167 protein-coding genes, 2 tRNA genes and 1 riboswitch (1 of these 170 cut by a window edge) are annotated in these 194,618 nt (G+C 73.0%); of the genes, 69 read left to right on the top strand and 100 right to left on the bottom strand.

The annotated features are described in order from the left end of the window. Positions 1-460: 460 nt before the first annotated feature. Positions 461-1,468: a stage II sporulation protein M gene (locus ACFYYT_RS21260; RefSeq protein ID WP_351831762.1), complete on the bottom strand. Its 1,008-nt coding sequence runs from the start codon at positions 1,466-1,468 to the stop codon at positions 461-463. Between the two features lie 111 nt (positions 1,469-1,579). On the opposite strand from ACFYYT_RS21260, the gene ACFYYT_RS21255 reads away from it, so the two are divergent. Continuing rightward, positions 1,580-2,494, top strand: a complete 915-nt coding sequence (locus ACFYYT_RS21255; protein WP_351831759.1) for an RDD family protein — start codon at positions 1,580-1,582, stop codon at positions 2,492-2,494. Here the strand turns inward: ACFYYT_RS21255 and ACFYYT_RS21250 are convergent. Both ACFYYT_RS21250 and ahcY read right to left on the bottom strand, forming a co-directional pair. Then, positions 2,491-3,150, bottom strand: coding sequence for a hypothetical protein (locus tag ACFYYT_RS21250; protein ID WP_351831758.1), 660 nt, complete (start codon positions 3,148-3,150; stop codon positions 2,491-2,493). The two genes, ACFYYT_RS21255 and ACFYYT_RS21250, sit on opposite strands and share 4 nt — an antisense overlap. A 104-nt stretch (positions 3,151-3,254) precedes the next feature. Continuing rightward, complete coding sequence (ahcY, locus tag ACFYYT_RS21245) at positions 3,255-4,691, bottom strand: adenosylhomocysteinase (protein WP_388608847.1); 1,437 nt, start codon at positions 4,689-4,691, stop codon at positions 3,255-3,257. Between the two features lie 354 nt (positions 4,692-5,045). On the opposite strand from ahcY, the gene ACFYYT_RS21240 reads away from it, so the two are divergent. Together ACFYYT_RS21240 and lepB are read left to right on the top strand one after the other, a co-directional pair. Further along, positions 5,046-7,109, top strand: coding sequence for a fructose-specific PTS transporter subunit EIIC (locus ACFYYT_RS21240; RefSeq protein ID WP_351831721.1), 2,064 nt, complete (start codon positions 5,046-5,048; stop codon positions 7,107-7,109). A gap of 173 nt (positions 7,110-7,282) precedes the next feature. After that, the gene (gene lepB, locus ACFYYT_RS21235; protein ID WP_388608844.1) at positions 7,283-8,041 is read left to right on the top strand and encodes a signal peptidase I; all 759 of its coding nucleotides are present in this window, start codon (positions 7,283-7,285) and stop codon (positions 8,039-8,041) included. Between the two features lie 91 nt (positions 8,042-8,132). Here the strand turns inward: lepB and ACFYYT_RS21230 are convergent, their stop codons facing one another. The 6 genes from ACFYYT_RS21230 to ACFYYT_RS21205 form a co-directional block, all read right to left on the bottom strand. Continuing rightward, entirely contained in the window at positions 8,133-9,083 is a 951-nt protein-coding gene (locus ACFYYT_RS21230; protein WP_351829946.1) for a cation diffusion facilitator family transporter, read from the bottom strand. A gap of 74 nt (positions 9,084-9,157) precedes the next feature. After that, positions 9,158-10,315 carry a mannose-6-phosphate isomerase, class I gene (gene manA / locus ACFYYT_RS21225; RefSeq protein ID WP_351829948.1) on the bottom strand — a complete coding sequence of 386 codons (1,158 nt, stop codon included), beginning with the start codon at positions 10,313-10,315 and terminating at the stop codon, positions 9,158-9,160. Positions 10,316-10,376: 61 nt separating this feature from the next. Then, on the bottom strand, positions 10,377-11,510 hold the full coding sequence (locus ACFYYT_RS21220; RefSeq protein WP_351829951.1) for an SIS domain-containing protein: 1,134 nt from the start codon (positions 11,508-11,510) through the stop codon (positions 10,377-10,379). 132 nt (positions 11,511-11,642) lie between these two features. Beyond that, positions 11,643-11,828, bottom strand: coding sequence for a Trm112 family protein (locus ACFYYT_RS21215; protein WP_351829954.1), 186 nt, complete (start codon positions 11,826-11,828; stop codon positions 11,643-11,645). A 292-nt stretch (positions 11,829-12,120) separates the two neighbouring features. Beyond that, positions 12,121-13,491 carry a phosphomannomutase/phosphoglucomutase gene (locus ACFYYT_RS21210; RefSeq protein ID WP_351829956.1) on the bottom strand — a complete coding sequence of 457 codons (1,371 nt, stop codon included), beginning with the start codon at positions 13,489-13,491 and terminating at the stop codon, positions 12,121-12,123. A 78-nt stretch (positions 13,492-13,569) separates the two neighbouring features. After that, positions 13,570-13,989 carry a DUF3499 domain-containing protein gene (locus tag ACFYYT_RS21205; RefSeq protein ID WP_351829958.1) on the bottom strand — a complete coding sequence of 140 codons (420 nt, stop codon included), beginning with the start codon at positions 13,987-13,989 and terminating at the stop codon, positions 13,570-13,572. Between the two features lie 172 nt (positions 13,990-14,161). Here ACFYYT_RS21205 and ACFYYT_RS21200 point away from each other — a divergent pair, with 172 nt between their 5' ends. Further along, positions 14,162-14,647, top strand: a complete 486-nt coding sequence (locus ACFYYT_RS21200; protein WP_385321393.1) for a metallopeptidase family protein — start codon at positions 14,162-14,164, stop codon at positions 14,645-14,647. 21 nt (positions 14,648-14,668) lie between these two features. Here the strand turns inward: ACFYYT_RS21200 and ACFYYT_RS21195 are convergent, their stop codons facing one another. The 3 genes from ACFYYT_RS21195 to ACFYYT_RS21185 form a co-directional block, all read right to left on the bottom strand. Further along, positions 14,669-16,144 carry a DUF5719 family protein gene (locus ACFYYT_RS21195; protein WP_351829961.1) on the bottom strand — a complete coding sequence of 492 codons (1,476 nt, stop codon included), beginning with the start codon at positions 16,142-16,144 and terminating at the stop codon, positions 14,669-14,671. Further along, positions 16,141-19,737, bottom strand: coding sequence for a glycosyltransferase (locus tag ACFYYT_RS21190; RefSeq protein WP_351829964.1), 3,597 nt, complete (start codon positions 19,735-19,737; stop codon positions 16,141-16,143). The genes ACFYYT_RS21195 and ACFYYT_RS21190 overlap by 4 nt, the downstream gene beginning before the upstream one ends. A gap of 340 nt (positions 19,738-20,077) precedes the next feature. Next, positions 20,078-20,341, bottom strand: a complete 264-nt coding sequence (locus ACFYYT_RS21185; RefSeq protein WP_003983763.1) for a WhiB family transcriptional regulator — start codon at positions 20,339-20,341, stop codon at positions 20,078-20,080. 642 nt (positions 20,342-20,983) lie between these two features. On the opposite strand from ACFYYT_RS21185, the gene ACFYYT_RS21180 reads away from it, so the two are divergent. The 3 genes from ACFYYT_RS21180 to ACFYYT_RS21170 are packed head-to-tail and all read left to right on the top strand — an operon-like array spanning position 20,984 to position 23,839. Further along, entirely contained in the window at positions 20,984-21,544 is a 561-nt protein-coding gene (locus tag ACFYYT_RS21180) for a cysteine dioxygenase family protein (RefSeq protein ID WP_351829967.1), read from the top strand. A 13-nt stretch (positions 21,545-21,557) separates the two neighbouring features. Continuing rightward, positions 21,558-22,517, top strand: coding sequence for a 2-phospho-L-lactate transferase (gene cofD, locus ACFYYT_RS21175; protein ID WP_351829969.1), 960 nt, complete (start codon positions 21,558-21,560; stop codon positions 22,515-22,517). Continuing rightward, complete coding sequence (locus ACFYYT_RS21170; RefSeq protein ID WP_351829971.1) at positions 22,514-23,839, top strand: coenzyme F420-0:L-glutamate ligase; 1,326 nt, start codon at positions 22,514-22,516, stop codon at positions 23,837-23,839. The genes cofD and ACFYYT_RS21170 overlap by 4 nt, the downstream gene beginning before the upstream one ends. A gap of 17 nt (positions 23,840-23,856) precedes the next feature. Here ACFYYT_RS21170 and ACFYYT_RS21165 read toward each other — a convergent pair whose 3' ends face one another. Both ACFYYT_RS21165 and ACFYYT_RS21160 read right to left on the bottom strand, forming a co-directional pair. Next, entirely contained in the window at positions 23,857-24,852 is a 996-nt protein-coding gene (locus ACFYYT_RS21165; RefSeq protein WP_388608835.1) for a DNA-3-methyladenine glycosylase family protein, read from the bottom strand. Between the two features lie 124 nt (positions 24,853-24,976). Then, positions 24,977-26,389, bottom strand: a complete 1,413-nt coding sequence (locus ACFYYT_RS21160; protein WP_351820677.1) for a peptidoglycan recognition protein — start codon at positions 26,387-26,389, stop codon at positions 24,977-24,979. A 140-nt stretch (positions 26,390-26,529) separates the two neighbouring features. On the opposite strand from ACFYYT_RS21160, the gene ACFYYT_RS21155 reads away from it, so the two are divergent. The 4 genes from ACFYYT_RS21155 to ACFYYT_RS21140 all read left to right on the top strand — a co-directional run bounded on the left by ACFYYT_RS21155 (position 26,530) and on the right by ACFYYT_RS21140 (position 32,511). Beyond that, positions 26,530-27,279 (top strand): TIGR03089 family protein, encoded by a 750-nt coding sequence (locus tag ACFYYT_RS21155; protein WP_351820676.1) that lies wholly within the window; start codon positions 26,530-26,532, stop codon positions 27,277-27,279. A gap of 146 nt (positions 27,280-27,425) precedes the next feature. Then, positions 27,426-28,742, top strand: a complete 1,317-nt coding sequence (locus ACFYYT_RS21150; protein WP_351820673.1) for an LCP family protein — start codon at positions 27,426-27,428, stop codon at positions 28,740-28,742. 221 nt (positions 28,743-28,963) lie between these two features. Then, a complete protein-coding gene (locus tag ACFYYT_RS21145) occupies positions 28,964-30,697 on the top strand; it encodes an LCP family protein (RefSeq protein ID WP_351820670.1) in 1,734 nt (577 codons plus the stop codon). A 107-nt stretch (positions 30,698-30,804) separates the two neighbouring features. Further along, positions 30,805-32,511: an LCP family protein gene (locus ACFYYT_RS21140; protein ID WP_388608829.1), complete on the top strand. Its 1,707-nt coding sequence runs from the start codon at positions 30,805-30,807 to the stop codon at positions 32,509-32,511. A gap of 72 nt (positions 32,512-32,583) precedes the next feature. Here ACFYYT_RS21140 and ACFYYT_RS21135 read toward each other — a convergent pair whose 3' ends face one another. Next, positions 32,584-33,624: a glycosyltransferase family 2 protein gene (locus ACFYYT_RS21135; RefSeq protein WP_351820667.1), complete on the bottom strand. Its 1,041-nt coding sequence runs from the start codon at positions 33,622-33,624 to the stop codon at positions 32,584-32,586. A gap of 298 nt (positions 33,625-33,922) precedes the next feature. Between ACFYYT_RS21135 and ACFYYT_RS21130 the strand changes: the two genes are divergently transcribed. Then, complete coding sequence (locus ACFYYT_RS21130; protein ID WP_351820701.1) at positions 33,923-35,302, top strand: LCP family protein; 1,380 nt, start codon at positions 33,923-33,925, stop codon at positions 35,300-35,302. 63 nt (positions 35,303-35,365) lie between these two features. On the opposite strand, the gene ACFYYT_RS21125 is transcribed toward ACFYYT_RS21130, so the two are convergent. Together ACFYYT_RS21125 and ACFYYT_RS21120 are read right to left on the bottom strand one after the other, a co-directional pair. Beyond that, the gene (locus tag ACFYYT_RS21125; RefSeq protein WP_351820664.1) at positions 35,366-36,859 is read right to left on the bottom strand and encodes a glycosyltransferase family 39 protein; all 1,494 of its coding nucleotides are present in this window, start codon (positions 36,857-36,859) and stop codon (positions 35,366-35,368) included. Between the two features lie 164 nt (positions 36,860-37,023). Then, positions 37,024-37,560 (bottom strand): acyl-CoA thioesterase, encoded by a 537-nt coding sequence (locus tag ACFYYT_RS21120; protein ID WP_351820661.1) that lies wholly within the window; start codon positions 37,558-37,560, stop codon positions 37,024-37,026. Positions 37,561-37,666: 106 nt separating this feature from the next. Here ACFYYT_RS21120 and ACFYYT_RS21115 point away from each other — a divergent pair, with 106 nt between their 5' ends. Then, a complete protein-coding gene (locus tag ACFYYT_RS21115; protein ID WP_351820658.1) occupies positions 37,667-39,016 on the top strand; it encodes an LCP family protein in 1,350 nt (449 codons plus the stop codon). Positions 39,017-39,261: 245 nt separating this feature from the next. After that, the gene (locus ACFYYT_RS21110; RefSeq protein WP_351820655.1) at positions 39,262-40,362 is read left to right on the top strand and encodes an acyltransferase; all 1,101 of its coding nucleotides are present in this window, start codon (positions 39,262-39,264) and stop codon (positions 40,360-40,362) included. 108 nt (positions 40,363-40,470) lie between these two features. On the opposite strand, the gene ACFYYT_RS21105 is transcribed toward ACFYYT_RS21110, so the two are convergent. The 3 genes from ACFYYT_RS21105 to ACFYYT_RS21095 all read right to left on the bottom strand — a co-directional run bounded on the left by ACFYYT_RS21105 (position 40,471) and on the right by ACFYYT_RS21095 (position 44,015). Continuing rightward, the gene (locus ACFYYT_RS21105) at positions 40,471-41,187 is read right to left on the bottom strand and encodes a polyprenol monophosphomannose synthase (protein ID WP_351820698.1); all 717 of its coding nucleotides are present in this window, start codon (positions 41,185-41,187) and stop codon (positions 40,471-40,473) included. 121 nt (positions 41,188-41,308) lie between these two features. Continuing rightward, the gene (locus ACFYYT_RS21100) at positions 41,309-42,391 is read right to left on the bottom strand and encodes an NDP-sugar synthase (RefSeq protein ID WP_351820653.1); all 1,083 of its coding nucleotides are present in this window, start codon (positions 42,389-42,391) and stop codon (positions 41,309-41,311) included. Between the two features lie 466 nt (positions 42,392-42,857). Continuing rightward, entirely contained in the window at positions 42,858-44,015 is a 1,158-nt protein-coding gene (locus ACFYYT_RS21095) for an acyl-CoA dehydrogenase (RefSeq protein WP_351820650.1), read from the bottom strand. A 217-nt stretch (positions 44,016-44,232) separates the two neighbouring features. On the opposite strand from ACFYYT_RS21095, the gene ACFYYT_RS21090 reads away from it, so the two are divergent. Next, positions 44,233-45,576, top strand: coding sequence for a UDP-glucose/GDP-mannose dehydrogenase family protein (locus ACFYYT_RS21090; RefSeq protein WP_351820647.1), 1,344 nt, complete (start codon positions 44,233-44,235; stop codon positions 45,574-45,576). Between the two features lie 103 nt (positions 45,577-45,679). Then, the gene (locus ACFYYT_RS21085) at positions 45,680-47,002 is read left to right on the top strand and encodes a glycosyltransferase family 87 protein (protein ID WP_351820644.1); all 1,323 of its coding nucleotides are present in this window, start codon (positions 45,680-45,682) and stop codon (positions 47,000-47,002) included. On the opposite strand, the gene ACFYYT_RS21080 is transcribed toward ACFYYT_RS21085, so the two are convergent. From ACFYYT_RS21080 to ACFYYT_RS21065, 4 genes are all read right to left on the bottom strand, one after another. After that, positions 46,999-48,102 (bottom strand): membrane dipeptidase, encoded by a 1,104-nt coding sequence (locus ACFYYT_RS21080; RefSeq protein WP_351820641.1) that lies wholly within the window; start codon positions 48,100-48,102, stop codon positions 46,999-47,001. The two genes, ACFYYT_RS21085 and ACFYYT_RS21080, sit on opposite strands and share 4 nt — an antisense overlap. A gap of 203 nt (positions 48,103-48,305) precedes the next feature. After that, on the bottom strand, positions 48,306-49,484 hold the full coding sequence (locus ACFYYT_RS21075; RefSeq protein ID WP_351820638.1) for a dipeptidase: 1,179 nt from the start codon (positions 49,482-49,484) through the stop codon (positions 48,306-48,308). Next, entirely contained in the window at positions 49,481-50,023 is a 543-nt protein-coding gene (gene purE, locus ACFYYT_RS21070) for a 5-(carboxyamino)imidazole ribonucleotide mutase (protein WP_351820635.1), read from the bottom strand. Before purE ends, ACFYYT_RS21075 begins: the two co-directional genes overlap by 4 nt. Continuing rightward, a complete protein-coding gene (locus ACFYYT_RS21065; RefSeq protein ID WP_351820632.1) occupies positions 50,020-51,159 on the bottom strand; it encodes a 5-(carboxyamino)imidazole ribonucleotide synthase in 1,140 nt (379 codons plus the stop codon). The genes purE and ACFYYT_RS21065 overlap by 4 nt, the downstream gene beginning before the upstream one ends. Positions 51,160-51,346: 187 nt before the next feature. Between ACFYYT_RS21065 and ACFYYT_RS21060 the strand changes: the two genes are divergently transcribed. Then, the gene (locus tag ACFYYT_RS21060) at positions 51,347-51,883 is read left to right on the top strand and encodes a GtrA family protein (protein WP_351820629.1); all 537 of its coding nucleotides are present in this window, start codon (positions 51,347-51,349) and stop codon (positions 51,881-51,883) included. A gap of 25 nt (positions 51,884-51,908) precedes the next feature. Here the strand turns inward: ACFYYT_RS21060 and ACFYYT_RS21055 are convergent, their stop codons facing one another. After that, entirely contained in the window at positions 51,909-53,174 is a 1,266-nt protein-coding gene (locus ACFYYT_RS21055) for an ATP-binding protein (protein ID WP_351820626.1), read from the bottom strand. Between the two features lie 49 nt (positions 53,175-53,223). Further along, entirely contained in the window at positions 53,224-53,901 is a 678-nt protein-coding gene (locus ACFYYT_RS21050; RefSeq protein ID WP_351820623.1) for a response regulator transcription factor, read from the bottom strand. Positions 53,902-54,370: 469 nt separating this feature from the next. Here ACFYYT_RS21050 and ACFYYT_RS21045 point away from each other — a divergent pair, with 469 nt between their 5' ends. After that, entirely contained in the window at positions 54,371-55,897 is a 1,527-nt protein-coding gene (locus tag ACFYYT_RS21045; RefSeq protein ID WP_351820620.1) for an oligopeptide:H+ symporter, read from the top strand. A gap of 172 nt (positions 55,898-56,069) precedes the next feature. Here ACFYYT_RS21045 and ACFYYT_RS21040 read toward each other — a convergent pair whose 3' ends face one another. From ACFYYT_RS21040 to hutU, 9 genes are all read right to left on the bottom strand, one after another. Further along, complete coding sequence (locus ACFYYT_RS21040) at positions 56,070-56,420, bottom strand: hypothetical protein (protein WP_351820617.1); 351 nt, start codon at positions 56,418-56,420, stop codon at positions 56,070-56,072. Positions 56,421-56,615: 195 nt separating this feature from the next. Then, positions 56,616-58,022: a hypothetical protein gene (locus tag ACFYYT_RS21035; protein WP_351820614.1), complete on the bottom strand. Its 1,407-nt coding sequence runs from the start codon at positions 58,020-58,022 to the stop codon at positions 56,616-56,618. 14 nt (positions 58,023-58,036) lie between these two features. Further along, on the bottom strand, positions 58,037-59,167 hold the full coding sequence (locus ACFYYT_RS21030; protein WP_351820611.1) for a hypothetical protein: 1,131 nt from the start codon (positions 59,165-59,167) through the stop codon (positions 58,037-58,039). Next, on the bottom strand, positions 59,164-60,168 hold the full coding sequence (locus ACFYYT_RS21025) for a hypothetical protein (RefSeq protein WP_351820608.1): 1,005 nt from the start codon (positions 60,166-60,168) through the stop codon (positions 59,164-59,166). The genes ACFYYT_RS21030 and ACFYYT_RS21025 overlap by 4 nt, the downstream gene beginning before the upstream one ends. A gap of 17 nt (positions 60,169-60,185) precedes the next feature. After that, entirely contained in the window at positions 60,186-60,872 is a 687-nt protein-coding gene (locus ACFYYT_RS21020; RefSeq protein ID WP_351820606.1) for an LPXTG cell wall anchor domain-containing protein, read from the bottom strand. 165 nt (positions 60,873-61,037) lie between these two features. Further along, positions 61,038-62,216, bottom strand: a complete 1,179-nt coding sequence (gene hutI / locus ACFYYT_RS21015; RefSeq protein WP_351820603.1) for an imidazolonepropionase — start codon at positions 62,214-62,216, stop codon at positions 61,038-61,040. 206 nt (positions 62,217-62,422) lie between these two features. Then, positions 62,423-63,766 carry a formimidoylglutamate deiminase gene (locus tag ACFYYT_RS21010; protein WP_351820695.1) on the bottom strand — a complete coding sequence of 448 codons (1,344 nt, stop codon included), beginning with the start codon at positions 63,764-63,766 and terminating at the stop codon, positions 62,423-62,425. Further along, complete coding sequence (locus tag ACFYYT_RS21005) at positions 63,763-64,953, bottom strand: allantoate amidohydrolase (protein WP_351820691.1); 1,191 nt, start codon at positions 64,951-64,953, stop codon at positions 63,763-63,765. Before ACFYYT_RS21005 ends, ACFYYT_RS21010 begins: the two co-directional genes overlap by 4 nt. Before the next feature lie 77 nt (positions 64,954-65,030). Further along, positions 65,031-66,695 carry a urocanate hydratase gene (gene hutU / locus ACFYYT_RS21000; RefSeq protein ID WP_351820601.1) on the bottom strand — a complete coding sequence of 555 codons (1,665 nt, stop codon included), beginning with the start codon at positions 66,693-66,695 and terminating at the stop codon, positions 65,031-65,033. A 105-nt stretch (positions 66,696-66,800) separates the two neighbouring features. Between hutU and ACFYYT_RS20995 the strand changes: the two genes are divergently transcribed. After that, complete coding sequence (locus ACFYYT_RS20995) at positions 66,801-68,177, top strand: diaminopimelate decarboxylase (protein WP_351820599.1); 1,377 nt, start codon at positions 66,801-66,803, stop codon at positions 68,175-68,177. A gap of 34 nt (positions 68,178-68,211) precedes the next feature. On the opposite strand, the gene ACFYYT_RS20990 is transcribed toward ACFYYT_RS20995, so the two are convergent. Then, the gene (locus ACFYYT_RS20990) at positions 68,212-69,054 is read right to left on the bottom strand and encodes a MurR/RpiR family transcriptional regulator (protein WP_351820597.1); all 843 of its coding nucleotides are present in this window, start codon (positions 69,052-69,054) and stop codon (positions 68,212-68,214) included. A 156-nt stretch (positions 69,055-69,210) separates the two neighbouring features. On the opposite strand from ACFYYT_RS20990, the gene ACFYYT_RS20985 reads away from it, so the two are divergent. After that, positions 69,211-69,606 carry a hypothetical protein gene (locus ACFYYT_RS20985; RefSeq protein WP_351820594.1) on the top strand — a complete coding sequence of 132 codons (396 nt, stop codon included), beginning with the start codon at positions 69,211-69,213 and terminating at the stop codon, positions 69,604-69,606. 314 nt (positions 69,607-69,920) lie between these two features. Here ACFYYT_RS20985 and ACFYYT_RS20980 read toward each other — a convergent pair whose 3' ends face one another. Next, positions 69,921-71,303 carry a cystathionine beta-synthase gene (locus tag ACFYYT_RS20980; protein ID WP_351820688.1) on the bottom strand — a complete coding sequence of 461 codons (1,383 nt, stop codon included), beginning with the start codon at positions 71,301-71,303 and terminating at the stop codon, positions 69,921-69,923. Between the two features lie 126 nt (positions 71,304-71,429). Between ACFYYT_RS20980 and ACFYYT_RS20975 the strand changes: the two genes are divergently transcribed. From ACFYYT_RS20975 to ACFYYT_RS20965, 3 genes are all read left to right on the top strand, one after another. After that, positions 71,430-72,443, top strand: coding sequence for an SGNH/GDSL hydrolase family protein (locus ACFYYT_RS20975; RefSeq protein ID WP_351820591.1), 1,014 nt, complete (start codon positions 71,430-71,432; stop codon positions 72,441-72,443). A gap of 176 nt (positions 72,444-72,619) precedes the next feature. Beyond that, on the top strand, positions 72,620-73,840 hold the full coding sequence (locus tag ACFYYT_RS20970; RefSeq protein ID WP_351820588.1) for an acetyl-CoA C-acetyltransferase: 1,221 nt from the start codon (positions 72,620-72,622) through the stop codon (positions 73,838-73,840). Between the two features lie 453 nt (positions 73,841-74,293). Further along, on the top strand, positions 74,294-75,121 hold the full coding sequence (locus ACFYYT_RS20965) for a hypothetical protein (protein WP_351820685.1): 828 nt from the start codon (positions 74,294-74,296) through the stop codon (positions 75,119-75,121). Here ACFYYT_RS20965 and ACFYYT_RS20960 read toward each other — a convergent pair. Further along, positions 75,105-75,497: a hypothetical protein gene (locus tag ACFYYT_RS20960; RefSeq protein WP_351820585.1), complete on the bottom strand. Its 393-nt coding sequence runs from the start codon at positions 75,495-75,497 to the stop codon at positions 75,105-75,107. The genes ACFYYT_RS20965 and ACFYYT_RS20960 overlap by 17 nt on opposite strands. Positions 75,498-75,598: 101 nt before the next feature. Between ACFYYT_RS20960 and ACFYYT_RS20955 the strand changes: the two genes are divergently transcribed. Next, complete coding sequence (locus ACFYYT_RS20955) at positions 75,599-75,829, top strand: DUF4287 domain-containing protein (RefSeq protein WP_351820582.1); 231 nt, start codon at positions 75,599-75,601, stop codon at positions 75,827-75,829. Positions 75,830-75,926: 97 nt separating this feature from the next. On the opposite strand, the gene ACFYYT_RS20950 is transcribed toward ACFYYT_RS20955, so the two are convergent. Beyond that, positions 75,927-76,781 (bottom strand): Bax inhibitor-1/YccA family protein, encoded by an 855-nt coding sequence (locus tag ACFYYT_RS20950; protein WP_351820579.1) that lies wholly within the window; start codon positions 76,779-76,781, stop codon positions 75,927-75,929. Positions 76,782-76,916: 135 nt separating this feature from the next. Continuing rightward, a tRNA-Leu gene (locus ACFYYT_RS20945) sits at positions 76,917-76,998 on the bottom strand. Between the two features lie 463 nt (positions 76,999-77,461). On the opposite strand from ACFYYT_RS20945, the gene ACFYYT_RS20940 reads away from it, so the two are divergent. Together ACFYYT_RS20940 and ACFYYT_RS20935 are read left to right on the top strand one after the other, a co-directional pair. Beyond that, positions 77,462-78,229 carry an ABC transporter ATP-binding protein gene (locus ACFYYT_RS20940; RefSeq protein WP_351820682.1) on the top strand — a complete coding sequence of 256 codons (768 nt, stop codon included), beginning with the start codon at positions 77,462-77,464 and terminating at the stop codon, positions 78,227-78,229. A gap of 67 nt (positions 78,230-78,296) precedes the next feature. Continuing rightward, positions 78,297-80,840 carry an FtsX-like permease family protein gene (locus ACFYYT_RS20935; protein ID WP_351820576.1) on the top strand — a complete coding sequence of 848 codons (2,544 nt, stop codon included), beginning with the start codon at positions 78,297-78,299 and terminating at the stop codon, positions 80,838-80,840. 102 nt (positions 80,841-80,942) lie between these two features. Here the strand turns inward: ACFYYT_RS20935 and ACFYYT_RS20930 are convergent, their stop codons facing one another. From ACFYYT_RS20930 to ACFYYT_RS20890, 9 genes are all read right to left on the bottom strand, one after another. Next, a complete protein-coding gene (locus tag ACFYYT_RS20930; protein WP_351820574.1) occupies positions 80,943-82,304 on the bottom strand; it encodes a cyclopropane-fatty-acyl-phospholipid synthase family protein in 1,362 nt (453 codons plus the stop codon). A 166-nt stretch (positions 82,305-82,470) separates the two neighbouring features. Further along, entirely contained in the window at positions 82,471-83,859 is a 1,389-nt protein-coding gene (locus ACFYYT_RS20925) for an NAD(P)/FAD-dependent oxidoreductase (RefSeq protein WP_351820571.1), read from the bottom strand. A gap of 605 nt (positions 83,860-84,464) precedes the next feature. Further along, positions 84,465-85,451, bottom strand: a complete 987-nt coding sequence (locus ACFYYT_RS20920) for a Ppx/GppA phosphatase family protein (protein ID WP_351820569.1) — start codon at positions 85,449-85,451, stop codon at positions 84,465-84,467. Further along, on the bottom strand, positions 85,448-85,984 hold the full coding sequence (locus ACFYYT_RS20915; protein WP_351820567.1) for a DUF501 domain-containing protein: 537 nt from the start codon (positions 85,982-85,984) through the stop codon (positions 85,448-85,450). The genes ACFYYT_RS20920 and ACFYYT_RS20915 overlap by 4 nt, the downstream gene beginning before the upstream one ends. A gap of 52 nt (positions 85,985-86,036) precedes the next feature. Then, complete coding sequence (locus ACFYYT_RS20910; RefSeq protein WP_351820564.1) at positions 86,037-86,525, bottom strand: septum formation initiator family protein; 489 nt, start codon at positions 86,523-86,525, stop codon at positions 86,037-86,039. Between the two features lie 98 nt (positions 86,526-86,623). Beyond that, complete coding sequence (gene eno, locus ACFYYT_RS20905; protein ID WP_351820562.1) at positions 86,624-87,910, bottom strand: phosphopyruvate hydratase; 1,287 nt, start codon at positions 87,908-87,910, stop codon at positions 86,624-86,626. Positions 87,911-88,239: 329 nt separating this feature from the next. Beyond that, the gene (locus ACFYYT_RS20900) at positions 88,240-88,983 is read right to left on the bottom strand and encodes a transglycosylase family protein (protein ID WP_351820559.1); all 744 of its coding nucleotides are present in this window, start codon (positions 88,981-88,983) and stop codon (positions 88,240-88,242) included. A gap of 2 nt (positions 88,984-88,985) precedes the next feature. Then, a riboswitch (cyclic di-AMP (ydaO/yuaA leader) is annotated at positions 88,986-89,155 on the bottom strand. A 274-nt stretch (positions 89,156-89,429) separates the two neighbouring features. After that, a complete protein-coding gene (locus ACFYYT_RS20895) occupies positions 89,430-90,476 on the bottom strand; it encodes a transglycosylase family protein (RefSeq protein ID WP_351820557.1) in 1,047 nt (348 codons plus the stop codon). A gap of 160 nt (positions 90,477-90,636) precedes the next feature. After that, a complete protein-coding gene (locus ACFYYT_RS20890) occupies positions 90,637-91,929 on the bottom strand; it encodes a cytochrome P450 (RefSeq protein ID WP_351820554.1) in 1,293 nt (430 codons plus the stop codon). A 121-nt stretch (positions 91,930-92,050) separates the two neighbouring features. On the opposite strand from ACFYYT_RS20890, the gene ACFYYT_RS20885 reads away from it, so the two are divergent. Beyond that, a complete protein-coding gene (locus ACFYYT_RS20885; protein WP_351820551.1) occupies positions 92,051-93,256 on the top strand; it encodes a globin domain-containing protein in 1,206 nt (401 codons plus the stop codon). Positions 93,257-93,281: 25 nt separating this feature from the next. Here ACFYYT_RS20885 and ACFYYT_RS20880 read toward each other — a convergent pair whose 3' ends face one another. Continuing rightward, positions 93,282-94,283, bottom strand: a complete 1,002-nt coding sequence (locus ACFYYT_RS20880) for a nucleoside triphosphate pyrophosphohydrolase (protein ID WP_351820680.1) — start codon at positions 94,281-94,283, stop codon at positions 93,282-93,284. Between the two features lie 122 nt (positions 94,284-94,405). After that, positions 94,406-95,032, bottom strand: a complete 627-nt coding sequence (locus tag ACFYYT_RS20875) for a SurA N-terminal domain-containing protein (protein WP_351820548.1) — start codon at positions 95,030-95,032, stop codon at positions 94,406-94,408. Between the two features lie 177 nt (positions 95,033-95,209). On the opposite strand from ACFYYT_RS20875, the gene ACFYYT_RS20870 reads away from it, so the two are divergent. After that, a complete protein-coding gene (locus ACFYYT_RS20870; protein WP_351820545.1) occupies positions 95,210-97,603 on the top strand; it encodes a YfhO family protein in 2,394 nt (797 codons plus the stop codon). Positions 97,604-97,639: 36 nt separating this feature from the next. Here ACFYYT_RS20870 and ACFYYT_RS20865 read toward each other — a convergent pair whose 3' ends face one another. Further along, positions 97,640-99,154, bottom strand: coding sequence for a protein kinase (locus ACFYYT_RS20865; RefSeq protein WP_351820543.1), 1,515 nt, complete (start codon positions 99,152-99,154; stop codon positions 97,640-97,642). Then, positions 99,151-99,813: a hypothetical protein gene (locus tag ACFYYT_RS20860; protein WP_351820540.1), complete on the bottom strand. Its 663-nt coding sequence runs from the start codon at positions 99,811-99,813 to the stop codon at positions 99,151-99,153. Before ACFYYT_RS20860 ends, ACFYYT_RS20865 begins: the two co-directional genes overlap by 4 nt. Positions 99,814-99,996: 183 nt before the next feature. On the opposite strand from ACFYYT_RS20860, the gene ACFYYT_RS20855 reads away from it, so the two are divergent. Beyond that, positions 99,997-100,782 carry a hypothetical protein gene (locus ACFYYT_RS20855; RefSeq protein ID WP_351820537.1) on the top strand — a complete coding sequence of 262 codons (786 nt, stop codon included), beginning with the start codon at positions 99,997-99,999 and terminating at the stop codon, positions 100,780-100,782. A 63-nt stretch (positions 100,783-100,845) separates the two neighbouring features. Next, entirely contained in the window at positions 100,846-101,694 is an 849-nt protein-coding gene (locus ACFYYT_RS20850; RefSeq protein WP_388608803.1) for a hypothetical protein, read from the top strand. Positions 101,695-101,731: 37 nt separating this feature from the next. On the opposite strand, the gene ACFYYT_RS20845 is transcribed toward ACFYYT_RS20850, so the two are convergent. Continuing rightward, a complete protein-coding gene (locus ACFYYT_RS20845; protein ID WP_351831596.1) occupies positions 101,732-102,289 on the bottom strand; it encodes a GNAT family N-acetyltransferase in 558 nt (185 codons plus the stop codon). 61 nt (positions 102,290-102,350) lie between these two features. Further along, positions 102,351-105,884, bottom strand: coding sequence for a transcription-repair coupling factor (mfd, locus tag ACFYYT_RS20840; RefSeq protein ID WP_351831593.1), 3,534 nt, complete (start codon positions 105,882-105,884; stop codon positions 102,351-102,353). A 183-nt stretch (positions 105,885-106,067) separates the two neighbouring features. Here mfd and ACFYYT_RS20835 point away from each other — a divergent pair, with 183 nt between their 5' ends. Continuing rightward, complete coding sequence (locus ACFYYT_RS20835) at positions 106,068-107,750, top strand: DUF2079 domain-containing protein (protein WP_388608800.1); 1,683 nt, start codon at positions 106,068-106,070, stop codon at positions 107,748-107,750. Positions 107,751-107,872: 122 nt separating this feature from the next. On the opposite strand, the gene ACFYYT_RS20830 is transcribed toward ACFYYT_RS20835, so the two are convergent. Both ACFYYT_RS20830 and ACFYYT_RS20825 read right to left on the bottom strand, forming a co-directional pair. Continuing rightward, positions 107,873-110,452 (bottom strand): FtsX-like permease family protein, encoded by a 2,580-nt coding sequence (locus ACFYYT_RS20830; protein WP_351826234.1) that lies wholly within the window; start codon positions 110,450-110,452, stop codon positions 107,873-107,875. After that, entirely contained in the window at positions 110,449-111,225 is a 777-nt protein-coding gene (locus ACFYYT_RS20825; protein WP_388608797.1) for an ABC transporter ATP-binding protein, read from the bottom strand. The genes ACFYYT_RS20830 and ACFYYT_RS20825 overlap by 4 nt, the downstream gene beginning before the upstream one ends. Positions 111,226-111,557: 332 nt before the next feature. Between ACFYYT_RS20825 and ACFYYT_RS20820 the strand changes: the two genes are divergently transcribed. Further along, positions 111,558-113,165: an MFS transporter gene (locus ACFYYT_RS20820; RefSeq protein ID WP_351826236.1), complete on the top strand. Its 1,608-nt coding sequence runs from the start codon at positions 111,558-111,560 to the stop codon at positions 113,163-113,165. An 82-nt stretch (positions 113,166-113,247) separates the two neighbouring features. After that, complete coding sequence (locus ACFYYT_RS20815) at positions 113,248-114,063, top strand: hypothetical protein (protein ID WP_351826237.1); 816 nt, start codon at positions 113,248-113,250, stop codon at positions 114,061-114,063. Here ACFYYT_RS20815 and ACFYYT_RS20810 read toward each other — a convergent pair. The 6 genes from ACFYYT_RS20810 to ACFYYT_RS20785 form a co-directional block, all read right to left on the bottom strand. Then, the gene (locus ACFYYT_RS20810) at positions 114,060-114,848 is read right to left on the bottom strand and encodes a helix-turn-helix domain-containing protein (RefSeq protein WP_388608793.1); all 789 of its coding nucleotides are present in this window, start codon (positions 114,846-114,848) and stop codon (positions 114,060-114,062) included. The two genes, ACFYYT_RS20815 and ACFYYT_RS20810, sit on opposite strands and share 4 nt — an antisense overlap. Before the next feature lie 272 nt (positions 114,849-115,120). Then, positions 115,121-115,438, bottom strand: a complete 318-nt coding sequence (locus ACFYYT_RS20805) for a hypothetical protein (RefSeq protein WP_351826239.1) — start codon at positions 115,436-115,438, stop codon at positions 115,121-115,123. After that, positions 115,435-115,695, bottom strand: a complete 261-nt coding sequence (locus ACFYYT_RS20800) for a hypothetical protein (RefSeq protein WP_351826240.1) — start codon at positions 115,693-115,695, stop codon at positions 115,435-115,437. Before ACFYYT_RS20800 ends, ACFYYT_RS20805 begins: the two co-directional genes overlap by 4 nt. A gap of 255 nt (positions 115,696-115,950) precedes the next feature. Continuing rightward, on the bottom strand, positions 115,951-116,862 hold the full coding sequence (locus tag ACFYYT_RS20795) for a hypothetical protein (protein ID WP_351826241.1): 912 nt from the start codon (positions 116,860-116,862) through the stop codon (positions 115,951-115,953). Beyond that, positions 116,855-117,085 (bottom strand): hypothetical protein, encoded by a 231-nt coding sequence (locus tag ACFYYT_RS20790; protein ID WP_351826242.1) that lies wholly within the window; start codon positions 117,083-117,085, stop codon positions 116,855-116,857. The genes ACFYYT_RS20795 and ACFYYT_RS20790 overlap by 8 nt, the downstream gene beginning before the upstream one ends. A 711-nt stretch (positions 117,086-117,796) precedes the next feature. Beyond that, positions 117,797-118,342 carry an ABATE domain-containing protein gene (locus ACFYYT_RS20785; protein ID WP_351826243.1) on the bottom strand — a complete coding sequence of 182 codons (546 nt, stop codon included), beginning with the start codon at positions 118,340-118,342 and terminating at the stop codon, positions 117,797-117,799. An 82-nt stretch (positions 118,343-118,424) separates the two neighbouring features. Here ACFYYT_RS20785 and ACFYYT_RS20780 point away from each other — a divergent pair, with 82 nt between their 5' ends. Beyond that, the gene (locus tag ACFYYT_RS20780; RefSeq protein ID WP_351826244.1) at positions 118,425-119,279 is read left to right on the top strand and encodes an alpha/beta hydrolase; all 855 of its coding nucleotides are present in this window, start codon (positions 118,425-118,427) and stop codon (positions 119,277-119,279) included. 212 nt (positions 119,280-119,491) lie between these two features. On the opposite strand, the gene ACFYYT_RS20775 is transcribed toward ACFYYT_RS20780, so the two are convergent. The 3 genes from ACFYYT_RS20775 to ACFYYT_RS20765 form a co-directional block, all read right to left on the bottom strand. Next, the gene (locus tag ACFYYT_RS20775) at positions 119,492-120,376 is read right to left on the bottom strand and encodes a DivIVA domain-containing protein (protein WP_351826245.1); all 885 of its coding nucleotides are present in this window, start codon (positions 120,374-120,376) and stop codon (positions 119,492-119,494) included. Between the two features lie 135 nt (positions 120,377-120,511). After that, positions 120,512-122,905: an SUKH-4 family immunity protein gene (locus tag ACFYYT_RS20770; RefSeq protein WP_388608787.1), complete on the bottom strand. Its 2,394-nt coding sequence runs from the start codon at positions 122,903-122,905 to the stop codon at positions 120,512-120,514. A gap of 7 nt (positions 122,906-122,912) precedes the next feature. Next, positions 122,913-123,908: an SMI1/KNR4 family protein gene (locus tag ACFYYT_RS20765; RefSeq protein ID WP_351826247.1), complete on the bottom strand. Its 996-nt coding sequence runs from the start codon at positions 123,906-123,908 to the stop codon at positions 122,913-122,915. A gap of 230 nt (positions 123,909-124,138) precedes the next feature. Here ACFYYT_RS20765 and ACFYYT_RS20760 point away from each other — a divergent pair, with 230 nt between their 5' ends. Both ACFYYT_RS20760 and ACFYYT_RS20755 read left to right on the top strand, forming a co-directional pair. Next, positions 124,139-124,696, top strand: a complete 558-nt coding sequence (locus ACFYYT_RS20760; protein ID WP_351826248.1) for a YwqJ-related putative deaminase — start codon at positions 124,139-124,141, stop codon at positions 124,694-124,696. A 5-nt stretch (positions 124,697-124,701) separates the two neighbouring features. Continuing rightward, the gene (locus ACFYYT_RS20755; RefSeq protein ID WP_351826249.1) at positions 124,702-125,214 is read left to right on the top strand and encodes an SUKH-3 domain-containing protein; all 513 of its coding nucleotides are present in this window, start codon (positions 124,702-124,704) and stop codon (positions 125,212-125,214) included. A 47-nt stretch (positions 125,215-125,261) separates the two neighbouring features. Here the strand turns inward: ACFYYT_RS20755 and ACFYYT_RS20750 are convergent, their stop codons facing one another. Next, positions 125,262-126,524, bottom strand: a complete 1,263-nt coding sequence (locus ACFYYT_RS20750; protein ID WP_351826250.1) for a histidine kinase — start codon at positions 126,522-126,524, stop codon at positions 125,262-125,264. A gap of 211 nt (positions 126,525-126,735) precedes the next feature. Between ACFYYT_RS20750 and ACFYYT_RS20745 the strand changes: the two genes are divergently transcribed. The 5 genes from ACFYYT_RS20745 to pth all read left to right on the top strand — a co-directional run bounded on the left by ACFYYT_RS20745 (position 126,736) and on the right by pth (position 130,934). Then, positions 126,736-126,807 (top strand) — tRNA-Gln (locus ACFYYT_RS20745). A 109-nt stretch (positions 126,808-126,916) separates the two neighbouring features. Then, positions 126,917-128,365, top strand: coding sequence for a bifunctional UDP-N-acetylglucosamine diphosphorylase/glucosamine-1-phosphate N-acetyltransferase GlmU (glmU, locus tag ACFYYT_RS20740; RefSeq protein WP_351826251.1), 1,449 nt, complete (start codon positions 126,917-126,919; stop codon positions 128,363-128,365). A gap of 134 nt (positions 128,366-128,499) precedes the next feature. After that, on the top strand, positions 128,500-129,477 hold the full coding sequence (locus ACFYYT_RS20735) for a ribose-phosphate diphosphokinase (protein WP_351826252.1): 978 nt from the start codon (positions 128,500-128,502) through the stop codon (positions 129,475-129,477). A 184-nt stretch (positions 129,478-129,661) separates the two neighbouring features. Then, positions 129,662-130,243: a 50S ribosomal protein L25/general stress protein Ctc gene (locus ACFYYT_RS20730; protein ID WP_351826253.1), complete on the top strand. Its 582-nt coding sequence runs from the start codon at positions 129,662-129,664 to the stop codon at positions 130,241-130,243. 100 nt (positions 130,244-130,343) lie between these two features. After that, a complete protein-coding gene (pth, locus tag ACFYYT_RS20725) occupies positions 130,344-130,934 on the top strand; it encodes an aminoacyl-tRNA hydrolase (RefSeq protein ID WP_351826254.1) in 591 nt (196 codons plus the stop codon). 99 nt (positions 130,935-131,033) lie between these two features. Here pth and ppc read toward each other — a convergent pair whose 3' ends face one another. Continuing rightward, positions 131,034-133,727, bottom strand: a complete 2,694-nt coding sequence (ppc, locus tag ACFYYT_RS20720; RefSeq protein WP_351826269.1) for a phosphoenolpyruvate carboxylase — start codon at positions 133,725-133,727, stop codon at positions 131,034-131,036. Between the two features lie 472 nt (positions 133,728-134,199). Between ppc and ACFYYT_RS20715 the strand changes: the two genes are divergently transcribed. Together ACFYYT_RS20715 and ACFYYT_RS20710 are read left to right on the top strand one after the other, a co-directional pair. Further along, positions 134,200-135,159: an acyl-CoA desaturase gene (locus ACFYYT_RS20715; protein ID WP_351826255.1), complete on the top strand. Its 960-nt coding sequence runs from the start codon at positions 134,200-134,202 to the stop codon at positions 135,157-135,159. Continuing rightward, entirely contained in the window at positions 135,156-135,830 is a 675-nt protein-coding gene (locus ACFYYT_RS20710; protein WP_351826256.1) for a TetR/AcrR family transcriptional regulator, read from the top strand. The genes ACFYYT_RS20715 and ACFYYT_RS20710 overlap by 4 nt, the downstream gene beginning before the upstream one ends. 76 nt (positions 135,831-135,906) lie before the next feature. On the opposite strand, the gene ACFYYT_RS20705 is transcribed toward ACFYYT_RS20710, so the two are convergent. Next, positions 135,907-136,350 (bottom strand): VOC family protein, encoded by a 444-nt coding sequence (locus tag ACFYYT_RS20705; protein WP_351826257.1) that lies wholly within the window; start codon positions 136,348-136,350, stop codon positions 135,907-135,909. Further along, positions 136,344-137,246 (bottom strand): trans-aconitate 2-methyltransferase, encoded by a 903-nt coding sequence (locus ACFYYT_RS20700; protein ID WP_351826258.1) that lies wholly within the window; start codon positions 137,244-137,246, stop codon positions 136,344-136,346. Before ACFYYT_RS20700 ends, ACFYYT_RS20705 begins: the two co-directional genes overlap by 7 nt. A 148-nt stretch (positions 137,247-137,394) precedes the next feature. On the opposite strand from ACFYYT_RS20700, the gene tamR reads away from it, so the two are divergent. Then, positions 137,395-137,892 carry a MarR family transcriptional regulator TamR gene (gene tamR / locus ACFYYT_RS20695; protein ID WP_351826259.1) on the top strand — a complete coding sequence of 166 codons (498 nt, stop codon included), beginning with the start codon at positions 137,395-137,397 and terminating at the stop codon, positions 137,890-137,892. On the opposite strand, the gene ACFYYT_RS20690 is transcribed toward tamR, so the two are convergent. The 13 genes from ACFYYT_RS20690 to rsmI form a co-directional block, all read right to left on the bottom strand. Next, entirely contained in the window at positions 137,851-138,618 is a 768-nt protein-coding gene (locus ACFYYT_RS20690) for a response regulator transcription factor (RefSeq protein WP_351826260.1), read from the bottom strand. The two genes, tamR and ACFYYT_RS20690, sit on opposite strands and share 42 nt — an antisense overlap. Before the next feature lie 460 nt (positions 138,619-139,078). Next, complete coding sequence (gene galE, locus ACFYYT_RS20685; RefSeq protein ID WP_351826261.1) at positions 139,079-140,038, bottom strand: UDP-glucose 4-epimerase GalE; 960 nt, start codon at positions 140,036-140,038, stop codon at positions 139,079-139,081. Positions 140,039-140,135: 97 nt separating this feature from the next. Continuing rightward, the gene (locus ACFYYT_RS20680) at positions 140,136-140,828 is read right to left on the bottom strand and encodes a LuxR C-terminal-related transcriptional regulator (RefSeq protein WP_351826270.1); all 693 of its coding nucleotides are present in this window, start codon (positions 140,826-140,828) and stop codon (positions 140,136-140,138) included. Positions 140,829-140,959: 131 nt separating this feature from the next. Beyond that, complete coding sequence (locus ACFYYT_RS20675; RefSeq protein ID WP_351826262.1) at positions 140,960-142,708, bottom strand: PQQ-binding-like beta-propeller repeat protein; 1,749 nt, start codon at positions 142,706-142,708, stop codon at positions 140,960-140,962. Positions 142,709-142,750: 42 nt separating this feature from the next. Then, positions 142,751-144,433, bottom strand: coding sequence for a PQQ-binding-like beta-propeller repeat protein (locus ACFYYT_RS20670; protein ID WP_351826263.1), 1,683 nt, complete (start codon positions 144,431-144,433; stop codon positions 142,751-142,753). 173 nt (positions 144,434-144,606) lie between these two features. Beyond that, positions 144,607-146,403, bottom strand: a complete 1,797-nt coding sequence (locus tag ACFYYT_RS20665; protein WP_351826264.1) for an ABC-F family ATP-binding cassette domain-containing protein — start codon at positions 146,401-146,403, stop codon at positions 144,607-144,609. Positions 146,404-146,431: 28 nt separating this feature from the next. Next, positions 146,432-147,787: an acyltransferase family protein gene (locus ACFYYT_RS20660; protein ID WP_351826265.1), complete on the bottom strand. Its 1,356-nt coding sequence runs from the start codon at positions 147,785-147,787 to the stop codon at positions 146,432-146,434. Positions 147,788-147,856: 69 nt separating this feature from the next. After that, entirely contained in the window at positions 147,857-148,771 is a 915-nt protein-coding gene (locus ACFYYT_RS20655; RefSeq protein ID WP_351826266.1) for a 4-(cytidine 5'-diphospho)-2-C-methyl-D-erythritol kinase, read from the bottom strand. Then, positions 148,768-149,670 (bottom strand): 16S rRNA (adenine(1518)-N(6)/adenine(1519)-N(6))-dimethyltransferase RsmA, encoded by a 903-nt coding sequence (rsmA, locus tag ACFYYT_RS20650; protein ID WP_351826267.1) that lies wholly within the window; start codon positions 149,668-149,670, stop codon positions 148,768-148,770. Before rsmA ends, ACFYYT_RS20655 begins: the two co-directional genes overlap by 4 nt. Further along, positions 149,667-151,187 carry a ubiquitin-like domain-containing protein gene (locus ACFYYT_RS20645; protein ID WP_388608863.1) on the bottom strand — a complete coding sequence of 507 codons (1,521 nt, stop codon included), beginning with the start codon at positions 151,185-151,187 and terminating at the stop codon, positions 149,667-149,669. Before ACFYYT_RS20645 ends, rsmA begins: the two co-directional genes overlap by 4 nt. Positions 151,188-151,573: 386 nt before the next feature. Then, positions 151,574-152,461: a TatD family hydrolase gene (locus ACFYYT_RS20640; protein WP_351831041.1), complete on the bottom strand. Its 888-nt coding sequence runs from the start codon at positions 152,459-152,461 to the stop codon at positions 151,574-151,576. A gap of 10 nt (positions 152,462-152,471) precedes the next feature. Then, entirely contained in the window at positions 152,472-152,963 is a 492-nt protein-coding gene (locus ACFYYT_RS20635; RefSeq protein WP_385322842.1) for a hypothetical protein, read from the bottom strand. 160 nt (positions 152,964-153,123) lie between these two features. Then, entirely contained in the window at positions 153,124-154,023 is a 900-nt protein-coding gene (rsmI, locus tag ACFYYT_RS20630) for a 16S rRNA (cytidine(1402)-2'-O)-methyltransferase (RefSeq protein ID WP_351831038.1), read from the bottom strand. A gap of 143 nt (positions 154,024-154,166) precedes the next feature. Here rsmI and ACFYYT_RS20625 point away from each other — a divergent pair, with 143 nt between their 5' ends. The 3 genes from ACFYYT_RS20625 (at position 154,167) to ACFYYT_RS20615 (ending at position 157,165) form a co-directional block, all read left to right on the top strand. Further along, a complete protein-coding gene (locus tag ACFYYT_RS20625) occupies positions 154,167-155,933 on the top strand; it encodes a dolichyl-phosphate-mannose--protein mannosyltransferase (RefSeq protein ID WP_388608773.1) in 1,767 nt (588 codons plus the stop codon). A 205-nt stretch (positions 155,934-156,138) separates the two neighbouring features. Continuing rightward, positions 156,139-156,576: a GntR family transcriptional regulator gene (locus ACFYYT_RS20620; RefSeq protein WP_351831035.1), complete on the top strand. Its 438-nt coding sequence runs from the start codon at positions 156,139-156,141 to the stop codon at positions 156,574-156,576. Between the two features lie 25 nt (positions 156,577-156,601). Further along, a complete protein-coding gene (locus ACFYYT_RS20615; protein ID WP_351831032.1) occupies positions 156,602-157,165 on the top strand; it encodes an HD domain-containing protein in 564 nt (187 codons plus the stop codon). Here ACFYYT_RS20615 and ACFYYT_RS20610 read toward each other — a convergent pair. Further along, the gene (locus tag ACFYYT_RS20610; RefSeq protein ID WP_351831044.1) at positions 157,158-157,631 is read right to left on the bottom strand and encodes an NUDIX domain-containing protein; all 474 of its coding nucleotides are present in this window, start codon (positions 157,629-157,631) and stop codon (positions 157,158-157,160) included. The genes ACFYYT_RS20615 and ACFYYT_RS20610 overlap by 8 nt on opposite strands. Before the next feature lie 2 nt (positions 157,632-157,633). Next, positions 157,634-158,347, bottom strand: a complete 714-nt coding sequence (locus tag ACFYYT_RS20605) for an XRE family transcriptional regulator (protein WP_388608770.1) — start codon at positions 158,345-158,347, stop codon at positions 157,634-157,636. Between the two features lie 930 nt (positions 158,348-159,277). On the opposite strand from ACFYYT_RS20605, the gene ACFYYT_RS20600 reads away from it, so the two are divergent. From ACFYYT_RS20600 to ACFYYT_RS20515, 18 genes are all read left to right on the top strand, one after another. After that, entirely contained in the window at positions 159,278-159,448 is a 171-nt protein-coding gene (locus tag ACFYYT_RS20600; protein WP_351831028.1) for a hypothetical protein, read from the top strand. A gap of 84 nt (positions 159,449-159,532) precedes the next feature. Beyond that, positions 159,533-159,811, top strand: a complete 279-nt coding sequence (locus ACFYYT_RS20595; protein ID WP_351831027.1) for a DUF6284 family protein — start codon at positions 159,533-159,535, stop codon at positions 159,809-159,811. Beyond that, the gene (locus tag ACFYYT_RS20590) at positions 159,808-160,146 is read left to right on the top strand and encodes a hypothetical protein (RefSeq protein WP_388608766.1); all 339 of its coding nucleotides are present in this window, start codon (positions 159,808-159,810) and stop codon (positions 160,144-160,146) included. Before ACFYYT_RS20595 ends, ACFYYT_RS20590 begins: the two co-directional genes overlap by 4 nt. After that, on the top strand, positions 160,143-161,168 hold the full coding sequence (locus ACFYYT_RS20585; RefSeq protein ID WP_351831646.1) for a DUF2637 domain-containing protein: 1,026 nt from the start codon (positions 160,143-160,145) through the stop codon (positions 161,166-161,168). The genes ACFYYT_RS20590 and ACFYYT_RS20585 overlap by 4 nt, the downstream gene beginning before the upstream one ends. Beyond that, the gene (locus ACFYYT_RS20580) at positions 161,168-161,506 is read left to right on the top strand and encodes an RRQRL motif-containing zinc-binding protein (RefSeq protein WP_351831649.1); all 339 of its coding nucleotides are present in this window, start codon (positions 161,168-161,170) and stop codon (positions 161,504-161,506) included. Before ACFYYT_RS20585 ends, ACFYYT_RS20580 begins: the two co-directional genes overlap by 1 nt. Before the next feature lie 29 nt (positions 161,507-161,535). Beyond that, positions 161,536-161,760, top strand: coding sequence for a hypothetical protein (locus tag ACFYYT_RS20575; RefSeq protein ID WP_351831650.1), 225 nt, complete (start codon positions 161,536-161,538; stop codon positions 161,758-161,760). A 78-nt stretch (positions 161,761-161,838) separates the two neighbouring features. Continuing rightward, the gene (locus tag ACFYYT_RS20570; RefSeq protein ID WP_351831653.1) at positions 161,839-163,467 is read left to right on the top strand and encodes a hypothetical protein; all 1,629 of its coding nucleotides are present in this window, start codon (positions 161,839-161,841) and stop codon (positions 163,465-163,467) included. Next, positions 163,467-165,587 carry a hypothetical protein gene (locus ACFYYT_RS20565; RefSeq protein ID WP_388608762.1) on the top strand — a complete coding sequence of 707 codons (2,121 nt, stop codon included), beginning with the start codon at positions 163,467-163,469 and terminating at the stop codon, positions 165,585-165,587. The genes ACFYYT_RS20570 and ACFYYT_RS20565 overlap by 1 nt, the downstream gene beginning before the upstream one ends. Positions 165,588-165,818: 231 nt before the next feature. Beyond that, a complete protein-coding gene (locus ACFYYT_RS20560) occupies positions 165,819-166,316 on the top strand; it encodes a hypothetical protein (protein WP_388608759.1) in 498 nt (165 codons plus the stop codon). Positions 166,317-166,387: 71 nt separating this feature from the next. After that, entirely contained in the window at positions 166,388-167,125 is a 738-nt protein-coding gene (locus ACFYYT_RS20555) for a DNA methylase (RefSeq protein WP_351823726.1), read from the top strand. Beyond that, positions 167,122-168,003, top strand: a complete 882-nt coding sequence (locus tag ACFYYT_RS20550) for a bifunctional DNA primase/polymerase (protein WP_351823729.1) — start codon at positions 167,122-167,124, stop codon at positions 168,001-168,003. The genes ACFYYT_RS20555 and ACFYYT_RS20550 overlap by 4 nt, the downstream gene beginning before the upstream one ends. Continuing rightward, positions 168,000-168,311 (top strand): hypothetical protein, encoded by a 312-nt coding sequence (locus tag ACFYYT_RS20545; RefSeq protein WP_351823732.1) that lies wholly within the window; start codon positions 168,000-168,002, stop codon positions 168,309-168,311. Before ACFYYT_RS20550 ends, ACFYYT_RS20545 begins: the two co-directional genes overlap by 4 nt. Beyond that, the gene (locus ACFYYT_RS20540) at positions 168,308-169,462 is read left to right on the top strand and encodes a DUF3631 domain-containing protein (protein ID WP_351823735.1); all 1,155 of its coding nucleotides are present in this window, start codon (positions 168,308-168,310) and stop codon (positions 169,460-169,462) included. Before ACFYYT_RS20545 ends, ACFYYT_RS20540 begins: the two co-directional genes overlap by 4 nt. Before the next feature lie 273 nt (positions 169,463-169,735). After that, a complete protein-coding gene (locus ACFYYT_RS20535; protein WP_351823738.1) occupies positions 169,736-169,930 on the top strand; it encodes a helix-turn-helix domain-containing protein in 195 nt (64 codons plus the stop codon). Between the two features lie 72 nt (positions 169,931-170,002). Next, positions 170,003-171,238 (top strand): site-specific integrase, encoded by a 1,236-nt coding sequence (locus ACFYYT_RS20530; RefSeq protein WP_351823741.1) that lies wholly within the window; start codon positions 170,003-170,005, stop codon positions 171,236-171,238. 45 nt (positions 171,239-171,283) lie between these two features. Then, positions 171,284-171,418 (top strand): hypothetical protein, encoded by a 135-nt coding sequence (locus ACFYYT_RS20525; protein WP_388608871.1) that lies wholly within the window; start codon positions 171,284-171,286, stop codon positions 171,416-171,418. 165 nt (positions 171,419-171,583) lie between these two features. After that, positions 171,584-173,221: a penicillin-binding transpeptidase domain-containing protein gene (locus ACFYYT_RS20520; RefSeq protein WP_351823744.1), complete on the top strand. Its 1,638-nt coding sequence runs from the start codon at positions 171,584-171,586 to the stop codon at positions 173,219-173,221. Positions 173,222-173,364: 143 nt separating this feature from the next. Beyond that, positions 173,365-173,832 (top strand): YbaK/EbsC family protein, encoded by a 468-nt coding sequence (locus tag ACFYYT_RS20515; RefSeq protein ID WP_351823747.1) that lies wholly within the window; start codon positions 173,365-173,367, stop codon positions 173,830-173,832. Here the strand turns inward: ACFYYT_RS20515 and ACFYYT_RS20510 are convergent. The 4 genes from ACFYYT_RS20510 to ACFYYT_RS20495 are packed head-to-tail and all read right to left on the bottom strand — an operon-like array spanning position 173,829 to position 177,657. Then, positions 173,829-175,001, bottom strand: a complete 1,173-nt coding sequence (locus ACFYYT_RS20510; protein ID WP_385323695.1) for a serine hydrolase domain-containing protein — start codon at positions 174,999-175,001, stop codon at positions 173,829-173,831. The genes ACFYYT_RS20515 and ACFYYT_RS20510 overlap by 4 nt on opposite strands. Positions 175,002-175,038: 37 nt before the next feature. Further along, positions 175,039-175,845 (bottom strand): energy-coupling factor ABC transporter ATP-binding protein, encoded by an 807-nt coding sequence (locus tag ACFYYT_RS20505; RefSeq protein WP_385323691.1) that lies wholly within the window; start codon positions 175,843-175,845, stop codon positions 175,039-175,041. After that, on the bottom strand, positions 175,833-176,594 hold the full coding sequence (gene cbiQ, locus ACFYYT_RS20500; protein ID WP_351823756.1) for a cobalt ECF transporter T component CbiQ: 762 nt from the start codon (positions 176,592-176,594) through the stop codon (positions 175,833-175,835). The genes ACFYYT_RS20505 and cbiQ overlap by 13 nt, the downstream gene beginning before the upstream one ends. A 1-nt stretch (position 176,595) precedes the next feature. Continuing rightward, the gene (locus ACFYYT_RS20495; protein WP_351823759.1) at positions 176,596-177,657 is read right to left on the bottom strand and encodes an energy-coupling factor ABC transporter permease; all 1,062 of its coding nucleotides are present in this window, start codon (positions 177,655-177,657) and stop codon (positions 176,596-176,598) included. A gap of 176 nt (positions 177,658-177,833) precedes the next feature. On the opposite strand from ACFYYT_RS20495, the gene ACFYYT_RS20490 reads away from it, so the two are divergent. Further along, positions 177,834-178,229, top strand: coding sequence for an SsgA family sporulation/cell division regulator (locus ACFYYT_RS20490; RefSeq protein WP_351823762.1), 396 nt, complete (start codon positions 177,834-177,836; stop codon positions 178,227-178,229). A gap of 160 nt (positions 178,230-178,389) precedes the next feature. Here the strand turns inward: ACFYYT_RS20490 and ACFYYT_RS20485 are convergent, their stop codons facing one another. Together ACFYYT_RS20485 and ACFYYT_RS20480 are read right to left on the bottom strand one after the other, a co-directional pair. Continuing rightward, the gene (locus tag ACFYYT_RS20485) at positions 178,390-180,588 is read right to left on the bottom strand and encodes an MMPL family transporter (protein WP_351823765.1); all 2,199 of its coding nucleotides are present in this window, start codon (positions 180,586-180,588) and stop codon (positions 178,390-178,392) included. Positions 180,589-180,758: 170 nt separating this feature from the next. Further along, positions 180,759-181,337: a TetR/AcrR family transcriptional regulator gene (locus ACFYYT_RS20480; RefSeq protein WP_351823876.1), complete on the bottom strand. Its 579-nt coding sequence runs from the start codon at positions 181,335-181,337 to the stop codon at positions 180,759-180,761. Between the two features lie 181 nt (positions 181,338-181,518). Here ACFYYT_RS20480 and ACFYYT_RS20475 point away from each other — a divergent pair, with 181 nt between their 5' ends. Next, complete coding sequence (locus ACFYYT_RS20475) at positions 181,519-184,803, top strand: S41 family peptidase (RefSeq protein WP_351823768.1); 3,285 nt, start codon at positions 181,519-181,521, stop codon at positions 184,801-184,803. A gap of 149 nt (positions 184,804-184,952) precedes the next feature. On the opposite strand, the gene ACFYYT_RS20470 is transcribed toward ACFYYT_RS20475, so the two are convergent. The 4 genes from ACFYYT_RS20470 to ACFYYT_RS20455 all read right to left on the bottom strand — a co-directional run bounded on the left by ACFYYT_RS20470 (position 184,953) and on the right by ACFYYT_RS20455 (position 188,731). Further along, a complete protein-coding gene (locus tag ACFYYT_RS20470; RefSeq protein ID WP_351823771.1) occupies positions 184,953-185,153 on the bottom strand; it encodes a hypothetical protein in 201 nt (66 codons plus the stop codon). A 73-nt stretch (positions 185,154-185,226) separates the two neighbouring features. After that, the gene (locus tag ACFYYT_RS20465; protein ID WP_351823773.1) at positions 185,227-186,111 is read right to left on the bottom strand and encodes an SDR family oxidoreductase; all 885 of its coding nucleotides are present in this window, start codon (positions 186,109-186,111) and stop codon (positions 185,227-185,229) included. Continuing rightward, positions 186,108-187,088, bottom strand: coding sequence for an alpha/beta hydrolase (locus ACFYYT_RS20460; RefSeq protein ID WP_351823776.1), 981 nt, complete (start codon positions 187,086-187,088; stop codon positions 186,108-186,110). Before ACFYYT_RS20460 ends, ACFYYT_RS20465 begins: the two co-directional genes overlap by 4 nt. After that, positions 187,085-188,731 carry an NAD(P)/FAD-dependent oxidoreductase gene (locus ACFYYT_RS20455; RefSeq protein ID WP_351823879.1) on the bottom strand — a complete coding sequence of 549 codons (1,647 nt, stop codon included), beginning with the start codon at positions 188,729-188,731 and terminating at the stop codon, positions 187,085-187,087. Before ACFYYT_RS20455 ends, ACFYYT_RS20460 begins: the two co-directional genes overlap by 4 nt. Before the next feature lie 149 nt (positions 188,732-188,880). On the opposite strand from ACFYYT_RS20455, the gene ACFYYT_RS20450 reads away from it, so the two are divergent. Beyond that, positions 188,881-189,597 carry a MerR family transcriptional regulator gene (locus ACFYYT_RS20450; RefSeq protein ID WP_351823779.1) on the top strand — a complete coding sequence of 239 codons (717 nt, stop codon included), beginning with the start codon at positions 188,881-188,883 and terminating at the stop codon, positions 189,595-189,597. Here the strand turns inward: ACFYYT_RS20450 and ACFYYT_RS20445 are convergent. Next, positions 189,579-190,382, bottom strand: coding sequence for an exodeoxyribonuclease III (locus ACFYYT_RS20445; protein WP_351823782.1), 804 nt, complete (start codon positions 190,380-190,382; stop codon positions 189,579-189,581). The genes ACFYYT_RS20450 and ACFYYT_RS20445 overlap by 19 nt on opposite strands. 38 nt (positions 190,383-190,420) lie before the next feature. Here ACFYYT_RS20445 and ACFYYT_RS20440 point away from each other — a divergent pair, with 38 nt between their 5' ends. Beyond that, the gene (locus ACFYYT_RS20440) at positions 190,421-190,915 is read left to right on the top strand and encodes a GNAT family N-acetyltransferase (protein WP_351823785.1); all 495 of its coding nucleotides are present in this window, start codon (positions 190,421-190,423) and stop codon (positions 190,913-190,915) included. A gap of 18 nt (positions 190,916-190,933) precedes the next feature. On the opposite strand, the gene ACFYYT_RS20435 is transcribed toward ACFYYT_RS20440, so the two are convergent. The 4 genes from ACFYYT_RS20435 to ACFYYT_RS20420 all read right to left on the bottom strand — a co-directional run. Further along, complete coding sequence (locus ACFYYT_RS20435) at positions 190,934-192,250, bottom strand: CoA transferase (protein WP_388608748.1); 1,317 nt, start codon at positions 192,248-192,250, stop codon at positions 190,934-190,936. A 355-nt stretch (positions 192,251-192,605) separates the two neighbouring features. Beyond that, positions 192,606-193,142 (bottom strand): hypothetical protein, encoded by a 537-nt coding sequence (locus tag ACFYYT_RS20430; RefSeq protein ID WP_351823788.1) that lies wholly within the window; start codon positions 193,140-193,142, stop codon positions 192,606-192,608. Further along, complete coding sequence (locus ACFYYT_RS20425; RefSeq protein WP_351823791.1) at positions 193,139-194,563, bottom strand: hypothetical protein; 1,425 nt, start codon at positions 194,561-194,563, stop codon at positions 193,139-193,141. Before ACFYYT_RS20425 ends, ACFYYT_RS20430 begins: the two co-directional genes overlap by 4 nt. Positions 194,564-194,575: 12 nt before the next feature. Then, on the bottom strand, positions 194,576-194,618 hold the end of the coding sequence (locus tag ACFYYT_RS20420) for a hypothetical protein (protein WP_351823794.1). The gene runs 428 nt beyond the window's last position; the window shows 43 of its 471 coding nt (coding positions 429-471); the start codon falls outside the window, past its right edge — the gene reads right to left on this strand; its stop codon occupies positions 194,576-194,578.

The raw sequence follows: 194,618 nt of genomic DNA, 5'->3' as shown, positions 1-194,618 counted from the left end.
GACGGGGTATCAACTTCTGGCGTTGATTTTTGGCACGCTGTTGAGTTCTCAAGGAACGGACGCTTCCTTTGTACTCACCCTCAGTAACACTTACTGGGGCTTTCCTCCGGGCTTTCGTTCTGTTCTGTTCTTGCGTTTCCGACTCTATCAGACTCTTTCGTGTCCGATTTCCTCGGTGCTTTCGAGGTTCTGCGCTTTCGCGCTTTCCCTTTCCGGCGATTCAGACTCTATCAGAAGCTTTCCACCGGATTTCCCGGCTTCGATTCTGGAGGAAGAGTCGAATGTGCCCCACTGGAATTCAATTCCTTGGGGGCGAGAGAGATGTTAAACCATCGCTGCCGAACTTGTCCAGTTCGAGGCAACCGTTCGAATCTACCTCCCCACAGCGACCGTGTCAACGGTGTTTGCGGGACGATGAGGAGACTAGCAGCTCAGCGGGGCCGGACGCACATCAGGCACGTCAGGCCGCGGTGGGCAGTGTGGCCGTGCGGTCGGCTTCCTCCACGTCGCCCGCCTCGCCCTCGCGGGAGGCCCGGCCGCCCAGTACGTAGACGTACGTCAGGAAGGCGGCCTCGGCGGCGACGCCGATGGCGATGCGCGCCCAGGTGGGAAGGCCGGAGGGGGTGACGAAGCCTTCGATCAGGCCCGAGACGAAGAGGACCACGGCCAGGCCGATCGCCATGCCGAGGGCGGCGCGGCCCTCTTCGGCGAGGGCCGTCCGGCGGGTGCGGGGGCCCGGGTCGATGACCGTCCAGCCCAGCCGCAGGCCCGTGCCCGCGGCGACGAAGACGGCGGTCAGTTCGAGCAGGCCGTGCGGGAGGATCAGGCCGAGGAACACGTCGAGGCGGCCGGCCGAGCTCATCAGGCCGATGCCGACGCCGAGGTTCGCCATGTTCAGGAAGAGGATCCACAGGACGGGCAGGCCGAGGAAGACGCCAAGGACCAGACAGATCGCGGCGGCCTGGGCGTTGTTCGTCCAGACCTGGGCGGCGAACGAGGCGGCCGGATGGCTGGAGTAGTACGTCTCGTACCCGCCGCCCGGCTTGGTGAGGTCCTTGAGGTGGTCCGGTGCGGCGATGGCGCTCTGGACCTCGGGGTGGGTGGCTATCCACCAGCCGATGAGGATGCCGAGGGCCGTGGAGAGCAGGGCCGTGGGTATCCACCAGCGGCGGCTGCGGTACACCGCCGCGGGGAAGCCCGCCGTGAAGAAGCGCGCGGCGTCGCGCCAGCTCGCCCGGCGGGTGCCCGTCACGGTGGCGCGGGCGCGGGCGACCAGCTGGGTGAGCCGGCCGGTGAGCACCGGGTCGGGGGCGCTCGACTGGACGAGGGAGAGGTGGGTGGAGGTGCGCTGATAGAGCGCGACGAGCTCGTCCGCCTCCGCTCCCGTCAGCTTCCGGCCGCGGCCGAGGAGCTGCTCCAGGCGCGCCCACTGCGCCTGGTGGGCCGCCACGAAGACGTCGAGGTCCATCCGGTTTCCGCTCCCCTGCCCCTGGCCGCCCGATTCGGCTTACTGCTCCTGTGGTCAGCTTGGCAGACTGGAGCGCACAGGGGCGGGTCAGGTCGGTGAAAGGTGCACGCGGTGAGCGGTCTGGTGACGGGGGACGCGGTCGTCCTGGGCCTGCGGCCGGCGCGGCTGCCGAGCCGGGCGCTGGCGATCCTGCTGGACCTGGTCGTGTACGGCACCGGTTTCATGATCGTCTCCGTCGCGCTCGTCTTCGCGACGGCCGACCTGGACGATGCCGCGCAGGCCGCGGTCACGGTGGCGAGCCTGCTGCTGGTGCTGGTCGGGGTGCCGATCGCCGTGGAGACGCTGACGCACGGACGCTCCCTCGGGAAGCTGGCCTGCGGGCTGCGGGTGGTGCGCGAGGACGGCGGGCCGATCCGCTTCCGGCACGCGCTGGTGCGCGGGGCGCTGGGGGTGGTGGAGCTGCTGATGACCTTCGGGACGGTGGCCTGCGTCGCCTCGCTGGTCTCGGAGCGGGGACGCCGGCTCGGTGACGTGTTCGCGGGGACGCTCGTGGTCCGGGAGCGGGTGCCCGGGGCCCGGGTGATGCCGGTGCCCCCGCCGCCGCCCTGGCTGGCCGGGCGGTTCACCGCGCTCGACCTCTCGGCGGTGCCGGAGGGGCTGTGGCTGGCGATCCGCCAGTACCTGACGCGGATGAACCAGCTCGACCCGCACACGGGTGCCGCGATGGCGGCGCGGCTGGCGGACGACGTGGTGGCCCGGACCGGGACCCCGCCGCCGGCCGGGGTGCCGGCGGCGGCGTTCCTGATGGCCGTGGTGCACGAGCGGCAGACGCGGGACGCCGCCCGGGCCTTCGCCGCGACCGGGCCGGTGGGTTCGTACCCGTCGGGAGCGGGCGTACCCGTCGTGGCCGACCCGCCCGTGGTGGCTCCGCCCGTGGTGGCTCCGCCCGTCGTGGCCGTCCCGCCCGTGGTGGCTCCGCCCGTCGCGCCGCCCGGGCGCGGGAGCGGGTTCGCGCCGCCCGGTTAGGGCGCGTGGGGCTCGTCGGGCCCGTCGTCCGGGCCGTCGCCTTCGGGGAAGGCCGAGGGCGGGGTCTCCAGGTGTTCGAGTTCGATACCGGGGGCCGACAGGACGACGTCTCCGGCGATGTGGACGGTGTGGACCTCGCCGGTGTCGAGCGCGGTGACCCGGTACTCGTCCACCACCAGCGGGCCGCTGTCCGTCGGGTGCTCCGCGCGGGTGAGCAGGGCCCACGCCTGGTCGACCGTACGGGCGGCGAGGACCGGGTCCGTGAGGGCGACCAGGCGCACCCGGGTGGCCGGGGCGCCGGGGGCCAGGCGCAGCAGGCGGGCCGTGGCGACGAGGAAGGCCGGGGAGGCGCCGGTGAAGCCGGGGGCCCGGACGTTGCCCTCGGTGGCCTCCGCGCCGGCGGGGTCGGTGCGGACCCAGGTGACGCCGTCGACGGCGGCGCCGCGCACCTGCCAGCCGGAGGCGTTCAGTTCGAGGCGGATGGGGCGGCCGAGTGCGTCCACGGCCAGGTCGACCGAGCCCCGGTGGCCGCCGTCGGGGTGGGTGAGCTGGGCGACGTAGCGCCAGCCGGAGGGGCCGGGGGCGCAGTGGAAGTGCTCCTCGCCGAGGGGGGCGTGGTCGTGCGGGTCGTGGAGCGAGTAGCGGCCGCGGGGCATGGGGCGTGGTCCTTGCGTGCGTGCGGGGTTCCCGTACGGGGGTACGGGGCAGGCCCCCGGCGCGGTCGCCGGGGGCCTGGCTCGGTGCTGTGGATCCGCGGGGATCAGTAGCGGTAGTGGTCCGGCTTGTACGGGCCCTCGACCTTGACGCCGATGTAGTCGGCCTGCTCGGGGCGCAGGGTGGTGAGCCTGACGCCGAGCGCGTCGAGGTGGAGGCGGGCGACCTTCTCGTCGAGGTGCTTGGGCAGCACGTAGACGTCGGTCGGGTACTCCGAGGGCTTGGTGAAGAGCTCGATCTGGGCCAGGGTCTGGTCCGCGAAGGAGTTCGACATCACGAACGACGGGTGGCCGGTCGCGTTGCCCAGGTTCAGCAGACGGCCCTCGGACAGCACGATCAGGACCTTGCCGTCGGGGAACGTCCAGGTGTGGACCTGCGGCTTGACCTCGTCCTTGACGATCCCGTCGACCTTGGCCAGGCCGGCCATGTCGATCTCGTTGTCGAAGTGGCCGATGTTCCCCACGATGGCCTGGTGCTTCATCCGGGCCATGTCGGCGGCCATGATGATGTCCTTGTTGCCGGTCGTGGTGATGAAGATGTCGGCCGTCTCGACGACATCGTCCAGCGTGGCGACCTGGTAGCCGTCCATCGCCGCCTGGAGCGCGCAGATCGGGTCGATCTCGGTGACGATGACGCGCGCGCCCTGGCCCCGCAGGGACTCCGCGCAGCCCTTGCCGACGTCGCCGTAGCCGCAGACCACGGCGACCTTGCCGCCGATCAGGACGTCGGTGGCGCGGTTGATGCCGTCGATCAGGGAGTGGCGGCAGCCGTACTTGTTGTCGAACTTCGACTTCGTCACGGCGTCGTTCACGTTGATCGCCGGGAACAGCAGGGTGCCCTCGGACATCATCTCGTAGAGGCGGTGGACACCGGTGGTGGTCTCCTCCGTCACGCCGCGGATCTCGGACGCGAGCTGCGTCCACTTCTGCGGGGACTCACCGAGGGTGCGGTTGAGGAGCGTGAGGATGTACGCGTACTCCTCGGAGTCCGCGGTGGACGGGTCCGGGGCCGCGCCGGCCTTCTCGAACTCGACGCCCTTGTGGACGAGGAGGGTGGCGTCGCCACCGTCGTCGAGGATCATGTTGGGGCCGCCGGTGGGGGTGTTCGGCCAGGTCAGCGCCTGCTCCGTGCACCACCAGTACTCTTCCAGCGTCTCGCCCTTCCAGGCGAAGACGGGGACGCCCTGCGGGTCCTCCGGGGTGCCGTTCGGGCCGACGGCGATGGCGGCGGCCGCGTGGTCCTGGGTGGAGAAGATGTTGCAGGAGGCCCAGCGGACGTCGGCGCCGAGGGCGACGAGCGTCTCGATCAGGACGGCGGTCTGCACGGTCATGTGCAGGGAGCCGGTGATGCGGGCGCCCGCGAGGGGCTGGGAGGCGGCGTACTCGCGGCGGATCGACATCAGGCCGGGCATCTCGTGCTCGGCGAGGGTGATCTCCTTGCGCCCGAAGGCGGCGAGGGAAAGGTCGGCGACCTTGAAGTCCATGGGTGGTGCTCCTCATGGGTCGAGAGGGTGGGTACGGCTGAGCCTGGCACCGGCCGCACATGGGCGGGTCGGTGCGTCGAGCACAGTCCGTCGGGGGCCCTCTCTCCCCTCGGCCGGTCACGAGGACCGCCCGACCGCCATCAGCAGCGACGCCTGACACTGGGATCGAATCTACACCGATCGGCCTAGCGGCCGCAGGCGGGCGGGCTGCATGTCGACCGCCGGTTTCGGGCCCTCCGGCGGAACGGTTCGGGGCCTTTCGGACTTTTGATGCGCCGCTTACCTGGGGCAGGATGCCAGGTGGACCGGGTCGTGTGCGCGGTCCCGCAGGATCCATGGCTGAAGGAGATTCCAGTGACCAGTCCAGCCGGCCCTCCCGGTGACGTCGGCGCGAGCGGGCCCGGGCGCCCGAAGTTCGTGGCCGTCACGGCCTGCCCGACGGGGATCGCCCACACGTACATGGCCGCCGAGAAGCTCCAGCAGGCCGCGGACGAGCTCGGCGTGGACATGAAGGTGGAGACGCAGGGGTCGATCGGGGCCGAGAACGTACTGTCTGACAACGATGTCAGGGAGGCGGACGGCGTCATCATCGCCGCCGACAAGGAAGTCGACCGGGAGCGGTTCGCCGGAAAGCGGGTGCTGTCGACGGGCGTCGCCGACGGCATCCACCGGCCGAAGGAGCTGATCGAGCGCGTGCGGAGCGCGCCGGTGCAGACGGGCGGCGCGGCGGCCGCCTCCGGCGCCGGGGGCGGCAAGGAGCGCAGCCTCGCCTACAAGGCGCTGATGAACGGCGTCTCGTACATGATCCCGTTCGTGGTGGTCGGCGGTCTGCTGATCGCCATCGCGCTGGCCCTGGGCGGCCACGCCACGGACAAGGGGTACGTGGTCACCCCGGGCACCTTCTGGGACCACCTCTTCCAGATCGGCGTCATCGGCTTCACCCTGATGATCCCGATCCTGTCCGGCTACATCGCGTACGCCATCGGGGACCGGCCGGCGCTGGTGCCCGGCATGATCGGCGGGTTCATCGCGAACACGGGCGCGCTCTACGACTCGAAGTCGGGCGCGGGCTTCATCGGTGCGATCGTGACGGGTTTCCTGGCCGGTTATCTGGTCCTGTGGATCAAGAAGGTCAAGGTCCCCAAGACCGTCCAGCCGATCATGCCGATCATCGTGATCCCGATCGTGGCGACGACGGCGCTCGGCCTGTTCTTCATCTACGTCATCGGCAAGCCCATCTCGTGGGTCTTCGAGACCCTCACCACCTGGCTGTCCGGCATGACCGGCACCAGCGCGATCCTGCTCGGCGCGATCCTGGGCCTCATGATCGCCTTCGACATGGGCGGTCCGGTCAACAAGACGGCCTTCCTCTTCGGTACGGGGCTCATCGCCTCCGGCAACTACGCGGTCATGGGCATGTGCGCGGCGGCCATCCCGGTCATGCCGCTGGGCCAGGGCCTGGCGACGGTGCTGCGCCGCAGGCTGTACTCGGACCAGGAGCGCGAGACGGGCATGGCGGCCCTCTTCATGGGGATGTTCGGCATCTCGGAGGGCGCCATCCCGTTCGCGGCCGCACGGCCGGCGATCGTCATCCCGTCCAACATGCTCGGCGGCGCGCTGGCCGGGGCCATCGCGGGTGTGGCGGGGGTGGGCGACCACGTGCCGCACGGCGGCCCGATCGTGGCCGCGCTGGGTGCGATCGACGGCGTCGTGTGGTTCCTGATCGCCATCGTGGCGGGCACCGTGGTCACGGCGCTGACGACCAACGCGCTGATCGGGATCAAGGAGCGCGGCAACGGCCGCCCCGTGCCCGCGGGCGCCCCGGCCGCGGCCCCCGTACCGGTGCCGGCGATGGTGGGCGCGGGAGCCGGCCCGGCGGCGATGACGGCCGCGCAGGCCGCGCCCGTCGCCGCCGCGGTCGCCGCCGCCGCGGGGGGCTCCACGGCTTCGGAGGCGAAGGCGGAGGTGCTGTCGGGCTACCTGACGGAGCGCACCGTCAAGACGGAGCTGGCCTCCGGCTCGAAGGAGGCGGCGATCCGGGAAATGGCCGAGATGCTCGCCACCACCGGCAACGTCCGTGACGTCGACGAGCTGGTCCGGGTGGCCCTGGCCCGCGAGGCGCAGGGCACGACGGGGCTCGGTGAGTCGATCGCGATCCCGCACGCGAAGACCGACGCGGTCGCGCGCCCGACGGTGGGCTTCGCCCGGTCCGGCGAGGGGATCGAGTGGGGTGCGCTGGACGGTACGAAGGCCCGGCTGGTCTTCATGATCTCGGTGCCGGAGGCCGCCGCCGGTGACGAGCACCTGCGGATCCTGGCGCTGCTGTCGCGCAAGCTGATGGACACCGGTTTCCGCGAGCGGCTGCAGTCCGCGCCGGACCGGGCCGCGATCCTCGACGTGCTGCGAGAGATCCGCTAGCGCGCCGCGCGCCGCCCCCCGCGTCGGGTCCCGTACCGCTCCGGTACGGGACCCGACCGCGTGTGCCCGGTGTCCGAATCGGTATGTCCGGAGTTGGCACAGCGGCCCCCCGGCGGCATCGGGGGCGTCCCCGTCGACCTACGATGCAAGGCAGGTACATCGGAAGGGACGAAATGGAACACAGGCCAGGACGCAGACGCGGGATCGCGGCGATCGTCCTGCTGGTGCTCGGAGCGGTCATCCTCGGGGGGGTGACGGTGGCGAAGACCGTGGACCCGCCCGCGCGGTACACGGAGGGCCGGCAGGCCGGCTGGACCATGACGCCGACGTACACCAACGGGGAGAGCATCTACCTGGAACCGGTCGCCAAGGGGAAGCTGCGGCGGGGCGACGTCGTGCTCGCCTCCGTGCCGTGGTCCCTGCAGAAGACCCAGATGAACCGGGTCGTCGCAGTCGGCGGGGACCGCATCCGGTACAAGCCCAGCAGCAAGGTCGCGGGCCAGTACCGGCTGGTGCTCAACGGTGCGCCGCTGGACGAGCCGTACCTGGAGGACTGGAAGCACCCGTCCGGTGTGGCCTTCGACGTGACGGTGCCCAAGGGGTACGTCTTCCTGATGGCCGACCACCGGATGAACTCGGACGGCTCCCAGTACCCGAACAACGGGCCGGTCCCGGTGGGCAAGGTCACCGCGAAGGTCGTGTCGTACCCGATGGCGAAGCTCGCCGTGTGGGGGCAGCTGGCGGGCGCGCTGGTGATGCTGATCGGCGCGGCGCTGGCGGCCGTGGCCCGGCGGGCGCGCGGCCGGGCGCGGGCGGCGGCCGCGACGGCGGCTCCGGCGGCGCCCGCGGTGGCGGCCTCGGTGCCGGCTCCGTCGGGCGGCGAGGCGCAGGCGCCGGTGGCGCCCGGCGGGCGCGCGGACGTGTCCTCGTAACCCGGGCAACCCGGGCAACCCGGCTCACCACACGTACGAAGGCCCCCGCGGCGCGCGCCGCGGGGGCCTTCGGGTGTCCGTGGGGTGCGGGTCAGTTCGCCCCGGCGCTTCCGGCGGGCCCGCCGGCGGCCTCGGGGTGGTAGATGTCCGGCTCCAGGTAGATCACGCGCGCGATCGGGACGGCCGCGCGGATGCGGGCCTCGGCGGCGTTGATCGCGTTGGCGACCTCGGTCGCGGTGTCGTCGTGCTGGACGGCGATCTTGGCGGCGACGAGGAGTTCCTCGGGGCCCAGGTGCAGGGTCCGCATGTGGATGACGCGGGTGACGGTGTCCCCGTCGACGACGGCGGCCCGGATCTTCGCGACCTCTTCGGTGCCCGCGGCCTCGCCGAGGAGCAGCGACTTGGTCTCCAGGGCCAGCACGATCGCGATGACGATGAGCAGGACGCCGATGCAGAGCGTGCCGATGCCGTCCCAGACGCCGTTGTCGGTGAGCAGGGCGAGGCCGACGCCCGCGAGGGCGAGGACGAGGCCGATGAGCGCGCCGAGGTCCTCCAGGAGGACCACGGGCAGCTCGGGGGCCTTGGCGCGCTTGATGAACTGGCGCCAGGTCTGGTTCCCGCGGGTCTCGTTGGACTCCTTGATCGCGGTGCGGAAGGAGAAGCTCTCGGCGACGATCGCGAAGAGGAGGACCCCGACCGGCCAGTACCAGGCTTCGATGGGGTGCGGGTCGTGGATCTTCTCGTAGCCCTCGTAGATGGCGAACATGCCACCGACGGTGAAGAGCACGATGGAGACCAGGAAGGCGTAGATGTAGCGTTCCCGCCCGTATCCGAAGGGGTGCTGCGGGGTCGCCTCGCGCTTTGCCTTCTTCCCGCCGAGGAGCAGCAGGCCCTGGTTGCCGGAGTCCGCCAGCGAGTGGACGCTTTCGGCGAGCATCGACGAGGATCCGCTGAAGATGTACGCCACGAACTTGGCTACAGCGATGGCGAGGTTGGCGGCGAGTGCCGCCACGATCGCCTTGGTACCGCCCGACGCGCTCATGGGTGCCGTTGTCCCTTCCTAGCCACTGACTCCGGCCGCACATTGTTGCAGCCGGCTGTACGGCCGACGGTACGTCAGACCACCACAGTGGCGCGGAAAACGGTACCGGAACCGGACAGTTCGACCTTTTCGCCCGCCGGTACGAAGACGGACTCTCCCGGGGCCAGGACCACTTCACCGGCCGTGGGGGCGCCGGCGGTGCAGAGCAGGATCTGCGGGGCGCCGTCCGGGAGCACGTGGGGGGCGCCGCCGGGGGCGAGGACGAAGCGGGACAGCCGGAACTCGTCGATGGGGGTCTCGTAGACCTCCTCGCCGTCGGCCTCGGGGCGCAGGACGCCCGGGGCGCTGGGCTCGAAGAGGACGACCTTCAGCAGTTCGGGGACGTCCACGTGCTTGGGGGTGAGCCCGCAGCGCAGCACGTTGTCGGAGTTGGCCATGAGCTCGACGCCGAGGCCGTCGAGGTAGGCGTGCGGGATGCCGGCGCCGAGGAACATGGCTTCGCCGGGCTGGAGCCGCACGTGGTTGAGGAGCATGGCCGCGATCACGCCCGGGTCGCCCGGGTAGTCGTGGACGAGCGTGGCGTACGGCGCGTAGGGGCCGCCGAGGCGTTCGGCGGCGGCCGCGGCCTCGGTGACCGTACGGGTCATCTCGGCGCGGTCGGCGGTGAGGACGGCGGTGAGGACCTCGCGCAGGGCCGCCTCGACGGGGTGGGCGCGCAGCAGGTCGGCGTAGGGCTTGAGGGAGTCGACGCCGAGGCCTTCGAGCAGCTCGGCGGCCTCCAGCGGCGGGCGGAAGCCGCACAGGCCGTCGAAGGGGGTGAGCGCGCAGATCAGCTCGGGCTTGTGGTTGGCGTCCTTGTAGTTGCGGTGGCCCGCGTCTATGGGGACGCCGCGGCGCTCCTCGTCCTCGAAGCCCTCCTTCGCCTGGGCCAGGTCGGGGTGGACCTGGAGGGAGAGCGGGGCGCCGGCGGCGAGGAGCTTGAGGAGGAACGGCAGGCGGGGGCCGAACTTGGCGACGGCGGCGGAGCCGAGCTGGCCTTCGGGGTCCTCGGCGATGACGGCCGCCAGGGTGGTCTCGCCCGCGCCGCGGTCGAGGCGGGAGGGGGCTCCGGGATGGGCGCCCATCCACATCTCGGCCTGGGGTTCACCCGTGGGCTCGGCGCCGAGGAGGGCCGGGATGAGGGTGGTGGATCCCCAGGCGTAGGGGCGGATCGTGTTCGTCAGGCGGTCCATCGTGGTCTTCCGTCGTTCTTCCTGGATCTGTGGATCTTCGGGGCGGGCGCGGGTGCGCGCCTCAGCTGTGTCCCCTGGAGGCCAGCGCCAGGTAAGCGGTGGCGAAGTCGGTGACCGCGAGGAGTTCGGCGAGCTGTTCCAGCTCGGTGCCCTCCTCCGGTTCGAGCTCGCTGACGGCCGTGTCGTGGCCGAGGGCGAGCTCGCGGGCGGCGGGGGCGGCGGAGAGTCCGCCGGTGGGCCGGTCGCGCAGCAGGACGACCCGGGCGCGCAGGGCCTGGGGCTCTTCGACGCGGTCGCGGAAGAAATCGTCGGGGTCGGCTCCGGCGGCGAAGGCTCCGGCGAGCAGGACGCCGTGCGCGGGCAGCGCCTCGGGGAGGTCGGCGGCGAGCGCGGGGCGGCCGGCGAGTTCGGCGAGGGTGGCGGCGAAGCGGCGCCCGGCGGGACCCGCTCCGGCGCCCTCGCTCCAGATGAGCGGGAGGGAGTCGGCGAGCTCGGCGGCGAGGGTCTTGGCCGGGTTGGAGTAGGTGACGATGGCCGGGCCGCAGCGCTCGGCGGTGCGGTCGAGGCGGTCGGCGACGAGCTGGAGGGTGGCGGGGGCGGCGGCGACCAGCCCGAGCTTGTCCAGCAGGACCAGCAGCGGGGTCAGCAGCGCCCACAGGGCGCCGGGGCCGGCCGCGGCGGATTCGTCGTACTCCTGGTACGGGGCCTTGGCCATCGGTACGAGGACCCCGTGCGCGCCGTCCACCGCCTCGCTCAGCGGCGAGCGCTCGGGGGCGACGGCGACGACGGTGCAGCCGCGCCGGTAGGCCTGCTCGGCGAGGACGGCGAGGCCGGGTTCGGTGCCGTCGGTGGTGGCGATGAGCAGCAGGTCCACCGGGCCCGCCCAGCCGGGCAGCGCCCAGCGCAGGGCGCCGGCGGCGTGCGCGACGCCGGTGGGGTGCAGGCGGATGACGGGAGCGCAGGCCCCGGCGAGGGCGCCGAGGAGGTCGGCGACGCCGGTCGCGGCGGTGCCGGGCCCGGCGATCAGCACGGCCCGGGGCCGGCCGTCGGGGCGCAGGTCGGCGAGGCCCGCCTCGGTCGCGTGCCGGGCGGCGGTGCGCACCCGCGCCCCGGCTTCGGCGGCGCCGCGGAGCAGGCCGCGGCGGTCGGCCCGGGCGAGATCGTCCGGTGCGTCGAGGAGCGGCTCGTCGAGCATGGCGGCCTCCGGCGGAGTTGACGGCGTCTGCGGTCTGCGTCTGCGGTGCGCTGGTCGGGCGGTTGCCCGGGTGGGGCGGTTGCCCGGGTGGGGCGGTGGTGCGCGGGGCGGTGGTGCGCGGGTCGGGCGGTGTTACGCGGGGCGGCGGGCCTCGTCGACGAGGAGGACCGGGATGCCGTCGCGGACCGGGTACGCGAGGCCGCAGTCCTGGCCGGTGCAGATCAGCTCGGGTGCCGTCTCGTCCGCCGAGTTGTCCTGGAGGGGAGCGTGGCAGGCGGGGCAGGCGAGGATCTCCAGCAGGCCGGCTTCGAGCGGCATGGGGCGTTTCCCTTCGGGGGTGCGGATCGCTTGTCGCGGATGGGCGTGGTCAGCGTACCGCCGAGTCACCCGCGGTGCGGTTTCCGGTGGGCGGGGCCCGTCCGACGGGCCGCGCCACCGCCCTCGGGGGGCGGTGGCGCGGGCCGTCGGGGTGGTGCGGGTCCGTTGCCGGGGGCGCTGCCCCCGGGCCCCCGCGCCGCGAACGCCGGCGGGGCTGGATGGTGGCCGGTCGGCGCCGCCGTGACCGGCGGGGCCGGGCCGGGCCTCAAGTACCGGCTGGGGTTCGGCCGGGTCAGGCGCGGACGAGGTCGAGGACTTCGTCGCGGACCTTGGCCAGGGTGGCCTCGTCGCGGGCCTCGACGTTGAGGCGCAGGAGCGGCTCGGTGTTCGAGGGGCGGAGGTTGAACCACCAGTCGGCGGCGGAGACGGTGAGGCCGTCCAGCTCGTCGAAGGTGACGTCCTCCAGATCCGCGTACGCGGCCTTGACGGCGGCCGTGCGGCCGGCCTGGTCGGCGACGGTGGAGTTGATCTCGCCGGAGCCGCGGTAGCGGTCGTAGGAGGAGACCAGCTCGGAGAGCGGGCCCTCCTGGCCGCCCAGGGCCGCGAGGACGTGGAGCGCGGCGAGCATGCCGGTGTCCGCGTTCCAGAAGTCCTTGAAGTAGTAGTGCGCCGAGTGCTCGCCGCCGAAGATGGCGCCGGAGGTGGCCATCTCCGCCTTGATGAAGGAGTGGCCGACGCGGGTGCGGACCGGGGTGCCGCCGTTCTCGCGGACGACCTCCGGGACGGACCAGGAGGTGATCAGGTTGTGGATGACCGTGCCCTGGCCGCCGTTGCGGGCCAGCTCGCGGGCCGCGACCAGGGCGGTGATCGCGGACGGGGAGACGCCCTCGCCGCGCTCGTCGACGACGAAGCAGCGGTCGGCGTCGCCGTCGAAGGCGAGGCCGAGGTCGGCGCCCTCGGCGAGTACGCGGGCCTGGAGGTCGACGATGTTCATCGGGTCGAGGGGGTTGGCCTCGTGGTTGGGGAAGGTCCCGTCCAGCTCGAAGTACATGGGGACGAGGTCCAGCGGGAGGCCCTCGAAGACGGTGGGGACGGTGTGGCCGCCCATGCCGTTGCCCGCGTCGACGACGACCTTGAGGGGGCGGATCGAGGTGAGGTCGACCAGGCCCTTGAGGTGCTCGGCGTAGCCGGGGAGGCTGTCCAGCTCGGTGACGGTGCCCGCGGTGGTGCCGGCGGGGATGGCCGGGGCGCCCTCGTCGGTCCACTTCTCGGCGAGTTCGCGGATGGTGGCGAGGCCGGTGTCCTGGCCCACGGGTGCGGCGCCGGCGCGGCAGAGCTTGATGCCGTTGTACTGGGCCGGGTTGTGGGAGGCCGTGAACATGGCGCCGGGCAGGTCCAGCTTGCCCGAGGCGTAGTACAGCTGGTCGGTGGAGCACAGCCCGATCAGGGTGACGTCCACGCCGCGGGCGGCGGCGCCGCGGGCGAAGGCGGCGGACAGGCCGGGCGAGGAGGGCCGCATGTCGTGGCCGATGACGATCGCCGTCGCGCCGGTGACCTTGACGAACGCAGCACCGAACAGCTCGGCCAGGGGCTCGTCCCACTCGTCCGGTACGACGCCCCGCACGTCGTATGCCTTGACGATGTTCGAAAGATCTGCGGCCACTGCCTGCCCTCCTGAAGGTTCTGTGCGGTGGGGCAAACCTACCCTGTGCGCAGAGTGGCCCTTCAGACGATCCGGATGTCAGGAGTCCGGCGAGCGCAGGACGCGCAGGTGTCCGCGCCGGGTCTCGCCGGTGACCTGGGGGCCGGGGCCCGCGCCGCCGGCCTCGGCCGCGCGCTCCGGCGGACGGGCCGCCTCGCGCACCGCGTTGGCGAGTGCTTCGAGGTCGTCCCCGCTGGGCCGGGACGGACCGGACCCGTCGGAAAGGCGTACGACGTCCCAGCCGCGCGGGGCGGTCAGGCGCTCCGAGTGCTCGGCGCACAGGTCGTAGCAGTGGGGTTCGGCGTAGGTGGCGAGCGGGCCGAGAACTGCGGTCGAGTCGGCGTAGACGTACGTCAGTGTGGCGACGGCAGGGCGGCCGCACGCGGTGCGCGAACAGCGACGTACAAGGCTCACGACGTTGGACGGTACCGCACTCTTGACCGGGCCGCGACGACTCACCCCCCGGCCGGCCCCCCGTGTCGCCTCCGGCGGCGGCCGCGGCGGGGGGCCGGCGGGGCGGTCCGGGGGCCCGGCGGGGGCCGGATCGTTCGGGATGTGACACCGCCGCGACACCAGCTCGTGACCGGATCGCGGCCCTTCCCGCCGGTCGGGTGAGGGCTACCCTGCGGGGGTGACGGACAGTTCCCTTCCTCCCCGCCCCGCGCCTCCCGCCGACACCCCGCCCCCGCACGAGCCGAGGCCGCGGCGGCGCGACCGGCACGGCCGGGGGATGCGGGGGCCGCTGGCGCCGCCGCAGGTGCCGCTGTCCGCGAGCCGGGCGGAGCTGTTCGGGGACCTGGTACGGGATTCGGTGGAGCGGCTGGAGCGGCGCTGGGCGGCGCAGCTCGACGAGGTGGAGTTCGTGGTCGCGGACGTGCCGGGGCCGCCGGGCGGCCCGGACGGCGGGTGGAACGACGAGGCCGTGCCGCTGGGCGGGCTGGTGGAGGCCCGCGACGGGCGCCCGGCCCGGGTGGTGGTCTTCCGGCGGCCGGTGGAGATCCGGGCGAAGACGCGCGACGAACGGGCCCTGCTGGTGCACGAGATCGTGGTCGAGCAGGTGGCGGAGCTGCTGGGGCTGTCGCCGGAGACCGTCGACCCCCGGTACGGCCAGGACTGATTCCGTACCGGGGCCGGCCGGTCAGCGGATCAGGATCGAGGGGTCCTGGACGGCCTTGGGGACGGAGACGGCCGAGCGGTCGTCGGCGAAGGTCTGGACGGTGAACATCGGGATGCCCTCGTGCGGGAGGGTCAGGGTGCGGGCCGCGTGGACGGGGCCGCCGGAGAGGGTCTCCAGGGTCAGGGCGTAGGCGCCCTTGCCGCCCGTGGGGGCCGGCGCGGGGTTCACCGCGAGGGTGGTGCCCGCCTTGACGGTGACCTCCTTGACGGCGGCCTCGCCGCCCTCGGTGCCCGCCGAGGCGGTCACGCGGACCTTGGCGTCGGCGCCGGTCGCGGTCAGCGCGAGGACGGTGGCCTTGTCGTCGGTGCGGTTGTCGCTGACGGTGGCCCGCGCTGCGACGGGGGCGCTCGCGGGGATGAAGCCGAGTTCCTGCTTGGTGCCGGTGCCGCGGACCACCCGCAGGGCGGCGACCACCGGGACGGCCTTCTTCGGGTCGGCGGGTGTCAGCAGGAGGGAACCGGCCTCACCGCGGGTGAGGTCCTTGAGGTCCACGCTCGCCGTCATGCCGGCCTTGAGGTGGAGCTGGTCGTTGCCGGCCGGGCTGATGGAGCCGGCGGGGCCGGCGAGCTTCAGGCCGAGGTCGGCGTCGTCCTCGCCGGGGGCGAAGGCGACCAGCCGTACGGAGGTGGCGTCGGCGGGGATGCCGGGCAGGACGAGCGAGCCGGCCGGACCGGCGGACGCGGGCAGCCAGTCGGCGCCGACGCCGTCCTCGCCGACCTGGGCCGAGGCCCCGACCCGGCCCGAGCCGGTGGTCACGTGCGCGGTGACGTCGGCGAGCTGCGCGTCGGGGGCCAGGGAGGACAGCAGCACCTTGGTGGTGGAGCGGGGGTCGACCGCGATGACGGCGTCGGCGGTGCCCGGCTTGCCCTTGACCAGGCCGTCCGGGCCGTACAGCTTGATGTCGACCTCGGCGACGCTGTCGTCGGGGTTGGTGAGGTGGAGGTAGTCCTGGCGGCCCTTGGCGGTGCTGACGCCCGGGAACCAGAAGTCGGTGCCGGGGGCGGTGCAGGCCGCGCCGAGCAGGCCGCGGGCCTGTCCGACGGCCACCTTGGTGGTCTGCTGGGCGGTCCAGCCGGGGGCGAGGACCCCGTCGGCGGCGCCCGTGAGCGCGGGCGCCTCGGCGCCGGAGGCGGTGGCCGCGACGGGCTTGCCGGGCTGCTTGGGCTCCAGGACCGCCTTGCCGTCCTTGGTGCGCAGCCGGGCCGTGCCCTTGCCGGTGCCCTTGCCGGGGGTGAGGGAGGTGTACGTGGTCTCGGCGATGTCGGAGGCGCTGGGCGAGGGGCACACCAGCACGGAGCGTTCCACCGGCATCCGGGCGGCGGCCGGCCCGCCGCCGCCGGCCGGGGTGGTGGCGGGGGCGGTGAGGAAGGCCAGGCCGCAGACCGCGGCGAGCGCCGCCGTCACGGCCGCGAGCGTCAGGGGGGCGCGCTGCTTCACTGCTGGGGGCTCCCGTCCGGACGCGGGTCGTGCTGTCCGTAGGTGTCGTACCGCGGGTCGTACTCGTACGGGTGGGGCTGCTGCTGCTGCGGGAAGCCGAACTGCTGGGCGTCGTACGGCTGCTGCGGGTCGGGGTGGTACGGGGCGGCGGCCGGGTAGGGCTGGGCGTACGGGCCCTGGTGGGCGTCCGGGTAGGGCTGCTGCTGCTCCCGGCCGTGGGGGGCGTAGGGCTCCTGGTAGGCGTAGGACTCCTCGCCGTACACCTGCTGCGCGGGGATCTGCGCGTACGGGTCGACGACGGCCTCGGCCGGCTCGGGCTCGGGGGCCTCGGGGGCGGCGAGGCGGCGGGCGCGGCGGCCCTGGCCGGCCCCGGCAGCGGCGGGGGCGGCGGGGGCCTCCTCCTCGGGGAGGTCGTCGTCGAGGCGGGCGCGGCGGCCGGGCAGGGCCATCACCAGCAGCACCAGTGCGAGCAGGCCCTGCGCCCAGTGCCAGGCGTCGCGGACCGGCGAGTCGGTGTGGACGAGGTCGAGGCGGCCGCCGCCCTTGGGGAGGGCGAAGCCCTGGGCCCAGCCGTCGACGGTCTTGGGGGTGAGCGGTTTGCCGTCGAGGGTGGCGCGCCAGCCCGGGTCGGCGCGGTCGGCGACGCGCAGGGTGCGGCCCTCCTCGCCGGCCGGGATCTCGGCGTGGGCCGTGACGGGCCCGGCGTCGACGGCGATGGGGGCCTGGCCCTGCCTGCCGGGGACGATGGCGACGCGGGCGGGCAGCCGCTGGACCTCCCAGATGGCGGTGCCGTCGTCCTGGTGGCGCTGGCGCAGGCCGGGGGTGCCGTCGAGGGTCTGCCGCATGGCGGGTGAGCCGCCGGGCGGGATCATCACGTAGCGGACGGCGAAGGCGCCGAGCTGTTCGGACTGGTCCGCGCCGGAGCCGGAGACGAGGCTGGAGACGGCCTTGGCGAGGCGGGGTTCGGAGCCTGCCTCGGCGAGGAGTTCGCCGTCGCCGAGGCGGACGCCGGAGCCGCGGACCAGGGTGTAGGAGACGGTGGCGGGCGAGGCGCCGCCCAGGACCAGGGTGCGGGTGCGGTTGCTGTCCTCGGACTGGGCGGCCACGAACGCGGGGACCTGGACGGGGTCGCGCCGCTTGATCGGCCCGTCGGCGCCGGCGGCCGCCCAGGCGCCGGCGAGGAGCAGCGGGCCGGCGGCGGCGGCGAGGGCGACGAGGGCGGCGAGCGGCTGGCGCCAGCCGAAGCTGCGGGCGGCGACGCGTTCCTTCGCGCCGTCCGCGCCGAGCACGGCGGCCGCGAGCAGGGCGAGTCCGTAGACGAGGGTGGCGGGTCCGGCCCAGCCGTCGTGGTTGAGCAGGACGGCGAGGAGCAGGGCGGTGAGGGCGGTGGCCCAGGCTGTGCGGACGGCGAATCGGCGGTCGGCGCGGAGCAGGGCGGCGAGGGCGGCGAGGACGGTGCCGGCGAGCAGGACCGCGGCGGCGGTGCCGGGGCCGCCGGGGTTGGCGGCGAGCAGGCCGAGGGGGGTGGCGGAGCCGCTGCCGTAGGGCAGTCCGGCCTCGCGCAGGAAGCGGTCGGGGTGCGTGAGCAGGCCCAGGGACCAGGGTGCGAGGACGGTCAGCGGGACGGCGAGGGTGGCGAGCAGCCGGGGGGCGTACGCCTTCCAGCGCGCGCGGCGCGCGAGGAGCGCGCCGGCTCCGAGGACGGCGGCGAGCGGCCACACGACGGGGGTGAAGGCGCTGGTCAGGGTCAGCAGGAGGGTGTACGTCCACACGGCGCGCCAGGATCCGGTGGCCTCGCCGTCGGCGAAGCCGAAGGCGGCGACGGCGGAGCGGGCCAGCAGTGGCAGGAACACGGCGAGCACGGCGGTGCCGAGGCGGCCGCCGGCGAGGGCGCCGGTGACGGCGGGCAGGAAGGCGTAGGCGACGGCGGCCCAGGCGCGCAGCAGCCGGGATTCGACCAGCGGCCGGGAGGCGAAGTAGGCGGTGAGGCCGGCGAGCGGGACGGAGCAGACGAGGAGCAGGGTCAGGGCGGCCTGGGTGGAGCCGAGGAAGGGGGCGGCGAAGGCGGCCAGGACGGCGAGGTAGGGGGGTGCGCCGGCGGTGGTGCCGGTGCCGACGGGCTGCCAGTCGCCGGTGTAGCCGTGCCACAGGTCGAGGGCTCCGGCCGGGGCGGGGAGCAGGGCGCCGCCCATGAGGGTGCCGCCGGCGAGGAGGGCGCGGCAGGCGGCGAGGGAGACCAGCAGGAGCAGGGCGAAGAGGACGGGGGCGGGCTTGCGGGCGATCCGCCTGAGCCGGCCGGACTGTTCGATGTCCAGGTAGTCGGCGTCCTCGCCGCCGGGTCCCGATTCGACGGCTCCGCCGTGGCGCCCGGCGGGGGCGCTCTCGGCGGTCCGGTCGGAGCCGAAGTACCCGGCGAGCTGTTCGGCGTTGGCGCGCAGGGTGGCGCCGGGCGGCGGGAAGAGGGGGCGCAGGTCGGCGGCGGGAACGGCGGGCCGGCGCCGGGCCCTGCGCGCGGCAAGGACGCGGCCGGGGCGCAGCAGGGTGGCGAGGAGGCCGGCGAACTCGTCGACGGCCTGGCCGGGGGCCTTGCCGATGAGGTAGCCGAGGGTGCGCAGGAGGGTGCCGACGACGAGCCGGAGCAGGACGTAGGGCAGGGCCCGGCCGGAGGAGTTGGCGAGGACGGTGTAGACGGCGCCGGCCTTGTCGACGCGGTGGGGGTCGACGGCGGAGCGGCCGGCGCAGTCGACGGTGCGGCGTTCGCGGGCGGCGGCCTCGGCGTGGCGCAGGACGGCGTCGGGGGCGACGAGGACGGTGTGGCCGGCGCTGTGGGCGCGCCAGCAGAGGTCGACGTCGTCGCGCATGAGGGGCAGGCGGCGGTCGAAGCCGCCGAGGGCCTCGTAGACGTCGCGGCGCACCAGCATGCCGGCGGTGGAGACGGACAGGACGGTGCGGACCTGGTCGTGCTGTCCCTGGTCCTGTTCGCGGCGGTCCAGGCCGGTCCAGCGGCGGCCGCCGCGGGCGATGGTGACGCCGGCTTCGAGGAGCTGCTTCCTGTCGTACCAGCCGCGCAGCTTGGGGCCGATGACGGCGGCGTCGGGGTTCTCGTCGGCGACGCGCAGCAGTTCGGCGAGGGCGTCGGGTTCGGGGGCGCTGTCGTCGTGGAGGAGCCAGAGCCACTGGACGGGTTCGCCGTGGGGGAGTTCGGGAAGGTCGTAGGCGTCGTCGCGCCAGGTGCGGCTGACGGGGTCCCAGCCGCTGGGGCGCTTGAGGTACGGGAGTTCCTCGGGGGTCAGGACGCCCGCGGAGCGGACGGCCTCGCCGACGGCGGCGCCGAAGCCGGTGCGGCGCGCGAGGTGCAGGACCCGGTCGTCGCCGAAGGCCTCGGTGAGCAGCCGCGCGGAGTCGTCGGCGCTGCCGGTGTCGGCGGCGACGTACTGCTGCGCGGGGCGTTCCTGGGCGAGGAGACCGGCGAGGGTCTGGGGCAGCCAGCGGGCTCCGTCGTGGGCGACGAGGACCGCGGTGACGACGTGCCGGGGGAACTCGGGGGTGGCGGCTGCCTGGTGGGAGGCCGTCGAGTTGCTGTGCAGGGACATCGCGGTACGGGCCCTCCGGCCGGGGATCCGGGGGTGGTGTGCCCTCGGAGGCTGCTGGACAGCGCCCCACCCTAACGGCTGGCGGGGGGCGGGTCCGCCTCCTGTGCGGAAGGCCTTGAAGCGAGCCGTCCGCTTGTGCCGGGGAAGGCCGTGAATGTGCCCGGGACGGCCGTGGACGCGACGGGGCGGGCCGTGAACGCGACGGTCCGCCTCCTGCGGGGAAGGTGCGGGAGGCGGACCGTTTGCTCTGTGGTCACTCGTGGGGCGTTCGGTGCGGGCCGGGCCTTCGGTATGTGGTGGGTGGTCGGGTAGGTGTCCGGGCGGGTGCGCCGCGGCCGGTTCAGACCGCTGCCTTTTTCAGCCGGCGGCGCTCGCGCTCGGACAGGCCGCCCCAGATGCCGAATCGCTCGTCGTTGGCGAGGGCGTACTCAAGGCATTCGGAGCGAACTTCACAGGCCAGGCAGACCTTCTTGGCCTCGCGGGTGGAGCCGCCCTTCTCGGGAAAGAAGGATTCGGGGTCGGTCTGCGCGCACAGTGCGCGCTCCTGCCATCCGAGCTCCTCGTCCGCCTCCTCGACCAGCAGTTCCTGAAACAGCTCGGTCATGTGCGCCCCTCGCTCTGTCTGTGCGTCCCCGTGGTGTTGCCGTTACCCCGTCACCGGGGAACGACACGAGTGAAATTACAAGTGTGTGGCTCCTGCGCAGTCAAGCCGAGATCTGCTATTGGGCCCCTTATTCACTCTGCGGAACCAAGGGTATGCAGAAAGTGTTCATATCGCCAAAAATCGTGACACATGCCACCGGCACCCCGCGATGATCATCCCTCTCGTTAGCCACGCGCCACCCGGGAGCGGGGTTGCGATCCGGCCGAAGATGCGGCGCGGATCACATTCCGGTCACGAGTGGGCGCGGCTGGTTTGAGGGCGGTTCGGGCGGGACTGAGCGGCACATCCCCTGGTGCGGACTGCACAAACCTTTCTCCGCACACGGTAACCGGATGAGGTGAAACTTTTCCCACAAACCGGACATTGGGTTGACAGTCCACCCCTTTCCCCGTTCTCCTTGTACGCATGTCAGCGCCCGCAGCCGCCACCTGGACCCCCATTCGTGGGTTCCTGCGTGCTGCCCAGGTTCGCTGTTGCTGTTGTAGCTGTTGATGCCCCCGGAGCCCCGGCTCCGCCGAGCACCGGCTCCTCCCCCACAGCAACCGCCCCGCACGACTGACATCCGTCGAGGACACCCCCACGATGAACAGCGCCTCCGCCGCCGCACCCACCACCGCTCCCGCCTCCGACGCCGCCACCGCGGCCTCCGCCGCGATCGAGAGCGACCTCCAGATCGCGGGCGACATCCTCGCCGTCCAGCACCTCCTCCAGCCCGCCCGCGAACACCCCGCCACCGTCGCCGAGTTCGCCGGCCTCGCCCGCTCCATCGCCGAGGACCGCGCGAGCTGGGAGCACCTCGTCCAGTACGACGCCACCACCCGCTGGTACCACCGCCTGCGCACCGGCCCCGGCTACGAGGTCTGGCTGCTCAGCTGGGTCCCCGGCCAGGGCAGCGGCCGGCACGGCCACGGCGCCTCCTCCGGCGTGCTGACCGTGCTCGACGGCGAACTCACCGAGCACAGCGCCCGCGGCTCCCTCGCCCTCGGCCCCGGCTCGCAGCGGGTCTTCGCCCCCGGCTACGACCACGCGGTCGTCAACGACGGCCTCGACGGGGCCGTCAGCCTGCACGTGTACTTCCCCGGTCTGACCGAGATGCCCATGCACAGCTGCTCCCCGGCCCGCGGGGAACGCGTACCGGCCTGACACACTGCGGGGCATGCGCATTGTTGTTCTGGCCGGCGGTATCGGCGGCGCCCGTTTCCTGCGCGGACTCATGTCCGCGGTCCCCGACGCGGACATCACGGTCATCGGCAATACCGGTGACGACATTCACCTGTTCGGGCTGAAGGTCTGCCCCGATCTGGACACGGTGATGTACACCCTCGGCGGTGGCATCAACGAGGACCAGGGCTGGGGCCGCACCGACGAGTCCTTCACCGTCAAGGAGGAACTCGCGGCCTACGGCGTCGGACCCACCTGGTTCGGCCTCGGCGACCGCGACTTCGCCACCCACATCGTCCGTACCCAGATGCTCGGCGCGGGCTACCCGCTCAGCGCCGTCACCGAAGCCCTCTGCGACCGCTGGAAGCCCGGCGTCCGCCTGCTGCCCATGTCCGACGACCGGGTCGAGACGCACGTCGCGATCACCGACCCCGAGTCCGGCGAAAGGCGCGTCGTCCACTTCCAGGAGTACTGGGTGCGGATGCGCGCGGCGGTGGACGCCGAGGCCGTCGTCCCCGTCGGCGCCGAACAGGCCAAGCCCGCGCCCGGCGTCCTGGAGGCCATCGCCGCCGCCGACGTCATCCTCTTCCCGCCCTCGAACCCCGTCGTGTCGGTGGGCACCATCCTCGCCGTGCCCGGCATCCGCGAAGCCGTCGCGGCCGCCGACGCGCCCGTCGTCGGCCTCTCCCCCATCGTCGGGGGCGCACCCGTGCGCGGCATGGCCGACAAGGTGCTGGCCGCCGTCGGGGTCGAGGCCACCGCGGCCGCCGTCGCCCTGCACTACGGGACCGGGCTGCTCGACGGCTGGCTCGTGGACACCGCCGACGCGGACGCGGTCGCCGAGGTCGAGGCCGCCGGCATCACCTGCCGGGCCGTGCCGCTGATGATGACCGGCACCGAGGCCACCGCCGCGATGGCCCGGGCCGCGCTGGAGCTCGCCGAGGCGTCCCGGTGACCGTCCCCCCGTACCCGGTCCCCTCGTACCCGGTCCCCTCGTACGAGGTGCGCGCCCTCGCCGGGATCCCCGAGGTCCGGCCCGGCGACGACCTGGCGGCGCTGATCGCCGCGGCCTCGCCCGGACTGCTGGACGGGGACGTCCTGCTGGTCACCTCGAAGATCGTCTCCAAGGCGGAGGGCCGGATCGTCACGGCCGCCTCCCGCGAGGAGGCCATAGACGCCGAGACCGTACGGGTGGTCGCGCGCCGGGGACCGCTGCGGATCGTGGAGGACCGGCGGGGCCTGGTGATGGCCGCCGCCGGGGTCGACGCGTCCAACACCGAGCCGGGCACGGTCCTGCTGCTGCCCGAGGACCCGGACGCCTCGGCGGCCCGGATCCGGGCGGGCCTGCGGGAGCTGCTGTCCGTGGACGTCGGCGTGATCGTCACCGACACCTTCGGCCGGCCCTGGCGCAGCGGCCTGACCGACGTCGCGATCGGCGCGGCCGGGGTGCGGGTCCTGGACGACCTGCGCGGCGGCGCCGACGCGCACGGCAATCCGCTGAGCGCGACGGTCGTCGCCACCGCCGACGAGCTCGCCGCGGCCGGGGACCTCGTCAAGGGCAAGGCGGCGGGGCTGCCGGTGGCGGTCGTGCGCGGGCTGGCACACGTCTGCGGCGAGGGGTCCTCGGCCCGGGACCTGGTGCGGGCGGCGGCCGACGACATGTTCCGGCTGGGCACCTCGGAGGCCGTACGGGAGGCGGTCACGCAGCGGCGTACCGTACGGGCCTTCACCGCCGAGCCGGTTGACCCGGGCGCGGTGCGGCGGGCCGTGGCGGCGGCGGTGACGGCCCCGGCGCCCCACCACACGACGCCGTGGCGGTTCGTGCTGCTGGAGTCGGCGGCCGCGCGGCGGGAGCTGCTGGACGCGATGCGGGACGCGTGGACCGCGGACCTGCGCGGCGACGGCAAGTCCGAGGAGTCCATCGCGAAGCGGGTGCGGCGCGGGGACGTGCTGCGCGAGGCCCCGTACCTGGTGGTGCCGTGCATGGTCACCGACGGCGCGCACCACTACGGGCACGAGCGGCGGGACGCGGCCGAGCGGGAGATGTTCGTGGTCGCGATGGGCGCGGGCGTGCAGAACTTCCTGGTCGCGCTGGCCGGGGAGCGGCTCGGCTCGGCGTGGGTGTCCTCGACGATGTTCTGCCGGGACGTGGTGCGCAAGGTGCTCGCGCTGCCGGAGCACTGGGACCCGATGGGCGCGGTGGCCGTGGGCCACGCGGCGCAGCCCCCGCGCGAGCGGCCGGCGCGGCCGGCGCGGGAGTTCGTCGAGGTCAGGTAGGCGCCGGCGGGCGCCCCCTAGATCCGGGCGATGTCGCTGCGGTACATGCGCGGGGCGCGGCGCGGCGGGGTGCGGCCCGCGAGGAGGATCAGGCGGGCGGCGCGGTGGCGCTGGCCCGCGTAGGGGGCGAGCAGCTCCAGCATCCGGTCGTCGTCGGCGTCCCGCTCGCCGGTGAGGGCGTAGCCGACGATGCCGGGGAGGTGGAGGTCGCCGGTGGTGAGCGCGTCGGCGGCGCCGTTGCTGCGCTGGAGGGTCTCGGCGGAGGTCCACGGGCCGATGCCGGGGACGGCCTCCAGCCGGGCGGCGGCCCGCGGCAGGTCCATCGCGGCGGCCTCCTCCAGCCGGGCCGCGACGCGGGCGGCGCGGATGATCGTCGAGGACCGCTTCATGTCCACCCCGGCCTGGTGCCAGCCCCAGGAGGGGATCAGCGCCCAGGTGCGGGGGTCGGGCATCACGTACAGGTCCTGCGGGCCCGGCGCGGGCTCCCCGTACCGGCGCACCAGGCGGCGCCAGGAGCGGTAGGCCTCGTCGGCGGTGACCTTCTGCTCCAGGACGACCGGGACCAGCGATTCGAGGACCAGGCCGGTGCGGGTCAGGCGCAGGCCGGGGCGGCGGCGGTGGCTGGTGTGCAGGAGGCGGTGGCGGGGGACGAAGGCGTCGGGGTCGTCCTCGGCGCCGAGCAGGGCGGGCAGCCCGGTCAGCACCCAGTCGGCGCCGGGGCCCCAGGCCTCCGCGTCGACCGCGCCGTCCGCGGCCCGGGACACGCGCAGGGTGGCGGGGCCCTCGGGGGTGCGGGTGGCCCGCCACACGGAGCCGTCGGGCGTGGTGCGGAAGGTCGGGTCGCCGGGGCCCCGGCGCAGCGGGCCGAGGGTGAGGCCCAGGTCGACGGGGGCGCCGGGGGGCCGGTGGCTGCGGCGGGCCCCGGCGGCGGGCGCGGAGCCGCTGCCCGGGGGCACCTGGGTGCGGCCGCCGCGGACGGCGGCGCGGCTGAGGGGGTCGAAGCGGCCGGCCATCCCTTGAGCGTAGCCCGCCCGACGGCCGGGCCCCGCCCGCCGGGGCGCCGGCCGGGCGGGGCCGCGCCCTGCGCCGGCCGGGCGGGGCGGGGGCGCCTCGGGCGCGGGCGGGCGGGTGGGGCGGTCAGCGGCCCTGGAGTCTGGCCGAGCTGGTGCGGGTCGGGGGGAGCTGGTTGTAGAGCATGCGGCCCGGGCATTCCGTGGCGAAGCCGTCGCGGTGCCCCGAGATGACGTTCATCTTGACGTTCGTGCCCTTCTTGTACAGGTTGCCGCCGCCCGACGTCAGCGTGGTCTTCGCCCGCGGGTCCGCGCCGAAGAGGCCCAGCTTCCAGGCCGTGAGGCGGGCCACCGCGTCCACGGCGGCCTTCGGAGGGGCCGTGGCGGAGAAGGAGCCGATCACCGCGACGCCCATGCTGTCGGTGTTGAAGCCCATGGTGTGCGCGCCGAGCACCGGCTTGGCGACGCCGCCCGCGCGGCCCTCGTAGACCGTCCCGCAGCGGTCGACGGCGAAGTTGTAGCCGATGTCGCGCCAGCCCTCGCTGACCACGTGGTAGCGGTAGAGGCTGCGCAGCACCGCCGGGGCGTCCTTGCAGGCGTAGTTGTTGCCGGAGGCGGTGTGGTGGACGAAGGCCGCCTTGACGGTGTTCGTGTAGCCGAAGCCCGGCTCGCGCAGGCTCTCGTCCGCGCCCCAGCCCCGCCGGGTGACGATCCGGGGCCGCGGGCCGATGTACGGGCGGGCGGCCTCGCTGAGGTTGCCCTCGGCGGCCAGGATCGCGTCGGCGGTGGAGTCGGCCTTGTCGAGCTCGGTGATCTCCAGGGCGCCGAGCGGGGCGTGCGGGACGTTGGCCTCGGAGGACTCGGCCGCCTCCATGCTCATGTCGGGCAGGTTCACCGCCGAGTCGCCCTTGTCGTCACCGCCCGGCAGGGTCGCGTTGTTCTTGCCGTCGACGACCGTGACGGGCCGCGCCGCGCCCGGGTCGACGAGTTCGATGCGCAGGCCCGACGGCAGCCGGGCCGGGGTGCGGGTGTCCGGGCTGCCGGTCTCGGCCTGGACCCGGACCTCGACCCCGTCGGAGGCGCCGACCCACAGGGGGGCGGTGCTGCCGCGGACGCGGCCGGTGCCGCGTTCCACCGCGTCCGGGTCGGCGGCGTGTTCGCGGTTGTGGGTCTCGACGTCCTGCCAGTCCGACCAGGTGCCCGTGCCGAGCGCACGGGTGCGGACCTGGACCCGGCCCAGGAGCTCGGTGGCGGCGTCGTCCCAGACCACTCCGACCAGCGAGAAGGAGGACACGTCACGGGCCGCCAGGCCCCGGGCCTCGGGCACGTCGGGCGCGGCGCTCATGCCGGGGACGCCGGGGATCCGGCCGCCCGAGGGGCCGAGGGGGGCGAGCGGGAGTGACTGGGTGGACCCCGCGGGGGTCACGGGGGCGGCCGCGCCCACGGACGGGGTGGCCAGGGCCGGAGTGGGGAGCGCGAGCGGCAGGGCCAGTGCGGCCGCGGTCGCGACGCCGATCGAGGAAGCAAGGAATCCACGCATGGAAGCGATGCTGGACACTGCCACCACGAAGCGCCATCGGAGAACTGACGATCCGTCCGACGTTCGAGGGGCCGCCCCTCCCCTGGACGGACGAGCCGGCGCCCCCCGTACGAGGGAAGGGCCCGCGTACGCTGGGGCGGGTGAACGCCACTGACCGCACCCCTGCCGACCTGCTGCGATCCGCGCTCGCCGCCGATCCGGGCCGCCCCCTCGTCACCTTCTACGACGACGCCACGGGCGAGCGCGTCGAATTGTCCGTCGCCACCTTCGCCAATTGGGTGGCCAAGACCGCCAATCTGCTCCAGGGCGACCTGGGCGCCGAGCCGGGCGACCGGCTCGCGCTGCTGCTGCCCGCGCACTGGCAGAGCGCCGTCTGGCTGCTCGCCTGCGCCTCCGTCGGCGTGGTCGCCGAGGTGGGCGGCGACCCGGCCGCGGCCGATCTGGTCGTGAGCGGGCCCGACACCCTGGAGGAGGCCCGCGCCTGCTCCGGCGAGCGGGTCGCCCTCGCGCTGCGGCCGCTGGGCGGACGGTTCCCGCAGCCGCCGGCCGGGTTCGCGGACTACGCCGTGGAGGTGCCGGGACAAGGCGACCGCTTCGCCCCCTTCGTCCCCGTCGACGCCGACGGCCCGGGGCTGGTGGTCGGCGGCGAGGAGCTCTCGTACGCGGAGCTGGTCGAGCGGGCCCGCGCGGACGCGGCCGGGCACGGCCGGGGCGAGGGCGCGCGAGTGCTGTCCGGACTGGGCTACGACACCTGGGAGGGGCTGTCGGCGGGCCTGTACGGGCCGCTGGCGACCGGGGGCTCCGTGGTGCTGTGCCGCAACCTGGACCGGCTCGCGCCGGACGCGCTGGAGCAGCGGACCGTGAGCGAGCGCGTCACCCACAGCGTCTAACGGCGAACCCGCGCGATCTGTCACCCGGACGGCCCTTTACAGGGCCCCGCCCCCGGGCCGTCCCCCTCCCGCCGGGGCAGGATCGGCCCCAGGCCGTACTCACCCGTACGGCTGGTGGCCGGTACGGGTGAGGGGACGGAACGCCAGTGACGGACAGCGCGGGCATACCGGGCGGCAGCCGCCCGGCCGGAGGCCCCGGAAGGCCTCCGGCCGGACGCCGGCGCCGGCTGCTGCGCTGGGCCGGGGCGGGAGCCGCCGCGTTCGTCCTGGTGGGGTCGGGCACCGGCTGGTGGCTGTACTCGAAGCTGAACGGGAACATCACGGCGGACACCTCCGCCGAGGCCGAGCTGCGCCGCTACGAGCGGGAGCGCCCGGCGCACCTGGCGGAGGGGGCCCAGAACATCCTGCTGATCGGGTCGGACTCGCGGGCCGGCCGGGAGAACGCGGGCTACGGGCAGGACAAGGGCACGCAGCGTTCCGACACGACGATCCTGCTGCACCTGCCGGCGGACCGGAAGAGCGCCACGGCGGTGTCGATACCCCGGGACCTGATGACGGACGTGCCGAGCTGTCTCACCCAGGACGGCACGCGCACCACGGAGCGGTTCGCCCAGTTCAACTGGGCGTACGAGTGGGGCGGGGCCGCCTGCACGATCCGTACGGTCGAGAAGCTGACCGGGGTGCGGATCGATCACCACATGGTGCTGGACTTCGGCGGGTTCAAGAAGATGGTCGACGCGGTCGGCGGGGTGGAGGTCTGCCTGAGCCGGCCGGTGAACGACACCGAGGCCGCGCTGCGGCTCCCGGCGGGCCGCCAGCTGCTGCACGGGGAGCAGGCCCTCGGCTTCGTCCGGGCCCGGCACAGCCTGGGCAACGGCAGCGACACCGAACGGATGCAGCGCCAGCAGCAGTTCCTCGGCTCGCTCGTCACGAAGGTGCAGAGCAGCGGCGTCCTGCTCAACCCGGCGCGGCTGTACCCGCTGCTGGACGCGGCCACCTCGGCGGTGACCACGGACCCCGGGCTGGCCTCGCTGCGCGGACTGTACGAACTCGTACGGGGCGTACGGGACATACCGTCCGACCAGATCAGGTTCCTGACCGTGCCCCGGCGGCCGTACCCGCCGAATCCGAACCGGGACGAGCTGGTGGAGCCCGACGCGAGCAGCCTCTTCGAGCGGCTCCGGCTGGACCGGCCGGTGACGGTCACCCCGCCCACGCCCGAACCCTCGGGGGCGGCCGGCCGCGAGGGGTCCGCCACCCCCGGGGACCCCTCGGAAGCCTCCGCCGGGGCCGCCGCCGAAGCGTCCCCCGAGGCTTCGGCCGAAGCCTCCGCCGGCGCCTCCCCCGAAGCGTCCGCCGAGGCCGAGCGGACGTCTGTGCGGCCGAAAAGCGGAACCGCCTCCACCCCCGCACCCGTCCCCACCTTCACCGGGACCACCGCGGACACGACGGAATGCCGGTAAAGCAATCCCCAAGCCGGAGATCCAACCGCACGGGATGGGGGCTTTGCCCGTTATCGGGGGAGTGGATTTTGTCACCGGCATGGTTTGCAGCTGACCTGGGCGGATAGGGTGAGCGATCCGGTGCACAGGAAACCAAGAGACCATGCACCAGCAGCCGGATCGTTGACCGCGCGCCTGGGGGGAGGCGCGTCGTGAGGCACCGACGGAGGATTCGAGCAACCGTGGATGCGCAAAGCCGTGGGCGGGCGGAAGAGATCGACCCCGCAGACCAGTGGGTGCTCAATCCCCGCACTGGCAACTACGAACTGCGACTGGGCCATTCCCCTGCGCAGCAGAATTCCGTCAGCGCCCCCCGCAGAACCCGCAGGTCCGCCGCGGCCCCCTCGGCGCCGGCGCCGGCCACCCCCGCCGTTCCCGGTCCGCGCCGCGGCGAGGGGCCGCCCGGCGGCCGCCGCTCCGGCCGCCCCCGCAGGACGGACGGCGGTGGCGGGGCCGCGGCACGGCGCCGCAAGAGGCTGGCCGTCACCGGCGGCACCCTCGCATTCCTGCTGGTCGGGGGCGGGTTGGGCTCGTACCTCTACTACCAGCACCTCAACGGCAACCTGAAGGTCATCGACACCGGTGGCGCGGGCGGCAGTTTCAAGAAGGACCAGCCGATCAACATCCTGGTCATCGGCACCGACAAGCGCAGCGGCGCGGGCAACCAGGGGTACGGGGACGCCGACAGCGTCGGCCACGCCGACACCACGATCCTCTTCCACGTCTCCAAGGACCGCAGCAACGCCACCGCCCTGTCGATCCCGCGCGACCTGATCACCGACATCCCGGTCTGCCCCACGAAGATCAACGGCTCGGTGAAGCAGATCCCCGGCACCAAGGGCAGCCGCTTCAACAACAGCCTGGGCCAGGAGGGGCGCGACCCGGGCTGCACGATGCGCACGGTCAAGCAGCTCACCGGGCTGGACGTCGACAACTTCATGATGGTCGACTTCAACGCGGTCAAGGAGCTGAGCACGGCGGTGGGCGGTGTGCCCGTCTGCCTGGCCAAGGACGTCAACGACCGTGATTCCAAGCTGAACCTGAAGGCCGGCGAGCACCGGCTCCAGGGCGAGCAGGCGCTGGCCTTCGTACGGACCCGGCACGCCTTCGGCAACGAGAGCGACCTCGACCGGATCAAGACGCAGCAGCAGTTCCTCAGTTCGATGATGCGCGAGATGAAGTCCAAGGAGACGCTGACCAGTCCGAAGAAGTTCTTCTCGCTCGCGGAGGCGGCCACCAACTCGCTCACCGTCGACCAGGGACTGGGGTCCATCGGCAAACTCACCGATCTCGCGGGCGAGCTGAAGGACATGAACCTGAAGAACGTCACCTTCACGACGCTCCCGGTGCTCGACAACCCGAACGAGCCGTCCAACCGGAAGGCGACCGTCGTCATCAACTCCGCGCAGGCCGACCCCCTGCTGAAGATGATCCGCGGCGACGTCTCGCTCACGGAGGTGGAGAAGAAGGAGCACGCGGCGAAGGAGGCGGCCGACGCCAAGCAGGACGCGCTGCTCCAGGGCAACCGCGCGCCCGCCGGGGACGTCCGTGTGGACGTGTACAACGGCGGCGGCCCGCCCGGATCGGCCTCCACCACGCTGACCTGGCTGCAGAACTCCAAGGGCGTCTACAAGGCGAGCAACCACGGCAACGCCTCCGCGCGGCTCACCACCACCCAGCTGGAATTCGCCCCCAACCAGGGCGACATGGCCCGGGCCCTGGCGGACATGATGGGGCTGTCCGCCGCGGCCATGAAGGTGGGGACCGTGGACGCCGGGCCGAAGACCCCGATGAAGCTGACCCTGGGCTCCGACTTCAAGGAGCCCGGAGCACCGCTGGGGGCGCCCGAAGCCCCGCAGCAGGCCCCCGAGGGCGTGCAGCGGGTCGAAGCGGACAAGGCGGTCTGCGCCAAGTGACGGGGCTGCGGTTACGGGACCGCTCACCCACCGCCCGCCGCGAGGCGGGCGGTCGCCGGTAGGCCCGGCACCACACCGACCAAGAGTTGAATCTGAGGGGGGTACGCGTGAGGCACAGCAGCGTGCGGGGGGAGGGGGCGCCCGACCAGGCCGCCGGTGGCATATCCGGCGGCGGGCCGGGCGCTTCCGGCGCGGTGCCCCCACCGCGGTCGGGTCCGGGCGGCGCCGCCCGGCCCGGCGGCGGCGGGACACCCGTGCGGCGGCGTCGCCGGCGGGTGCTGTTCTGGGTGTCGTCCGTACTGGCGTTCCTGATCCTGGGAACCTCCGCGGCCGGCTACCTCTACTACCGTCACCTCGACGGGAACATCCGCAGCGGGCAGCGCCTCAGCGGGGAGAGCGGCGTGGAGAAGACCCACGCCAACGCCAAGGGCCAGCGCCCGCTGAACATCCTGCTGCTCGGTTCGGACAGCCGGAACAAGCCGGAGAACGTGGAGCTCGGCGGCAGCCGCGACACCGTCGGCAATCCCCCGCTGGCCGACGTGCAGATGCTGCTCCACGTGTCGGCCGACCGGCAGAACGCCTCCGTGGTGAGCATCCCGCGCGACACCAAGGTCGACGTGCCGGAGTGCACGGACCCCAAGACCGGGGAGAAGTTCAAGAAGGCCCGGATCATGATCAACGAGTCCCTCGCGCGCGGCGGGCCCGGCTGCACCCTGGCCACCTGGGAGAAGCTGACCAACATCTACATCGACCACTGGATGATGATCGACTTCTCCGGTGTCGTGCAGATGGCGGACGCGATAGGCGGCGTGCCGGTCTGCGTCAAGGACAACGTCTGGGACCGTCCGCTGGCCACCTCCGACGGCGGCTCCGGCCTCAAGCTCACGGCGGGCACCACCAAGGTCAAGGGCGAGCAGGCCCTCCAGTGGCTGCGCACCCGGCACGCGTTCAGCAGTGACCTGGGCCGGGCGCAGGCCCAGCACATGTACATGAACTCGATGATGCGCGAGCTGAAGGGCCAGAACGCCTTCACCGACGTCGGCAGGATCACGGCGCTCGCCGAGGCGGGCACCAGGGCCCTGGAGGTCTCCGAGGAGATCGGCTCGGTGAAGAAGCTCTACAACCTGGCCATGGAGCTCAAGAACATACCGACCAACCGCATCACCATGACCACGATGCCGACGCTGCAGGACCCGCGGGACGAGGACCGGCTGATCGTCAACCCCGGTGACGCGGACCGGCTGTGGACGATGGTCCGCCAGGACGTGGCCTTCGACAAGAACGGCGCCCCGCAGGCCACGCGGAGCCCCTCGGCCCCGGCCTCCGCCCCGGCCTCCGCCCCCGCCGCCACCCCGCAGCCCGGCGCCGCGCCGAGCCAGGAGGCCTCCAAGGCGCCGGTCACCTCCCCCGACCGGATCACCGTCCACGTGGTCAACGGCACGGCGGCCGACATGCCGCTGGCGCCCCGGCGGGCCAACGAGGTGGCGCAGGCGCTCGTCTCCAAGGGCTTCACGGGGGCCCGCGCGGACAGTGCGCTGACCCCGGAGAAGACCACCGTGGTGCGCTACCCGACGCCGGACCTGGCGGACGAGGCGCAGAGCGTGGCGGCGTCCCTGGGCATCCCGGCGACCTCGGTGCAGCAGTCCGCCGAGGTCGCGCGGATCACCCTGGTGGTGGGCGCCGACTGGCGCGAGGGCACCGCCTATCCGCAGCAGACGCCGCCCGAGGCCGGTGCGCTGCCGGACACGGCCGACGCCATCAACGGCTCGGACAGCGGGGCCTGCATGGAGGTGTACAAGCCCTACCGCTGGTAGCCGCAGGCGCGGGGAGCACGGAGGGGGTGGCCCGGTCCGCGAGGACCGGGTCACCCCCTTCGCCGCTTTGCCTCAGACCTCGGAGGCGTCGCGGCGCACCGACGGGCGGCGGCTGGCGATGACCTTCGCGGCGAGCGAGCGCGGGCTGGTGAGGAAGCCGAAGCCCCAGCTCATGTGCATGGTGGCGAGGGCGACGGGGATCTGCGCCCGGGCCTTGGGCGGGAGCCCCCGGCCGGCCGGGACGGATCCGGCGGTGATCGCCGCGAGGTAGCCGGCCGGGACCACGAGGGCCCAGGGAGTGACGAGCGCGCCCGCGATCAGGCCGGCCGCGATCGCGCAGAGGGCGGTCGGCGGGGCGAGGTAGCGCAGGTTGATGGAGCCCGGGTGGTAGCGGGCCACGACGTGCCGCCAGCGCCCGTAGTCCTTGTACTGCTTGGCGAGGGCCTTCACGGAGGGCCGCGGCCGGTACTGGACCTTCAGCTCGGGCGAGAACCAGATCAGCCCGCCGGCCTCGCGGATGCGGAAGTTCAGCTCCCAGTCCTGGGCGCGGATGAACTCCTCGTTGTACCCGCCCTGCTGTTCGAGGGCCTCGCGGCGGAAGACGCCGAGGTAGACGGTCTCGGCCGGGCCGGCCTCGCCGCCGGTGTGGAAGGCGGCGTTGCCGACGCCGATCCGGGAGGTCATCGCGGCGGCGACGGCCTGCTCCCAGGCGTTCTCGCCCTCGGCGTGCATGATGCCGCCGACGTTCTGCGCGCCGGTCTCCTCCAGGAGACGGACGGCGGTGGCGATGTAGTCCGGCGAGAGCATGCCGTGTCCGTCGACGCGGACGACGACCGGGTGGCGGGAGGCCTTGATCGCGGCGTTGAGGGCGGCGGGCGTGCGGCCGGTGGGGTTCGGGACGGTGCGGACGCGCGCCCGGGGGTGGGCGGCGGTCTCGCGGACGAGCTCGGCGGCGATCTCGTCGGTGCGGTCCGTGGACGGCCCGAGCGCGATCACCACCTCCATCTCGCCTTCGTACTCCTGGGCGAGGATGTGCCGGACGGATTCGCGCAGATGGCGTTCCTCGTCGAGCACCGGCATGATCACCGAGACTGCGGGCTGCTGGGCGGGCATGTGGTCCTTCACGGTCGGGTATCGGTGTCACGTTACCGCGTACGGGGGAAACGGGTGCGCGGCGGACGAGCGGTACGGACAGAGGCTGATCGTATGGGCCTACTGTTCAGACGAATGTGACGAATGTGCAGAATCCGCCCGGTTTTGCCCGCTGTCCCCCGCGGAGGTGTCCCCCGTGCCCCAGCCGCACCGTCCCATCCGACGCGCCCCCGGCTCCCCGCCGCCCCAGCCGCAGCGTGCGCGCGGCGGCGGCGGACGCCGGGCCGGGCGGCGCCGGGACGACCGGCCCCGGTGGGGCGTGCGGCTCGCGGCGGGGCTCTCGCTGGTGGTGCTGGGCTCCGGGGCCGTCGGGCACGCCGTGATGACGGGCCTGGACACCGGCATCGAGCGGGTCGACCCCTTCAAGGACATGAAGAACCGCCCCCAGGCCGGGCACGGGGTGAACTTCCTGCTGGTCGGCACGGACGGCCGGGACAAGATCACCCCGGAGGAGAAGCGCGACTACCGGCTCGGCGGGGCGCCCTGCCACTGCACCGACACGGTCATGCTCGTGCACCTGTCCGCCGACAAGGAGCGGGCGAGCGTGATCAGCCTGCCCCGCGACAGCTACGCCGAGGTCCCCGCGCACCAGGACCTGGTGAGCGGCGCCCCCCACAAGGCCCACCCCGTGAAGCTGAACGCCGCCTACGCCGAGGGCGGCCCGAACCTGACCGTGCGCACGGTCGAGAACATGACCCGCGTGAAGATCGACCACTACCTGGAGGTCGACTTCACCAGCTTCATGAGGACCGTCGACGCGATGGGCGGGGTCGAGATCTGCACGGCCAAGGCCATGCGCGACAGCTACACCGGCCTCGACCTGCTGCCCGGCACCCACCGGCTGACCGGCGGCCAGGCCCTGCAGTACGTGCGCTCGCGCCATGTGGACGGGGCCTCCGACCTGGGCCGCATGCAGCGCCAGCAGCGGTTCATCGCGGCGCTGATCAAGCAGGCCACCGGCAGCGGGGTCCTGCTGAACCCGGTGAAGTTCAAGGAGGTCAGCTCCACCCTCCTCGGGTCGGTGCGCGCCGACAAGGACTTCGGCTCCGAGCAGATGCTGGCGCTGGGACAGGCCATGCGGGACTTCACCCCCTCCTCGTCGGAGTTCGCCTCGGTGCCGGTCGGGGACGCCTCGTACCCGGTCAAGGGCATCGGCTCGACGGTGAAGTGGGACGAGCCGAAGGCCGCCAAGCTCTTCGAGGCGCTGCGCCAGGACCGCCCGCTGGCCCCCGCCCGGCCCGGGCAGGCCCCGCGCGGGCCCGCCGCCGTACCGGTCGACGTACCGCCCAAGCAGATCCGGATCCAGGTGGAGAACGGCACCCGGATCGACGGGCTGGGCGGACGGGTCGACGCGGCCCTGCGCGCCACCGGCTTCGACACCACCCAGGCCCCGGCGGCCGGCACGAGCCGCGAGGTCCGGCGCACCGTGATCGTGTACGACCCGCGCTGGGACCGCTCCGCGCGGACGGTGTCGACCGCGCTGCCCGGCAGCGAGCTGCGCGCCGTCACCGGGCAGGGCCGCACGGTGCTGGTGATCGCGGGGGCGGACTTCAAGAAGGTCGTGCCGGTGCGGGCCGAGGATCCCTACCAGGGCGAGTTCGGCGTGGTCACCGGCGACCAGGTGGTGTGCCGGAGCTGAACGCGCCACGGCCGGGCCCGCCCGGCTAGTGCCGCGTCAGGCAACGTTCGCCCCGTCGCGGCACTAGCGGGTGCGTTCGAGCAGGGAGACGTGCAGTCCGCGGACGTCGGTGGTCGAGGCGATCCGGTAGTGGGCCTTCAGCGCGCGGGTCTGGTCGGCGGGGAGGCGGTCGTACGGGTCGCGCTTGGAGGTGGCCCGGGTGACGAGCCAGATCCGGGCGGTGTCGCCGAGGCACTGCTCGGCCCGCGGGCACTCCTGCGGGAAGAGGTCGTCCTGCTGCCGCGCCGAGCGGGCGGCGAAGACGTCGCGCGGCCGGACGCCGTCCGGCAGGTAGTACTCGATCTGGTAGTCGACCATGTAGACCCGGTCATCGCCGCGGACGGGGACGAAGCCGTCGCCGGGCCGGTAGCCCTGGGCGATGACCCGCGCGGCCGCCCGGCCGTCGGAGGTCTCCTTGGCCTGCTCGGTGCGCAGGTGGCGCTGGTCGGGCACGCCGAGCAGGATCAGCCCGGCCAGTGCGGCCGCGCCGGCGGGGCGCGGCTTGAGCGCGGCCAGTCCGGCAGCGGCCAGCATCACCCAGGCGGGGACCGTGAAGAGCACGTAGCGGTCGATGAAGTACGAGGTGGCGCCCTGCGAGACCACGTAGACGGCGGCGATCGGCGCGGCGCCCAGCAGCAGCAGTTCCACGGCGGGGCGCCGGCCCCGGCTCCAGGCCAGGGGCAGCAGGGCCACCGCGGCGATGCCGAGCGCGACGAGCGGGGAGGCGAAGAGGTTGTCCCAGAGGCCGGCGAGGTCCCTCATCCGGGGGGTCTTGATCCAGCTGATCTGCCGGCCGACCTGCTGGCGTCCCAGCAGCACCAGCGGGATCACCGCCAGCAGCCCGGCGGCGGCCGCCACGGCGAAGGAGACCGCGGTCCGCCCGCGCCGGTCCCGCCACCAGCGCAGCGCCACGATCAGGACGTGCGGCAGCAGGAACAGCAGGGCCACCATGTGCAGCAGCCCGGCCAGCGCGACGGCGAGGGCGTACGCCGCCCAGCGCGCCGGGCGCGGCCGCGCGAGGGCGCGCAGCAGCAGCCAGGTCGCCGCCGACACCGCGAGCACCACGAAGGCGTAGGAGCGGGCCTCGGTGCCGTACCGGGTCACGACGGGCAGCAGCGCGAACAGCAGCCCGGCGAAGACGGCGGTGCGGCGGTCGAACAGGGCCCGGGCGGTCAGCACCACCAGGGCGGCGGAGCCGGCCATGGCGAGCGCGGAGGGCAGCCGGAGCATCGCGGCGGAGTCCCCGAAGAGCGAGACCCAGCCGTGCAGCAGCAGGTAGTAGAGGCCGGAGACGGCGTCGACGTGGCCCAGCATCGCGAGGAGCTCGCCGGTGCCGCGGGAGGCGGCGTTCCAGCTGGCGAGCTCGTCGCGCCAGAGCTGCGGGGTGCCGCCGCGGAAAGCGGTGACGGCGAGGGTCAGCAGCGCCGCCCACAGCCAGTCGGGCCCGGGCAGCCGCCGCGCGCCGCGCCGGGCGGGGGCGGGCACCGGCACGGCGGTGGTCTGGGTGGCAGTCGGCATCAGGGGTTCTCCGCGGCAGGGCCGGTCGGGGGGCGGACCGTCGCTCGGGCGGAGCAGCCGGACGTCGGCGGACCAGTCTACGGGGCCCCCGTAAGCCCCGGATATGCCCGCCGCCCGCCCGCTGCGGGGCCCGGGGCGGAGTCCGGGGCGGGAGGCCGGACGGGTCAGTCGGCCAGGCCCTCGGCGGTGCGGCGGGCGCGGAGCTCCATGATCGCCTGGCGGCGGGCGAGCCGGTGCGTGCGGCGGATCTGGGCCTCCTGGTAGCGGCGCTCGTCCTGCTCGGTCTCCGGCAGCACCGGCGGGACCTGGCGGGGCTTGCCGTCGGAGTCGACCGCGGTGAAGACCAGGTACGCGCTGCCGACCTGGGTGGCGGGGGTGGACTCGTTCCACCGCTCCGCCAGGACCCGTACGCCGATCTCCATCGAGGAGCGGCCGGTCCAGTTGCACTGCGCCCGGACGTGCACCAGGTCACCGACGCGGACCGGCGCGAGGAAGGCCATCTCGTCCATCGACGCGGTGACCGCGGGGCCGCCTGAGTGGCGCCCGGCGACCGCACCCGCGGCGTCGTCCACCAGCTTCATGATCACGCCGCCGTGCACGGTCCCGAGGAGGTTCGTGTCGTTCGCCGTCATGATGTGGCTCAGGGTGGTGCGGGACGCCGAGATCGGCTTCCCCGCGGGCGCCGCCGGTATTTCTGTCATGGGCCCACCTTAAGTGGGTACGGCAGGCATCAGCTCTGCAACAGCCACGGTACGAAGCGACCACCGGGGTGTCGGGCGACACGCCCGGCCAGGCATCCTTGTCCGCATGAGTGACTGGGACGGCTGGAACGGCGAGCGCGACGCGCGCGGCCGCCGCGATGACGGGTACGGGCGCGGCAGCGGGCAGCCGCAGCCGGAGGGCGCGCAGCGGATGCGCCACGTCCAGCGGCAGCCGCAGCAGCCGCCGCGGCCCCCGGCCCGGCCGCCGGTCCCCCCGCAGGCGCCGCCGCCCGGCCGGCGGCCCGCGCCGGGGGTGCCGCCGCAGCAGGCGCAGGGCCCGGACGCCTCGTACGACAGCGGTTACAGCACCGGCCAGGTCTACGGCCGCCCCCAGGGCCCCGGCGGCGGCGCTCCCGCCGGACCGGGCCGCCCCGGGCGTCCCGGCGGCCCCGGTGGCGGCGGTCCGGCGGGTCCGGCGCCGGACTGGCGCAAGCGGATCAAGGTCGGCTCCCTCGTGCTGGTCTCCGTCCTCGTGGTCACCGGCGTCGGCACCTACTTCTGGGCGGACTCCAAGGTGCGCCGGGAGGTGGACCTCTCCAAGGTGATCGAGCGCCCGAAGGGGGGCGACTGCACGACGTACCTGATCGTCGGCTCCGACAGCCGCGAGGGCATGTCCGACGAGGAGAAGAAGAAGCTCCACACGGGCTCCGCCGAGGGCAAGCGCACGGACTCGATGATGGTCCTGGCGAAGTGCTCCAGCGGGAACACGATGGTCTCGCTGCCGCGTGACTCGGACGTGGAGATCCCCTCCTTCGTCGGCTCGCAGTCGGGGAAGAAGTTCCCGGCGCAGGGACGGCGGGTCAAGCTCAACGCGGCGTACGCGGAGGACGGCCCCGAGCTGCTCGTGCGGACCGTCGAGTTCAACACCGGGCTGCGCATCGACCACTACGCCGAGATCGGTTTCGCCGGGTTCGCGAACATCGTGGACGCGCTGGGCGGTGTGGAGCTCGACATCGAACAGGGCTTCAAGGACGAGAAGTCGGGCGCCGACTTCAAGGCGGGCCGTCAGACCCTCAACGGCGAACAGTCGCTGGCCTTCGTCCGGACCCGGTACGCCTTCGCGGAGTCGGACCTCCAGCGGACGAAGAACCAGCAGAAGTTCCTGTCGGCGCTGGCGAGCCAGGCGGCCACGCCGGGCACGCTCCTGAACCCCTTCTCCCTCTACCCGGTGATGGGCGCGGGCCTGGACACCCTGGTCGTCGACAAGGACATGGGGCTGTGGGACCTCGGCCAGATGTTCTTCGCGATGAAGGGCATCACCGGAGGGGACGGCGTGTCGATGAACATGCCGATTTCCGGTCAGCGCGGCGGCAACCTGGTCTGGGACAAGGCGAAGGTGCAGCAGCTGGTCAAGCAGATCCAGAACGACGAGAAGGTCACCGTCCGGGGGCAGTGAACGGGAGCACACGGGTCCGGATACCGACGTGGGGTCAGCCACGTGTGGTGGACAGTGCGATGGTTTTCTCGTAAGACTGTTGCGGCCCAAGCGTCGGGGGGGATAGCCCGGATGGGTCGTGTCGGGGGCGCGGCCGTCGCACATTTCGGGCACGCATCCGTCCTGCCCGTGGAGCGTTCATGTCGTTGCATCCGTCCCCGCGTGTCCTGACCGACCGCCGGGAGAACGGGAAACCCCCCTTCCCCATGCCCTCATTGCCGGGGCAGCCGCGGCCCGGGCCGGCGACCGCCCGGCCCCGGCTGCGGATCCTGGACGGGCTGCGGATCCTGGCGGCGGTGCTGGTGCTCATGCACCACTACACCCGTCAGGAAGTGTGGGGGCGCGACGCCTTCGGCTGGCTGACCATGGTCGGCCGCTACAGCTGGATGGGCGTCGAGCTGTTCTTCATGATCAGCGGCTTCGTCATCTGCATGTCGGCCTGGGGGCGGCCGCTCGGCAGCTACCTGCGCAGCCGCGTCATCCGGCTCGGGCCCGCGTACTGGTTCTGCGTCCTGGTCACCATGGGGGTGCTGCTGGCGGCCGGGAAGCCCTTCGGCGGCGCCGGGCCCGGGCTGAGCCAGATCCTGACCAACCTGACGATGTTCCAGACCCCGCTGGGCAGCGCCCAGCTGGACATGTCGTACTGGACGCTCTGGTCCGAGCTCCGCTTCTACCTGATCTTCGCGGCGGTCGCCTGGACCGGGCTGACGTACCGCAAGGTCCTGAACTTCTGCTGGATCTGGACGGTCGCCTCGCTGCTGGCCCCCAGTTCCGGGCTGCCGGTCCTCAACGTCCTGGCGAACCCGGACTACTCGCCCCTCTTCATCTCCGGCATCTGCTTCTACCTGATCCGCCGCGAGGGGCCGCGCGCGGGCGAGCCGTGGCTGCTGCTCGGGTTCTCCTGGCTGCTGATGCAGCGCAAGCTGAACGACATCGTCTCCTGGAACACCGTGAAGGGTGACCGGCTGTCCTGGGAGATGTGCCTGCTCGTGGTGACCCTGTGCTACGTGGTCATGGCCGCCGTGGCGCTGGGATGGCTGGACCGGATCGACTGGCGCTGGCTGTCGGTCGCGGGCGCGATGTCGTACCCGCTGTACCTGCTGCACCAGCAGATCGGCGTGACCCTGCTGCACCAGTGGCGGCGCGACGTGGAGCCCTGGACGCTGCTGCTGTCGGCGACGGCCGTGATGCTGCTGGCGTCGTGGCTGATCCAGCGGTTCGTGGAACGGCCGGTGGCGGGCCGCCTCAAGCGCTTCCTGGAGAACCGGCCGGGCCGGCCGGCCCAGGCGGCGCGCGAGACCCCGTAACGGCGCACGCGGGCACGGAGGAAGCGGAACGCCGGAAGCGGAACGCAAGAAGGGGCACCCCCCCCGGGGGGTGCCCCTTCCTCGTGTGCACGGGTCCGTGCGCGGTGGCTACTTGCCGGCGCGGGCGCGGAGCTTCCACGGCATGGCGATGGACTCCAGCTGGACGGCCAGGTTCATCTTGGACTCGCCGACGGTGCGGTCCTCGAAGTGGATCGGGACCTCCATCACCTGGAAGTTGCGGCGCAGGGCCTTGAACTTCATCTCCACCTGGAAGCTGTAGCCGGCGCTGCCGATCGACGCGAGGTCGATCGCCTTCAGCGCGTCGGCGCTCCACAGGTTGAAGCCGCCCGTGATGTCGCGGACGCGGGTGCCCAGGATGGTGCTCGCGTACGCGTTCGCCCAGCGGGAGAGCAGCTTGCGGTGCGCGCCCCAGGCGTCGGAGAGGGTGCCGCCCGGCACGTAGCGGGAGCCGACGACGAGACCGGCGCCGGTGGAGCGGGCGACGCCCAGCATCTCGGCGATCTTGCCGGCCGGGTGGGAGCCGTCCGCGTCCATCTGGAGCACGTACTCGGCGCCGTTCTCGACGGCCTTGGCCATGCCGGCCGCGTAGGCGCGGCCGAGGCCGTCCTTCGCGGTGCGGTGCAGGACGGACATGCGCGGCTTGCCGTCCTCGGTGAGGAAGCCCTCCGCGAGCTCGTCGGCGATCTTGCCGGTGCCGTCCGGCGAGGAGTCGTCGACGATCAGCAGGCGCAGGCCCGGCTGGTCGAGACCCATGAGCAGCTCGACCATGCCCGGCAGGTTGCCCGCCTCGTTGTACGTGGGCATGACGACGGTGAGCGGCGTGTGCGCCCAGGTGTCGGGGAGCTTCGTGGTTGCGACGTCGGTCGTGCGGGGAGTCTGCTGCTCGCCTATCACAGGGTGTGCCTCACTGGAGTTGGTCACAGGGTCAGCGGTCGGAGGAGAAGCGGACGGCGGCGTCGGGCAGTTCGGCCTCGCACCACACCCGCACCCCTGCGCGAAGTTCGTTGTCGGCTCCTACGACGGCACCGTCACCGATGACCGCGCCGTTCACCACCGTGCGCGAACCCACCGAGGCGCCGGCGCCGATGAGGCTGGCGCTCACCACCGAGTCCGCGCCGAGGGTCGCACCGTCCAGGACGATCGAGCCCCGGACGACCGCGCCCGCTTCGATCCGGGCGCCGGCACCCACCACCGTACCGCCCGACAGCTTGGCTCCCTCCGCCACCACCGCGCCCGGGAGCACGAGGGCCTCACCGCGCGGACCGGGGACGGCCGGAGAGGCAACGATGCCGCGCACGAGGTCGGCGGAGGCCTGCACGAAGGACTCGGGCTTGCCGAGGTCCAGCCAGTACGTGTCCTCGGTGACGCCGTGCAGCTTGGCGCCGGAGTCGAGCAGACCGGGGAAGGTCTCGCGCTCGACGGAAACCGATCGGCCGGCCGGGATGGAGTCGATGACGCTGCGGCGGAAGACGTAGCAGCCGGCGTTGATCTGGTCCGTGATGATCTCTTCGGGGGTCTGCGGCTTCTCGGTGAAGGCCAGCACCCGCCCCTCGGAGTCGGTGGGCACCAGGCCGAAGGCGCGCGGGTCTTCGACCCGCACCAGGTGCAGGGAGACGTCGGCGTCGGCCGCCTGGTGGGACTCGACCAGGCCGGCGATGTCCAGGCCGGTGAGGATGTCGCCGTTGAAGACGAGGACGGGCGCGTCCGGGCCGCCGGTCAGCCGCTGCGCGGCGTTGCGGATGGCACCGCCGGTGCCCAGGGGCTCGTCCTCGACGACGTACTCGAGGGTGATGCCGAAGTCGGAACCGTCGCCGAAGTAGGGCTCGAAGACCTCGGCCAGGTAGCAGGTGGCCATCACGATGTGGGTGACACCGGCGGCGGCGGCCCTGGCTATCTGGTGGGCGAGGAAGGGAACTCCGGCCGCCGGAACCATCGGCTTGGGGGTGTTCACCGTCACGGGGCGCAGTCGCGTCCCCTGCCCGCCGACCAGCAGGATCGCTTCCGTCATTGTTTTCTCCCCAACCGGTTCGGGCGTACGAAGGTTCAAATTTAGCCCATCCGGGGACATGCCAAGGCCGTGGACGGCCCGGGCAGGGGGTGCTACGGCCACGTTCCGGTTACGGGCGGGCGCCCTCGCGAGGACGGGCGGATTGCGCGTACCGGACACCGCCGCGCGCGGCTGTCCCCTATACAAGGGGCACACCACGGCCAGCGCCCCGACGGTCCCCGCATCATGGCTGGTCAGAGACGCGCGCCCGGTGCGCCCCGGTCGCGGGGACCCGTTGGCGCACCCGTGTTCTCCCGCACCGGCCGCGGCCCGTGAGGGTGTATCGGCCGGCGCGGTTGACGACGACTTGTTCCGAACCTGTCGGCAAGCCGTTACGAAGACGGGTGCGCGGGAGGCGACCGGCCGACGGCCCCCGGCGCCTGTGCGCCGGGGGCCGTCGGGTGTGACTGTCCGTGGGGACGGGCCGTTACGGCAGGTTGCGCGCCATGACGATGCGCTGGACCTGGTTCGTGCCCTCGTAGATCTGGGTGATCTTCGCGTCGCGCATCATGCGCTCGACCGGGTAGTCGCGCGTGTAGCCGTAGCCGCCGAGGAGTTGGACGGCGTCCGTGGTGACCTCCATGGCGACGTCGGAGGCGAAGCACTTGGCCGCGGCGCCGAAGAAGGTCAGGTCGGAATCGACGCGCTCCGACTTGGCGGCGGCCGAGTAGGTCAGCTGGCGGGCGGCCTCGATCTTCATGGCCATGTCCGCGAGCATGAACTGCACGCCCTGGAAGTCGCCGATCGGCTTGCCGAACTGCTTGCGCTCCTGGACGTAGCCCTTGGCGTAGTCCAGGGCGCCCTGGGCGATGCCGAGGGCCTGGGCGGCGATGGTGATGCGGGTGTGGTCGAGGGTCTTCATCGCGGTGGCGAAGCCGGTGCCCTCGGCGCCGATCATGCGGTCGGCGGGGATCCGGACGTTGTCGAGGTAGACCTCGCGCGTCGGGGAGCCCTTGATGCCGAGCTTCTTCTCGGGGGCGCCGAAGGAGACGCCCTCGTCCGACTTCTCGACGACGAACGCGCTGATGCCCTTGGAGCGCATCGACGGGTCCGTGACGGCCATGACCGTGTAGTAGTCGGAGACGCCCGCGTTGGTGATCCAGCGCTTGACGCCGTTGAGCACCCAGAAGTCCCCGTCGCGCACGGCGCGGGTCTTCATGCCGGCGGCGTCGGAGCCCGCGTCCGGCTCGGAGAGCGCGTACGAGAACATCGCGTCGCCCTTGGCCAGCGGGCCGAGGTACTTGGCCTTGAGCTCCTCGGACCCGGAGAGGATCACCGGGAGCGAGCCGAGCTTGTTGACGGCCGGGATCAGGGAGGAGGAGGCGCAGACGCGGGCCACCTCCTCGATCACGATGACGGTGGCGAGGGCGTCGGCGCCGGCGCCGCCGTAGTTCTCGGGCACGTGAACGGCGTGCAGGTCGCTCGCGACCAAGGCGTCGAGGGCCTCCTGCGGGAAGCGGGACTCCTCGTCGACCGCGGCCGCGAACGGCAGGATCTTCGCCTCGGCGAGCGAGCGGACCGACTCGCGGAGCATGTCGTGCTCCTCGGCCGGGCGGTACAGGTCGAAGTCGGCAGAACCCGCCAAGATCTCTCACTCCCCAAGGTGACGCGTCCCGCCGATGAGCGATGCGCGATGCTAACTACCGTTAAGTAACCCAAATCTTAGTGTCCGGTCACCGGGCAGCGATATGTACGGCGTACGTGAGCTGCGTGACAGCCCGGGCCTCCGCCGGGGAACGTCCCCCGTCAGGGGCCCGACTATGCTCGGTGGCCGCAAACGGCCCCGCACCTCTGGAGCACTCATGGCCCCCCTCAAGATCACTGTGATCGGCACCGGATACCTCGGCGCGACGCACGCCGCCGCCATGGCCGAGCTGGGCTTCGAGGTGCTCGGACTGGACGTGGTCCCGGAGAAGATCGAGATGCTCGCGGCGGGCCGGGTCCCCATGTACGAGCCGGGGCTGGAGGAGCTGCTCGCCGCGCACGTCGCCGGACTGCCGGGCTCGACGGGCCGGCTGCGCTTCACCACCTCCTACGAGGAGGCCGGGGAGTTCGGCGACGTCCACTTCGTCTGCGTGAACACCCCGCAGAAGCACGGCGAGTACGCCTGTGACATGTCGTACGTCGACTCGGCCGTCGCCTCGCTGGCCCCGCACCTGACCCGGCCGGTGCTGGTCGTCGGCAAGTCCACCGTGCCCGTGGGCTCGGCGGTCCGGCTCGCGGCGCGGCTCGCGGAGCTGGCCCCGGCGGGCGCGGACGTGGAGCTGGCCTGGAACCCGGAGTTCCTGCGGGAGGGCTTCGCGGTGCAGGACACCCTGCACCCCGACCGGATCGTGATCGGCGTCGAGGGCGAGCGCGCCGAGAAGGTGCTGCGGGAGGTGTACGCGACGCCGCTGGCGGAGGGGACCCCGCTGGTGGTGACCGACTTCCCCACCGCCGAGCTGGTGAAGACCGCCGCGAACTCCTTCCTCGCCACCAAGATCTCCTTCATCAACGCGATGGCGGAGGTCTGCGAGGCCGCGGGCGGCGACGTGGCCAAGCTGGCGGAGGCCATCGGCCACGACGAGCGGATCGGCTCGAAGTTCCTCCGGGCCGGGATCGGCTTCGGCGGCGGCTGCCTGCCCAAGGACATCCGCGCCTTCATGGCGCGGGCCGGCGAGCTGGGCGCCGACCAGGCGCTGACCTTCCTGCGGGAGGTCGACTCCATCAACATGCGCCGCCGCGGCCACATGGTGGAGCTGGCCCGCGAGGCGGTCGGCGGCTCCTTCCTCGGCAAGCGGGTCGCCGTCCTCGGCGCCACCTTCAAGCCGGACTCGGACGACGTCCGCGACTCCCCCGCCCTGAACGTCGCCGGGCAGATCCACCTCCAGGGCGGCCAGGTCACCGTCTACGACCCCAAGGGCATGGACAACGCCCGCCGGGTCTTCCCCACCCTGGGCTACGCCGGCTCCGCGCTGGAGGCGGCCCGCGGCGCGGAGGTCGTCCTGCACCTCACCGAGTGGCGCGAGTTCCGCGACCTGGACCCGGCGGTCCTCGGCGAGGCCGTCACCGACCGCCTCGTGCTGGACGGGCGGAACGCCCTGGACCCGCAGCGGTGGCGCGCGGCGGGCTGGACGTACCGGGCGATGGGACGCCCGCACGCGTAAGGGAGTTGAGGGCCTCGGGGGGCCGCCGGGGCGGCCCCCCGTAACCCTTTTGTTGGGGCGCCGTCAAGTAAGTGGAATAAATGACTGGGTAGACTTCGCGCCGATGACCACGACCAGCAGCCCTCCGACCAACCCCACCGCATCTGCGACGGCGGCGCCCGCCACGCGTGACCGGCGGGGATCCTTCGAAGCAGCCATGCGAGGACGCGGCGCCCTTCTGGGCATCGCGGGCTTCTGGCTGGCCACGCGGGCCGCGATGCTCTGGATGCTCGTCAACGACTTCTACAGCTCGAACGTCGTACGAGTAGAGATCACCGCGACCTACCACAACTGGTACAACGTCCTCGTCACCTGGACGATGCCGCACAACGACATCATGTGGCAGTACCCGCCGGCAGCCGCGGCGATCTTCCTCTCGCCCGACCTGCTGCCGTTCCTCACCTACTTCCAGGCCTTCGTCGCCCTGACGGTGCTCTGCGACGGCGTGATCCTCGTCGGCCTCATGCGCGCCGCCCGCCGGGGCGACGGCAGCATGGCCGGCGCCGTGCTGTGGCTCGTGACGCTGCCGATGCTGATGGCGACCCCGTTCGCCCGCTACGACGTCCAGGTCACCCTGCTCGCCGTCGCCTCGCTGCTGTGCCTGCGCTACCGCCCGAGGCTCGGCGGGGTCATCGCCGGCATCGGCGCCATGGTCAAGGTGTGGCCGCTGCTCACCCTGCTCGGCACCCCGCGCGGCAAGTCGACGCGCGAGGCGTTCATCGCCGCCGCGCTGTCCTGCGTCGCGCTGCTCGCCGTCTTCGCCGCGCTCTTCCGCGACACGCTCGGCTTCCTGGGCAACCAGGGCGACCGCGGCGTGCAGGTCGAGTCCCTCGGCGGCAGTGCGCTGATGGCGGCCCGGCTCGTGCACCTGTGGCCCGGCAAGATCAACTTCCAGTACGGGGCCTTCGAGTACGTCGGCCCGTACGTCTCCAGCATCGCGCGGGCCTCGCTCGCGCTCACGGTGATCGGCTTCCTGCTGCTCCTGCTGTGGCGCGTGAAGGCCAACCGCTGGTCGCACGCGACGCCGTTCGACGCCGCGCTCTGCGCCATCATGGTGTTCACCGTCACCAGCCGCGTCATCAGCCCGCAGTACATGATCTGGCTGCTCGGCCTCGCGGCGGTGTGCCTGACGTCCCGGCACACCACCCAGCGTCCGATCGCCTGGCTGCTGGTGGCCGCCACCGCGCTCACCACGCTGATCTTCCCGGTCTGGTACGGCTCGGACATCCTGACCAACTCCACGCTCGGCACGATCCTGCTGTGCGGGCGCAACGGCATCCTGCTGTACGCGACCGTGTGGTCGGGCCTGCGGCTGTGGAAGGCCACCGTCCTGCCGAAGGGCGAACTGGCCGCGGCCGAGCCGGCCGCTGCGGCCGCGTCCCGCTAGGGACTTCTGCGGTGCTGGGCGGCGCGGGCCGTGAACTCCGCGTCGCGCAGCACCCGTTGGGCGTTGCCCCAGGTGAGCAGGGCCAGGTCGGTCTCCGGCCAGCCCCGCTCCAGCAGTTCCGCGATGAGCTTGGGGTAACCGGAGGGATCGGTGAGCCCGGCCGGGCGGGGGGCGTCCCCCTCGGTGCCGAAGCCGGCTCCCAGTCCCACGCACTGGGGGCCCGCGAGGGCCCGTACGTGGTCGAGGTGGTCCGCCACCGCGTGCAGGGAGTCCCCGGTCCGCGCGGTGTCGAAGGTGACCATCGCCAGTCCGTTCGCGGCCCGTAGCGCGAGCAGCACCTCGTCGGTGACGTTCCCCGGGTGCGGGTTGAGCGCCGCCGCGCCCGTGTGGGAGACGATCACCGGGGCTTTCGAGGCCCCCGCGAGCTGGCAGGCCACCATCGGGGGACATCCCGTCAGGTCCAGCAGTATCGCGAGCCGGTTCACCTCCTTGACCACCTCGTGGCCGAAGGCCGTCAGGCCGTCCTGGGCCCAGGGGGCCCCGGCGGGCGCGAGGATCCGTACGCCCAGGGCGTGGAAGGCCCGCAGCGCGCCGAGCGAGCCGGTCAGCGCCCGGCCGGGTACGGGGCCGAGGAACGAGGCGATCCGGCCCCGGTTGCGGGCGTCCGCCATGTCGTCGGCGCTCAGCGCGAGGCACAGGCCGTCGGGGTAGCGGCGCACCAGGGCGAGCCCGACGTCGATCTGTTCGAGGGTGTCGGACACCACCTGGTCCGCCTCCCGCGGCGTCCGGTCGTCCCCGCCCGGGGCGCCGGGCGGGACGAGCAGCGACCAGAACTGGGCCCCCACTCCGCCGGCCCGCAGCCGCGGGATGTCGGTGTCCACGCCCATGTCCGGGGTGTCGATGTCGTGGTACGGGCTCTGCCGCAGGGTCCAGACGAGCGTGTTGCAGCCGTCCGCGACGGGGTGCACGGCGAGCAGCGCGGCGGCCCGGTCCAGGGCAGTGGCCGCCACCGCGGGGACGGGTGCGTCGGGAACTCCCAGGGAGCCGGGCCCGCCGGGGAGGGCGGGGGCGGCGTGCGGGTCGTCCTGCAGGTCGGCCATGGCGTTCGCTCCGGTCTCGGCGGCAGCAGGGAGAGGCGGCGGGGAGAGCTGCTGCCACCGTGCCATGTGGGACGCGCTTGCCGCCCGGCGGGTGTGGCGTTCGGGTGGCCGCCCGGGCCGAGGCCGGAGCCCCGGCCGGGGGTGGCCCGGCCGGGGCTCCCGGCGGAGGCCCGGCCGGACCCCCGGCCGGGGCTCCGGGTGGATCAGAGGACCGCGTTGGACGGGCCGCGGGCCGCCGAGAGGTCCCGGGCCGCCGATTCCGCGTCGCGCAGCGCCCGTACCGCGTTCGACCAGGTCAGCTTGGCCAGGTCGGCCCGGGACCAGCCGCGCGTGAGAAGCTCCGCGATCAGGTTCGGGTAACCGGACACGTCCTCCAGCCCGGCCGGGGTGAAGGCCGTGCCGTCGAAGTCCCCGCCGATGCCGATGTGGTCCACGCCCGCGACCTCGCGCATGTGGTCCAGGTGGTCGGCCACCGTGGCCGCCGTGGCGATCGGCCGCGGGTTCGCCGCCTCGAAGGCGCGGTGCAGGGCCATCGCCTCCGCGCCGGTGTCCAGGTGGTGCAGGCCGTGGGCGCGCAGGTTCTCGTCGGCGGCCGCCGTCCAGGCCACCGCGGCCGGGAGGATGAACTTGGGCACGAAGGTCGCCATCGCCACGCCCCCGTTGGCGGGGAGCAGCGCGAGGACGTCGTCCGGGATGTTGCGGGGGTGGTCGCAGACCGCCCGCGCGGACGAGTGCGAGAAGATCACCGGCGCCGCCGAGACGGCGAGCGCGTCGCGCATGGTGGTGGCGGCCACGTGCGAGAGGTCGACGAGCATGCCGACCCGGTTCATCTCGCGGACGACCTCGCGGCCGAAGTCCGTGAGACCGCCGTGCCGGGGCTCGTCGGTCGCCGAGTCCGCCCAGTCGATGGTGTCGTTGTGGGTCAGGGTCATGTAGCGCACGCCGAGCCGGTGCAGGGCGCGCAGGGTGGCCAGCGAGTTGTTGATGGAGTGGCCGCCCTCGGCGCCCATCAGGGAGGCGATCTTCCCCTGGGCGCGCGCCGCTTCCATGTCGTCCGCCGTCAGCGCCCGCACGAGGTGGTCCGGGTAGCGCCGGATCAGCTGGCCGACCGCGTCCACCTGTTCCAGGGTGGCGCTGACCGCCTGGTCGCCCGCGAAGTCGGACCGTACGTAGACGGACCAGAACTGCGCGCCGACCCCGCCGGCGCGCAGCCGGGGGATGTCGGTGTGCAGGTGCGCGGACTGGTCGGCGCCGATGTCGCGCCGGTCCAGGTCGTAGCGGACCTGGTTGCGCAGCGCCCAGGGCAGGTCGTTGTGACCGTCGACGACCGGGTGCGCGGCGAGCAGGCCGCGCGCCTCCTCCAGGCGGTCGGCCGCGCTCACGCGCCGAACCCGAACCCGAAGGACTCCGCGCCCGCGACCTTCGTCCGCAGCCGCTTGCCCTTCTCGGTGGCCTGGTCGTTCAGCTCCTGCTGGAAGTCGCGCATCCGGGCCATCAGCTCCTGGTCGTGCGCGGCCAGCATCCGTACGGCCAGCAGGCCCGCGTTGCGCGCCCCGGCGACGGAGACGGTGGCGACGGGAACCCCGGCGGGCATCTGGACGATCGACATCAGCGAGTCCATGCCGTCGAGGTACTTCAGCGGCACCGGCACCCCGATGACCGGGAGCGGGGTGACCGAGGCGAGCATCCCGGGCAGGTGGGCGGCGCCGCCGGCACCCGCGATGATCGCCTTCAGCCCGCGCCCGGCGGCCTGCTCGCCGTACGCGATCATCTCGCGCGGCATCCGGTGGGCGGAGACGACGTCGACCTCGTACGGGATCTCGAACTCGTCGAGCGCCTTGGCGGCGGCCTCCATGACGGGCCAGTCCGAGTCCGAGCCCATGACGATGCCGATGACGGGACCTGCGGAAGCGGTGCTCATGCGGTGATGGTTCCTCTGAGGTAGCCGGCAGCGTGACGTGCGCGCTCCAGCACATCGTCCAGGTCGTCGCCGTAGGTGTTGACGTGGCCGACCTTGCGGCCGTGTTTCACGTCCTTGCCGTACATGTGGATCTTCAGCTGCGGGTCGTGCGCCATGCAGTGCAGGTACGCCGCGTACATGTCGGGGTAGTCCCCGCCGAGCACGTTGGCCATGACCGTCCAGCGGGCCCGGGGGCGCGGGTCGCCCAGGGGGAGGTCCAGGACCGCGCGGACGTGGTTGGCGAACTGGGAGGTGATGGCACCGTCCTGGGTCCAGTGGCCGCTGTTGTGCGGGCGCATGGCCAGTTCGTTGACGAGGATGCGGCCGTCGGTGGTCTCGAAGAGCTCCACCGCCAGGTGGCCGGTCACCCCGAGCTCCTTGGCGATGCGCAGGGCCAGCGCCTGGGCCTCGCCCGCCAGCTCCTCGGAGAGGTCCGGGGCGGGGGCGATCACCGTGTCGCAGACGCCGTCGACCTGGATGGACTCCACGACGGGGTAGGCGACGGCCTGGCCGTGCGGGGAGCGGACGATGTTCGCCGCGAGCTCGCGGACGTACTCGACCTTCTCCTCCGCGAGGACCGGCACGCCCGCCTTGAAGGGCGCCTGCGCGTCCTCGGGGGTGCGCACGAACCACACGCCCTTGCCGTCGTACCCGCCGCGCACCGTCTTGAGGATGACGGGGAAGCCCCCGACCTCCTCGGCGAAGGCCGCCGCGTCCGCCGGATCGGTCACGATCCGGTGACGGGGGCTGGGCGCGCCGATCTCGTCGAGCCGGGCGCGCATCACCCCCTTGTCCGCGGCGTGGACCAACGCGTCGGGCCCCGGACGTACGGCGACGCCGTCCGCTTCCAGGGCCCGCAGGTGTGCGATGGGCACGTGCTCGTGGTCGAAGGTGATCACATCGCAGCCGCGCGCGAAGGCGCGGAGCGTCTCCAGGTCGCGATAGTCGCCGATGACGACATCGCTCACGACCTGGGCCGCCGAGTCCTGTGGGGTGTCACTGAGGATCTTGAATCTGATGCCGAGGGGGATGCCCGCCTCGTGGGTCATGCGGGCGAGCTGTCCGCCGCCGACCATGCCGACTACCGGGAACGTCACCTCTCCAGGGTATCCGCCGGTATTCCGCCAACCGGACGTGACCCTGGCGCATCCCCGTGTGCCGTGCGTCGCAGGGGGCGCCAAGGCGCGTACGGAGCCCGGGGGCGACACTTAACATGACTGGGTTGACGAAATCGAGTGACGCTCCAGCGGGGGCGACGACGACGGACAGGGACTGAAGGATCACATGAGTACGCCGAAAGCAGCACCGCTGTCCGAGCGCTTCCGCGGTCTCGCCCGGGAGGCGGTCAAGTTCGGCGCGGTGGGCGGTCTGGGCGTCCTGGTCAACTTCGGTGTGTTCAACCTGCTCCGGAGCACGACCGACCTCCAGACGGTGCGCGCGAACGTCATAGCCATCGTGGTGGCCATCGTCACCAACTACATCGGCTTCCGCTACTTCACCTACCGCGACCGCGACCTCGGCAGCCGCCGTCGCGAGATGATCCTCTTCATCCTGTTCAGCCTGATCGGCATGGTCATCGAGAGCGGCGTGCTCTACGTGGCCACCTACGGCTTCGGCTGGGACAGCTCGCTGCAGAACAACGTCTTCAAGTTCCTCGGCATGGCCGTGGCGACCGTCTTCCGCTTCTGGTCCTACCGGACCTGGGTCTTCCAGGCGCTGCCCACGCCCGCCGCGCACTCGCTGGTCGTCGAGCAGCGCGACGGCCACGAGGTGCCGGCCGTGGCCCTCGCCGCCGAGCCCGTGGTCCCGGCCGCGAAGTAACCGCGGCCGCGAGCCCGCGCGGCTCCTAGCGCACCGTGTGGGCCGGCTCCGGCCGGTCCGGCGTGGTGCGGCTGAGGAACAGCGCGAACACCGGCGGCTGGGCCTGGAGGAGCTCCAGGCGGCCGCCGTCCGCCTCCGCGAGGTCCCGGGCGACCGCGAGGCCGATCCCGGTGGAGTTGCGGCCGCTGATGGTCCGCTCGAAGATCCGGTTGCCGAGGTCCGGGGGGACGCCGGGGCCCTCGTCCGTGACCTCCAGTACGGCCTGGTTGCCGGTCACCCGGGTGCGCAGCGCGACCGTGCCGCCCCCGTGCATCAGCGCGTTCTCCACCAGGGTCGCCAGGACCTGGGAGACCGCCCCGGGGGTGCCGACGGCCCGCATCCCCGTCTTCCCCGAGCGCACGATGGCCCGCCCGGCGCTGCGGTAGGCCGGCCGCCATTCCTCCAGCTGCTGTTTGACGACCTCGTCCAGGTCGAAGGGGACCGCCGAGCCGGTCCGCGGGTCCCGTGAGTTCGTGAGCAGCCGCTCGACCACGTCCGTGAGCCGCTCCACCTGGGTGAGGGCGATGGTCGCCTCCTCCCGTACGGTCTCCAGGTCGTCGGTGACCGTGATCTCCTCCAGCCGCATCGACAGGGCCGTCAGCGGGGTCCGCAGCTGGTGGGAGGCGTCGGCGGCGAGCCTGCGCTCGGCGGTGAGCATCCGGGCGATCCGCTCGGCGCTGGAGTCCAGTACGTCGGCGACCCGGTCCAGCTCGGGGACCCCGTAGCGCTTGTGCCGGGGACGGGGGTCGCCCGAGCCCAGCCGCTCGGCCGTCTCGGCAAGGTCGGTGAGCGGGGAGGCGAGCCGGTTGGCCTGCCGTACGGCGAGCAGGACGGCCGCCACGACCGCGAGCAGCGCCACCGCGCCGACCACGGCGAGGGTGCGCCCGACCTCCTTGGTGACGGTGGACCGGGACGCCTCCACGCTCACCGTCTCGCCCATCTCCCCGCGGGCGGTGCCCCGGATCACGCTGTCGGGGATCCGGTCGCCGACCTCGGCGACCGGGCGGCCCGGGACGGTGATGCGGGCGTACGTGCCCAGGTCGAGCTGTTCGGCGAGCGCGGAGGCGTCGACCGGTTTGTTCTCCAGTACGTCCGCCTCGACGATGCCCAGCAGTCGCAGCGCCTCGGACCCGATGCGGGCCTGGGCGCTGCTGGTGATGGTCCGGGTCTCCACGATGACGAGGGAGACCCCGAACACGGCGATGACGACGAGCACCACGGCGAGCGTGGAGTTGATCAGGCGGCGGCGCATGCTGGAGAGGATGCCCTAAAGAAGGGCCTGTGCTCCGCTCTGTCCGGGCTCAGCTCTTCTCGAAGCGGAAGCCGACGCCCCGGACGGTCGCGATGTAGCGGGGGTTCGCGGCGTCGTCGCCCAGCTTCTTGCGCAGCCAGGAGATGTGCATGTCCAGGGTCTTGGTGGAGGACCACCAGGTGGTGTCCCAGACCTCGCGCATGAGCTGGTCGCGGGTGACGACCCGGCCCGCGTCGCGGACCAGGACCCGCAGCAGGTCGAACTCCTTGGCGGTGAGCTGGAGCTCCTCCTCCCCCATCCAGGCGCGGTGCGACTCGACGTCGATGCGCACGCCGTGGGTGGCGGGGGTCTGGCTGGCCTCGTTGGCGCCGCGCCGCAGCAGGGCGCGGACCCGGGCCAGCAGTTCGGCGAGACGGAAGGGCTTGGTCACGTAGTCGTCGGCGCCGGCGTCCAGGCCGACCACCGTGTCGACCTCGTCGGCCCGGGCGGTGAGGACCAGGATCGGGAAGCCGTGGCCCTCGGCGCGCAGGCGCCGGGCCACCTCCAGGCCGTCCATGCCGGGCAGTCCGAGGTCCAGGACGACGAGGTCGACGCCGCCCTGCAGTCCGGCTTCCAGGGCGGTGGGGCCGTCTTCCCGGACCTCGACCTCGTAGCCCTCCCGGCGCAGGGCGCGGGCCAGGGGTTCCGAGATGGATGCGTCGTCCTCGGCGAGCAGTACACGCGTCATGTGGGTGATGGTAGTGCGCGGCGGCTCGAAGGTGGCGCGTGCCCGCAGACCCCTCTCTTACTGGGCTTATGAACTACTAACGGCCTTCGAATATGGTGAAACGGTTCCCCGGAATCCTGTGATCCATATCTCAAGTCCTTCCATATCCCGCAGTGTCCTGTCGTATGGTGGCGAGACGCCTGATGCACTACCCAGGGGATCTTTGTGCCGTAAAGCGAGCCAAGGACCTCAAATTCTGCTCTGGTCGGTTTCAACCGGCCCAGATGACAGTGAATGACCTGTGGGCCGGGCCTCGAACGCGAAGGTGCGTTCGGGGCGTGGATCCCGGTGACTGCCGTCCCTTCGTCTCCCGATCGGAGCCGAGACCCCCGGGCGTGGGGTGGGACGCCCGTCCGCCGGTGCCGGCCACCCCCCACCGGGCGCTGAACAGCTCACGAAGCCGAGCGTCCCGAGCAAGCAAGGATCGACCATGGCTTCCAGCCTGACGAAGGAACCGGCGGCTCCGTCCGCCGAGAAGACCTTCTTCGGACACCCCCGTGGCCTGGCCACTCTGTTCATGACCGAGATGTGGGAGCGCTTCAGCTTCTACGGCATGAAGGCCCTGCTCCTCGTCTACCTGCTCTCAGGTGGCCCGGACGCGAAGAAGGGCAGCCTGGCCGGCGGCATAGGGATGGACGAGGGCACGGCGATCACCGTGTTCTCCATCTACGTGTCCATGGTCTACCTCCTCGCCCTGCCGGGCGGGTGGCTGGGTGACCGCGTGTGGGGTCCCCGCAAGACCGTGACGATCGCGGCCGTGACGATCATGTGCGGCCACATCGTCCTCGCCCTCCCGGGCGGCGGGACCTTCTTCTTCGGCCTCGCCCTGGTGGCGATCGGCTCGGGTCTGCTGAAGGCCAACATCTCCACGATGGTCGGCCAGCTGTACAAGGACGCGAACGACCCGCGTCGTGACGGCGGCTTCACGATCTTCTACATGGGCATCAACGCCGGTGCCTTCTTCGCCCCGCTGGCCATCGGCACCGTCGGCCAGAAGGTCAACTGGCACCTCGGCTTCGCGATGGCCGCCGTCGGCATGGGCATCGGTCTGACCGCCTTCCTGCTGGGCACCAAGAACCTGAACCCGGTCAGCTCGGTCGTCCCGAAGCCGCTGTCGGCCGAGGAGCGCACCTCCTGGATCCGCAAGATCGCCCTCGCCGTCGCGATCGTGGCCGTGTTCTACACCGCCGTCGGCATGGCCGGCATGTTCACCAAGGCCTGGGCGACCATCCCGCTGACCCTGATCGGCCTGATCATCCCCACCGGCGTCCTGATCCGCATCAAGCGGGACAAGGACCTGGACCGGGGCGAGCAGTCGAAGATGACCGGCTACATCTGGTTCTTCGTCGCCGCCGCCGTCTTCTGGATGATCTACGACCAGGGCGCCTCGACCGTCCAGTCCTTCGGTGAGACCAAGGCCTCCGGCGCGCTGCTCGGCTTCGAGTTCCCCTCGTCCTGGTACCAGTCGCTGAACCCGATCTTCATCATGGCGCTGGCCCCGGTCTTCGCCTGGATCTGGCTGTGGCTGAACCGCAAGGGCAACGAGCCCTCGACGGTCGGCAAGTTCGCCGCCGGTCTGTTCTTCGTCGGCGTCTCGTTCTTCTTCTTCCTGATCCCGATCGCCCTGGCGGCGAACGGCCAGGAGGTCAGCCCGATGTGGCTGGTCGGCATCTACCTGATCCAGACGGTCGGCGAGCTGTGCATCTCCCCGGTCGGCCTCTCGGTCACCACGAAGATGGCGCCCGCCAAGTACGCCTCCCAGATGATGGGCGTCTGGTTCCTGGCGGTCACCGCCGGTGACTCCATCACCAGCCTGCTGTCCGACCCGGCCGTGTTCGGCATCGATCTCAACGGCACGGGTGCCGTGGCGATCGAGGCCACCCTGGCCTGCGTGGCGGCCTTGGCGGTCTTCATGTACCGCAAGAAGGTCAAGTCCCTCATGGGCGACGTGCGCTGACGCACCGCCCCCGCGCGAGGAACGGCCCGGCACACCGCGAGGTGTGCCGGGCCGTTCTTTTGCGTCCGCGTCCCGGTACCCGCCTGCGCACCTGCCCGCATACCTGCCCGCGTACACGGCCGCGCACACGGCCGTATATGTGGCCGAAAAACGCCCCCTATTCCAGCCGGAATCAGGCGCCCTTCACCTCGGCGGAAAATCCGACGAGGAACGACTTGAATCCGCACCCGACCTTCGCGTGCGATCCGGTGGGCGCCCACTTGCTGCGGTAGGTCCGGCGCACGACGTGCTCGCGCGCGCCCTGGACCGTGTCGCAGACGATGACGGCGCGGTGCGCGGCGCCCGAGGGGAAACGTCCCGAGCAGCGGGAGGTGACGTTCGGACGGCCCAGCCGGTCCATGTCGGCGGTGGCCTTGCAGCTGCCGCCGGGGCCGCCCGCGGGCGCCGCGGAGGCGGCCGGGGCGCCGAAGGCGGCCAGGGCCGACACGGCGGCCACCGCGACCAGAACGCTGCTGAATTTCATCGGTACCGCCCACTTCCGAATGCGGAAAGAAAAGGCGAAACATATCGGCGGGGCCGGACCGGCCACAAGCGGCTCCGGGCGTTTCGGTTTGATGGGCTGATATCACCGGAGCGGAAAAGGGCGCGCGCACCGCCGCCGGATGACGGGGTGCGCGCATTCCTTTCATCGGATTTTCGAGCGCTGGATTTTCTCGGGCTAGCGGTCGCCGCGCAGACGGCGCCAGGGGGTGAAGGTGAAGACCGCCGCGCCGAGCAGGATCACGGTGCCGGCGACGAGGGCGAGGGCCTTGACGCCGCCCGCGTCCTCGGCGCCGGTCTCGGCGAGACCGCCCGAGGCGGCGCTGCCGCCGGAGGTGCCGGCGCCAGCGGAGGTGCCGGACGTGGTGGCGCCGGTGGCGCCGCCCGGCTGGGCGGCGGTGTCGAGCTCCAGCGAGACGCCGCTGCTCGCCGCCTTGCAGGGCACGTTGATCGGAGTGGCTCCGGGGGCCATCGTGACGTCGATCGTCAGCTGGTCGGGGCTCAGCGTCACCTTGCCCGACTTGCCGGGCTTGTAGGTGCCGGTCATGTCGCTCAGGCTGACCGGCGCCTTGTCCGGGATCGGCTCCGCGTTGGCCGGGCCGGTGACCTTCACCGAGCCGCTGTCGGCGCCGCCGAGCTTGATGTCCATCGAGGGCTTGAGGGCCCCGGCGGGCAGGGCCATGGGCGCGGCCATCGCTCCCTTGGCGGTCTTGACGGTGAGGTCGTAGTTCCCGCCGTTCTTCTTGGCGTTGATGGTGACCGGGGTCTTGATGCCGCCGGGGACCACCGCGCCGCAGTCGTACGCGACCTCGACGGCCTTGCCGGGGAAGTCGGTCTGCCCGCCGCTGCCGCCGATGGTGGCGCCGCCGGTCGTGGCACCGCCTGTGGTGGCACCGCCTGTGGTCGCGCCGCCCGTGGTCGCACCGCCGGTCGTCGCACCGCCTGTGGTGGCACCGCCGGTCGTCGCACCGCCCGTCGTCGCCCCGCCCGTCGTCGCACCGCCCGTCGTTGCCCCGCCCGTCGTCGCACCGCCCGTCGTCGCCCCGCCGGTCGTGCCGCTGCCCGCCGAGACGTCGATGGTGGCCCCGCCGCTCACCTCGCCCGTCGGGGCGCACTTGGTGACGAAGGTGCCGAAGGAGAAGGTGACCGCGACGTCGTACTTGCCCGGCGTCAGGGTGATCTTCCCGGCCTTGGCCAGCTTCAGCTTGCCCTTCATGACGGACATGACCATGGGCGCCTTCTTGGGGATCTCGGGGTTCTTCTTCTCCCCGACCACCTTCAGCTCGCCCCCTCCCCCGCCGAGCGTGATCCAGCCGGTGGGCTGGACCGCGTCCTTCGGGATCACCATCAGGTCGGTGTTGTTCGAGGCCGGCTTGACGGTCTCCCAGGACACGTCGACCTCGTCCCCGACCTTCGCCGTGGCGGGCGCCGTGATCCTCGCGGTGGTCTCGCCCTCCACCGGATCGCCGCCGCCGGCCGGCGGTACGCACTTGACCTTGTACGTGGCGTCGGCGGCCTGGGCGGGCGATGCCGCCATGGCGATACCCGCGCCGCTGAGCAGCAGCGCGGCCACGGCCGCGCTCACCCTCCGTTGGCTCTTCACGAGTGTCCCTTCGTCGTCGGACTGGTGTTCTCGGTCGGTGCGGATGTCTGTGGGGCGTCCGGCCGGCCGGGGGCCGGGGCGGGGGCAGGGGCCGGATCAGGGGCCGGGTCCGGAGTGAACCAGGGCAGGGCCGCCTCGGCCGCCGGCCGCGCCGGAGCCGGGTCCGGCGCCGGTACGCGTCCCCGTGCGGCGGCGATCCGCGGCAGCCGGGCCGTCACCGCCGAGGCGGCGTGCCGGCGTCCCGCGCCGGGGGCCGCGGCGCGCGGGCGGACCCGGTCGACGACGGCCATGCCCACCCGGAAGAGGGCGGTCGGGATCACCACCAGGAGCAGGCCCCAGAACAGCAGCACCCCGTACGGGCGGTCCACGCCCCAGGGCTGGCCGGCCAGGACCGTGTCCCCGTACTTGAGGGAGACGGTGTAGTCCCCGTGGGCGCCGGCCGGGAGTTCCACGTCCAGCGCGACCTCGGCCTTGCCGCCGGGCGGGATGGTGCCCTTCCAGCGGGCCTCCTCCCACTGCGGGGCGAAGACCCCGTGCGCGGTGCCGAGCTGGAAGACGGGGTCCTTGACGGGCGCCGAGCCGAGGTTGCCGACCGTGGCCGTGAACTTCCTGCCGGGCGGGGCCCCGAACCAGGTCAGCACTCCGTCGTCGCCCTCCAGCCTGACCCCGGTGAGCAGGGCGAGGCGGGCGGTGCCGGATTCCGCGGGCAGCTCGGCCACCGGATGGTCGGTGATCTTCAGCGGGAGGGCGACGGTGGACTGGTCCCCGTTGACCGAGGTCACGTTCACCACGCAGGGGCACGGCTTGGGGGGTGCCACGACCGGCAGCCGGGCGCCGAAGTGCCCGTCCTCGCCGACCGCGACGGCCACCCCGTCGGCGTTGGCGCAGCTGTTGGTACCGCCGATCATGTTCTGGCCGCAGACCAGCAGCATCACCATGGTCCTGGGCCGCCAGCCGGTCCCGCCGACGCTGAGCTCGGTGCCCTTGGCGGCCTCGGAGAGGGAGAGGGTCACGGCCGGCTTGCCGGTGTCGGCGGCGGCCGGGGCGGGCGCCGGGAGCAGGACCAGGGCGAGGGCCGTCAGGAGCGCCGCCAGGAGGGCCGCGTCCCGTCTGCGGATTGCGTTCACCGGGGTGCTCCCGTCAGCTCGTGTTCGGGTACGGGGCCCTCGTGCGCCCCTTCCTGGGCGCCGGCCGGCGGCCGCGCGGACGGCTGCCGCGGCCCGTCGGCCCGGCGGCGGGCGGCCCGGCGGCGGGCCAGGAGCAGCGCGGTCCCGGCGGCGGCGCCGAGGGCGAGCGCTCCCGCGCCGGTCCGGGCGGCGCTCCCGCCGGGCAGGAACCAGGCCGTGGCGTGCGCGGTGGCCGGGGCGGCGCCCGGGGCGGTGACCGTGAGGGTGAGGGCGACCCGGTCGAGGGCGGGCGCGTCGGGCCAGGGCTCGGTCAGCCGGACCCGCCGGCCGGGCAGCAGTTCGACGGGCAGGACACGGGCGGCGCGGCCGGGGAGGGCGCCGAAGCGGCCCTCGGCCCGGAGCGCGAGGCCGGGGGTGAGGGCGACGTTGCCCCGGTTGACGAGGGTGTACGCGACGGCGGCGGCCGCGCCCCGGCCGCGTACGGAGACGTCCTCGACGGTGAGCGCGGCGAGCGCCGGCCCGCCGACCCGCAGGTGGACCCGTACGGCCGCCTCGTGACCGGACTCCGCGGCGACGACGGCGGCCGGGTGGTCCCCGGGCGGCGCGCCGGGCGGCACGGTGACGGTGAAGGGGATCACGGCGCGGGTGCGGGCCGGGACAGTGACGGTGGCGGAGCCGCCGAAGCTGATCCAGGACCCGGCGCCGGCGGCGTGGCCGGCCGGGCGGACGGCGAGGGCGCCGTCGGGGGTGTTGTAGGCGTCGGCGCCGCGCAGGGTGAGGACCCGTTCCCGGTCGCCGGTGTTGGTCAGGGCCACGCGGTCCTCCAGTACGGCTCCGGCGGGCCCCGCGAGGTAGAAGTACGGGCGCGGGGCGGCGGGCCGCCCGGCGGCCGGCCGGGCGCTCCAGCCGGGCTCGTCGGCGGCCGCGGCCGGGGCGCCGTGCAGGGCGGCGGCGGCGAGGAGCACCGCGCCGAGCCGCTGGAGGGTGTGGAGCACGCGCATGGACGGGGCGTCTCCGTTCAGGGCCGGCTCTGCTGGGTCCGGCGGCCGCGCCGGGTCAGCCAGAGCGTTCCGGCGGCGCCGGAGAGCAGCACGGTGGCACCGAGGGTGCCGAGGGCAAGCGCGGAGTCGGCGGGGCCGGTCTGCGGCAGGGTGTCGCCGCCCGCGGCGTTGCCGGGCGGCGGGGCGGCGGGGCCGGCCGCGGTGACCTCCAGCTCCAGGGAGGGTCCGGGGCTGTTGCCGGGGGTGCAGGTGGTGGTGGTCCCCATGGCCTTGATGGTGAGGACCCCGGCGGTGAAGGTGACCTTGCCGCTCTGCTTCGGGGTGTAGGTGCCCGACAGGTCGGTGATCTTGATGGGGGTGTTGGCGGGCACCGCCTCGGGGTTGGGCGGGCCCGAGACCGGGACGGAGGCCTTCTCGGCGCCGCCGGCCTGGATGACGGCGCTCGGGGTCATCGCGCCCTTGCCCAGCTCGATGGGGCTGGAGGAGACGCCCTTCTGGAAGGACATCGTCAGCTTGTAGCCGTCGCCCTCCCTGACGGCCTTGATGTCGATGGGCGAGACCGCCGACTTGTCCCCGATGGGGGTCTGGCACTTGTACTCGACGTCGACGACGTCGGCGTGGGCCGCGGGGGCGGCGAACAGGACCGCCGATCCGGCCACTGCGGAGGCCAGCGCGAGCGCGGTGGAACGTTTCCGGTCGGACACCTTCGTCTTCCCCTCGGGCCACAAGTTACTGACGACACATCAGATTGGTGGCTCAAGGTACGCCCGGGACCTTACGGAGGGAAGACAAAGGACGGCCCGGATCAACGGCCCGCCGGACGGGCCGTTTCAAGCCCTTTCGGGCCGGTTCCTACGCCGCGCGGCGCGTCAGACCACGCGCACCCCGCGCTGCCAGACCGCCGAGACGAGCGGGACGCCGGGGCGGTAGGCGAGGTGGACGTGGCTCGGCGCGTCCAGGAGCGCCAGGTCGGCGCGGGCGTCGGGGACGATGCGGCCCACGTCGGTGCGGCGCAGCGCGGCGGCGCCGCCCGCGGTGGCCGACCAGAGGGCCTGGTCGGGGGTCATGCCCATGTCCCGGACGGCGAGGGCGACGCAGAACGGCATGGAGCTGGTGTAGGAGGAGCCGGGGTTGCAGTCGGTGGACAGCGCGACGGTGGCGCCCGCGTCGATCAGCCGCCGGGCATCGGGCCACGGGGCGCGGGTGGAGAACTCGGCGCCGGGCAGGAGCGTGGCGACGGTGGTGCCCGCCGCCTGGGCCAGGGCGTCGACGTCCGCGTCGGTGAGGTGGGTGCAGTGGTCGGCGGAGGCGGCCTCCAGCTCGACGGCGAGCTGGACGCCGGGGCCGTGGGAGAGCTGGTTGGCGTGGATGCGGGGGATCAGTCCGGCGGCGGCGCCGGCGGTGAGGATGGCGCGGGCCTGGTCCCCGTCGAAGGCGCCCTTCTCGCAGAACACGTCCACCCAGCGGGCGTACGGGGCGCAGGCGCTCAGCATCTCGCCGGTGACGAGGTCCACGTAGCCGGCCGGGTCGTCGGCGTAGTCGGGGGAGACGATGTGCGCCCCGAGGTAGGTGACCTCCTCGGTGTGCGCGGCGGCGATGCGCAGCGCGCGGGCCTCGTCGGCGACGGTGAGCCCGTATCCGGACTTGGTCTCGAAGGTGGTGGTGCCCTGCCGGCGGGCCTCGTGGAGGTGGCGCAGCAGGTTGGCCTCCAGTTCCCCGTCGGTGGCGGCGCGGGTGGCGGCGACGGTGGTGCGGATGCCTCCGGCGGAGTAGCTGCGGCCGGACATGCGGGCGTTGAACTCGGCGGTGCGGTCGCCGGCGAAGACGAGGTGCGAGTGGGAGTCGACGAATCCGGGGATGACGGCGCGGCCGGCGGCGTCGAACGCGGAGTCGGCGGCGGGTGCCTCGGCGGCGGGGCCGACCCAGGCGATCGTCTCGCCGTCGATGACGACGGCGGCGTTCTGGATGAGGCCGAGGGGGGTGGCGTCGCCGAGGGTGGGGTCGTTGGTGACGAGGCTGCCGATGTTGGTGATGACGGTGGTGCTCACGGGGTTCCTCTCGGGGTTTCCTGGGGCTCCGCCCCAGACCCCGCGCCTCAAACGCCGGCGGGGCTGGATTGTGGCTGAGCTGCACTGGCAGGTGCTGCCCGGCGGGCCGAATTGCCGCGCAGCGGAAATTCAGCCTCGCCGGCGATTGAGGCGCGGGCGCGGAGCGCCGTGTCGTGAGCCGCGCTCGCGATCGAGGCGCTGTCCGATCACGACCGGAGGGCGGCGATGGATTCGGACAGGGCCGCCGGGACGTCCGGGACCAGGGCATGGGCGCCGTCGCGGACCACATGGCGGCCGCTCACCACTGTGTGCCGGACGTCCGACGCGGTCGCCGCGAACACGGCCGTCTCGGCGCCGAGCCGGGGCAGCGGTCCGGCCGTGCGGACGGAGTCCAGCGCGACGGTGGTGAAGTCCGCGAGCGCGCCCGTCTCCAGGCGCCCCGCGTCGGGCCGGCCGAGGGCGGCGTGCCCGTCGGCCGTGGCGGCGGTGAGCAGGGCGTTCGCCGTCCAGTGCCCGCGCGTGTGGCTGCGCAGGCGCTCGTTGAGCTCCATGGCCCGGGCCTCTTCGAGCAGGTCGATCACCGCGTGGCTGTCGCTGCCGAGGGACAGCGGGCTGCCCGCGCGCTGGAGCCGTCCGGCCGGGCCGATGCCGTCGGCGAGGTCGCGCTCGGTGGTGGGGCACATGCAGGTGCCGGTGGTGGTGCCGCCGAGCAGGGCGATGTCGGCGTCGGTCAGGTGCGTGTTGTGGACGCCGGTGGTGCGCGGGCCCAGCACGCCGTGGTCGGCGAGGAGCTGGGTCGGGGTGCGGCCGTGGGCGGCGTGGCAGGCGTCGTTCTCCGCCGTCTGCTCGGAGAGGTGGACGTGCAGCGGGGCCCCCCGCTCCCCCGCCCAGGCGGCGACGGTGGCGAGGGCGTCGGCCGGGACGGCGCGGACGGAGTGGATCGCGGCGCCGATCAGGGCGTGTTCGCGCGGCTTGAGGGCGGAGACCCGCTCGGCCCAGGCGTCGGCGGTGCCGTCGGAGAAGCGCAGCTGGTGGTGGTTGGGGCCCTCGCCGAAGCCCGAGGCCAGGTAGGCGGTGTCCAGGAGGGTGATCCGGATGCCCGCGGCGGCGGCCGCCTCGATCAGGGCCTCGCCCATGGCGTTGGGGTCGGCGTAGCGGGCGCCGCCCGGGGCGTGGTGGACGTAGTGGAACTCGCCGACGTTCGTGATGCCGGCCAGCGCCATCTCCGCGTACACGGCCCGCGCGAGCGCGAAGTAGGAGTCCGGGGTGAGGTTCTGGGCGACCTGGTACATGAACTCGCGCCAGGTCCAGAAGGTGCCCGAGCCGACCTGGACGAGGGAGCGCAGGGCCCGGTGGAAGGCGTGGGAGTGCGCGTTGGCCAGGCCCGGCAGGGTCAGGCCGCGCAGCACCTCGGCGCCGGGCGGCGGGGCGTCCGCCCCGGTGCGCAGGGCGGCGATCCGTCCGTCGGGGGTGACGTCCAGGGCGACGCCCGGCTCGACGTGGGTGCCGAGCCAGGCGTGCTCCAGCCAGTACGTCTTGTGCGCGGTCAGCGGCACGCGAGACCTTCCAGTACGTCGGCGAGGGCGAGGACGCCGGCCACGCAGTCGTCCTCGGCGGCGAACTCCCGGGGGGAGTGGGAGACCCCGGTGGGGTTCCGTACGAACAGCATCGCGGTCGGGACGGCGGCGGAGAGGATTCCGGCGTCGTGTCCCGCCCCCGTGCCGAGGACGGGGACCCGTCCGCCCAGGATCCGGTTCAGCTCGTCGCGCAGGGCGTGCTCGAACTCGACGACCGGGGTGAAGGACTCGCGGACGACGTCGAGGTCGGTCCCGTCCTGGCCGGCGCGCTCGCGGGCGGCCTTCTCGATGGCCGTGACGACCGTGTCGAGGGTGGCCTGGTCGGCGGCGCGGGAGTCGAGCCAGCCGCGGACGAGCGAGGGGATGGCGTTGACCCCGTTGGGCTCCACGGAGATCTTCCCGAAGGTGGCGACGGCTCCGGCGAGGGCCGCCTCGGCGCGGGCCGCGAGGACGGTCGCCGCGTAGGTGAGCATCGGGTCGCGGCGGTCCACCAGGCGGGTGGTGCCCGCGTGGTTGGCCTCGCCGTGGAAGTCGAAGCGCCAGCGGCCGTGCGGCCAGATCGCGGAGGCGATGCCGACCGGGTCCCCGGACAGGTCGAGGGCGCGGCCCTGTTCGACGTGCAGTTCGACGAAGGCGCCGATGCGGGCGAGGCGTTCGGGGTCGGCCCCGATCGTCTCCGGGTCGTAGCCGGCCCGCTCCATCGCCTGCGGCAGGCTGACGCCGTCGGCGTCGCGGAGCTCGTACGCCTTCTCCTTGGTCAGCTGTCCGGCGGCGAGCCGGGAGCCGACGCAGGCCAGCCCGAAGCGGGCGCCCTCCTCGTCGCCGAAGTTGGTGATGGCCAGCGGCCGGGAGAACCGCGCGCCGCGGCGGCGCAGTTCGTCCAGGGCCGCGAAGGAGGAGACCACCCCGAGGGGGCCGTCGAAGGCGCCCCCGTCGGGGACGGAGTCCAGGTGGGAGCCGGTGACGACGGCGTCGCCCGCGAGGGGGTCGCCGAGCCAGGCCCACTGGTTGCCGTTGCGGTCGCTCTCGTACGTGAGCCCGCGCGACTCGGCCTGCGCCCGGAACCAGGCCCGGCAGTCCAGGTCCGCGCCGGTCCAGGCGTAGCGGCGGTAGCCGCCGGAGCCGCAGTGGCGGCCGATGGGGGCGAGGTCGGCCCACAGGGTGTGGAAACCGCCGCCCGCCGAGGGGGCGGGCCCCGGGCCGGAGCCCGGGGCCGCCGACCAGCCGGTATCGGAGGTCACTCGGAGTCACCCTCGCGCATCGGGACGCGGACGCCGCGCTCGTCGGCGACGGTCTCGGCGATGTCGTAGCCGGCGTCGACGTGGCGGATGACGCCCATGCCGGGGTCGTTGGTCAGGACGCGGCGGATCTTCTCGCCCGCGAGCTTGGTGCCGTCGGCGACGGTGACCTGGCCCGCGTGGATCGAGCGGCCCATGCCGACGCCGCCGCCGTGGTGGATGGAGACCCAGGACGCGCCGGAGGCGACGTTGACCATGGCGTTGAGCAGCGGCCAGTCGGCGATGGCGTCGGAGCCGTCGAGCATGGCCTCGGTCTCTCGGTACGGGGAGGCCACCGAACCGCAGTCGAGGTGGTCGCGGCCGATGACCAGCGGGGCGGCGAGGGTGCCGTCGGCGACCATCTCGTTGAAGCGCTCGCCGGCCTTGTCGCGCTCGCCGTAGCCGAGCCAGCAGATGCGCGCGGGCAGGCCCTGGAAGTGGACGCGCTCGCCGGCCATCTTGATCCAGCGGTGCAGGGACTCGTTCTCCGGGAAGAGCTCCAGCATCGCCTTGTCGGTCTTGTGGATGTCCGAGGCCTCGCCCGACAGCGCCGCCCAGCGGAAGGGGCCCTTGCCCTCGCAGAACAGCGGGCGGATGTAGGCGGGGACGAAGCCGGGGAAGGCGAAGGCGCGGTCGTAGCCGGCCAGCTGGGCCTCGCCGCGGATGGAGTTGCCGTAGTCGAAGACCTCGGCGCCGGCGTCCATGAAGCCGACCATGGCCTCGACGTGCCGGGCCATGGACTCGCGGGCGCGGGTGGTGAAGCCGGCCGGGTCCTTGGCGGCCTCGTCGGCCATGTCGTCGAAGGCGACGCCGACGGGCAGGTAGGCGAGCGGGTCGTGGGCCGAGGTCTGGTCGGTGACGATGTCGACGGGCGCGCCCTCGGCCAGCATCTGCGGCAGCAGTTCGGCGGCGTTGCCCAGGAGGCCGATGGAGAGCGGCTTGCGGGCGTCGCGGGCTTCGACGGCCAGCTGGAGGGCGTGGCGCAGGTTGTCGGCCTTGACGTCCAGGTAGCGGTGCTCGATGCGGCGTTCGATCGCGCGCGGGTCGACGTCGATACAGATCGCGACGCCGTCGTTCATCGTCACGGCCAGCGGCTGGGCGCCGCCCATGCCGCCGAGTCCGGCGGTCAGGGTGATGGTGCCCGCGAGGGTGCCGCCGAACTTCTTGGCGGCGACGGCCGCGAAGGTCTCGTAGGTGCCCTGGAGGATGCCCTGGGTGCCGATGTAGATCCACGACCCGGCGGTCATCTGGCCGTACATGGTCAGGCCCAGGTGCTCCAGGCGGCGGAACTCCTCCCAGTTGGCCCAGTCGCCGACGAGGTTGGAGTTGGCGAGCAGGACGCGCGGCGCCCACTCGTGCGTCTGCATCACGCCGACCGGGCGGCCGGACTGGACCAGCATCGTCTCGTCCTGCTTGAGGGTCCGCAGGGTGCGCACCATGGCGTCGTACGAGCGCCAGTCGCGCGCGGCCTTGCCGGTGCCGCCGTAGACGACCAGCTTGTCGGGGTGCTCCGCGACCTCGGGGTCGAGGTTGTTCTGCAGCATGCGCAGGGCGGCCTCCTGCTGCCATCCCAGGGTGCTGAGCTCGGTGCCGCGCGCGGCCCGTACGGGGCGGGGTCCTGACATGGCGGTGCCTCCAGACGATGTTGGTCAATCCATTCACATCCTCGCCGCATGAATAGATCCAGTCAACAGCTGCGGGGGGACCGGCCTGGTGATGGGATGGCGGGCATGGCCGCCCAGACGCACCTCCCTTCGCCCGACCCCGGCCCCGCCGCCCTGCGTGACCTGGCCGTACGCGCCGCGCTCCAGCAGGGTCTGCTGGAGCGCGAGCCCGTCGTCTGCCTGCTCGACGTGGCCGGGATCCGGGCCTCCGCCGCCGCCCTGACCGCCGCCTTCGCGGCCGCGGCCGCCCCCGGCACCCCCGTCCTGCACACCTTCGCGGTGAAGGCCGCCCCCCTCGTCCCCGTCCTGCGGCTGCTCGCGGACGCCGGGATCGGCTGCGAGGTCGCCAGCCCCGGCGAGCTCGCGCTGGCCCGGGCGGCCGGGGTGCCGGCGGAGCGGACGGTCCTGGACTCCCCGGCGAAGACGCGGGCCGAGCTGCGCGAGGCCCTGGCCCTCGGGATCGCCGTCAACGCCGACAACCCCCAGGAACTGGCCCGGCTCGACGCGCTGACGGCCGCGGCCCCCGGCGCGGCCCCCCGCTCCCCCCTCGGGCTGCGCATCAACCCCCAGACCGGCGCCGGCACCATCGACGCCCTGTCCACGGCCACCGCCACCGCCAAGTTCGGCTTCCCGCTGCGCGACCCCGGCGCGCGGGAAGCGCTCGTACGGGCTTTCCTCGACCGGCCGTGGCTGACCCGGCTGCACACCCACTCGGGCTCGCAGGGGGTGCCGCTGAAGCTGATCGCCGAGGGCGTGCGGGAGGTCCACGCGCTGGCCGAGGAGGTCAACGCGGCGGCCGGCCGGCGCCAGATCGACACCCTCGACATCGGCGGGGGCCTGCCGGTGAACTTCGCCTCCGACGAGCACACGCCCTCGTACGCGGACTACGCGCAGGCCCTACGCGCGACCGTCCCGGCGCTCTTCGACGGCTCCTACGGGCTGGTCACCGAGTTCGGCCGGTCCCTGCTGGCCAAGCACGGCCTGATCCTGGCCCGGGTCGAGTACACCAAGGAGACCGGCGGCCGCCCCATCGCCGTCACCCACGCGGGGGTCCAGCTCGCGACGCGCACCGTGTACGCCCCCGCGTCCTGGCCGCTGCGGATCCTCGCGTACGACGCCGGGGGCGTCCCGCGCACCGGTGACCGCGTCGCCCAGGACGTCGCCGGCCCGGCCTGTTTCGCGGGCGACCTGCTCGCCACCGCGCGGGAGCTGCCGCGGCTGCACCCGGGGGACGTGATCGCCGTCCCGGACACGGGCGCGTACTTCTTCACCGCCCACTACGGCTACAACAGCCTCCCGCGCCCCGCCGTCCACGGCTTCACCGCCGCCGCGCGGGGCGGGATCCGCTTCGCCCTGACCCGGGCCGCCCAGCCCCTCGCGGACCTCGTCGCCGAGGCGGGCGGCGCCCTGCGCGACGCGCTGCTCCCGGACGCGGCGCCGTAGGGCCTGTCCGCCCCGGCGCCCGCGCGGGCGGGCCTCAGTCCACGAACAGGCTCCGCGCCGCCGCCCGCGCGTCGAAGGCCTCCAGCCGGGCCTGCGCGTCCGGGAGCGCGTCCGCCATCGCCTCCAGCAGCACCCGCCCCAGCAGCATCGGCGCGCACGCCGTGTCGAAGGCCAGCCCGGTGCCGACCGGCGCCGGGATGAGCAGGTCGCTGAGGCGGGCGACGGGCGCGAACGCCGAGTCGGCGACCGTCACCACCTTCAGCCCGGCCGCCCGCGCGTGGTCCAGGGCCTCCACGACCTCCCGGGGGTGGCGCGGCAGGGCGAAGCACAGCAGCGCCGAGGCCCCGGCGGCGGCGGCCGCGTCGATCCGGTCGGCCAGCATGGAGCCGCCCTCGTCGAGGAGCCGTACGTCCGGATGCACCTTCGCCGCGAAGTACGCGAACCCGCGCGCCTGCGAGGAGGCCGCGCGCAGCCCCAGCACCGGCAGCGGGGCCGATCCGGCCAGCACCCGGCCGGCCTCCTCGACCGGCGCCGGATCGGCGAGCATCGCCGAGAGCCGCCGCAGGTTCTCGATCTCCCCCTGGACGGCCTGCTGGTACTCGTTGTACGCGTCCTCGCGCACGGGCTCCGGCCGCCCGGCGGGGGCCACCGCGCGCAGGTGGCGGCGCAGCGCCGGGTACCCGTCGAAACCCAGTGCCACCGCGAACCGGGTCACCGAGGGCTGGCTCACCCCGGCCAGCTCGGCGAGCTCCACGCTCGACAGGAAGGGCACCTCCGCCGCGCCGCGCACCATGCAGTGCGCGATCCGCCGCTGGGTCGGCGTCAGCCGGTGCCCCTCGAACAGCTTTTGCAGCCGTGCGGCCGGGCTGTCGCTCATGGCCGTCCCCTCCGTCCCGTCGCCGGGGTCCCCGGTGAGATATTCAGTCACCGTGCACTCTGCATGTGGTTATGCAGCTCGGCAAGCCGCGCCCGCGATCCGGATACGGGGGCTATCCCCAGTGCCGGGGGCTCCGCCGGTTCCTACGGTGGGCGCATGACAGCCTCAGCCCACTCCCCGCAGGCCCAGGAGCTCGAAAAGGAGCTCGCCGCGACCCTCGACGCCCGGCGCGAGCTGGGACCGGAGTACGAGGCCGCCCTCGTGGACTCCTTCGTCGAGAAGGTCGACACCCAGGTCCGGCGCCGGCTGGCCGAGGAGCGGCTGCGTACGGCGCGCGGCGGCCCGGAGGGCGCGGACGGCACGGTCGCCGTCTTCGGGGAACGGTTCGGCTTCGCGATCGTCACGCTGGTGCTGGCGATCCCGCTGTCGGCGATCGGCGCCGTCCAGGCGGGCATCGGCGGCCTCCTGGTGACCTGGGCCGGCATCCTGGGCGTCAACTTCGCCCACGCCACCGGCCGCTTCCGCCGCCCCGGCCACGACGGCCCGGCCTGACGCCCCCCGGCACCGGCCGCCCCTTCGGCCCGGGAGGGCCCAGAAATGGAAAAAGCGGGGACCGCCGCACCCCCGGTTGCCCGGGGGGCGGGACGACGGCGGTCCCCGCGAGGGACACGGGCCGGGTCAGGGCCGTCCGCGTCCTTGGCGTCCACGCGGTCCGGGAGCCGCTCCGGAGGCGCGCCGACGCCGTTCGTGGCGCCGGCCGGGGTCCCGGTCTCCCGGGTTCCCTGCCGACGACCACCACTGTGCCCCGCCCGTGTTAAGCCGGTGCTGCCGTCACGTGTCGGGCCCGTACCGTTTGCGCGTCGTGTCTACTTCGCGCCCTTGGCGAGGAACGCCAGCAGGTCCTGGCGGCTGACGACGCCGGTGGGCTTGCCCTCGACGAGCACGATCGCCGCGTCGGCCTCGCCGAGCACCGTCATCAGCTCGGAGACGGGCTCGCCGGAGCCGACCTGCGGCAGCGGCGCGCTCATGTGCTTCTCCAGCGGGTCCCCGAGGGAGGCGCGCTGCGCGAACAGCGCCGCGAGCAGCTCCTTCTCCACCACGGAGCCGATGACCTCGGCGGCCATGACGTCGGGGTGGCCGGCGCCGGGCTTGACGATCGGCATCTGCGAGACGCCGTACTCGCGCAGGACCTCGATGGCCTGGCCGACGGTCTCCTCGGGGTGCATGTGGACCAGGGACGGGATGCCGCCCTCCTTGTCCGCGAGGACCGCGCCGATGCGCGCCGAGGGGCCCGCGTCCTCCAGGAAGCCGTGTCCGGCCATCCACTCGTCGCTGAAGATCTTGCTGAGGTAGCCGCGGCCGCTGTCGGGCAGCAGGACGACGACCACGTCGTCCGGGCCCAGGCTCTCCGCGGCCTTCAGCGCCGCGACGACCGCCATGCCGCAGGAACCGCCGACGAGGAGGCCCTCCTCCTTGGCGAGGCGGCGGGTCATCTGGAAGGAGTCCTTGTCGGACACCGCGATGATCTCGTCGGTCACGTTCGGGTCGTAGGCGGTCGGCCAGAAGTCCTCGCCGACGCCCTCGACCAGGTACGGACGGCCGGAGCCGCCGGAGTAGACAGAGCCCTCGGGGTCGGCGCCGATGACCTTGACGCTGCCACCGCTCACCTCCTTGAGGTAGTTGCCGGTGCCGGAGATCGTGCCGCCCGTGCCGACGCCGGCGACGAAGTGCGTGATCTTCCCGTCCGTCTGCTCCCACAGCTCGGGACCCGTGGTCTCGTAGTGCGAGCGCGGGTTGTTCGGGTTGCTGTACTGGTCCGGCTTCCAGGCGCCGGGCTCGCGCGCGAGGCGGTCGGACACGTTGTAGTACGAGTCCGGGTGCTCGGGGTCGACGGCGGTCGGGCAGACCACGACCTCGGCGCCGTACGCGCGCATCACATTGATCTTGTCCATCGACACCTTGTCAGGGCAGACGAAGATGCACTTGTAGCCCTTTTGCTGGGCCACGATGGCGAGTCCGACACCGGTGTTGCCGCTGGTGGGCTCCACGATGGTGCCACCGGGCTTGAGGGCACCGCTCTGCTCGGCGGCCTCGATCATCCGGACGGCGATCCGGTCCTTCACGGATCCACCGGGATTGAAGTACTCCACCTTCGCGAGGACGGTGGCCCGCAGGCCTTCGGTCACACGGTTGAGCTTCACCAGCGGGGTGTTGCCGACGAGGCTGATCATCGAGTCGTGGAATTGCACCATGTTCTCCAGGGAGGGGACTCCACGGGTTCTCCGGGAGGTTTGGCCAGAGTATGCGGAAAGGGATTGGCCGACCGTCCGTACGGGGCAGGAAGGTCAACAAGACCGATGGAGGTGGCCTGAAGGGTGTCCAGGGCGAGAACGGCCCGCCGGATCGCGGCGGGGGCAGCGTACGGCGGGGGCGGTCTCGGGCTGGTGGGGGTCGCCGCGGTGGGGCTGGTGCTGGCCGAGGTCCAGTTCGCGAAGCGGACGGTGGGCAACGGGCCGGCGGATCCGCCGCGGGCCGACGGCCTGTACGGGAGCGAGTTCTCCGGTCCGGAACTGAGTCCGGGCCCGCTGCGCATGGGCATGCTGGGCGATTCGACGGCGGCCGGACTGGGCGTGCGCCGGGCCCGCCAGACGCCGGGGGCACTGCTGGCCTCCGGGCTGGCGGCGGTCGCGGAGCGGCCGGTGGAGCTGCGGAACGTGGCACTGTCCGGGGCCATGTCGGACGACCTGGACCGCCAGGTGGGGCTGCTGCTGGACGGGGACGCGCCGCCGCCGGACGTCTGCGTGATCATCATCGGCGCGAACGACGTGACCAAACGCATGCCGCTGACCCAGTCCGTCCGGCTGCTGACCGCGGCCGTGCGCAGGCTGCGGCTCGCGGGGGCCGAGGTGGTGGTGGGCACCTGCCCCGACCTGGGCACCATCGAGCCGGTGTACCAGCCGCTGCGGTGGATGGCCCGGCGGGTCTCGCGGCAGCTGGCCGCCGCGCAGACCATCGGGGTCGTGGCGCTCGGCGCCCGCACCCTGTCCATGGGTGACCTGCTGGGGCCGGAGTTCGCGGCGAACCCGCGGGAGATGTTCGGCCCGGACTCCTACCACCCGTCGGCGGAGGGGTACGCGACGGCGGCGATGGCCATCCTGCCGACGCTGTGCGCGGCGCTGGGCCTGTGGCCGGGCTCGGACCGCCTCGACGTGTCGCGGGACGAGGACATGCTGCCGGTGGCGAAGGCGGCGTCCGCGGCGGCGGGCGAGGCGGGCACCGAGGTCACGGCGGCCCGCGGTCCGTGGGCCCTGCTCAAGCACCGCCGCCGCCGGCGCGTCCCGGCGGCGGAGCCCGTCCTGGAAACCCCGTCCCCGCCGGGCCGCCGCTGAATCCCCGGGGCGGCCCGGCCGTGCGGCCCGGCGGCCGGCGCGACCATGGAGGGGATCCCCGGCCCCGGGCGGGGTGCGCGGAGCGACCGGCATCACACGCCCGAGCCGGTGACCTCGACCGTACGGGGCGGTAACTTCGCTTGCGGTCCCGCAACGACGCACCCCTTGGAGTCCCGATGCCCGAAGCCGTCATCGTTTCCACCGCCCGTTCCCCGATCGGGCGCGCCTTCAAGGGGTCCCTCAAGGACGTCCGCCCGGACGACCTGACGGCGACCGTCATCCAGGCCGCCCTCGCGAAGGTCCCCGGGCTGGACCCGCGCGACATCGACGACCTGATGCTCGGCTGCGGCCTCCCGGGCGGCGAGCAGGGCCACAACCTCGCCCGCATCGTCGCCGTCCAGATGGGCATGGACTTCCTGCCGGGCGCCACCATCACCCGGTACTGCTCCTCCTCGCTCCAGACCTCCCGCATGGCCCTGCACGCCATCAAGGCGGGCGAGGGCGACGTGTTCATCTCGGCCGGCGTCGAGATGGTCTCGCGGTCCGTGAAGGGCAGCTCCGACGGCATGCCGGACACCCACAACCCGCTCTTCGCGGACGCCGAGGCCCGTACGGCCGCGGTCGCCCAGAGCGAGGGCGCCTCCTGGCACGACCCGCGCGAGGACGGCCTGGTCCCGGACGCCTACATCGCGATGGGGCAGACCGCCGAGAACCTGGCCCGCCTCAAGGGCGTGACCCGCCAGGACATGGACGAGTTCGGCGTGCGCTCGCAGAACCTCGCCGAGGCCGCGATCAAGAACGGCTTCTGGGAGCGCGAGATCACCCCGGTCACCACCCCGGACGGCACCGTGGTCTCCACCGACGACGGCCCGCGCGCCGGCGTCACCCTGGAGGGCGTGCAGGGCCTCAAGCCCGTCTTCCGCCCCGACGGCCTGGTGACGGCCGCCAACTGCTGTCCGCTGAACGACGGCGCCGCCGCGCTGGTCATCATGAGCGACACCAAGGCGCGGGAACTGGGCCTGACCCCGCTGGCGCGCATCGTGTCCACGGGCGTCACCGGCCTCTCCCCCGAGATCATGGGCCTGGGCCCCGTGGAGGCCTCCAAGCAGGCCCTGAAGCGGGCCGGGCTGACCGTCGGCGACATCGACCTGTTCGAGATCAACGAGGCCTTCGCCGCGCAGGTCATCCCCTCCTACCGGGATCTGGAGATCCCGCTGGAGAAGCTGAACGTCAACGGCGGAGCCATCGCCGTCGGTCACCCGTTCGGGATGACCGGTGCCCGCATCACCGGCACCCTGATCAACAGCCTCCAGTTCCACGACAAGCAGTTCGGTCTGGAGACCATGTGCGTCGGCGGCGGCCAGGGCATGGCCATGGTGATCGAGCGCCTGAGCTGAGCCGTAGCGGAGGGTGGGGGCCGGCCCGAGGCACGAGGGCCGGCACCCGCCCGCAGCGGTGGCGAAGCTCAGAGCGACCGCAAGACCGAGCGCCTGAGCTGAGCCGTCGTCGCTGAGCCATCGCCGTGGGCTGAGCCGTAGCGGAGGGTGAGGGGCTTGTACGGCTCCGGCGCGGCCACCCAGGTCCCGCAAGGGATCCTCTAGATCCATGCGCTGTACTGACGTCGAATCTAATCCCGTCGCGGCCGAGCTGTGACCGAATCTCCCCCAGGATGTGACCTTTGTCCTGGGGGATCGGCATGTGCCCAGGTCAGAGGCCATCCCCCGAAGGCTGCCAGGACCAAAGACCTGTCCAATTCATGACGTAATGCACTGCACGCCATTCCCAGCAGAGGACAAGCTGATGTAGGAAGTCGGGGGATCGAATCAATCAGGAGTTAGTCAGTGAGCGCCATGTCTCTTGCCCTGCTGCTGACCACGGCCGCTGCCACGGCCGTGGGCGCTGCTGCGCTGCACGCCGTCCACGGACTGCGCAAGCAGGTCACCGCCCTGCGCGGTGAGCTGACGGCGCCGGCCCACGCGCGCGCCGCGACCGTCCCCCACGCCCGCTCCGCGGCGTCCCCCGCCGCGGAGATACGGGCCGCCGTCGCCGAGGCCCTCGCCGAGGAGCGCGAGCGCGAGCTGGCCGAGGCGCGGGCCTTCTGGGCCGCGCAGGAGGCCCGCGACGCCGCCGACGCCCCCTCACTGCTGGGCGGCCTGTCCGGCCTCGGCGAGGAGGGGCCGGTCTTCCTGCCCCGGCAGGCGGACCTGGTCGGCCTGGAGCCGCTGCTGGGCGAGGACCTCGCCGCGGGCGCCTCCCTGCCGGAGGCCGTGGGCGAGTACCCGGAGGATTCGGCCGAACTGGCCGCCGCCCGCCGGCGCCACCCCTCGCACCCCGACTTCGTCCCGGCCCAGTCGCACCCCGGCGCCGACCACGAGCGCACCGTCAGCCGCCTGGAGGAGCTCGCCGAAGCCCGTACGGCCCTCGCGGACGTCCGCCCGGGCCCGCTGGGCACCCTGGACGTGTACGTCTTCACGGACGGCACCACCCTGTGCATGACCCCGGGCCACCGGGAGACCGCGGAGCGCCTCGCCGAGGCCCTGCGGTCGGGCACCGCGCCCGTCCTGCTCGGCGGCTCCGGCATCTCCGGCGCCTACGCGCTGACCTTCTCCTGCGGCAACTCCGAGGACCCCGACGGCAACGTCTACATCCTCGCGGACCGCGTCATCGCATCGCTCTGACTTCCGCCCGCTCCACCAGCGCCACGGCCTCGTCCAGCAGCTCGGACGGGGCCTTCGCGCCGTCCCCGCCCGCCGCGTCCCCGTCCCGCAGCGCGGCCAGCGCCTCGGCGAGGTCCAGACCGGCCACCGCCACCTGGTCCCCCACCACGAAGATCCCCACGTCCGGCATCACCCGCGCCTCGAACGCCTCAGCCGCCCCCTGGGTCCCCTGCGCCCCGGACGGGGCGGCCTCCAGCCGCTGCGCCCGTACGGCGAGCTCCCGGGCCAGCTCCAGCGCCTCGGCGGCGGCGCCGCGCTGGAGGCGGCTCTGCGGGGCGGCCCGCAGCCGGTCGGCGAATCGTTCCACGGCGGCGGTCAGGGGCGAGGTATCGAGCACCCGGCCGACCCTACGCGCCGCCCCGGCACCATTGCCAACGGGCGGACTCTCCGGCACGGTGACGTGAAGGGAACAGCACGGCGACACCCCCGGAGGCGCCCATGTCCGTAGAGTTCTCCGAGCAGACCCACCGCAACATGATCGACAGAATCCCCCAGACCACCGGTCGTGAGATCACCGACTGGCTCCAGACCGTCGACGAGGGCCCCTCCCTCGTCCGGTTCGAGGAGAAGGTCAGCTGGCTGCGCGGCGCGCACGAGCTCTCGTACGGCCAGGCCAAGGCGATCATCCACGAGTACGACCTGCGCAGAGCCGCCCGCCGGTTCGGCTGACCCCGCCCCTCCACCCCACACGGAAAGGCCCCGCGAGCAGCTGCTCGCGGGGCCTTTCCCGTGCTGTGGACGCCTCCTCGGCCGGGAGGCGGTCCGGCTAGTCGTCGCCGGAGAGGATCTGGAAGAGCCGCAGCAGCTCCAGGTAGATCCACACCAGGGTCAGGGTGAGGCCGAAGGCCGCCAGCCAGGACTCCTCGCGCGGGGCGCCGTAGTTCACGCCGTCCTCGACCTGCTTGAAGTCCAGGGCGAGGAAGCAGGCGCCGAGCAGCACGCCGACGAGGCCGAAGACGATGCCCAGGGCGCCGCTGCGGAAGCCGAGGCCGTCACCGCCGCCGAAGAGGGCGAACAGCGAGTTGGCCAGCATCAGCAGGACGAAGCCGAGGGCCGCGGCCATCACGAAGCCGGTGAAGCGGCGGGTGACGCGGATCCAGCGCATCTTGTACGCGAAGAGCACGGCGGCGAAGACGCACATCGTGCCGAGCACGGCCTGGACGACCACGCCGGGGCTGATGTAGGTGCTGGTCACCATGCTGATGACGCCGAGGAAGACGCCCTCGAAGGCGGCGTAGCCGATGATCAGCGCGGGGGACGGCTTGCGCTTGAAGGTCTGGATCATCGCCAGGACGAAGGCGACGATCGCCGCGCCGATGGCGATGCCGTACGACTTGTTGACGTTCGCCGGGTCGACGGGCAGTGCGATCCACGCGAGCGTCGCCGTCACGATCAGCGTGCCGAGCGTCATGGCCGTACGGCTCACGACGTCGTCGATCGTCATGGCGTTGCCGCGGACCGGGGCCGCCGGCATGCCGGTGGCCGGATCGGTGGCGTAAGGATTCGTCGCGTACGGGTTGGTCGCGGTCCCGGCCTGCGCGTGCTGCGCCTCGAAGCCCGCGTAGCCGCCGTTGTCGCGGCTGAACCCCCGTCGCGAGAAGACCGGGTTACTGCTCCTCATCTCACTCCTCCATGGCCACCGTGCGCGGCCTTGCGTCAAGAGTAATGCGCTCGCAAAGAAAGCACCCTACTGCTGGAGGAGGATCTTAGGAGAAGGCACGGCGAAGCGCCGGGAGAAAAGCAGGGGCTGCGGAAGTGCCCGGAGCCGGACTTGAACCGGCACGGCCCGAGGGCCAGCGAGGTTTAAGCTCGCCGTGTCTGCATTCCACCATCCGGGCAGCGCGGCGGGCCCCCGTGGAAAAGCCTTGAACGCTGAGCCGAGCCTATCGGGAACGCCCTGCCGGGAAGGCGGCCGTCTATCCGATGTTGTCTGATTTTATTGGTGATTGAGGGGGCGTCAGCGCCGATAAGTCACGGTCGGCGCCGTTCCGGGCGACGCTCTCCCCCGCCCCGGGAATGACGTGATTTCGCTGCCTCGCGCCACCCCGCCCGCCACCCCGGGCCACCCCGGGCCACCCCCGCGCCACGCCCCCGCCGCACGCCCCCCGCCACCGTCCGGCCGGGCCGCCGCCCCCGGGTCTCTTGTCATACCAAAGGAGGAGGCGGACGCGCTCGTGATCAGACTCCAGTGGGCCTGCGAACGGGCACCGCGGCTGATCCGGAGCGGGGGCGGCCGCGGTGAGGATGGAAGGGTCCCACCCCAAACGCAGCAGCCGCTCGACAGGAGTCCCCGTGACCGCCATGAACTACGCCCCGCACCACACCTCCCAGGCCGTGGCCGCCCGCGCCACTCAGCTGTCGAAGGTGTACGGCCAGGGCGAGACCCAGGTGGTCGCGCTGGACAACGTCTCCGTCGACTTCGCCCAGGGCCAGTTCACCGCGATCATGGGCCCCTCCGGCTCCGGCAAGTCCACCCTGATGCACTGCGTCGCCGGCCTGGACACCTTCTCCGCCGGCTCGGTCCGCATCGGCGAGACCGAGCTCGGCAGCCTCAAGGACAAGCAGCTGACCCAGCTGCGCCGCGACAAGATCGGCTTCATCTTCCAGGCCTTCAACCTGCTGCCGACCCTGACGGCGCTGGAGAACATCACGCTGCCGATGGACATCGCCGGCCGCAAGCCCGACCGCCAGTGGCTGGACAGCGTGATCGCCATGGTCGGCCTGTCCGAGCGCCTCTCCCACCGCCCCACCCAGCTCTCCGGCGGCCAGCAGCAGCGCGTGGCCGTCGCCCGCGCCCTGGCCTCCCGCCCCGAGATCATCTTCGGCGACGAGCCCACCGGCAACCTCGACTCCCGCTCCGGCGCCGAGGTCCTGGGCTTCCTGCGCAACTCGGTCCGCGAGCTCGGCCAGACCGTCGTGATGGTCACCCACGACCCGGTCGCCGCCTCCTACGCGGACCGCGTCATCTTCCTCGCCGACGGACGCATCGTCGACGAGATGCGCGAGCCCACCGCCGACGGCGTGCTCGACCGGATGAAGGCCTTCGACGCCAAGGGCCGCACCAGCTGAAGCCGGGCCGCCCAGCGGCGTCCCGCAGCCCTCCGCACAGACTTCCAGCCCCAGGACTGAGACCCCCATGTTCCGTACCGCCCTGCGCAACGTCCTCGCGCACAAGGCCAGGCTGCTGATGACGGTCCTCGCCGTCACCCTCGGCGTCGCCTTCGTCTCCGGCACCCTCGTCTTCACCGACACCCTCAGCAAGGCCATGTCCAACCAGTCCGCGAAGTCCTACGAGGGCGTCGCGGTCTCCGTCACCGACCACGGCCGCACCCGCGGCGGGGACGGCCAGAAGCAGGGCGACCCCGGCATCGGCCAGCAGACCCTCGACCGGATCAAGGCCGTCAAGGGCGTCGACTCGGTCTCGGGCCGCGTCCAGGGCTTCGCGGGCGTCGGCGACCAGAACGGCAAGCTGATCGGCAGCGGCTGGGCCAACGCCGGCTCCAACTTCGCCCCCGTCAAGGACGGCAAGGACCCGCGCTACGCCTTCACCGAGGGCTCCGGCCCCGTCCAGGACGGCCAGATAGCGCTCGACAAGGACAGCGCCGCCAAGGGCAAGTACCAGGTCGGCGACAAGGTCCGGGTCGCCACCAACGGCCCGGTCAGGGAGTTCACCCTGACCGGCGTCTTCACCACCGAGGACGGCGCCGTCAACGCGGGCGGCAGCCTGGTCCTCTTCGACACCAAGGTCGCCCAGGAGCTCTACCTCCGGCCCGGCTTCTACAGCGAGCTCTCCATCGCGGCCAAGCCCGGCACCACCCCCGACCAGCTGCTCGCCGACGTCAAGCCGCTGCTGTCCGAGAGCTCCGACGCCAAGACCGGCGCCGCACTGGCCGCCCAGCAGGCCAAGGACATCGAGCGCGCCATGTCCGGCATGAGCACCGGCCTGCTGATCTTCGCCGGCGTCTCCCTCTTCGTCGGCATCTTCCTGATCTACAACACCTTCACGATGCTGGTCGCCCAGCGCACCAAGGAACTGGCGCTGCTGCGCGCCATCGGCGCCCACCGCGGCCAGGTCAAGCGCTCGGTGCTCGCCGAGGCCGGCGTGGTCGGCCTCGTCTCCTCCGTCATCGGCCTGGCCTGCGGCGTCGGCCTGGCGGTGGCGATGCGCTCCGCGATGGAGCTCTTCGACGCCAAGATCCCGGCCGGTTCGCTGATCATCGCCCCGGCGACCGTCCTGACCGCCCTGGTCATCGGTGTCCTGGTGACCATGCTGGCGGCCTGGCTGCCCGCCCGCCGGACGGCCAAGATCGCCCCGGTCGCCGCCATGGGCAGCGCCCACCTGCCCGCCACCATGAAGTCCCTGGTGCTGCGCAACATCACCGGCAGCATCCTGGCCGTCATCGGCGTCGGCGTGGTCCTGCTCGGCGCCGGCCAGAAGAGCGAGGGCCGCACGACCATCGCCGCCGGGGCGTTCTTCCTGCTCATCGGCCTGTTCGTGCTGCTGCCGATGCTGTCGCGGCCGGTCATCGCCGCGGTCCGCCCGCTGCTGGAGAAGGTGTTCGGCGTCTCCGGCAAGCTGGCCGCGCAGAACGCGGTCCGCAACCCGCGCCGCACCGCCGTCACCGCCGCCTCGCTCACCATCGGCCTCACCCTCGTCACCGCGATGTCGGTCATGGGCATCACCATCGGCCAGGCGGTCGACCGGCTGAGCACGCAGAACATCAAGGCCGACTACCGGGTCACGATGGCCGGCGAGGGCATGAACCTCGACAAGTCGGTGCTCCCGGCCCTGGAGAAGGGCAAGGGCGTCACCGCCGTCTCGCCGAAGACGATGGAGTCCGTCAAGATCGGCGCCGACTTCCAGACGGTCAGCGGCGTCAACCCGGCCGCCCTCGACGCGGTGCTGAGCGTGAAGACCACCGCCGGCGACCTCGCCGCCCTCGGCCAGGGCAAGCTGATGGTCTCCGAGAAGGAGGCACGCAAGAAGGGCCTGTCGGTCGGCTCGACGGTCGACGTCCGCTACGACGACGGCCGGCAGGGCAAGCTCCAGGTCGGCGTCCTGTACGAGGGCAAGGACCAGCTCGAGGACTACGTGCTCGACAACCGGATCCTCGCCGAGCACAACGACTCCCAGTACCTGCCCGAGGTGTTCGTGAAGACCTCCGGCGGCACCTCGGCGGCCGGCCAGCAGGCCGTCATCGACGCCCTGGGCAAGAACCCGGCGATCAAGGTCTCCGACAAGGCCGCCATGCGCGACGAGATGGCCGGCATGATCAACACGTCCCTGAACATCATGTACGGCCTGCTCGGCATGGCCCTGATCATCGCGGTCCTCGGTGTGATCAACACCCTGGCGATGTCGGTCTACGAGCGCCAGCAGGAGATCGGCATGCTGCGAGCCGTCGGCCTCGACCGCGGCAAGGTCAAGAACATGATCCGCCTGGAGGCCGTGGTCATCTCGCTCTTCGGCGCGGTCCTCGGCATCGGCGTCGGCGTCTTCCTCGCCTGGGCCGGCGGCAGGACGATCGCGGGCTCCGTCCCCGGCTACGAGCTGGTGATCCCCTTCGACCGGATCGGGATCTTCTTCCTGCTCGCCGGACTGGTCGGCGTCCTGGCCGCCATGTGGCCGGCCCGCAGCGCCGCCCGGCTGAACATGCTGACCGCCATCAAGACCGAGTAGCGCGGGCGCGGCGTACGCGTGAGGGCCCCGGGGCACGTGCCCCGGGGCCCTCCGTGCTCTGCGGGCCCACGCCGTCAGGCGTACGCCCTCACGCGTACGCCGTCACGCGCTCCAGGTGCGCGTCCGCAGCGGCAGCCCCGAGGCCCCTCCGCCCCCGGGCCGTACCGCCAGGACCTGGTTGACCCCCAGCCGGTTGTGTTCGAAACCGAGCGCGGAGGCCGCCATGTAGAGCAGCCAGACCCGGGCGCGGCCGGGCGAGGTCAGCCGTACGGCCTCCTCCCAGTGCTCCTCCAGCCGGGCCACCCAGGCCCGCAGGGTCAGCGCGTAGTGCTCGCGCAGCGCCTGGACGTCGCGCACCTCGAAGCCGGCCCGCTCCAGCTCGCCGACCGTGCCGCCGACCGGGGAGAGCTCCCCGTCCGGGAACACGTACGCGTCGATGAACTCGTCGATCCGGTACGCCTCTTCGTCGGGCTCCGGGCGGCGCGCGATCTGGTGGTTCAGCAGCCGGCCGCCGGGCACGAGCAGGGCGTAGAGGTTCCCGGCGTACTCGCGGTAGCGGGCGGAGCCGACGTGCTCGGCCATGCCGATCGAGGAGATCGCGTCGTACGGGCCGTCCTTGACGTCCCGGTAGTCCTGCACCCGGATCTCGATCCGGTCCGTCAGGCCCTCCTCGGCGATCCGCTTGCGGGCGTACGCGGCCTGCTCGCGCGAGAGGGTCACACCGGTGGCCCGGACCCCGTACTCGCGGGCCGCGTGCAGCACCATGGAGCCCCAGCCGCAGCCGACGTCGAGGAGCCGGTCGCCCTCCTTCAGGCCGAGCTTGCGGCAGACCAGGTCGAGCTTGTCGCGCTGGGCCTCCTCCAGGGTGCCGCCGGGGCTCCAGTAGGCGCACGAGTACACCATCGAGGGGCCCAGCACCCGCTCGTAGAACTCGTTCCCCACGTCGTAGTGGTGGCTGATCGCCTGGCTGTCGCGGCGCTTGGAGTGGATGGGACCGCCCCGGCGGACGGCCTCCTCGGGGGGCGGTGGCGGCGCGGTCCAGGGCCGGGCCAGCCCCACCAGCTCCCGTACGGCGGCCCGGGTCGCCGGATCGCGGAGTAACGCGGCCGCCCCGGCGGCCCTGGCGGGCAGGTGCGGGCGCAGGGCGGCCGGCTTGCCGCGGCCCGCGGGCGGCGGCGCGGCCGCGGGCGCGGGGTCCCGCTCCCAGAGCAGCCCGGCCACCCGGTCCAGGACGTCGAACAGGTCGCCGTCGACCGTCAGGTCCCCGGCGACCCAGGCGCGGGCCAGCCCCAGCTCCCCGGGCTTCCACAGGATCCGGCGCAGGGCGCGCCGGTGGTTGAGCACGAGGGTGGGTCCGGCGGTGGGCCCGGCTTCGCTGCCGTCCCAGGCCCGTATGCGGACGGGCAGGGGGGCGCCCAGCAGGGTCTCGGCCAGAGCGGCCAGCCGCGGCGCGGCGTCGGTCATCGTAGGCACCTCCATAAGTTCCGACCGGACGGCCTACCCATTCCGGGGCCGCGCCAACCGGATCCCGCGCCCGGGTACGCCGAAGGGGCCGCCCGCACCACGGATGGCGGGCGGCCCCTTCGGGGACGTGCTGGTACTGCTCAGGGTCCTGCCGGAGCGCGCCGGGTCAGGAGGCCTTGGCCTTGGCGGCCGGAGCCGTCGCGGCGGCGGCCGGAGCCGGGGCCGGCTTGGCGGCCTCGTAGAACTCCTCGCGCGGGGTCTCCAGCGCACCGAGGGAGACGACCTCGCGCTTGAGGAACATGCCGAGGGTCCAGTCGGCGAAGACGCGGATCTTGCGGTTCCAGGTCGGCATGGCCATGCCGTGGTAGCCACGGTGCATGTACCAGGCGAGCCGGCCCTTGAGCTTGATCTTCATCTTGCCCATGACGATCATCGCGACGCCCTTGTGGAGGCCGAGGCCCGCCACCGCACCCTTGTTGGAGTGCGAGTACTCCGACTGCGGGAAGCCGCGCATGCCGGAGATGACGTTGTCGCCGAGGACCTTGGCCTGGCGCAGCGCGTGCTGGGCGTTCGGCGGGCACCAGGCGTTCTCGACGCCGGCCTTGCGGGCGGCCATGTCGGGAACCTGGGCGTTGTCGCCGGCGGTCCAGATGTAGTCCGTGCCCTTGACCTGGAGGGTCGGCTCGGCGTCCACGTGACCGCGCGGGCCCAGCGGCAGGCCGTAGCGGGCCAGGACCGGGTTGGGCTTGACGCCCGCGGTCCACACGATGGTGTTGGAGTCGACCTCCAGGCCGTTCTTCAGCACCACGTGGCCGTCCACGCAGGAGTCCATGGAGGTGTTCAGGTAGATCTCGATGCCGCGCGACTCGAGGTGCTCCTTGCCCCAGGTGCCGAGCTTGGGCCCGACCTCGGGAAGGATCTTGTCGGCCGCGTCGACCAGGATGAAGCGCATGTCCTCGCGCTTGATCGTGGAGTAGTACTTCGCGGCGTCGCGGGCCATGTCCTCGACCTCGCCGATCGTCTCGGCGCCGGCGAAGCCGCCGCCGACGAAGACGAAGGTGAGCGCGCGGCGGCGGACGTTCTCGTCCGTCGTGGACTCGGCCTTGTCGAGCTGCTCAAGGACGTGGTTGCGCAGGCCGATGCCCTCTTCCACGCCCTTCATGCCAATGCCCTGTTCGGCGAGGCCGGGGATCGGGAAGGTGCGCGAGACGGCGCCGAGCGCGATCACCAGGTAGTCGAAGGGCAGCTCGTACGCCTCGCCGACCAGCGGCGTGACGACGGCGACCTTGCGGTCCTGGTCGATGGTGGTGACCCGGCCGGTGAGAACCTCTGCCTTGGGCAGCACGCGTCGCAGCGGTACGACGACGTGCCGAGGCGAGATGCTGCCTGCGGCCACTTCGGGGAGGAAGGGCTGGTAGGTCATGTACGAGCGCGGGTCGACGACCGTGACGGTCGCCTCGCCGTAGCGCATCTTCTTCATGATGCGCTTGGCTGCGTACAGGCCTACGTACCCACCTCCTACAACGAGGATCCTGGGACGCTCCGTGGTGCTCATGCAACGAGTATCCAGCACCCCAAGGGGTGACGCTCGTGAGCCCCTTCACAAGGCGACACAAGGCCTCTGTTACACTGCGCGGCCCACGTGACCCAGATCATGGCGGACAACGGGAACCACGACCCCCCGGGAATCGTTGTTCACCCGTCCTGAACTGGCCTCCGAGGCCTGAACCGGACTGGACCACCGGCCTTCGTCGCTACCTCTGATACGAAACCCGTCGCGTCCTTTCTTCACACAAACGCACGGAGAAACGGCCCTGCGACCCCCTAGAAGGCCTCGAACGGACCTTCTGTTGGCCCAATGGCCCGGATTTCCTTGTGAAGAACTTCACGAAGTTCATGTGGACCAAGGGACTTTCGGCCCCCGAAGGCCCTCTCCGGGGCCCGCGCACGGCCCGTACGCGGCCGCCCCCCGGCCCTCCCTCGCCCCGCCCACGAGCCCGCCATCGGGCGGAACCCGATCTTCAGCCCCCACCCCCGCCCGCCGGTCCACCACCACGGCGGCATCCAAGCGCCCCGCGCGACGCAGCGACGTCTGACGCAGCCTCCGAGGACGGGCGGAAGGGGCTCCGGCCGGTTGGCCGGAGCCCCTCGTTCGGCGGCTCAGTGGGCCAGGGGTCCCCGGCCGGCCTCGGCCTCTTGCGCCTCTTCGGCGGTCTTGATGGCGATGCCGTCGAGGATGTCGTGCTCCGAGACCACGACCTCCCGCGCGCCGGTCCGTTCCATGATCGCCAGGAGGACCAGGGCGCCGGCGCCGATCACGTCGACCCGGCCCGGATGCATCACCGGGATCGCGGCGCGTTCGGCGTGGGTGGAGGTCAGCATGCGCTCGCTGATCTCGCGGACCCGCTCGTAGGGGATGCGGGCGTGGTGGATCGCCGCGCTGTCGTACGCCGGCAGGTCAAGGGCGATCGCGGCGACCGTGGTCACCGAGCCCGCCAGGCCCACCAGGGTGCGGGCCCGTTCCAGCGGGACCGTCTCGGCGGCCAGGTCCAGCGCCGCCTCGATGTCCGCGCGCATGGCGGCGATCTGGGCGGCGGTCGGCGGGTCGGTGACCTCGCCGTCCACCACCAGGTGGCGTTCGGTCATCCGGACGCAGCCCACGTCCACCGAGCGGGCGGCGCTCACGTGCTCCTCGCCGACCACGAACTCCGTCGAACCGCCGCCGATGTCCACGACCAGGAACGGCCGCTCCAGGTCGGTGCGGCCGGTGAGTTCCCTGGTGGCGCCGGTGAAGGAGAACTCCGCCTCCTGATCACCGGAGATCACCTCGGGCTCCACGCCCAGGAGGTCCAGCACGCCCCGGACGAACTCGTCCCGGTTCTCGGCGTCGCGCGAGGCCGAGGTGGCCACGAAACGCACCCGCTCGGCGCCCAGCTCCTTGATCACCGCCGCGTACTCGCGGCAGGCCGCGAAGGTGCGCTCCAGCGCCTCCGGGGCCAGCCGGCCCGTCCGGTCCACGCCCTGGCCGAGCCGGACGACGGTCATCCGCCGGTCCAGCTCGGTGAGCTCCCCGGTGGCGGGGTCGCAGTCCGCGACGAGCAGGCGGATGGAGTTCGTACCGCAGTCGACGGCCGCGACCCGGGTCACTCGGATTCCTTCCGCTCCGCGCACGGGGTGACGCAGGCGCCCTTGGCCCACCACTCGGGCAGCATCGCCAGGGCCTCGTCGCCGAACGGGTTCACCCCGGGGCCGGCCGCCAGCGAGTGGCCGACGAGCACGTGCAGGCACTTCACCCGGTCCGGCATGCCGCCGGCGCTCGGGAAGCCCTGGAGCACCTCGATGGCGTCACGGCGCTCGATGTAGTCCTCGTGCGCGGCCCGGTAGGCGGCGGCCAGCTCGGGGTCCTGCGCGAGGCGGGCCTGCATCTCCTTCATGACGCCGTTGGCCTCCAGCGTGCCGATGGCGGAGGCCGCCCGGGGGCACGTCAGGTAGTACAGCGTCGGGAAGGGGGTGCCGTCGGGCAGCCGCGGGGCGGTCTCGACGACGTCCGGCCGGCCGCACGGGCAGCGGTGCGCGATGGCGCGCAGCCCGCGCGGCGGGCGGCCGAGCTGCTGCTGGAACGCTTCGATGTCCGCGTCGGTCGGCTCGGTCCGGTCGGTCTGGGGCGGGGGCGTCTGCATGCCTGGAGGGGGTCTCTTCGTTCTCGTGGATGGGTACGGGCGGGCGCGGGGCTCACTCGCCGGGACGGTCGGCCTTGTCGACCCCGTCCCAGACGTTGGAGTACCAGGGCCGGTCGGATCCGGACTGCCCGCCGCGACGGTGTTCGGCTGCGCCGGAACCGGGGTCGGTCATGATGTAGCCGATCTCCCCCGGGCGCAGGAAGTGCAGGTGTCTGCGGGCCTGCTGTTCCGCGTAGGCGGGGTCCTGCCAGCGGGCCTTCTCGTCGCGGAGCTGGTCGAGGCGCTTGCGCGCGTCGTCGGCGGCCCGCTGCTGGTCCGCGATCTCCGAGCGCTGGGACACGTACTGGCGCATCGGATACGCGAGGGCGACGACCAGGGTACAGAGGACGAGCACCAGCAGGGCCGCCCGGCCGGTGAGGCGGCTGCGGCGGACGACCCGGCGGGACTGCGAGCGGTAGACGTGCGCCGCGGTGCGTTCGCCGAGCTGGCGCAGCCTGGTCGCCGTCGAGAAGGTGGAGAACCGATCCCGGTTCCCGGCCATGGTCCCGCCTCCCCTGTGCGCGCACTACGCAATACGTCCCCGCACACGGTACGGGACCGAGTGCGGGGACGTACGGAGGCGAGACCCGCGGGCCCCGATCAGCCCTTGAAGCGGGGGAAGGCGGAGCGGCCCGCGTACACGGCGGCGTCGTCGAGGATCTCCTCGATGCGCAGCAGCTGGTTGTACTTGGCGACGCGGTCCGAGCGGGCCGGGGCGCCGGTCTTGATCTGGCCGCAGTTCACGGCGACGGCGAGGTCGGCGATGGTGACGTCCTCGGTCTCGCCGGAGCGGTGCGACATCATGCACTTGAAGCCGTTGCGCTGCGCCATCTCGACGGCGTCGAGGGTCTCGGTCAGCGAACCGATCTGGTTCACCTTCACGAGCAGGGCGTTCGCGGAGCCCTCCTCGATGCCGCGGGCCAGGCGCTCCGGGTTGGTGACGAAGAGGTCGTCGCCGACGATCTGGACCTTGGAGCCCAGCTTGTCGGTGAGGGTCTTCCAGCCGGCCCAGTCGTCCTCGTACAGCGGGTCCTCGATGGAGACCATCGGGTACGCGGAGACGAGCTCCTCGTAGTACTCGGTCATCTCGGCGGCCGAGCGGGACTGGCCCTCGAACTCGTACTTGCCGTCCTTGTAGAACTCGGACGCGGCGACGTCGAGCGCGAGCGCGATGTCCTTGCCCGGGACGTAGCCGGCCTGCTTGATGGCCTCGACGATGAGGTCCAGCGCGGCGCGGTTGGACTCCAGGTTCGGGGCGAAGCCGCCCTCGTCACCGAGGCCGGTGGACAGGCCCTTGGTGTGCAGGACCTTCTTGAGGGTGTGGTAGACCTCGGCACCCCAGCGCAGCGCCTCGGAGAAGGACTCCGCGCCGATCGGGGCGATCATGAACTCCTGGATGTCGACGTTGGAGTCGGCGTGCGACCCACCGTTGAGGATGTTCATCATCGGAACGGGCAGCAGGTGCGCGTTCGGGCCGCCGAGGTAGCGGAAGAGCGGCAGGTCCGAGGCCTCGGACGCGGCGTGCGCGACGGCCAGGGAGACGCCGAGGATGGCGTTGGCGCCGAGGGAGCCCTTGTTGTCGGTGGCGTCCAGGTCGAACATGGCCTGGTCGATCAGGCGCTGCTCGGTGGCGTCGTAGCCGACGAGCTCCGGGCCGATCTGCTCGATGACGGCGAGGACGGCCTTCTCGACACCCTTGCCCATGTAACGGTTGGGGTCACCGTCACGGAGCTCGATGGCCTCGAATGCACCGGTGGAGGCGCCGGACGGAACGGCAGCACGGCCGGTGCTGCCATCGTCGAGGCCCACCTCGACCTCGACCGTGGGGTTGCCTCGGGAGTCCAGGATTTCCCGGGCTACGACGACGTCGATGGACGGCACGAGCATCTCCTTCTGGGATGTGACGCTGGGTGTGCGGTGGCGTGTCAGGCCGTGGGACGGCCTTGCCGACTAGAGCCTAACCGGCTCGGGGCACTCGACCGTCCGACCGCCCGGGTCCTGGGACGAAAAAGGGACCGAATACCCCTCTTCCCGGACATACGGCTCCGGGACGCGGGCACCCTCGGCGGCGCCGGGAGGCCCGTCGGGACGGGCGGCTGGGCGGACAGCACGCCGCCGCCCGGCGCGTGGGGGGATACGCGCCGGGCGGCGGACGGTGTCACGGTGTCACGGGTGGCGCGCCGTCAGCGGGCGCGGCCGGGTTGTTGCGCGGGAGTTCAGCCGACCTTCAGCTTCTGGCCCGGGAAGATCAGGTCAGCGTCGTCGACGATGTCCTTGTTGAGCTCGAAGAGCTTCTCCCAGCCGCCCTGGACGCCGTTGGCCTGGGCGATGGTGCCGAGGGTGTCGCCCTCCTTGACCTCGTACGAGCCGTTGCCGGTCTTCACGGCGCCGGACTTCGGGGCGGTCTTGACCGGCGCCGGGGTCTCGGAGCGCTCGGAGCGGGTGACCGGGGCCTCGGCGGGGCGCTTGGACTCCGCCTTCGGGGTGGCCGGCTTCACGGGCGCGGGCTTCGCGGGCTTCGCGGCCTCGGGCTGCGTGGCGGGCTTCGGCTTCGCCGGGGTGGAGGTCGAGCCGCCACCGTTGTACGAGGAGTTGGACAGGCCGACGCCGCAGGACGGCCAGGCGCCCTTGCCCTGGCCCTTGAGGACCTTCTCGGCGATGGCTATCTGCTGCGACTTGGAGGCCTGGTTGGCCTGCGCGGCGTACGCCTTGCCGCCGTACGCGGCCCACGTGGAGGCGGAGAACTGGAGACCGCCGTAGTAGCCGTTGCCCGAGTTGATGGCCCAGTTGCCGCCGGACTCGCAGGAGGCGACCTTGTCCCACTCCGTGGCGGTGGCGGCGCTGGCGGAGCCGGCGGCCATCAGCGGGGCCGCGACGGCGACACCGGCGACACCGGCGAGCGTGACGATGCGGACGGCCTTGGAGCCGCGGCGGTGCTTGCCCTTGCCGGAAAGCAGCATGGATTTCTCCTCACCGACGCCTTCGAGGTGAGCTGTCGGGTTCGGGCGGATGAGTTGCCCGGTCACGTGTCGAGCACGTGGCTTAACCCCTAGCCGGTCGTGACCGTCTCTCAACGGCCGTTCCCGGCGACTACCTTGGTTCCCCCGCTCCTGCCTTCGGCGCTTGCGCGACGACTGTTCCCTCCGTCCGCCGGCAGGATTCGGCGATGCGGTCGAAGGAGCTCGCGGTGGCGAGCGATTCAGAAGGTAGACAGGTCTCTCCCGGATGTTCAACGCGCGACATCAGGGAGAAACCGGCCTACTTGCGTTCCGAAAGTGCACGTTTGCGCAGGTGAGGGCAGGGTTTGCGGAAGTTCCGGAACGAGACACGCCAGTTGACCGGAAGAGACGCATGTCTCACTTGCCGATAACGGACATTCAGCTCTTTCCGGATGCCCGAACTGCCCCTATTCCTTGGTTAGATCCAGGTTTTGGCCGGGCTTGATGAGGTCCGCGTCCCCGCCGATGACCTGCTCGTTGGCCTGGTAGAGGGCGTTCCAGCCCCCCGTGAGCCCGTTGGCGTGGGCGATGGCGGCGAGGCTGTCGCCCGGCTTCACCGTGTACGTGGGCTCCGCGGCGGCGCCTGACGCCGCGCCAGGGGCCGCCGGCACCTCGATGGCCGCCGGGCCGCGGTGCTTGCCCGCGCCGTCGCCCTTCTCGGCAGCGGGGGTGGCGGCTCCCGGGGTGGCCCCGGGGACGGCCGGGGCCGTCGGGTCCACCGGGGCGGTCGGGCTGACCGGGGCCGTCGGGGCGGTCGGGTCCGCCGGGGTGGAGGGCGTCCCCGGGGTGGACGGGGTTCCCGGAGTGGCCGGGGTGGTCGTCGGCGGCACCGACAGGTCGGTGGAGGGCACCGAATAGTCCGGGTCGGGCATGACGGGCAGTCCGCTGGTGGGACCCAGGGGGTAGTCCGGCAGGCCGCTCGGGCCGGCGGAGGGCGAGGAGCCCGGCTGCGGGGTCGGGGCGCCGAAGTCCGTCGGCTTCCCGCCCGAGCCGGTGGCGGGCACCGAGGCGTCCGGCCGGGACGGGGAGGGGGCGACCGGCCCCGGGGCGTTGCCCGGGTCCACCTGGGCCGCCGGCCCCTGCTGGGTCAGCCCGGCCGAGGCGGAGCACAGCGGCCACGCCTGGGGGCCCTGGGAGGCCAGCACCCGTTCGGCGACGGCGATCTGCTGGGAGCGGCTCGCGAGGTCGGGGCGCTCGGCGTAGGCGAGCCCGCCCGCGTTCTTCCACTGCTCCAGGGTGAACTGGAGCCCGCCGTAGGCTCCGCTGCCGAAGTTGGCGCTCCAGGTGCCGCCGCTCTCGCAGTCGGCGACCTTGTCCCAGGTGGCGGTGTCCGCGGCACCCGCGCTGCCCGCCGCGAGCAGCGGCAGGGCCAGGGCGGAGCCGGTGACTCCGGCGGTGACGACCAGGGCGGGTACCTGGCGGGGACGTCTGTGGCGGCCGTTCCCGGAACGCATGAGGCTGCACCTTTCGCATAACGGCGGGGTAACGGCAGAACCTAGCCGCCTTCGAACGGATGTCACAAGTTCGACGGTGGACTGACTTCCGGTCAGGCGACCGGAATCCGGAGCCGTGTTGCCGGGCGGGCGCGCCGCCGCCCCGCGGCGCGGGCCGCGCTCAACCGTTTCGGGGTGTGAAGCGGACCGGCAGGGTGCGCAGGCCCCGCATGATGAGCCCGCCGCGCCAGCGCAGGTCGGCAGGGGGAACGGCAAGTTCCAGATCCGGCAGACGCGTCAGCAAAGTCGCGAGCGCCGTCTGGCCTTCGAGACGGGCGAGCGGGGCGCCGAGACAATAGTGGATGCCGTGGCCGTAGCCGAGGTGCTGATTGTCACTCCGGGAGAGGTCCAGGGTGTCCGGGTCCGCGAACCGGGCGGGGTCGCGGTCGGCCGCCGCGAGGACCACCAGGACGGGGTCCCCGGCGGCGACGTCCCGGCCGCCGAGGGTCAGGGGCTCGGTGGCGAACCGCCAGGTGGCCAGCTCCACCGGGCCGTCGTAGCGCAGGAGTTCCTCGATGCCGGTCTCCAGGAGGGCGCTCTCCCCCGCCGCGAGGGAGTCCTGGAGGCGCACCCGCTGGTCCGGGTTCATGAAGAGGGCGTGCAGCCCGTTGCCGATCAGGTTCACCGTGGTCTCGAAGCCGGCGAACAGCAGGATGAAGGCCATCGCGGTGGCCTCCGCCTCCGTGAGGTGGTCCCCGTGGTCGCTCGCCCGGATCAGGTCCGAGATGAGGTCATTGCCCAGATCATCCCGCTTGCGGTGGATGAGTTCCCCGAGGTACGTCCGCATCTGCTTGACGGACCGGGCCACTCCGCCCCGCGGGCCGCCGCCGTGGCGGATCATCATCCCGGCCCAGTCGCGGAAGTCGTCCTGGTCCTCGCGCGGTACGCCGAGCATCTCGCAGATGGCGTAGATGGGGAGCGGGAAGGCGAACTCATGGATGAGATCGGCCTCGCCCGTCTCCGCGTCCCCCGCCTTCTCGACGATCCGGTCGATCAGGTGGTCGGTGAGCTCCTGCACGCGCGGGGTGAACTCGGCGACCCGGCGCGGGGTGAACGCCTTCGACACCAGCCGCCGCAGCCGGGTGTGGTCCGGCGGGTCGATGTTCAGCAGGTGCGTCATCAGCTCCGCCTTGCGCTCCCCGGGGATCCCCGTCTTGCCCTTGGCGTGCGCGGGTTCCGCGTGGTGCGCGGGATTCTTGCTCAGCCGCTGGTCCGCGAGGGCCTGCCGGGCGTCGGCGTACCGGGTCACGAGCCAGGCCTCGACCCCGCTGGGGAGCTTGGTGCGGTGCACCGGGGAGTGCTCGCGCAGCCAGGCGTACGCCGGGTAGGGGTCGGTCGCGAACTCCCAGTCGAAGAGCGTCGGGCCCTGGGGGGCGGCGGGGTCGGCGGGGGGCGGGGAGGTCTGCTCATGCACCCGATGACGTTATCCCGCCCGGCGGCCGCCACCCCATATAGGTGGTTCGCCGCGGCTGTCCGTAGATCGGCCGTCCCTTGACCTCGCCTTCCCCGCCCTTCCTACTTTCGGTTTTGTGGATGTGAGGATCTTGAAACGCAGTTTCGCGGTGGTGGAGCGACGGGCCGAGCACGCGGTCAAGTTCTTCTACGCCCACCTCTTCTGGCACAACCCCGGACTCCGAACCCTCTTCCCGCCCTCCGCCGACGGCATGGAACGCCAGCGCGACCGGCTCTTCGCCGCGCTCACCCATGTCATCGCCCACCTGGAGAGCGGGACCCTCGTCCCCTATCTACGCGACCTCGGCCGCGACCACCGCAAGTTCCTGGTCGGCCCCGAGCACTACGCCGCCGTCGGCACCTCCCTGCTCGCCGCCCTCGCCGAGACCTCCGGCCAGGCCTGGACCCCCGACGTCGAGAAGGCCTGGAGCGAGGCCTACCAGGTCATGGCCGACGCCATGACGACCGGCGCCCGGGCGAGCGCCGACCCGCCCTGGTGGGACGCCGAGGTGGTGCGCCACCTCCAGTACGGGGAGGACATCGCCGTACTGACCCTGCGCCCGCACGCCCCGCTCCCCTACCGGAGCGGCCAGTACGTCAGTGTGAGCAGCGAACGGGTCCCGGCCACCTGGCGCACGTACTCCCTCGGCAACGCGCCCCGCGCCGACACCACCGTCGACCTGCACGTCAGCCGTATCGAGGGCGGCCTGCTCAGTACCGCCCTGGTCCGCGAGGTCCGGCCCGGCGAGGGGCTGCGGCTCGGCGCCCCCGGCGGCGGCCTGTTCCTGCGCCGGGCGGACCGCCCCCTGACCCTGATCGGCGCCGGGACCGGCTGGGCGCCGGTCCGGGCCCTGCTGGAGGACCTGGTGGAACGCCCTCCCGATCAGGACGTACGGCTCTTCGTCGTCGCCCGGGACGCCGCCCACCTCTACGACCGCCCGCTCATCGACGCGTACGCCGCCTCCTGTGGCTGGCTCGGCGTCACCTACATCACCCCCGCGCCCGGGCAGCACCGCAACCAGGCCACCGACCGGCTGGCCACCGCCCTCGGCCACCGGGCCCTGTGGCGGGAGCAGGACGTCTACCTCAGCGGGCCGTCGCCGTTCATCGAGGAGACCGCCCACCTCCTGGAGGAACTCGGCACCCTCCCCGAGCGGCTCTTCCACGACGCGGTCCCCGCCTCCGGCTCCGCCCGGACCCGGCCCCTCGGCTTCGGCGAGTGGTTCCTGAACCGCCCCGACCCGCACTGGCACGACCCCGCCGCACGCGCCCCGCGCCGCGCGGACTGACCCGGCCGGCGGACCGGCCGGCGGCTCAGCCGGCGGACCGGCCGACGCCCTCGGCGGCCCTGATCGCGTCCCGGTAGGCGCGGGCCGCAGCCCGCAGCGCCGTCTCGGGGTCCGTCCCCTCCGCCTCGGCGCGCGCCGCCAGCGCGAGCAGTTCGTAGCCGATGCCCTCGCCCCGGGGAAGCTCCACCCCGAGGTCCGCCGCGCGGGCCCGGCCGGCGAGCTTGGCCGCGAGCGCGAGCCCGGGCTGGGCCACCGGGATCCCGTCGGTGACCGACTCCCGCTGCTTCTCGACCGCCTTGGTGGCCTGCCAGTGCGCGTTGACGTCCTCGGGGGAATCGGCCCGCGCGTCCCCGAAGACGTGCGGGTGGCGGCGGATCAGCTTGTCCACCAGGTCCCCGGCGACGTCGTCGATGGAGAACGCCACCGCGCCCTCCTCTTCTTCTCCCTCTACTCCTTCTACCGCCCCTTCTTCCGCGGCCGCCGCCTCTTGCGCGATGCGGGCGTGGAAGACGACCTGGAGCAGTACGTCCCCGAGCTCCTCGCGCAGGGCCGCCCGGTCACCGTCCTCGATGGCCTCGACCAGCTCGTACGCCTCCTCGATGGCGTACTTCACCAGCCCCTCGTGGGTCTGCGCGGAGGTCCAGGGGCACTCGCGCCGCACCCGGTCCATCACCTGCACGAGGTCGAGCAGCCGCGCACCCGGCAGGTCGTACGAGCCGGGCAGCAGCTCCAGGTCGGGCATGCTGACGCGGCCGGAGCCCGCGAGGCGGGCCAGGCCGTCGGTGAGCCGCCGGTCCCCCTCGCCGCCCGGGAGCACCACGACCGTACGGCCGCCCGCGCAGGCCCCGACGAGCCCCTCGGCGTCGGGCGCCTCCCGCACCACCCGCACCCCGGCCTCCCGCAGGTACGGCAGCTGCGGGTGCTCCGGATCGGCGCACAGGACGAGGTCGGCGGCGTGCAGGGTCTGCCAGGCCGGCCAGGACAGCAGCCCGGGGGCGACCCGGTGGCTGGCGGTCAGCAGGACGATCCGGCCGACGGGCTCTGCGGCGGCGGGGCCGGGAGCGGAGCCGGGGGCGGACGCGGGGGCGGACGCGGGGGCGGGTTCGGCGGTGTGGTCGGTCACCCTCCGAACCTACCTCCGCCCGTACGTCACGCGCCGCCGAGGGCCGGTACCTCGGACCGGCTGCGCTGGGTGATCCACGGGGTCTGCTGATCGCCGAGGATGATCTGCTGCGCGTCCCACTTGCCGTAGCGCGGGTTGACCTCGATGTGCAGGGCCTTCGCCGCCTCCCCCAGCTTGGCCAGCGCCTTGTCCTGACTGCCGTAGTGCGCGAAGAGCTTGTCGCGCAGCAGCTTGAAGCGGGTGTCCGCCTCCAGCTGGTCCGGCGCCAGCTGCGCCTGCTGGAGCGCGGCCGCCTCCAGCCCCGCCCGGCCGCCCGCCTGCTGGAGCTGCGCCTTGCGCACCTCCTCGATCTCCTTGGGGGTCACGCTCAGGCCGGCGTCGTCGGCGGCCCGCTCCAGAACGGCCGTCTGGATCATCTTGTTGAGCTTCAGGCGTTCCAGTCCGGCGGTCGCCTCGATGAGCTGGGCGCCCTGACCGGAACGGTTCTGCGCCGCGCGGACGTCCTTGACCTGGGCCTGGAGGGCGGAGGTGGTGATGCGTTCCCCGCCGACGACCGCCGCCGTACCGGGTCGGGTACCGCCCGAGCAGGCGGTCAGCAGGGGGGCCGCCGCGAGCAGGGCGACGGAGACGGAGAGCGCTGTGCGACGGTGCAAAGGAGCCTCCAGGGCCGGGAGATTGTGCGTCGGTGCACAAGGGCCGTGCGGTGATCGATGGTATGCAGTCAGGGTGGTCCGGGCCACCGCTTCGACCAACGATTCCGGGGGTGTTGGGGTGCGAGTTCACTCCCCGGCTACCACCGCGGCGCCCGTTCCTGGGATGGTCGCCTCACCATGTCGACTCAAGCGCTCGCCCCGCACCGCGCCGCGGACCGCCCGGCGTCCCCCTCCGCACGGCGCTCCCCGCGCCGCTCCGGCCTGGCCGGGTCGGCGTTCGCGGCCCTGGTCACCCTCGTCGCCGTGTGCGGCGGGGACGCGGTCGCGCGGGTGTTCCCGTACGGGCCCCGGCATCGCAGCGTCAACGACCTCGGCAACCAGTTCGTGCCGTTCCACGCCCACCTGTGGGACCTGCTGCACGGCCGGGCGCAGGGCGGGATCCTCTTCAACTGGCAGTCCGGGTACGGCACCAGCTTCCTGCCCGACCTCGGGACCTACCTGACGAGCCCCTTCGCCGTCCTGGTGGCGCTGTTCCCGCGCGCGGACATCGACCTCGCGGTGTACGTGGTCACCGTGCTGAAGATGGCGGCCGCGGCGGCGGCGATGGCCTGGCTGCTGCGCACCCAGCGGCGGGGGCCGTGGTGGGCGGCCGGGCTGCTCGCGGCCTCGTACGCGCTGTGCGGATGGTCGGTGATCGAGGCCTCCTACAACCCGATGTGGCTGGACGGGCTGATCGCCTTCCCGCTGCTGTGCCTCACCGGCGAGTGGGCGCTGCGCGGGCGGCGGCCCGTACTGGGCGTGCTGGTGGTGACCGTGTCGTGGACCGCGAACTTCTACACCGCCTACATGGCCACGCTGGGCGCCGCCCTGGTGCTGCTGGTGCGAGTGGTGCTCACCCGGGAGGGGGTGCGCGAGCGGGCCCTGGTGGCCGGCCGGGCGGCGGGGACGGCCGTGCTCGGCGTCGCGTTGGCCGCGCCCGTGCTCGTACCGCTCTTCCTCAGCTCGAAGCAGGCCTACCCGGGCTGGTCGCGGCAGTTCGGGCCGGTGCCGTGGTCCGACCTGTTCGCGCGGCTGATGCCGGCGACGTACTCCTTCAACTCCCCCGCCGTGTTCGTGGGCACCGGGACGCTGCTGCTGGCGGCGGCGCTCCCCTTCCACCGGGCCCTGCCCGCCCGGACCCGGTGGTGGTGGGCGGGACTCGTCGCGGCGGTGCTGCTCTCCTTGCAGTGGGCGCCGACCCACCTGGCCTGGCACCTGTTCGCGACGCCCAACGGCAGCGCGTACCGGCAGACCTTCGTGCTGGCCGGGATCGTGGTCATCGCCGCGTGGACGGGCCTGGCGGCCGGACTCCCCTCGGCGCGGTCCCTCGCCGCGGGCGCGGCGGTGCTGGCTGCGGCGCTGGGCTGGGCGAGCGCCAGCCCCCTCGCCACGGGCTGGGGGTACGGCCTCTTCGGCGGCGGGCTGGCACTGACGGCCGGGGCCTGGTGGGCGCTGCGCCGGCCGCGGCTGCTGCTGCCCGCGGCCGGTCTGCTGGCCCTGGCGCTGGTGGGGCAGGCCGCGGCGACGACGGCGTACGGGCACAAGGGGAAACTGGCCGGGCTGGACGACTACCCGTCCTGGAACGCGGCGCACACCCGGCGCGCCGAGGCCCTCGCGCGGGCCGACGGCTGGCCCGCGTACCGGACCGACGCGGGCCGGCCCGCCCTGTCGGGCAACGACCCGATGCTGCTGGGCGGTGAGGGCGGCGCCTACTACAGCAGCCACACCCCGGACGTGTTCACCCGCACCATGCAGGCGCTGGGCGCGGGCTGGACCTCGCGCGGCCGCAACGTGCAGAGCATCGACAACCCGGTGACGGACGCGGTGTTCTCGGTCGGCGCGCGGCTGAAGCCGGACGGCACGGTGGCCCGCGCCGAGGTCCCGCCGCTGGTCACCGTCCATCCCGCGGAGCCCGGCCTCGCCTACGGGGAGTCCCCCTTCGCCAACCAGGAGCTGCTGCTGGGCGCCACGGTGTACGAGGACCCCGTCGCGCCCGGGGTCTGCCGGGCCGGTACGGAGGCCTACCTGTGGGCCCCGGAGTACAACGCGACGGCCCGCCTGGACGGGGGCCGGCCCTTCCGGCTCGGCGGCAGCGCCCCGCGCAACCGGGCGGCGCTCCAGCCGCTGGGCACCTCGCGCGGGCCCGCCTCGAAGCTGGTCTTCGACGCTCCCGCCCCGCCCCGTTGGGCCCTGTCCTGCCTGGACCGGACCCGGCTCACGCGCGCGGTGTCGGCCCTGCGCGCCTCCGCCGCCACCTCGGTGCGCGTCGGCTCCTCCGGGCTGCGCGCCACCCTGCCGCCGGGCAGTACCGGCACGGCGGTGATCGCGGTCCCGGCGGTGGCGGGCTGGACCTGCGACGGCCGGGCGGCCTCGTCCCGGCTCGGTCTGCTGGCGGTCCCGCTGGACGGCCGCACCACCACCCTGACCTGTTCCTTCCGTCCGCCGGGCCTGCTCCCGGGGGCGGCGGCGGCCGGGCTGTCGGCGCTGGTGGTGCTGGCTCTGGCGGTCAGGCGCCGGCGGCGGGCGCGCTGACCCGGGGGCGCCGACGCGGCGGCGGGCGGCGGGGGGTCAGCGCACCTGGCCCAGCCACTGGAGGGTGCGGCGGATGTCGACCGGGAGCGGGTGGCCCGGGCCGTGCACCCGGTCCGCGTCGAACAGCAGCCGGACCAGGGTGTCGTGGGCGGCCGGCCGGTCGCCCAGGGAGAGCAGCAGGTGCGCTATCCGGCGGCGGACCTCCAGCGGCAGCCCCGGGTCCGGGTTGGCGTAGTGGTTCTCGAACAAGGGCAGCAGCGAGCGGTACTCGGCGAGGGCGGCCGCGGGCTCGCCGAGCTGTTCCAGGCACTGGGCCGCGTCGTAGCGCAGGCGCAGCGCCTGCGGGTCACCGGCCGGGAACTCGTCCGCGAGGCGCCGCAGTTCGGGCAGGGCACGGCGGAACTGGCCGTCGTCCATCAGCGTGGCGGCGTACTGCTTGCGCAGGGAGCGGACCACCGGCGAGTGGGCGCCGTGCTCGGCGGCGGCCGCCGGGAGGATGCCGCCGAGGATGTCCACCGCCCGGGTGAGCTGGCCCTGGTCCAGCAGTTTGCGGGCCTCGTCCACGGCGCCGGGGATGTCCGGGCGGGGCGGGGCCGGCGGGTCGGCCGGGCGGGGCGGCACGATCGCGGCCCGGTCCGGCCAGGGTGCCTGGGGGCGCAGGAAGGGGCGGGTGGGGTCCATGGGGCCGCTCGGGGTGCGGCTGCCGCGGGCCGGGAGCAGGGGCGCGAGGGCCTCGTAGACCTCCTGCGCGGAGCCGGGCCGGTCCTGCGGGTCCTTGGCGAGGAGGCGCAGCATCAGTGCCTCCAGCTCCGCCGGGATCTCGGGGCGCAGCGGGCGCACCGGGGCGGGGGGCTCGTAGAGGTGGCGGTGCAGCACGCCGAGGGCGGTCGACCCGGCGAAGGGGACGTTGCCGCTGAGGAGTTCGTAGAGCAGCACGCCGAGGGCGTACAGGTCGGTGTACGGGCCGACCGCGCCGCTCATGGCCTGTTCGGGCGCCATGTAGGCGGGGCTGCCGATCGGGGTGCCGGTGCTGGTGAGGCGGGTGGTGTCGGTGTCCATCACGGAGGCGACACCGAGGTCCAGGACGAGGACGCTTCCGTCCGGGCGGACCATCACGTTGCGGGGCTTGAGGTCGCGGTGGACGATCGGCACCGCGTGCACCGCGGAGAGCACCGCGCACAGCTGGGCGACGACGGCGACCGCCCAGGGCCAGGGGTACGGGTCGTGCGCGGCGAGGTGGTCGGCGAGGTCGGAGCCCTCGACGTAGCCCATGACGAGGTAGAGCTCGTCGCCGTCGTTGCCCGCGTCGTGGACGGTGACGAGCCCGGGGTGGTCGACCTGGGCGGTGACCCGGCATTCGCGCACGAACCGGCGGCGCAGTTCCTCGGCGACGGTGCCGGGGCCGGCGACCTTGTCGGGGCGCAGCAGTTTGACGGCCACGCGCCGGTCGAGGCGCTGGTCGTAGGCCGTCCACACCTGGCCCATGCCGCCCTGGCCGAGGATGGTGGCGAGCTGGTACCGCTCGCCGATCAGGCGTTCCCGCTCGGTCACCGGTTCGGGTCCTGGACCGCCGTGCTGTTCGGGTCCTGGTAGGGGCCGCCGGGCTGCGGGGGCTGCGGCGGGCGGCTCTGGCCCTGGCCCTGCCGGCGCAGGAGCTCGCTGAGCTCGTCGAGTTCGGCGCGGACCTGCCCGATGCGGGGCGGCGGGGTGTGCGGGGGCGTCTGCGGCGGGACCTGCGGGCGCGGCGGCGCGGGGGCCTGGTGCTGCGCGGGCGGGTAGCCGTAGGAGTGGGTGGTCTGCTGCCCGGTGTACGGGGACTGCGGGGCCACCGGGTACCAGGGCGCTGCCGGGGCGAGGGCCTTCGTCTCGTGGTGGCGGATGTCGGAGACGAGGTAGTACACGCAGACCGCGAAACCGGTGAGGATCGAGCCACCGGCGCCCAGGTCGCTCTGCCAGCCGCTGGTGTCGGGCGTGTGGTCGCTCTCGATGAAGGAGATCCAGACCACCATCAGCACACCGGTGATGACGAGCAGGGCCCAGTCCCGGGCCTTGCGGGTGAGGATCGCGAGCCTCAGCATCGACCCCCAGGAGAAGAACCCGCAGCTGAGGACGGGCAGCGCCGTGAACAGCACGCGCAGCGTCATGTCGCCCCCCGACAGGGGACGGTGGCCGTGGGGGCCGGGCTGCGGCGGGAGGCCGGGGCCGTGCATCGGTGCTCCTGACGAGGCGTGCGGAAGGGCTCGGAGTCTGAGCGTATACAGCCTTTCCGGCCGTCCGTGAGGGGATGGACGCAACCGTTGCAGGGTCGCAGTACGGCCGGTCCGGTGATCACCGCTCCTCCGGCGCCCCGCTAGCCTCAGGGCTCTCGCACCGTCCCAGGGGGGGATCCCGTCATGCGCACCACCACGCGTTCCGCCGTGCCCGCGACCGCCGCGGCGCTCGTCTGTTCCGTCGCCCTGCTGGCCGTCGCCGGCTGCGGCACGCAGCCCGCGACGGCGGGTGCCGGGCCGAAGGGCGCGTCGCGGTCGGCCTCGCCGTCGGCCCCGCCGTCCGAGCCGGCGGACCCCTTCGCCGGGAAGGACCCCGCCACCGTCGTCAAGGACGCGTACCAGCGGACGGAGGAAGCCGCGTACGTGACCCTGCGCGTCGGCCTGACGGTGGGCGCACGCCACCTCCAGGGGGCCCTGACGATCGACCCGGAGGGCAGCTGCGGGGGCGACGTCACCGTGTTCAAGTCCGGCACGGCGGAGCTCTTCTCGGACGGCGACGCCCTGTACGTCAAGGGGGACGCGGGCTTCCTGGAGGACCAGTTCGAGGGCCGGCCGCAGGCGGTGGCCCGCGCCTCGGGCCACTGGGTGAAGGCGAAGGTCGACGACCCCGCGTTCGCCCACCTCACCGCGCTCTGCGGAGCGGGCTTCCCGGCCTCCCTCTTCACCGAGCGCGCGAACGTCCACCGGGACGCCGGCACCTACTCCGACGGCCGGCGGGTGGCGGTGTTCACCTCCGACGGCCCGGGGGGCGTCAAGATCACCGATCACGTCCTGATGGACGGGACCCCGTACCTCCTCAAGCGCCAGCAGGCCGGCCCGGACTTCGCCCGCTTCGAGTACTCCGGCATGGGCACCGGCGGCCGGCCCCTCTCCCCGCCGGACGGCCGGGACGTGGTGGACGCCCCCTGACCGGAGCGCGGGGAGCGGAGCCTAGGCTCGGGGCAGGAATCGTCTTTCCACGGGGGAAACAGCATGCGCAGCCGTACCAAGACCACCGCGACGGCCCTCGCCGCCGCGACCCTGCTCGGCGCGGGCGTGAGCGCCTGCGTGCCCGGCGGCGGCCCGGGCCGGGCCGCCCAGGCCGGGCGCGAGGCCCGGGCGCAGGCGTCCCCGTCGTCGCCGGGCACGGCGCCGGCGCCCGCCCGGAGCGGCGCCGGCCCGCTCGCCGACCGGTCGGGGCAGGAGATCCTGACCCAGGCCTACGCGGCCACCCGGTCGGCCGGGTCGGCGCACGTCACGGCCCGGGTCGACTACCAGGGCAAGCCGATGCGGATCGACCTCTCCCTGGACAAGAAGGGCAACTGCAACGGCGCCGTCCGCCTCGACGGCATGGGGAAGCTGGACATCATCAAGTCCAGCGAGCTGGTGCACTTCCGCGGCGACGCCGCCTACTGGCGCGGCGCGGCGAAGCAGCGCAACACCCCGCAGAAGCAGACGGAGCAGATGGTCACCGCACTCGCCGACCGCTGGGTGAAGATCCCCGTCTCCGACCCGCGCGCCGCCTCGATGACCGGCAGCTGCGACCTCGACAAGCTGACCGGCGACTTCGGCAAGGGCAGCCCGCTCGCGCGCAAGGGCGAGAGCACCACGGTCGACGGGAAGCCCGCGCTGGCGGTCACCTCCCCGGCCCGGCAGGGCACGCAGACCGACTACGTCGCCACCGAGGGCAAGCCGTACGTCCTGAAGTCGGCGGTCAGCGGGGAGAGCGCCGGCGAGGCGCTGTTCTCGGACTTCGACGTCCCCGTCGACACCGCCTCCCCGCAGGACTCCGACGTCCTCGACCTGTCGAAGATCGGCGGCCCGGCGGGCGAGGCGATCTGAGCCCCGCGCACCGCCCCCGCGCCCCGCGCCCTACGCCCTACGCCGGCCCGCGCCGCCGTACGTGCAGGTGGCCGCTGAGCGGGAACCCGGGCGGCGCGGCGGGCAGTTCCCCCTCGAAGGCGTACCCGCTCTTCACGGCGACGCGGCAGGACGCCTCGTTGTCCTCCTGGTGGAGGAGGTCGAGGCGCTCCAGCCCGGCACCGGCGAAGGCCTCGAAGGCCCAGGCGGTGAGGGCCTCCAGGGCGCGCGGCGCGATGCCCAGGCCACGCGCGTGCGCCACCGTCCAGTAGCCGACCTCGGCCGACGGCCCGGCGCCGGCGGGCCGCTTGAGGACGGCGGCGCCCACCAGCAGCCCCGCCTCCTCCTCCAGCACGGCGAAGCCGAACCGGGTGCCCCGCTCCCGGTCCCGCGCGTGGTCCTCGACGAACATCAGGCCGTCGGACTCGCTGTCGACCGGGTACCGGGTCCAGCGCCGCAGGACGGGATCGGCGTACGCCCGCCGCAGCGCGGGCACGTCCTGCGGCTGCCAGGGGCGCAGGAGCAGGGCGGGCCGGCCCGCCGTCGCGGCGGCGCGGAGCGTGGCGGATGGGGTCATCATCCGATGATAGGCAGCCCCGCCCGGCCGCCCGGGCGGGTCCGCCGGCCCGGGCGGCCCGCTACGAGCCGAGGATCGTGGTGAGGAACTCCCCCGTCCAGCCCAGCAGTTCCCGCCCGACCAGCGGCTTCCCGCCCACCCGGGCCGTCTTCGGCCGGGGCACCAGCACCTGCGAGGTGGCCGGCTTGAGCACCGTCCCCGGGTAGAGCCGCTTCAGCCGCAGCTCCTGCGACTCGCGCAACTCCACCGGCCCGAAACGGATGTTGGGCCCCTGGAGGGTGATGTCGCCGACCCCGCAGGCCCGCGCGAGCATCCGCAGCCCCGCCACCAGCAGCAGGTTCTCCACCGGCTCCGGGAGCTTGCCGTAGCGGTCGGTGAGTTCCTCCCGCACCGCCTTGACGTCCGCCTCGGAGTTGGCCGCGGCGATGGACCGGTACGCCTGCAGGCGCAGCCGCTCGCCCGGCGCGTAGTCGTGCGGGACGTGCGCGTCGACCGGCAGCTCGATCTTGACCTCCAGCGGCGGCTCCTCCTCCACCCCGCCCTCGACGGCCGCCCGGTAGTCGGCGACGGCCTCGCCGACCATCCGGATGTAGAGGTCGAAGCCGACGCCCGCGATGTGCCCGGACTGCTCCCCGCCGAGCAGGTTGCCCGCGCCGCGGATCTCCAGGTCCTTCATCGCCACGTACATGCCGGCGCCCATCTCGGTGTGCTGGGCGATCGTCGCGAGCCGCTCGTGCGCGGTCTCGGTCAGCGGCTTCTCCGGCGGGTAGAGGAAGTACGCGTACCCGCGCTCGCGGCCTCGGCCGACGCGGCCGCGCAGCTGGTGCAGCTGGGAGAGGCCGAAGTTGTCGCCGCGCTCCACGATCAGGGTGTTGGCGTTGGAGATGTCGATGCCGGACTCGACGATGGTCGTCGAGACGAGGACGTCGAACTTCTTCTCCCAGAAGTCCACCACGACCTGCTCCAGGGCCTGTTCGGACATCTGCCCGTGCGCCGTCGCGATCCGCGCCTCCGGGACGATCTCGCGCAGCTTGGCGGCCGCCCGGTCGATGGACTCGACCCGGTTGTGGATGTAGAAGCACTGCCCCTCGCGCAGCAGTTCGCGGCGGATCGCCGCGCCGATCTGCTTCTCCTCGTACGGGCCGACGAAGGTCAGCACCGGGTGCCGTTCCTCCGGCGGAGTGGTGATCGTCGACATCTCGCGGATGCCGGTCACCGCCATCTCCAGGGTGCGCGGGATCGGGGTGGCGGACATGGTGAGCACGTCCACGTTGGCGCGGAGCTTCTTCAGCTGCTCCTTGTGCTCGACGCCGAACCGCTGCTCCTCGTCGACGATGACCAGGCCCAGGTCCTTGAACTTCGTCTCCTGCGAGAACAGCCGGTGCGTGCCGATGACGAGGTCGACGGACCCCTCGCGCAGCCCCTCCAGGGTGGCCTTGGACTCGGTCTCGCTCTGGAAGCGCGACAGCGCCTTCACGACGACGGGGAACTGCGCGTACCGCTCGGAGAAGGTCCCGAAGTGCTGCTGCACGAGCAGCGTGGTCGGGACGAGCACGGCGACCTGCTTGCCGTCCTGGACCGCCTTGAAGGCCGCGCGGACGGCGATCTCGGTCTTGCCGTAGCCGACGTCGCCGCAGATCAGCCGGTCCATGGGGACGGACTTCTCCATGTCCTCCTTGACCTCGGCGATGGTGGTGAGCTGGTCGGGCGTCTCCGCGTACGGGAAGGCGTCCTCCAGCTCCCGCTGCCAGGGCGTGTCGGGGCCGAAGGTGTGCCCGGGGGCGGCCATGCGGGCGCTGTAGAGCCTGATGAGGTCGGCGGCGATCTCCTTGACGGCCTTCTTCGCGCGGGCCTTGGTCTTGGTCCAGTCGGCGCCGCCGAGCCGGTGCAGGGTCGGGGCCTCGCCGCCGACGTACTTGGTGACCTGCTCCAGCTGGTCGGTGGGGATGTAGAGCCGGTCGCCGGGCTGGCCGCGCTTGGCGGGCGCGTACTCGACGAGGAGGTACTCGCGGGTGGCGCCCTGGACGGTGCGCTGCACCATCTCGATGTAGCGGCCGACGCCGTGCTGCTCGTGGACGATGTAGTCGCCGACCTCCAGGGTGAGGGGGTCGATGGACTTGCGGCGCCGGGTCGGCATCCGGCCGAGGTCCTTGGTCGCGGTGCGCTGGCCGGTCAGGTCGGTCTCGGTCAGGAGGGCCAGTTTCAGCGCCGGGTCCACGAAGCCGTTGTCGAGGGAGCCGCACGTCACGTGGACGAGGGACGGTTCCAGGGTCCGCAGGTCGGACTCCAGCCGGGCCGCGATCCCCTCGCCGCCCAGCACCTCGACCGTACGGGCGGCCGGGCCGTGGCCCTCGGTGAGGTAGACGGTGCGCCAGCCGTCCGCGATCCAGCCCTTGGTGTCGGCGAGGGCCCGGGCGGTGTCGCCCCGGTAGGCCTCGGGGGCGTGCATGCCGAGCTTGAGGGTGTCCGCGGCCAGGCCGGTGTCGTCGGCGGCGAACGGGGACACCGACCACCACATCATGCCGATCTCGCGGGCGTGCTCGCGGACGTCCGCGATCCCGCGCAGCGAGGCCGCGCCGACGTCGATGGGGGCTTCGCCGCCGCCCGCGGTGGCCGCCCAGGAGGCCATCAGGAACTCCTGGGAGGTGGCCACCAGGTCGGCGGCCCGGGTGCGCACCCGCTCGGGGTCGCAGACCACGGCCATGGCCCCGGCGGGCAGGACGTCGATCAGCAGTTCCATGTCGTCGACGAGGACCGGTGCGAGGGACTCCATGCCCTCGACCGCGATCCCCTCGGCGATCTTGTGGAGCAGCTCCCCCAGCTCGGGATGGGCCTCGGCCAGCGCCGCCGCCCGCTCGCGCACCTCGTCGGTGAGCAGCAGTTCCCGGCAGGGCGGGGCCCACAGCCCGTGTTCGGCGATCTCCAGGGAGCGCTGGTCGGCGACCTTGAAGTAGCGGATCTCCTCGACCTCGTCGCCCCAGAACTCCACGCGCAGCGGGTGCTCCTCGGTGGGCGGGAACACGTCGAGGATGCCGCCGCGCACGGCGAACTCGCCGCGCTTCTCGACCAGCTCGACGCGGGCGTACGCGGCCGCCGCGAGGGCCGCGGTGACCTCCCCGAGGTCCACGCTCTGCCCCTGCCGCAAGCTGACCGGCACCAGGTCGCCGAGCCCCTTGACCTGCGGCTGGAGCACCGAGCGGATCGGCGCCACGACCACCGAGACGGGGCCCGCGGCCGGGTCGTCCTTGCTGGGGTGCGCGAGCCGGCGCAGCACCGCGATGCGGCGGCCGACGGTGTCGCTGCGCGGGCTGAGCCGCTCGTGCGGCAGCGTCTCCCAGGACGGGTAGTCCACCACCTGGTCGGGCGGCAGCAGCGACCGCAGCGCCGCCGCGAGGTCCTCCGCCTCCCGCCCGGTGGCGGTGACGGCGAGCACCGTCCGCTCGGTACGGGCGGCCAGCGCGGCGATCGCGAAGGGCCGGGCGGCGGGCGGGCCGACGAGGTCCACGTGCATGCGGTTGCCGTCCCCGGCCGCGGTGACCGCCTCGGCGAGCGCGGGATCCCGGGTGACGGCGTCGAGCAGTCCGTGCAGGCTCATGAAGGGGGCTTTCCATCCTGGGGGAGGGCGTGGAGGGACAACGCGAAGGACCCGACACGAGGACGGGCCGGGGGTTGCCACCCTACGACGCGACGATGTCCCCCGCGCGGGGGATTGCGGCCCCCGCGGGGGTGACACCGGCCCGGAGCGGGGCGTTCCGGACCGGGATGACAATCTGTCCGTATGTCCACGTCCGGGATCCCCCAGGCCGCCCGGGAGCCCGGCGCCGCCCCCGCCGCGCCCTGCCCGCCGCCGGTCCCCGGCCGGCCCGCGGCCCCCCGCCCGCCCGCCCGCGCCTGGCCCGGAGCCCGGCCCGGCGCCCGTCCCGGCGCCGGGGTGCCTGGTCCGCGGGCGGCCCTGCGGCTGCCCGCGGCCCTGGATCCCGCCCGGCTGCGCAACCTGCCCGGCCTCGGGCGCCTCGGGGCGGCCCCGGCCCCGGCCCCGTCCCGGGTCGGCGAGCTGCCCGGCGCGCCCGGCCTGCCGCCCCGGGGCGGGCGGCCCGCGCGGCCGGGGCGGGCCGCGCGCCGGGCCCCGTACGCGCTCGTCTGCGCGCTGTTCCTCGCCTACACGGTGCTTTCCGTCTCCCGCCACCGGCGGCTGGAGGAGAGCTCCTGGGACCTGGGCATCTTCGAGCAGGCGGTCCGCGCGTACGCGCACCTGCGCCCGCCCGTGGTGGACCTCAAGGGGCCGGGGTTCAACATCCTCGGCGACCACTTCAGCCCCGTCATCGCCCTGATCGCCCCGCTCTACCGGGCCTTCCCCGGTCCGGTCACCCTGCTGGTGGTGCAGGCCGCGCTGTTCGCGCTGTCGGCCCTGCCCGTCACCCGGGCCTCGGTACGGCTGCTCGGGACGGCCCGGGGGCTCGCGCTGGGGGCGGCGTACGGACTGTCCTGGGGGATCCAGCGGGCCGTCGACTTCGACTTCCACGAGATCTGCTTCGCCGTGCCGCTGCTGGCCTTCTCGCTGGAGGCGCTCCTCGCCCGCCGCTGGCGGCCCGCGCTGGCCTGGGCGGTGCCGCTGCTGCTGGTCAAGGAGGACCTCGGGGCCACCCTCGCCGCGCTCGCGCTGGTGGTCGCCTGGCGGGCCCGGGGCGACGGCCGGCGGGCCGTCCGCCCGGCGCTCGCCACCGCCCTGGCCGGGGTGCTGGCCGCCGCGGCCGTCTTCGCGGTGGTGATACCCGCCTTCGCCGCCGGCGGATACCCCTACTGGGAGAAGCTCGGCGGCGACGGCGGCCTCCTGCGCGGCCTGGGCACCAAGCTCACCACCCTCGGCTGGGTCCTGGTCCCCACCACCGGGCTGCTGGCGCTGCGCTCCCCGCTGCTGCTGGTGGCCGTGCCCACCCTCGGCTGGCGGTTCCTGTCGGGGGACGCGCACTACTGGTCCACCGACTTCCACTACAGCGCCGTCCTGATGCCGGTCGTCTGCCTCGCGCTGGCCGACGCCCTCGACGCCGCCCGGCGCGACCGGCGGCCGTGGCTGCGCGCGTACGCCCTCCAGCTGCCCGGCGCCGTGCTCGCCGCGGCCCTCGCGCTGAGCGCCACCAGCATGCCGCTGGCCCGGCTCGGGGAAGGGGCCACGTACCGGGAGCCGGACCGGGTGGCCGCCGTCGAAGCGCTGCTCGCGCGGATCCCGGACGGGGCGGAGGTGGAGGCCGACAACGGGGTGCTGACCCGGCTGACCTCGCGCTGCCGGGTCTTCTGGATCGGCAACACCCAGGGGGTGCGCCCGGCGTACCTGGTCTTCGACAACTCCACCGGCTGGGCCGGGGAGGACCCCGTCGCCTACGCCGGGCAGCTGCACCCGGGGTCGCGGTTCGTCCCGGTGGGCGGGGCGGGCGGGGTGGTCCTGCTCCAGCGGGTGTTCTGAGGGGCTCCGCACACGCGGCGGCGCCGGCCCCGGACCGCCCTCGCGGACGGCCCCGGACCGGCGCCCCTTCCCCCGTACTCCCCCCGTTTCCCCCGTTCCCCCGTACGACCGCCCCGCGCCGGTTACTCGCCGGCGATCGCGTTCAGTACGTTCATCCGCCCCGCCCGGAACGCCGGGACCAGTGCGGCGAACAGGCCCACCAGGGCCGAGCCGGCGAACACCCCGAGGATGGTCGCCCACGGGATCTCCAGCACCTTCAGGCCCTGGAGGGCGAGGAGCTGCTGGGCGGTCGCGCCCCAGCCCATGCCCAGGCCGAGGCCGAGGAGCGCGCCGAAGAGGGCGATGACCACCGACTCCAGGCGGATCATGCGGCGCAGCTGGCGGCGGGAGAGGCCGATGGCGCGCATCAGGCCGATCTCGCGGGTCCGCTCGACCACCGAGAGGGCCAGGGTGTTCACGACGCCCAGCACCGCGACGATGATCGCGAGTGCGAGGAGGCCGTAGACCATGTTGAGCAGCTGCCCGACCTGGTCCTTGAGGTTCTCCTTGTAATCGGTCTGGTTGCGCACCGTGTACTGCGGGTACCCGGCGAGGGCCGTCTTGAGCTCCGCGTACGCGCTGTCGGCCTGTCCCGGCCGCGCCTTGCCCATCAGCATGAAGGGGCGGGCCAGCTGATCGGCCGGGATGTTGGCCTCGGCGGTCGCCGTGCTGATGTACTTCACGCCCTTGTCGATGTTGCCCTCGTCCGAGGTGATCGCGGCGACCTTCAGCCGGACGGTCTTCCCGCCGGTGAAGGCGACCGTCAGCTCGTCGCCGACCTTGACGTGGTGCTCGTCGGCGTAGAGCGAGCCGACCGACATGGCGCCCGGCGCGTACGCGTCCTCGTGCCGGCCGGCGACCATCTTGCGGCGCAGGTCCTGGGCGTACGCCGGGTCGGTGACGCTCAGGTCGCTCTGGAGGCTGGAGCCGTCCGGGGCGGTGATCTTCGCGGTGGCCTCGCGATAGGCGGTGACGTGGTCGAGGCCCTTGACGGCGCGCATGGCCTGCTCGGCCTGCGGCACGACCGGCTGCATGGCCGAGGAGTCGACGATGTAGTCCGCGCCGACCGTCCGGTCGAGCTCGTCGGTGGCCGAGGACACCATCGAGGAGCCGACCACCGAGAGGCAGGCGACCAGCGCCAGTCCGATCATCAGCGCGGCGGCCGTGGCACCCGTACGGCGCGGGTTGCGCAGCGCGTTGCGCTCGGCGAGCCGGCCGACGGAGCCGAAGGGCCGCAGCACGGGCGCGGCGATGGCCCGCACCACGACGCCGGCCAGCAGCGGGCCGATGACGATGAAGCCGATGAGGCTGAAGAACACCCCGAGGGCCAGCCACAGCGATCCGGCCCCGGCCTTGTCCGCGGCGGCGGCGAGGAACAGGGCCGCGCCGCCGATGCCGGTCAGGACCAGGCCGAGGACCGCGCGGACCGCACCGGCCTTGCGGTCGCCCGGCGTTCCGGCGTCGCGCAGGGCGGCCATCGGGGAGACCTTGCCGGCCCGGCGGGCCGGGACGTAGGCGGCGACGACAGTGACGACGGTGCCGAGGGCCAGGCCGATGACCGGGGTCGTCCAGCTGACCGTCAGGTCGTCGGTGGACAGGTGCATGCCCATCTGGCCCATGAGCTTCATCAGGCCGACGGCCAGGCCCACGCCCGCCGCGACTCCGGCGAGGGAACCGGCCACACCGAGCAGCAGGGCCTCGATGAGGACGGAGCGGTTGATCTGGGACCGGTCGGAGCCGATGGCCCGCATCAGGCCGATCTCGCGGGTGCGCTGGGCGACCAGCATCGAGAAGGTGTTGAAGATCAGGAAGATGCCGACGAGGAAGGCGATCCCGGCGAAGCCGAGCATCACGTACTTCATGACGTCGAGGAAGCCCATGTCCTTCTTGTTGGCGTCCGCGGCCTCCTTCGCGGTCTGGAGCTTGTACGTGCCGGCGCCGACGGCGGCGGCCACGTTCTCCTTGAGCCGCTCGTCGCTCACGCCGTCCTTGGCGGTGACGTTGACGTGGGTGAACACGCCGGGGGCGCCGAGCAGCTTCTCCTGCGCGGTGGGGGTGTCGAAGTAGACGACGGCCGCGCCCGGGTTGGTCACGGTGAAGGCGGCGATGCCGCTGATCTTCGCGCGGACGTCACCGGTGACGGCGATGGTGCGCACCTCGTCGCCGAGCCCCAGGTGGTGGCCGGCGGCGGTGTCGGCGTCGACCATCACCTCGGTGGGGCCGCGCGGCGCCCGGCCGGAGGTGATCTTCATGGACTTGAGTTCGTTCTCGGTCCAGTTGCCCGCGATGGTCGGGGCGCCGGTGGTCGAACCCAGGTTCTCGTTCTTGGTGTTGACGACCGTGACGGCGGTCGAGAAGACGCCGCCCTCGGCGGCCTGGACGCCCTCGGCCTTGCGGACGCTCTCGAGAACCGAGGCGGGCAGCACCCGCGGCTTGCCGCGTACCGCCTCCTCGCCGTCCTCGCCCCCGGCGGGCGGCTTCGGGCTGACGGTGACGTCGGAACCGGTGACCGCGAACAGCTTGTCGAAGGTCGTGTTCATCGTGTCCGTGAAGACGAGGGTCCCGCAGACGAAGGCGACGGACAGCAGTACGGCGACGGCGGAGAGCGCCATCCGCCCCTTGTGCGCGAAGAAGTTGCGTCGCGCGGTCTTCATGACGGTCACGAGGTCCGCCCGCGCGCGTCGAAGTCCTTCATGCGGTCGAGGACCTGCTCGGCGGTGGGCGCGTACATCTCGTCGACGATGCGTCCGTCGGCGAGGAAGACCACGCGGTCCGCGTAGGAGGCGGCGACCGGGTCGTGGGTGACCATGACGATGGTCTGGCCCAGTTCGTCCACCGAGCGGCGCAGGAAGCCGAGGACCTCGGCGCCGGCCCTGGAGTCCAGGTTCCCGGTCGGCTCGTCGCCGAAGATGATCGCCGGACGGGCGGCCAGGGCGCGGGCGACCGCCACGCGCTGCTGCTGGCCGCCGGAGAGCTCGGTCGGACGGTGCTTGAGGCGGCCCGCGAGGCCCACCGTCTCGACGACCCGCTCCAGCCACTGGGGCTCGGGCTTGCGGCCCGCGATGTCCATGGGGAGGGTGATGTTCTCCAGGGCGTTGAGCGTCGGCAGCAGGTTGAAGGCCTGGAAGATGAAGCCGATCTTGTCGCGGCGCAGCCGGGTGAGCTTCTTGTCCTTCAGGCCGGTGATCTCGGTGTCGTCCAGGTGGATCGTGCCGCTCGTGACGGTGTCCAGTCCGGCCAGGCAGTGCATCAGGGTGGACTTGCCGGAGCCGGAGGGGCCCATGATCGCGGTGAACTGGCCGCGCCGGATGTCCACGTCCACCTCGTCGAGGGCGACGACGCGGGTCTCGCCGGAGCCGTAGGCCTTGACGACCTTGCGCGCCCGGGCCGCGACGGCGCCCTCGCCGCCGGTCCCCCCGTGCCTGGTTTCGGTCATCGCCGTTGTCACGGTGTCCCCCATGTGGTTCGTCTGCCGGCGCGGCCGCCGCTGCGTCCGCCCGCCCGGCGCCGCACAGGCGTGCGGCGCTGTCGTGAAGTCTGTGGTGCGGGGGGTGTCCGGCGCCCTGGTGCCCTTCGCCGTATCCGCCGGGGGGTTAACCCCACCCCCCGGCGTCCGCCCGTAGGAACCAGTTAAGGACGCCGGGGGCCTTTCGGCCTCCTCCGCCGGGACGAAAGGCCCCTGGCCCCTTGTGCTGAGGAACCCCTAGGGGACGTGCGACCTCCGGCGGACCCGGTGTAGGGGATACCGACGGCCGCGACCCCGGTGAGATGGTGTTCTCCGCAGCCGAGGGGGACGTGGTGGGGTCAGGGGAGAACAGGACGGACGCGTCCGGGGAGCGGGCGCCCGCCGGGGACGCCGCGCACCGTCGGGCGCCCGGGCAGCCGGAGCGCGGGCGGCCGCCCGCCGCCGTGGTGGTCTCCCTGATGCTCGGCATGTCCCTGGTCGCCCTGGACAGCACGATCGTCTCCACCGCAGTCCCCCAGATCGTCGGGGACCTCGGCGGCTTCTCCGTCTTCACCTGGCTCTTCTCGGGCTACCTGCTCGCCGTCACCGTCACCCTGCCCGTGTACGGCAAGCTCAACGACACCCTCGGCCGCAAGCCCGTCCTCCTCTTCGGCACGGCCCTCTTCCTGCTCGGCTCCGTGCTGTGCGCGTCCGCCTGGAACATGGCCGCGCTCATCGCGTTCCGGATCGTCCAGGGGCTGGGCGGCGGCGCCCTGCAGAGCACCGTCCAGACCCTGGCCGCCGACCTCTACCCGCTGCGCGACCGCCCGCGCATACAGGCCCGGATGACCACCGTGTGGGCGAGCTCCTCGCTGCTGGGGCCGGCCCTCGGCGGTCTGCTGACCACGTACGCGGGCTGGCGCTGGACGTTCCTGATCAACGTGCCGCTCGCCGGGCTCGCCCTCTGGCTGACCGCCCGCCACCTCGTGGAACCCGTCCGCTCCCCGGGCCGCCGGGGCCCGGTGGACTGGGCCGGGGCGCTCGGCGTGTTCGCCTGCGGCGGGCTGCTGCTGAGCGCGCTGGTGCAGGGCGGGGTGGCCTGGCCCTGGCTGTCGGCGCCCTCGCTCGCGCTGTTCGGGGCGAGCGCGGTACTGGCCGCCGTGGTGGTCCGGGTGGAGCGCCGGGCGGCGCAGCCGATCCTGCCGGGCTGGGTGTGGCGCCGGCGCACCATCGCCGCCGTGAACCTGGCGCTGGGAGCCCTGGGGCTGCTGATGGTCGCCCCCATGGTGTTCATGCCGACCTACGCGCAGTCCGTCCTGGGCCTCGGGCCGGTCGGGGCCGGGTTCGTGATGGCCCTGATGACCCTGAGCTGGCCCCTGTCGGCCGCCCTGTGCCAGCACGTGTACCGGTGCATCGGCTTCCGCGACACCGCCGTCCTCGGGATGTCGCTGGCCGCGGTGGTCCTGTTCTCCTTCACCCTGCTCCCGCACCCCGCCCGGCCGTGGCAGCCCGCGCTGGTCATGCTGCTGCTGGGGGCCGCCCTCGGGCTGTTCCAGCTGCCGCTGATCGTCGGGGTGCAGTCCACCGTGGGCTGGGCCGAGCGGGGCACCACGACGGCCTCCGTGCTGTTCTGCCGCACCGTCGGGCAGAGCGTGGGGGCCGCGCTGCTGGGGGCGGTGGCCAACGCGACCGTCGCCGCCCGGCTGGCGGACGCGCCGGCGGCGGGGCTCCCCGAGCGGCTCGACGACGTGTCGCGGGCCCTGGCCGAGCCCGCCGCCCTCTCGCCGGCCGCCGCACGGCACCTGCGGGACGCGGTGGCGGCGGCCGTGGACCACATCTTCCTCGGCGCGACCGCCGCGGCGGTCGCCGCCCTGCTGGTCCTGCTGCTGGTCGCGCCCCGGCGGTTCCCGGTGCTGCCCGAGGCCGAGTAGCCGCCACGCCGCCGGAGCCGCTTGTCATGTTCGGGATCAGTGGGTGACCCTCTTCACCGGACACCGCACCCCGGGGGGACCCATGGCTTCCGCACTCTGCGCACTGGCGTTACTGGCCGCCCTGGCCGGCCCCGTCATCCTGCGCCTCTACCGCAGTCCCGGCACGGTCACCGGCCGCGACGGCCGGCTCTCCACCTCGACCACCCTCGCCCTGGCCTGGACGGTGATCCTGGTCTGGCTGCTGCTCGCGATCCTCGCGTACGGGCTGACGGCGGGCGGCGGGATCGGCTACTTCCAGCGCCCCGACGGGCCCCTGTCCACCCTGACCACGGTGTACCTGCCGCTGCTCGGTGGCCCGTACGTCGCCCTGATCGCCGCGAAGACGGTCGTCGGGCTGCGGGTGGAGAGCGGCTCCCTGGCCAAACCGGCCCCGAAGCCCACCGTCACCGGCCGGCGGCCGCTGCGGGAACTGATCGCGAACGACAGCGGCCGCACCGACCTCGTCGACCTCCAGTACGTGGCCCTGAGCGCGGTCACGATGCTCTACGTCGTCCTCTTCTTCCTCTGCGACGTGGGCGCGGGCCTCCCGGACCTGCCGTCCGAGATCTGGGCCCTGACCGGCGCTCCCGCGGGGGCCTACCTGATCAACAAGATGGCCGTCCGCGCCAACCCGGTCATCACCCAAGTCGAAGCCGCCGACGGGCTGCTCACCGTGGAGGGCGGCGGCTTCACCGAACCCCGCCTCACGGTGGACGACACCGCCCTGCCGGCCGTCCCGGACCCGCTGACGGGCGCCCTGACGGCCCCTCTGCCGGCCGCGGTGCGGCCCCCGTTCACGGTGGTGGTCACCTCGCGCGGCCTGCGCAGCGACCCGTACCGCTACGAACCGGCCGGCTAGGCGGTCCGGGCCGCGCGGTTCGCCTTGATCATGTCGTTGATCAGGTGCCGGGAGTCGTCGGTGTTGAGGGCCTGGGCCTGGAGGTGGTCGAACATGACCTGGTAGGGGTGTCGCTCGACGTGCCTCTCCAGGTACAGATCGCTGGTGTAGCGCTCCAGATAGACGACCCCCGTGTCGGATTCGGGATACGTGAGGATGGAGAACTGTCCTAACACCCCGGGATGCGCCCCGGCGCCGTGGGGCAACACCTGCACGGTGATGTGCGGCTGCATGCCCAGGGAGTTGAGGTGTTCGAGCTGCTCGCGCATGATGTCGCGGTTCCCGACGGTCCGGTGCAGTGCCGATTCGTCCACGACGGTCCATAAGCGCAACGGCCGGGCGGGGTGGTGCGCGCGGTGCTGGCGCCGCAGTCGCACCTCCAGGCTCACCGCGGCCTGTTCGGCCGTGGGGCGCGGAACGGACTGGGCGATGACCGCGGCCGCGTAGGAGGGAGTCTGCAGCAGGCCGGGCAACAGCAGTGCGTCGTAGGAGTGGATGGCGACGGCCGCCGTCTCCAGCCCGATGTAGACCCCGTAGGGGACGTCCCCGCAGGAAACCCACCAGTCTTGGCGGCCGGACTCCTTCGCCATGCGCATCAACGACTCGACGATGGCCTGGTCGGTGATCCCGTAGATCCGGCACAGGTCCCGCACGTCACGCGGGTTGATCGGGCGGCGGCCGGTCTCGATGAGGCTGATCTTCGGCTGGGACACCATCAGGCGCTGCGCCGCCTGCGAGGACGTCATGCCCGTGGCCTTGCGGAGCTGTCTCAGCTCCCCGCCCAGTCGGCGCCTTCTGACCGTGGGATTTCCGTTGCCCGCCATGGGCGGTGTACCTCCAGCTCAAGACATCACGCAGAGGCCACCTCACCCTACGGCCGACATCGGCAAACGCATTCTGCATAGGCGATCCGACCAGCGCGACATCCGTACGGCCAGCGTCATCAGTTCGGCTTAATGCCGCGGCGCTTGGTTCCGGAAGCAGGACGACGCGCGGTATCGGGCGCGGGAGCACGTGTTCAGCGGGTGTGACTGATCCATCGCCGAACGGCCGCGTAGGTGGTCTCGTCGATTCCGGCGAGCACCTCGATCGCGTGCGGATCGCCGGCGAGCAGCGGGATGCCCGCGACGGTCAGGCAGGCCTGCAGATCGAGGCGTCGCCGGTCCACGGCGCTCAGACGGCTCGGCGGGGGGCCGCAGGGGCGGGCCGGATCCGGGCCCCGGGCGCCCGGTTCCCCGCCCTTCGCCGCTCCGCGCATACCGGGAAACCGGTAGGGGTCGAGTGTCCACCACTGCGCCGACGGGGGCTTCCCGGCCGAGTCGGGCGTGCCGTTCACGGGCGCAGGCCCTGCAGGGCACGCGCGCCTGCGGCGATGACTTCGGCGAGCTGGTTGGCGACCGCCGTGCTGCACCCGCCGAGCCGGACGAGACCGCGGCAGCCGATCGGGCCGTCGTTGCAGAGCGAGGGAAGGGTCAGGCCGGCGAGCGCGAGCGCGGCCTTGAGGTTCGCGACGGCTTCCTCGCCGGCCTGGTAGGCCGCGTCCTGGCTGCGCTTGTAGCGGAGACGCTCGGCGTGGGTGAGCTCGTGGGGCATGGTGCTGTCCTTTCGGGAGGCGTCGGGAAGGTGCGGGAAGTCCGGGCGTGCGCCACCCAGGAGGTGGAAAGAGGCGCGGGTCGCGTGCAGGGCGGCCGGCCCTGGCGCAGACCCGTAGGGCTGAGAGCGTGCGCAACCCGTGACCAATGCGTTTTGATCTTCGTTCTCGTCTTGTACGTGATCACTTGAGGGGGAAGGGCTGGACCGGTCGGCAGGCCGCCGGCGCCTGGACGACGGGGCGTGACGGTGCGCCTCCTATGCCCCGTAGCGGAATCGGGGAGGGGCCGGAGCACGGGCGGCCCTTTGATCCACCACCGGGTAGTCGGCGAGTGCGCTGTCCGGGCTGCTCGCGACGGCCGGTTGCCGCGGCAGGGCAAACGGGCGGCCGCGGTGCCGTGGGGCGGCTTGGCGGGGCGGGCGGGTGAGGGTGATCTGGCGGACCAGTTGCTGGAAACAGGCGAGTGCGGCGATGGGTGGGAGCGTGGCCGCCGCGCGGGCTGCGAACGTGCTCGGCGCCTGGGCGACGCACAGGAGCGTGGCGAGGGTGGAGAACAGCAGGACGATGGACCAGGAGTGGACGGCGCGGCGCTGATGTAGGGCCGCCCGGAGGATGGACAGGGAAGCCACCATCCACGGCCCGTAGATCAACAGCGGCCACCAGCTGACGACATCGTGCGCGGTACGCGGGCCGGCGCTGTGGCGCAGGGCTTCGCAGATGGCCAGACCGCTGAAAATGCTGACCACGGCTGCGATCGCGGCGACCAGCACGGCGGTGAAGACACTGCCCGTCTTGAGCAGGTTCACCACCGATGGCCTCGCCGGGGTCCGGCGGTGCCCGTGGCGGGTCGACAGGTGCGGCCCCTCCCCGGTTCCCCGCGTCGCCTCGGTGACCGCGGCGACGGGGGCGCCCGTATCGCCGGTCTCGCCGGTCTCCGCGAAGCCGAACTGATCGAAGGCCGTCTCCGCCTGCCTCGGCCGCCTGGCCTCCTGCAGGAGATGGGCCAGCTCCTCGGCCGGATTCCACGGGGGGTTCATCTCACCCGGCCCCACGGGCCCCTGCCGGTACCCGGCGTCCTGCTCGAAGCCGGACGGGGGGCAGAACACGGAGGCGTCGGGGTGGGAGGGGTGGAACCCGCTGCCGTCATGCCGCTCGTAGTGCTCAAACACCGGGGGTCTCCCCGGACAGCGCGCGCCGGCTGAACTCGCTCTGGATCCGGTTCATCTCCTCCAAGAAGTCCTCGAAGATCGAGGACGAGTAGTGGAGATCCACTTCATGCCCTTCCTTGCACAGCGTCGCGCCCTTGACCGGGGTCCAGCCCGTGTAGGTCCACTCCCCCGCCTTCGCGGCTCCGCCGCCGACACCGTGTCCGTTGTTGCCCGCGCTCAGCAAGAAAATTTCAGCGTGGTTTGCATTTGTCATAGTCCATCAACGCTTCCTGCACCGTTGAGGGTGTGGTCCGTTCAGGTGACGGCATGCGCGGTAAACACGTCTTGACCAGTGTCCTTTATCATTTCTGTGTTCGCGGGAAACGTCTGGCACCAGCGGTCGCCCTCCCTTCCCCGAGCGGTCGTGCCAGCTCACGAGAGGGTCGGGGGCGGCGATCGGGCGGCGCCGGCCAAGGGGCGCGAACACGCCGCGCGCACCGGCTTTCGGCGCGTACTCCGCCCTACAGGGGCGCTCGTTCGCGTCCGCACGCCCGGAGCCGTTCGAGCCGTCGCAGGATGCAATCGACTGACAGGGCGCAACTCTGCATATGCCGCTGCGTTATGTCGAGGACGAGAGGGCCACCAGTTACCTGAGAGGAACCGCTGTGGCAGACATCCTCCTGAGAATCGCGCTGATCTGTGCCGTCCTGGGCACGGGATGTGCGGCTTGGACCACGTCCGGAGTCGGTCGAATGCACCCCACGGACGCCCGCGAATTGCGTCGCCAGCAACGCTTCAAGCACGTCCTGTCCGAAAGACCGCAGGAGTCGAAACCCCAGACGGAAGGGGCGCCGGTCGCGGCGACGACGCCCGGCGCCTCCGTCTGCACCGAATGCGGTGCCTCATCCGGCCGGCCCTGATTCCGCTGCCGGCCCCGGTCTGGCATCACGGGGGCTCATGCACCGGCCTCCTTGTGACGGGCGTAGTAGCGGGCCACCCGCGCCCGGTTGCCGCAGACCGAGGCCACGCACCAGCGGCGGCGCGGGTGCGCCGGGAGGAACAGCAGCACGCAGCCCTCCGCCTCGCAGCGGCGCACCTCCCCCACCCGGGGGTCCGTCAGCAGCTGCGCCACGGCCTCCGCCAGCTCCGCCGCCAGCCGCCGCGCCGGGCCGGCCGTCCGGTGTACGGCCGCCGTCAGCCCGGCCCCGGCCGTCCAGGACAGCTCGCGGTGGGCCGGGGCGCCCGCGAGGGCGGCGTTCAGCGCGTCCAGCTCCCGGGCCGGCGGCCGGACACCCCGCCGGGCGGCCTCCAGCAACGGCCCGGCGGCCTCCCGCACGGCCCCTACGGCGGCCACCTCGGCCGGCCCCACCGGCCCGGCCGGCGCCAGCCGCCCGTCCTGCGCCGCCAGCCAGGCGCCGAGGCCCCCGGGGTCCGCGACGCGGTCCCCCGCGTTGATCAGGTCCAGCGCGAGCGGCTCGCCGAGAAGAGGGAACGACGTCATATGACTAACTCTACCGAAACCCCTTGACCCATTAGTCACACCGACGCAAGACTAATGCCACCGAACCCCGAGGAGGCATGTGATGGCGATCCACCACCGCACCGTGGAGGTGGCCGGAGCGTCCGTGGCCTACCGCGAGAGCGGCCCCCCGGACGCCCCCGTGCTGCTGCTCCTGCACGGCTTCCCCACCGCCTCCCACCAGTTCACCCGCCTGATGGACGCCCTCGGCGACACCCCGTATCGGCTGATCGCCCCCGACTACCCCGGCTTCGGGCGCACCGAGGCCCCGCACGGGTTCACGTACAGCTTCGACCGCCTGGCCGACATCGTGGAGGGCTTCACCGACGCCCTCGGCCTGGACCGCTTCGCCCTCTACGTGTTCGACTTCGGCGCCCCCGTCGGGCTACGGCTCGCCACCCGACGGCCGCAGCGCATCACGGGCCTGATCGTCCAGAACGGCAACGCCTACGACGAGGGCCTCTCCGACGCGGCCCGCGAGTTCGCCGGGCTCGCCCGCGAAGTCCCCGGCAACGAGGAACGCGTGCGAGGGCTGTTCACCGAAGAGGGCACCCGCTTCCAGTACGAGACCGGGGTCGCGGACCCCTCCCTCCTCTCCCCCGACACCCAGACCCTGGACCTCCACTACCTCGGCCTGCCGGGCCGCGCCGACGCCCAGGCCGACCTCGCCTTCGACTACGCCTCCAACTTCGCCCACTACCCGCACTGGCAGGCCTGGCTGCGCACGGCCCGCCCACCCGTACTGATCGTCTGGGGCGCGGGCGACCCCTTCTTCACCCCGGCGGGCGCGCGGGCCTACCTCCGCGACGTCCCGGACGCGGAGGTCCACGTCCTCGAAGGCGCGGGCCACTTCGCCCTCGAAACCCACCTCCCCCGGATCACCCCCCTGATAGCCACCTTCCTGACGAAGCTCGCCTGAACCCACCACCCACGGGCCGACGGGCCGGGACCACCCGGGCGCGGGGACGGGGTGGGGTGTCGTCCGGGATGTAAAACGTGATTTGTTGGCGCGCGGCGCCCTCCGCAGACGAGCCCCGACAGGGCGCCATAAATCATGCCCATCCCGGACGGCACCCCACCCCGTCCCCGCGCCCACCCCGACCCCGCCAGCACCAGCACCAGCACCAGCACCTACCCCTCGGCCGGCGCCCGGCCCGTCAGCGCCGCCAGGCTGGAGCGGACGTGGTCCATGTGCGCCCGCATCTCCTCCTGCGCCTCCGCGTGCTCGCGCAGGATCCGCTCGGTCTCCCGGCCGACGCGCTCCTCGCGCACCCGGGCCCGCGCCAGCACCTCCGAGGCCCGCGCCTCCGCGTCCTCCTGGCCGTGCCGCGCCGACTCCTGCGCCTGCGCGAGCCCCCGGCGCGCCTCGGACAGCCGGGCCTCGGCGGCGCGCTCCAGCTCCGCGTACCGGGCCTCCTGCTCCGCCTCCCGGGCCGCCTGCTCCCGCCCGGCCGCCTCCCAGCGCTCCGCGTGCTCCTTCTCCTGCTCCGCCAGCAGCGCCTCTCCCCGGCGCCGCGTCTCCGCCACGGCCGCCGCCGCCTCCGCCCGCCAGCCCTCCGCGTCCTCCCGCGCCTTCGCCCGGATTCCGTCGGCCTCCCGCTGCGCCCGCATCAGCCCCTGGCGCGCCCGCACCTCGGTCTGCTCCCGCACCGCCTCCGCGTCGTGCCGGGCCAGCTCCTCGACCCGGGCGGCGTGCGCGTCGGCCGCGCCCATCGCCTCGGCCGCGTCGGCCCGCGCGTCGCCGCGCAGGACCTGCGCCTCCTCCTCGGCCAGCGCCAGGATCCGCCGGGCCCGCTCGCTCAGGTCGTCGTACGTCTGCGGGGCCAGCGAGGACACGGCTTCGCGCAGCCGCTCAGCCTCCGCCTCCATCCGCCGGGCCAGGACGGTCAGCCGCGCCACGCGTTCCCACGCCTCGTCCCGGCTCCCGGACAGCCGGCTCAGGTAGCGGTCGACCTCTTCGGGCCGGTAGCCGCGGCCCCGCACGGTCGAGAAACCCTGGGGTCCGTGAGGTGACATGGGTGCACTCATCCTGGAAGCGCCTCTCTCGCGGGGATTGCTGTCAAGGATGCGTCATTTGGTGTCAGAAGCCGGAATGGCCGGGCCGGGACCCCCGTCGGGGGCCCCGGCCCGGCCACACATCCGATCATCCGATCAGAGGAGGCCGTCCCACATCTGCTCCAGCAGCACCGACCACCAGCTCTCCGGAGAGGCCAGCGCCGCACTGTCGAGGCCCGCCAGATTCGCCTGGAAATCGACGGTCCAGCGGCCCGCCTGCTCCGGCGTCAGATGCTGGCGCAGGCGCCACATGTGACCCAGCATCGCCAGCGACCGGGCGAACTGCGGCAGGCTGGAGTTGACGAACTGCGGGGGCACGGGGGCCCCGCCGGGTCCGGCCTCCACCGGCACCGCCACGATGTGCGCGGTGCCGTACTGCACGCAGAGCGCCTTGCCGAAGTCACTGCCGACCACCAGGTACGAGCCCGCGTCGGACGCAGGCTGCACCTGCCGCTGGGCCGCCAGTTCGGCCAGCGTCGGCACCGGCTGCCCGGGCACCGCCTGCGCCCAGAAGAACGGCCCGAAGTCCACCGGCAGGCCCGCCCACATCAGGGTCTGCGCCACGATCTCCGGCACGCCCTGGCGGGACACCGCCCGCTGGTCGAAACGGAACACCCCCTGCGGCCCGAACGCCCCCGCCAGCTCCTGCGCGATGGCGTCCATCGGAATGGCCGGCTGGAGCGGAACCTGCGGCAGCGGCGCGCGTACGGGCGCCGGGCGGGCCGGACCGTCCGCCACCTGGTGCAGCTCACCCTGATGGGTGAGCAGGTGCCGCATGCCCTGCTGACGTCCCGCGTGGTCGGTCCCGTACGGGGCCACGCTCGTGATCCGCACCTGCGGCCAGGTCTCGCGGATCATCCGGGCGCAATAGCCGCCGGGCAGTTCGCAGGAGGCCAGCTCGGTGTGCAGCTCCAGCACCTGCTGGGGCGGCACGTTCATCGCGCGGAGCTCGTACAGGATCTGCCACTCGGGGTGCGGGGTGCCGGGCGCCGAGCGGCGGATGAGCTGCTGCTCGGAGCCGTCGGGCGCACGGTAGCGCAGCACGGCCTGGTAGCCGGGCCCGACCGTGGGCACGCCGGACGGCGCCGGGGGCTGCGGCGCGGCCGGCCGGCCCCCGCCGGGAGCTCCGGGAGCTCCGGGGGCGCCGGGCGGCGGCACGGCGGCGGGACCGGCGAGCATCGTCGCGGCGTGGTCGATCCCCCCACCGGGGGCTCCGGGAGCGCCGGGCGGACCGGGAGGCGTCGGCGCACCGGGTGCACCCGGCGGCCGCGGCGGCTGCACCACGGCGGGACCGGCCAGCATCGTCGCGGCATGGTCGATCCCCCCACCAGGAACCCCCGGCACACCGGGGGCCCCCGGCGGACCGGGAGGCGTCGGCGCACCGGGCGCACCCGGCGGCCGCGGCGGCTGCACCACGGCGGGACCGGCCAGCATCGTCGCGGCATGGTCGATCCCCCCACCGGGGGCTCCGGGCGCACCGGGAGCCCCCGGCGGACCGGGAGGCGTCGGCGCCCCAGGCGCACCGGGCACGCCCGGCGGACCGGGAGGCGTCGGCGGACCGGGCGGCTGCGGCGGCCGCGGCGGCTGCACCACGGCCGGACCGGCCAGCATCGTCGCGGCGTACTGCGGCGCGTTCCCGGGCGCACCGGGCCCACCCGGAGCACCGGGCGGCGCGGGAGCCACCGGCGGCTGCGGCGCACCCGGAGCACCCGGAGCACCCGGAGCCCCCGGCGCACCCGGCGCACCCGGCCGCGAGACGTGCGCCCTGCTCGTCGGCGCGTCGGCGATGTCGGCCGCCTCGGCCCCGAGTCCCAGAGCCGGTGCCACGGCCGTCCTCGGCAGCTGGCTGCCGCCCGCCATCAGCGTGGTCTTCGCCTCCGGGGCCACCCCGGGGCCCGACGGGCGCTCCTCCAGGTCCGAGCCGGACAGCGGCGGCGCGAACACCGTCGCGGGCAGCGGTACGGAGGCCTCGTCGGCCCCGGAGTTCACATCGGTGCCGGCCCACGGCGTGGCCCCGGAGGGCACCCCGTCGTTGGCGGTCGGCTCATGCGGAACCTGCGGGCCGGGGCGGCCCGGCGCCGGCGCGGCCGGAGCAGCCGGCGCCGCCGGCGGGATCCCCGCCCGGTCCGCCGCCTCCTGGAGCCACTCCGGCGGGCTCAGCATGAAGGAGGTCTGCTCCGCGTCGATCCGCGGCTGCGGCACCGAGGCCTGCGAGGCCGCCGCCGTCGCGGCCGCCCCGTACTCCTCCTCGTAGCGCCGGATCACCTCGCCGACCGGCAGCCCCGGCCACAGGGTCACCTCGCCGCTGTCCCGGGCGATGACCAGCCGCTGGCGGCCCCCGCCCGACACCGGCCCGGCGGGCCGGTCCTCGGCCCACACCACGAAGCCCAGCCCGAACTCCCGTACCCGCACCTCACGGTGCTGGTACGCGGGCACGTCCCCGTTGATCCACTCTTCGGCGCGCTCCTGCGCCTGCGCGAACGTCACCACGCCGCGATCACCCCTCACCCAACGCGGCGTCGGTCACCGGAACCGAGCGTGCGAATCCGCCGTCCACCATCAGACCGGCCACCGTTTCCAGCTCCGGCGGGTTGCCCGCCAGTCCCTCCAGGAAGGCATCGAAATCGGCACCGCACGGCAGCAGCAGCCGCTCCACCCGCTCCTGGACGGACCAGCCGTCCCGGTCGCGGGCGTCGTCGTAGGGGGAGAACCAGACGGAGCCGGCGCCCTCGCCCCTGACCTTCACCGCGAGCAGCCCGCCCTGTACGAAGGCCACGCACAGGTAGTCCTTCGTCAGGTGGTCCCGCAAGCACTTGTTGACGTAGACGAGGTCGTTGACCGCCGCCTCCTCGCGGACCGTCAGGAACGGCTGGTCCACCAGCATCCCCAGCTCCGCGAACAGCCCGGCGCCGGACGGCGCGCAGCCGCCCGCCGCCTTCAGGAACGAGCGGTACGCCTCCGGCAGCCGGTAGCCGAGGTCCTCCTCGACGCCCTGCACCTGCTGCTCGGAGACCGACACCAGGGTCTTCGGCAGTTCCAGATGCACCGGACGGGACTCCTGGAGCGGCCGGGTGCCGCGCTTGTCGTGGTCCACCGGGGCCGTCGCCAGACCGGCGTGGTGCCGCAGCAGCGCCTTCACCTCGACCGGCACCAGCTCCATGCGCCGCGACGCGGCCACGTGGTGCCAGGTCCAGCCGTGCGGCGTCGCCACCGGGCCGACCGTGTCCCACAGGGCGTGCCCGGACTCCCGCATCGCCGCGTTGGCGGACACGATGTCCGTCAGGCGCAGCTCGTCCACGCCGAAGCCCTCCGGCGGCTCGGCGATCTCCACCGCCGCGCGCGCGTACCGCGAGAAGTCGGGATGACCGTCCCCGTCCATCCGCACTCCATGGGGATGGCGGGCGGCCCGGACCGGGTCCGGGAAGTGCACGACCTGCCCCGAGTAAGCGGCGTTGGGTGGCGCGGCCTGCTGCCCGAGCCGACCTGTCGTCATGGCGGTAGCCCCCTGCTGGATCTGGCTGGTTCACCACAGCCTATGTGGTCGGGCAAGGCCCCCGGCCGCCCACGAGCCACGCGCCCGCGTACGGGGCGGGAACATCCGAATTGATACGAATATTCGACCCCGCTTCCACACCACAGGGGACATTTGACAGGCTGTCCCCGCGGCACGGGGGCGTGCGCGACAGCGGCCACCACCGCGGCCACGGGAGGGAAGAAGCGACCATGCAGACGGCGACCACGCACAATCCGGCAAGCCGGGCGGACCGCACGGACCACGCCGAACCGGCGGAAGCCGGCCCCGCCGGCGATCCCCGGCTGCGCTGGAGCAGCACCGACGGCCCCACCCCGCCGCCCGTCCTGCGCTTCCGCCGCGACGGGATCCTGCCGACCGTCGCCGCCGCCCTCTCCGTCCGCGGCGAGACCCTCACCGGAACCGCAGGCAAGGGCGACCGGCCGCCCGTCCTGCACCCGCTCGTCCAGGACTTCCTCGACACCCTGACCAGCGGCCAGCGGGAACGCTTCACCGGACGGTGTCCCGAGGCGCTCCTGCTCTCCCGCCACCTCGCCGCCGTCGAGGGCGCCCGCAGCCGGCGCGCCTCCCGCAAGCCACTGACCGCGAGCGAGGCCCGCCGATCCCTCAAGCACTCCCGCATCACCGCCCGCCGCATCCGCGAGGACGGCGACCCGCTGCACGGCAGCTACGCGCCGCCCTGCCGCTCCTGCGACGCGCTCCTCACCCACTTCGGCGTACGCCCCGTCGACCTCACCCACCCCGAGTAGCAGCCATGACCGCCTCCTCCGCCTCCTACGACCGCTCCTCCGCGACCCGCTTCCCGGGCCCGGTGGACGCGGCCCTGCGCACCGCCGGCTGGGAGCCCGGCCGCTGGGACATCAAGCAGGCCGAATACTGGGCCGGCGCCCTGCGCGACCACACCACCCCCGCCGGACACCGGCACGCCGTCTTCCCGGCGGCCGTCGAGGCCTGGGCCGAATTCGGCGGGCTGACGGTGACCGGCCCCGGGCCGGGCCGCCAGATAGCGCCCGCCACCCTGCGCGTCGACCCGCTGTCCGGCCTGCACCTGGCCCGCACCTTCGCCGACCTGGGCCGGGCCCTGTCCACCCAGCTCTGCCCGCTCGGCACCGACGCCGACGGCGGCTCCCACCTCGCCATCGACCGCGAGGGCCGGGTCTACGGGATCGACCACACGGGCGACTGGTACCTGGGCTCCGGCCTCGACGAGGCCCTGACCCTCCTCCTGACCGGCCTCCAGCCGGCCCGCCTCAGCACGGAGCCCTGACCGGCGGCCCCGCCCCCGACGGCCCTCCGCCCCCGACGGCCCCGGTCCTAGCGGGCCGTCGGCAGCACCGCCGACACCTTGAAGCCGCCCTCCTCCGTCGGCCCGGACACGAACACGCCCCCCAGCGCCAGCACCCGCTCGCGCATCCCCAGCAGGCCGTTGCCGCCGCTGGGCAGCCCGGGCTGCTCCACGTCCGCCCCGCAGGGCCCGTTCTGCACCTGCATGGCGACCTCCCCCTCCCGGTGCGCGAGCCGTACGACGACCCGCGCGCCCGGGGCGTGCTTGTGGCAGTTGGTCAGCGCCTCCTGCACCACCCGGTACGCCGTCTGCTCGACCTCCGCCGGATAGCCCGACGGCTCACCGTCCACGAGCACCTCGACGGCCATCCCGGCCGCCCGCGACTGCCCGACCAGCGCCTCCAGCCCCTCCAGCGAGGGCCCGTCGTCGAAACTCCCCGCCAGCGCCACCGGCGCGGCCACCGCCGCCGCCGGCCTGGGCCTGGGCGCCTCGGCGCGCAGCACGCCGAGCATCTCCCGCAGCTCCGTCAGGGCCTGGCGGCCCATGTCCCCGACCAGCGCGGCGTTGCGCGCCGCCTTGACGGGGTCCTTCGCCGCCACCGCCTGGAGCGCCGCCGCGTGCACCACCATCAGCGACACCCGGTGCGCCACCACGTCGTGCATCTCGCGCGCGATCCGCGTGCGCTCCTCCGTACGGGCCCATTCGGCCCGCTCCTCCGCCCGGTCGGCGAGCAGCGACAGCTCCCGCTCCAGCGAATCCGCCCGCTCCTGGAGGCTCTCCATCAGCCGCCGCCGCGCCCCTATGTAGAGGCCCAGCAGGACGGGCGGCACGGTCAGCGCCACCGCCACGAACACGGAGAGCACCAGCACCAGGGTGGTGTCCCCCTCCAGGTCCCCCCGGGTGCGCAGGTACATCACCACGAAGGTGCCGGCCAGCGACATCGCGGTCAGGGTGGCGGTGATCCGCCGGGGCACCTCGCAGGCGGCGAGGGTGTAGAGGCCGACCACCCCGAGCAGGAAACCCATCGCGGCCGGTGAGACCGCGATGCCGACCAGCACCACGGCGATGGGCCAACGCCGCCGCAGCAGCAGCACGGACCCCACGGCGATCCCGAACAGCACCCCGAGCGGCACCGGGATGCCCGCCTCACGGGCGAAGCCCACCCCTTCCACACCGCACTCGGCGGCGGACACCGCGGCGAGCCCCACGTCCAGGAGGGCGGCCCGCCGCCGCTCCCACCACCAGGGGCCGTCCCGCCCCGCCCCACCACGCTCTTCCCCCGTACCGGTCATGCCGTCCAGCGTACGCAGGCCCCACGGCACGCCGGCGAAGGGATTTCCGGGCAGCCCCCGGCCGTCGCGGCCGGCCTGTCCGGCCCTTCACGTCAGCCGAAGCGCCGACATGGCGCCGACATCCACCGTCGCATCGGGGCGGCTTGGTGCGGCATAGTAGGAGCCGTCGACCTGATCAGACGGGCGTGATGTCCGATCGGGTCATCACCAGTCCCCTGTGGTGTAATTGGCAGCACTGAGGCTTTTGGTGCCTTATGTCCGGGTTCGAGTCCTGGCGGGGGAGCCTTGCACGTTCGGGTCCTGACCTTCACGGTCGGGACCCGCCTTCGTTTGCGGGTGTTGGCCCCCCGCTATCCTTCCTGGGTCCACCCCCGAAGCCGAAGGGCACACCCGTGAGCGCAACCCGCCCGGCAGCCGTCGTCGTACTCGCAGCGGGTGAAGGCACCCGCATGAAGTCGGCCACCCCCAAGGTCCTGCACGAGATCAGCGGGCGCTCGCTCGTCGGTCACGTCGTCGCCGCCTCCCGCGAGCTCGACCCCGCGCACCTCGTGGTCGTCGTCGGCCACGCGCGCGAGCAGGTCACCGCGCACCTCGCCGCCGCGGACGCCGGTGTCCGCACCGCCGTGCAGCACGAGCAGAACGGCACCGGGCACGCCGTCCGGATGGCCCTCGAAGAGCTCGGCGGCCCGGTCGACGGAACCGTGATCGTGGTCTGCGGCGACACCCCGCTGCTGACCGGACGGACGCTGCACGCCCTCGCGGCCACGCACGGCGCCGACGGCAACGCCGTCACCGTGCTCACCGCCGAGGTGCCCGACTCGACCGGCTACGGCCGCATCGTGCGCGACGGCGCCACCGGCGCAGTGACGGCCATCGTCGAGCACAAGGACGCCACCGACGCCCAGCGCGCCATCCGCGAGATCAACTCCGGCGTCTTCGCCTTCGACGGCAAGCTCCTCGCGGACGCCCTCGGCAAGGTCCGCACCGACAACAGCCAGGGCGAGGAGTACCTCACCGACGTGCTCGGCATCCTGCGCGAAGCGGGCCACCGCGTCGGCGCCGCGGTCGGGCCGGACCACCGCGAGATCCTCGGGATCAACAACCGGGTGCAGCTGGCCGAGGCCCGCGCCCTGCTGAACGCGCGCCTGCTGGAGCGGGCGATGCTCGCGGGCGTGACGGTCGTGGACCCGGCGAGCACCTTCGTGGACGTGACGGTGACCTTCGGCCAGGACGCCCTGATCCACCCGGGCACCCAGCTTTTGGGCGCCACGCACGTCGCCGAGGGCGCCGAGGTCGGCCCCAACACCCGGCTGAAGGACACCCGGGTGGGCGCGGGCGCCCGCGTGGACAACACCGTGGCGGACGGCGCCGTGATCGGGGAGCAGGCGAGCGTCGGCCCCTTCGCGTACCTGCGGCCCGGCACGAACCTCGGCCTGAAGGCGAAGGCCGGCACGTACGTCGAGATGAAGAACGCGACGATCGGCGAGGGCACCAAGGTGCCGCACCTGTCGTACGTGGGCGACGCGACGATCGGCGAGTACACGAACATCGGCGCGGCCAGCGTGTTCGTGAACTACGACGGCGAACACAAGCACCACACGACCGTCGGCTCACACTGCAAGACGGGTTCGGACAACATGTTTGTGGCGCCCGTCACCATCGGGGACGGGGCCTACACGGCCGCCGGGTCGGTCATCACGAAGGACGTGCCGGCCGGCGCCCTGGCCGTGGCCCGGGGCCAGCAGCGGAATATCGAGGGCTGGGTGGCCCGCAAGCGTCCCGGCAGCGCCGCCGCGACGGCGGCGCAGTCCTCGCCGGAGGGGGACTCCGGCCGCCCTTGAGGTGAACTGGCCGGAAACGGGTACGCCCGGGACGGCGTACCGTGATAGGTGCACGCAATTCGGCTGGCTCACCGTGTGCGGGACGGACGCACACGGGGGCGAGCAGCTTTCAACACGTCTGAGGAGACTGTGCTGTGACCGGGATCAAGACGACCGGCGAGAAGAAGCTGATGCTCTTCTCCGGCCGCGCCCACCCCGAGCTGGCCGAGGAGGTCGCGCACCAGCTGGGGGTCAGCATCGTGCCGACCAAGGCTTTCGACTTCGCGAACGGTGAGATCTACGTCCGCTTCCAGGAGTCGGCCCGTGGCGCGGACTGCTTCCTGATCCAGAGCCACACGGCTCCGATCAACAAGTGGATCATGGAGCAGCTGATCATGATCGACGCGCTGAAGCGCGCGTCGGCACGCTCCATCACCGTGATCATCCCGTCCTACGGCTACGCCCGTCAGGACAAGAAGCACAAGGGCCGCGAGCCGATCTCGGCCCGCCTGGTCGCGGACCTGCTGAAGACCTCGGGTGCGGACCGCATCCTCACGGTCGACCTGCACACCGACCAGATCCAGGGCTTCTTCGACGGCCCGGTCGACCACCTCTCCGCCCTGTCGGTCCTCGCGGACTACGTCGGCGCCAAGGTGGACCGCAGCAAGCTGACGATCGTCTCCCCGGACGCCGGCCGCGTGCGCGTCGCCGACCGCTGGTGCGACCGTCTGGACGCGCCGCTGGCCATCGTGCACAAGCGCCGCGACAAGGACGTCGCCAACCAGGTGACCGTCCACGAGGTCGTCGGTGAGGTCAAGGGCCGCGTCTGCGTCCTGGTCGACGACATGATCGACACCGGCGGCACCATCTGCGCCGCGGCCGACGCGCTCTTCGCGCACGGCGCCGAGGACGTCATCGTGACGGCCACGCACGGCATCCTGTCGGGCCCGGCCGCCGACCGCCTGAAGAACTCCAAGGTCAGCGAGTTCGTCTTCACGAACACCCTCCCGGACCCCTCGGACCTGGAGCTCGACAAGATCACGGTCCTGTCGATCGCCCCGATGGTCGCGCGCGCGGTGCGCGAGGTCTTCGAGGACGGCTCGGTCACCAGCCTCTTCGAGGAGCAGCAGTAACCACTGCTCCGTAGATCCTTTTTGGTACGGCCTCCCTCCCCGGGTACACTCCATGAGTTGCTCGGCGAGGGAGGCCGTACCCGTATTCCGGGTCCGGACGCTCCGTTATCGACGCGCTCTTCGTAGCAGGCCGTTCCGGCCGGGTGACCGTCGTCCCATTTCCGTCACCCCACGAGGAGTGAGCATGTCCGAGGTCAAGCTTTCCGCCAAGATCCGTGACACCTTCGGCAAGGGCTCCGCCCGCCAGGCCCGTCGCGACGCCCTGACCCCCGGTGTCATCTACGGCCACGGCACCGAGCCGAAGCACGTGAACGTCGACGCCCACGCCCTCCAGCTGGCGCTGCGCACCCCGAACGTCCTGCTCTCCCTGGACCTCGGCGACGCCGGCACCGAGCTGGTCATCCCGAAGGCCGTGCAGAAGCACCCGCTGAAGCGCTCGATCTCCCACGTCGACTTCCTCATCGTCAAGAAGGGCGAGAAGGTCACCGTCGACGTCGCGATCGTCACCGAGGGCGAGCTGGCCGCCGGCGGCAACATGCTGGAGACCCTCCAGAACACCATCTCCGTCGAGGCCGAGGCCACCCACATCCCGACCGAGGTCACCGTCTCCATCGCGGGCCTCGAGGCCGGCGCCACCATCCACGCCAAGGACCTGGTCCTCCCGAAGGGCACCACCCTGGCCGTCGACGGTGACATCGCCGTCCTCCAGGTCGTCGCCCCGCAGGCCGAGGAGCCGGCCGCCGACGCCGAGGGCACCGAGGCCTGAGCCTCGCCCCACCCCCTCAGCAGTTGCTGACCGACCGCCGTCCGGCTCCACTGGAGCGGGACGGCGGTCGTCTTCGTTCCAGGCACTTAAGGAGCTTTTGATGTCGGACGACGCGGCGCCCTGGCTGATCGTCGGTCTCGGGAACCCCGGACCGGAGTACGCCGGCAACCGCCACAACATCGGCTTCATGGTGGCCGACCTGCTGGCCGAGCGGATCGGCGGCAAGTTCAAGGCGCACAAGGCCCGCGCCCAGGTCGTCGAGGGCCGCATGGGACCGCCCGGCCCGGCGAACCGGCGCGTGGTGCTGGCCAAGCCCATGTCGTTCATGAACCTGTCGGGCGGTCCCGTGACGGCGCTGCGCGACTTCTACAAGGTGCCGCTGGAGCGGATCGTCGCCGTCCACGACGAGCTGGACATCGACTACCCGACGCTGCGCCTGAAGCTGGGCGGCGGGGACAACGGGCACAACGGCCTGAAGTCGATGACGAAGGCGATGGGCCCGGACTACCACCGGGTGCGCTGCGGCATCGGGCGCCCGCCGGGCCGCATGCAGGTCGCGGACTTCGTCCTGAAGGACTTCTCGTCCACCGAGCGCAAGGAGCTGGACTGGTTCGTGGACCGCTCCGCGGACGCCGTGGAGTGCCTGGTCCAGGAGGGCCTGGAGCGGGCGCAGTCGACGTACAACTCGTAGGGCGTACAAGGCTCAGGGCGTACGAGGCTCAGGGCGTACGGGAAGGCCCCCGCCACCGGAGGGATCCGGTGGCGGGGGCCTTCCCGCGTGCGGGACGGGTCAGCCGGTGTTGCGCAGGCCGGCGGCGACGCCGTTGACGGTGAGCAGCAGGGCGCGGGCCAGCAGCGGGTCCGGCTCCTCGCCGCGGGCGGCGGCGGCGCGCTGGCGGGCCAGCAGGGAGACCTGGAGGTAGGAGATCGGGTCCAGGTAGGCGTCGCGGACGGCGAAGGTCTGCTGGAGGACCGGGTTGGAGTCCAGCAGCTTCTTGCCGCCCGTGATGCGCAGCACCTCGCGGACGGTGAGTTCGTGCTCGGCCTCGATGCGGGCGAAGACGTGCTTGAGCTCCTCGGGCACGAGGGTGTCGACGTAGTGGCGGGCGATCCGCAGGTCGGTCTTGGCCAGCGTCATCTCGACGTTGGACAGGAAGTTGCGGAAGAAGTGCCAGCGCTCGCCCATCTCGGCGAGGGAGGCGTCCTGGCCGGCCTCGCGCAGGGCCTTGAGGCCGGAACCGACGCCGTACCAGCCGGGGACGATCTGGCGGGACTGGGTCCAGCCGAACACCCACGGGATGGCCCGCAGCCCGTCGAGGCCGGCGCCGGAGTCGGGGCGGCGCGAGGGCCGCGAGCCCAGGTGCAGGTCGGCGAGCTGGTCGACGGGGGTGGCCGCGAAGAAGTACGAGGGCAGGTCCGGGTCCTCGACCAGCGCGCGGTAGGCGCCGTGCGCGGCGTCCGAGACGATGTCCATGGCCGCGTCCCAGCGGGCCAGGTCGTCGTCGGACTGGCGGGGGGCGGTGTGCAGGGCGGAGGCCTGGAGGGTGGCCGCGACGGTCAGCTCCAGGTTCTCGCGCGCCAGGGAGGGGACGAGGTACTTGTCGGAGATGACCTCGCCCTGCTCGGTGACCTTGATCTCGCCCTCCAGGGTGCCCCAGGGCTGCGCGAGGATCGCGTCGTGCGAGGGGCCGCCGCCCCGGCCGACGGTGCCGCCGCGGCCGTGGAAGAGGCGCAGGCGGACCCCGTAGCGGTGGGCGACGTCGCGCAGCCGGCGCTGGGCGCGGTGGATCTCCCACTGGCTGGTGGTGATGCCGCCGAACTTGGAGGAGTCGGAGTAGCCGAGCATGACCTCCTGCACGTCGCCGCGGAGCGAGACCAGGCGCCGGTAGGAGGGGTCGGCGAGCATCTCGTCGAGGATGACGTCGGCGGCGCGCAGCTCGTCCGTGGTCTCCAGGAGCGGCACGATGCCGATCTTGGCCCAGCCGGCGTGCAGGTCGATGAGGCCGGCCTCGCGGGCGAGGACGGCGGCGGCGAAGACGTCGTCGGCGCCCTGGCACATCGAGATGATGTACGACTCGATGACCTCGGGGCCGAACTTCTCGAAGGCGTCCTTGACGGCCCGGAAGACGCCGAGCGTCTTGTGGCCGGCCGCGTCGAGGGGGGCCGGGGTGGGGGCGAGGGGGCGGCGCGAGCGCAGTTCCTTGGCGAGGAGCTTCTGCCGGTAGTCGCGCGGCATGTCGGCGTAGCGCCAGGACTCCTCGCCGAGCCGGTCGAAGAGCTGGCCCAGCGCGTGGTGGTGGGCGTCCGCGTGCTCGCGCACGTCCATGGTGGCGAGCTGGAGGCCGAAGGCGGCCAGGGTGCGGATGGTGCGGTCCATGCGGCCGTCGGCGAAGAGCGCGCCGCGGTGTTCGCGCAGGGAGGTCTGGATGAGGGTGAGGTCGGTGAGCAGCTCGGCGGTGCCGAGGTAGTCGCGGCCCTCCTCGTGGGGGGTGCCCTTGGCGAGGCGCTCGCGGGTGTTGACGAGCTTCTGGCGCACGCAGGTGGCCTTGAGCCGGTAGGGCTCCTCGGCGTTGAGGCGCTTGTAGCGGGGGCTGATCTCCGGGAGGCGCTCCAGGTCGGCCTGGAGGGAGGTGAGGAGTTCCTCGGTGGCGCCGGTGTAGCGGATCGAGTTCGACAGCAGCCCGCGCAGGAAGTCGACGAGTTCGAGGGCGTCGGTGATGCCGTGCTCGTGCTGGAGGATCAGGACGTCGCGGGTGACCTCGGGGGTGACGTTGGGGTTGCCGTCGCGGTCACCGCCGATCCAGGTGCCGAAGGTGAGCGGGCGGGTGCCCGCGGGCAGCTCGACGCCGACGCGCTGGAGCTCGGCGGCGAGGTCCTCCAGGACGTCGCCGACGGCCCCGGCGTGCAGCTCGTCGAGGTAGTAGATGGCGTTGCGGGCCTCGTCGGCGGGCTCCGGGCGGACCACGCGCAGTTCGTCGGTCTGCCAGACGAGGTCGATGTTCTCGGCCAGGCGCAGGTCGTGGCGGCGGCGCTCGCCGGCGCCGGAGACCGGCTCCTCCAGGAGGGCGGCGATGCGGCGCAGCTTGTTCAGGACGCTGCGGCGGGCCGCCTCGGTGGGGTGGGCGGTGAAGACGGGCCGCACGTTGAGGTTCTTGACCGTCTCGCGCAGGTGTTCGGGGTCGGCGTCCTTGAGCATGTCGGCGGTGCGGGCGAGGAGCCCGCCCTCGGCGGCACGGTGGGCGCGCAGTTCCTTGCCGCGGTGCACCTGTTCGGTGACGTTGGCGAGGTGGAAGTAGGTGGAGAAGGCGCGCACCAGCTTGGCGGCGGTCTCCAGGTCGGTGTCGCCGAGGAGGGCGGCGGCGGCTTCGCCGTCGGTCCGGGTCAGGGCGCGCACGCGTTCGACGAGGTCGAGGAGGTCCTGGCCCTCCTGGCGTACGAGGGTCTCCCCGAGGAGGTCGCCGAGGCGGCGGATGTCGGCGCGCAGCTCCGCGTTCGCCGTTTCCGCCGAGGTCGCGGAGGTGGGGGTGACGGGGGCCTGGGCGGCCTGGTCAGCACTGCTCACAGGTGCGGCTCCTTGCAGTGTTCGAGCGCTACTGGGCTGTGGGCTCCCGGGACGCGTGCGGCGGCGGTGCCTCCTGATGCGCAGCCCGGGCTGCCCGTGCGGACCGCGCTGTCCGACGACACCAGGATAGGTGGCCCGTACTCGTGCCCCGGCAGCGCGGCCGACAGGTGGACGCCGGGCCGCGCCGGGCGGGGGAACACGGGGTCGGCGGGCGGGGGCCGGCGGGGGCGGCGGACGGGGGAACGCGGGGGCGGCGGCCGGGGGAAGGCGCGGGGCGCGGGCGTGCTCCCCTTGCCCCGGCGTTCACCTTTGCCATACTTACGATGCCGTAGGTTACGGATCCGTAGGGTCCGCTGCTGCGGCCCCCCGACTCCTCACCCCCCAGGGGAAGCCCATGACCATCGGTCCCGATCTGATCGAGGACGCCCCGCCGTCCGCCACGCTCGGCGGTGAGCAGAAGCGGTCGGTGGAGCAGATCGCGCTGCTGCTCTTCATCACGGTGCCCTTCGTGGCCCTGCTGGCGGCGGTGCCGCTGACCTGGGGCTGGGGGGTGAGCTGGCTGGACGTCGGCCTGATGGTGTTCATGTACTTCCTGGCCTGCCACGGCATCACCATCGGTTTCCACCGCTACTTCACGCACGGCTCCTTCAAGGCGAAGCGGCCGCTGCGGATCGCGCTGGCGGTCATGGGGTCGATGGCGGTGGAGGGGCCGGTGGTGCGCTGGGTGGCGGACCACCGCAAGCACCACAAGTACTCGGACCACGAGGGCGACCCGCATTCGCCGTGGCGGTTCGGCGAGACGGTGCCGGCGCTGATGAAGGGCCTGTGGTGGGCGCACATCGGCTGGCTCTTCGACGAGGAGCAGACCGACCAGCAGAAGTACGCCCCGGACCTGATCAAGGACCCGGCGATCCGGCGGATCTCCCGGGACTTCGTGCTGTGGACGATCGTCTCGCTGGCCATCCCGCCGGTGGTGGGCGGTCTGGTGACGATGTCCTGGTGGGGGGCGTTCACGGCATTCTTCTGGGGTTCGCTGGTGCGCGTGGCGCTGCTGCACCACGTGACGTGGTCGATCAACTCGATCTGTCACGCGGTGGGCAAGCGGCCGTTCAAGTCCCGGGACCGCAGCGGCAACGTGTGGTGGCTGGCGGTGCTGTCGTGCGGGGAGTCCTGGCACAACCTGCACCACGCCGACCCGACGTCGGCGCGGCACGGCGTCCTGCGCGGCCAGGTCGACTCCAGCGCGCGCCTGATCCGCTGGTTCGAGCAGCTCGGCTGGGCCACGGACGTGCGCTGGCCGTCGGTGGACCGCATCGACGCCCGGCGCAAGGAAAAGACGTCGAACGCGGCATGATGGGGGACGTGGCGATCGACGGCAGCAGTTCCAGCAGCGACAAGCCCCGGCGCGGTCGCCGGGTCCGTATGACGGGCGCCGAACGGCGTCAGCAACTGCTGGACATCGGCCGCACCCTCTTCGCGGAAAAGGGTTTCGAGGGCACGTCGGTGGAGGAGATCGCGGCGAAGGCCGGGGTGTCCAAGCCGGTGGTGTACGAACACTTCGGCGGCAAGGAGGGCTTGTACGCGGTGGTCGTGGACCGCGAGATGCGCCAGCTGCTGGACGGGGTGACGGGGGCGCTGACGGCCGGGCACCCGCGCGAGCTGCTGGAACAGGCGGCCTTCGCGCTCCTGGACTACATCGAGAACTACACGGACGGCTTCCGGATCCTGGTGCGGGACTCCCCGGTGGCCCAGTCGACGGGTACGTTCGCCTCGCTGATCAGTGACATCGCCACGCAGGTGGAGGACATCCTCGGGCTGGAGTTCAAGGCCCGGGGCTTCGATCCGAAGCTGGCGCCGCTGTACGCGCAGGCGCTGGTGGGCATGGTGGCGCTGACGGGCCAGTGGTGGCTGGAGACGCGCCGGCCGAAGAAGGCGGAGGTCGCGGCGCACCTGGTGAACCTTGCCTGGCACGGGCTGGAGAACCTGGAGGCCAGACCGCGCCTGGTGGGCCACCGCAAGAGCTGAGGACGTACGCGGTACGTGCGTCGGCGCCCCGCTCCGGGATCCCCGGGGCGGGGCGCCCTCGTTTGTGCGGGTCCGCTCAGGCCGTCGGGACGAGCGGTTCCGGGGACTCGTGCGGTTCCGGGGACTCGTGCGGTTCCGGGGACTCGTGCGGTTCCGGGGACTCGTGCGGTTCCAGGAACTCCAGCCGGTTGCCGACGGGGTCCTCGGAGTAGAACCGGCGGTGGCCGGGCAGGTCCCCGTCCCAGACCACTTCGGCCCCGCCCGCGCGGAGTCTGCGGGCGTAGTCCTCGATGCCGGTCACCCGCAGTCCGGGGTGCGCCTTGCGGGCGGGCCGGAAGTCCTCTTCGATCCCGAGGTGCAGCCGCACGGTCCCGGCGGCGAACCAGCAGCCGCCGCGCGCGGCGAGGACGGCGGGCTTGGGGACCTCCGTCATGCCGAGCACGTCGCCGTAGTAGGCGCGCAGGGCGGCCTCGGAGCCGGCGGGCGCGGCGAGCTGGACGTGGTCGAGCGAGCTCAGCACGCCCGGGCCTCCTTGCGGGCGACGGCGAAGACGCGGCGGAACGGGAAGACGGTGCCGCGCGGCCCGGCCGGGTAGGCCTCGCGCAGGACCTCGCGGTATTCGGCCAGGAAGTCCTCGACGGCGGCCCGGTCGTCGCCCAGCGCGGTCAGGACGGGCCGCAGGGCGGTGCCCTTGACCCAGTCCAGGACGGGGTCGGGGCCCTGGAGGAGCTGGTGGTAGGTGGTCTCCCACACGTCGGCGGCGCAGCCGAGCCCGGTGAGGCGGTCGAGGTACTCGCCGGGGTCGAGGATGTGGACGTAGCGGGCGCCGTGGCCGCCGAGGCGTTCGCGCCACCGGGCGGTGTCGCAGAGCTCGGCGAGCAGGCGGTGGCTGGGGGCGGTGAAGTTGCCGGGGATCTGGAAGGCGAAGGTGCCGCCGGGGCGCAGGCCGTCGATCCAGCGGGCGAAGGAGCCGGCGTGGCCGGGCACCCACTGGAGGGCGGCGTTGGAGACGATCAGGTCGTAGGTCTCCCCGGGCGTCCAGCCCGCCAGGTCGCCGTGGCGGAAGTCGAGGCTGCCGCCGCCGGGGGTGGGTCCGGCGTATTCGGCCTCGGCGCGGCGGAGCATCTCCGGGGACAGGTCGTAGCCGCTCACGCGGGCGTCGGGCCAGCGCTCGCTGAGCAGCGCGGTGACGTTGCCGGGGCCGCAGCCGAGGTCCGCGATGCGGGCGGGGGCGGCGGGCAGCTCCGGTATGCGGGCCAGCAGGTCGAGGAAGGGGCGCGCGCGGTGCCCGGCGTGGCGGAGGTACTGCTGGGGGTCCCAGGTGGGGGCCGGGGCCGCGGGGCCGTCGGGGTCCGGGCCTTCGGGCGCGGCGCCTGCCGCGCCGGAGCGCGCCGCCGGAGCGGTGTCGGAATGCATGTTCGAGCCTCCCTGCTCGTGGGACGGGCGGAAGCGGAAGCCGCCTTGACGGCCCCTCTCTGCCCCATGCTCCGCCCAGTTATCTCTCGATGTCAAGATTCTCGATCTCAAGAGACTTCATATCGACAGACCCCTTACACTGATCCGCATGGAGGACGAGGTCGACCGACTGGTCGCGGCATGGCGGCGAGAGCGCCCTGACCTCGACGTGGAACCGCTCGAAGTGCTCAGCCGCGTCAGCCGGCTCGCGCGCCACCTCGACCGCGCCCGCAGGCTGGCCTTCTCCGAGCACGGCCTGGAGCCGTGGGAGTTCGACGTCCTGACCTCGCTGCGGCGCGCCGGCGCGCCCTACCAGCTCTCCCCCGGCCAGCTGCTGACGCAGACGCTCGTCACCTCGGGCACCATGACGAACCGCATCGACCGGCTGGCCAAGAAGGGCCTGGTCGAGCGGCTTCCGGACCCCAGCGACCGGCGCGGGGTGCTGGTCCGGCTCACCCCCGAGGGGCGCGACCGCGCCGACCAGTCGCTCGCCGGGCTGCTGGCCCAGGAACGCGCGATCCTGGCCCAGCTCTCCACCGCCCAGCGCGGCGACCTCGCGGCGCTGCTACGCCAGCTGACCGCTCCGTTCGACAACATCCCCGGCTAGTTCCGCGGGACGCACGCCGGCCCGCCGGGCCAGGGCCACGGCGGCCAGGGTGGAGTGCACGCCGAGCTTGCCCAGCACGTTCTGCATGTGGGTGCGGACGGTGTGCGGGGACAGGAACAGCCGGGCGGCCACGTCCTTGCGGCCCAGTCCCGCCACCATGCAGCGCAGCACCTCGTGCTCGCGCGGGGTGAGGGACTCCACGAGCCGCTCGCTGTCGCTGCGGTGCTTGCGCGCGGCCGTCAGCTCCCGCAGTACGCCGGTGAGCAGCGCGGGCGGCAGGTGCGTCTCCTCGCGCAGCACCCCCCGTACGACGGCCAGCAGGCGCGAGAGGGAGCAGTCCTTCGCCACCCACCCGGAGGCCCCGGCCTGGAGGGCGAGCGCCGCCCGGCGGGGGTCGTCGCGCTCGGCGAGGACCACCGTGCGCACCCCGGGGTGGGCGACGCGCACCCCGGCGACCAGCGCGATCCCGTCCGAGACGGGCGGCGGCGGCCCGGAGCCCGGCGCCCGCGGGGCGGGCACGGCGCCGGTCGCGCCGCCGAGGTCGGCGTCGACGAGCAGCACGTCGAAGCGGCGGCCCTCGGCCGCCGCGCGGTCGAGGCAGCGCGTGGCGGCGGGACCGCTGCCGGCCGCGGACACGTCCACGTCCGGCTCGGCCGCGAGCGCGGCTGCCAGAGACTCGGCGAAGATGCGGTGGTCGTCGACCACCAGAACCCGGATACGGACCACAAAACCCCCAAGGGTCGGGGAACGGACGACTACGGGTACGACGCCCGAGCCGGGTGGCCCACGCCGCCACGGCCGCCGCCGCGACATCTGAGCACTACCCCGGACCGGACGCCGCACCCGGCGTGTCTCGACCCCTGAATCAACTCCGGCCCCCACCGGTGTCACGCATCAGCGTAGAGCGGGTGGGGTCTCGCAGTTGGCCGAATAGCAGAAGTTTTTCCAGGGATTTTCCGGTGTGAGGGTCCGCAACGGCCAATCAGGTGGCTTGATTTCGCCTGTCCAGAAGGCCGGTGGGACCGATTCCGGCGGGGCTCGTGCCACGGGCAGTTGCACGGGGGGCATTTCACCCGGCGTACGCACGCCGGGCGCCGGCGCGCAGCGCCCGTCCGCCGCGCCCGCACGGCGCACGCGCGCCCCCCGCCGACCGGTCCGTACGGGGGGCGCGGGCCGCGGCCGGTGGTCAGGAGCGCTGCGCGCGGGCGAAGTTCCAGGCGTCGGTCACGATCCGGGTGAGGTCCGAGCGGGTCGGGACCCAGCCGAGGCGTTCCCGCGCGGTCTGCGCCGAGGCGACCAGCACGGCGGGGTCGCCGGCCCGGCGCGGGGCGGCGGTCTCGGGGATCTCCCGGCCGGTGACCTTGCGCGCCGTCTCGATCACCTCGCGGACGGTGAAGCCGTTGCCGTTGCCGAGGTTGCAGATCAGGTGCTCGCCCGGGGCCGCGACGCGCAGCGCCGAGAGGTGGGCCTCCGCGAGGTCGGCCACGTGGATGTAGTCGCGCACGCAGGTCCCGTCCGGGGTCGGGTAGTCGTCGCCGAACACCGCGATGGACTCCCGCTCGCCGAGGGCCACCTGGAGCACGAGCGGGATCAGGTGCGTCTCGGGGTCGTGCCGCTCGCCGAACTCGCCGTGCGCGCCCGCCACGTTGAAGTAGCGCAGCGAGACGGCGGCCAGGCCGTGCGCCGCGCACTCCCCCGCGATCATGTGGTCGACGGCCAGCTTCGAGGCACCGTACGGGTTGGTGGGGGCGGTCGCGGAGGTCTCCGTCAGGAGCCCGCCCGCGGGCTCCCCGTAGGTGGCCGCGGTGGAGGAGAAGATCAGCGTGCGCACGCCCGCCTCCCGCATCGCGGTGAGCAGGGCCAGGGTGCCGCCGACGTTGTTGTCCCAGTACTTCCCCGGGTTGACCACGGACTCGCCGACCTGCGAGGAGGCCGCGAAGTGCAGCACCGCGTCGAAGGAGGGGTCGAGGTGCTCGGCGGCGTCCTGGATGCGGCCGCTGACCAGGGTCGCCCCGGCCGGGACGCCCTCGCCGAAGCCGGTGGAGAGGTCGTCGAGGACGGTCACCTCGTGGCCCTCCGCCAGGAGATGGGCCGCCACGACGCTGCCCACGTATCCGGCACCGCCGGTGACCAGGTACTTGCTCACTCGCACTCCAACCTCTCGCGGACGCGCAGGGGCGCGCGTGCACTGACTGGCTTACCGGATTGCACGCTTCCGGGGAAATCGCCGGCCGCACCCGGTCTCATCCCGCCGACGGCCGCCCCTGCGCGGGCAGTCCCGCGCGGTCCAGGAGTCCGGTACGGGCGGCCAGCGCGGCCGCCTCCAGCCGGGAGCCGACGCCCAGTTTCATCAGCACCCGCTGTACGTGCGTACGGGCGGTGCTCGGCGCGATGTCCATCCCGGCGGCGATGAGCCGGGTGTCCTCGCCCTCCGCGACCCGCACGAGCACCTCCACCTCCCTCGGAGTCAGCAGCCGCAGCAGCCGGCTGCCCTCGTCGTCGGGCTGGGCGGCCGGGTTCAGCAGCTCCGCGAAGGCCGCCTGCAACAGCTGGGGGGAGACGGCCGCCTCGCCGGCCCGCGCCTTGGCCAGGGCCCGTTCGACGCCCTCGATGCGCTCGTCGTGGCGGACGTAGCCCGCCGCGCCGGCGGCGAACGCGGCCGCGATGCCCCGCGGGTTGGGGACCGGCCCGAGCACCACGACGGCGATCTGCGGGCGTTCCCGCCGGATCCGGGCGACGGGTTCGAAGACCCCCGGCTCGGCGGGGGTGGCGGTGCCGAACAGGCACACCTCCGGCGCCCGGCCGATCACCAGCTCGGCGGCACCGGCTGTGGGCGCGGCGGCCGCGAGCACCCGGTGCCCCCGCAGTTTCAGGGCAGAGGCGAGCGCCTCGGCCAGCAGCCGGTGCTCGTCGACCACCACGACCCGTACGCCCATCAAGGCTCCCACCCCAGATCCATCTGACCCGGCAAGCTACACGCTTGTTCGACGGAGCGCGGCGGTTACCGCGAGAAGCCCCCGGAAGGGCTGACCTTCCGGGGGCTTCGGTACGGATCGCGGCTTCTGCGTCAGTTCGCGATGAAGGAGGCGAAGAGGTACTCCGGGTCGCCCTTGTCGGAGTACGGCTTGCGCACCATCGTGCGGGAGATGAAGAGACGGCCGTTGTGGTAGCGGTACTCCGAGTAGTCGAGCGAGAAGCCCGTCTCGGTGCGCTGGCTGGTCTTCTCCGCCGGGTTCTGCATCAGCAGGGTCTCCTTCATCGTCTTGCCGTCGATGCTGACGACCTGACCGCCCCCGTCGTAAGGGGGGACCTTGTAGGCGATGATGTTCGACCCGTCCATGCGCAGCGGGTACATGGTGTACCGCTCGCCCGCGTCGGCGCGGTCGGAGGTGGGCTTGCCGGTCTCCAGGTCGAAGGAGACGATCTCGTTGGTGCGGCCGACGGAGGCCGAGCCCTGGTGCTCGTACGAGGGCATGTAGACCTTGCCGTTGCCCACGACCATGTTCGAGCACTGCTCGACCTCGGTGGCCGGGCACTTGGGCGCGTAGGCGCCGCCCGAGAGGGCGATGTGGGACTTGAGCTGGCCCGCGTCGTCGACGACGAACAGGTCGCTGACGTTGGTGGCGTTCTTGGCCGTGTTGCCGACGTTGGCGGCGACGATGAGCGGCTTCGTGGAGATGATGCCGGCCCACTCGATGCCGGGCGAGAGCTTGTACGAGGCCTTCGGCGCACCGGTGACGGGGTCGAGGGACTGGGCGAGCAGCGTCTGGTTGGGGATCCGGCCGCACTTGCGCAGGACGGCGAGCGCCTCGCCGCCGGCGTAGCCGAGGTCGTAGCAGCCTTCGCCGTCGGTCTTCGGGGCCCACAGGGACTTGCCGTCGGCGAGGTTCCAGGCGGCGCCGCCGCTGAGGCCGCCCGCGGCGACGGTCTGGCCGCTGATGGTGACCTCGGTGAAGGCCACCGGTTTGTCGCCGCCGGTGGACGACTTGGCGGTGGCGGACCAGACGAGCTTGCCGGTGTTCAGGTCGATGACGCCGACCTGGGTGCACTGGGGGTACTTGTTGCTGTCGCTCGCCATGGCCTCCTGGAAGAGGATGGCCGACTTGTTGTCGCTGACGTGCTTGGTCGCGCCGCAGACGTTGCCGGGGAGCGGGAGCTCCCACTTCTTGCCGCCGTCGACCACGTTGTAGCCGACCACCTTGCCGACGTCGGACTTGACGTAGGTGCTGTCGGTGAGCCAGGAACCGTCCACGGAGACCACGTCCGCCGGGGCCGGGCTCACGACGTTGGCCAGGGTCCGGGACTTGGGGTTGGCCGGGGGCTTCTCCGTGCCGCCCGGCGCCGCCGGCTTGTCGCCGTCGGGGGAGCCGCTGGCGCCGCCGTCGGCGGCGGGCCGGGGGGTGCCGGTGCTGTTGCCGTCGTCGGAGACGTACCAGAAGCCGCCGCCGATGATGAGGACCATCGCCAGCAGTGCCGCGCCGACGATCATCAGCTGGGTGCGCTTGTCACCGCCGCCGCCCGCCGGGGCGGGGGGCTGGGCCGGGGCCTGGAGCGTGGCGGGCTGCTGCTGCGGGTAGCCGTAGCCGGGCTGGGCCTGGGGCTGCGGGAAGCCGTAGCCCTGCTGGGACTGCGGGTAGCCGTAGCCGGGCTGCTGCGGCGCGCCGGCCGGGGGCTGCGCGGACGGCTGCGTGGGCGGCTGGGCGGGCGGCTGGGGGGCGCCCGGCGTGACCGGCGGGACCGGGGGGACCGGCGGGGGCGCGCCGAAGCCGCCGGAGGGCGGCTGCTGGGGCGGCGGCGGGGTGCTCGGGGTGCTCATCGGGGGTACTACTGCCTCTCGGTGGGCGGCTCGGTGGACTCGTTACTTGCCGAAGACCATCAGGAGCTTCTCGTCCTTGCCGTCCCCGCTCAGCGAGGTCACGGACAGGAAGAAACGACCGCCCTCGTAGGACCTCTTCGGGAACATGAAGGAGTTCTCGATCCCCGCGGCGGGGCCCGAGGGCATCCGCAGCAGCACCTTGGGCGCACCGCCGCCGGCCGCCAGCGAGACGATCTCGCCGGGCGCGTCCCCGGAACCGGTCCGGTAGGCCGTCAGCTGCCCGTTGGCCGCCTTGACGGGGATGTAGCTCCGCTTGTCCCCGGCCGCGGTGCGCCACTTGGCCTTGCCGCTGGCGAGGTCGAAGGCGACGATCTCGTTGTTGTTGCCCCCGTCGGTGCCCGTGTTCAGGTACAGGGTGTCGCCGTCGACGGCCCGGCCGGCGCAGTTCTGCAGTCCCTCGCCGCTGCTGCTGCCGCCGCAGTTGACCTCGAAGCTGCCTTCGGCGGTCATGGTGGCGCGCTTTTGCCCGTCGGGGCCCAGCGAGATGATGGCGCGCTGCTTGGTGTCGCGGTTCGAGGCGTCGATGACGGTCGGGTTGACCGAGTAGACGGCGTTGACCTGGTAGCCCTTGGGGAGCCGGTAGGACCAGGTCTTCTTGCCGGTCAGCGGGTCGGCGTCCTGGACCTCGACGGTGTGGTCGTCGTCCAGGCAGGTGGCGATGCCGATCAGCTTGCCGTTGCCGGCGGCGTACGCGCCGGGCTGGCAGCCCTCGGGGCCGGTCCCGGAGAAGATCCGTTCACCGGTGGAGAGCCGGTAGGCGGCGGTGCCGCCCATCCGGTTGACGACGATGGTCTCGCCGGTGAAGGCGACGGAGGCGTCGATGGCGGAGGCGAAGAGGCCCTCCTTCGGGGCCTCCTTCGTCCAGACCTCCTTGCCCGCCTTCAGGTCGACCAGCTTCATCTGGTTGCAGTTCGCGTTGGAACCCTCGCCGTCCTGGACGAGGACGACGGTCTTCCCGTCGGGGGTGGTCTGGTCGGTGAGTCCGCAGATCTCGGCGCGGACGTCGAGCTTCCACTTCTCCTTGCCGTCGGCCACGGCGTAGCCGGTGAAGCCCTTGCCGACGGTTTTGACGACGGTGTCGGCGACCACCCACTGGCCCTTGGCCGCGATCCCGGCACCCGGCCCCTGGAGCTTGGCGGTCTTGAGCCACTGGACCTTGTCCTCGCCCGGCTTGCGGCCCGCGTTGAGGTCCTGTTCGGGGCCGCCGTTGCCGGAGCCGTCGCCGTCGTCCACGGACGGGGAGCCGGAGGGCTCCGGGCCGGCGGACGGGGAGCCCTGCGCGGCCGGCGGCTTCGGGTCGGAGCTGCCGTCCGTGCCGAAGGCGAACCACGCGCCCGTGCCGAGGACGAGGACGCCCGCGACGGCGGCGGCGATCACGACGGCCGCCTTGCGGCGGCCCGCGGCCGGCCCCCCGGGGGCGGCCGGAAGGGGCGGGGCCGGCGGCATGCCGGGCGGCGGAAAACCGTAGCCGCCCTGCTGGGGGTACGGAGGCTGCTGGGGCTGAGGCTGCGTCTGGGGCTGCTGCGACTGGGCCTGCGGCTGCTGGGCGTACGGGTTGGCGCCCTGCGGCGGGTACCCGTACCCCTGGGGCGGCGGCGGCCCGGGCAGGTGGCCGTAACCGGAGGGCGGCGGCGGCTGGTTCGGCGGCTGGGGCGGCTCGGTCATCAGCGCATACCTTCGGCGTCGGGCGGTGGGGGGTCGGGGAGGTCGGGAAGAACCGACTCTTTCTATCACTCGTGGCCGACAAGCGACGGGCCGGTCCGACCCCTGTTCCCAAGGGAGGACCGGCCCGTGACACCGCCGTTATCCGGCCAGTTGGCGCCCGTACGGGCCCCCGCTCACGCGTCCTCGGCCAGTTCCAGCCAGCGCATCTCCAAGTCGTCGCGCTCGGAGATGAGTTCCCGCAGCTCCGCGTCCAGCTTGGCGACCTTGTCGTAGTCGGTGGAGTTCTCGGCGATCTGCGCGTGCAGGTTCGCCTCGCGGTCCGACATCTTGTTGAGCTGCCGCTCGATCTTCTGCAGCTCCTTCTTCGCGGCGCGCGCGTCCCCCGAGGCGGAGGACTTCCCGGTGGCGGCGGGGGCCGCCGGGGCGGCCGCCTCGATCATCCGCTGCCGGCGCTCCAGGTACTCGTCGAGGCCGCGCGGCAGCATCCGCAGACTGGCGTCACCGAGCAGCGCCATCACCGTGTCGGTGGTGCGCTCGATGAAGAACCGGTCGTGGGAGATCACGATCATCGAGCCGGGCCAGCCGTCGAGGAGGTCCTCCAGCTGGGTCAGGGTCTCGATGTCGAGGTCGTTGGTGGGCTCGTCGAGGAAGAGGACGTTGGGCTCGTCCATCAGCAGCCGCAGGATCTGCAGCCGGCGGCGCTCGCCACCGGAGAGGTCGCCGACCGGCGTCCACTGCTTCTCCTTGGTGAAGCCGAACTGCTCGCACAGCTGGCCCGCCGTCATCTCGCGGCCCTTGCCGAGGTCGACGCGGTCGCGGACGCGCTGGACGGCCTCCAGGACGCGCAGCGACGGGTCGAGCTCGCCGACCTCCTGGGAGAGGTAGGCCAGCCGGACGGTCTTGCCGACGGTGACGGTTCCCGCGGCGGGCTGGACGTCGCCCTGGGTGCGGGCGGCCTCGGCGAGGGCGCGCAGCAGGGAGGTCTTGCCGGCGCCGTTGACGCCGACCAGGCCGACGCGGTCGCCGGGGCCCAGGTGCCAGGTGAGGTGCTTGAGCAGGGTCTTGGGACCGGCCTGGACGGTCACGTCCTCCAGGTCGAAGACGGTCTTGCCGAGCCGGGCGTTGGCGAACTTCATCAGCTCGGAGGTGTCGCGCGGCGGCGGCACGTCGGCGATGAGCTCGTTGGCGGCCTCGATGCGGTAGCGGGGCTTCGAGGTGCGCGCGGGGGCGCCGCGGCGCAGCCAGGCCAGCTCCTTGCGCATCAGGTTCTGCCGCTTGGACTCCTCGGTGGCGGCGATGCGGTCGCGCTCGGCGCGGGCGAAGACGTAGTCGCTGTAGCCGCCCTCGTACTCGTGGACGTCACCGCGCTGCACGTCCCACATACGGGTGCAGACCTGGTCGAGGAACCAGCGGTCGTGGGTGACGCAGACGAGGGCCGAGCGGCGCGCCTGGAGGTGCGCGGCCAGCCAGGAGATGCCCTCGACGTCGAGGTGGTTGGTGGGCTCGTCGAGGACGAGGAGGTCCTGGTCCGCGATGAGCAGCTGGGCGAGCGCGATGCGGCGGCGCTCGCCGCCGGAGAGCGGGCCGATGACGGTGTCGAGGCCCTGGCCGAAGCCGGGCAGGTCGAGGCCGCCGAAGAGTCCGGTCAGCACGTCACGGATCTTGGCGTTGCCGGCCCACTCGTGGTCGGCCATGTCCCCGATGATCTCGTGCCGGATGGTGGCCGAGGGGTCGAGGGAGTCGTGCTGGGTGAGCACGCCCATCTGGAGGCTGCTGTTCTGGGTGACCCGGCCGGTGTCGGGTTCCTCCAGTTTGGCGAGCATCCGGATGAGGGTGGTCTTGCCGTCGCCGTTGCGGCCGACGACACCGATCCGGTCCCCCTCGGATACGCCGAGGGAGATGCCGTCGAGCAGGGTACGGGTGCCGTACACCTTGCTGACTGCCTCGACATTGACCAGATTGACGGCCATCAGACGCGCTCCAGGGAAGGGGTGTGGATCAGCCCCTCAGCCTAACCCTCCGGGGCGACCCCGACCGTTCCACCAGGAACGCACCCGCCAGCGCCATGCCGATGGCGGCGGGAGCGGTGACCGGAAGGGCGATCAGGACGGCGCTGTGGCCCTCCAGCAGGCCGCCGAGGCCGGTCATGGACAGGCCCAGGATCCCCAGCAGGCACAGCGTGATCCCGGCGGCGGCGGCCGGCCCGCCGCCGCTGCGGGAGGTATGGGCGGAGGCGTCGGCGGCCCGTACGGCAGGGGCCTCGAAGCGGCGCAGGCACAGGACCAGCAGCGCGGTCAGGGCGGCCGCGAGCAGGATCCGCACCGGCACCTGCGCCCACCACCCGGCCGTGGCGGGCTCGGGCAGGGCGGCGCCGGCCGCGAGCTGGGCCGCGTACACGCCGAGCATGGCCGTCAGGTGCCACAGGAAGGCGGTCATGGCGATGCCGTTGGCGGCGACGACCCCGTGCCAGACGCGGGGGCGGGCCAGCCAGACGCCGGCCGGGCGGGCGAGCAGCTGGACCGCGCCGACCAGCCACATGCCGTGGCAGAGCAGGGCCAGGGTGGGCGGGGCCATGTTGGACACCTTCTCGCCGGGCATCCCGACCATCGACAGCGGGTACGGCCCGAACGCCACGAGCAGGACGGCCCCGGCCGCTCCGGCGGCCGCGAGGACGGCGGGCCGGGTGATGCGGCCGTCGGCCCGCAGGAAGCCGAGCTGGTGCACGGCCAGCCAGACGAGGGCGAAGTTCAGGAACTGCGCGTACGGGACCCCGAGCGCGAAGCGCAGGACGTCGACCAGCGCGGCGGCCCCGGCCAGCGCGGCGAAGGCGGCCCAGCCGTAGCGGCCGTGCAGCTTCAGCAGGGGCGGGGTGAAGGCCACCATGGCGAGGTAGATCCCGATGAACCACAGCGGCTGCGTCACCATCCGCAGCGCGGCGCCGGTCAGCCGTCCGCCGCCGTGCCCGGTGAGCTGCACGGCCAGCGCGAGGGCGGCCCAGAGCAGGACGAACACCAGGGTGGGGCGCAGCAGCCGGCGCAGGCGGGCGCGCAGGAAGTCCGCGTAGACGGGCCGCCCTCCGGCCCGGCGCTCCAGCGAGCGGTACGACAGGGCGTGCGAGAAACCGCCGACGAAGAAGAAGACCGGCATGACCTGGAGGAGCCAGGTGAGCCCCTGGAGCGGGGGGACCAGGGCGAGCAGGTTGCCTATGCCGTCCCCGCTGACCGCGGCCATCAGCCAGTGGCCGAGCACGACGGTGGCGAGGGACGCGACCCGGAGCAGGTCGACGTAGCGGTCCCGGCCGGCGGGGGTGGCCGCGGCGGTGGCTGCGGCGGTGGTGCGCGCGCTGACTGTCATGCCCACACGGTCCCGCGGCCGCCGGTCCCCCGACAGGGCGCGGATACTCATCCGCGCCCTGAGTACCCGTCAGCCGTTGATCACCGTCGCGCCGGGGGCCGGGGAGGTGGTGACCCGGGTCGCCCGGCAGGTGCCCGACGCCTCCAGGGCGGCGGCCACCTTCTCGGCGGACTCCGGATCGCGGACCAGGAAGGCCGTGGTGGGGCCGGAGCCGGAGACCAGTGCGGCGAGCGCGCCCGCGTCGGTGCCCGCCGCGAGGGTGGCGGCCAGCCGCGGCCGCAGGGAGAGCGCGGACGGCTGGAGGTCGTTGGCCAGGGTGGCGGCCAGGGCGTCGGGATCGCCGGAGGCGAGCGCGGCGAGCAGGGCCGGGGAGACCCGCGGCGCCGGTACGTCGACGCCCTCGGTCAGCCGGTCGAACTCGCGGAACACCGCCGGCGTGGACAGGCCCCCGTCGGCGACGGCGAACACCCAGTGGAAGGCGCCCGCCTCCACGGGGGTCAGCAGCTCGCCCCGCCCGGTGCCGAGCGCCGCGCCGCCGGCCAGGCTGAAGGGGACGTCGCTGCCCAGCTCCGCGCACAGGGCGAGGAGCTGCGCGCGCGGGGTGTCCAGCCCCCACAGCGCGTCGCAGGCCAGCAGGGCCGCCGCGCCGTCCGCGCTGCCGCCCGCCATGCCGCCCGCGACGGGGATGTTCTTCGCGATGTGGAGGTGGACGGCGGGCTCGATGCCGGCTCGGGCGGCGAGGAGCCCGGCGGCCCGTGCGGCGAGGTTCGTACGGTCCAGGGGCACCTGGCCGGCGTCGGGGCCGGCGCAGGTGACGGTCAGCGCGTCGGCGGGGGTCGCCGTCACCTCGTCGAACAGGGACACGGCCAGGAAGACGGTGGCCAGGTCGTGGAAGCCGTCGGGGCGCGCCGCGCCCACCGCCAGCTGGACGTTGACCTTCGCGGGGACCCGTACGGTCACGCCCGCGGCCGCGGCGGCGCTCACAGGGCGGGCCGCTCGGCGGCGGGCTTGTGCTCGGCGATCGCCGCGAACTCCTCCACCGTGAGCGACTCCCCGCGGGCCAGCGGCGCGATTCCGGCGGCGACCAGCGCCGCCTCGGCGCCCGCCGCGGAACCGGCCCAGCCGGCGAGCGCCGCGCGCAGGCCCTTGCGGCGCTGTGCGAAGGCGGCGTCGACGACCGCGAAGACCTCCGCCTTGGTGGCGGTGGTCTTGACCGGCTCGGTACGGCGCACCAGGGAGACGAGTCCGGAGTCGACGTTCGGGGCGGGCCAGAAGACGTTGCGGCCGATGGACCCGGCGCGCTTGACGTCCGCGTACCAGTTCGCCTTGACGGAGGGGACCCCGTACACCTTGTTGCCGGGGCGGGCGGCGAGCCGGTCGGCGACCTCGGCCTGGACCATGACCAGGGTCCGCTCGATGGTGGGGAAACGGTCGAGCATGGTGAGCAGCACCGGCACGGCCACGTTGTAGGGCAGGTTCGCGACGAGCGCGGTCGGCGCCGGGCCGGGCAGTTCGGTCACGAGCATCGCGTCGGAGTGGACCAGCGCGAAGCGGTCCTTCCTGGCAGGCATGCGCGCCTCGATGGTGGCGGGCAGCGCGGCGGCGAGGACGTCGTCGATCTCGACGGCGACCACCCGGTCGGCGGCCTCCAGCAGGGCGAGCGTCAGCGAGCCGAGCCCCGGGCCGACCTCGACGACCACGTCGTCCGGCCGCACCTCGGCGGTCCGTACGATCCGGCGCACCGTGTTGGCGTCGATGACGAAGTTCTGGCCCTTCTGCTTCGTCGGGCGTACGCCGAGGACCTCGGCCAGCTCTCGGATGTCGGCCGGGCCGAGGAGGGCGTCGGAAGGGGTCGCGGGGGGCTGCTGCTCTGCGGTGCTCACCGGTAAAGCCTACGGCCGCAGTGGGGCCAGGGGCTCGCCCCCCGTTGTACGTAGAGCTTCTTCGCCCGGAACGTCTGTTCCGCGCCCGTGGCGTCCTGCGCGCGGCCGCTGCCGCCGAGGGCCTGCCAGGTCTGGACGTCGAACTGGTAGAGGCCGCCGTAGGTGCCCGAGGCGTCGGTGGCGGAAGGCCGGCCGCCGGACTCGCACTGGGCGAGGGCGGCCCAGTCCAGACCGTCGGCGCCGGCGACGGAGCTCGGCAGGGGCTTCGTGCCGACCTTGACGAGCTGGCTGACGGGCTCCCGGACCACCTCTTCGGCGATCTTGCGCGGCTCCTGGCGGACCCCGTTGACGGTACGGAGCCCGTACGTGACCCGGCGCGCTCCGGGCCGCCCGGCGCGCTCGACGACCTCGGTGCCGGCGAAGAGGTCGCCGTCCTCGACCCGCTCGGTCAGGTACGGGATCCGCTCCTCGCGGACCTCGCGGGTGCCGGTGATGCGGAGCACGGTGACGGTCTGGCCGTCGCGGGGGAAGGAGCCGGGGGGCACGGAGGTGGTGTCCTCGCCGTGCAGGGTGATGCCGGCCTGGTCCAGGGCCTCCTGGACGGTGGCGGCGTTGGTGCGGATGGTGCGTTCGCGGCCGTCGGCCATGAAGGTGATCCCGCGCTCGGTGCGCACGCCGAGGGTGAGGCCGGTGCGGGGGACGGGGGCGGTGCGGGGGGCGGAGAGGTGGGCGCCCTCGACGCGGACGCCGAGCTGGCGCAGGGCGCCCTCGACGGTCCGGGCGGTGGTCCACACCTCGCGGCTGTGGCCGTCGAGGGTGAGGTGCAGGGGCCTGCCGTAGCGGACCACGACCTCCTCGCCGTCGTCGAGGGCGGACGTCCGGGTGGGGGAGACGAGGTCGTGGGGGCCGACGCCGAGGCCTTCGGCGGCGAGGAGGTCGTCGACGCTCCCGGCGAAGGTGTGCAGGGTGCGGGGCACTCCGTCGACGGTGATGCGGACCGCCTTGTCGGCGGCGACGAAGGCGGTGGTGCCGCCCGCGAGGAAGGCCACCACCAGGGCCTGGGGCACGATGCGCCGCCAGCTGTCGCGGGGGGCGGGGGCGCTCGCCGTCCCGCGGCGGCGCCGGCCGGCGGCGGCGGTCTCCCCGGCGGGTCCGGCTCCTGCTCCGGCTCCTGCTCCGGCGGGTACGGGCGCCGCCGCCCGGCGGCGGCCGGTCCCGCCGGGCGCGGGGGCGGGCGCGGGGACTGCGGCGGGGACGGCGGCGCGGCGGCGGCCGGAGCCGGCGCCCCCGTCGGGGTCGGGGGTCTGGGGCGCGGGGGCGGCCCGGCGCCGTCCCGCGGGCGGGGCCCCGGGGGCGGGGAGGGCCGGGGCGGCGGCGGCCGGATCCGGGGGCGGGGCGGCCGGGGCGGCGCGGCGTCGGCCGGTGGTGCGGGCCGGGGCGGCGGCCCGGGCGGGTTCCCGGTCGGCGCCCTTGCGCCGGCGGCCGGCCCGACGGCCCTCGCCCCGGGGGGCGGGCACCCCGGGCCCGGGAGCGACGGCGGGCTCCGGGCCGGACTCGGGGCCGGGAGGGGCGGCAGGGCCGGGAGGGCCGGCGGCCGGGGCGGGCCCCGTACCCGGTCCGGGCCCGAACGCGGCTTCGAGGTCGGCGGCGAGGCCGGTCCCGAGCCCCGGCCCCGCGCCCGGCCCGGAGCCCGCGGAGGAGCCGGTGCCGGGGTCCGGGCCGGGTGCCGGGGCCGGTTCCGGCCAGGGGGCACGGCGGTGACTGCCCTGGGTATCGCTCACGTCGCTCGCTCCACTGGTCCGGCCCCGGCTGGTTCGGGCACGGCACCCTAGCGGGAGCGGCCGTCACGCACCAAAGCCGTTCGACTACCCAGCGTGTCGGGCGAACGGGTGTGCCAGGGACGTCAGTAGCCGAAGGCGCGCGCGGTGTTGGCGGCCAGCGCCGTGGCCATGGCGTCCTCGTCGATGCCGCGGACCGCCGCCATCGCCCGCACGGTCAGCGGAATGAGGTACGGCGCGTTGGGCCGTCCGCGGTACGGCGCGGGAGTGAGGTACGGGGCGTCCGTCTCGACCAGCACCAGCTCCAGCGGGGCCACGGCGAGGGCCTCCCGCAGCGGGGCGGCGTTCTTGAAGGTGACGGTCCCCGCGAAGGACATGTAGTACCCGGCGGCCGCGCACTCGCGGGCCATCTCGGCGTCGCCCGAGTAGCAGTGGAAGACGGTCCGCTCGGGCGCCCCCTCCTCCCGCAGCACGCGCAGCACGTCCGCGTGGGCGTCGCGGTCGTGGATGACCAGCGCCTTGCCCCGCCGCTTGGCGATCTCGATGTGGGCCCGGAAGGAACGCTCCTGCGCGGCCATGCCCTCGGGCCCGGTGCGGAAGTGGTCCAGCCCCGTCTCGCCGACCGCCTTGACGTGGTCCAGCGCGGCCAGCGCCTCGATCTCGGCGAGGGCCTCGTCGAGCGCCGCGTCGCCGCCGCCGGCCCGCGCGCCCTGACGGGACCATCCGTCGGGGTCGCCGTGGACGATCCGGGGGGCTTCGTTGGGATGCAGGGCCACCGCCGCGTGGACGTTGTCGTAGGCGGCGGCCGTCTCGGCGGCCCACCGGGAGCCCTTCACGTCGCAGCCGACCTGGACGACCGTGGTCACGCCCACCGACGCGGCCTTGGCGAGGCCCTCCGCCACCGTGCCGGACTGCATGTCGAGGTGGGTGTGCGAATCCGCCACCGCCACCCGCAGGGGTTCGGGCAGCGGCGGCGGAGCGTCCTTCGCCCCCGTCTTGTCTTCGCGTGTCATACGGCCGATCTTATGACCGGGCGCGCCGCCCCAGCAGACGGGCGAACCAGCCCCGGCGCTGCTGGGACGCGTCGACCGCGACCGGCCCCGGAGACTCGTGCGAGGGCGCGGCCCGGCGCGGCCTCGGGGTGCGCGGGGCGTTGACGCCGGCCGGCGGCGGACCGGCGATGCCGGGTACGACGGGGTGGTAGAGCTGGTCGAGCATGTCGAGCGCCGAGGAGACCTGGCCCGCCCGCATGATCCGTACGACGTGGCCGCCGCAGTTCAGGCAGGTCGGGTTGGACAGCGGGGAGGGCACCCGCTCACCCTTCACCGTGTACATGATGAACGGCTGACCCTTGCCGTCGACGTGGTGTTCTATCGCGTAGGCCTGCTCCCACCCGTAGCCGCACTTCATGCACGCGAAGGAGTACGCCTCGTGCACGGTCCGCACGGCAGGTGTGGAAACGGCATCCGATACGGCGACGGGTGCGGGTACCGGGGTGTCTGCGATCTCACTCATGCCAGCTCCTCTTGTTCCACTGGTGCCATTGCCAGTGGACGCCTCTTCGGGCGGGAGCGCATCAGGTCCTGTCCAGTGTTGGACGGCCTTTGGCCCAGTCATGCCCAAAGGGGCCGGTGCGCGGTCTGAGCTTTGCTTTTCAGGTTAGCTCTTTACCGATTTACGGCACCTTTTGTGCCGCGTTCTTTGCCGCTACCACCGCGTCGAACACCTCGCGCTTGGGTAGCCCGGCCTCTGCCGCGACCGCCGCGATGGCCTCCTTGCGGCGCTCCCCCGCCTCCTCGCGCACCCGTACCCGGCGCACCAGTTCCCCGGCGTCGACGTCACCGGGCGCGGCGGCCGGGGCGCCCTCGACCACGATGGTGATCTCGCCGCGCACTCCGTCGGCGGCCCACAGCGCGAGGGCCCCGAGGCCACCGCGCTTGACCTCCTCGTACGTCTTGGTCAGCTCCCGGCACACGGCGGCCCGCCGGTCCGCGCCGAACACCTCGGCCATCGCGGCCAGGGTGTCGTCCAGCCGGTGCGGCGCCTCGAAGTAGACGAGCGTGCGCCGCTCGCCCTCGACGTCGCGCAGCCGCCCCAGGCGCTCGCCCGCCTTGCGGGGCAGGAACCCCTCGAAGCAGAAGCGGTCCACCGGGAGCCCCGACAGCGCGAGCGCGGTGAGCACGGCGGAGGGCCCGGGCACGGCGGTGACCTTGATGTCCTTCTCCACCGCCGCGGCGACCAGCCGGTAACCCGGGTCGGACACCGACGGCATGCCGGCGTCCGTCACCAGGAGCACCCGCTTGCCGGCCTCCAGCGCCTCGACCAGCTCCGGGGTGCGGGCGGACTCGTTGCCCTCGAAGTACGAGAGCACCCGGCCGGTGGTGTGCACGCCCAGCCCCTGCGTCAGACGGCGCAGCCGCCGGGTGTCCTCGGCGGCGATCACATCGGCCCGTTCCAGTTCGGCGCCGAGCCGGGGCGGGGCGTCGGCGAGGTCCCCGATGGGGGTCCCGGCCAGGACGAGCACGCCGTCGGTCGGGGAGGTGGCTTCGGTACCGCGGGGCTGTTCGGCTGTCACCCGGACATCCTCTCATCGGCGGCGGCCCGCGCCCCGGCCGCCGGCCCCCGGCTCCGTCCCGGACGGCGCGCGCGGGTCCCGGTAGGGGAGACGACTCACGCGGGGACTGGGGCTCGCGCGGACGCGTTCCCTACGATGACCCGGTGACCAGTACCGCGACGCCGCCGCCCAGCCCCGCGGGGGCCCCGCCCGTCCCGACGGGCGCGGGCGACTCCGCGCCCGAGCCGTCCGCCTGGCTGCGCCGCCTGCGGGGCTTCGGCTACGCGCCGGCCGGGCCGGCGGGCGATGTCCGCACCCGCCTCGTGCCCCCGTACGCACAGCCGTCCGAGCAGCTCTGGACGGCGCTGGGGGTGCCGCGGTCGAGCCGCGCGATCTGGCGGCGCGTCATGGCGTGGGCCGGTCCGCTGCTGGTCACGCTGGTCGCGGGGGTGCTGCGGTTCACGCACCTCGGCAGCCCGAAGGCGGTGATATTCGACGAGACGTACTACGCCAAGGACGCGTGGGCCACGATCCGGCAGGGCTACGAGGCGAGCTGGCCCAAAGATATCGACAAGTCGATCCTCTCGAATCCCGACGGCGTCCCGCTCCCCCTGGACCCCGGCTACGTCGTGCACCCGCCGGTCGGCAAATGGGTGATCGGACTCGGCGAGTGGATGTTCGGCTTCGACCCCTTCGGCTGGCGGTTCATGACCGCCGTGCTCGGCACCCTGTCCGTACTGATGCTGTGCCGGATCGGCCGACGGCTGTTCCGGTCCACCTTCCTGGGCTGCCTGGCGGGCGCGCTGCTGGCGGTGGACGGCCTGCACCTGGTGATGAGCCGCACGGCCCTGCTCGACCTCGTCCTCATGTTCTTCGTCCTGGCCGCCTTCGGGGCGCTGCTCATCGACCGCGACCGGACCAGAGCCCGGCTCGCCGCCGCGCTCCCGGTGGACGAGGAGGGCCGCACCCGCCCGGACCCGCGCGTCGCCGAGACGCTGCGGCTGGGCTGGCGCCCGTACCGGCTGCTGGCCGGCGTCTGCCTCGGGCTGGCCTTCGGCACCAAGTGGAACGGCCTCGTGGTGCTGGCCTTCTTCGGCGTGCTGACCGTGCTGTGGGACGCGGCCGCCCGCCGCACCGCCGGCGCGGGCGCCCCCTACGCGGCGATGCTGCGCCGCGACGCCCTCCCGGCGTTCCTCTCGACGGTCCCGGTCGCCCTCGGCGTCTACCTCGCGTCCTGGCTGGGCTGGCTCCTGAGCCCGGACAACGGCAAGGGCGGCTACTTCCGCGACTGGGCCGCCAAGAACGACCAGCACAGCTCGCTGTCCTTCCTCCCCGAGTGGCTGCGCAGCCTGTGGCACTACGAGACGACGGTCTACGACTTCCACGTCGGCCTGACCTCCGGCCACACCTACGAGTCCAACCCGTGGAGCTGGCTGGTCCTCGGCCGCCCCGTCTCCTACTTCTACGAGTCCCCCGCGCCCGGCACCGACGGCTGCCCGGCGGGCGAGGCCGGCAAGTGCGCCCGCGAGGTGCTGGCCCTCGGCACCCCGCTGCTGTGGTGGGCGGGCTGCTTCGCGCTGCTGTACGTGCTGTGGCGGTGGATCTTCCGCCGCGACTGGCGGGCGGGCGCCATCGCGTGCGCGCTGGGCGCCGGCCTGCTGCCCTGGTTCAACTACCAGGAGCGGACCATCTTCTACTTCTACGCGGTGGTCTTCGTCCCGTACCTGTGCCTGGCGGTGGCGATGATGATCGGCGCCCTGCTGGGCCCGGCGGGTTCCTCGGAGCGCCGGCGCACGCTGGGCGCGATCACGGCGGGCGTGCTTGTCCTCCTCATCATCTGGAACTTCATCTACTTCTGGCCCATCTACACAGGCGGCACCCTCCCGATGGACTCCTGGCGCGGCCGCATGTGGCTGGACACCTGGATCTAGCAGCGGAAACGGGGGGCGCCGCGCGATTTCACACGGCTCCCCCCTTGGTCGTTGTTGGCGGTCGGCGGTGATCGTGGGCCGCCTCTGGACGGCCCCCAGACGGCCCCACGATCGGCCCTCTTTCGCCGGAGCGACGACGTGCGAAGCTGGAGCGCGCGGACGCCGTCAGGCACCACCGCGCAAGCGGCGGAAGAAGGAGGAACGCGTGACCAACCCCAGCCCTCGCGGGACGTACTTGACGATCTCTGCGGCTCTGCGGGCAAGGATCGCCGAGGGGGCCTACCCCGATGGCCTTCCGTCCGAAGCTGAGATCGGGCGGGAGTTCGGCGTGGCACGCACGACCGTCCGTCGTGCGCTTCGCGCGCTGGAGGAAGCCGGCGGCGTGACCACCGTCGCCGGGGTCGGTCGCCGAGTCGGCGACGGGTCAGAGGTGGCACCCTACAAGCGGATCATGGCGGACCTGCTGGACCGCATTCGGACGGGCGAGCTGCCCGCCGGTGCTCGGCTCCCGAGTGAGGCAGAGCTCTCCGAGTCCTACGGGGTCGCACGAGGCACCGTCCGTCGTGCCGTGCACGAACTTGAAGGCGCAGGACACGTTCACGCTCAGCACGGAGTCGGGCGGTTCGTGGGCCCGGCGTCATGATTCTCAACAGCTTGGAGGCACTCACATGCAGTTGGCCAAGTGGGCTCATGATCTTGCGGAGTCCCTGCTTGCCGAAAGCCTGCCGGCCCGGTGGGCTCATTCTCAACGCGTCTACTCGCAGGCCCTGACGCTTGCCCCGGCACTCGGCGAGGACGCGGAACTGCTGGCCGCAGCGGCCATCGCGCACGACGTTGGGTACGCGCAGACAGCCGTGGACACGGGTCAGCACATGATCGACGGAGCGCGCTACCTGCGCGACGTGGTGGGTGCCGACCCCCGGCTGTGCAGCATCGTTGCCTTCCACACGTCCTCCCCGTGGGAGGCCTCCGAGCTGGGGCTGAGCGAGATGTTGGCGGAGTTCGGCCCCGCAGAGCCCGCGCTGGTGGACGCGATCACGTACTGCGACCTGACCAGCAGCCCTGTGGGCGCGCTCGTGGACCCGGCGGAGCGGCTGACCGAAGTTCTCGACCGGTACGGCCCGGAGCACGTCGTGTTCCGGGCCGTATCCGCGGCTCGGCCCGAGCTGCTGGCCCGGGTCACCCGCGTGCGTCAGCGCACCTTCGAGACGGAGCGGTCCAAGCTCAGCTGATCCGGGGAACGGACGAGTCGCGGAAGCCTTCTTCCAGCCGCCGGCGAGTGGTGGGTGACACGTCAAGGGAGTCCATGTCCGCGCGCGGAATCCACCGCACTTCCAGAGACTCCGAACTCACCCTGATCTCGCCGCTGACCGGTCGGGCCCGGAAGCAGAGCGAGAACTCCTGGCGAACCTCGCCGTCCGCGAACGCGATGACGTGGCCGGGGTCAGTGAAGATGCCTACCAGGCCGACCACTTCAACCTGGATCCCAGTTTCCTCCAGAACCTCACGGACGACCGTGCCCGCGATGTTCTCCCCGACCTCCTGGACTCCCCCGGGCATTCCCCACCGACCGTTGTCCGATCGGCGCTCCATCAGCACATCACCCGCATCGTTGACGACGAATGCCGTCACCGCAGGCACGATGCTGTTGGCCTTCGGCGCATCGGGATCGTTGAAGTAGTCCGTACGGCGACTCATGTTCACCCTTCAATGGGGACAGCTTCGGACCAGACCTTCTCGAAGCTCTGCTGATATGTGGAGACCAGCTCCGCACCGGCGACCTTACGCAGGTGGAGGATCGGCGTCAGGGGCGCACTCACCCCGTACACCTGCGTGTTCACCAACCACTCGTCGTCGGAGCGGTAGAGCGAGTTATGCAGAGTCGACCGGTGGAGACGGAATTCGATCCCCGAAACGGAGTACAGGGGACGATAGAGCTTCATCACCTCGCGAACCTTGTAGGCCACGCCTTCGCCGATTTCCTCCTCATCCCCTCTGCGCCGGATCTCCGGGCTTTCCGGGTCTCCGAGCAGGATGCGAGCCCGGACACCGGCCGCCGCTTTCAACTTGAGCAGCTGCGGCCAACGCGGATTCTCGGCGAGGAAGACACCCGCATGCACCAGCACGCCAATCTCCCGTTCCGCCCGGCCGAACAGCTGGAGCCAGAGGTCCGCCGGCACGTAGGAACGATGTGGGTAGACCTTCAACACCTCGGCATCCGCCGCGTCCTTACGCTGCCCGTCGGGCAGGCCATCGGGCCATAGATAGCCCTCGTCCTCCCGAAGCAAGGCCGAGATGGCAAGGCGGTGGCGCCGGTATGGCGCTCGCCCCTTGGTGATCCAGCGTTCCACCGTCTTGGGATCGACCCCAAGGTGCTCCGCCAGGGCATCCACGGCGACGCCTTGCGTCAGCATCGCGGACCTTAACCGCTCGTTCGCCATCCAACCCCCAGGGACGTCTAGGGACGCAGCCGCCCCGCAGAACGCTATCGAGGACGTCCCAAGTCGTCCAGGGACGCGGTGACTTCGTCCCGCCCTTCACCGGCACTCTGATGTCACACCACAAGGCGGACCGGCTGAGGCGAAGAGCTTGACAGCCTCACTCAAAACCGCCAACCTGAGAGACATGTTCAAGCATGTATTTCATGCGGTGAGCGCGGCTACTCGGCGCTGACCTGCATGAATGCCTGTGCCGAGCTAGACCCGCAGTACCTCTTGGCGTCCGGCGTGTCCCGTGCTTACGGGAGCCCTTCGGGGTTACCGCGCCGTCGGAGAGCCACCGGCTTCATCTTGAGAACTGAAGAGTGATCGTGCGGGGCTGACGCGAGTCGGCGGTCGCGGTAGGTGCCTAGGGCGAGAGTCCGGGGGCAAACCGCCGTGATGGACACCGGCTCCCCCTATGTGCTTGGCAGGCGCCACCCGGACTTGGGTGGGGGGAGGTACAGCGTGGCCCCAACGCACGTGGCGGCAAGAGTGAGACCGCCCCCGTGACGACCGGGTGATGTCGTCGGCGGCACGCCACCCTGCACCGATTCGTGCAGGCCGCCTGCTGGCGTCAGAGCAGTGACGATGACGCACCGATCAAGGCTCGGGACCCCCGCTGTGGCAACGGCGGTGGCGAAGCCTTCCTCACCCACATCTCCACGGAGGCAGCGGTGATCCGCTCAAGATCCTGGGCCCCACCTGCACTGGACCGGTGCAGGCAGGAGTGCCCCCTCGCGTCGTTCGACCCTCCGCCGCACTGATGCTGCGACGGCCGGTTGCCTGCTCCGCCCGTCCGGCGCTTCGGCGTCGTACGGGCGGGGTTGAGGGGAGCCGGAAGTTCCGGCCCCGAAAGGGGTTCGCATGAACAAGAAGCTCGCCGCCGCGATCGAGCGCGACAACGCGCTGGAGGACGCCGGCATGCACGGCGACAACCGCAAGACCTGCTGGACCCACCAGAGCTGGACCGCGGACTGCGAGGACGACCCGGCGCACACCGCGCCGAGCGTCAGTCACTACCCGCGCCCGGCCTGACCCCGCCCCTCAACGAAGTGCGGCCCCGGTGCTCGAACACCGGGGCCGCTTCGAGCCGTCCACCTGCTAGGGAGAACACGACTCATGAAGTACATCGTTGCACGTCAGAAGCCCGTTACGTCCCTGCCCCCGGACCTGGAGCCGTCGGACGCGGAGCTGGACGCGATCGAGTGGGAGATGCCGCTGATCCTGGCGGACGTCGACCTCCTCGACGCGCAGATCGCCGTGCTGGACCGGGCGCCGTCCGAGCTGGACGAGCGGCGGATCCGCCGGGCCCGGCGCAGGAAGCTGGCGGCCCGGCGGTCGCTGCTGAACCAGGCCGCCGCCGCGGCCGCGACGTTCCTGCCGGGCGGCGCCGCATGAGCGGGCAGAGCCTGCGGGAGATGCAGGCCCCGCTCCTCGTGCTGGGCGTGTTCGCCGGGCACTTCTGGCACCTGCCCGCGCCGACCGTGTCCGTGTCGAGCGTCTTCCCCGATCGGCTGGACCTCGACTTCTTCGACGCCCCGGCCGCGTTCGAGGCCTGGCGCGAAGCCCTCGGTATCGACCCGCACACGATCTCCGAGCACGTTCAGCTCGGCGGCGGGAGCCGGGTCCTGAAGGTCGAGGCGGAGTGGGGCGGAGCCCGGCTCCGTCTGCGCTCCTTCGCTCCGGTTCCGGCCTTGAACCCGGAGCGTTCACCGGTGGAGGTCATCTCGTGAACCGTGTTCACGTCGGTTCAGCGGAACGCGCGCTGGCCGTGGGAACGTGGCTGATCGTCGGCGGAGCGATGCTCTACTCCGTTTTGACGGTCACGCCGCTGATGGCCGACCACACCCCCGCCGCGTGGCGGTGGACGGCCCCGATCCTGCCTCTCGTGGTCGACGCCGCGGTTGTCATCGTGGTCCGGCTCGACTCGGTCCTGGCCCGCCTCGGCGGGCACGGTGGAGCCTGGCCGGTCGCCTTGCGGTGGATGACCGGCGCCATGACCTTGGCCCTGAACATCGGCGCGTCCGCGCTGGCCGGGGACCTGGTCGGCGTCGCCATTCACTCTGTGGCGCCGCTTCTCCTCATCGTCACCGCTGAGGCCGGACTCGCCTACCGGCGGGCCATCACCGCCGCCGTGCGCGGCCTCGAAGAGCAGGACCGGGCGGATCGGCAGGCCCGCGAGGACGCGGCCGAGGCCCGGGAGGAAGCCCGGCAGCAGCGGGTCCGTGAACGCCGCGAGCATGAGGCCTCGCTGGCCCGTGAACAGCGTGAACACGAGGCCCGTCTGGTCCGCGAAGAAGCTGAACGGCAGGACCGGATCCGGCGCGAGGAACGCGAGCGGGCCGAGGCTGCCGTCGCGGCGGAGCGGGAGGCCCGTGAACGCCGTGAACAGATCCGTGAACAGGCCCAGGCCGAGCGTGAACGCCTGGAACGCCAGGCCGCGCAACAGCGTGAGCTGGAAGCCCGGCAGAAGGCTGAGCGTGAACGCCAGGCCCGTGCCGAGCAGGCCGAGCATGAACGCCGTGAACAGGCCCGTGAACAAGAACGCCTGGAGCGTGAACGCGCCGAGCTGCTGGCCGCCGGACCGCCCCCGGAGAAGCTTCCCGAGGACCGCGCCCGCACGGTCGTCCGCACCGCGTTCGACGCCGGACTGGCCGTGCGGGTGGCCGCCGAGCTGACCGGCTGGTCTGTCGGCTGGGCCTCGGCTCGCTACCAGGAACTCCGCGACACCACGCCCGCCCCGGCCGTCAGCTGATGACCACCATCCCGGTCTACCCCTGGCGCCTCGCCCCCGACGGGCTCGCCACCCGCCGTCAGCTCCGCGCCGCCGGGCTCCGGCCCGGCGGCCAGGACGTCACCGCCCAGCTTGAGCGGCCCCGCCGCCGGCGCGGGCCGCTGGTGGCGTTCCTGTACCGGCTCGACCTCGCCAAGCCGGTCCGGCCGATGACCGCGGGCCGCCGGGCGGCGCTCGCCAAAGCGAACACCGCCCGCCGCATCTGCCCCGCCTGCCGGTCCGACGCCGGATACGTGATCCCGGCCTCGCTCGGCATGTGCGTGCGCTGCGCGGACGCGCCCACCGCCTACGCCCCCTGACCCGTTCCGCTCACCGTCTGGAGTTCCGTATGCCCAAGCAGGACAGCACCGCGCGCCAGGGGTCCCACTTCTGGGTCATGACGCTGGAGATTCCCGGCGCGATGGTCAGTACCAACTACGGCACCTACACCCCGCCCGCGGCCTGGACCCGGTTCGACACCTTCACCGCCATCCGCCGCGAGCTGGCCGACCAGCAGCCGCAGATGGCGAGCGCCAACGTCACGTACTTCGCCCTGGAGCCCAACCAGCTCTGAGCGTCGCCAGCGGAGCCCGGCCGTCACCTCTCACAGATCCGGCCGGGCTTCCTTCTCCCGTGAAGGAGCACGTTCAGCATGACCGAGATCCTCACCGAACCGCAGGCACCTCCCGAAGAATCCACCCCCGCCGTGCCCGGCCCGGTCGTGCCGGTTACCGCCCGGCAGGTGGAGCACACCCCGGGGGGTTTCCCCGTGGTGCCGCTCTCCCTGTCCGGGACGAACGCCACCGCCGGACTGCTGGCCACCACCGCTCTGGCCGGCGGCCCCGTCGCGGCCGTCATCGCGGCGACCGGCGCCGCCATGCTGGGCGCCGTCGCCGCCCGTCAGCGCGCCAAGACCAAGACCAGCAAGCCCACGGGCAGCAAGACCCCGGCAGGGAAGGCCCCTTCGGGGTCCAGCCGGACGCCGGCGGGAGCGGCGGGGCGTGGCCTCTTGGGCCGGGTCCCCTCCCAGTCCCGCACGGGGAAGACCCCCGGCACGACCGGGGGCAGCGGGGCCGGGGCCCGGAAGACCGCGGGCGGGCAGGCCCGGCACAGTGCCGGGGCGCCCGGCGGCGGTCGAACCGGATCGGCTGCGGGCAAGGCCGGTTCTTTGTCGCCCCGGCAGCGTGCCGCCCGCGCGGCTGCCGGGCTGACCGGGGGCAGGGCCGGGCAGGTCCAGGCCTTGCGTTCCCAGGCCCGTACGCAGTCTCCGACCCGGGCAGCGGCCCGCACCGCGAACGCGCAGGCCCGCCGCCAGGTCGCCGACAACCGGCGGGCCACCAAGGCCGCCGAACGGTCGGCGCCCGCCGGCGGGAAGCCGCGGGGCGTGGCCGCGCGGACCCTGGCCAAGGGCCTGGGCAAGGCCGCCGCCGTCCGCGACAAGACCGCCGGGACGCTGCGTGCCGCTTGCGACCGTCAGGCGGCACGGGCGGTGGCCGGGGGACGGGAGCAGGTCCGGCAGGCGGCCCGGCGTGCGCTGCTGGCCGCGGCGAAGGCGCCCGCGCAGAAAGCCGCCCGCAAAGCCCTCCTCCGGTCCGCCGCCCGCTTCCACGCCCGCCGGGCCCTGGCCGCCGCCCTCGGCGGGGCCCTCGGACTGCTCGGGCTGGTCACGACCCCGCTGGGGCGAAAGCTCGGGTGGGGCTGGCTGATGAACCCCGGCCGGCGGCTTTACCGCTGGCTCGTCGGCCGGGCCCGCGCCGAGCGCGAGACCCGCGACGCCGACATTGCGGCCCAGCTCGCCGCCGACGAGCAGGCCGCCGAAGACCTGGTCGACGCCGAGCAGGACGCCGACGAGCAGCAGATCGGGGACCGCGCCGAGCGGCCCACCGCCCACGTTCCCGCACCGCCCACCCCCGAAGGAGCACACGCTGTGAGCAACGTTTCCGGGTTCAGGTTCGAGGAGCTGGCCGCCGAGATGGAGCAGGCCGCCCAGTCCTACGAGCCGGAGAACTGCATGGAGATCCTCGCCATGCTGGAGGGCCTGCCCGAGGCCTTGCAGGCCATCGCGAACATCCTGCGGATCCTCGCCGAGCGCTCCGACACCGAGTTCCCGCTGGAGAAGGTCGTCGCGGACATGCTCTCCGACCTCTTCCAGGTCTTCACCAACTCGGTCGGTTTCTCGGAGGAGCTGGGGCCGACGTTCCGCCAGGCCCACGAGGCGGACATCGCCCGCCACGAGGACCCCCGCAACGGCTACGAGGCCGAGAAGGGCTGGAACGTCTGATGACCAGCAAGACCAGCAGCCCGATCGCGCACAACGGGCTCGCGCTGGACTGGGCCGCCGGACACGGACCCGTCACCGGGGCCCTGTCCGCGACCACCGGCGCCTACGCGGTCGCCACCATCGGCACCCTCGCCCACATGCCCCCCACCTGGGCCCTCGCGGCGGGGACGGCTGGCGCGATCGGTCACACCGCTACCGGCCTGCGCCAGAAACTCGCCGCCCGCACCATCGGCGCCCGCGCAGCCTCGTGGCTGCTGGGCTCCGGCTGGACCACCTGGGCCCTGGCGACCGGACCGCTCACCTGGACCTCCCTCGGCTCCCTCGCCGTGCTCGGCATCGGCATGGGCGCCGCCGCCCGCTCCGTCGGCTTCTACGAGGAAGCCCGCGAGCTGGAGGCCATCGAGGCTGCCGAGCGGCACGTGGCCCGCGAACTGTCCGCCGGGCGCCGGGCGGTCGCCGCGGAGTGGGTGGACCGCATCCAGCGGGTCTGCGGCATCACCGTCCGCGTCCTCGCGGTGGAGATGTGGCCCACCGGCACCGGGTTCACCATCGACGCCGAACTCCCCGCCGGCGGCACCACCTACGACCGCATCGCCAAGGAGACCAGCCGCCTGTCGGCCGATGCCCGGCTCCCGCATGGCTGCACCGCCGCCGCCTCCCCGGGCATCGACCAGGGCCGCGTCCTGATCGACGTCACCACCGTCAACGTCCTCGCCGAGGACATCACCTTCCCCACCGACTACAGCCCCCGGTCCATCCACACCGGCCTGCCCTGGGGCGTGCGCACCGACGGCACCCCCGTCAACGTCTACTTGCGCGAACAGTGCGCGCTGGCGGCCGGGCCGACCGGCTCGGGCAAGACCAACTGGGTCCACACCGTGCTCGCCGTGTTCGCCCTCACCACCGACGTCCTGTCGTGGGTGATCGACCTCAACGCCGGATCCGCTGGCCTGCCCTGGGTGCGGCCCGCGATGGAGGGCGGCACCGGCACGGTGGTGCGGCCCGGGATCGACTGGCTCGCCTCCACCCCGGCCGAAGCCCACCGCATGCTCGATGCGGCCATCGCAATCGCGCACCGCCGCAAGGTCGCCTACCAGCAGCTCATGGCCGACGCGAACACCGACCTGCTCCCCATCTCGGCGGGCATCCCGCAGATCATGATCGTCGTGGACGAGGGGGCGGAGATCCTCGCCAGCGGCGACAAGGCCATGAAGGAACTGGCCGCGAAGATCCTGGAGGTCATCCGGATCTCCCGCGCGATGGGCCTGCGGACCGTCCTCACCGCCCTCGGCGCGACCGGATCCGTCCTCGGAAACCTGATGATCCGCCGGGAGGCGAAGGTCCGGGTGGCGCTGACCGGCGGCGAGAAGGAAGGCATGGACCTGGCCAAACTGTTCCCCGGCACCCGGGGACTGCGCGTCGAGCAGGCCCCCTACAAGGGAGCCGGGTTCCTCGGCAGCCCCGAGTCCCCGCCCGCCCTGTTCAAGGCCTGGCGGATCAAGCCCCACCAGATCCGCGACATCGTCCACGCCACCAGCGACCGCCACCCCTACCTCGACGCCGTCTCCGCGAAGGCCGCCGGACCCAACTACGCCCGCCGCTGGGACTCCGCCCGCACCGCCTGGATCACCGAGACCCAGCACACCAACCCCACCCCGCCGCCCAACCCCGCCCCGGCCGGAACGGCGCCGGCGGGCGGCGGCCTGAACCTCTCCGCCCACCGCAACACCACCCAGGCCCCGGCCGATGAGGACGCGCTCGCGGCGGAGTTCATGCGGCAGATCGACGCCCAGTTCGCCACCACCCCCGAACCCCACACCGAGCCGAAAACCCAGCGGCCCGCCTCCCCGGGGCTGAACCTGTCCGCGCACCGCGCCGAGCAGCCGCAGGACAACGCGGCCCAGCAGGCCGCCCTCACCCTCCTGCTCGCCGCCGGACCCGAGGGCACCGGAGCATCCGCCATCGCCCGCCAGCTCGACCGGTACGGCACCAGCCGGCAGACCGTCGTCGGATGGCTGAAGACCTGGGTGGAGGAATGCGAAGCGGTCCGCACCGGGACCGGCACCAAGGCCCGCTACGTCCACCGCACACACGCCTCCAACAGCCCCGGCCAGGAATGACCTTGTCGCTTGTCGCCACCCCCGCCAGAACACCGCCTCCCGGCTCCCTGAGGGCTTGAAAACGGTGTCTGACCTGGGAGGCGACAAGCGACAAGACAAGACAAGCGACAAGGCCCACGACAAGCAGGCGACAAGCGGCACGGCAAGCCAGACGACAAGCCCCGCGGGGACCGCACCACACCTCAACGTTGAGGTGTGGTGCGGTCCCCGCGCTCACCAGGGAGCCCCGTCGTGCATGAACCCACCCGTACGAGCACCCCCCAGCCCGGCCGCTACGGCGACCCGGTCTATCACCCCACCACCATCCAGCAGCCGCAGATGTGGCCCGCCGAACTCCCGCCCGGCGTCGAGATGGTCACCCTCCCCAACGGCTTCCGCACCCTCGCCTACACCCAGCCGGGCACCCCGGCGCCCGTGCCCGCGGCGGCCGGACAGCCGATCCCGGCCTGGGCGAAGACCGCCGCGCTCCTCGCCCCGACCCTCGGCGGCGGCATCGCCGCCGCCGGGTTCGGGATCTCCTACGCCGCCCCCGGAGTCCTCGCCATGGCCCACGCCCTCTGGGCCGCCGTCGCCCTCATCGCCGCCGGCGCCCTGGCCCCGCTCCTCCTGCGCACCACACACGGCCGGACCGGACACGGCACCGCGCCGGTCCAGCACGTCACCCAGAACATCACCGCCGCCGGGATGTTCGGCCGCGCCACCGGCACCGGCACCCTCAACAACCGCTGACACGCCGAAGGCGGCCCGGGCTTTGACGAGAGCGGGCCGCCTTCTTCCAGCTACCACTGGAGGAATCCAGCATGACCCACAGCACCTACATCCCGCGAGCCCACGCCGGTTCTCGGCCCTTACTGCTGGATCTGTTCTGCTGCGCCGGTGGCGCCGCCATGGGCTACCACCGGGCCGGGTTCACGGTCGAGGGCGTCGACAACGTCGACCGCTCGGCCCGATACCCCTTCGCGTTCCGCCAGGGCGACGCCCTCACCGTCCTCGCCTCGCTGATCGCGTCCGGGGAGATCGCCGCGTACTCGGCCATCTCCGCCTCCCCGCCTTGCCAGAACGACTGCGCGCTGACCGTGGGCACCAACCGGTCCCGCGGCTGGGGCGGCACCCACAAAGACCTCGTCGCCCCCACCCGCGAGCTCCTCGACGCGTCCGGCCTGCCGTACGTGATCGAGCAGCCCGACGGCAAGGCCGACGTGCGCAAGGACATCACCCTCTGCGGCGAGATGTTCGGCCGCGGCGGCCTGCGCCACCGCAACTTCGAGCTCGGGGGCTGGACGGCCGCCCAGCCCCGACACATCAAGCACCGCGGCTACGTCCGGGGTTGGCGCCACGGCGTCTATCGCGATGGCCCCTACGTCGCCGCCTACGGCGCCGGCGGCGGCAAGGCCACCATCCCCGAGATGCAGCAGGCCATGGGCATCGACTGGACCGACGTCCGCGAGGAACTGACCGAGGCCATCCCGCCCGCCTACTCCGAGTGGCTCGGGCGCGCCTTCCTCGCCCGCACCCAGCTCGGGGCGGTGGCCGCATGAGCATTACGGCGGGGCACCTTCGGACCGCGCTCTGGCTCGCCGAGCTTGGCTTGCCCTCCATGCCTCTGCGCGAGGGCAAGCTCCCCGTAGGGAACTGCCCGGCCTGCACCGGCAGCTTCTGCGGCGACCGCCCGCACATGAAGGCCGCCGGGCCGTGCCAGTGCCCGGCCCCGTGCCACGGCTGGGCGGCCGCGACCACGGACCCGGCCGTTCTGACCTCCCCGTGGTGGGACCGGGCCTGGCGGGAGGCGCGAGCGGTCGCCTACCACCCCGGCGGGGCCCGCCTCACCGTCGTGGACCTCGACCACGCCGACGCCGTGGCCTGGGCCCGGCAGAACCTCCCCGCCACCAAGGTCGTGGCCACGACGCGCGGGGAACACTGGATCTACCGGGGCGCCATGCAGTCCGCGAACAAGGTCAGGTCCGGCGTCGACATCAAGTCGCTCATGCAATACGTCCGCTGGTACGGACCCGGCACCGGCCCCATCACGCTCCTGCCGGACGTCGTGCGAACGCTGGTCGTCAGGGAAGAGTCCACCCCGGCCCCTCGCGCGGAGGTGGACTCTTCGTCTCCGGCCCGCGCCACCTGGGACCGTTCCGTGGCCACCGGCTGCCGCCACAACGACACCTTCGTCCGAACCGGCCTGACCCGGGGCCTCACCCGGATCGCCACCTGCCGCGAGGAAGGCGCCGGCAGCACCGCGTACGGCGTCGCCCGCTTCCTCGCCAACCAGCACACCGCGTGCCCCGGCCCCTGCGCGCTGGACGCCCTCGGGGACCAGATCGTCTCGGCGGCCGTTGCCGTCGGTGTGCCCCAGGCCTATGCCGAACGCGCCGTCTCCCGCGGATTCGCCATGGCGGCGGTGAGGGCATCGTGACCACCGGCCCCCGCTCCGCCGAACCAGCCTCTGCCCCCGACCGGCGTGGGGCGCCGAAGGTCGTCGCCGAAGGCGTCCCTTCATCCCTTCGCCCTGACCTGAACTGGGACGACGGGCGCCGCCCCGTCGCCTGGCTCCACATCGCCGCCCCCGGCCGCGGGGTGACCCCGTCCGTCCGCTCGTGTTGCGCCTGCGGGCGGGACCTCTTCGCCGCGGGCCAGGCCCGCGCTCTCGCCCTGATCGCCGACCACGACCTTCACCGCACCACCTGCCCCCTGCGGGCCGACGACAGGAGTGCCGCCGCATGACTCTCACCGCTGTCCACCCCGCCCCCGCCGACGCCGAGGCCCCGGAGCAGACGCCGGAGGGCGCGGCCGTCCTCGACGCGGTGGAGGCTTTCCACCGCCGCTTCAACGTCTTCCCCAACGAGGCCGCCTACGTCGCGGTCGTGCTGTGGGACGCGCACGCGCACCTCCTCGACGCCTTCGACGCCACCCCGCGGATCGCGTTCCTCTCCCCGGAACCGGGATCGGGGAAGTCCCGCGCGCTGGAGATCGTGGAGACCCTCGTTCCCGCCCCGATGGTGGCGGTCAACGCCTCCCCGGCCGCGCTCTTCCGGGCCGTCTCCGGCGGTGAGGGACGGCCGACGATCCTGTTCGACGAGATCGACACCGTCTTCGGCCCCAAGGCCGGGGAGAACGAGGAACTCCGCGGGTTCATCAACGCCGGGCACCGCCGCTCCGGCGTCACCTACCGGTGCGTCAGCGACGGCGCCGGCAACCAGTCGGTCGTCGCGTTCCCCTCGTACTGCGCGCTCGCCGTCGCCGGACTGGGGAACCTGCCCGACACGATCCTGACCCGCTCCGTCGTCATCCGCATGCGCCGCAGGGCCCGCAACGAGCGCGTCGAACCCTTCCGGGCCCGCCTGCACACCGCCGAGGGAAACGCCCTGCGGGAGCGGCTCGCCACCTGGGCCGACAACGTTCGCGAGCGGCTCATGGGCGCCTTCCCCGTGATGCCCGACGGCGTCACCGACCGACCCGCCGACGTGTGGGAGCCCCTCCTCGCCGTCGCGGACGCGGCCGGCGGGGACTGGCCCGAGCGGGCCCGCGCCGCCTGCCTGGAACTGGTCAACGCCGCCCAGAGCGACGACAAGGCCAGCCTCGGCATCCGCCTCCTCACCGACCTGCGCGACCACGTCTTCGGAGACATCCCCCGCTTGCCCACCGCCGCCGTCCTCGAACAGCTCCGCTCCCTGGACGAAGCCCCCTGGGGCGACATGGACGGCCGACCCCTCGACGCCCGGAGCCTCGCCCGAATCCTTCGCGAGTACATGACCGTCGACAACAAGCCCGTCGTCGCCCGGAACATCAAGAGCGCCGGCGCCGTCCTCAAGGGCTACTACGCCGCCGACCTCGCCGACGCCTGGATCCGGTACTGCCCGCCCCCCGGTTCCTAGAAGTCCGCTACTGCCGCTACCTCCGCTACCCCGCAGGTCAGAGCCCTGCCGGAGGTAGCGGCAAACCCTGAGGTAGCGGCAAAAGATCGCTACCCCACCCACAACCGGGCCCCGCACCACCCAGGGCCCGGTCGCGGCACTCATCCGCTACCGCTACCTCCTCCGCTACCGAAACACCGTCCCTGACCTGCGCGGTAGCGGAGTAGCGGAGGTAGCGGACATCTGAGAGAGAACCCGAGCCCGCACCGGATCGAGGAGAGCACCCTGCCCAGCTTGCCGAACCGCTACCTCAAGCCCGAAGCCGTCGCCGAACTCCTCGACGTACCCGTCGAGACCCTCTACCAGTGGCGCAAGAAGCGCACCGGCCCGCCCGGATTCCGCGTCGGCAAGCACACCCGCTACGACCCCGCCGACGTCTACGACTGGATCGCCGAGCAGAAGCGCAAGGACATCTGCCAGGCCGCCTGACCCCACCATCATCACCGCCGAGGGCGGGCCCATCCCGGGCCCGCCCTCGGCGCTTCCCCAGAAAGGCCCAACGTGGCAGGCCACATCCAAGACCGCTGGTACAAGACCGAACCCGGCCCCGAGGGAAAACCGGTCCGGGTCAAGAGCGACCGGCACGGCACCGGGGCCCGCTACCGCGCCCGGTACGTCGGCCCGGATGGCACCGAGAAGAGCAAGTCCTTCCCGGACAAGCAGAAGCGGCTTGCCGAGATGTGGCTGAACGAAACGGCGGCCGACATGTCCCGGGGGCAGTACATCGACCCGCGCGCGAACCGCATCACCTTTCGCCAGTTTGCCGAGAAGTGGGTGAAGACCCACACCACGGAGATCAACAGCCGTGAGGCGGCCGAGCGCCGGCTGAGGCTGCACGCCTATCCGTACATCGGCTCCCGCCCCATGCCGTCGTTCCAGCCGGGTCACATCCGGACCTGGCTGGGCGAGTTGGAGGAGAACGTCCCCGCCTCCTCGCATCGTCGGATCATCTTCGGCACGGTCAGTGCCGCATTCGGCGCCGCCGTCGATGACGGGCTCCTGTCCAAGAACCCGTGCCGGGCCCGGTCCGTGCAGGTACCGAAGCCCGCCCCGCCGCGCGTGACGCCGTGGACCACCACCCAGGTACTTGCGGTTCGGGCCGAGTTGCCCCGACACCTGCGCGCCGCCGTCGACATCGCCGCCGGGTGCGGCCTTCGTCAGGGTGAGGTGTTCGGGCTGTCCGAGGACGAGATCGACTACGAGAGCGCCTGGCTCCGGGTGGAGCACCAGCTCAAGCGCATCCGCGGGAAGTACGTCTTCGCCCCTCCGAAGGGCGCGAAGGCACGCTCCGTCCCTCTCCCGGGGTCGGTGGCGGCTGAGCTGCACGCGCACTCCAAGCTCCACCCTCCGGTGGAGGTCACCCTGCCCTGGCGGACGCCAGACGGTCCTCCGGTGACGAAGTCGCTCATCTTCCCCAGTCCGAGCCGGACGTTCGTCCGGGTGAGCCACTTCAACGATCACATGTGGAAGCCCGCTCTCGCCCTCGCCGGAATCATCCCTCCGGCCAAGGACGGTGAGCGGTTCGCGTCCGCCCCTCAGCACGGCATGCACGCCCTGCGCCACTTCTACGCGTCCGTCCTGCTGGACGCCGGCGAGAACATCCGCGCCCTGAGCCAGTACCTGGGGCATGCCGACCCGGGCTTCACCCTCCGGACATACACGCACCTGATGCCGAGCAGCGAGGGCAGGACAAGGAAGGCCGTGGACGGACTCTTCAAAGGCCGCTCCGGACCATGATCACGGCCCAGAGACGGCCCAGTGACCTCTTGGGCACCGTTGTTGGTGACGTATTGGCTGGTCAGGGGGCCAAGCTGCCCGAGGCCACGGGACTTCATCTACTTCTGGCCCATCTACACGGGCGGCACCCTCCCGATGGACTCCTGGCGCGGCCGCATGTGGCTGGACACCTGGATCTAGCGGCGGCCGGGACCGTCCGGGGCCGTCCGGGACCGTTCGGTGTGTGACGCGTACGACATCCCGTTCCGGTAACAACAGGGTGATGTCGCACTCGCGCAGCGTAAGGTCCACACCAGGAGTTCTTTGAACATGTTCAGAGAACGGGGGTTCCTGGGGAGGGAACGCATGAACGGGGCGGCGAAGGGTGCCATCGTCGGCGGGGTGTTTCTCGCGATGGTCGGCGGGGCCGGATACGGGGTCTACAGCCTCGTCGGGGACGCCGGCGACGGCGGCGGGGCGGGCGAGCCGGCCGGCACCGCCCGGTCGGCGCAGAAGACGAGCGGGCCCGTCACCGGCGGGGAGGCGGCCGACACCGCGCGGGCCTTCCTGGCCGCGTGGGCGTCCGGCGACGACCGCGCGGCTGCGGACCTGACGAACAACGCGCAGGCCGCGCAGACGGCGGTGGCCGACTACAAGGCCAAGGCGTACGTGTCGAAGGCCGTCATCACCCCCGGCACGCCGAACGGCGCCACCGTGCCGTTCAAGGTCGAGGCCGAGATCTCCTACCAGGGCACGGCCAAGCCCCTCGTCTATGACTCCCAGCTGACCGTCGTGCGCGGCGTCAGCACCGGCAAGGCCCTCGTCGACTGGCAGCCCTCGGTGATCCACCCGCAGCTCCAGCAGGGCGACCGGCTGCGCGCGGGCACCCCGGCCAGCCCGCCCGTGAAGGCCGTCGAGCGGCACGGCAAGGAGCTCACGGCCGAGCGGTACCCCTCGCTGGGGCCGGTGCTGGAGGCGCTGCGCAAGACGTACGGGGAGAAGGCCGGCGGCACGCCGGGCGTGGAGCTGTGGGTCGAACCCGCCGCCGCCGACGCCCCCAAGCGGACGCTGATGACCCTGGCCGAGGGCAAGGCGGGGCAGATCGAGACCGTCCTGGACGCCGACGTGCAGGCCGCCGCCGAGAAGGCGGTGGCCGGGCGCGCCGAGGCCTCCGTCGTCGCCGTCCAGCCGAGCACGGGCAACATCCTCGCGGTGGCCAACCACCGCCGCGACGGCTTCAACGCGGCGATGCAGGGCGGCCGGGCCCCCGGCTCGACGATGAAGATCGTGACGGCGGCGATGCTGCTGGAGAAGGGACTCGTCGCGGCGGACCGCCCGGCGCAGTGTCCGGCGAGCGCCTCCTGGGAGGGCAAGGTCTTCCGCAACCAGGACGGCTTCTCCTCGCAGGGGCAGCCCTTCTCCCACAGCTTCGCCAAGTCCTGCAACACCGCCTTCATCAGCCTCATCGACGACGTGAAGGACAACGGCGCGCTGCCGGCGGTGGCGAAGGACGCCTTCGGCATCGGGCTGGACTGGAAGACCGGCATCCCCTCGCAGGACGGCTCGGTGCCGGTGACCTCGGGACCGGCGGCGGCCGCGGAGTACATCGGGCAGGGCGCGATCCGGATGAACCCGCTGAACATCGCCTCCATCACGGCGACGGCCCGCTCCGGGGTGTTCCGCCAGCCGGTGCTCGTGAAGGCCTCCCTGGACGGACGCCCGCTGGCCACGGCCGCCCGCCCGCTGGCGCCGGGGGTCTCGGCGCAGCTGGTCAAGATGATGCGGCAGACCGCCACGAGCGGTACGGCGGCCTCGGCGATGTCCTCGGTCGGCGGCTCCGACAAGGGCGCGAAGACGGGCTCGGCGGAGGTCGACGGCGCGGCCAGCCCGGACAGCTGGTTCACCGGCTTCAGCGGCGACGTCGCGGCCGCCGCGATGGTCGAGGGCGGCGGCCACGGCGCGGACGCGGCGGGCCCGATCGTCGCCCAGGTCCTCACCTCCTGACGCACCCGCCGCGCCCCGGCCCCGGCGCGCCCGCCCGGCTTCACGCCGCCGGCGCCGGGCGCCGGGGCCGGGCGCCGGTGCCGGCTCCTGTCGCCGGGGAAACCGCTCGCCCGCCGCGGGGGCGCGGCGCTAGCGTCGGCCGTATGACGACCAGCACCCTCTTCACCAGGGCCACCGCCGAACTCGGCATCGAGGTCACCGTCCGCACCTTCCCCGAAGGCACCCGCACCGCCGCCGACGCCGCCACGGCGATCGGCTGCGAGCTCGGCCAGATCGTCAAGTCGCTGATCTTCGCCGCGGACGGTGTCCCGGTCCTGGTCCTCATGGACGGCGCCTCCCGCGTCGACGTCGAGGCCGTCCGCCGTCAACTCGGCGCCGCGAAAGTCACCCGCGCCGACGCCGCGCTCGTCCGGGAGACCACCGGCTACGCCATCGGCGGCGTCCCGCCGTTCGGCCACCGCACCCGGACCACGGTGCTGGCCGACCGGGGCCTGCTGGAGCACGAGGTGGTGTGGGCCGCGGCCGGCACCCCGCACACGGTGTTCCCGATGGCCCCGCGCGAGCTGATCGGCTACGCCGGCGCCGTGCTGGCCGACGTACGGGAGCGCTAGGCGTCCGCCAGGCAGCCGCGCAGGGCGCGGACCAGGGACTGGGCGCGCGGGTCGGCGGTGACCGACTTGGCGTGGGCGTTGGTGACGTAGCCGAAGCCGACGCCGGCCTCCGGGTCCGCGAAGGCCAGCGAGCCGCCGCGCCCCGGGTGTCCGAAGGAGGCCGGGGAGAGCAGCGGGGAGGCGGGGCCGTGCAACATGTAGCCGGGGCCGAAGCGGGTGCCCACGACCAGCACCCGGTCGGCGCCGGCCGCGAACTCGGTGCCCGCCAGCGCGGTCGTCGCCGGGGTGAAGATCCGGGCCCCGTCCTCGACCACCCCGATCGTGGCCGCGTAGAAGCGGGCCAGCGCACGGGCGGTGCCGATGCCCGCGGAGGCGGGGAGTTCCGCGGCCCGGTAGGCGGGGTCGTTCTCGTCGGGCAGCGGGTCGATGGCGGCGAACGCGCGGCGGGTGAGGGACTCCGGGTCGGCGTAGGCCTCCGAAACGTTTCTCCTGGGCCGGGTCTTCAGCAGTCCCGCCCCCGCCGGCGGCTCGACCGGCGCCACCCGGCCCACCCGGTGCTCCTCGCCCTCCGGGAGGCCGATCCAGAAGTCCAGGCCCAGCGGCTCGGCGATCTCCTCGGCCAGGATCCCGCCGACGGTGCGGCCGGTGGCCCGCAGGACCAGCTCGGACAGCAGCCAGCTGAAGGTCTGGGCGTGGTAGCCGTGGGCGGTGCCGGGCTCCCAGAAGGCCCGCTGGGCGGCCACCGCGCGGGCCCCGGAGACTCCGTCGGCGGCCTGCGCCACGGTCAGGCCCCGGTCCAGGGCGGGCACGCCCGCCTGGTGGGCGAGCAGGTGGCGGACCAGGGTCCGGTCCTTGCCGCCCGCCTTGAACTCCGGCCAGTACGAGGCCACGGGCGCGTCCAGGTCGAGCAGCCCCCGCTGCTGCAGCAGCAGCGCCACGGCGGCGGCCACGCCCTTGGTGGCGGAACGCACGATCTGGGCGGTGTCGGCGGTCCAGGGCTCGGAGCCGTTCGCGTCCTTGGTGCCGGCCCACAGGTCGACGACCTTGCGGCCGTCCCGGTACACGGCGACGGCCGCTCCCCGGTCGCCGAGCACCTCGAAGTTCCGCGCGAAGGCGTCCCTGACGGGCTCGTAGCCCTCGTTCACCGCACCCTGGATGTCCACGACCAGCCCAACAACCGCTGACCGGCACTTATGCCGCCCCGCCCTAGGCCGGGTGCCGCTCCGCGACCCGGCGCGGGTCGAAGCCGTAGGGCAGTTCCAGCCGGTGGGCGCCCATCAGCGCCTCGTCGCACAGCAGGTCGCGGGTGGGCCCGTCGGCGGCGATGACGCCTTCGCTGAGGATGACCGAGCGGGGGCAGAGCTCCAGCGCGTACGGCAGGTCGTGGGTCACCATCAGCACGGTGACCTCCAGCGAGCGCAGGATGTCGGCCAGCTCGCGCCGGGAGGCGGGGTCCAGGTTGGAGGAGGGCTCGTCCAGGACGAGGATCTCGGGCCGCATCGCGAGGACGGTGGCCACCGCGACCCGGCGGCGCTGCCCGAAGGAGAGGTGGTGCGGCGGCCGGTCGGCGAAGGCCTCCATGCCGACCTGTTCGAGGGCCTCGCGGACCCGCGCCTCCAGTTCGGCGCCGCGCAGCCCGGCGGCGGCCGGGCCGAAGGCGACGTCCTCGCGGACGGTCGGCATGAAGAGCTGGTCGTCGGGGTCCTGGAAGACGATGCCGACGCGGCGGCGGATCTCGGCGAGGTTGCGCTTCTCCACGGGCAGTCCGGCGACGGTCACGGTGCCGACGCCGCCGCCGAGGATGCCGTTGAGATGGAGGACCAGGGTGGTCTTGCCGGCGCCGTTGGGGCCGAGCAGGGCGACCCGTTCGCCGGCGCCGACGGTGAGGTCGACGCCGAAGAGCGCCTGGTGCCCGTCGGGGTAGGCGTAGGCGACGCCGGACACCTCCAGGGAGGGGGCGGCGGCGGAGCGGTCGCGGGGGGCGGGGGCGGAGGGAGCGGTCACAGCGTCCATCCCATCAGACAGACGGCGAGGGCCGTCACCGGGAGCACGGCCGCGTACGCCCACTGGGCGCGGCTGGCCGTGACGTGGTCGATCACCGGCATAGAGCCGGCGTAGCCGCGGCTGACCATCGCGAGGTAGACGCGTTCGCCGCGCTCGTAGGAGCGGATGAAGAGGGCTCCGGCGGTTTTGGCGAGGACGCCCCAGTGGCGCACGCCCCGGGCCTCGAACCCGCGCGAGCGGCGGGCGATGGACATCCGGCGCAGCTCGTCGGTGATCACGTCCCCGTAGCGGATCATGAAGGAGGCGATCTGGACGAGCAGCGGCGGCAGTTTGAGCCGCTGGAGTCCCAGGAGCAGGGCGCGCAGTTCGGTGGTGGAGGCGAGCAGGACGGAGGCGGCCACGCCGAGGGTGCCCTTGGCCAGCACGTTCCAGGCGCCCCACAGGCCGGGGACGCTCAGGGACAGCCCGAGGACCCGTACGTGCTCGCCCTCGGCGACGAAGGGCATCAGGACGGCGAAGGCCACGAACGGCACCTCGATCAGCAGCCGGCGCAGCAGGAAGCCGGCGGGGACGCGGGCGGCCGCGGCGACGGCCGCGAGGAGGACGGCGTACAGGCCGAAGGCCCACATCGCCTCGCGCGGGGTGGAGACGACGACGACCACGAACGCGAAGGTCGCGGCGATCTTGCAGTGCGGTGGCAGCTCGTGGACGGGCGAGTGCCCGTGCCGGTAGAGCTTGTGCGCGTGGCCGGCTCCCATGTCAGCGGGCCGCGGGGGCGGCCGTGGAGGTGGCGGTCAGGTCCTGCGCGCGGCGGCGGCGCACGGTCCAGAAGACGCCGGTGCCGACGAGGACGGTCGCGCCGACGCCGATGACTCCGGCGAGGCCGCCGGAGAGGCGGGCGTCGGAGACGTCCTTGACGCTGTAGTCGGCGAGCGGGGAGCCGGCGGCGGCGTGCTCCTCGGCCTTGGCGTCGATGCCCTTGTCGGCGGCGACCTTCTCCAGGCCGTCGGGGCTGGAGGAGGCGTAGTAGGAGACGAAGCCGGCCAGGACCAGGGCGGTGACCAGTCCGGTCGCCCACACGGCGCGGGTGGAGCGGGCGGCGGCGGGCACGGCGGCCGGGGTGGGCGCGGGGGCGTCGACGAGCTCGCCGTCCACGCGCAGCTTCAGCGGGACGGCGAGGCCGCGGGCGCCGTGCACCAGGTCGGGCCGGACGGCGATGACGGCGCCGACGGTCGCGGCGGTGATGACGGCTTCGCCGATGCCGATGAGGACGTGTACGCCGACCATCGCCGTGAACACCTTGCCGAGGGAGACGTCGGTGGTCCCGCCGAGGGCGTAGAAGAGGGTGAACATGACGGCCGCGCCGGGCACCGAGAGCAGGGCTCCGGCGAAGGCGGCGACGGTGACCGAGCGCCGGCCGGCGGGCAGCACCTTGAGGAGCCCGCGGAAGACGGCGTAGGCGACGACGACGGTGACGACGGCCATGTTGGAGATGTTGACGCCGAGGGCGGTCAGGCCGCCGTCGGCGAAGAGGATGCCCTGCATGAGCAGGACGACGGAGACGCAGAGCACGCCGGTGTAGGGGCCGACGAGTATGGCGGCGAGCGCGCCGCCGAGGAGGTGGCCGCTGGTGCCGGCGGCGACCGGGAAGTTCAGCATCTGCACGGCGAAGATGAAGGCGGCGACGAGGCCGGCCAGCGGGGCGGTGCGCTCGTCGAGCTCGCGGCGGGCGCCGCGCAGGCTGACCGCGACGGCGGTGGCGGCCACTGCTCCGGCGGCCACCGAGACGGGTGCGTTGATGAATCCGTCGGGCACATGCATGGAGCGGCTCCGCTTCCTCTTCCTCACTAAGTCTTTAACCGTTCAAGAATAGTGCCCAGTTGCAAACGGTTGGCAAGAGCGGTCGCGTCACAAATAGTGCCTCGCACTTTCGTCGGAATGTGCGAGGCTGGACGGACAAACGGACTCATATGTTCCGAATTCGAGGAGTCTGGTCGATGTCAGCCACCGCCGAGAATCCCCCAGCGACCGTGACCGCGACCGCCGTCGAGGAGCGCGTGCGCGCCCGCGTGATCAGCGACGACCCCCTCTACCGGGCCATCCCGGTCGCGCTGCGCTTCACCTCCGCGGAGCCGCTCGCCGTCCGCGTCGTCTTCCCGGCGGAACTCTCCCCCGAGGACACCGACAACGAGTGGGTCTTCCCCCGCGCCCTCCTGGAGGCGGGCCTGTCGGCGCCGACGGGGACCGGGGACGTACGCGTCTGGCCGTGCGGCCGGGTGCAGGCGGTGGTCGAGTTCCACTCCCCCGAGGGGGTCGCCGTCATCCAGTTCGACATCGCCGCGCTCCGCCGTTTCCTGCGCCGTACGTACGCCACCGCCACCCGGCCGGCCTAGCCGGCCGCCCCGGACACCGGACTCCCCGGCCACCGGCCGGACGGCCCCGCCACCGAACGCCCCGCCGAACGCCCCCCGGCCCCGCACCTGAGGTTCCAGGTGCGGGGCCGGGGGCCGAGCGGAGCCGGATCCCCCGTTCGGGGGATCCGGGGCTCCCGGGTCAGGCGTTGACCAGCTCGCGGTCCTTGTCCGGTCCCTCGGCGGAGCCGGAGTCGCCGAGGTGCTTGCGCAGGCTCTCGCCCTCCACGTCCACGTTCGGCAGGATCCGGTCGAGCCACTTCGGCAGCCACCAGGCCTTGTGCCCGAGCAGCGCCAGCACCGCCGGGACGATGGCCATGCGGACCACGAAGGCGTCGAAGAGGACGGCGACGGCCAGACCGAAGCCGATCATCTTCACCATCGCGTCGCTGGCCCCGAGGAAGCCGGAGAAGACGGCGATCATGATGACGGCGGCGGCCACGACCACGCGGGCGCTGTACTGGAAGCCGGTCACCACGGCCTGCCCCGGGCGCTCACCGTGTACGTACGCCTCGCGCATCCGGGTGACCAGGAAGACCTCGTAGTCCATGGCCAGGCCGAAGACCACGCCGACCATGAAGATCGGCATCATCGACATGATCGGACCGGTCTGCTCCACGCCGAACAGCGAGCCGAGCCAGCCCCACTGGAAGACCGCGACGACCGCGCCGAGGGCGGCGACCACGGAGAGCAGGAAGCCGAGGGCCGCCTTGAGCGGCACCAGGACCGAGCGGAAGACCAGCATCAGCAGCAGGAAGGCGAGGCCGACCACGAGCGCCAGGTAGGGCAGCAGCGCGTCGTTCATCTTCTGCGAGAAGTCGATGTTCATCGCGGTCTGGCCGCTGACGAACACGTCCTTGCCGTTGCCCTCGCGGATCGAGTGGACGAGGTTCTCGGTCTCGACGGAGGACGGACGGTCCTTCGGGATGACGCTGACGATCGCGGCGTCCTTGGCCTCGTTCTGGACCGGCGGCATCACGGCCGCCACCCCGTCCAGGCCCTTGATCCGCTCGGCGGTCCGGTCGGCGAGCGCCTTGTCGCCGTCGACGACCACCATCAGCGGGCCGTTGAAGCCGGGGCCGAAGCCCTCGGACAGCAGGTCGTACGCCTTGCGCTGGCTGGTGGAGACGGGCTTGGAGCCGTCGTCCGGCAGGCCCATCTCCAGCTTGCTCGCCGGAATCGCGATGGCGCCGAGGCCGATGACACCGGCCAGCAGGACCATGACCGGACGGCGCAGCACGAAGCGGGCCCAGCGGGTGCCGCCGTTGGCCCTGGGCTCGGTGCCGGCCGGCTTGCCCTTGCCGAACAGCTTGCTCTTCGTACCGGCGGGCAGCACCTTCTTGCCCGCGAAGCCGAGGATGGCCGGGACCAGGGTGAGGGCGACGAGTACCGCGATGACCACCGTTCCGGCGGCGGCGACACCCATCTTGGTCAGCATCGGGATGTTGACGACGGCCAGGCCCACCAGGGCGATGACCACGGTCAGACCGGCGAAGACCACGGCGGAACCGGCGGTTCCGGCGGCCCGGCCGGCGGCCTCGTCGCGTTCGCGGCCCTCGGCGAGCTCCGCGCGGTAGCGGGAGACGATGAAGAGCGCGTAGTCGATGCCGACCGCGAGGCCGATCATCATCGCGAGGGTGGAGGTGGTGGAGCCGAGGTCCAGCACGTTGGCGAGCGCGGTGATGGAGGAGACGCCGATGCCCACGCCGATCAGCGCGGTCAGCAGCGGCAGTCCGGCCGCGATCAGCGAACCGAAGGTGATGACGAGGACGATCGCGGCGATCATGATGCCGATGACCTCGCCGGAGCCGGTCTCGGGGGCCTCCATCAGCGCGTCGCCGCCGATCTCGACCTGGAGCCCGGCCCGCTGCGCGTCGTGGCCGGATTCCTTCAGCGCCTCGCGGGTGCCGTCCTTCAGCTCCATCCCGCTGACCTTGTACTTCACGCTGACGTAGGTGGTGGAGCCGTCCTGGCTCACCGCCTTCGTCTGGTACGGGTCGTCGACGCTGGCGATCTGGGCCGCGCCCGCGCCGCCCTTCAGGCCGGAGATGAGCTTCTCGACCTCGGCCTTGGGCGCCGGGTCGGTGACCTTGGCGCCCGCCGGGGCCTTGACGACGATGCGGGCGGTCGCGCCGTCGGCGGCCATGCCCGGGAACTTCTTGTCCAGCAGGTCGAAGGCCTTCTGGGCCTCCGTGCCGGGTATCGAGAACGAGCCGGAGGTGGGCGCCGAGGCGGTCGCGGCGCCGAAGCCCGCGGCGAACAGCAGCGCCACCCAGACGAGGGCGACGAGGCCGCGGCGCCTGAAGGCACCTCGGCCGAGCCGGTAGAGGAAGGTGGCCACGTCGTGGTTCTCCCGTTTCAGGTCGTGGGATGGATCCGGGACGGATCAGGGCGTCAAAAGCCGGCCCGACGACGAGAGCGGCGTGTCAGGAACAGCGGGAAGGCGGTGCGGGGAGAGGTGGTGCGGGGAGAGGTGGTGCGAGCGCGTACGGAAACGAAAACGGAACCGGATCAGATGCCGAGGGCGGGGAACACCACGGCATCGACGAACTGGCCGAGGAAGGCCCGGTCCACGGACCGGTCCTCGATCAGCGGGAGCGCGATGAACGCCCCGATGAGCATGTGCGGCACGAAATCCAGCGCCGGACAGTCCGGCCGGATCTCCCCCCGCTCCACCGCTCGCCCGAGCATCTCCTGGAGACCGTTGAGCTCGGGGTCCACCAGCAGGTCCCGCAGCGCCCGGTGCAGTTCCGGGCTCTCGTGCACGGCATGGGCCAGACCCCGCATCAGCGCGGTGTCCTTGGCCATCTGCGCGTCGTCGGAACGCTCGATCATGAGGGCGAAGTCCCCGCGCAGGGTGCCCGTGTCGATCTCCCTCAGGGAGACCGGCTGGGTACACCGCAGGGCCTGGGCGACCAGCTCCGGCTTGCTCCCCCACTGGCGGTAGAGGGTGGCCTTGCTGGACTTCGTACGGGCGGCGACCGCGTCCATGGTCAGCGCCTCGTAACCGACCTCGCGCAGGAGGTCGAGGACCGCCCCGTGGAGTTCGGCCTCGCGTTCGGGGGTGATCCGGCTGCGCCGGGCCGACATCACGTCGGTCACCCGGCAGCTTCCCTTCATCATGAGCACCCCCATCGGAACGAAACCGTTTCGTACTCCACCGACCATACCGCCCCCGCTAGCGAAACGAAACCGTTCCGTTTCGATAGGGCAGTGGCATGGATCACGTGTACGAGTTGCCGCACCCCCCCGCCGCGGAAAGCATTGGGGGGTGAGTCACGACGTCGCGTACCTCCGTTTCCCGCACCTGCACGACGACCTGCTGTGTTTCGCCACCGAGGACGACCTCTGGGTCGCCCCGCTGGCCCCCGACGGCCGGGAACCCGGCCGCGCCTGGCGGATCACCGTCGACCGGACCAGGGTCGGCCACCCCCGCTTCTCCCCCGACGGGCGGCACATCGCCTTCACCACCTGGCGCAGCCTCGACCCCGAGATCCACCTCGCCCCCGTCGACGGCGGCCCCGCCCGCCGCCTCACCTACTGGGGCGCCACCGACACCCGCGTCTGCGGCTGGACCCCGCCCGACGAGGAGGGCCGCAGCGACATCCTCGCCGTGTCCTCGCACGGCCAGCCCTTCTCCTACTTCGCCTGGGCCTACAGCCTGCCCACCGACGGCAGCCCCGGCGGCCGGCTCCCCTGGGGCCCGGTCTCCGACATCGCCGTCCACTCCCCCGACGGCCCCGGTGGCGAACGCCGCAGCCTGCTGCTCACCGGCAAGCCCCCGCACGAACCCGCCGCCTGGAAGCGCTACCGCGGCGGCGCCACCGGCCGGCTGTGGCTGCACGGGCAGCGGCTGCTGGAGCACATCGAGGGCCACCTCGACTCGCCCATGTTCGTGGACGGCCGGATCGCCTTCCTCTCCGACCACGAGGGCATCGGCAACCTCTACTCCTGCCTCCCCGACGGCACCGGCCTGCGCCGCCACACCGACCACGACGAGTTCTACGCCCGGCACGCCTCCAGCGACGGCGCCCGCGTCGTCTACCAGTGCGCGGGCGACCTCTGGCTGGTGGACTCCCTCGCCCCGGACTCCGTCCCCCGCAAGCTGGAGGTCCGCCTCGGCGGCCCCCGCGCGGGACGGCGTACGTACCAGGTCCCGGCCGCCAGCAACGTCGACTCCCTCTCCGTCGACTCCACCGGCCGCGCCAGCGCCGTCGTGGTGCGCGGAAGCCTGTACTGGCTCACCCACCGCGACGGCCCGGCCCGCACCATCGCCGACACCCCCGGCGTACGGGTCCGGCTGCCCGAGATGCTCGGCAGCGGCGGCCAGGTCGCCTACGTCACCGACGCCGAGGGCGAGGACGCGATCGAGATCGCCTACCTGCCCCGCGCCTCCGGCGACCGCGAGCCGCGCCGGCTCGCCTCCGGTGAGCTGGGCCGCGTACTGGAACTGCTGTCCGACCCGGACGGGGAACGCCTCGCCATCGCCTCCAACGACGGCCGGCTGCTCCTCCTCGACGCGACGGAGGAGTCCAACGGGGAGGTCACCGAGCTGATCCGGTCCGTCAACGGGCCCGTCACCGACCTCGCCTTCTCCCCCGACGGCTGCTGGCTGACCTGGTCCCACCCCGGCATCGGACGCTCCCTGCGGCAGATCAAGATGGCCCGCATCTCCGGCCCCGGCGCCCGCGTCGTCGTCGACGTCACCAACGGCCGCTTCGAGGACGAGAACCCCGTCTTCACCCGCGACGGCCGCTACCTCGCCTTCCTGTCCTGGCGCGGATTCGACCCCGTCTACGACGTCCACACCGGCGACCTGTCCTTCCCCCTCGGCTGCCGCCCCTACCTGGTGCCGCTCTCCTCGGCCACCCCCTCCCCCTTCGCCCTCTCCGCCGACGGCCGCCCCGCCGCGGGCGGACTCGACCCCGTCGAAGGGGAATCCGGCGAGGGCGACGGCTCGGTCACCGTCGAGGTCGAGGGCCTGGAGAGCCGAGTCACCCCCTTCCCCGTCTCCGCGTCCAAGTACTCCGCCCTCCACCCGGTGCACGGCGGCGGCCTGGTCTGGCTGCGCTGGCCCATCTCCGGCGCCCTCGGCGAGACCTTCGCCAACCCCGCCGACACCAGCGGCAAGCCCACGCTGGAACACTTCGACATCACCAAGGCCCGCAAGAGCGAACTGGCCTCCGGACTCGACTGGTTCGCGGCCAGCGGCGACGGCACCCGGCTCGTCCTCAACGACGACGGGGACCTGCGCGCGGTCCCCTCCACCGAATCCGGCGACGGCGACTCCACCGTCTACCTCGACCTGCGGCGCATCCTGCACGAGGTCGACCCGGCCGCCGAATGGCGCCAGGCCTTCGAGGAGGCCGGACGCATCATCCGCGCCTACTTCTGGGAACCGGACATGTGCGGCATCGACTGGGACGGCGTGCTGCGCCAGTACCGCCCCCTGGTCGAACGCGTCGCCTCCCCCGACGAGTTCGCCGACCTGCTGCGCGAGGTCCTCGGCGAGCTCGGCACCTCCCACGCCTACGTCTCCCCCGCCCGCCGCAACGAGGGCCCGCCCCACTACCAGCGGGCCATCGGCCTGCTCGGCGCCAACCTGGTGCACCGCGACGGCGACTGGGCCCTCTCGCGGATCCTGCCCGGCGAGTCCTCCGACTCCAAGGCCCGCTCCCCGCTCGCCGGCACCGGCATCCGCGAGGGCGCCGTCCTCACCCACGTCGACGGCCGGCCCGTCGACCCGGTCTGCGGCCCCTACCCCCTGCTCGCGGCGGCCGGGGGCACCACCGTCGAACTCACCTTCCGGCCCGCCGAGGGCGAGGGGCGGGCCCGGCGCGTCGCCATCGTCCCCCTCGTCGACGAACGGCCCCTGCGCTACCAGGACTGGGTCTCCAAGCGCCGCGCCGTGGTCCGCGAGATCAGCGGAGGCCGCTGCGGCTACCTGCACATCCCCGACATGGGCGGCTCCGGCTGGGCCCAGTTCAACCGCGACCTGCGCCTGGAGGTCTCCCGGCCCGCCCTGATCGTCGACGTACGCGGCAACGCCGGCGGCCACATCAGCGAACTCGTCATCGAGAAGCTCACCCGCTCGATCCTCGGCTGGGACCTGACCCGCAACGCCCAGCCCGTCTCCTACGCCTCCAACGCCCCGCGCGGTCCGATCGTCGCACTGGCCGACGAGGCGACCTCCTCCGACGGGGACATGATCACCGCCGCGTTCAAACTGCTGGGCCTGGGCCCGGTGGTGGGCCAGCGCACCTGGGGCGGGGTGGTCGGGATGACCGGCCGCCACACCCTCGGCGACGGCACCGTCATCACCGTGCCGATGAACGCCGCCTGGTTCCCGGAGTACGGCTGGTCGGTGGAGAACCACGGCGTCGAGCCGGACCTGGCGATCCTGCGCACCCCGCTCGACTGGGCGGAGGGCCGGCACGCGCAGCTGGACGACGCCGTGCACCTGGCGCTGGAACTGCTGGAGCAGGACCCGGCCGCCGTGCCCCCCGGCTACACCGACGTGCCGGACCGCCGCCGCCCGAAGCTGCCGCCGCGGTAGCCCCGGCAGGCGCGGTGGCCCCGGCAGGCGCGGTGGCCCCGGCAGCCCCGGCAGCCGTTCACCGGCACCAGGGACGGAAGACGGAAGGGGCCCGGTCCACCGACCGGGCCCCTCACATCGATCCAATCAATCGCTTCACATCACGTGCGTCACTTATCGAAACCGTCGCCGAAACCGTCGTCGAACGCCTCGCGGACCGTCTGCGGCCCCTGCGGGCGCGCGGCGGCCGGCCCGGCCTGCGCGACGCGCACGGACACCTCGTCCCGCTCGTCCCGCTCGGCGGTCCCGGCGGTCTCGGCCCGCTCCGCCAGCTGTTTCGCCTTCGCCTGGAACTGATCCTTCAGACCCATGCTGTGCCTCCTGAAAGGGGTGTGGGGCTTGGCCCGATCAGCCTGGCACGCATGGACATTCCTCGCATTCCGACTAGACGCGCCGGGACCTTTCCTGCTCGTCCGCCGCCCCGCCCGCGCCCACGAGCCCCTTCGAGACGCTCGCCAGCCGCGGCTCGAAGCGCTTCATCTCCCGCTGCCCGACGGTCGCGATGATCCCCGGCAGGTAGCCCCGCACGCCCTGCATCCCACGCAGCCACCACTGCGCGTACACGTGCGGCGAGCGGCGTTCGATGCCGGCCACGATGCGGTCGACGGCGGGCCCGAGCGGGTAGGTCCGGTTCGAGGGCCACGGCAGCCGCTTGCGCAGTTCCCGCATGACCTCGTTCTCGTCGGCGCCGCGCACCATGTCGGTGTCGGTCCAGGACAGGTAGCCGACGCCCACCTTGACGCCCTTGTAGCCGACCTCGGCGCGCAGGCAGTGCGCGAACGCCTCGACGCCCGACTTCGAGGCGCAGTACGCCGTCATCATCGGTGCGGGGGTGATCGCGGCGAGCGAGGCGATCTGGAGGAAGTAGCCGCGGCTCTCGGTCAGGACGGGCAGGAAGGCGCGGGCGGTGACGGCCCCACCGATCAGGTTGACCTCGATCACCCGGCGCCAGGCCTCGGGGTCGGAGTCCGCGAACGGCCCGCCGGCGGCGACGCCCGCGTTGGCGACGACGATGTCGACCTTCCCGAACCGCTCCTTGACCTCCCGCGCGACCCGGGCCATCGCCTCGTGGTCGGTGACGTCGGCGTACCAGTGGGCGCTGTCGGTGTGCAGTCGCTCGGAGACCTCCTTGAGGGCCTCGGGCTCCAGGCCGACGAGCGCCACCTTCGCGCCGCGCGCCGAGAGCTTGCGGGCGAGCAGTTCGCCGACCCCGCGGGCGGCGCCGGTGACGACGGCGACCTGGCCGTCCAGATTCCTGTGAGCACTCACGCGGTCTTCTCCTTCTCGTTCCCGCTCTCGTTCCCGGTCCCGTTCCCGGTCCGGGACTGCCCGCTGCTGTCGACTTGTAGATACCGTGACGTGAGCTCGCGGATGGCACGCGTGACGGCCTCGGGCGCCTCCACCGGGCTCATGTGCCCCACGCCGGTGAGTTCGGTGAGCCCGACGCAGTGCGGCAGCGCGGCCGCGAGCCGGCGGGCGTGCGCCAGTGGGGTGAGCCGGTCGTCCCGGCCGCCGATCACGGCGGTGGGTATGGTCAGCCGGCCCAGTCCGGCGTCCAGGTCCAGCCCGGCCAGCACCTTCGACCAGGCGTGGCGGACCGGCGCCGGGCAGCCGTGGACGATCCGGGCGCAGGCCTCGACCCGGTCCGGCGCGGAGCCCGGGCCCATGGTGGCGTACCGGAGCACGGCGCGCGCCGCGGGCGTGACCGGCCCGAGGGGGGCGCGCGCCCCCAGTACCGCGCGGGTCATACGGGTCCTCGCGCGCCCGGCGCGCATCGGCAGTACGGTCGCCCCCGCGACCAGTCCCGAGCTGCCGGTGCTGCACAGCAGGGCCGCCGCGGCGTGCTCGGCGAACTCGGGGCGTCCGGCGGCGGCCATCACCGTCATGCCGCCCATGGAGTGCCCGGCGAGGACGGCCCGCTCGCCGGGGGCGAGGGTGGCCCCCAGCACGGCGGCCAGGTCGTCGGCGAGCCCGGCGGTGCTGTAGTCGCGGCCGCCGGCCGGGCTGCGGCCGTGGCCGCGCTGGTCGTAGGCGACGACCCGGTGGTCCCGGGCCAGCTCCCGGATCTGGGCCGCCCAGAAGGCGGTGGAGCAGGTCCAGCCGTGGGCCAGCACCACGGCCGGCGCCCCCTCGGCGCCGTGCACCTCCACGTACAGCCGGGAGCCGTCGGCGGAGACCGCGTGCAGCGTGCGGGCCGGGACGGGGGGCGCGTACCGCCCGCTGGTGACGTACGCCGGCCCGCTCATGCCGCCCCCCGCCCGGCGCCCCGGTCCGCCTCGGCGGTGACCGGCTCGCCCCGGTCCGGCCCGGCGGGAACCGGCTCTGCGGGAACCGCCTTCGCCGGAACCGGCTCGCGCTCCTTCTCCCGGACGCGCACGACCTCGTACTCGGACAGGTCGACGGTCCGCGTCTCCTTGCGGAACTCGCCGGTCGTGCCCGGCCAGACGGTGGTGTTGCGGCCCTGGGCGTCCAGGTACCAGCTCGTGCAGCCGCCGGTGTTCCACACGGTCCGCTCCATCCGGGCCTGGACGTGCCGGTTCCACCGGTTGACGGCGGAGGGCCGGGCCGCGAGCGCCGCCCGCCCGCCCAGGACGCCGAGCTGGCGCAGGTAGTCGGCCATGTAGTTCAGCTGCGATTCGATCATCAGGATCATCGAGCTGTTCCCGAGGCCGGTGTTGGGTCCGATGATCGTCATCCAGTTGGGGAAGCCGGCGGCGGTCGCCCCGCGCAGCGCCTGCATCCCGTCCTTCCAGGCGTCGGCCAGCGTCTTGCCGTCGGCGCCCACGACCCGGTCGGCGATCGGCATGTCCGTGACGTGGAAGCCGGTGCCGAAGATGATGGCGTCCACCTCGGTCTCGGTCCCGTCGGCGGCGACGAGCACCGAGCCGCGGATCTCCGCCAGGCCCGAGGCGACCAGGTCCACGTCCGGCCGGGCGAGCGCCGGGTAGTACTCGCTGGAGAGCAGGATCCGCTTGCAGCCGATCCGGTACGAGGGCGTCAGCTTGGCCCGCAGCGCCGGGTCCTTGATCGAGCGCGCCATGTTGGCCTTGGCGAGGGACTCCACCAGCCCCAGCTGGCCCGGCCGCTTGGTGAAGGCGCTGACCTGGAGCTCGCGGATCCCCCAGAGCAGCCCGCGCCGCGCCGCCCGGGTGAAGGGCAGCTGCCGGTGCAGCCAGCGCTCGGCGGTGCTGATGGCCCGGTCGGTGCGCGGCATGACCCACGGCGGGGTGCGCTGGAACAGCGTGAGCCGCTCCACCTCGGGCGCGATGGCGGGCACGATCTGGATGGCGGAGGCGCCGGTCCCGATCATGGCGACGCGCTTGCCGCGCAGGTCGTAGTCGTGGTCCCAGCGCGCCGAGTGGAAGACCTTGCCGGGGAATTCCGCGAGCCCGGGGATCTCGGGCATCTTCGGGTCGGAGAGCGGTCCGGTGGCGGAGACGACGACGTCAGCGGTGAGGTGGCCGGCGGAGGTCTCGATCTCCCAGCGCAGCTCGTCCGCGTCCCACCGCATCACCTCGACCTCGTGGCCGAGCCGGATGTGCCGGCGCAGCCCGAAGGTGTCGGCGACGTGTTCCAGGTACTCCCGGATGGCGGGCTGCCCGGAGAAGGTGCGCGGCCAGTCGGGATTGGGCGCGAAGGAGAAGGAGTACAGGTGGGACGGCACGTCGCAGGCGCATCCCGGATAGCTGTTGTCCCGCCAGGTGCCGCCGACCGAGTCGGCCCGTTCCAGGACCACGAAGTCCGTGATGCCCTCGCGCCGCAGCCGCACGGCCGCCCCGAGCCCGCCGAACCCGGACCCGATCACCGCCACACGTACGTGCTCGCGCCCGCCCGGAGCTCCCTTGCCGCCCGGAGCGCCCTTGCCGCCATTGCCGTCGATGCCGCCCATGCCCGCCGCCTTCCGCTTCCGCAGTCCCAGCCACCACACCGCAACACTGCCAGCAATCACTGGCACAATCGGGAGAGTAGAGCAGCTCCGTACCCATGGGTAGGGGTCGCGGCCGGAAAGTTACCGCGGGTACGCCCTAGGCTGCGGGTGTGGCGGAAGAAACACGGACGACGGGGGCCGGAAGCACAGTGCGCGAATACCGGACGGAGGAACTGGCCGAAGCGGCCGGCATACCCGTCCGCACCCTGCGCTTCTACCGCGAGCGCAAGCTCCTGCCGCCCCCGCGCCGCGAGGGCCGCATCGCCTGGTACGACGACCAGCACCTCGCCCGGCTGCGCACCATCGCCGCCCTCCTGGAACGCGGCCACACCCTCGGCGGCATCGCCGAACTGACCGCCGCCTTCGAACAGGGCCGCGACGTCGGCCAGCTCGGCGAGCTGCTCGGCATGGGCTGGTCGGAGGAGACCCCCGTCCGGCTGTCCCCCGAGGCCCTGGCCGACTACTTCGAGGGCGAGGTCACCCCCGAGAACCTCGCGGCCTCCCTGGACCTCGGCTACCTCGCCACCGACGGCGAGGAGATCGTGCACGTCAGCCGCCGCCTGCTGGACGTCTCCTCGGCCCTGGTCCGCGAGGGCGTACCGCTGGCGGCCGTCCTGGAGACGGGCCGCCGGGTCCGCGCGCACGCGGACGCCCTGGCCGCCCTCTTCACCGAGCTGCTCACCACGCACCTGACCGGGGACGAGGACGCCGTCACCCGCCTGCGCCCGCTCGCCAAGAGCGTGGTCGAGGCGGAGCTCACCATGGCGATGGACCGCCTCCACCAGAAGCGGCCCCCCACCGGCGGCCCTCAGACCCCGAGCTCGTAGACGACGGTCACCGGCGCGTGGTCGGACCAGCGCTCGGGGTGCGTCTCGGCACGCTCGACGAAGGCCTTCACGGCCCGGCCGGCCAGCCCCGGGGTCGCGACCTGGAGGTCGATGCGCCAGCCGGCGTCGTTGTCGAAGGCCCGCCCGCGGTAGGACCACCAGGAGTACGGCCCCTCGGTGTCCGGGTGCAGCTCCCGCACCACGTCCACGTAGCCGCCCTCCTCGTACACCTTCCCCAGCCACTCCCGCTCCTCGGGCAGGAAGCCGGCGTTCTTCCGGTTGGTCTTCCAGTTCTTGAGGTCGGCCTCGCGGTGGCAGATGTTCCAGTCGCCGCACACCACGACCTCGCGCCCGTCGGCCGCGGCCCGCGCCTTCAGCCCCTGGAGGTAGGGCAGGAACTCCGCCATGAAACGGTACTTCTCGTCCTGCTTCGCGGTCCCCGCCTCCCCCGACGGCAGATACAGGCTCGCGACGGTCACCCCGGGCAGGTCCGCCTCGACGTAGCGCCCGCTCGCGTCGAACTCCTCGCTCCCGAACCCGACCCGTACCCGCTCCGGCTCCCGCCGCGTGTACAGCGCGACCCCGGCCCGCCCCTTGGCGGCGGCCGGCGCGAACACGGTGTGCCAGCCCGCGGGCTCCCGGGCCTCCACCGGAATCTGCCCCTCCTCGGCCCGCACCTCCTGCAGGCAGACGACATCGGCGTCGGATCCGGCGAGCCACTCCACGAAGCCCTTCTTGGCGGCGGCGCGGATCCCATTCACATTCACGGAGGTCACAGTGAGCATCCCTGCACCATAGCGGGAGGCTTCCGTACGATATTCGAATGTCTCACGGTATAAACCTCCGCTCCGTACCGTACGACCACCCGGACGCGGCCGAGCTCGAAGCCCAGGTCCAGGTCGAGTACCAGAAGCGCTACGACGGCGAGGGCGACGCGACCGCCCTCGACCCGGCGATGTTCCTCCCGCCCTGCGGCCTCTACCTCCTCGCCTACGACACCACCGGCGCCCCCGTGGCCAGCGGGGCCTGGCGCCGCCAGGACCACAGCGACGAGGGCTACTCGGACGGCGACGCCGAGGTCAAGCGCATGTACGTGGTCCCCCACGCCCGGGGGACGGGCCTGGCCCGCCGCATCCTCGCGGAACTGGAAGCCGACGCCCGCGCGGCGGGCCGCACCCGCATGGTCCTGGAGACGGGAGACCAGCAGCCGGAGGCGATCGCCCTCTACCTCTCCTCGGGCTACACCCTGTCGGAGAAGTTCGGCTACTACCGCCACCACGAATCCAGCCGCTGCATGACCAAGCCCCTCCACCCCTGAGCCCCGCCGCCGGCTCCCCTACGGGCGGAGCCAGCGGGCCCGGTCCGACCCCCACCGCGACGGCCCGCGCCGCCACTCCCCCAGGGGACTCGCGGCGTACCGCAACCCCCCGTAACCCGACGCCCCCACCTCCCGCAGCCACGGCCCCGCCGCGTACCCCGGCTCCGGCGCCCCGCCCCCCGGCACGTCCCGTACCAGCCACGACGCCGTCCCCGCGAGGGAGAACCTCAGCAGGCACCCGCCCCCGCCCGCGAGCCCCCTCAGCACCCCCGCCGCCACCAGGTACCCCGTCCCGTGGTCCAGCGCCTGCGCCGGCAGCACCCCCGGCCGGCCGCCCTCACCGCACGCGGCGGCGATCCCGTACCCCGCCTGCACGAGCGAGTCGAAGCCCCGGCGCCCCGCCCACGGCCCGCGCCACCCCCACGCGCACAGCTCCGCCACCACCAGCCCCGGCCACCGTTCGAGCAGCTCCGGGCCGCCCAGCCCGAACCGCTCCAGCGCCCCGGGCCGGTACCCCGACACCACCACGTCGGCCTCGTCGAGCAGCCCCTCCAGCACCGCACGGCCCCGCGCCCCCGCCAGGTCCAGCAGCGCCGAGCGCTTCCCGAAGCCGGTGTCGGCGTACGCGTCGTCCGCCTCCGGCAGGCCCGGCGGGTCGATCCGCAGCACGTCCGCGCCCAGCACCCCCAGGGTCCGGGTCGCGACCGGCCCGGCGATGACCCGGGTCAGGTCCAGCACCCGCACCCCCGCCGCGGGCAGCTCCGCCGGCCCCGGCACCCGCCCCAGCCCGGGCCCCCGCACCACCTCCACCAGCGGCTGCGGCTCCCCGTACGCACGGGTCACGGCGACCGCGAGACCGCCCCGGTCGTAGACCCGCTCCTGCGCCTCCACCGCGCCGAGCCCCGCGAGGGCCTCCCGTACGGCCTCCGGGGTCCCCGGCACTCCGAGCGCGCGCACCAGCGCCGCTTCGTGGTGGGGGTAGTTGGCGTGGGTCCGCACCCACCCGTCGGCGGCCTGCCAGAAGCCGGACAGCGGCGCGAAGGAGACCGGCGCCCGGCCCCGCACCCGCAGGTGCCGCTCGCTGACGAACGCGGTCGCCACGGCCCCCTCGTCGACCACCACCGGCCCCACGTCCCGCAGCCCGCCCCCGGCCCGCACGGCCCCCAGCTCCGCCGCGGCGAGCGCGCACACCCCCACACTGGCCCGCGCCAACTCCCGCACCGGCAGCGGCCCGGCCAGCCCACCGGGCCCCCGGTACCGCACCCGCTCCGCATCCCCGCCCACCCCGCCGAGCGCCACCCACGCCTGCCCTGTCGCCCCGTCACCACCGCCCACCGGGCCATTATGTGACGGCCCGCCACCTCCGGAGCGCTCACGCGCGGCCCGGAACGCAACCCGCGCGGTGTCGCCGGCGGACGGTTCACGCCTGCACCCGACACGCAATCAGTCGAACCGGGACGCGTCACCGGCATCGGGTCTTCCGGGGCGCGGGAACGAAGCAGGCCAATGCGGTCACGCACCCGAACCACCCGGAACCCCAGGCCCCCCTCTGCCAGGCAGTCACCCGAGGCGCCGCCCGCGTTCGGACCTCACCTCGAAGGCGTCCCACAAACGCCGAGATCCTTGGTGGGCCTGCGCGGAGCCGGAGGCCCGTCGGCGCTTCGGCACGGTCGCCCGCGTCCACCGCTCCTCAGTCGACGCCGCTCAGGTATACGCGGCTGCTGTGGTCATCGATCCGTGCCACCGCGACCTCCAGCGAGTTCAGTTCGCCCTTGCAGGGTGCGCACACCACGCCTTCGCGGACGCCGGCAAGCGAGTCCGGCTCTGGCAGACCCACGTGTGAGAACGGCGTCGTCGTCTTTCCCTCCCCCACGAATGGCTGTTCCCTCAGCCGCAGAGGCCGCTCCGGCTTCAACTGCGTGAGGAAGCCGTCCACCGCGCCGGTGGGCAGGACGAAGGACAAAAGCAGGCCGTCGTCCTGGAAGCCCTTCTGGTACGCGGCCTTGGCCTCGGTCGCTGTCGAGGGCAGCTGTACCTGCAGCGCCTTGGCGACCGACTCCACGGTGGCCCCGTCCATCCAGTACGGCACCTGCCGTCCCGGTGAGCGGCTCACGTTCTGAGCCCCCTGTTCGGCCGTTGACCCCATGCATCCGACCAGCAGAACAGCGAGCAATCCCACGCCGGCGACGAGCAGCGGGCGCCGAGTCCGCACGCGCGTCGAGGTCACCGGGCGTCCCCGTTACGGCCGATGTCCGTACGCGTCCCGTCACGGCCCAGGTCCTGGGGGGCGGGCCAGCTACCGCCCGAGCTCAGATCGTGCTGGTGCACCGAACTGCTGCCTCTCATGTCGAACTCCCTCGCAAGCCCGGTGGTGTGCAGGCGAGCCATATCGGCGTCGGTCACCGTGGTCGGGCCGATGGGGGTGGCCTTGCCCGGGTCCCAGTTGTACCGGTCCCACACGTTCACCTGGTAGTCGATGTTGACCTGCGGCTTGCCGTCCGGGCCGGGCACGGCCGTCACCACACCCGTCGTGTTCGACATCGCGCTGCCGACAGCCAGGTACCAGTTGCGGTCCTCGTGGGTATAGGGCTGGCCCAAGGACTCCACGGGGATGGAGACGGGCTTGCCGCCCGACTTCTCGAAGGCCTCCAGCGCTTGGCGGCGCCACTCATCCTGCTCTGCTGCGCGCGCCTTCGCCGCCACATCTCGCAGCTTTCCGTCATCGGCCAGCATCCGGTCGACATCGAGGTCGAGGGTGGCGCCGGTGCCCCGCAGGTAGTGGTCCATGTTCCTGGCCGCGTCTGTCATGCCGATGAAGTCACCCGAGTTCGATATGCCGTTCGCCTGCAGCTGGATCCAGTAGTCCTGCATGCCCGGGGACTCGACGTCGTACCGTCCCGCACCTTCATCCGCGGACACCCGCTTGACCTGCGGGGTCAGCAGGCCGGCGGCCAGCAGGTCGCCCTTGTGCTGAGTCCACAACTGCGCCCGTGCCTCGGGACTCAGGGACTGCCACAGCCGCTGCAGCTCCTTCTGCTGTTTCTCGTTGGCGTCTTCCCCCAGGCCGGCGAGCTTCAGAGCCCGGGGCAGCATGTCCTCGTCAAGCGAGGTGTACGTCGCGTGACCGGCGTTGTTCGGGTCACCGCCGTGGCTCGCACGCAGCGCGCGTACAGCGGCCGCGTCGACCTCGGCGGCATGACTCACGATCCCGGTCAGCGTGTCGGCATACCACTGCATGAGGTCGCGTTTCCTCTGTCCGGGGCCGTCCACCTCGCAGATCACGGCATCGGCGATCACCACTGTCCCGTCTTTGCCGCTGGTGACGCTGAAGCCGTCCTTCTTGGCATCGGCTGCCAGGCTCTTGGCCTGCTGCTGCAGGTTCTTCAGTTCGGAGTGTGCGTCCTCGACGACGCTGAAGATGCTCTGCGCCTCTGCGTGAAGGTCCTCGAACTCCTTCACCGTCTTGCTGACGAACTCCCGGCTCACGCCGGCGTTCACGCCCTCCCACCGGGCCTTGTCCGCCTTCGCCTTCAAGCCGTCGCGAGCCTCACCGCCGAGCCGCTGCAAATCCCCGGCCATTCGCTTCCAGTCGGCGACCGCAGTTCCCAGCTTGCCGAGGTCGACTTCGGTGAGTTCGGTGTAGTTCATCACTGAACGCCCCTACTTGAAGTACTCGGCAAGTCGCGAGACGGGCACGGCCGAG

The sequence above is a fragment of the Streptomyces sp. NPDC002032 genome (assembly GCF_042890765.1).
Taxonomy (GTDB): Bacteria; Actinomycetota; Actinomycetes; order Streptomycetales; family Streptomycetaceae; genus Streptomyces.
Note: the sequence above shows the minus strand (reverse complement) of the source record. Positions and strands in the feature narration are given on the sequence as shown.

What these genes read in the sequence shown, in the direction of transcription:
- ACFYYT_RS21260 (WP_351831762.1), bottom strand. Translation starts at nt 1,468, where the DNA reads ATGGACCTCGACGTCTTCGTGGCGGCCCACCAGGCGCAGTGGGCGCGC.
- ACFYYT_RS21250 (WP_351831758.1), bottom strand. Translation starts at nt 3,150, where the DNA reads ATGCCCCGCGGCCGCTACTCGCTCCACGACCCGCACGACCACGCCCCC.
- ahcY (WP_388608847.1), bottom strand. Translation starts at nt 4,691, where the DNA reads ATGGACTTCAAGGTCGCCGACCTTTCCCTCGCCGCCTTCGGGCGCAAG.
- lepB (WP_388608844.1), top strand. Translation starts at nt 7,283, where the DNA reads ATGGAACACAGGCCAGGACGCAGACGCGGGATCGCGGCGATCGTCCTG.
- ACFYYT_RS21230 (WP_351829946.1), bottom strand. Translation starts at nt 9,083, where the DNA reads ATGAGCGCGTCGGGCGGTACCAAGGCGATCGTGGCGGCACTCGCCGCC.
- manA (WP_351829948.1), bottom strand. Translation starts at nt 10,315, where the DNA reads ATGGACCGCCTGACGAACACGATCCGCCCCTACGCCTGGGGATCCACC.
- ACFYYT_RS21220 (WP_351829951.1), bottom strand. Translation starts at nt 11,510, where the DNA reads ATGCTCGACGAGCCGCTCCTCGACGCACCGGACGATCTCGCCCGGGCC.
- ACFYYT_RS21215 (WP_351829954.1), bottom strand. Translation starts at nt 11,828, where the DNA reads ATGCCGCTCGAAGCCGGCCTGCTGGAGATCCTCGCCTGCCCCGCCTGC.
- ACFYYT_RS21190 (WP_351829964.1), bottom strand. Translation starts at nt 19,737, where the DNA reads ATGTCCCTGCACAGCAACTCGACGGCCTCCCACCAGGCAGCCGCCACC.
- ACFYYT_RS21185 (WP_003983763.1), bottom strand. Translation starts at nt 20,341, where the DNA reads ATGACCGAGCTGTTTCAGGAACTGCTGGTCGAGGAGGCGGACGAGGAG.
- ACFYYT_RS21180 (WP_351829967.1), top strand. Translation starts at nt 20,984, where the DNA reads ATGAACAGCGCCTCCGCCGCCGCACCCACCACCGCTCCCGCCTCCGAC.
- cofD (WP_351829969.1), top strand. Translation starts at nt 21,558, where the DNA reads ATGCGCATTGTTGTTCTGGCCGGCGGTATCGGCGGCGCCCGTTTCCTG.
- ACFYYT_RS21165 (WP_388608835.1), bottom strand. Translation starts at nt 24,852, where the DNA reads ATGGCCGGCCGCTTCGACCCCCTCAGCCGCGCCGCCGTCCGCGGCGGC.
- ACFYYT_RS21160 (WP_351820677.1), bottom strand. Translation starts at nt 26,389, where the DNA reads ATGCGTGGATTCCTTGCTTCCTCGATCGGCGTCGCGACCGCGGCCGCA.
- ACFYYT_RS21135 (WP_351820667.1), bottom strand. Translation starts at nt 33,624, where the DNA reads ATGCCCGCCCAGCAGCCCGCAGTCTCGGTGATCATGCCGGTGCTCGAC.
- ACFYYT_RS21125 (WP_351820664.1), bottom strand. Translation starts at nt 36,859, where the DNA reads ATGCCGACTGCCACCCAGACCACCGCCGTGCCGGTGCCCGCCCCCGCC.
- ACFYYT_RS21120 (WP_351820661.1), bottom strand. Translation starts at nt 37,560, where the DNA reads ATGACAGAAATACCGGCGGCGCCCGCGGGGAAGCCGATCTCGGCGTCC.
- ACFYYT_RS21115 (WP_351820658.1), top strand. Translation starts at nt 37,667, where the DNA reads ATGAGTGACTGGGACGGCTGGAACGGCGAGCGCGACGCGCGCGGCCGC.
- ACFYYT_RS21110 (WP_351820655.1), top strand. Translation starts at nt 39,262, where the DNA reads ATGCCCTCATTGCCGGGGCAGCCGCGGCCCGGGCCGGCGACCGCCCGG.
- ACFYYT_RS21105 (WP_351820698.1), bottom strand. Translation starts at nt 41,187, where the DNA reads ATGCCCACGTACAACGAGGCGGGCAACCTGCCGGGCATGGTCGAGCTG.
- ACFYYT_RS21100 (WP_351820653.1), bottom strand. Translation starts at nt 42,391, where the DNA reads ATGACGGAAGCGATCCTGCTGGTCGGCGGGCAGGGGACGCGACTGCGC.
- ACFYYT_RS21090 (WP_351820647.1), top strand. Translation starts at nt 44,233, where the DNA reads ATGGCCCCCCTCAAGATCACTGTGATCGGCACCGGATACCTCGGCGCG.
- ACFYYT_RS21085 (WP_351820644.1), top strand. Translation starts at nt 45,680, where the DNA reads ATGACCACGACCAGCAGCCCTCCGACCAACCCCACCGCATCTGCGACG.
- ACFYYT_RS21080 (WP_351820641.1), bottom strand. Translation starts at nt 48,102, where the DNA reads ATGGCCGACCTGCAGGACGACCCGCACGCCGCCCCCGCCCTCCCCGGC.
- purE (WP_351820635.1), bottom strand. Translation starts at nt 50,023, where the DNA reads ATGAGCACCGCTTCCGCAGGTCCCGTCATCGGCATCGTCATGGGCTCG.
- ACFYYT_RS21060 (WP_351820629.1), top strand. Translation starts at nt 51,347, where the DNA reads ATGAGTACGCCGAAAGCAGCACCGCTGTCCGAGCGCTTCCGCGGTCTC.
- ACFYYT_RS21055 (WP_351820626.1), bottom strand. Translation starts at nt 53,174, where the DNA reads ATGCGCCGCCGCCTGATCAACTCCACGCTCGCCGTGGTGCTCGTCGTC.
- ACFYYT_RS21050 (WP_351820623.1), bottom strand. Translation starts at nt 53,901, where the DNA reads ATGACGCGTGTACTGCTCGCCGAGGACGACGCATCCATCTCGGAACCC.
- ACFYYT_RS21045 (WP_351820620.1), top strand. Translation starts at nt 54,371, where the DNA reads ATGGCTTCCAGCCTGACGAAGGAACCGGCGGCTCCGTCCGCCGAGAAG.
- ACFYYT_RS21040 (WP_351820617.1), bottom strand. Translation starts at nt 56,420, where the DNA reads ATGAAATTCAGCAGCGTTCTGGTCGCGGTGGCCGCCGTGTCGGCCCTG.
- ACFYYT_RS21025 (WP_351820608.1), bottom strand. Translation starts at nt 60,168, where the DNA reads ATGCGCGTGCTCCACACCCTCCAGCGGCTCGGCGCGGTGCTCCTCGCC.
- hutU (WP_351820601.1), bottom strand. Translation starts at nt 66,695, where the DNA reads ATGTCAGGACCCCGCCCCGTACGGGCCGCGCGCGGCACCGAGCTCAGC.
- ACFYYT_RS20995 (WP_351820599.1), top strand. Translation starts at nt 66,801, where the DNA reads ATGGCCGCCCAGACGCACCTCCCTTCGCCCGACCCCGGCCCCGCCGCC.
- ACFYYT_RS20990 (WP_351820597.1), bottom strand. Translation starts at nt 69,054, where the DNA reads ATGAGCGACAGCCCGGCCGCACGGCTGCAAAAGCTGTTCGAGGGGCAC.
- ACFYYT_RS20985 (WP_351820594.1), top strand. Translation starts at nt 69,211, where the DNA reads ATGACAGCCTCAGCCCACTCCCCGCAGGCCCAGGAGCTCGAAAAGGAG.
- ACFYYT_RS20970 (WP_351820588.1), top strand. Translation starts at nt 72,620, where the DNA reads ATGCCCGAAGCCGTCATCGTTTCCACCGCCCGTTCCCCGATCGGGCGC.
- ACFYYT_RS20965 (WP_351820685.1), top strand. Translation starts at nt 74,294, where the DNA reads ATGTCTCTTGCCCTGCTGCTGACCACGGCCGCTGCCACGGCCGTGGGC.
- ACFYYT_RS20955 (WP_351820582.1), top strand. Translation starts at nt 75,599, where the DNA reads ATGTCCGTAGAGTTCTCCGAGCAGACCCACCGCAACATGATCGACAGA.
- ACFYYT_RS20950 (WP_351820579.1), bottom strand. Translation starts at nt 76,781, where the DNA reads ATGAGGAGCAGTAACCCGGTCTTCTCGCGACGGGGGTTCAGCCGCGAC.
- ACFYYT_RS20940 (WP_351820682.1), top strand. Translation starts at nt 77,462, where the DNA reads ATGAACTACGCCCCGCACCACACCTCCCAGGCCGTGGCCGCCCGCGCC.
- ACFYYT_RS20935 (WP_351820576.1), top strand. Translation starts at nt 78,297, where the DNA reads ATGTTCCGTACCGCCCTGCGCAACGTCCTCGCGCACAAGGCCAGGCTG.
- ACFYYT_RS20930 (WP_351820574.1), bottom strand. Translation starts at nt 82,304, where the DNA reads ATGACCGACGCCGCGCCGCGGCTGGCCGCTCTGGCCGAGACCCTGCTG.
- ACFYYT_RS20925 (WP_351820571.1), bottom strand. Translation starts at nt 83,859, where the DNA reads ATGAGCACCACGGAGCGTCCCAGGATCCTCGTTGTAGGAGGTGGGTAC.
- ACFYYT_RS20915 (WP_351820567.1), bottom strand. Translation starts at nt 85,984, where the DNA reads ATGCAGACGCCCCCGCCCCAGACCGACCGGACCGAGCCGACCGACGCG.
- ACFYYT_RS20910 (WP_351820564.1), bottom strand. Translation starts at nt 86,525, where the DNA reads ATGGCCGGGAACCGGGATCGGTTCTCCACCTTCTCGACGGCGACCAGG.
- eno (WP_351820562.1), bottom strand. Translation starts at nt 87,910, where the DNA reads ATGCTCGTGCCGTCCATCGACGTCGTCGTAGCCCGGGAAATCCTGGAC.
- ACFYYT_RS20900 (WP_351820559.1), bottom strand. Translation starts at nt 88,983, where the DNA reads ATGCTGCTTTCCGGCAAGGGCAAGCACCGCCGCGGCTCCAAGGCCGTC.
- ACFYYT_RS20895 (WP_351820557.1), bottom strand. Translation starts at nt 90,476, where the DNA reads ATGCGTTCCGGGAACGGCCGCCACAGACGTCCCCGCCAGGTACCCGCC.
- ACFYYT_RS20870 (WP_351820545.1), top strand. Translation starts at nt 95,210, where the DNA reads ATGTCGACTCAAGCGCTCGCCCCGCACCGCGCCGCGGACCGCCCGGCG.
- ACFYYT_RS20860 (WP_351820540.1), bottom strand. Translation starts at nt 99,813, where the DNA reads ATGCACGGCCCCGGCCTCCCGCCGCAGCCCGGCCCCCACGGCCACCGT.
- ACFYYT_RS20855 (WP_351820537.1), top strand. Translation starts at nt 99,997, where the DNA reads ATGCGCACCACCACGCGTTCCGCCGTGCCCGCGACCGCCGCGGCGCTC.
- ACFYYT_RS20850 (WP_388608803.1), top strand. Translation starts at nt 100,846, where the DNA reads ATGCGCAGCCGTACCAAGACCACCGCGACGGCCCTCGCCGCCGCGACC.
- ACFYYT_RS20845 (WP_351831596.1), bottom strand. Translation starts at nt 102,289, where the DNA reads ATGACCCCATCCGCCACGCTCCGCGCCGCCGCGACGGCGGGCCGGCCC.
- mfd (WP_351831593.1), bottom strand. Translation starts at nt 105,884, where the DNA reads ATGAGCCTGCACGGACTGCTCGACGCCGTCACCCGGGATCCCGCGCTC.
- ACFYYT_RS20835 (WP_388608800.1), top strand. Translation starts at nt 106,068, where the DNA reads ATGTCCACGTCCGGGATCCCCCAGGCCGCCCGGGAGCCCGGCGCCGCC.
- ACFYYT_RS20825 (WP_388608797.1), bottom strand. Translation starts at nt 111,225, where the DNA reads ATGACCGAAACCAGGCACGGGGGGACCGGCGGCGAGGGCGCCGTCGCG.
- ACFYYT_RS20820 (WP_351826236.1), top strand. Translation starts at nt 111,558, where the DNA reads ATGGTGTTCTCCGCAGCCGAGGGGGACGTGGTGGGGTCAGGGGAGAAC.
- ACFYYT_RS20815 (WP_351826237.1), top strand. Translation starts at nt 113,248, where the DNA reads ATGGCTTCCGCACTCTGCGCACTGGCGTTACTGGCCGCCCTGGCCGGC.
- ACFYYT_RS20810 (WP_388608793.1), bottom strand. Translation starts at nt 114,848, where the DNA reads ATGACGTCCTCGCAGGCGGCGCAGCGCCTGATGGTGTCCCAGCCGAAG.
- ACFYYT_RS20800 (WP_351826240.1), bottom strand. Translation starts at nt 115,695, where the DNA reads ATGCCCCACGAGCTCACCCACGCCGAGCGTCTCCGCTACAAGCGCAGC.
- ACFYYT_RS20785 (WP_351826243.1), bottom strand. Translation starts at nt 118,342, where the DNA reads ATGACGTCGTTCCCTCTTCTCGGCGAGCCGCTCGCGCTGGACCTGATC.
- ACFYYT_RS20780 (WP_351826244.1), top strand. Translation starts at nt 118,425, where the DNA reads ATGGCGATCCACCACCGCACCGTGGAGGTGGCCGGAGCGTCCGTGGCC.
- ACFYYT_RS20775 (WP_351826245.1), bottom strand. Translation starts at nt 120,376, where the DNA reads ATGTCACCTCACGGACCCCAGGGTTTCTCGACCGTGCGGGGCCGCGGC.
- ACFYYT_RS20765 (WP_351826247.1), bottom strand. Translation starts at nt 123,908, where the DNA reads ATGACGACAGGTCGGCTCGGGCAGCAGGCCGCGCCACCCAACGCCGCT.
- ACFYYT_RS20760 (WP_351826248.1), top strand. Translation starts at nt 124,139, where the DNA reads ATGCAGACGGCGACCACGCACAATCCGGCAAGCCGGGCGGACCGCACG.
- ACFYYT_RS20755 (WP_351826249.1), top strand. Translation starts at nt 124,702, where the DNA reads ATGACCGCCTCCTCCGCCTCCTACGACCGCTCCTCCGCGACCCGCTTC.
- ACFYYT_RS20750 (WP_351826250.1), bottom strand. Translation starts at nt 126,524, where the DNA reads ATGACCGGTACGGGGGAAGAGCGTGGTGGGGCGGGGCGGGACGGCCCC.
- ACFYYT_RS20730 (WP_351826253.1), top strand. Translation starts at nt 129,662, where the DNA reads ATGTCCGAGGTCAAGCTTTCCGCCAAGATCCGTGACACCTTCGGCAAG.
- pth (WP_351826254.1), top strand. Translation starts at nt 130,344, where the DNA reads ATGTCGGACGACGCGGCGCCCTGGCTGATCGTCGGTCTCGGGAACCCC.
- ACFYYT_RS20715 (WP_351826255.1), top strand. Translation starts at nt 134,200, where the DNA reads ATGACCATCGGTCCCGATCTGATCGAGGACGCCCCGCCGTCCGCCACG.
- ACFYYT_RS20710 (WP_351826256.1), top strand. Translation starts at nt 135,156, where the DNA reads ATGATGGGGGACGTGGCGATCGACGGCAGCAGTTCCAGCAGCGACAAG.
- ACFYYT_RS20700 (WP_351826258.1), bottom strand. Translation starts at nt 137,246, where the DNA reads ATGCATTCCGACACCGCTCCGGCGGCGCGCTCCGGCGCGGCAGGCGCC.
- tamR (WP_351826259.1), top strand. Translation starts at nt 137,395, where the DNA reads ATGGAGGACGAGGTCGACCGACTGGTCGCGGCATGGCGGCGAGAGCGC.
- ACFYYT_RS20680 (WP_351826270.1), bottom strand. Translation starts at nt 140,828, where the DNA reads ATGGGCGTACGGGTCGTGGTGGTCGACGAGCACCGGCTGCTGGCCGAG.
- ACFYYT_RS20675 (WP_351826262.1), bottom strand. Translation starts at nt 142,708, where the DNA reads ATGAGCACCCCGAGCACCCCGCCGCCGCCCCAGCAGCCGCCCTCCGGC.
- ACFYYT_RS20670 (WP_351826263.1), bottom strand. Translation starts at nt 144,433, where the DNA reads ATGACCGAGCCGCCCCAGCCGCCGAACCAGCCGCCGCCGCCCTCCGGT.
- ACFYYT_RS20665 (WP_351826264.1), bottom strand. Translation starts at nt 146,403, where the DNA reads ATGGCCGTCAATCTGGTCAATGTCGAGGCAGTCAGCAAGGTGTACGGC.
- ACFYYT_RS20660 (WP_351826265.1), bottom strand. Translation starts at nt 147,787, where the DNA reads ATGACAGTCAGCGCGCGCACCACCGCCGCAGCCACCGCCGCGGCCACC.
- ACFYYT_RS20640 (WP_351831041.1), bottom strand. Translation starts at nt 152,461, where the DNA reads ATGACACGCGAAGACAAGACGGGGGCGAAGGACGCTCCGCCGCCGCTG.
- ACFYYT_RS20635 (WP_385322842.1), bottom strand. Translation starts at nt 152,963, where the DNA reads ATGAGTGAGATCGCAGACACCCCGGTACCCGCACCCGTCGCCGTATCG.
- ACFYYT_RS20615 (WP_351831032.1), top strand. Translation starts at nt 156,602, where the DNA reads ATGCAGTTGGCCAAGTGGGCTCATGATCTTGCGGAGTCCCTGCTTGCC.
- ACFYYT_RS20610 (WP_351831044.1), bottom strand. Translation starts at nt 157,631, where the DNA reads ATGAGTCGCCGTACGGACTACTTCAACGATCCCGATGCGCCGAAGGCC.
- ACFYYT_RS20605 (WP_388608770.1), bottom strand. Translation starts at nt 158,347, where the DNA reads ATGCTGACGCAAGGCGTCGCCGTGGATGCCCTGGCGGAGCACCTTGGG.
- ACFYYT_RS20600 (WP_351831028.1), top strand. Translation starts at nt 159,278, where the DNA reads ATGAACAAGAAGCTCGCCGCCGCGATCGAGCGCGACAACGCGCTGGAG.
- ACFYYT_RS20595 (WP_351831027.1), top strand. Translation starts at nt 159,533, where the DNA reads ATGAAGTACATCGTTGCACGTCAGAAGCCCGTTACGTCCCTGCCCCCG.
- ACFYYT_RS20590 (WP_388608766.1), top strand. Translation starts at nt 159,808, where the DNA reads ATGAGCGGGCAGAGCCTGCGGGAGATGCAGGCCCCGCTCCTCGTGCTG.
- ACFYYT_RS20580 (WP_351831649.1), top strand. Translation starts at nt 161,168, where the DNA reads ATGACCACCATCCCGGTCTACCCCTGGCGCCTCGCCCCCGACGGGCTC.
- ACFYYT_RS20575 (WP_351831650.1), top strand. Translation starts at nt 161,536, where the DNA reads ATGCCCAAGCAGGACAGCACCGCGCGCCAGGGGTCCCACTTCTGGGTC.
- ACFYYT_RS20570 (WP_351831653.1), top strand. Translation starts at nt 161,839, where the DNA reads ATGACCGAGATCCTCACCGAACCGCAGGCACCTCCCGAAGAATCCACC.
- ACFYYT_RS20565 (WP_388608762.1), top strand. Translation starts at nt 163,467, where the DNA reads ATGACCAGCAAGACCAGCAGCCCGATCGCGCACAACGGGCTCGCGCTG.
- ACFYYT_RS20555 (WP_351823726.1), top strand. Translation starts at nt 166,388, where the DNA reads ATGACCCACAGCACCTACATCCCGCGAGCCCACGCCGGTTCTCGGCCC.
- ACFYYT_RS20550 (WP_351823729.1), top strand. Translation starts at nt 167,122, where the DNA reads ATGAGCATTACGGCGGGGCACCTTCGGACCGCGCTCTGGCTCGCCGAG.
- ACFYYT_RS20540 (WP_351823735.1), top strand. Translation starts at nt 168,308, where the DNA reads ATGACTCTCACCGCTGTCCACCCCGCCCCCGCCGACGCCGAGGCCCCG.
- ACFYYT_RS20520 (WP_351823744.1), top strand. Translation starts at nt 171,584, where the DNA reads ATGAACGGGGCGGCGAAGGGTGCCATCGTCGGCGGGGTGTTTCTCGCG.
- ACFYYT_RS20515 (WP_351823747.1), top strand. Translation starts at nt 173,365, where the DNA reads ATGACGACCAGCACCCTCTTCACCAGGGCCACCGCCGAACTCGGCATC.
- ACFYYT_RS20505 (WP_385323691.1), bottom strand. Translation starts at nt 175,845, where the DNA reads ATGGACGCTGTGACCGCTCCCTCCGCCCCCGCCCCCCGCGACCGCTCC.
- cbiQ (WP_351823756.1), bottom strand. Translation starts at nt 176,594, where the DNA reads ATGGGAGCCGGCCACGCGCACAAGCTCTACCGGCACGGGCACTCGCCC.
- ACFYYT_RS20495 (WP_351823759.1), bottom strand. Translation starts at nt 177,657, where the DNA reads ATGCATGTGCCCGACGGATTCATCAACGCACCCGTCTCGGTGGCCGCC.
- ACFYYT_RS20490 (WP_351823762.1), top strand. Translation starts at nt 177,834, where the DNA reads ATGTCAGCCACCGCCGAGAATCCCCCAGCGACCGTGACCGCGACCGCC.
- ACFYYT_RS20480 (WP_351823876.1), bottom strand. Translation starts at nt 181,337, where the DNA reads ATGTCGGCCCGGCGCAGCCGGATCACCCCCGAACGCGAGGCCGAACTC.
- ACFYYT_RS20470 (WP_351823771.1), bottom strand. Translation starts at nt 185,153, where the DNA reads ATGGGTCTGAAGGATCAGTTCCAGGCGAAGGCGAAACAGCTGGCGGAG.
- ACFYYT_RS20460 (WP_351823776.1), bottom strand. Translation starts at nt 187,088, where the DNA reads ATGAGCGGGCCGGCGTACGTCACCAGCGGGCGGTACGCGCCCCCCGTC.
- ACFYYT_RS20455 (WP_351823879.1), bottom strand. Translation starts at nt 188,731, where the DNA reads ATGGGCGGCATCGACGGCAATGGCGGCAAGGGCGCTCCGGGCGGCAAG.
- ACFYYT_RS20445 (WP_351823782.1), bottom strand. Translation starts at nt 190,382, where the DNA reads ATGCTCACTGTGACCTCCGTGAATGTGAATGGGATCCGCGCCGCCGCC.
- ACFYYT_RS20440 (WP_351823785.1), top strand. Translation starts at nt 190,421, where the DNA reads ATGTCTCACGGTATAAACCTCCGCTCCGTACCGTACGACCACCCGGAC.
- ACFYYT_RS20425 (WP_351823791.1), bottom strand. Translation starts at nt 194,563, where the DNA reads ATGAACTACACCGAACTCACCGAAGTCGACCTCGGCAAGCTGGGAACT.